Here is a 230686-nt window from a genome sequence, read left to right on the forward strand (position 1 = left end):
GCGGGGCGCAGCTCGGGTGGCCCGGTGCCGCGCCCGGGGTGGCCGAGGACCTGCTCCGCGACGACGGCTGGAAGGTCGTCCCGGTGCGCTCCGGCCTCGGGGTGGCCGACGCCTGGGCGGCGTTCGACTCGGCCGCGGCGGGTGCCCGGTGACCGGCGGACACGACCAGGACGGAGGGACCCGGTGAAGGACACCGACCGGAGCGCGCTGGCGGTGGCCATCGCGATGGTGCTGGCCTCGTTCGTCCTGCACCCGCTCACCCAGGACTCCAGCTACCTCGGACTCAGCTGGGTGCTGATCGTGCTGCTCGGGGTGGTCAGCGTGGTGCTCCGCCGGCTGCACGCGAACTCGGCGGTGGTCTTCGGCGCCCAGCTCGGGGTGTGGGCGGTGGCCACCCTGGTGATCGCCGCGCAGCTGCCCGCGGTCCGCAGCGAGACCGGGCTGTTCGACCACGTCGGCGCGCTGTTCGGCTCGGCGGTCGGGCACATGCAGACCCAGTCGGCACCGATGACGCCCAACGACGGCGTCAAGCTGCTCTTCGTCAGCTGCCTCGCGCTGATCGCGGTGCTGACCGACCTGCTGGTGCTCGGGCTGCGCCGGCCGGCCCTCGGGCTGGCCCCGACCGCCACCGTCTTCCTGATCCCGGCGCTCGGGCTCGGCCAGGACACCGGGATCGGGCCGTTCCTGCTGATCGGCTTCGGCTACCTGGCGGTCCTGATCGCCGAGGGCCTGAACGCCAATGCCCGGTGGACGCGCGGCCTGAGCCGCGACTCGGCCGACGAGCACGGCACCGCCGACCCGGTGGTCTGGCGGGCCGCGGCCTACATCGGGCTGCCCGCGCTGGTGCTGGTGACCGTCCTCGGGATGCTGCTGCCGACGATCTCGCTCGGCGGTTTCGGCTTCGGCAACGGGCCGGGCAACGGCGGCGGGCCGATCCAGCTCGCCGACCCGACCCTCGACCTGAAGCGCAACCTGACCGAGCCGCGGAACCGGCCGGTGCTGGAGTACCGGACCGACAACAACGACCCGCTCTATCTGCGACTGGCCTCGCTGCCGGCGTTCAGCCGGGCCGGCTGGACCAACGCGCAGACCCCGCTGCAGCAGGGGCCGGACTTCCCCGCGGTGCCCGGCATGGCCGACACCGACACGCGTCAGCGGAGCACCCGCATCACGGTCACCGACTTCGCCTCGGAGTACCTGCCGATGCCCTACGCACCGCGCAGCGTCGACGTCCAGGGCAGCTGGGGCATCGACCCGAACTCGCTGGTGATGGTCTCGTCGAACCGGAACCCGCGGGCCCGGGCCGACGCGAGCAACGGGCTGACGTACACGGTGCAGAGCGTGGACATCGACCCGACGGCGGCCGACCTGGCGGCGTCCGGGGTCGGCACCCCGGTGGACTCGGAGACCACGCTCGCGGTGCCGAGCGACCTGCCACCGCGGATCACCGAGCTCGCCAAGCGGATCACCGCCTCCGGTGACACCGCCTCGGCCAAGGCCGCGCTGCTCCAGGCGTACTTCCGCAGCACGAAGAACTTCACCTACAGCACCGCCCCGCAGCCGGGCAGCGGCTACCAGGCGCTGACCAACTTCCTGTTCGAGGACAAGAAGGGCTACTGCGAACAGTTCGCCGCCTCGATGGCGCTGATGGCCCGGATCGTCGGGATCCCGAGCCGGGTGGCGGTGGGCTTCCTGCCCGGCGAGCGCGACGGCGACCACTGGACGGTGTCGGTCAAGGACATGCACGCCTGGCCCGAGCTCTACTTCAGCGGGTACGGCTGGGTCCGCTACGAGCCGACCCCGAGCTCGGTGACCGGCACCGCGCCGGCCTGGTCCGTCCGCGGCACCACCCCCAGCCAGAGCGAGTCGGACAGCGAGCCGTCGACCCGGGCCACCACCCGCTCGCAGCCCAGCGCCCCGGCGTCCAACCGGGCCAACGAGCAGCAGACCGCGCCGGTCACCCAGGCGCCGACCCACCCGCTGCGGAACGTGCTGATCGGCCTGGCCGTGTTGGTCGGGCTGGCCGTCCTGGCCGCGCCGGCCTCGATCCGGATCCGCCGACGCGGCCACCGGTTCGACCGGGACCGGGAGCCGTCGGAGCAGGTCGAGGGTGCCTGGTCGGAGGTGCGTGACACGGTGATCGACTACGGCGGCAGCTGGCCGTCCGGGTCGCCGCGGACCATCGGCGCCCAGGTCGGTGACCGGCTCGAGCCGTCGGAGTCGGAGGCGATGGGGCGGCTCGCCGTCCTGGTCGAACGCTCCCGCTATGCCCAGACCTTCGACGACGACCTCGACCGGGAGCTCTCCGCGATGACCAGCGAGATCCGACGAGGACTGGCCGAACCCCAGCCCTGGCACCGGCGTATGGCCGCCCTGCTGGTCCCACGTTCGGTGTTCCGCGGGCTGCTCCGGTTCCGCCGGCGCACCTGAGCCCGGCCCCCGCGCCCTTCGACAGGCTCAGGGCACCGTGGTCGAGAGACGCGCCCTGAGCCTGTCGAAGCGCTCGCGCAGCCGAATCCCACTCCCTTCGACAGGCTCAGGGCACCGTGGTCGAGAGACGCGCGCTGAGCCTGTCGAAGCGCGCCCGCAGTCGACTCCCCCGCCCTTCGACAGGCTCAGGGCACGGGGATGGGGCTCAGGGCGCCGTGGTCGAGAGACGCGCGCTGAGCCTGTCGAAGCGCGCCCGCGCAGCCGAATCCCACGCCCTTCGACAGGCTCAGGGCACCGTGGTGGCGTTCGCAGCGAACGCGCGCTGAGCTTGTCGAAGCGCTCGCGCGCAGAAACGACGAAGCGCGCGGCCGGAAGCCGCGCGCTGGCGTCGAAGAGTGAGATCGGTCAGAAGCCGGATTCGTCCCGGCGGCGCTTCCAGCGCTCTTCCATCTTGTCCATGAAGCCCTGGCCGGAGGTGCCGGTCGAGGAGCCCTGGGGCTTCGGGCGGTCGTTGGACCGGCCCGGGACGGTCTGCGCGCCGGTCACGTGCTGCCAGGCGTAGATCGCGGTCACCGCGGCGGCGACCATGACCACGAAGCCGACGACGCTGACCAGGATGCCGACGACCGGGTGGTTGGACATCCCCACCGCCATCCCGCCGACCAGCATGCCGAGACCCAAGAAGAAGCCGACGCCGGCGATGGCTGCACGCCGTCGGTGCACCCGTCGGGTCCCCTTGCCGCTCAGCGTGTGAACGAGCTTCGGGTCCTCGGCCGCGAGCGCCGCCTCCATCTGCTGGAGCAGTCGCTCTTCGTCTTCTGAGAGGGCCACGGGCCACCTCCCACGCGTCTCGTCGGTCACCGCGGTCGACGGATCCTCCGGAGCCTGGACGGGACCGGCGGGTTCGACTGCAGACCACCGGTGCCGGTGGTCATTCGTCAGTCTAGGCGCGCCCTGGGTCCAGCGAAACCCATCGGCCCTTTATCTCGCCGCGGCCGTCGACCCGGGGTTCAGCCTGCTCACACGCTGGCCCCGTCCTCGACGCTGTCGCGCCTCGTCGGGGCTCTGTACTGGGCTCTGCTCGGGGCTCTGTCCGGGCTCACTCGGGGGCTGCGAACGGGCTCAGCCGACGTCCGGTGCCGGCCAACGCGGCCCGTTGCACCGCGCCGGGCCCGAACCGGGCGACCGCCGCGTCGACCGCCTGCTCGGCCTCCCGCCAGCCGTGTTCGGGGTCGGTGAGGAACGGCTGCCGGCTGGTCCGGTCGGCCTCGACCACGTTCTCGACCCGGACGCCCACCCGACGGATCCGGGCCTTCGGCACCTGGAGGGCGCGATAGAGCCGGACGGCCTCGGCGTGGATCTCGGTGGTGACGTCGGTGGGCGTGGTCAGCGTGGCCGACCGGGTGATCGCGCGGAAGTCGGCGAACCGGATCCCGAGCGTGACCGTCCGGCCGAGCAACCCGGCCTTGCGGAGCCGTCGCGCGGTCCGGGCGGCCATCCGCAGCAGCTCGCGCTCGACCACGGCGGGGTCGTCGGTGTCGGCGCCGAGCGTCTCCTGCGACCCGACGCTGCGTTCGCGTGGGCCGGTCACCACCCGGCGGCCGTCGCGCCCCCAGGCCAGGTGCTGGAGATAGATGCCCTGGTGCGGCCCGAAGGTGTTCCGCAGCGCGTCGCGCGGGGCGTGCGCGAGGTCACCGACCGTGAACAGCCCCAGCCGGTGCAGCTTCTCGGCGGTCGGCTCGCCCACCCCCCACATGTCCTCGACCGGGCGCGGGTGCAGGAAGGCCGTGACCTGGTCGGGCGGCACCTCGACCAGTCCGTCCGGCTTGGCGGCGCGCGAGGCCACCTTGGCCACGAACTTGGTCGGGCCGATCCCGACCGAGCAGGTGATCTGCTGCTCGTCGGCCACCGTCGCCCGCAGCCACTCGCCGATCTGGGCCGGCGGCCCGAGACGGCGGATCGCTCCGGTCAGGTCGAGGTAGGCCTCGTCGATCGAGGCCACCTCGACGGTCTCGGTCAACGTCTCGAAGATGGCGGCGATCGCCTTGGACACGGTGGTGTAGGCGTCGAAGTCGGGGTGCAGCACCACCGCGTTCGGCACCAGCCGCATGGCCCGCGCCATCGGCATGCCCGAGGTCACACCGAACCGCCGGGCCGGGTAGGTCGCCGACAGCACCACCCCGCGCCCCTGCCCGCCGACCAGCACGGGGGCGTCCCGCAGATCGGGCCGACGGCGCAGCTCGACCGAGGCGTAGAACGCGTCCATGTCGACGTGCATGATCACCGGGGCGCTCATGACCGGTCGTCCGCCGGCCGTGACGACGACCGCTCGGGTCGTTGGGGTCGTCCGGCCGGCCGGTGCGCGGACGGGCTCAGCCGGCCAGCTCGGCGAAGACGTGCACCGCCGGCGCCAGCGCCCGGAAGGCCGGGTCGGTGCTCAGCGCCCGTTCCAGCGTGGCCAGCTCCTCGTGCGCCGCTGCGTCGGACTCGACCAGCGCCTCGGGGACGTAACCCGCGACCGCCCCGACGCCCTCGGAGGACACGATCCGGAAGCCCGCCTCGACCACCAGCTCCTCGACCTGCTCGAGGTCGAAGCGTCGCCGGTCCTGCCAGGTCCGCAACGCCGAACCGAGGTGGCCGGCCAGCGCCTGCCCGAGCACCACCGAGCGTCGCAGCCCGACCACCAGGCTCAGCGCACCCCGGGGTCGGAGGGCGGCCGCCACCGCGGTCAGCGCCTGCTCCGGGTCGTCGACCACCTCGAGCACCCGGTGGCAGACCACCACGTCGGCCGCGCCGGCCCCGACCAGCTCGACCAGCTCGCTCGCGTCGCCCTGGACTCCCCGGATCGACCCGGTCGCCCCGGCTCCGGCACCCCGGGCCCACTCCGTCGCCCGGCGCTCCAGCGAGGCGAGCGCGTCGAGGTTCGGGTCGATCACGGTCAGCGCATGGCCCTGGTCGGCCAGCTGCGAGGCGAAGGTGCCGGTGCCGCCGCCGAGGTCGATCACCCGGCAGGGCAGTTCCGGACGGGTCCGGGCGGTCCAGGCCGCGAGCTCCTCGGTCAGCCGCTCCATCAGCACGGTGTCGGCCACCGGACGGCGCCGACCTGCTGACCCGCGCCGCGAGCCCGGCGCTCCGGCTGCTGGCTGGATCACTCGCGGTCTCCCGTCGGCTCCGGCCGCGCTCCCGGCGGCCGGCTCCGACGGCGTCCGGACCGGCGTGCGGCTCCGGGCGCCAGCCTAGCCACGGCGGGACCGGGTCCGGCCGTCGACGCGTCCGCGGCCCGCCGCGCCGGCCCACGGCGGGTTCGGCGGTGGCGTCAGCGGTGGCCACGACCCACGCCCGGAAGGACCACCGAGAGCGCCGAGGTCGGGGAGGACGTGGCGGACCAGGAGGTCGACGGCGGCGGCGAGACCGGACCGAGCCGTTCGACCATGGCCTCGGCCAGGGTGCAGAACGAGGAGGCGTCCCGGGCCAGGTCGTCCGCCTCGCGGGCGGTCACCCGGGAGCGGTCCCCCTGCTCGACGGCCAGCCGCCGCGGCTGGAGGGCCGCGAAGTAGGCGGCCCAGCCGGTCAGCTCCGGTGCGGCCGCCGCCAGCAACGACCAGACGTCCCGCGGCGCGGCGACCGACGGACCGGCGCTCCCGCGGCCGGCGACCTCCGGTCGGCGACGGAGCGGACGCACCGAGAGCACCACCGCCGCGACCCGCATCGCCGCGCGGTGCGCCAGCACGTACCGGGTGTCGGTCTCGGGGGTCAGCAGCGCGACATCGGCGGCCACCCGGGCGCGGCGCAGGTCCGCGTCGAGCCGTGCCTCGGGGGCCTCCGTGCGGCCGCCGGTCGGGGTCAGGCTGTCCAGCACGGTCACGGTGCCTCCTGGTCGCTCTCCGGTCTCGGTGTTCGCGACGGCGACCGCCGGTCCGCTGCCCTTGGCCACCCGGTGCGGCGCAGCGCACAGGGCGCCGCTGACCGGCGGAGGACGTGGGAAGGCCGACCGGCGACCCCGGGCGGACGGGGGTCGAGTCCGTCCCGCCCGGGGTACCGCCGTGTGCGCAGGCCGCGAACGCTGCGCCTCGTCGGGGTGCCGGCGCGACCGATCTTCCCCAAGTCAGCCGTTTCGAACACCCGTTCGAACACCGATCAATCTACACGCGGCCTCCGACAGTCCGTCAAGAGCCGCCGTCGGCGGGTCGCGAGCCGCTCGCCGGTCCGCGATCCGGGCCGGGCACCGGTCCGGCTCAGCCGTCGCTGAGGTCGATCACCTCGAACAGGGTCGCCCGGGGCGCGTCGAACCGGGTCGCGGCCTGTCGGGCCAGCCCCTCGAGGAACTCCTCGGGGTCGAAGGCGTAGCTCAGGCCGTCGATGTAGGCGCGGTGGGCCTGCAGCGAGGCCACCCCGCGGTCGTAGGTGGCGGTGATGTCCACCCCGTGCGTGGGCCGGGCCGACCCGGCTACCCAGACCTGCCGGACACCCGCCCACGGCTCGATCCCGGTGCCCGGGGCGACCTGGTCCCGGAAGACCCACCGGTTCGCGGCGTCGCGGACCGCGTCCAGGGTGGCTCGGCCGACGGCGATGTGGTCGGCCTGGTTGAGCGGTCCGTCGTCGCCCCAGCGGGGTCCGAAGTTCTGGGTGATCACGATCTCCGGGCGGTGCCGACGGATCGCGTCGCACAGCAGGGCGCGCAGCAGGACGCCGTACTCGACGACGCCGTCGGGCAGCCCGAGGAACTCGACCCGGTCGACGCCGACCACGGCCGCCGACTGTCGCTCCTCGGCCTCGCGGAGCGGTCCGCACTCCTCGGGGGCGATCGCGTCGATCCCGGCCTCACCGCTGGTGGCGAGCGCGTAGACCACCCGCTTGCCCTGACCGGTCCAGCGCGCGACCGCGGCGGCCGATCCCCACTCGAGGTCGTCGGGGTGGGCGACCAGGCAGAGCGCCCGCTCCCAGTCCTCGGCCACCGGCGGGAGCTTCGCGGGAGCGGGTGCGGCGGTCTCGGTCATGGCGGTCACGCTAGCGCCGCGGTCCTTCGGCTGTCGGCGCTCGCACCTAGCATCGTCGCCGTGCCGAGACCGACCACGCCCGCCGTGGTGCTCGGCGACGGCCTGGCCGGGATGGCCGCCGCCGCCCGGCTGGCCAAGAACGGCCACGCGGTCACGCTGATCGGCAACGGCCGCCTGGGTGACCGCTGGGCACCGGCCGACGGGCCGGCGCCCGACCTCTCGCCGACGGTGCTGTCGTTCCCGGCCCCGTGGCGCGACCTGTTCCGCAAGTCCGGGCGACCGCTCGAGGAGGAGCTCCGCCGGTCCGGGCTCGAGCTGGTGCCGGCACCGCCGACCCGGCACCTGCTCGCCGACGGCTCCGTGCTCGACCTGCCGGTCGGCCGGGCCGATCAGCTCGACGCGGTCCGCCGGTTCGCCGGCGACCGCGCCGCCACCGCCTGGCGGGACCTGGTCGACGGCCTCGGCGACGTCTGGCAGGCGCTGCGGTTCCGTGGGGTGGAGACCCCGCTGGCCGACGCCCGCACCCTCGACCCGCCGACGCTCGCCGCCCTGTGGGCCGACCGGGCGGTGGCCGACCTGGCCGCTGCGCTGCCGGACCGGCGACTGGGGGCGCTGGTCGCCGCGACGGCCACCGAGGCCGGTTCCGACCCCGCCCGCACCCCGGCGCTGGTCGCCGCCGGGCTCTTCGTCGAACGCACCTTCGGCCGATGGTGCCTGCGCCGACCCGAGCAGCCCGGCCGGCCGGTGCCGCTGTCGGTGCTGGTCGGTCTGCTCACCGACCGGCTCGCCCTGCGCCGGGTGGTGGTGCGGACCGGTGCGCTCGAGGCGGTGCAGACCGACCGCGACGGCATCGCGGGCGTGCTGCTCACCGACGGCACCCGGCTGCCGACCCGGCTGCTGGTGGCCAGCGGCGGTCTGGACGCGGTGACCTCGCTCTGGGCCCGGCTGCCGCTCCGGCTGACCGAGCGGAGCGCCCGGGCCGAACGCCGTCGGCTCGGCCGGTGCCGACCGGCCCCCGTCCCGGCGTCCCGTCCCGGCCCCTGGCCCGACGAGCGCGCCGAGGACCGCACCGGCGGGCTCCGGTCCGCGTCACCGCTCGAGTGCCGCGCGTACGGGCCGGACGGGGGCGCGCTGCTCCGGGTCCTGCACCGCCGCCCGGACGCCGAGGCGGTGGTGACCGACCACACGACCGCGGCCGGGGACGGGATCGGTCCGGTCGGGGTGGCCTGGGACGGACTGGACGGCTGGCTGGACCGGCCGCCGACGGTCAGCGCCGTGCCCGGGTTGCGGCTGGCGGGACCGGTCTCCCGATCCGGTTCCGGACCGGACCGCGAGCTGCTCAGCGCCGCGCTCGCGGCCACCGCCGACGCCGCCCGGTGACGTAGAGTGTTGTGTTCGGTTTTTCTGCGAAAGGGAATCGGTCGTTGACCTCTCACCGAGACGAGCCGGTCGGGCAGCCCGCCCGCGACGCCCAGCCTTCGGGTGATCGTTCCGGACACGACGGCACGCTGAGAACCCACCAGGGTGACCAGCCGGACCGCCCCACCGGCCCCGCCCCCGCGGTGGACACACCCCCCACGGACAGCCCCGCCGCTCCCGACGGCGTCTCCCCCGACGTCTTCGAGCGCGAGCTCGCGGCGGAACAGGCACACGTCGACCTGGTTTACGCGCGGTTGGCCGAGGCGACCCGGTCGGCCCGCCAGGTCGCCAACCAGGGCCGCGCGCTCTACCAGTCCGACCGGCAGACGGTGGTCCGCGAGGAGGACGGCACCGGCCTGTTCGAGCGCGACGTCTTCGCCTTCCAGGCCGCCCGGCGGCTGGCCACCCTCGACGCCGAGCACGAGGGCCTGGTCTTCGGCCGGCTCGACCGCACCGACGACGAGATCCGCTACGTCGGCCGGATCGGCGTCCGCGACGCCGACTACGAGCCGTTGGTGATCGACTGGCGCGCGCCCGCCGCCGAGCCGTTCTACCGCGCCACCCCGGCCAACCCGATGGAGGTCGTCCGGCGCCGGGTGCTGCGCTGCCGCGGCGTCCGGGTGGTGGGGATCGAGGACGACCTGATCGACTCCGAGGCCGCCGACGACGACCTGGTGGTGATCGGCGACGGCGCGCTGCTGGCCGCGCTGTCCCGGGCCCGCGGCCACACCATGCGCGACATCGTGGCCACCATCCAGGCCGAGCAGGACGAGGCCATCCGGGCGCCGTACCAGGGCGTCACCCTGATCACCGGCGGTCCCGGGACGGGCAAGACCGTGGTGGCCCTGCACCGGGCCGCCTACCTGCTCTACTCCAACCGCCGCCGGTTCGAGAGCGGCGGTGTGCTCGTGGTCGGCCCGAGCCGGCTGTTCATGAACTACATCGAGCGGGTGCTGCCCAGCCTCGGAGAGGAAGCGGTCACGCTGCGGTCGGTGGGTTCGGTGGCCTCCGACGTGGTCGACCTGACCGGCGAGCGGCACGACAGCGCCGAGGTCGAGCGGATCAAGGGCGGGCTGGCCATGGTCGACGTGCTGGCCCGGCTGGTCGCACGGCCGCCGACCGGCTCGCCCACCGAGCTCCGGCTGCTGGTCAAGGGCGAGCCGATCACCCTGCGGGCCGAGCAGCTGAGCCGGATCCGGCGCGAGGTGCTGGCCCACAACCGGGTCAACACCGGCCGGGCCGCCGCCGAGACCGCGCTGCTCACCGCGCTCTGGCGGGCCAAGCCGGCCGACGTCGACCTCGACCGCGAGGCCTTCGACGACCTGGTCACCGACCTGGCCGCGTACAAGATGTTCTGTCACGCCTGGTGGCCGCACCTCAGCCCGACCGACGCGCTGGCTCGGCTCGCCGACCCAGCCACCGCGGCCGAGCTCACCGCCGGTCTGCTCGACCCGGCTGACGCCGCTCTGCTCGCGCAGAGCCTCCGCGAGGCCGACCTGGCCCGCGGCGGCGAGCCGAGCGTGGCCGACGGCGCGCTGCTCGACGAGCTGGCCGACCGGCTCGGCCCGCTGCCGGAGGTCGAGGAGGAAGCGCCGCTGTTCCTCGAGGACGGTCGGCAGGTCGAGGAGGTCGTCACCACCCTGGACCGGATGGCCCCGATCCGCGAGGCCGACCCGTTCGCCGACCCGTACACCACCTACGCCCACGTGCTGGTCGACGAGGCCCAGGACATCTCACCGATGCAGTGGCGGATGCTCCGCCGGCGCGGCCAGCGGGCCTCCTGGACGATCGTCGGCGACCTGGCGCAGAGCTCCTGGCCGGATCCCGAGGAGGCCCGCCGGGCGATCGAGCAGACCATCGGCTCGGCCCCGCGGCGCGAGTTCCGGATGAGCACCAACTACCGCAGCCCGGCCGAGGTCTTCACCCTGGCCTCGCAGGTGGTGACCGCGGTGTACCCCACGGCCGATCTGCCGACGGCGGTCCGCTCGACCGGCATCGACCCGCTGCTGCGGGTGGCCCCGGCGCCGGACCGGCTGGCCGAGGAGGTGCTGGCCGCGACCCGCGAGGTGCTCGGTCAGGTCGAGGGCACGGTCGGGGTGATCGCCGCTCCGGACCGGGCCCGCGGGCTCTCCGAGCTGCTCGCCGACGAGCTCGACGGGGAGGACGCGACCCGGGCCACCGTGGTGCTGCCGCTGCAGGCCAAGGGCCTCGAGTACGACGCGGTGGTGGTGGTCGACCCGGACGAGATCGTCGCCACCTCACCCGGCGGCGTCCGGGTGCTCTACGTGGCGCTGACCCGGCCGACGCAGCGGCTGGTCACGGTCGACGCGAACCCGGGTGCAGCCTGGCGTAGATCTCTCGGGTCGCCCGCGACCGGTTGAGCGTGTAGAGGTGCAGGCCGGGGGCTCCCCCGGCCAGCAGCTCCTCCGACAGCTCGGCGGCGATCTCGACGCCGACCCGGCTGACCGCGCCCGGCTCGTCGCCGGCGCCCTGCAGCCGGGCCACCACCGCGGGCGGCAGATCGGCGCCGGACAGCTCGGCGAACCGCCGGATCTGCCGGAGCTGGGTGACCGGCTGGATCCCCGGGATGATCGGGATGTCGCAGCCGAGCGAGCGGACCCGGTCGACCAGCTCGAAGTAGCGCTGCGCGGTGAAGAACAGCTGGGTGATCGCGAACCCGGCGCCGGCTCGCGCCTTCTCCACCAGGATCCGGGCGTCGAGGTCGGCGTCGCGGGCCTGCGGGTGGACGTCGGGGAAGGCGGCCACCCCGACGCAGAAGTCGCCGAGCGAGGTGACCAGCTCGACCAGCTCGGTGGCGTTGGCCAGCCCCTCCGGGTGCCGGACCCAGGGCTCGGTCGGACCGCCCGGCATGTCGCCGCGGATGGCCAGCACGTGCCGGACGCCGACGTCGGCGTAGGCGCCGACCGCGCGGCGCAGCTCGTCGCGCGACTGCCCGGCGCAGGTCAGGTGGCCCATGGTGCGCAAGGTGGTGTTCTCGGCGACCTGCTGGGTGGCCCGGATCGTCCGGCCGCGGGTGGAGCCGTTGGCACCGTAGGTGATCGAGACGAAGTCAGGGGCCAGCGCCTCGAGCCGGCGGACGGTCAGCCACAGCTGCCGCTCCTGCTCCTCGTCGCGCGGCGGGAACAGCTCGAAGCTGAACAGCGGCCGGCCGGCGGTCGCCAGCAGGTCGGTGATCGTCGGGTCCGGCTTGCCCCGGGTGGCCCCGGCCGGCAGCGACGCCGGCATCGACGCCGACGCCGACGGCTGGCCGGGGCGGAGGTCGGTGGCGGCGGACATGCCGACGAGCCTAGGCGGCGCGGACGCGGCGCCCGGCCGGTGGGCCAGGATGTGGGAGTGCCACCCGAACACCCCGCCCCGAGCGCCGGCCACGGCCGGTTGGACCCCGCGGACCCGGTCGGAGGCGACCTCCGGGCCGAGGTGGCCGCGGTGCTCACCGACTTCCTCGACGGACAGCGGACGGCCACTGCCGCGCTCGGCCCCGAGCTCGACCCGCTGCACCGGCTGGCCACCGACCTGACCGCCGGCGGCAAGCGGCTGCGTCCGGCGCTCTGCGTGTGGGGCTGGGTGGCGGCGGCGGGACCTGACCCCGCGCCGGCGGACCGGTCGGCGCTGTTCCGGGCGGCGGCGTCCCTCGAGCTGCTGCACGTCAGCGCGCTGGTCCACGACGACGTGATGGACGGCTCCGACCTGCGCCGCGGCCGGCCGTCCGCGCACCGCCAGCTCGAGGCCTGGCACCGCGAACAGGCCCGGACCGGCGACCCGGTGGCCTTCGGCCGGGCCGGGGCGATCCTGCTCGGGGACCTGTTGCTGATGTGGTCGACCGAGATGCTGACCCGCTCCGGCGTCGCCGCCGACCGGCTCGAGGCCGCCGGGCGGATCGCCGAGACGATGCGCACCGAGGTGACCGGCGGCCAGTTCCTCGACGTGCTCGCCCAGACCGCGCCGCTGCTGGCCCCGGGCGGGAGCGACGCGGACGCGACCGACCCGGCGCTGGCCGCCGCCGAGCGGGTCACCGAGTTCAAGTCGGCCCGGTACACGGTGGTCCGGCCCGCCCAGCTCGGGGCGACGCTGGCCGGGGCCGGTCCGGCGCTGCTGGCCCGGCTGGAGGCGTACGGCCTGCCGTTGGGACGCGCTTTCCAGTACCGCGACGACCTGCTCGGCGTGTTCGGCGACCCCGAGCTGACCGGCAAGCCGGCCGGGGACGACCTCCGCGAGGGCAAGCGGACGGTGCTGGTCGCGCACGCGCGGATGCGCGCGGACGCCGCCGGCCGCGCCGAGCTCGACCGCCGGCTCGGCGACCCCGACCTCGACGCCGACGGGGTCGCCCGGCTGCAGGGCCTGATCGCCGACTCCGGCGCCGTCGAGGAGGTCGAGGCGATGATCCGGGCCGGCCACGACGCGGCGGTCGCCGCGCTCGACGCCGAGCCCGGGGGTGACCTGCACCCGGCCGGACGGCAGGCGCTCCGCCGGCTGGCCGAGCTCGCGGTCGACCGCACCGCCTGACCGGCGCCCACGCGGGTCCGGAGCGGTATCGTGATCCGTCATCGGGCCGTTCGCACCGGCCCGCGACCACCCCGGCGCCGACGGCGTCACGACCACGTACCTGACCGGCCCGGCGCCCCCCACGCCAGCCGGTCCCGGGCTCCGCGACCAGACGACAGCGCCCCGACCGGGTCCTCCGGCCGGGCCCGACAGCCAGGAACGGGCGGGTGATGGGGGAGACGCCGGCACCACCAGACGCCGCGAGCGTCCCGGACCGCGCGCGCCGGCTCCCGGATGAGCCCGACCTGGCCGACTTCGCCGCCGAGGCCGACCGGCTGGTCGACGACGGCTCGGCCGCGGACGTCGCCGCCGCCCGCACCCGGGTCGCCGGCCGGTACGGGTTCGCCGACTGGCAGACCCTCGAGGACCGGATCTGGCTGGTCGACCGGCTGACCCGGTGGCCGACGCCGGCCGAGCTCACCGACGACCCGGCCGCCGGCATCACCGACCCGGAGCGGCTGGCCAACCGGCTCTGCCGGCTCGGCTGCCTGACCTGGACCGCCGACGACGACGCCGGCCCCGTCCACGCCCGGCGGCTGCTGGCCCGCTCGCCCTGGCTGGCCGGGGTGAACGCGTACACGATGGCCCTGACCGGACAGGCCGAGGCGCTGGCCGCACTGCTCGGGCACGACCCGGAGGCGGCCCGCAGGCCCGGCGGGCCGCACGACTGGCCGCCGCTGCTCTACCTCTGCTACGGCCGGCTCACGCCCGAGCCGACCGGCGGGCAGGTCCCCGGTGAGGCCGCGGCCCTGCCGCTGGGGTCGGCGACCGCGACCCTCCAGGTGCTGCTCGAGGCCGGTGCCGACGCCGACAGCGGCTTCCTCTGGCACGGCCGGTTGTCGCCGTTCACCGCGCTGACCGGGGTTTTCGGTGGCGGGGCCGACCAGCCGCCGCACCCCGAGGCGGCCGCGCTCGCCGACCTGCTGCTCCGGTACGGCGCCGACCCCAACGACCACCAGACCCTCGTGCACCGGATGGCCGACCCCGACGACACCCACCTGCGGGTGCTGCTCCGCTACGGGCTCGGCCAGGAGCACGCCGGACGCTGGCGCGAGCAGCTCGGCGACCACTACCCCGAGCCGGCGCGGATGCTGATCGACCAGCTCCGCTACGCCGCCTCGCACGGGCTGACCGAGCGGGTCGCGCTGCTGCTCGACCACGACGTCCCCGCCGAGGACCCGGCCGGCGCGCGGCCCGCCGACCCGTCCGGCGCCCACCCGGCGGAGCGGCTGACCGCCTTCCGGCTCGCGGTCCTGGGCGGTCACCGTGAGACCGCGCGCCTGCTGGCCCGGGCCGGCGCCGACACCGGGGGCGCCGACCGGGTCGACGAGCTCACCGGGCGGCTCGGCGCCGGGGACGGCTGGCACTCGACGCTGCTGGTCGAGTCCGACCCCGCGCTGGTCCCGCAGGCCCGCGCCCGGTTCCCGCAGGCGGTCTCGCTCGCCGCCCAGTTCGACCGGCTCGGCGGGGTGCTGCTGCTGCTCGCGCACGGCTGGGACCCCGACGTCGCCCAGCCCGGCGGACGGGTCGGGCTTCACTTCGCCGCCCGGGCGGGCCGGCGGGCCATGGTGCAGGCCCTGCTCGACCACCACGCCCGCCCGGACCTCCGCGACGGCCTCGGCGCCACCCCCGCCGACTGGGCCCGGGGTGCCGGACACACCGGGCTGGCCGACCAGCTCGACGCCCTCGTCGGCGACGCCGCCCCGCCGACCCGCTGAACCCCGCGCGGGCCGCTCCTGAGAGAGGAGCCGGGCCGCCGATCGGCGGGCGCGCGCCCGGCGCGTTATCCGTCCGTGACCGGGCCCGCGCTCCTACACTCGGGACCTACGCACCGCCGGACCGCGCCGTCGGTGACCACACGGATCTTCTTCCCCGACCGTGTCTGGAGCACCTGTGACCCTGACCACCGCGACCGCCAGGGCGGACGGATGAGCATGACCAGCGTCGGCGACCCGTTGGTCGGTCACGTCCTCGACGGCCGCTACCGGATCGAGGACCGGCTCGCCCGCGGCGGGATGGCCACCGTCTACCGGGCCACCGACCTGCGGCTCACCCGCACCGTCGCGGTCAAGGTGATGCACGCCGGGCTCGGCGACGACGCGGAGTTCAGCCGCAAGTTCGACCGCGAGGCCCGCGCCGCGGCCCGGCTCTCGCACCCGCACGTGGTCAGCGTCTTCGACCAGGGCACCGACGATCTCGGCCGGGGCGAGCGGCGGCCGTACATCGTGATGGAGTACGTCGAGGGCCAGACGCTGCGCAACGTGATCAGCCGGCAGGCCCCGCTGACCGCGGTCCGCGCTCTCGAGCTGATGGAGCCGGTGCTCTCGGCGCTGGCCGCCGCGCACGACGCCGGGCTGGTGCACCGCGACGTCAAGCCGGAGAACGTGCTGATCTCCGACCGCGGCCAGATCAAGGTCGCCGACTTCGGGCTGGCCAAGGCGATCAGCGCCCAGACCTCGACCGCCACCCAGGGACTGCTGATCGGGACGGTCTCCTACCTGCCGCCCGAGCTGGTCACCTCCGGCAAGGCCGACGCCCGCAGTGACGTCTACAGCGCCGGGGTGGTGCTGTTCGAGCTGCTCACCGGACGCAAGCCGCACACCGGCGACACCCCGATCCAGGTCGCCTACGCCCACGTCCACACCGACGTCCCGCCGGTCAGCTCGTTCCCCACCGCCGGCCCGGTGCCCGACTACCTCGACGCGCTGATCAGCCGGGTCACCGCCCGCAACGCCGACGCGCGGCCCCCGGACGCCCGGGTGATGCTGACCCAGTTGCGCCGGGTCAAGAGCGCGCTGACCCAGGGGGTGACCGACGACCCCGAGCTGACCCAGGACCTGACCGTCCCGCTCAGCCGGCTCGGGCGCGAGCCGCGCGAGTCCGACAGCTGGCCCGGCGGCTGGCCCACCGAGGACGCCGACGGGCGCGACGACGGGGGCTGGTCGCGCGCCGACGCCGAGCCGACCGACCTGGTCGGTCGGGTCCCGGCCCCGCCGGTCCCGGCCCGCCCGGAGCGTTCCTGGCCGTCGGCCTCCCCCACCGAGAACTCGGTCCCGCACGACGTCCGCTCGCTGAGCACGCCGCCGCACCCGCTCCGCGACCGCGACGAGCGATCGGATCCCCGCTCCTGGCGGGCGGTGGCGCCGGCCGACGGTCGAACCGCGGAGCGCGGCCTGGTCGACGAGCGGGCCGAGGCCCGGCGACAGCGCGCCCGTCGGCGACGGCTCCGCGGGGCGATCGTGCTGCTGCTGGTGCTGCTGCTCACCGCGCTGGCCGCCTACACCGGCTGGTACCTGGCCGCCGGCCGGTTCACCACCGCGCCGGCGGTGACCACGATGACCCGCACCGAGGCGCAGACCGCGCTGGCCCGCGCCGGGCTCAGCGGACACTTCGAGGACGCCTGGTCCGAGGACGTCAGCACCGGGACCGTCATCTCCACCGTCCCCGGAGCGGGCGCCAAGGTGGTCAAGGGCGGCGAGATCGAGGTCACCGTCAGCAAGGGGCCCGAGCGGCACGCGGTCCCGGCGGTCGCCGGGATGAGCCAGGCCGCGGCCACCGCGGCGCTCCGGGCCGCCTCGCTCGGCGTCGGCACCACCAGCACCGTCTGGGACGACCGGGTCCCCAGCGGTCAGGTGATCAGGGCGACGCCGGCGGTCGGCGCACGGCTGCGCCGCGACACCCCGGTGAACCTGACCGTCTCCAAGGGCAAGCAGCCGATCACGGTCACCGACTGGACCGGCAAGGACGCGGGCGAGGCCGCCCGGGCCCTCGACAAGGCCGGCTTCGACGTCACCGTCACCAGCAAGAACTCCGACACCGTCCCGGCCGGCCGGGTGATCAGCCAGAGCCCGGACAGCGGCACGGGCGTCAAGGGCGACGACATCGCACTGGTGAAGTCGCTCGGCCCGGTGATGGTCAGCGTGCCGAACGTCCGCGCGATGGGCATCAAGGCGGCCCAGGCGGCGATGCAGGAGGCCGGCTTCAAGACCACCACCCAGCGGGCGGCGACCAACTACCTCGGGCTCGGCTACGTGGCCTACACCAGCCGCGCGGCCGGGTCGAAGGCCCCGAAGGGCTCGACGATCACCCTCTTCATCGTCTGACCGGGGCGTCCGCCAGAACGTCCGCCGGGACGTCCGCCGGGACGTCCGCCGGGACGTCCGCCCACCCGTCGTGAGTGGTCACGGTTTCGGACCCGGGCGACCGCTGGTGTTGGATCGCTGGGTGAGCAGTCCCGTCCCCTCCCCCACGGCGCCGGGCGGGCAGCGGCTGGCGCTGGCCGCGCTGCTGGTGATGACCGCGGCCTGGGGCTCGACGTTCTTCATGATCAAGGACGTCGTCACCCGGATCCCGGTGGTCGACATGCTCGCGGTCCGGTTCGCCCTGGCCGCGGTCGCCCTGCTCGCGCTGGCCGCGCCGTCCTTCACCCGGCTGGCCCGGTCGCCGGCCGACCTGCGCCGGGTGCTCCGCAACGGCGCCGTGCTCGGCGTGCTCTACGGTGCGGCGCAGCTGCTGCAGACGTTCGGGCTGGCCCGCACCGACGCCAGCGTCTCCGGCTTCATCACCGGGCTGTACGTCGTGCTCACCCCGGTGCTGGGCGCGTTGCTGTTCCGGGTCCGGCTCAACGCGCTGACCTGGCTCGCCGTCGTGCTGGCCGGGGTCGGTCTCGGGGTGCTGTCGCTGCGCGGCTTCGCGATCGGTCCCGGCGAGCTGCTGACGCTCGGCTCGGCGGTGCTCTACGCGCTGCACATCCTGACCCTCGACCGGCTCGGCCGGCACGGCGAGGAGACCGCGCTGGCTGCCGTGCAGATGGTGGTGATCGCGCTGATCTGCGGGGTGGCCGCCGTCCCCGGCGGGTTGCGGCTCCCGGCCAGCGGGACCGACTGGCTGATCGTGCTCTACCTGGCGGTGGTGGCCGGTGCGCTGGCCATGTTCCTGCAGACCTGGGCCCAGGCCCGGGTCGGGGCGACCCGGGCCGCGGTGGTGATGGCGATGGAACCCGTCTGGGCCGCCGCCTTCGCGATCACCCTGGGCAGCGACCGGTTGTCGGTGCGGATCGTGATCGGCGGGCTGGCCATCCTCGCGGCGATGTACCTGGTGGAGATCGGTCCGGCGCTGCGGACCCGGCGCCGCACCCGCGCGCTGGCGACCGCGACCGCGGCCCGCGAGGCGCTCGACGCCGCGCCGCCGGACCGCGAGCCCTGACCGACGGTCAGAACCGCTGCGGACCCTGGCCGCGCAGATCGGTGAGCTCGGTGCCGGTCATGTCGTTGACCCGGCCGGTCACCAGCCCGCGCCCGCGGTCGTTGAGCAGCTCGTCGTGGATCGGGAACCCGCGCGGCGCCCCGACCGCCCGGGCGAAGTCGATGGTCTCCTTGAGGGCCGCCCACGGACCGTAGGCCGGCAGCGCGAGCACGTCGACGCCCTCCGGCGCGGTGTCGTAGGCGTCGCCCGGGTGGAACAGGGTCGGCTCGCCCTCGGCGGCGAGCAGGTAGCCGACGTTGCCGATCCGCGGCAGGTCGGCGTGGATCACCGCGTGCCGGCCGCCGACCGCGGTCACCCGCAGCCCGCCGACGCTCACGGTGTCCCCGGGAGCCAACGCCTCGGCGGGGCCGGCGTCGGTGTGCAGCGCGGGCAGCTCGCCCTTCTCGATCAGGTCGAGGATCGACGGCTCGACCACCACGTGCGCGCCCGGGTTGGCGGCCAGCAGCGCCGGCACGGTCTGCGGGTCGAGGTGGTCGGGGTGCAGATGGGTGACCAGGACGGCGTCGAGATCGGTCTCGCGGGCCCAGGCCCCGTCGGACAGGTTGCCCGGGTCGATCAGGATCCGGGCGCCGTCGGTCTCGACCAGCACGGCCGCGTGGCCGAGGTGTGTGATCTGCATGGTTCCCACGCTAGCCGGGGCGGTTCCCGGGCTCTCCGGCAGTCAGCCGGCGATCAGGCCGCCGACGACCTCGCCGGCGCGGACGCAGTCGTCGTGGGCGACGTCGAGGTGGGTCACCGCGCGGACCAGCCGCGGGCCGAGCGCGGAGACCGCGACGCCCTGGGCCAGCGCCGCCTGGGCCACCTGCGCGGCGGGGACCGCGCCGGTGTCGAGCACCACGATGTTGGTCTGGACCGCGGCCGGGTCGACGGCGTGCGGCGCCCGCTCGGCCACCGCGGTCGCGAACGCGGCCGCGGCGGCGTGGTCGTCGGCCAGCCGCTCGACGTGGTGGTCGAGCGCGTGCAGTGCACCGGCGGCCAGGATCCCGCCCTGCCGCCAGCCCCCGCCGAGCCGCTTGCGCTGCACGCGGGCGCGGGCGATGTTCGCCGCACTGCTGACCAGCACCGAGCCGACCGGGGCGCCGAGGCCCTTGGAGAAGCAGACGCTGATGGTGTCGAACAACCGGCCGTAGTCGGCCAACGGCGTGCCGGTGGCCACGTGGGCGTTCCAGAGCCGGGCGCCGTCGAGGTGCCGGCCGACACCGGCGTCGAGACAGAGCTGCGAGACGGCCTCGAGCCGGTCGTAGGGCTGGATCGTGCCGCCGCCGAAGTTGTGGGTGTTCTCCAGCGCGACGGCCGCGGTGGAGACCAGGTGCGGGCCGGCGTCCGGGCTGAGCATGGCGGCCACCTGTTCGGGCTCGACCACGCCGTGCGGGCTGAGGAAGGTGCGCATGGTCACGCCGTGGACGGCGGCGTGCGCGCCCATCTCGGCGCGGGCGATGTGGGCCTGGACGTCGCAGAGCACCTCCTGGCCCGGCTCGACCAGCAGCCGGACCCCGAGCAGGTTGGCCAGCGACCCGGTGGCGCAGAACAGCGCCGCCTCGTGGCCGAACAGGCCGGCGACCCGCGCCTCGAGGGCGTGGATGGTCGGGTCGTCGTCGTAGACGTCGTCCCCCACCTCGGCGGTGGCCATCGCCTGCCGCATGGCGGCGGTCGGGCGGGTGATGGTGTCGCTGCGGAGGTCGATCACCCGACGAGGTTAGGCGGTGCCCGGCGGGCGCTCGTCAGAAGGTGATCGGCTGGAAGTCCTGCACCGGGTTGGCGCTGCGGTTGATCCGGCCGTCGGTCAGCCGCTCGGCCACCAGGAAGGCCAGCTCGAGGCTCTGGTTGCGGTTGAGCCGCGGGTCGCAGAGGGTCTCGTAGCGGTTGACCAGGTCGGCCTCGACCAGCTCGTCGGCCCCGCCGACGCACTCGGTGACGTCGTCGCCGGTCAGCTCGACGTGGACGCCGCCGGGCCAGGTGCCGAGCTCGTCGTGGACGTCGAAGAAGCCGTTGAGCTCGTCGATCACGTCGGAGAACGCCCGGGTCTTGTAGCCGTTGGCCGCCTCGAAGGTGTTGCCGTGCATCGGGTCGCAGATCCAGGCCACCTGGCGGCCGCTGGCGGTCACCTTCTCCACCACCTCGGGCAGCAGGTCGCGGATCCGGCCCGCGCCCATCCGGGTGATGAAGGTGATCCGGCCCGGCTCGTGGTCGGGGTCGAGCCGGTCGGCGAGCTCGAGCGCGGTGTCGGCGGTGGTGGTCGGGCCGAGCTTGACCCCGATCGGGTTGCGCAGGTGCCGGAACAGCTCGACGTGGGCGCCGTCGAGCTGGCGGGTCCGCTCGCCGATCCAGATGAAGTGGCCCGAGGTGTCGTACGGACGCTGGGTACGGGAGTCGATCCGGGTCAGCGCGTGCTCGTACTCGAGGATCAGCGCCTCGTGGCTGGAGTAGAAGTCGACCGTGCGCATCTTCTCCGGGTCGACGCCGGCGGCCACCATGAAGGCCAGTGCCCGCTCGATCTCGGCGGCCAGCTGCTCGTACCGCTGGCCCGCACCGGACGCCCTGACGCCATACTGATTGACGAACGTGGAGTTCCAGGTGTGCATGGTGCGGATGTCCGCGAACCCGCCGGTGACGAACCCGCGCGCCAGGTTGAGGGTGGCGGCCGAGGCGTTGTAGACGCCGAGCAGCCGGTCCGGGTCCGGGGTCCGGGACTCAGGGGTGAAGGCGAAGCCGTTGACCGCGTCGCCGCGGTAGGCGGGCAGGCTCACCCCGTCGCGGGTCTCGACGTCGGAGCTGCGCGGCTTGGCGTACTGACCGGCCAGCCGGCCGATCTTGACCACCGGCACCTGGGCGGCGTAGGTCAGCACCACCGCCATCGACAGCAGGGTGCGCAGCTTGCCCTGGATGTTGGTCGCGGTGACACCGTCGAAGGTCTCGGCGCAGTCGCCGCCCTGCAGGATGAAGGCCTCGCCCGCGGCGACCTTGGCCAGCTGGCCGCGCAGCTCGTCGCACTCCCCCGCGAAGACCAGCGGCGGGAGCCGACGCAGGCTGTCGACGACCTGGTCGACCTTCGCCGGGTCGGCGTACCCGGGCTGCTGCTTGGGGTCGAGGGCGTGCAGCTCGGCCAGCGTGGGCAGGCCGGCCGCCTTCAGCAGCTCCGGGGTGGTTCCCGTGGCGGGAACCCGACTCGCGATCGACACGGCGTAGAGCCTAATCCGGCCCACCGCGGCGGCCCGGGGATTACCAGAGCCTGGGAACGGACCGGAGCGGCTCGCGCAGCGGATGGCCCGGGTCAGGCCTGCGGCGAGGTCTCGTCCTCGGCGTCCTGCTTGGCCTGCCGCGCGGCGAGCTCCTTGGCCACCGGGGCGTACATGTCGACGTAGGTCTGACCGGAGAGCTCCATGATCGCGTACATGATCTCGTCGGTCACCGAGCGCAGGATGTAGCGGTCCTCGCTCATCCCCTCGTAGCGGGAGAAGTCGAGCGGCCGGCCGAACTTGACCGTCGGGCTGACGATCTTGGAGACGATCTTGCCCGGCGGGGCGATGGTGTCGGTGCCGATCACCGCCGAGGGGATCACCGGCACCCGGGCGGTCAGCGCCAGCCGGGCCACCCCGGTGCGGCCCTTGTAGAGCCGGCCGTCGTGGCTGCGGGTGCCCTCGGGGTAGATGCCGAACAGCTCGCCCCGCTGGAGCACCTTGAGCCCGGCCCGGAGCGCGCCCTCGCTGGCGCGGCCGCCGGTCCGGTCGATCGGCACCTGCCCGGTGCCGGCGAAGAACCGCTTCTGCGCCCAGCCGCGCACGCCGTCGCCGGTGAAGTAGTCCGACTTGGCCACGAAGGTCACCCGGCGGTCGAGGGCGAGCGGCATGAACAGCCAGTCGGAGAACGACAGGTGGTTGCTGGCGATGATCGCCGGGCCGCGGCGCGGGACGTGGTGCTCACCCTCGACGATCGGCCGGAACAGCCGGCGCAGCGGCGGTCCGAGGACGACGTTCTTGAGCACCCAGTAGATCCCGCGGCCACCGCTGCGGCCCTCCTGCTCGACCGGTTCGAGCGGTTGCAGGCCCTTGCGGCGACGGTCGCGGTCGTCCGGCTCACCGGGGTCGATGGTGACGAGCTCGTCGCTCACGCGGTCACCTGCGGAGCGGCGGGCACGGCCTCGGTCGGGGCGGCGGGCAGCACCGGGCGCGGGCGCCCCCAGCCCGGCCGGGGCGGCGTCGGATAGTCCACCACCCGGCCGGCGGCGAGGTCGGCCTTGGCCACCGAGCCGTAGACGTCGACGTAGACCTGCCCGGACAGCTCCATGATCGCGTTCATCATCTCGTCGGTGACCCACCGCAGCGCGTCGCGGTTGTTGCCGGCGGTGGCGAACTCGGTGAAGTCCATCGGCTTGCCGACCACGATCCCCGGTCGGCGCAGGGTGGGCACGCCGAACCGGTTCCGGACGAACTCGGTGTGGGCCACCGCGACCGGGAGCACCGGGACGCCGGCGGCGAGCACGAGCCGCGCGGCCCCGGTCTTGCCCTTGTAGAGCCGCCCGTCGGGTGACCGGGTGCCCTCGGGGAAGATGCAGAGCAGCCCGCCGTCGGCGAGGGCGGCGCTGACGTCGGCCATCCCGGTCGCGCTGGCCCGGCCGCCGGAGCGGTCGATCGGGTGGATCTTGATCGCCCGGAGGAACCAGCCGAGCAGCCGGCCGCGCGGACCGCGGCCCTGGAACAGCTCCTGCTTGGCCGCGAAGGTGAACCGCCGCTTGAGCAGCGCCGGGATCAGCACGGTGTCGCCGGCCGACAGGTGGTTGGAGACCAGGATGGCCGGGCCGTCGTCGGGGACGTTCTCCCCGCCCTCGACCCACGGCCGGTAGGCGAGCTTGATGAACGGCTCGACCAGGAACAGCTTGAGGAACCAGTAGAGCAACGCGTCCCCCTCCGCTCCGGACCGACCGGGTGGTCGTCCACCGACCCTAGTGTCTCGCGGCCCGTCCGGCGCCCCCGGGAACCCGCAGGGTCACGGCTGGACCACCGAATCGGGCTGTGCCCTTCTCGGTGTACCAGAGCGCGATTAGGCTCGACGCGTGACGTCCGGGACCGTTGGCGCCACGGTGCCCTCCCCACCGTGGCCGGTGAGCCTGTTGGCGCCTCGCGACGCCCCCCTGGCCACCGCTCCGCGGGCCGCCGCGGTCGATCCCGAGGCCGTCCCGTACGCCGCCGGTGACGGGCCCGTCGGGGTGCTGCTGTGTCACGGTTTCACCGGCTCGCCGCGGTCGATGCGGCCGTGGGCGGAGGCGCTGGTCGCGCAGGGCTACACCGCCGTGGTGCCCCGGCTGCCCGGGCACGGGACGTCCTGGCGCGAGATGAACCTGACCACCTGGCAGGACTGGTACGGCTGTGTCGCCGCCGCCTGCGAGGAGCTGCTGGCCCGCTGCGAGACGGTGGTGGTGGCCGGGTTGTCGATGGGTGGCGCGCTGGCCCTGCGGCTGGGGATCGAGTTCGGCGACCGGGTCTCCGGTCTGGTGCTGGTCAACCCGGCGGTGACGTCGGCCGACCGACGGCTGGCCGCGCTGCCGGTGCTGCGCTTCCTGACGGCCTCGATCGCCGGCATCGCCGACGACATCGCCAAGCCCGGCGTCGAGGAGGGCGGCTACGACCGCACCCCGCTCCACGCGCTGGCCTCGATGACCGAGCTGTGGCGCGACGTCGGCGGACGGCTCGGCGAGGTGCGGCAACCGGTGCTGCTGTTCACCTCCGACGTCGACCACGTGGTCGACCCGTCCTCGGCGGACCTGATCGTGCACCGGATCACCCGGGCCGCGGTCACCCACCGGCGGCTGACCCGCAGTCACCACGTCGCCACCCTCGACTTCGACGCCGAGCTGATCTTCGCCGAGAGCGCGAGCTTCGTCGGCCGGCTGGCCGCCGAGCGGCAGGCCACCGCGGGGAGCGTGACCCCGTGACCGGGTCCGAGCGGCGCGACGAGGGCGCGCGCGGGGACGGCGACTTCAGCGAGGAGGCCGTCGACCGCGCCTTCGCCGAACTGGTGGCCGGCTACCACCTGACCGCCGAACCGCTCCGGCCCGAGCTCGGGGACGACCCGGCCGAGGACCCGGCACGGCCCGGGCGGACCGCCGAGCCCGAGACGTTCTCGGGCGAGCAACGCGCCCCCGGCACCCGACGTCCCGCCCCGCAGCTCGACAGCCGCTGGGCCGACGAGCACCCGCTCTTCTCGTTCCCGGCCGAGCCCCCACCGGAGCCCGAGCCCGAGGAGAGCTACGACCCGGGTCCCCCGCCGCCGTGGCCGCGCCCGTCGGCCGCGGTGCTGGTCGGCTGGATCGCCGTGGTCTTCGCGCTGCTGGTGATGATCGGCGCCGCGCTCGGCGCCCCGGTCCCGCGCTGGATGGGCTGGACCGCCGTCGGCGCCTTCGTCGGCGGCTTCGCCCTGCTGCTCAGTCGGCTCCCCCGCACCCGTCCGCCCGGCTCCGGCGACGGCGCCGTCCTCTGACCTACCGCTCCACCTCCGTGCCCTGAGCCTGTCGAAGGGCTGGAGCGCCCGCGCTTCGACAAGCTCAGCGCACGTTCCACCGCACCCGACCGCGTGCCCTGAGCCGCCCACCCACGTGCCCTGAGCCTGTCGAAGGGCCCGAGCAATGGCGCTTCGACCAGCTCAGCGCGCGTTCCGCCGCCTGTCGGAGGGCTTGAGCGCCCGCGCTTCGACAGGCTCAGCGCGCGTTCCGCCGCCTGTCGAAGGGCAGGGTCAGGCGGTCTCGTCGGTCCGGCGGGTGAGCCCGTGCAGGTGCGGACCGCGGCGGCGCGACTCGGGCGGCAGGGCCCGGCGGCGGAACCGCCGGCGCCGCGGCCAGAGTCCGCCGACCACCCGGCCGGGCGGCTCGTCCAGCGAGTGCCGGGCCAGGTCGGCGGCCCCGATCAGGCCGGCGTCGTTGCGGAACCGCGCCTCGACGATCCGTGCGCTCGGGCGGAACCCGCGGCCGGTCAGGGTGCGGTCGAACGCCTGCCGGGCCGGACCGAGCAGCAGCTCGCCGGCCTCGCTCACCCCGCCGCCGACGACCACCAGCTCGGGGTCGAGCGCGGCGACCAGGTTGGCGATGCCCAGACCCAGCCAGTGGCCGACGTCGCCGAGCAGCTCGGCGGCCAGCGACTCGCCCCCCACCGCGGCCTGGGTGATCGCCGGACCGGTGATCGCCTCGGCGCCGCCGACCGCGTCGAGCAGGCTCTGCGCCACCGGCGACCGCGACCCGGCGAGCTCGCGGGCCTCGCGGACCAGCGCGTTGCCCGAGGCGTACTGCTCCCAGCACCCGCGGTTGCCGCACTCGCAGCGGTGCCCACCGGGCACCACGATCATGTGGCCCCACTCACCGGCCATCCCGTAGCTGCCGCGGAACAACCGGCCGTCGAGCACGAGCGCCCCGCCGATCCCGGTGCCCAGGGTGATGCACACCATCACCGACGCGTCCGCGCCGGCGCCGAAGCGGTACTCCGCCCAGGCGGCGGCGTTGGCGTCGTTGTCGACGATCAGCGGCAGCCGGATCCGGGTCTGCAGCCGCTCCTTGAGCGGCTCCTCGCGCCAGGCCAGGTGGGGGGAGAACCGCACCACCGCCTGGTCGGTGTCCACCCAGCCGGCCGCGCCGATCCCCACCGAGGCGACCGGGTGCCGCGAGGCCAGCTCCTCGACCAGCTCGACGATGGTGTTCTCCACCGCCACCGGGCTGTGCGACGGTGTGGCCACCTGCAGCCGCTCGGCGATCGCCCCGCTCCCGTCGACGACGCCGGCGGCCACCTTGGTGCCGCCGATGTCGATCCCGATGCTCAACGGGATCGCGTCCGGGTGCGTCTCGGCGCGCACGGGATCAGCCCTCGACGCGCTTCTTCAGGCCCTTGAGGGCGCCGTCGATGATCGTCTTCTCGGCCTTGCGCTTGATCATCCCGAGCATCGGCAGGCTGAGGTCGACGGCGAGGGTGTAGGTGACCCGGGTGCCCCGGCCCGCCGGGGTCAGCGCGTAGGAGCCGTCCATCGCCTTGAGCAGTTGGCCCTCGACGAGGTGCCAGCGCACCTCGCGGTCGCCGTCCCAGTCGTAGGCCAGGGTGTAGGTGTCCTTGACCACCGGGTGCTCGAGCACCATCCGCACCTGCTCCGCCCGGCCGCCGCGCTCGCTGAGCACGGTCGCGCTCTTCAGCGAGTCGACCCACTCGGGGTAGCGCTCGAGGTCGGCGATCACGGCCATCACCTCCGCCGGGGCGGCGTCGATGTCGATGCTCGAGCTGGTCTGGTCGGCCACGTCGTCCCTCTCCCGCCGGCGTCGGTGGACCCGGCTGGCGTTCACCCTACGAGGCCGGTCCGACAGCGCCGGGACGACCCGGCGCGTCGCCGGCGTCCGGACCCGTGCCGTCCGCGCCCGCCGGCAGGTCGAGCACCCCGCGCAGCACGGTCCGCACCGTCTCGGCCCCGAACCGGTCGACGGCGTACCGCCGACCGGCCGCCCCCATCGCCCGGGCCCGCTCCGGGTCGGCGAGCAGCTCGCCGATCCACGCCGCGATCCCCGCCGGGTCGGCGGCATCCACCAGCTCGCCGGTCACCCCGGGCCGCACCGTCTCCGGGGCGCCGCCGGAGTGCCCGACGAGCACCGGCAGCCCGCTGGCCGACGCCTCGGCGAAGACCAGCCCCAGCCCCTCCGCGGTGAGCCCGGCGCGGACCGTGCGCACCGGGAGGCAGAACAGGGTCGCCGACCGCATCAGCCCGGCCAGCGACTCCCGGTCGAGCAGCCCGGCGAAGCGGACCGGTCCGGCACCGCCCGTTCGGGCCGCCTGCCGGGTCAACCGCTCGCGGGCCGGGCCGTCGCCGACCAGCACCAGCTCGGCCGGGCGGCCGGCGGGCAGCAGCGCCCACGCCTCGAGCAGCGCGTCGAAGCCCTTCTGCCGGACCATCCGCCCCGCCGCCACCACCCGGGCCGGGCCGTCCCCGGGCCGGACGTCCGCCGGCCGGAACACCGTCGTGTCGACCGGCGGCGGGATCCGGACCAACCGGGCCCGGTCGGCGTCCGGGAGCGCGGCGGCGATCCGCGCGGCGCTCCAGTCGGAGATCGTGCCGAGGGCGTCCAGCCCGGCGACCATCCGCCGGAGCAGGGTGCGGGCCACGGGCACCCGCGCCCACCAGGTCTCGTGACCGTGGCTGAGCGCGACCACCCGGTCGGCGCCGGCGGCGCGGAGCCGGGGGCCCAGGAGGCTGAGCGGCGCGGCCGCCCCGAACAGGACCCGCCGGCAGCCGTACCGCTGCAGCAGCGCGACGGCCCGGTCACCGACCGCGCCGGTCGGCAGCAGCGGGCCCGGGAGCCGCACCACCGGGAACGGCAGCGTCCGGTCGTGCTCGGCGTCGGCTCCGGTCACCCGGTCGGTCCGGCCGGGCCGGTTCATGCTGGTGAGCACGACGACGTCGTCGTCGAGCAGCGTGCAGACGTCGCGGACGAACGACTCGATCCCCCCGACCCGTGGGGGGAAGTCGTTGGTCACCACCAGGGTCGTCACCGCCGACGGGGTCGTCTCTGCCGCCGGGGTCATCGCGCGTTCGTCGCCAACCAGGCGCGCCAGCCGTCGACGAAGCCGTCGTGGTCGAGGCCGTAGGTCCGGCGGAGGGTCGCGTCGAGCACGGTCGCCGGGTCGGCCCCGGGTCGGCTGGCTGCGTCGAGCCGGGCGTAGAACGCGTCGAGCCGCGCGGCCCCGGCTCCTCCCGAGCCGCCACGCTCGGCCAGGAAGGCGCACAGGCTCCAGGCCTGGGCATAGCTGAGGTCGAGATCGGCCGCCTGAGCGCCGAACCGGTCGTCACCGGGTGGGCCGTCGGGGGGTCCGGCACTGCGCTGCGCCTCGGCCAGCAACCCGAGGGCGGGTCCGCGCCCTTCCGGGACCGCGGTGTAGGCCTGGAAGTCGGCGAACCCCTCGACCAGCCAGAGCGGCAGCGTCGAGGCGGGTGACCGGGTGGCGACGTGGGTGGTCTCGTGGACGAGCAGCAGCCGCACCCCGGCGGCGCTCTGGCCGCGGGTGACCACCGGGTCGACGACCACCCGCACCGGGGCGTCCGCGGCGTCGGAGCCGTCGGCGAACGCGATCGCGGCGAGCTGCCCCTCGGTGCCGGCGGCCGCGCCGACCACCCGCTCGACGCCGTCCTGGTCGGCCGGGACCTCGAGCACCAGCCGCCGGTCCCAGCCGGCGTCGGCCGCCGGGGTGCCGGGCACGGTCCCGCGGAGCTGGCGGGTCACGGTGGCAGCGGCGTCGGCGGCCCGGGTGAGCCACGCGTCGGCATCGACCCCGGGCGCGGCGAGCACGGTGGCGTCGGCGTCCCGCGCGACCGTGACCGGCGCGAACCACCACAGCGGCGTCGGGTCGGCGGCTCCCGACGGCGCTGCTCCGGGCGCCGCCCACCGGTCGTCGCGGTCGAAGGTCATCCAGACCCGGTTGTCGGCGGTGCGGTCATCACCCGGGAGTCGCCAGCGCAGCCGGACCTCGACCGCGGTCCGGGTCCCGTCGGCGCGCGCCCGGCCGGTGGCGCTGAGCGTCAAGGTGGTGAGCCGGAGGCGGCCGAGGTTGGTCCAGAGCAGCTGCTGCGCGTCGGCTTCGGCGGCGGTGCGGCCACGGGCCAGCCGGGCGGCCCAGGCTCCGGCGTCGCGACGGCGACCCGCGTCGGCCAGCCCGCTGAGCGAGACCTGGATCGCGGCCAGCCGGTCGCCGGACAGTCGGAACGGTTGGGCGTCGACGCGCGGGGCGGTCGGGGCCCCGGTGACGGTCGGGGTGGCCGTCGCGGTGGGTGCCGGGCGCGCGGACGGCCCTCCGTCCGGTGGGCCGGAGGCGTCGCAGCCGGCGAGCGGGACCAGCAGCGCGACGGAGAGCAGCGCGGCGACCAGCGGGCGACGACCCGGCCCAAGGATCGGCCCTGCGGCAGCGAACAGCCCCGGGCGCGGTCGCGTCCGGGGCTGAGCGGTGGTGCGGGCCGGCGACGCCGACCGGTGGGTCCGGATCAGCCGGGCCGCCGGGCGCCGACCGGGTCCATGTAGTTCATGTTGATGATCTCGACGCTGGCGCCCGGGTGCGGGGCGTGGACGACCTTGCCGTCGCCGAGGTAGATCGCCACGTGGGTCGGTGCGGTGCTGTTGTAGAAGAACACCAGGTCGCCCGGCTGGAGCTGCGACAGCGGCACGGAGACGCCGTCGTGCCATTGGGCCTGCGAGGTCCGGTCGAGGCTGACCCCGGCCGACTTCCAGGCGGCCAGGGTGAGGCCCGAGCAGTCGTAGGCGTTCGGGCCGGTCGCGCCGAACACGTACGGCTTGCCGATCTGGGAGAGCGCGAACTTGAGCGCCTGCTCGCCCTTGCCCGACCCGGCCGGGATCTCGGTGGCGGCCTGCGTGCCGGACGCCCCGGCGCCGCCCACGGCGTTGCCCGCGATCGCATCGGCGGCGGCCTGCCGCGAGGCGGCCTCCTGCTTGGCGCGCTCGGCGGCGAGCTTGCGCTGCTGCTCGGCGGACAGCTTGTCGAGCACCGCCTGGGCCTGGGTGATCTTGGCCTGCGAGGCCTTGCGGACGCTGGCCAGCTGCTGCTTGTCGGCCTGGAGCCCGGCGAGGTCGGCCGCCTCACCCTGCTGCAGGTCGGTGAGCACCGCCTGCTCGGCTTGGAACTGTTGCAGCGAGGCGTTCTGGTTCTGGCTGACCTTCTCCACCGTGGACATCTGGCTGAGGAAGCCCTCGGGGTCCTGGGTGACGAAGAGCTGCGCCCGGGTGTCGAGGTTCCGGTTCTGGAACTCGGCGAGAGCGAGCTGACCGAGCTGCGTCCGCAGGGTCGCGACCTTGGCGGTCTGCGCGGCCAGGGCGGCCTTGCGCTGCTTGAGGTCCTGCTCGGTCTGGGTGATCTTGACCTGGATCCCGTCCCACTGCTGGTCGAGCGCAGCCGCGTCCATCTGGAGCTGCTCGATCTGCGCCTTGGCCTGGTCGACGGTCAGCGCCGGGTCGGCGAGCGCCGGACCGCTCGAGCTGAACGCCAGCGCGCCGGCCAGGGCGGCGGTGGGAAGCAGGAGAGCCGCACGGCGCAGGAACGCACGGGCGGGGCCGGTACCGCGAACGGTGTCGGGGCGTGAGGGCACGCGGAAGAACTCCTTCATTCGACGTCTACCAGGTGAGCTGACGGATTCGGACCTGAAGGTGGTCCTACGGCGCCCCGCTCGTTCGGTACCGGCAAAGGCCGAACGAGTCGCCGATTCACCCCACGTGACTGGTTCCCCGGTTCCCTCGCACGACCGCTGGCCGTGTCCGGGATTCGACGGGCGTCGGGACCGGTGACCAAATGTCACCGAACGATCACGACGCCGAGACAAACGGTATGTCACCGCAGGTGCGGCGGCAAACCGAGTCCGCTTCCCCCGGACGGACTCCAGCCCCCTCAGTGTGCGTCCCCCGCGGGTGACGCGGGGCAGCCTGCGGGAAAGCTGTGCCGGGCCTGGGAGGATCTTCAGGTTCGAGGTCTCCGGACCGGCCGCCGACGGCGTCGGAGCCCCGGTCAGCCGGTCTGCTCCCCCAGCGGCAGGCCTGGCGGGTTCGCGTACCGCGGCACCATCCGCAGCGGCGGCACCAGCCCGGACTCGGCCAGGGCCTCGAGCGCGTGCTGCTCGTCGGGATCGAACCGGACCCCGCTGACCGGCTCGCCGAGCAGCACCGTGACGACGCAGTCGCCACAGGCCGGGCCGCGTGCGGCGCAGGCGTCGCAGTCCACCAGCACCGGACCGGCCCCCGGCTCGCGCCGGCTCCGGAACCGCGGGTCCGGCCCACCGCCGTGGCCGCTCCTCAGATCACTCATGACCGCAGCGTGACGGGTGCCACTGACAGTCCGGCGGCGCGAGGACCGGTGCCCTCCCTGGTCCGGAACGGTCCGCAACGGGCCGGAGCGGCCCGGGTGACGGCGGTGGGATAGCGTCGGAACGCTTCCAGCCAGGGGATTCGGGGGGATTCGGATGGCGCGACCTCGTCACGCAGAGCCGGCGCGCGGCCGGGCCGTGGCCATCGCCGTCGGCGTGGCCGTCGTGGTCGCCGCCGTGGTCGTCACCATCGCAGTCTGGCCGAGGTCCAGCGGGTCGGACAGCGCCTCGCCGGCTGCCCGCTCCTCCGCGTCGGGCAACGGCTCACCCAGCACCCCGGGCGGCAACGACACTCGCGGCACGGGCAGCACCAGTCCTGCGCCGGCCAGCGCGTCCGCCTCGGCCGAGTCGGCCGAGGCCCGGGCGTCGCTGCAGGCCTGCATCACCCGGGTCCGCAGCACCGACGAGGTGCTCAACCAGGCCGCCATCGGCATCCACAACTGGTCGGTCCACGTCCAGGCCCAGTACGCCGCCGACCGCGGGCTGATCAGCGTGGCCACGATGGACCGTCGGTTCGCCAAGACCCGCGCGCAGGGCCCCGACGACATCCAGCGCTACCGCGAGGCCCTGCAGGCCCAGCAGCCGGTCGGCGACGCCTGCGACACCCGCCCGAACGCGAACCCGGTGGTGGCGCGCAAGATCGCCGCCTGCCAGCAGCGGATCGCCGCGCAGCAGCCGGTGCTGCGGACCGCCGCGGTGGCCATGGGCGACTGGAACATGCACCTCAAGGACATGGCCCGGCACGCCGACGGTAAGGTGCCCGGTGCGGTCGCGCAGCAGATCTGGGTGCGTACCTACCGCGCGGCCCCGAAGCACATCGACCCCTACGAGCGGGCCGCCGCGCAGCTCGACGCCGCCCCCACCTGCACCTGACCGGTCGTGCGCGCCGGGTCTGCCGGGTCGGGCTCGGCTGACCGCCCTTCGACAGGCTCAGGGCCCGTTCCGCCAACCGCGCGCTGAGCCCGTCGAAGCGCTGGCCGACCGCGCGCTGAGCCCGTCGAAGCGCTGGCCGACCGCGCGCTGAGCCCGTCGAAGCGCTGGCCGACCGCGTGCTGAGCCCGTCCGCCGACCGCGCGCTGAGCCCGTCGAAGCGCGGACCCGAGGGACTGTCAGTGGCGGTGCCTAGCGTCCGGGGCATGTCGGTCGCCGGGGCACAGCGCAGACCGGCCGAGGTGCAGGCGTCGTTCGACGACCTCGGTCGGCACTTGTCGGAGGTCACGTTCTGCGTGGTCGATCTCGAGACCACCGGCGGCGCCGAGGACGACCGGATCACCGAGATCGGGGCGGTCAAGGTGTCGGGCGGGGCGCTGCTCGGCGAGTTCCAGACCCTGGTGAACCCGCAGGCGCACATCCCGCCGCTGATCGCGGTGCTGACCGGGATCACCAACCAGATGGTGGCCACCGCGCCCGGCATCGACTCGGTGCTGCCGGCCTTCCTCGAGTTCGCCCGCGGCAGCGTGCTGGTCGCGCACAACGCACCGTTCGACACCGGGTTCCTGCGCCGGGCCTGCGGCGCGCTCGGGTACCCGTGGCCGCGGTTCCCGGTGGTCGACACCGCGGCCCTCGCCCGGCAGATCCTGCTCCGCGACGAGGTCCCCAACTGCAAGCTCTCGACGCTGGCCCGGCACTTCCACACCGAGGTCAGCCCCAACCACCGGGCGCTGACCGACGCCCAGGCGACCGTCGAGGTGCTGCACCGGCTGCTCGAACGGGTCGGCAACCTCGGCGTGCACAGCTACGAGGACCTGCTCGAGTTCACCCGCAAGGTGTCGCCGCAGCGCCGGGCGAAGCGCACCTGGGCGGCCGACCTGCCCGAGGAACCGGGCGTCTACTTCTTCGTGGCCGACGGCCTCCGCTCGCTCGGACGCCCGGCCGTCGAGGAGCGCGCCGCCGACGGGAACGACGCCGAGCCGGGAGGTGACGCGCCCGAGGAGCCGGACCGGCAGGTCCTCTACGTCGGCAAGAGCCTCAACATCCGCAAGCGGGTGCGCAGTTACTTCACCGCTGCCGAGAAGCGCCCGCGGATCGAGGAGATGGTCCGGGTGGCCACCGGCGTGGTCGCGCACCCGTGCGCGACCCCGCTGCACGCCGAGGTCGTCGAGCTGCGGATGATCGCCGCGCACGCCCCGCGGTACAACCGGCGTTCGAAGTTCCCCGAGCGGCAGCACTGGCTCAAGATCACCGTCGAGCCGTTCCCCCGGCTGTCGCTGGTCCGCGACGTCCGCGACGACGACGCCACCTACTTCGGCCCGTTCGGACGCCGTCAGTCCGCCGAGGAGGTGATGCTGGCGCTCTACGACGCGTTCCCGATCCGTCAGTGCACGCCACGGCTCAGCCTCGTCCCGCGCGGACCGGCGTGCGCGCTGGCCGAGCTCCAGCGGTGCGCCGCGCCCTGCGACGGATCCGTCGGCGCCGACGCCTACACCGTGCTCGTCGACCGGGTGCGGACCGCGATGACCGCCGACGCCCGGGACGCCTGCGCCGCGGTGGGCGACCGGCTCCGCCGGCTGTCCGACCAGCAGCGGTTCGAGGAGGCCGCCGCGCTCCGGAGCCGGCTGGAGGCCCTGACCCGCACCGCCGCGCGCTACCACCGGGTCAGCAGCCTGGCCCGGTGCGCCGAGATCGTCGCCGCCCGCTGGGAGGCGCCGCACTGGGAGATCCACGTGATCCGCTGGGGACGGCTGGCCGCCGCCGGTCTGGCGCGCCCCGGCGAGGTGCCGCAGCGGGTCGCCCGGGACCTGCAGCTGACCGCCGAGACCGTGCCGCGTCCGGTCGGGCCGGCCCCGGCCGCGACGATCGAGGAGACCACCCGGATCGCCGACTGGCTCGAACGCCCGGGCAGCCGGCTGATCAGCGTCACCGGCGACTGGTGGTGGCCGCTGCACGGCGTGGTGACCCACGACGAGCTGGTCCGCCAGACGCTCGGCGCGCCGCCGGATCCGGTCGTCCCTGAACCGGTCGGCGCCCCGGCCGCGGGTTAGGCTCCGGTCATGGTGACCGCGATCGTCTTCATCAAGGCCGAGGTCGCGCGGATCCCGGAGGTGGCCGAGGCGATCGCCGACCTGCGCGGCGTGACCGAGGTCTACTCCGTGACCGGTGCGATCGACCTGATCGCGCTGGTCCGGGTGACCAGCCACGAGCAGGTCGCCGAGGTGGTCGCCGACCAGCTCAACAAGGTGCCCGGCGTCCTCAGCACCGAGACCCACATCGCCTTCCGCGCCTACTCCAGCCACGACCTCGAGGCGGCGTTCGCGCTCGGCGCCGACTGACCGCCGACCTCTGCAGCACGCTCGCCACCACGATGACCGACCCGGACCAGCGACCGCTCCGCGACTGGGCGCCCCCGACCGGCGCACCGTTCGGTACCGACGCGCCCGACGACCCGCGGCAACCGGTCTATCCCGGCACGCGCCCGACGGCACCGTCGACCACGGCGCTGACCGACGCCCGCGAACCGGACCGGGCCGACGGGTCCGGGTCGGCCGGTCCCGACGTGGTGTGGCCCGGGGCGGTCGCCGACCTGGAGGACCCGCTCGACGTGGCCGCCAGCCCGGACGCCTGGCTGTCGCCGCGGGCGCTGCTCATCCTGGCCGTGGTGAGCGGCGCCGTGCTGGTGGTGACCGTGGTGGTGGCCTGGCTGCTCTGGAGCACCCCGGCCGCCGCACCGATCCCGGTGCCACGCGTTCCCCAGGTCTGATCGATTCCGGTTGGTCTGATCGGCTCCCAGAGCCCCGGTCACCCGACGGCCCGGACGTGCCGCCGGCGACCGGCTCAGAGCACGAAGGAGCGGGCGGCCACCACGCCGACGCAGATCACCGCGATCAGCACCAGTCCGGCCACCTGGAGCGCGGTGCGGTGTCGCCGCGGCGCGTACGCCAGCGTGACGCCGGTCAGGGCGCCGACGACCATGCCGCCGAGCTGGCTCGCGAAGTACTCGACTCCCGAGACCGCGAAGGCGTAGGCCAGCAGCAGGATCAGCAACGCGACGTCGCCGCGGACGTCCTCACGGCGTCGGAGCTTGATCACGCCGTTGGCGGCCAGCAGCCCGACCACCGCCGCCGAGCTGCCGGCGATCGACCCGCCGAACCCGGCCATCAGGAAGAACAGCGTGCCGCCGCCCGCGGCGGACAGCACGTAGAGGGCGAGGAACCGCCAGGCTCCCAGCTGCTGCTCGAGCACCTGCCCGGCGAGCCAGAGCACCAGCAGGTTCATCAGCAGGGCGAGCAGGCCGAAGCTGACGAAGGCCGAGGTGGCCAGCCGCCAGAACTGGCCGCTGGCCAGCCCGACCGGATCGAGCCCGAGCAGCCCGGTGGTGAGGCCCCGGGTGAGCAGGCCGCTCACCCAGACCACGGCCAGCGCGACCATGATCGCCTTGGTCATCGGCGACTGCCGGTTGCTGAGGTTGGCGCCGAACACCGTCTTCGGCTGCCGGGCCCGTGGGGCACCCCAGCCGCTGCCGGCGCGTGACCGGCCGAAGAAGCTCCGTCCGGAGCCGCCGCCCGCACCCGGGAACGGCGTCGCGCCGCCGCTGCGGACGCAGTCCGGGCACTGGAAACCGACCGCCGCCGGGTTCATGCACTCGCCGCAGATCGGCCGGCCGCAGCGCTGGCAGGTGATCAGCGTCGAGCGGTCCTGGTGGCGGTAGCAGGCGGCATAACTCGGCGCACTGAACTCGGGTCGGCCCTGCGGCGGCTCGCTCATGTCCCCTCTTCTCGCGGCCGGCGCCGGGTGCCCGGCCGGCCCGTCACACCCAAGCCGCCCTCCCGTCGGATCGCTCCGGCGGGAGGGTCGTGGGTGGTGTCAGCCGGTGACCTCCACCGACTCGATGACCACGTCCGAGACCGGCTTGTCGTTCCGGCCGGTCGGCGTCTTGGCGATCGCGTCGACGACGTCGCGGCTGGCCTGGTCGGCCACCTCGCCGAAGATCGTGTGCCGGCGGTTGAGGTGCGGGGTCGGACCGACGGTGATGAAGAACTGCGAGCCGTTGGTGCCGGGACCGGCGTTGGCCATCGCCAGCAGGTAGGGCTTGCTGAAGGCCAGCTCGGGGTGGAACTCGTCGGCGAAGGTGAACCCGGGGCCGCCGAAGCCGGTGCCCAGCGGGTCGCCGCCCTGGATCATGAAGCCGTCGATCACGCGGTGGAAGATCTGCCCGTCGTAGAAGCGGCTGGTCTTCTGCTCCCCGGTCTCCGGGTCGCGGTACGGCTTGGACCCGGTGGCCAGCCCGACGAAGTTCGCGACGGTCTTCGGAGCCTGGTTCGGGAACAGGTTGATCACGATGTCGCCGTGGTTGGTGTGCAGGGTGACCTGCTGGGCGGTCGTGGCGCCTGCGGTGGCTTCGGACACCTGGGATTCAGTCCTTCCGGTGGGACGACGGTGGACCCGCCCGGCGGACCGGCGCGGGAGTCCGACCATCCTGTCACGGGGGCTCAACTGCGGCCGAACGCCCACGGTACGGTTGCCCCACGCCCCCGCCGGGCGGTCCCGTTCGAGACCGGAGGAACAGCGTGAGCAGGAAGAAGCAGGCCCGTCGCATCGAGGCCGCCGTCGACGAGCTGGCCACGTCGACCGCGGACAAGGTGGCACCGCTGATCCACTCCGCCGCCGACGCCGTCGAGTCCGCGGCCGAGAAGGTCGGCCCGCTGGCCCAGGCCGCCGCCGACAAGGTCGCCCCGATCGCGCAGGCCGCCGCCGAGAAGGTCGAGCCGTACGCCCACGCCGCCCGCGAGAAGGTCGAGCCCTACGCCCACGCGGCCTACGAGACGGTGGCCGAGCGGGTCACCCCGGTGGCCCAGACCGCCTACGAGACGGTGAGCGAGCGCGTCGCCCCCTACGCCGCCGTCGCCGCGGAGAAGGTCGCCCCGGTGGCCAAGGAGGCCCGCAAGCGCGGCGCGCACGTGGCCCACGACGCCGTAGAGAAGCTCAGCCCGCGGCTCGACGACGCGCTCGACCGGGTCACCCCGGCGCTCGAGCACGCCCGCGACCGGGTGCAGGGCGACCTGCTGCCCAAGCTGGCCGACCGGCTCAGCGAGGTGGCCGACGGCGCGGTGAACAGCGCCGCCGGGCTCGAGGCGCAGAAGCGGAGCCGGGCCGCGGCCGCCGCGCTCCGCGGCGAGCTGGTGCTGCCCGAGGACGCGCCGCGCAAGCGCTCCTGGCTCAAGCGCCTGCTGGTGATCGCCGGCATCGGCGGGGTGGCGTTCGTGCTGCTGCGCAAGTTCCTCGGTGGCGGTGACTCGGACTGGCAGGCCGCCCGCCCGACCCCGTACACCTCGACCACCATCACCGAGCCGGCCCGACCGAACGAGAACGGCTCCGGCCCGGGGACCGCGGCCAGCGCGCCGACCGCCCCGGGGGCCGTCGACGACGACCCGTCGGCCGCCGTCGTCGCCTCGCACGCGGCGGTCTTCGAGGTCGCGCCCGACGCCGACGCGGTCACCCCGAAGCCGGCGCACGCCGCGGACGAGCCGACCGAGGAGTCGACGCAGCCCGAGGCCGGACCGGACGAGGTCGTCGACCCGGCCGCCGAGACCAAGGACGGCGCGGAGCAGGACCGGAGCTGACCCCGGCGAGGAAGGGCTCGGCCCCGACCGGGCCGGCGGCCCCGCGGATCGAGCCGGTCGGGTTGGGCGAGCTCGCCGACAGCTCGGCGATGGACGTCCTCGACGGCGAGACGCGCGAACGCGAGCGCTGGACCGGTGAGGACTTCGGCGGTCGGGATCTGCGCAGCACCACGTTCGCCGGGTGCTCCTTCGACGGCTGCCGGTTCGACGACGCCGACCTGCGCGGCGCGCACTTCGCCGACTGCCGCTGGGCCCGGGTCGAGGTGGCCGGACTGGCTGCCCCGCGATCGGGCTGGCGCCGGGTGGAGATCGCCTCGTCGCGGATCGGCTCGGCCGAGCTCTACGAGTCCGAGTGGCACTCGGTCGAGATCCGCGACAGCAAGCTCGGCTTCCTCAACCTGCGCGGCGCGCGGATCCGCGACCTGGTGGTCCGGGACTGCACCATCGACGAGCTCGATCTCGGCGGCGCCCAGGTCGAACGGCTCGCGCTCCCCGGCTGTCGGGTGGGCACCCTGGAGCTCGCCCGCGCCCGGCTGCGTGACGCCGACGTGCGGGGCGCGGACCTCGGCGCCGTCACCTCGCTCGACGGGGCCGCCGGGCTGGTGGTGAGCTCCACCCAGCTCGGCTACCTCGCGCCGCAGCTCGCCCGGCACCTGCGGATCGCCGTTACGGACGACTGACCCCGCCCACGCCCGCCCTTCGACAGGCTCAGGGAACGGGTCAGGGCACCGCCGCGACCTGTCGGCAGGCTCGGGAGACAGCTCAGGGCACCGTGGTGACCACGGTGCCCTGAGCCTGTCGAAGGGCGTTCAGCCCTTGAGCGCGCCCGCCGCGATGTTGGCGATGAAGTGCCGCGACCCGATCAGGAAGATCCCGATCAGCGGGATCACGCTGACCAGCGCGCCCGCCATCACCTGGCCGTAGTCGGTGCCGTAGACCGAGTTCAGCGTCGACAGCGCGACCTGCAGGGTCTGCTTCTGCGGGTTCACCAGCACGATCAGCGGCCAGACGTAGTCGTTCCAGGCGGTGATGAAGGTGAAGATGCCCAGGAAGGCCAGACCGCCACGGAGCATCGGGATGGCCACCGTCCACCAGGTGCGGAAGAAGCCGGCTCCGTCGATCCGCGCGGACTCGATCAGCTCGTTGGGGATCGCGCCGGCGGCGAACTGCCGGAGCAGGAAGATGCCGAAGGCGTTGGCCGCCCCGGGGATGATCAACGCCTGCAGTCCGCCCACCCAGCCGAGCTTGCTCATCAGCACGAAGCTGGGCACCAGCGAGAGGCTGCCGGGCAGCAGGAAGGTGACCAGCAGGATGCTGAACAGCACCCGGCTGCCCGGGAAGCTGTACTTGGCGAAGGCGAAGGCGGCCAGGCTGTCGAACAGCATCACCAGCACCGCCAGGCTGAGCGAGACGATCAGGGTGTTGCCCAGCGCCGACAGCAGGTCGACGTTGGCCAGCATGTTGCGCAGGTTCTCCAGCAGGTGCGTCCCCGGCACCAGCTTGGGCGGATAGCCGAAGATCTCGCCGGTGGTCGAGGTCGACATGACGATCAGCCAGTAGAACGGGAACAGCGACAGGATCACCCCGATGATCAGGCACAGGTGGGTGACCACCGTGCCCACCGGGGTCCGGCGGCGGACGCCGACGGCACGCTCGGGGCGCGCCGGTGCGGTGTCCGCACCGGTCGGGGGCAGCAGCGTTGCGGTCACGACCGCACCTCCTCTCGGGTCTGACGACTCGCGCTGACGGCGTCGCTCTCCGCGGCGCGGGACCTGGCCCGGGCGGCCGCCCGGCGGCGCTGGAACATCGGCACCTTGCGGTCCCCCATCGCGTCGTCGCGGTCACGCAGCAGCCGGAAGTTGATGAAGGCCACCACCGCGCTCAGCACGAACAGCGCCCAGGCGATCGCCGAGGCGTACCCGAAATCGAAGTTGAAGAACGCCTGGACGTACTGGTAGAGCACGATGGTCAGGCCGGCGTCGCCCGGCCCGCCGGCGCTCGAGGCGCTGGCCCCGGTGCCGAACAGCACCTGCGGCTCGGTGAAGAGGCTCAGCCCGCCGATGGTCGAGGTGATCAGGGTGAACAGGATCACCGGCCGCAGCAGCGGGATGGTGATCCGGAAGAAGATCTGGGTGCTGGACGCGCCGTCCACCCGGGCGGCCTCGTACAGGTCGGTCGGCACCGACTGCAGACCGGCCAGGTAGATGATCGCGTTGTACCCGGTGTAGCGCCAGATCACCATCACCGCGATGGTGACCTTGATGCCCCAGTCGCTGGACAGCCACGGGATGTTGGCCGCGCCGAGCGCGGTCAGCGCGTTGTTGATCAAGCCGAAGCTGTCGGAGAAGACCGAGCTGAACACCACCGCGACCGCGACCAGGCTGGTCACGTTGGGGATGAAGAAGGCCACCCGGTAGAAGCCCTTGCCGCGGATGTTCTGGTGCAGGATGAAGGCCATCAGCAGCGCCAGGAACAGCATCGGCAGCGTCGAGATCACCCAGATGATCAAGGTGTTGGCGACCGAGGTCCAGAACCGCGGGTCCTGCACCAGGAAGGCGTACTGCGCCAGCCCGACGAACTTGAGCTTGCTGATCCCGTCCCACTGGGTGAAGGACAGCACCACCGAGAAGACCACCGGGAACAGCCCGAAGACCAGGAACAGGATGTAGAACGGGGCGACCGCGACGTACTGCGGCCAGTAGCTGCGCAGCGGGCGGCGCCGGCGTTCGCCGTCGGGGGCCTCGGCGAAGCTCGCGGGCCTGGTCGCGGTGCCGGGCCGGGCGCTCTCGCTGATCGCCATCAGACGAGTCCTCTCTTGTGCAGCACCTGGTCGACCGCGGCGACCGCGTCGTCCCAGGCCTGGTTCGGGTCCTTGCCGGCGGTCTCCACGTTGGTCAGCTCGGAGCCGAACGGGGCGCAGAGGTTCTCGTAGGGACTGACGTAGGTGATCGGCACCTGCTCGGCGGCCTTGCGGAAGAAGGTCTGGTACTCCTGGCCGCCGTAGAAGCTGTTGTCGCTCTTGAGGGTGTCGCCGGTGAAGCTGGCCGGGGTCGAGGGGAACAGCTGAATGGTGTTGAACGTCTTGGCCTGGTTCTCGGCGTTCGTCAGCCACTTGATGAAGTCGAACGCGGCCTGCGGATCCTTGCTGGTGGTGGGCACCATCAGGAACGACCCGCCGCTGTTACCCGGCTTGACCGGCTGGTTGGCCAACCGCCACTTGCCCTTGGTGTCCGGGGCGGTGTCGGCCAGGATCGGCCCCCACCAGACCGCCTCGAGGTGCCCGGCCACCCGGCCCGAGCTCCACCCGGCGTTCTGGTCGTTCGAGGTCTGCAGGTTGCCGGTGACCCCGAGCTTGGCCGCCTGCACCGCGAGGTCCCAGGCCTTGCGGACCGCGCTGCCGGACTGGCTGAAGATCGGCCGGTCCTGCCGGTCGAAGTACCGCTCCTCGCTGCTGTTGAGATAGCAGCCGAAGACGGCGCCGGCGTTGATGTCGAGGGCGATGTCGAGCTTCTTGCGCAGCTGGGTGCCGACGTCGAGATAGCCGTCCCAGGTCTTGATCGCCTCGCCGAGCGCATCCGGGTCGGACGGCAGCCCGGCCTTGGCGAACAGGTCGTTGCGGTAGTAGAGCCCGGTCGGGCCGGTGTCCATCGGCCAGAAGCACATCCGGCCCTTGGGCGTCGTGCCCAGCTGCCACTTCCAGTCGTAGAACTGGCTCTTCAGCTCCGACCCGCCGAGCGGGTTGAGGTCGACGAACCGCTCCTCGTTGGGGAAGTAGAGCGAGCAGTTCGAGTTCACCCCGGCGATGTCGGGGATGTAGGCGCCGCCGGCCAGGCTGGTGCGCAGCTTCGAGTCGTAGTTGCCGCCGACGACGTCGGCGCGGAGCCGCTTGGTCGAGTCCGGGATCTGCCTGGCCGCCTGGTCGAGCAGGTTGGGGTTGATCGACCGCGTCCAGTACCAGAGCACCAGCAGGTCCGGGTCCGAGGAGATCGACACCTGTCCGCCGCAGCCGGCCAGTCCACCCGCCAGGCCGGCGAGGCCGAGTGCCGCCGACCCTCCCAGCAGGCTGCGTCGGGACAGCGTGGCCGCCGACCGAGCCGTCGGTCTCTCCCGCCACCTCATCCCCGCCACCCCATCGACCGGTTCCAGCTCGACGCCCTCGTCACAGTGCTCCCCTCGATTTCGTGAACGTTCACACGATCCGTTCATCCTGACCAGCCCCCACAGCGCTGTCAAGGTTCCGCCGCTGTGAGAACCTGTGCCTGCCCACCCTTTACTGAGCCGGGTCGGTGGGACAGAATCGTGAACGCTCACGGCGTTCTCACCGGTCGTCGTCGGCATCCCGCGGAGCCGCGACAGCGCGCGGCCCGCCCGCGAACCATCCCGAGATCCGCATTGGAGTCCTGGTGACCGACACCACCCCGCAGCACACCTCGAAGCCCTTCGGTTGGGCGATCCTCGGCGCCGGCAGCATCGCCCGGCGCTTCGCGAGCCAGCTCCCCGGCAGCGGCGGTCGGCTGGTCGCGGTGGGCAGCCGCGACGCCGACCGTGCCGCCGCCTGGGTGGCCGACCTGCCCGCCGAGCACCGCGAGGGCGAGATCAGCACCGGTGACTACGACACCGTGCTCGCCGACCCCGCGGTCGACGCCGTCTACGTCGCCGCCGTCCACACCGCGCACGCCGAGCTCACCCTGCGCGCGCTCGCCGCCGGCAAGCACGTGCTGTGCGAGAAACCGCTCGCCCCCAACCATGGCACCGCGATGGCCATGGTCGACGCCGCCCGGCAGAGCGGGCGGGTGCTGGTCGAGGCCTACATGTACCGGTTCCACCCGCAGACGGCGAAGCTCCGCGAGCTGGTGGCCGGCGGGGCGATCGGCGACGTGACCCACGTCGACGCGTCGTTCGCCTTCGACACCGGCGAGCACCGCACCGGGCGGCTCTTCGACCCGGCCACCGCCGGTGGCGGCATCCTCGACGTCGGTGGCTACCCGGTCTCGATCGCCCGCGCGGTCGCCGGAGCGGTCGCCGGCCGGGCGTTCGCCGAGCCGACCGACCTGACCGCGTCCGGCACGGTGAGCGGGGGCGTCGACCACTGGGCGATCGCCGAGCTCGCCTTCCCGGGCGGGCTGACCGCCTCGGTGCGCACCGGGGTGCAGCTGCAGGACGCCAACACCGTGACCGTCTACGGCTCGGCCGGGCTGATCCGGCTCACCGATCCGTGGACGCTGTCGGCCGACCCGCAGCTCGTGCTGCAGGTGGCCGGCCGGCCGGACGAGACGTTCTCCTTCGACGGGGCCAAGCCGTACGCGCTCGAGGCCGCCGGTCTGCAGGACGCCGCCGAGCAGCTGGGCCGGGGCGGCAGCGGCGACGCGGCCGCGATGAGCACTGCGGACTCGCTCGGCAACGCGCAGGTGCTGGACCGCTGGCGGGAGGCGATCGGGCTGCGCTATCCCTTCGAGACCGAGGACGCCGACATCCCTCCGGTGCTGCTCTCCACCCTCGGCGGCGGGTCGCTGTCGGTCGACGCGGACGCGCCGATGCCCTACGGCGAGATCGACGGCGTCGGCAAGAAGATCTCCCGGCTGGTGATGGGGGTCGACAACCAGCCCGACCTGGCGCACGCCTCGGCGATCTTCGACCACTTCTTCACCCGCGGCGGGAACACCTTCGACACCGGGTACATCTACGGCGGCGGGCTGCTCGAGGGCCGGCTCGGCCGCTGGATCGCGAACCGGGGGGTCCGCGAGGACGTCGTGGTGATCACCAAGGGCGCGCACACCCCGCACTGCGACCCGGAGTCGATCACCCGTCAGCTGCTCGAGAGCCTCGAGCGGCAGGGCACCGACTACGCCGACATCTACCTGATGCACCGCGACAACCCGGAGGTGCCGGTCGGTGAGTTCGTCGACGTGCTCGACGAGCACGCCCGGGCCGGCCGGATCAGGGTCTTCGGCGGGTCGAACTGGAGCCTCGAGCGGTTCGACGAGGCCAACGCCTACGCCGCGCAGAACGGCAAGCAGGGCTTCGCGGTGCTGAGCAACCACTTCGGCCTGGCCGAGGCGCTCGACGTGCCCTGGGCCGGGTGCCGGCACGTCACCGACCGCGCCTCGAAGCAGTGGCTGCGCGAGCGCCAGGTGCCGCTGTTCCCGTGGTCGAGCCAGGCCCGCGGGTTCTTCACCGGACGGGCGCGTCCGGACGACCGGTCCGACGCCGAGCTGGTGCGCTGCTACTACAGCGACGACAACTTCGAGCGGCTGGCCCGGGCCGAGAAGCTCGCCGCCGAGCGCGGGGTGGAGGCGACCGCGATCGCGTTGGCGTTCGTGCTCCAGCAGCCGTTCCCGACCTTCCCGCTGTTCGGTCCGCGGACGATCGCCGAGACCCGCTCGTCGATGGCCGGTCTGGGGGTCACCCTGACCCCGGCCGAGCTCGACTGGCTCGATCTCGTCGAGGACTGAGGAAGGGTGATCCGTGCCCGGTGACCGCGTCGCGGTGAGCGGCGTCGACGCGTGGCGGCCGGCCGACGGCCGGGCCACCATCGTCGACGTCGCGGCCGCGGCCGGGGTCTCCCGGCAGACGGTCACCCGGGCGATGAACGACATGCCCGGGATCAGCCCGCGCACCAAGGCCCGGGTGCTGGCTGCGGCGCAGGAGCTGCAGTACCGGCCGTCGCGGTTCGGGCGCGGGCTGGTCAAGCCGTCGCAGCGGACGCTCGGGCTGCTGGTCACCGACTTGACCAACCCCTACTACCCCGAGCTGGCCTCGGCGGTGATCGGCGCGGCCGCCGAACGCGGCTGGAGCGTGGTGCTGGCCGAGGAGAAGCACGCCACCGACCACCGGCGGCAGGTGCGCGAGCTGGCCGGGCAGGTCGACGCGCTGGTCGGCTACGTCGGCGCCGAGCACCCGGGCCGCGGCGAGGACACCGACGAGCGGCTGGGCGTGCCGCTGGTGCAGGTGGACGTCGAACCGCACCAGACCGACCACGGTGGGGTGGTGTTCAGCCCGCGGCTGGGGGTCGAGCAGGCCATCGAGCACCTCGCCGGGTTCGGGGTGCGCCGACCGGTGATGATCGACTCGGCCGGCCCCGACCTGCCGAGCCGACGGGGCCGGCTGTTCGTGGACGGCTGGGCGGCCCGTGGGGTCGACGCGCTGTGGATCCCGGCGGGCGACGCCACCGTGACCACCGGTGTCTCCGGGCTGGAGCGGGCGCTCGGCGAGCGCCCGGATCTCGACGCCGTGCTGGCCTTCAACGACGTGATGGCGCTCGGGGTGCTCAGCGCGCTGCGCGGTCACGGCATCGGCGTGCCCGACCAGGTGCGGGTGATCGGCGTCGACGGCCTGAGCCTCGGGGAGCTGGCCAACCCCCGGCTGACCACGATCGCCATCGACCTGGCCGTGGTGGCCCGACTGGCCGTCGAGCTCGCCGTCGGCATGGACGGGGGCACCGTCCCACGGTCCGGCCCCGGCGCCCGCCGCTCGGTCTCCTACCAGCTGCACGTCCGCGAGTCCGCCTGAGCCGAACCACGGGCACGCGCTTCGACGGGCTCAGCGCGCGGTGGAGCTCGGCGCGCTCGCGCGCTTCGACGGGCCCAGCGCGCGGTGGAGATCGGCGCGCTCGCGCTCCCCCGTGAAGGTGCGCTGGGCGCTCCCCCGTGAACGTGCGCTGAGCCTGTCGAAGTGCTCGGCAAGCTAGCCGCCGCCTCAGCGGCGGACCCGCGGGGCCGGCAGGTCCGGCGGGGTGGCGGCCGGGGTCCGGGCGAGCCGGTCGAAAGCCTCGGCGACCGCCCGGTCGAGCTGCGGGTCGATCCCGTCGAGGTAGTCGGCCGGGGTCATCTCGACCTCGATGTCGGGGTCGACCCCGTGGTTCTCGACGCCCCACTCGTAGCCGCTGATCCAGAACGGGTAGCGCGGCTGGGTGACGCCGGTGCCGTCGATCAGGTCGAAGCGACCGTCGATCCCCACCACGCCGCCCCAGGTGCGGGTGCCGATCACCGGACCGATCCCCATCGCCTGGACGACCGCGTTGACGATGTCGCCGTCCGAGCCCGACCACTCGTTGGCCACGAACACCACCGGACCCCGCGGCGCGAGCGACGGGTACTCCTCGGCGGTCTCGAAGTGCCGCGAGCGGCCCCAGGCCTGCACCCGCCGGGCCAGCCGCTCGACCACCAGCTGGCTGATGTGCCCGCCGCGGTTGTAACGGACGTCGACCACCAGGCCCTCGGCGCGGGTGGCGCGCTCGAGGTCGCGGTGCAGCTGCGCCCAGCCGGGCGCCATCATGTCGGGCACGTGGACGTAGCCGAGCCGGCCCTGACCACGCTCGGCGACGTACTGGCGCCGCCCGGCTACCCAGGCCTGGTAGCGCAGGTCCTCCTCGTCGGCCAGCGGGACGACCGCGACCCGCCGCTCGCCCCCACCGTCGGGATCGGCCAGCCGCAGCTCGACCGGGCGGTCGGCGGCACCGATCAGCCCACCCGCCGGCCCGGTGACCGGGTCGACCGGACGCCCGTCGACCGCGGTGATCCGCATCCCCGTCCGGGCGCCCACACCGGGGGCACGGAGCGGCGAGCGCGCCTTGGGCTCCGAGGACTCGCCCGGGAGGATCGAGGTGATCACCCAGCCGTCCTCGGACGGTTCGAGGTCGGCCCCGAGGAAGCCGAGCCGCCGGCTCTGGTCACCGGGCGGCTCCGGAGCGCTGGCGTAGGCGTGCGAGGTGTTGAACTCGCCACCGAACTCCCACAGCAGGGCGACCACGTCGTCGTGGCAGCAGGCGCGCTCGACCAGACCGAGGTAGCGACGGGCGAGCGCGTCGACGTCGATCCCGTCGAGGTCCTCGCGCCAGTAGTGGTCGCGCATCAGGCGGACGTTCTCGGCGATCATCTGCCGCCACTCGGCCACCGGGTCGAGCTCGAACCGCAGCCGGTCGAGGTCCACCGTGACCTTGGCGGGATCGTCGCCCTCGACCTTCCGGTCGGTGGGTCCGACGGTCACCGTCGCCTTGTCGCGGACGACCACCCGGCGGCCGTCGCCGCTGACCGCGTAGTCGTCGACCCGGTCGGCGACCACGGTGAGCTTGCGCGCGCCGAGGTCGAAGTGCTCGAGCGCGTCGCCCGGCGGCTCGTCGGCCAGTCCGGAGCGACCCGCACCCAGGACGCCCTGCTCGGCGTGCTCGTGGATCCAGGCCACGCCGGTCGCGGTGCTCGCGACCGCCCGGTAACCACCGGCCGGCACCGGGAACGGGACCAGCCGCTCCTCGAAGCCGTCGAGGTCGACGTCCGGGGACGCCGGCGGCTCGCCGTCCTTCGCCGCGCCTCTCGCAGCGCCGTCGGCAGCGCTCGTCGCGTCCGGTCCGGCTCCGTCGCCCTGTCCCCCGCCGGCTCCGTCCTTGACCTCGTCCTTCCCCTCGGCCAGCGCCCAGCCATCGACCGACGGCCCGAACGGCGCCGCCTCGGTGGCGCTCAGCGGAATCAGGTAGGGCCGGGTGCCCGAGGCGAACGACATCTGGAAGACGTGCGCGTCGTAGACCGGGTCGAAGGTGCGGGTGGACAGGAACACCAGGTGCCGACCGTCGGCGGTGAACGCCGGCGCGGAGTCGGTGAAGCGGCCCTCGGTGAGCGGCACCGGATCGGACCCGGCGCGCAGGTCGGCCAGCAGCAGCTGCCGGTGCGACCAGCCGACCGGCTGGCTCCACACCAGATAGCGCCCGTCGGGGCTGAACGCCAGCCCGTCGGGCTCGCCGTCGGCGCTCCGGGTCAGGGTGCGCACCGGGTCGGCTCCGCTCCCCTCGCCGAGGTCGACGACGCTGACCCGGCCGTCGTGGCTGACCACGGCCGCCCGGGTCCCGTCCGGGGACGAGGCCAGGCTCAGCACCCGGCCGAACCGGCCCGCGGCGAGCGTCCGCGGCGCGGTGGTGCCGTCGGTGGCGACCACGACCAGCGCGTCCTCGCCGTCGGCCCCGTCGGCCCCGTCGGCCCCGTCGGCCCCGTCGGTGACGGTGACGGCACGGTCGCGGCCGAGCGGGTGCAGCTCGCGGGCGCGGACGCCGGAGTCGGCCACCAGCGCCCGGGCCGGACCCTCGCGGTGGGTCAGGTAGAAGGCCTTGCCACGCCACTCGACCAGCGAGCCGGCGGCGTCGTGGTCGGGTCGGACCGCGACCAGGTTCTTGGTCGGGTCGAGCCGACGGGTGGCCCGGCCGGCCACCGCCGGCAGCCGGATCTCGACCGGCTCGGGCTCCGCGTCGAGACCCGGGAGCAGATAGACGGTCCCGTAGGCGTGATAGACGACCCGGGTGCCGTCGGTGACCGGGTCGCGGACGTAGCCCTGGTCGGCGTCGTGCCGGGTGTGCTGCCGCAGCTCGGCCGCGGTGGCGGTGGCCAGGTCGGCCGCGGCCACCGAGAACAGGTTGGCCGGCTGGTCGGCCGGTCCGGGCAGCTCGGCCAGGTGGTCGGAGGCGAACACCAGCCGGTCGCCGACCCACGACGGGTTGGCCAGCCCGGCGGTGACGTCGCGCAGCACCCGGGTCCAGTCCCGGCCCTCGCCGGTCCGGTCCCACCAGAGCTTGGCCGCGGTGCCGCCGCGGTAGCGCTTCCAGTCCCCCGGCGGACGACTGTGCGGCGTGGCGACCACGACCCCTCCCGGTCCGGTCGCCACCCCGGAGGCTGGGCCGTGGCGGAGCCGTTCGCTCCGGCCGTCGAGACCGACGGCGTAGGTGAACGTCTGCCGCAGGTTGGCCGCGCCACCCGCGGTGGCCACCAGCACCCGGCCGTCCTCGGTCCAGCCGAGGACACCGGTGGTCGGGTGCCCCCAGTACGTGAGCCGGCGGGCGTCGCCGCCCTCGACGGGCGCGACGTAGACGTCGAAGGCCCCGTCGCGGGTCGAGGCCCAGGCGATCCAGGTCCCGTCGGGGCTGAACCGGGGCTGCCGCACCGGGGTCGCGTCGCTGCTGAACCGCCAGGCCCGACCGCCCCCGACCGGGGCGAGCCAGACGTCGTCGGCGGCACAGACGGCGAGCAGGTCGTCGTGCAGGTCCGGGAACCGGAAGTAACCGTGCGCCATGTCCGGCACCCTACGGATCCCCACCGACACCCGCTGCCCTGGTCCCGGGTCCGCTCAGCCGGCGAACCGCCACCGGGTGCAGCTGGCCGGGAACGACTCCCACCCGAACGCCGTCCGCGGGGTCACCGCGTACAGCCCGCCCTCGTCCCAGCCGGTCGGCTCGGGGCTGTAGCCGCGCGTCCCGAACAACCGGGTGAACGCAGCCGCCAGCCGCCCACCGAGCTCGGCCCCCGGCGGCCCGGCCTCGGCCGCGACCCCCTCGACGATCAGGGCCCGGTCGCCGTCCTCGAGGTGCACGCTGATCGCGGGGTTGGCGGCGAGATTGCGCATCCGCCGGGTCTCCGGACTGCCGTCGAACCAGAGCCGACGGTCGAGCCAGACGCCCCAGGCGGGCATCGCGTGCGGACGGCCGTCGGGACGGGTGGTGTGGAACCAGAACGTGCCGGTGGCCTGCAGCCGCTGCTCCGCCCAGGACCAGGGCAGCAGGCCCTCGTCGGTGTCCGGGACGCCGTAGTCGTGCGGCACCCTGGGCCGCGAGGCGACCGGTTCGGGCGGCGGGGACCAGGCGGTGTTCGGTGGTGGGTCGTCCATGACCGGACGCTAGCGCCGGCCACCGACAGTCACCTCCCGTCGTGGACTCAGCCCGCAGCACCGGTGACCGGGTCGACCAGCCACCGGGTGAGCCACCCGCGGACCGCCGCGGTCAGCCGTTCCCGGTTCTCCTGCTTGGTGATCGCGTGCCCCTCGTCGTCGAAGACCAGCAGCTCGTGGACCGCGCCGCGTTCGGCCAGTGCGGCGGCGACCTGGTGCGACTCGCTGGTCGGCACGTTGGTGTCCTGCCCGCCGTGGACCACCAGCAGCGGGGCCCGAATCGCGTCCAGCCGGGTCATCGGCGAGAGCCGTCCGAGCAGCTCCCGGTCCCGGACCGGGTGGCCGTACTTCGGCTGCGCCGCCAACGCGATCCACGGATCGGTGTGGGCGTAGAAGGTGCGCAGGTCGCTCATCCCGCAGATGCTGATCCCGGCCGCGAACAGCGCGGGGTGGAAGGTCAGCGACGCCTGGGTGAGGTAGCCGCCGTAGGACCAGCCGGCGCAGCCGATCCGCCCTGGGTCGGCCCCGAGCTCCGCGACCAGGAACCGGACGCAGTCGGCGACGTCGTCGATCCCGGCGAACCGCCGCTCGACGTCGTCGGCGTGGCTGAACGCGCGACCGAAGCCGCCCGAGCCGCGGACGTTCGGGGCCAGCACCGAGATCCCCGCCGCCAGCACCGCCGGGAATAGCTCGCTGTAGTCCGGTCGGGCCTGGTCCTCCGGTCCGCCGTGCAGGTACAACAGCGTCGGCCCGGCGGGACCATCGGCGTCGGCCGGGTAGAACCAACCGGTCAGCTCGAGGCCGTCCCGGGCGGCGAACCGCACCAGCCGCGGCTGGACGGCGTCCGGCTGCCGGATGGCCGGCTCGATCGGCTCCCACCGCCCGGACCGCGGGTCGACCACCTGGACCGACCGCGGGCGGCCCGGCGCCTGGACGGTCAGCGCCAGCAGCGTGCCGTCGGCGGTGATGCTCAGCTCGGAGCCGACCACCGGGTGCGACCCGTCCGGTCCGGACCCGGGCAGCGGCAACGGTGGGCGCAGGGTGCCGTCGGAGAGCTCGAGCACCTGGAGCTCGGAGGCGCCGGCCAGGTTCCACAGCAGCACCACCGTGCTGAGGTCGTCGCTGACCGCGAACTCGTCGAGGTCGGCGTCGGCGCGCTCGGCCAGCACCCGGTGGGTGACCCCGTGCTCGGTCACCGTCACCTGGAGCAGCCGGGCGAAGTCCTGGCCGGGTGGCCGCGGCCGCGCGCCTTCGTGGTCGCTGCGCACGAGCACCCGGACGAACCCCCGGGTGCTGTCGAAGCCGTACTCCTTCGCCGGCCGGTAGAGCCGGGTGCGGGTCTCGCCGGCCACGTGCAGCAGCCGGAGCGGGCGCTGGTCGTCGAGGATCACCCCCGGGTCGGTGACCGAGCCCGGGTCCGGCGGCAGCAGCGGGGCGGCGATCCCGCCCCGCACCAGCGCCAGCGACCGGTCCCCGCGCGGGCCGGTGCGGATCAGCGTGGAGCCGGCCCAGGCGTCGACCAGCCGGGCGCCGCGCTGGCGGTGCACCACGGTGACCAGGCCGTTGCGCGGGTCCACCAGCTGCGCTTCCGCCTCGGTGCCGTCGGCGTCGAGCGCGTGGACCGCGACCAGCGGGCCGTCCCAGCCGATCAGCTCGGCGGTGCCGTCGGCCTGGTCGATCCGCCGCGCGGAACGGTCGTCGGGATCGGTGGTGACCACCCACACCTGGGTGCGCACGCCCCCGTCCGGGGCGGTCTGACAGGCCAGCCAGCCTCCGTCGGGCGAGTGGATGATCCGGGTGATCGGACCGTCGACCGGCAGCACCACCGGTCGCGACTCCCCCGCCGCCACCCGCGACCCGCGGGCGCGCAGGAACCGCTGCACGGCCCGCGGATAGCCACCGTCGTCGACGATGTGCGCGAACGCGGCGCCGTCGGGGCTGATCGAGGCGCCGTAGCTGGGTCGCAGCTCGGCGTTCACGCGGCGGGGCTGCTCGGCTCGGGTGCGGACACGATCGCCCAGTCTCCGCTGCGGGTCAGCTCTCGAAGCTCTGCAGCCACATCTCGAGCACGGCGACCTGCCAGAGGACGTTGGACCCGAGCGTGGTCCGCGGGCCGTTCGGGTCGGCGAGCAGCTGCTCCAGCGCGGCCGGGGCGTAGATCGCCCGGTCCCGCGCCGACGGGGCGGCCAGCGTGTCGCGGACCAGGTCGAGCACGCCGCCCTCGAGGTGCCGGATCCCCGGCACCGGGAAGTAGCCCTTGGTCCGGTCGATGACCTCGGCCGGGAGCAGCGACCGGCAGCCCTCCTTGAGGACGCCCTTGCCGCCACCGGCGAGCTTGAGCTCCGGTGGGCAGCGCGCGGCGAGCTCGACGAACTCGTGGTCGAGGAAGGGCACCCGGGCCTCCAGCCCCCAGGCCATGGTCATGGTGTCGACCCGCTTCACCGGGTCGTCGACCAGCATCACCGTGGTGTCGAGCCGGAGCGCCGCATCGACGGCGGTGTCCGCCCCGGGACGCCCCTGGTGCGAGGCGACGAACGCCGCGCTGACGTCCCGGTCGAGCGCGTGGTCGGGGTTGAGCAGCCCGACCAGCTCGTCGTGGGTCCGGTCGACGAACACCGACCGGTACGCCGGCGACACCGCGTCGCGGCCGACCTCGGCCAGCGGCGGGTACCAGTCGTAGCCGGCCAGCACCTCGTCGGCACCCTGGCCGGACTGGACGACCTTGATCGACTTCGTCACCTCCTCGCTGAGCAGGTAGAAGGCCACGCAGTCGTGACTGACCATCGGTTCGCTCATCGCCGCGATCGTCCGCGGCACCGCCGGGAGCAGCCGCGAGCTGTCGATGTGGATCCGGTGGTGGTCGGTGGCGAAGGTCCGGGCGACCAGGTCGGAGTAGGCGTACTCGTCGCCCGACTCGCCGCCCGCCGAGTCGAAGCCGATGCTGAAGGTGGCCAGGTCGGTCTGCCCCTGTTCGGCGAGCAGCGCGACCACGATCGAGGAGTCGATGCCGCCGCTGAGCAGCACCCCGACCGGGACGTCGGCGACCATCCGCCGCACCACCGCGGCCCGCAGCGCTTCCATGATCGCGTCCTGCCAGTCGCGCGCCGACCAGTCGGCCCGCGCGGGGTCGCGGGTGAAGTCGGGTTCCCAGTAGGTCTGGTCGCGGCTGCGGCCGTCCGGTTCGATCACCCGGACGGTGGCCGGCGGCAGCTTGCGGACCCCGCGGAACAGGGTGAGCGGGGCCGGCACCACCGAGTGGAAGCTCAGGTAGTGGTGCAGCGCCTCCCGGTCGAGCCCGGTGTCGACGTCGCCGGCGGCGACGATCGCTCGCAGCGACGAGGCGAACCGGATCCGCTGTCCCTGCTGCGAGACGTAGAGCGGCTTGATCCCCAACCGGTCCCGGCCGAGCACCACCCGTCCGGTGTCGGTCTCGACCACCGCGAAGGCGAACATGCCCTTGAAGTGGCGCACGCAGTCGGTGCCCCAGCGGTGGTAGCCCTTGATCACCACCTCGCTGTCGGCGGTGGAGAAGAACCGGTAACCGGCCGCGATCAGCTCCTCGCGGAGCTCGCGGTAGTTGTAGATGCAGCCGTTGAACACCAGGGCCAGCCCGAGCTCGCTGTCGATCATGGGCTGGCAGCCGCGGGCGGACAGGTCGATGATCGACAACCGGCGGTGACCCAGCGCGATCGCCCCCTGGGCGTGGATCCCGCCGGAGTCCGGCCCGCGCGGCGTCATGCAGTCGGTCATCGTCTGCACCGCGCCGACGTCGGCCGGCGCGCCGTCGAGCCGCACCTCCCCGCAGATCCCGCACATGGTGTCCGTCCTCTCCTCGGCCGACCGGTCCGCCCGTTCGGGTCAGTGGTCGCGCATGATCCAGGTGTCCTTGCTGCCGCCGCCGGCCGACGAGTTGACGATCTTGGTCCCCGGTGCGGCCACCCGGGTGAGGGCGGCCGGCACCACCACCGGTTCCGGACCGCCGGGCCCCGGGCGCAGGTGTACGAAGGCCCGGAGGTCGACGTGCCGCGGGTGGAAGCCGGCGCCGTCGAAGGACGGGTGCGTCGACAACGCGATCATGGTCTGGGCGACGAACCGCTCGGGTTGGGTGAGCAGCTCGCGGCGGCGCGCCTCGAGCGCGCGGTCGTCGGCCTCCGGCCCGATCAGCACCCCGCTGCCGCCCAGCCCGTCGATCGGCTTCACCACCAGCTCGTCCAGGTGGTCGAGCACGTGATCACGCTGGTCGCGCTCGGCGCAGACCCAGGTGGGCACCGAGTCGAGCACCGGGCGTTCACCCAGGTAGTACTCGGTCATCGCCGGGACGTAGGCGTAGACCGCCTTGTCGTCGGCCACGCCGTTGCCCAGCGCGTTGGCCAACCGAAGGGTGCCGCCGCAGATCGCCTCACGGAGCTGCGGCCGGAGCGGCTGGTGATCATGACCGGTCGAGCTCAGCAGCATGTCCTCGTCCATCCGGACGTAGAGCACGTCGATCCGGGTCCGCCGGCGACCGCGGAACCGGTGCAGCACGCCGTCGACCAGCCCGAGCTCGTGCGGCAGCACCAGCGGAACGTCCATGGTGTCGGCCAGGTAGTTGTGCTCGAACCACGCGGAGTCCTGCCACCCGCTGCTGAGCACCGCGACCTGCGGATCGTCGCCGGCCGCCGGCGGGGCGGCCGCCACCAGCGTGTCGCGGAGCATGGCCGGCACCCGGCGGACCCCGGTCACCTCCGGACGCGGCGCGATCTCCCCGACCAGGTCGGTGAGCAGCCGCCGGTTGACCAGCGCGTAGGCGAGTCCGGAGGGGATCCGCAGGTTGTCCTCGAGGACGTACCAGCGGCCCGGTCCGTCGCAGACCAGGTCGAGCCCGCAGACGTGGGCGCGGACCGTGCCCCGGAGCCAGCGTCCGGTCGACCGGTACCCGGGCGCGCGGTCGAGCAGCTCGGCCGGGAGGACCCCGTCGTGCACGACCTGTTGGTCGCCGTAGATGTCCTCGAGGAAGGCGTCCAGCACCCGCGCGCGCTGCGACAGCCCGGCGCTGAGCAGGCCCCAGTCGTCGGCGGAGACGATCCGCGGGACCAGGTCGACCGGGAACAGCTGGGCCCGGGTCTGACCGGCGACCCGGAAGGTGACACCGTCCATCCGCTGCTCGTGCTCGATCTGCACCTCGCGCTCGCGGAGCACGCCGGCCCCCAGGCCGGCCAGGGTCGCGAGCACGCCGGTGTAGGCCGGCCGGGGCACGCCGTCGTCGTCGACCGCCTCGTCCCAGGAGACCGAGGTCTCGAGCCGCCCGCCGGGTCCGGCGACCAGGTCGGCCCGGTAGCCGTGCAGCAGGGTGGGGTCGTCGTCGCTGACGATCGCGGGGGCGCTCCCCGCGGTCTCGGCGAGCAACTGATCGACGACGTCGGTCAGCCGGCCGCGTCGCCGCAGCGCCCGCCGCTGCCGGGCGGCGGAGGTGCCGACGGCGAGGATCTCGGTGGCCAGCGCGTCGACCAGCGCGAGGTCGCCGTTGCGTTCGAGCTGGGGCCCGAGGGCCTCGATCAGCTCGCGGAGGACGACCGCAGCCGGCTTGGCGCTCCGGCTCGCGATGTCGACCAGGTCGCCCTCGAGACCGGAACGGGCGGCCCGCCACACCGCCGCCCGTCCGAGCACCGCCGGGTAGGACACCGCCGGCACGCCGGCGCGGGCGTGCTCGAGCTCGCGGTCGACCAGGGCGCGGAACAGTCCGGCGATCAGCACGATGGTGTCGACCGAGGGGCAGCTGTCGCAGACCCGCAGCTCGAGAGTGGGGATCTTGGCCGACGGCCGGACGTCGAAGTAGAGCATCCCGGGGTCGGTGATGACGCCGGAGGCGATCAGGTCCTCGACCATCCGGTCGTACTCCTCCGCCGAGCCGGCGGCCGAGGCCAGCCCGGTGGTCGGCCACCGGGTCCAGATCAGCGTCCGGGCGCTGGCGTAGCCGGTGTCGGACCCGTCGGACCAGAACGGCGAGCTGGCGCTCAGTGCCAGCAGGGTCGGCAGGAAGGGCGAGACGCGGTTGCCGGCCAGCACGGCGTCCTCGCGCTCGGGGATGCCCACGTGCACCTGGGCGCCGCAGATCAGCTGCTCGCGCGCCAGCAGCTGGTAGTCGGCGAGCATCCGCCGGTAGCGCGGGGTCCCGGTGACCTGGAGCTCGGCCGGCACCGACAACGGGACCGCGCCGGAGGCGACCACCCCCAGGCCCAGGTCGGCCGCCGCGGCGACCAGCACCCGCCGTCGCTCGCGCAGCTCGTCGCTCAGGTCCTCGAGCCGGGTGACCACCCGGGTGTTGACCTCGACGACGCACCGCTGGAGCTCCGCGACGTAGGCGTCGTCGGGCAGCTGGGCGAGCAGCTCCGGGGCGCGTGGGACCAGCCTGCGGGTCCCCGCGTCGACCAGGTGGAACTCCTCTTCCGCCCCGATCGTCCGCGGACCCGCCGTCTGCTCGGCCCCCGCCATGCCTGGTCACGCTAGGACGGCCAGGTAACGCTGCGGTAACGGTCGGCCACCGGCTGCGTTCCGAGACCCTGGATCGGCCACGCCCGCCGGTGACCGGCTCGTGCTGCGTGAGCGGCTTCGGAAGAATTTCTGCTCGACGGCTCACAAAACGGCTCGCGAACCGGCCTTTCCTCGGTGAGAGCACTTCACGACCCGCAGGGTCCGTTCACCGAGGAGCACCGCCGTGGCCGAGTCCGGCACCGTCCACCGTCCGTCCGCCGCTGCCGTCCGGGTGGTCGCCGAACCCGAGGCGTTCGGCGGCTGGGTGCTCGCGGCCCCGTTCCGCGCCCACCTGCTGCACCTGCTGGCCGCCACCGGGCTGCCGATCCGGGTGCTGGCCGAGCTGGCCGGCGCCTCGCCGCGGTCGGTGACGCGGCTGCTGCGCGGTCGCGAGGGTCGTCCGCTGACCCGGATCGACCCGCTGCTGGCCCGGCGCCTCTACGCCCTCACCCCGCGGACGGTCCGGGAGACCCGGGAGCTCGCGGTCGACCCCGAACGCGGGGTCGCGGCGCTCGCCCGGCTCCTCGACCACGGCTGGACCACCGACGACGTCGCCGACCGGTTGCGGCTGTCGCGCGGTCTGGTCGGCGCCCTCCGCGACGGTCGCCGGGGGATGGTCTCCCGCTGGGTGGAGGCGCACCTGGTGGCCGCCGCCCGGATGGTGGAGTCGCGACCCCTCGGGGTCGGTGCCCCAGCGGCCGGGACCGCCGCGGGCGTCGAGCACGACCGCGCCACCCGCACGGCGGCGGTGGCCTGAGGTGACCGCGGTGCTGGCGCAGCCGTTCGCCGAGCGGTGCGGCGGACCCGGTGCTGGTTAGCATCCGGGCCATGTCGCCGACCGGCGCCGCGCCCGGAGTCCTGCTCGCCGCCGTGACCGTGGTGGCGCTGGTCGTCCTGCTGCTGCTCCTCGGCGCCCCGGCGGTGCTCCGGCGGCTGCCCGAGGTCGAGCCGGGGAGTCCGGGTCACGATCCGGCCAAGCCGCCCTACCGCGGTCTGGGAACCCGCCGCCGGCGGACCTGGTGGGCGGTCGCGGGTGGGGTGGCCGCGGTCCTGGTCACCCTCACGGCCGATCCCCCGCAGTGGCCCGCCTGGACGGTGCTCGCCACCGGCGGGGTGCTGCTCGCGGGGATCGATGCCGCCAGCACCTGGGTGCCGTGGCGGCTGACCTGGAGCACCGGGATCGCGGTGGCGGCCGGCGGTCTGCTCGGGCTCGCGCTCGGGAGCGGCGCGGACGCCTGGTGGCGGCTGTGCGCCGGGGCCGGGATCGGCTTCGGCTGGTACCTGCTGATCCACCTGCTCAGCCGGCGCCGGATCGGCGTCGGCGACGTCTGGCTGGCCGCCCTGGTGAGCGGACCGGCCGCGGCGACGGGCTGGCTCGCCCTCTATCTCTGCCTGCTGCTCGGCGCGGTCGTCGGTGGGCTGCACGGCGCGGTGCTGCTGGCGCGCGGACACCGGGGCCCGTTCGCCTACGGCCCGTCGATCGTCGCCGGGGCGTTCCTCGCGCTCCCGGTGTCCGCCCTGGTCGGTGGTTGAGCAGGACCGGCCTGCCTGCCGGGGCCGAGCTCGGGCCGGGCGAGCTCCCGCCAGGCGGAGCTCAGGCGCGCTGCAGGTCGGCCGACTCGCCGGCAGGCGCGGAGTCGTCGGCCCCGAGCGCGTGCAGCAGCGCCAGCGCGTAGGCGTCGGACCCGTCGCCGACCGGGGCGGTGTGGTGCGCTCCCTGCGGGCCGCGGACGGTGACCACGAAGCCCTCGCCCTCGCGGTCGAGCGACAGGAAGGCGTCGCCGAGCCGCTCGCGGAGCTGCTCCTCCCGGGGCAGCCAGACCGCGTCGTCGCTCTCGAGCGAGTCGAGCGCCCACTCGGTGGTCCCGTTGAAGTGGAAGCTGGTGCGGCCGGCGCGCTCGCGGATCTCGACGACCATGTCGCTGACCGTGAAGACCGACTCCTCGATCTCCGGCCGCGGGATGAAGAACTGGTCGGAGTTGACCGGGTGCCAGTCCAGCAGCCCCGTCAGCCGGCGGGCGAGCTCGCGGGAGATCATCGCCTCAGTCTGCCACCGGCCCGAACGCCCTCCCCGGGCGTCGCGGTCGGGCGCCCGACCCGAACCCGGTGGCCCGAGCCCTCGGAAGCGCTGGGGCGCTGAGCCTGTCGAAGGGCCAGTGGTGCCCTGAGCCCGTCGAAGGGCAGGTGGCGGCGGTCGGTCAGACGGCGCGGGTGGCCGCCACCCAGCGGTCGAGCAGGGCGGCCGCCGACCCGTCGTCCAGCGCCGCCGCCGCGCGTTCGAGCGCTCCGCCGAGCTGGCCGGTCAGGTCGTCGGCGCGCGGGCCGTCCCAGGCGGCCAGAGTGGCAGCGGTGTTGAGCAGCACGATGTCGCGGACCGGTCCCGGCTCGCCGCCGAACACCCGCCGGGCCACCTCGGCGTTGTGCGCGGCGTCCGCGCCGACCAGGTCGGTCACCCGACTGCGGGGCAGGCCGAGGTCGGCGGGATCGAGCGTGGTGGTGGTGACCTCGCCGTCGGCGAACACCCAGACCGTCGAGGTCGTCGTGGTGGTGAGCTCGTCGAGACCGTCCCCGCCGTGGAAGACCAGCCCGCGGTTGCCGCGGCCGGCGAACACGCCGGCCATCAGCTCGGCCATCCGCGGGTCGGCCACCCCCACCGCCTGCGCGGCGGGCCGGGCCGGGTTGGCCAGCGGGCCCAGGAAGTTGAAGGTGGTGGGCACCCCGAGCTCGCTCCGCGTCGCCCCGGCGTGCCGGAGCGCCGGGTGGTAGTGCGAGGCGAACAGGAAGCCGATCCCCACCTGGTCGATCACCCGCACCTGCTGGGCCGGGGTCAGGGTGAGCACCACCCCGAGCTCCTCGAGCAGGTCGGCGGCCCCGCAGGCCGAGGTGGCGGCCCGGTTGCCGTGCTTGACCACCCGGGCGCCGGCCGCCGCGGCGACCACCGCGGCCATCGTCGAGATGTTGACCGTGTTCGCCTTGTCCGCGCCCGAGCCGACGACGTCCACCGACCGTCCGGGGACGCTGATCGGGGTGGCGAACTCGAGCATCCCGTCCGCCATCCCGGTGAGCTCGTCGACGGTCTCGCCCTTGCACCGCAGCGCGACCACGAAGGCGGCGATCTGGGCCGAGGTCGCCTCCCCGGCCAGGATCCGGCCCATCGCCCACGCCGTCGAGTCGCGCGGCTGGTCCTCGCCGGCGATCAGCGAGCGGAGCACCGACCGCCAGCTGGGCGCGGCCGTCGCGGGCTCAGCCACCGCTGACGGCGGCGGTCCGGCCGGACCGCAGCAGCGCGGCCACGGCGGCCGGCAGCCGGATCGGGTCGATCGGGTGCGGCACGGCGGCGTCGGCCCGCGACCAGGTGGCCAGCCAGGCGTCGTCGGGTCGCCCGGTCAGCACCAGCACCGGCGGGCACTCCCAGATCTCGTCCTTGAGCTGACGGCAGATCCCCATCCCGCCGGGCGCCGCCTCGCCGTCGAGGATCACCAGGTCGATCCCCGGCTGGTCGAGGGTGCGGACGACCGCGGGCTGCGTCGCGACCTCGAGCACCTCGATCTCGGGCAGGTCGCGGGCGACCCGCCGTCCGAGGGCCAGCCGGACCTCGGTCCGCACGGTGCGGTCGTCGGAGTAGAGCAGCACCTTGAGGGTCTCGGTCGGCCCCGCCGGCTGCGCGGGCGCGCCGCCCGACTCCTCCGCGTGCTCGGCCTGCCCGGTCTGACCCGTCTGCTCGCTCATCGCAACCCCGGTCCTCGTCGGCTGGTCGGTCCGCCCGGTCACGCCGGCGGCGTCCCGATCCTGAGCGCGGATGAGACGATCGTCACAGCCGCGGACCACCTGGCGCGAGCGGGTTCCCGCTCGGCCGGAATCGTATCCCGCGCACCCCGCACGCCCGCGGCACGCCGCGTCCGCGGTGGCCCGGTCACAACTCGGCCCCGGCGGGCCCCCGATCTGGTTGGACCGGCGGCTGATGAGGCAATAATGACCCCGTGGCTCTACACGCGCACGGAACCGAAGCACCGGTGATCAAGCCCCACTCGGCGCTGCACCCGATCCCCCAGTCCCGTCTGGTCGGCCAGCCCGGCAAGCCGGACAAGGTGGCCGTGGGCACGATCGTCTGGCTGGCCTCGGAGCTGATGTTCTTCGCGGCGCTGTTCGCGGCCTACTTCACCATCCGCAACGTCACCAACGCCGACTTCACCTCGCGCGGGCTGGAGACGCTGTGGAAGAGCCAGAGCGGGATGCTCGACATCCCGTTCGCCATCACCAACACCACGGTGCTGGTGCTGAGCTCGTTCACCTGCCAGATGGGCGTCTTCGCCGCCGAGCGCGGACAGGTCAGCCGGGCCGGATCGCTGGTCCAGTTCACCAAGTGGGGCCTGCGCGAGTGGTACGTGCTGACCTTCCTGATGGGGTCGTTCTTCATCGGCGGTCAGGTCTTCGAGTACGCGGGCCTGATCAGCGAGGGTCTGACCATCTCGGCCAACCCCTACGGCTCGGTGTTCTTCCTGGCCACCGGCTTCCACGGCCTGCACGTCACCGGCGGTCTGTTCGCCTTCCTGCTGCTCCTCGGACGGACCTTCCTGGCGAAGACCTGGACGCACGAGCAGGCGGTCAGTGCCGTTGTAGTGTCCTATTACTGGCACTTCGTCGACGTGGTCTGGATCGCCCTCTTCGGCGTGATCTACATCCTGCGCTGACCCTGCATCCGGGTCCCGGAGCGCGACTGAAAAGTTCTGCGAAGGGGCCCACAACTCCATCCGCCGAACCGTTCAGACCCGACCGAGAGGCCCACCCGTGCGATTCCTGTCCTCGAGAAGACGACACCCGGTGGCCAAGCCGCTGCTGCTGGTGTTCGCCCTCTTCGTCATGGGCGGGCTGTACGCCATCCTGGCGCCGTCCGACGTCTCCTCGGCCGACACCACCAAGAGCCAGCAGGTCGAGGCCGGCCGCAAGCTCTTCGCGGTTGGCTGCTCGTCCTGCCACGGCCTGAACGGTCAGGGCAGCAGCCAGGGCCCGACGCTGGTCGGCGTCGGCGCCGCGGCGGTCGACTTCCAGGTCTCCACCGGGCGGATGCCGCTGGCCTACCCCCAGCAGCAGGCCCCGCAGACCAAGGTGAGCTACAACGACGACGAGATCGCCGCGCTGGCCGCCTATGTCCAGACGCTCGGCCCGGGCCCGGAGATCCCCAGTGCCTCGCAGTACCAGCCGAGCGGGCTGACCGACGAGGAGGTCGCCCGTGGTGGTGAGCTCTTCCGCACCAACTGCTCGGCCTGTCACAACGCCGAGGGCGCCGGCGGCGCGCTGCCGAACGGCAAGTACGCCCCCAGCCTGGTCGGCGTCAGCGACAAGCACATCTACGAGGCCATGCTGACCGGCCCGCAGCAGATGCCGGTCTTCTCCGACCAGGTGGTCACACCGAAGGACAAGCAGGAGATCATCGCCTACCTGCAGACGCTCCACGAGCGACCCAACAACGGCGGTCTCGCACTGGGCGGCATCGGCCCGGTGAGCGAGGGGCTGTGGACCTGGATCGTCGGTCTCGGCGTGCTGGTGGCGTTCGCGGTCTGGATCGCGGCGAAGGGAGCGAAGGCGAAGTGAGCGGAACCGACGACGGCCCCGACGGCAACAACCTGCCCGAGGGCCGCGACCCCCGCGGTGAGCTGACCCAGAGCCGGTCGGTCGGCGGTCTGGTGACCACCGACGACCCCCGCTTCCCGGTCGCCGACCCCGGCATGGAGGAGCACCTCCCCCGGCTGACCGACGTCGACGAGAAGGCGGCCAAGCGCGCCGAGCGCCAGGTGACGACGATGTTCGGCCTGGTGCCGGTCTTCGCGATCGCCTTCGTCGTCATCTACTTCGCGGTGCCGAAGACGATGACCATCGACTTCGGCTTCCTGCACACCAGCGCGCTGCACTTCGGCCTCGGCACCACCCTCGGTATGGCGATCCTGCTGATCGGCATCGGCGCGGTGCAGTGGGCGCGGCAGCTGATGGCTGACCAGGAGATGGTCGACGAGCGCCACCCGGCCGTCTCCAGCCAGGCCGACCGCGAGGAGATCCTCGCCGAGCTCGAGCAGGGCGTCGAGGAGTCACAGATCACCCGGCGCAAGACCATGGGCTACGCGCTGCTCGGCGCGATCGGCGTGGTCGCCGTGCCGTTCGTGATCTTCCTGGCCGACCTCGGCCCGATCGCCACCAAGAAGGTGCGCGCCCGGACCATCGAGACGACCATCTGGAAGGCCGGCGTCCGACTGGTCAACGACGTCACCTTCATGCCGCTCAAGCCCGAGGACATCCAGATCGGGCAGCTCGTCAACGGCGAGCCGGCCAACCTGCAGGACCTCGAGGGCGTCGAGCGCCAGCAGGCGATGGCCAAGAGCCCGATCATCGTCGTCCGGATGGACCCGAACGACATCAAGATCCCCGCGAGCCGCCGCGACTGGCAGGTCAACGGGATCCTCGCCTACTCCAAGATCTGCACCCACGTCGGGTGCCCGATCTCGCTGTGGGAGCAGCAGACGCACCACCTCCTCTGCCCGTGCCACCAGTCGACCTTCGACCTGGGCGACTCGGGTGTGGTGGTGTTCGGTCCGGCCGCACGGTCGCTCCCCCAGCTGCCGATCACGGTGGACTCCGAGGGATACCTGGTCGCCCGCGAGGGCTTCACGGTTCCGGTGGGGCCCAGCTACTTCGAGCGTGACTCGCGTCATGACTACAAGCAGGGTGAGAACTGATGGCAAAACCAGCTGCGACCGTTGCCCGTGAGGCCGACCTCGCCGACGGCAAGACGCCGCCGAAGCAGTTCGGCCCCGTCTTCAAGGCCGCCTCGGGCCCGGCCGGGTGGGCCGACGAACGACTCGGCCTGGCCTCGCTCGGCAAGCACAACCTGAGGAAGATCTTCCCCGACCACTGGTCGTTCCTGCTCGGGGAGATCGCTCTCTACTCCTTCATCGTGCTGCTGCTCACCGGGGTGTTCCTGACCCTCTGGTACCAGCCGTCGATGGACGAGACGACCTACGACGGCACGTACCAGCTGCTCCGCGGCGTGACGATGTCGCAGGCCTACTCGTCCACCGTGCACATCAGCTTCGACATCCGCGGCGGTCTGCTGCTCCGGCAGATGCACCACTGGGCGGCGATGCTGTTCGTGGCCGCGATGATCTGCCACAGCCTCCGGGTGTTCTTCACCGGAGCGTTCCGCAAGCCGCGCGAGCTCAACTGGCTGCTGGGCGTGGGCCTGATGGGCATCGGCCTGATCGAGGGCTTCGCCGGCTACTCGCTGCCGGACGACCTGCTGTCGGGCACCGGCCTCCGGTTCGTCGACGGTCTGATCCGCTCGATCCCGCTGGTGGGCACCTACATCGAGTTCTTCATCTTCGGTGGCGAGTACCCGGGCGACTTGATCATCCCGCGGCTCTACATGGCCCACATCCTGCTGATCCCGGCGGTGATCCTCGGCCTGATCGCGGCGCACCTGGCGCTGGTCGTCTACCACAAGCACACCCAGTACCCGGGTCCGGGCCGCAAGGAGTCGAACGTCGTCGGCTACCCGCTGTTCCCGGTCTACATGGCCAAGGCCGGTGGCTTCTTCTTCATCGTCTTCGGCGTCATCACCCTGATGGGCGCGCTGATGCAGCTCAACCCGGTGTGGACCTACGGCCCCTACACGCCGAACCAGGTGACCGCGGGCGCCCAGCCCGACTGGTACATGGGCTTCGTCGAGGGCGCCATCCGGATCATGCCGAACTGGGAGTGGCACATCGGTGGCACCACCTGGTCCTGGAACATCTTCCTGCCGGGTGTCGGTCTGCTGACGGCGCTGTTCGTCATCATGGGCGTCTACCCGTTCGTCGAGCGGTGGGTGACCGGTGACAAGTCCGAGCACCACATCCTCGACCGGCCGCGCAACAACCCGACCCGCACCGCCTTCGGTGTGGCCGCGATGACCTGCTACGGCTTCTTCTGGATGGGCGGTGGCAACGACATCATCGCCACCCACTTCCACGTCTCGCTGAACAACGTGACCTACTTCCTGCGGGTCGCCGTGTTCGTCGGACCGGTGCTGGCCTTCCTGATCACCAAGCGGATCTGCATCGGGCTGCAGCGGGCCTCCGAGGAGCGGCTGCTTCACGGTGCCGAGAGCGGCATCATCATCCGGCACCCGTCGGGCGGGTACGAGGAGAAGCACACCCCGATCACCGCGGAGGAGGCGTACACCCTCACCCAGCACAAGGAGTACGTGCCGATCACCGTGGGTGGCGACGGCACGGACCACAACGGGGTCAGCAAGCGGGACCTCGGGAAGCAGAAGCGGCGGGCGTTGGCCACCCGGTTCTACTTCGGTGACAACCTCCGCAAGCCGACCCGGGCCGAGATCGAGGAGGCCGCCGCGCACTTCGACCACGACGGTGCCAACGGCCACGGCCACGGAGAGCTCGAGGACGGGCACTCCAACGGCCACTCCAACGGTCACAGCAACGGCCACTCGAACGGCCACAGCAACGGGCACTCCAACGGTCAGGCCGCGATCGGCAGCGACCGCGACGACCTGGAGACCGCCGACCGCTGAGCTGCGCATCTCGCTCGACCACGACGCCCCGGACCTCCTGGTCCGGGGCGTCGTGCGTCTGGTGGCACGTGCCCGAGGCGATCCTGAGCAGCGGCCGAGCGGTGAGCGCGTCGGCTCGGAGCCGACCTCTGCCGTCGCCTAGTCTCGTCCGCTCGGGACGCCGACCCCCGCCCGGACGCCGCTGACGACCCTCTGGGTCATGGCTGTGCGGCCGGTGCGAGCGACGGGTCCGCGGCAACGATTCCCCACCCTTCTGCGTTGGGTCCTCCGGGGAACGGTGACCGCACCGGCGCCCCGTGGTCGACGTGGACCTCAGCACCGTGATGACCGACGTGAACGCGTGAACGAGACCAGCCGAGAGAGCATGCCGAGCCCGACCAGATCCGACGACACCGCCACCCAGCCCGCCGTGACCGCCGACGAGCGGCCCGGGCGCTACCCCACCGGAACCGTCCCGCACTTGACCGGCGACGCCCTGCAGACCCCGGTGCGGGTCACCGAGACCACCGACCGACCGACCGTTGACCGACCGAACGCCGACCCGCCGTCCGAACGCGCCCGCACGTTGCCGCTGGGGCTGTCGCTGAGCCAGATCATCGGCGGCAGCCTGGCCGCGGCGACGGCCGCCGCCCTCGGCTCCAAGCTCGGCGTCGCCGGGACGATAGGCGGAGCGGCTCTGGCCAGCGTGGTCAGTGCCGTGGCCGGCTCGCTGTACACCGCCTCGGTCCGTCGCACCCGCGAGGGCGTCCAGCAGGTCTTCTCCCGTCGCCCCCGGGTCTCGGCGGCGACCGTGCCGGCCGCCCGCACCACCCTCTCGGAGGACGTCCTGGGATCCGCCGGGCCGGCACCCGCGCTCTCCCGCCGTGACGACGTCCCCACGCCGTCCGACGCGGTCGGGCCTGCGCCGGCGGCCCGAACCCGGCGTCGGGTGGTCCGCAACGCCCTGATCGGGGCCGTCGCGGTGTTCGTGGTGGCCTTCGTCGGCATCTTCGCCTTCGAGACGCTCACCGGCCGGGCCCTCGACGGCGACCGGGGCACCACCATCGGCCAGCTGACCCAACCCGGGTCGGGGTCGCGCGAACCGACCACCCGTCCGGAGCCGTCGACCGGTGCGAGCAGCCCGGCGTCCACCCCGAGCGCCTCGGAGCAGCCGAGCAGCGAACCGAGCACCGGCAGCACCGCGGAACCGAGCAGCGGCACGTCGACGGAGCCGAGCACCGCGCCGAGCGAGGCACCGAGCAGTCAGCCGAGCACCTCGTCGGAGCCTTCGACCGCACCCTCGTCGGCGTCCTCGTCGCAGCCGAGCTCGGGATCATCCGCCGCCGCACCGGGCGACAGCCAGGTCGGCAGCAGCGGGCAGGGCTCCGGCACCGGCGGCTGACCCGGGCTGGCCGGCTGGGCACGGCTGCCCGGCTGGGCACGGCTGGCCGGACCGGCCGTCGTCAGTCGAAGGATCCGGAGCCCGCACAGCTCCCGTGCACGAGAGCGGGGCTGCTCGGTCATCCGCTGCGGATCGCCGTGTCGTAGTACGTCCCCGCCGCGACGGTCACCGCCGGCCCGCCCCACGGCAACAGCACCTTGAGCCCGCCCCCGTCGGAGGCGTCGGCGGCGAAGGCCATCGTGCCCCGCGCGTCGACATTCAGGTTGCCCGGCGGGGACGGGATCCCGCTGACCGCCACCGGGCGGCGGTAGGAGCCACCGCCGGGCGGCGAGACCAGCACGGTGTCGACGGAGGTGTCCCGGGGTGGCCGGCACTCCCCCGGCAGGTTCGGCGCGGCGCACCAGGACCGCTGCTGCATCAGGAACAACCGGCCGCCGGGATCGAGGTTCCAGCCGTAGGTCGAGGGCTTCGTGGTCGGCACGACGACGCCGCCGGCCAGGTGGTCCCAGCGGAGCAGGCTGTCCACCCCGGCTCGACTGCGCGGGTCGACGGTGAACAGCACGTCGCCCCAGGGGGTGGCGCGCATCCGCAGGACGTCGCTGTCGGTCAGGTGCCGCACGGTCGGCAGCCCACCGGCCACCGGGTAGCGGGCCAGGGCCGAGTCGAGCTGGTCGGTCACCGGGTCGTCGAAGGCGACCAGCGCGTGCCCGGCACCGTCGACCGTGATGGCCTGGATCCGGGTCAGCGTGCCCAGCAGGGTCCGCCGTCCGGTGACCGCGTCGATCCGGACGACCCGCTGCACCGCGCCCTGCTCGACGTCGTAGAGGACGACGTCGCCCTGCGCGTCGAGGGCGAAGCCGCTGCGGTAGGGCGTCATCGACCGGACCACGGTGCGGGTGCCGTCGGGACCGATCCGCAGCAGCCGGCCGGCGCCGAGGTCCAGGACCCAGACGGCGCCGTCGGGACCGACCTCGAACCGGACGGCGTGGTCGAGGTCGGCCAGCACCGTCCGGACCAGACCACCGTCGGCGCCCACCGTCCAGCGGACGATCTCGGCGGTGTCGGTGGTCAGCGCCCAGAGGGCCGGACCCGCCGCCGGTGACGCGGCGGCACGGCGCTGCCAGGCCGTGGCCAGCGCCCGCGCTCCGGGGGTGCGGACGGTGGCAGCGGACGTGGTGACGGTGGGACCGGTGGAGCCGGTGCCCGGCGAGGGGCGGTCGAGGGGGTGCGCAGCCACCGGGCCGGTCCCGGCGCCGAGCAACACCAGGGACAGGGCGGCGGCTCCGAGGGCCGACCTGAGCATGGTTGGAGACTAGGTCTGCAGCGCTGTAAGACGCCAGGCCCCGGCGCGTGGTGCTTTCCCACAGCCAGACCGGCGGGAGGCAGGTTTCCTGCCTCCCGCCAGCAGTCAGGCCTCGCGGGTCTTCGGCGAGCTGTCCAGCGTCCTGGCCGGGTCGGACTCGACCACGTCCCCGAGCACCTCGTCGATCCTGGCCATCGCGTCGGCCGGGATGGTGACCCCGGCCGCGGCGGCGTTGTCGTGCACCTGCTCCGGTCGCGAGGCGCCGATGATCGCGGTGGCGACGTTGTCGTTCTGCAGCGTCCAGGCCACGGCCAGCTGGGCCATCGAGAGGTTGAGGTCGGAGGCGATCGGCTTGAGCTGCTGCACCCGACCGAGCACGTCGTCGTTCATGAACCGCTTGATCATGTTGGCGCCGCCCTTGTCGTCGGTCGCCCGCGAACCGGCCGGCAGCTCCTGGCCCGGCACGTACTTGCCGGTGAGGACGCCCTGGGCGATCGGCGACCAGACCACCTGGCCGATGCCGAGCTCCTTGCTGGTCGGGACCACCTCGCCCTCGATCACCCGCCACAGCATCGAGTACTGCGGCTGGTTGCTGATCAGCTGGAAGCCGAGCTCGGTGGCCAGCCGGTGGCCCTCGCGGAGCTGGTCGGCGGTCCACTCGCTGACCCCGACGTAGAGCACCTTCCCGGCCCGGACGATGTCGGCGAACGCCTGCATCGTCTCTTCGAGCGGGGTCTCGTAGTCGTAGCGGTGCGCCTGGTAGAGGTCGACGTAGTCGGTCTGCAGCCGGCGCAGCGACCCGTCGATGGCCTCGCGGATGTGCTTGCGCGACAGCCCGAGGTCGTTGTGCCCCTTGGGTCCGATCGGGCCGAAGACCTTGGTGAAGATCTCCAGGCTCTCGCGGCGCTCGCCCTTGAGGGCCTCGCCCAGCACGGTCTCGGCCTTGGTGTTGGCGTAGACGTCGGCGGTGTCGAAGGTGCTGATCCCGGCGTCCAGCGAGGCGCGGACGCAGGCGGTGGCCTGCTCGTTCTCGATCTGGCTGCCGTGCGTCAGCCAGTTGCCGTAGGTGACCTCGGAGATCTTGAGGCCGGAGTTGCCCAGGTAGCGGAAGTCCATGACCGCCATCCCACCACGGGCCACCAGGGACCCCGACGGCGGCCGAGCCCTCAGACGCTCAGCCCAGCGACGCGGTGTGGTCGGCCGGGACCGCCTCGCCCTGCCGCGGCGGACCGGGCGGGGTGCCGTCACCGAACGGGCGTCCGCCGAGCTGCTCGCGGAAGTGTGGGCTCAGCCAGTTGGCCAGGTCCGGCCCCTGCGGGACCACGCCGGTCGGGTTGATGTCGGTCTGCACCAGGTAGTAGTGCTGCTTGATCTGGGTGAAGTCGATGGTGTCGCCGAACCCGGGGGTCTGGAACAGGTCGCGGGCGTAGGCCCACAGCACCGGCATCTCCGACAGCTTCTGCCGGTTGGTCTTGAAGTGGCCGTGGTAGACGGGGTCGAACCGGGCCAGCGTGGTGAACAGCCGGACGTCGGCCTCGGTGATGGTGTCCCCCACCAGGTAGCGCTGGTCGGCCAGCCGGTCGCTCAGCCAGTCGAGCCGGGCGAACAGCTTGGCGTAGGCCCGGTCGTAGCTGGCCTGCGAGCCGGCGAACCCGCACTTGTAGACGCCGTTGTTGACGTCGTGGAAGACCAGCTCGGCGACCTCGTCGATCTCGTCGCGCAACCGCTCCGGGTAGAGGTCCGGCGCGCCCTCGCGGTGGAAGGCGGTCCACTCGGTGGAGAAGTCGAGGGTCATCGTCGGGTAGTCGTTGGTGACGACCTTCTTGGTCGCCACCTCGACGATCGCGGGCACGGTGATCCCGCGCGGGTAGTCCGGGTAGCGGGCGAAGTAGGCCTGCTGCAGCCGCTCGTAGCCGAGCACCGGGTCGACCCCGCCGGGGTCGAGGTCGAAGGTCCAGCTCCGGGCGTCGTGGGTCGGGCCGCAGAGGCCCATCGACAGCGCGTCCTCGAGCCCGAGCAGCCGGCGGACGATGATCGCCCGGTTGGCCCACGGGCAGGCGCGCGCGGCGATCAGCCGGTAGCGCCCGGCCTCGACCGGCCATCCGTCGCGGCCGTCCGCGGTGATCCGGTCCGGGATGTAGTTGGTGTCCCGGTTGAAGTCCTCGCCCTGGTGGACGTACGCCCCGGCGGTCGAGTGCTCCTGGCTGCTGGCAGACATGCCCGGCAGCCTAGCCGTCGGCCCCGCGCGGTCCGGTTCAGCTCTCCACGGTGCGCAGCGCGCCCTCGGCCAGGCTCTCGGCGAAGGCCGGGACCCCGACGTCGAGGTCGTCGTCGGTCCGCGGCCGGACCAGCAGCGACAGCCCCTGGTGGCCGGCCAGCGCGACGCTGAACGTCTTGAGGTCGTCGACCTCGCTGAACACCTGGTCGCTGAACATGTCGACCACCATGTGGCGCGGGGTGAAGTACTCCGACCGCACGCTGCCGAACAGCACCTGGTCGGAGAAGTTGAGCACCGTGACCTGCAGGTGGTCGGGCTCCTCGAGCTGGTGGACCATCACCAGCATCGCCTTGTTGGACACCGGCGGCACGTCGAGCTGGACGCTGCTGGCGATCTTGTGGTCCCGCCGCACCCGGAGCACCCGGGAGAGCCGGCTGGCGAACGAGTGCTCGTCGGCCAGCTGCTGCGGCAGCGGCCCGTAGAGGCTGACCCCGCGCGGCATCCGGGACTGCGACTCGGTGGCGTCCGGCCGGTAGTCCATCAGGTCGTAGGCGGAGCGGTGGATCCAGCGGGTGTCGCCGGTGCCGAGCAGCCAGCCGATCCGGTCCCGCGGCAGCGTCAGCATCCCGCAGAGGTCCCAGCCGGAAAGCGCGAAGACCCCGGGCTGGAGGGCGTTGAACATGGCCAGCAGCAGGTGCGCCTGCTTGATCTTCTCGATCTGCTCGTCGTCGAGGGCGGCGATGTCGGTGTAGCCGAGCGAGGCGGCGATGATCGTCGCGGTGGTCGAGGCGATGCCGTTCTGGGTGAAGGTCGAGTTGTAGGGCCCGGCCTCACCGGTCAGCCGCTCGATCAGGTCGGCCCGGATCCGCACCGCGAGCGCCTCGCCGGTGTAGGTCTGCCCGCGGAAGGCGAACAGGTCCTCGCTGTGCCGGGTGGCGAAGTGGACGAGCTCGTAGGTCATCTCGTCGTGGTTCTGCAGCGCGTGCACCAGCGAGACCGGTTCGACGCCGATCTCACGGGCCGCGTTGAGGGTCAGCCGGAGGAACTCGGTGTCCGCGGTGGCCATCGCGTGGTGGTAGGCGGGCCGGTTGACGAAGTCGTAGGACAGGTCCGCGCCGCGCTCGGAGCTGTTCTTGATGTCGTCGATGGTGAGGTTGAGCTCCTGGAAGGTGAAGCCGCCGACCTTGCGCACCATCGAGGCGATCAGCTGGTTGGCCGCCTCGCTCAGCGGGTGGCCCTCCGACCAGGCCGGCGCGTCCTCCGAGGACGCCTTCTCGACGCCGAGGAACCCGTTGGCGTCGAGCCGCAGCGCGCCCGTGCCGAGGTCGCCGAGGCTGTGCAGCGCGTCGCCGATCACCAGCCGCATCCCGGCGAACGTCGGGTCGAGCCAGTTGATCGACGGCTGGCCCTCCTTGAAGTAGTGCAGGTAGACCCAGCGGCGCTCGACCCCGTCCGGCCCGGTGACCGGCGCGGTGGCGCTCCAGTTGGTCTCCTTGACCCCCGGCTCGAAGAAGATCACCCGCTGCAGCCGGCCGATGATGTAGCCGGCGCGCTCGAGCCGGTGCTCGGCCTCGGCGTCCAGGTTGACCGAGTCGGCCCCGCGCGGGACCTTCGGCAGCAGGCCCCAGTCCTCGGGCGGGATCTCCACCATGTGGTAGATCCCGGGGTAGTCGCCGACCTTCATCTCGGCCAGCCGGAAGTCCGCGCCCTTGCCGGTGTGGCCAGGGACGATGTCGTCGATCACGGTGCCGTCGTGGGCGGTCGCGACCTCGCAGACCGCGCGGAACTCGTCCTCGGTGCCGAACGCCTCGTCGATGTTCGTGCTGATCCGGTCGAAGTGGCCGTCGACGCTGGGGGTGAACTCCCAGCCGCTGATGCCGCCGGCGGCCTTGACCGGCCCGGTGTGGACGCCGTCGATGCCGATCTGCTGGAAGACCGACCACAGGTCCTCGTCACCCAGGGTGCCCAGGAAGGAGCACCCGGGCTTGGTGATCATCGAGATCGGGTAGGCGGTGAACCAGACGGAGGTCTTCTCGATCGCCGCCCGCGGGTCGGGGTTGGCAAACGGGTTCTGCCACATGCTGCCCTGGCCGGAGAACTGGCCGGCGATCTTCTTGGCGTCGGCCAGCATCGACTCGTCGGTCAGCCACTCGACGTAGTCGGGGTTGTCGCCGCTCGGCTTGCCGGTCCGCCCGGACTTGGGCCGGATCGGGAACAGCCCGCGGAGCCGGGCCCGTGGACGGAGCCGGCGCGGCCGGGCGGGATAGAACTGCTCGGCGTAGGTGATCTCGCTCGGCTCGTGGCCCTCGGGGTTGTCCGGCCCGTCGTCGACCGCCGTCTCGCGGTCGGTCACGACGTCGTCGTCCTTCGCCACTGGTTCTCCTCGTCGCGGTCGGGGCCGGTCCGGGTCGTCGCGTCAACGCGGCCGCCGGGCCACGCACGCACGAAAAACTAGTGCACGACCGCCGGAGGATGAGACGCCACCCGGCCAGCGAACGCCCGGGATCAGCGCAGTCGCGGCTCAGTGGGGCGGCGGCTCGCGCAGCATCAGCGCCTCCGGCAGGGCTCCGGCGCGCTCAGTGGCCGGCCTCCGCGGTCAGCCGGCGCTCGCCGCGGGCGCCGTAACGGGCCGACCAGACGACCAGCACGGTGATCAGCACCGGGGTCAGCAACGGCGAGACGGTGGCCATCACGGGCACCGGCAGGGTGAGCACCAGCGGGATCCGCAGCGCCGCCTCGGCGAGGAAGGCCACGCCCCAGACCACCGACATCACCCGGAACATCCGGCGGAACCCGGCGCTGGTCCGCCACAGCCCGTCCCACTCCTCGCGCTCGGCTCGGGTGGGCGCGGAGAAGCGCTGCGAGGCGTAGTACATCAGGGGCTTCCCGACCAGGCAGGTGACCAGGAAGATCAGCCCGCTGATCCCGGTGCCGAAGGACTCCTTGACCAGCAGGAAGCGGGCGCTGCCGGTGACGAAGGAGAGCCCCAGCCCGATGGCGAACGTGCTCAGCATGAACACCGAGAACGCGTCCACCTCGCGGCGCCGGACGATCACGTACGCCGCCCGCAGCCCGGCCACCACCGTCGCGGCGAGCAGGGCGACGTAGTCGCTGGTGCCGAGCCAGTGCAGCACCAGGTAGGTGCCGACCGACAGCCCGGCGTCGAGGAACAGGGTGCGGAAGGTGTCGCCGAGCTTGTGCTGCGGAGAGGTCTCGGTCGGGTCCTCCGGGCGGGCGGGCTCGGTCATGGCAGCGGCTCCGGAAGGGCTGAGGGTGACAGCGGGTGATGTCATGAGTAGAATCTGACATGTCAATATTTACATGTCAAGGCCAGAACCTAGAGTGGGCCGTCGTGGCCCACCGGGCCGGGGAGGGAGACACCGTGTCGTTGCGCTTCGCGCTGCTGGGGCTGCTCGACGTCCAACCGTCGAGCGGCTACGACCTCACCCAGCGATTCGCCCGCGGGATCGGCAGCTACGCCTGGAGCGCCAAGCACAGCCAGATCTACCCCGAGCTCAGGAAGCTGACCGACGAGGGCCTGATCGAGATCACCGAGACGGGCGCGCGCGGTCGCAAGACCTACGCCCCCACCCCGGCCGGGCGCGAGGAGCTGCGCGGCTGGCTGCTCGGCAAGCCCAACGCCGGGGGCGCCCGGAACGAGTTCGTCCTCCGGCTGTTCCTGCTGTCCTCGCTCGAACCCGAGGAGGCGGTCGCGGTGCTCGACGGCACGCTCCGGTTCGCCCGCGAGCAGGAGGCGCTGCTCGAGCAGGAGTTCGCCGCCGCCGTCGCGGAGGCGGGCGTCCCCAGCGGCAGCTCGCCGGGGCTGGCGGCGCGGTACGGCATCCACAGCTACCGGGCGCTGGCCGAGTGGGCCGACTGGGCGCGGGCCGCGATCGCCGGCGACCCGACCTTCGGTCACCGTCGCTGACCTGGCGCTGCCCCGTCCTTTGGCGGTCGGGGCCGTCGTTCGCGCCGACGCGGACGGGCGCCGGAGTTCGTAAACTGTCCCGGTGAAGTTCCTCCACGGCACGCCCGACCACGACCTGACCTACTCCGACGTGTTCATGGTCCCGCGGCGGTCCGGGGTCAGCTCGCGGCTCGACGTCGACCTCCGCAGCACCGACGGCGTCGGCACCACCCTGCCGATCGTGGTGGCCAACATGACCGCGATCTCCGGACGCCGGATGGCCGAGACCGTGGCCCGCCGCGGCGCGGTGGCGATCATCCCGCAGGACATCCCGACCGACGTGGTCGCGACCACCGTGACGCGGGTCAAGGACTCGCACCCGGTCTTCGACACCCCGGTGTCGGTGACCCCGAGCACCACGGTCGGCGAGGCCGTCTCGTTGCTCTCCAAGCGCGCGCACGGGCTGGTCGTGGTGATCGAGGACGGCCGTCCGCTGGGGACGGTCAGCGAGGCCGACGCCACCGGGGTCGACCGGTTCGCCCAGGTGCACGAGGTGATGAGCGACGACCTGGTGGTGGTCTCGCCCGACACCCCGCCGCAGCAGGTCTTCGACACCCTGTCGGCCCGGCACCTCGAGGTCGCTCTCGTGCAGGAGGGCGACCGGATCGTCGGCGTGATGACCCGCAAGCACGCGCTCCGGTCGACGCTCTACACGCCGGCGCTCGACCCGGCGGGGCGGCTCATGATCGGTGCCGCGGTCGGGATCAACGGCGACGTGGTCGGCCGGGCGGAGCGGCTGCTCGCGGCCGGCGTCGACGTGCTCGTGGTCGACACCGCGCACGGCCACCAGGAGAAGATGATCACCGCGCTCAAGGCGGTCCGGGAGGCCCGCGACGGTCACGCCGACGCGGTCGGCCGTCGGGTCCCGGTGGTGGCCGGGAACGTGGTCTCCGCCGACGGCGTCCGCGACCTGACCGCCGCGGGCGCCGACGTGATCAAGGTCGGGGTCGGCCCGGGGGCGATGTGCACCACCCGGATGATGACCGGGGTCGGCCGCCCGCAGTTCTCCGCGGTGCTCGAGTGCGCGGCCGCGGCACGCGAGACCGGGCACGCCGTCTGGGCCGACGGCGGGGTGCGCTACCCGCGCGACGTCGCCCTGGCGCTGGCCGCCGGCGCGGGCAGCGTGATGATCGGCAGCTGGTTCGCCGGGACGCTGGAGAGCACCGGCAACCTGCTCACCGACGCCCAGGGTCGGCACTACAAGGAGTCCTACGGGATGGCGTCGGCCCGCGCCGTCCGGTTGCGCACCAAGGACGCCAGCGGCTTCGACCGGGCCCGGGCCGGGCTGTTCGAGGAGGGCATCTCGACCTCGCGGATGTACCTCGACCCGGAGCGGCCGAGCGTGGAGGACCTGCTCGACCAGATCGTGGCCGGGGTGCGGAGCAGCTGCACCTACGCCGGGGCAACCAGCCTCGAGGAGTTCCACCAGCTGGCCACCGTCGGGGTCCAGTCCAGCTCCGGCTACGACGAGGGACGTCCGCTGCACGCCAGCTGGTGAGGCCGCGTCACCGGGTGGCGCCGACCGCCTGTGCGAGCCTGCGATCTCGCTGGTCGCCGGACCTCAGTGGTGGGTGGTCAGCACGACCGCCCGGCGCGACCAGGCGTGGCCCTGCAACTGGTCGACCAGGAACCGGGCGACGTCGGCGCGGCTGATCCGCCACGGCCCCTGGGCGGCCACCGTCTCGGCGGCGCGGAAGTCGCCGACCGGCGGGTCGTCGGTCAGCCGGACCGCCTGCGTCAGCGTCCAGTCCAGCGCGGCGCCCCGGACGGCCTCCTCGGCCTCCACCCGGTCGGCCCGGAGCTTGGCACTGCCGCGGACCCGTGACCACCGCAGCCCGAGCGGGAGCTCGCGCCGGTCCAGCCCGGGACCGTAGGGCGCGAGGACCATCAGCCGCTCCGCCCCCGCGTGGGTGGCCGCCCCGACCACCGCGCGCGCGATCGGCGCTGCCACCGGCTGCCGGAGCGACCCGGCCAGGCTGATCACCGCCTGCTGGTCGTCGACCGCCCGGGCGAGCGCGTGCTTGTCGGTGACGTCGCCGCCGAGCACCCGAACCTGCTCGGGAGCCCCGAACCCGACCGGGTCACGGACCAGCACGGTGATCCGGTGACCGGCCCAGCGGGCGCGCTCGAGCACGTGGGCGCCGGTCCGTCCGGACGCGCCCAGGATCAGCAGCCGCACTCCCCCGACTCCCCGATCCGGTCCGTGCCGACCCGGCCTCAGCCGGCCTGCGCGTAGCGCTTGGCCGCGCGGGCGCGGGCCTTGAGCGCCTCCTCCTCGCGGTTCTTCGGCGGTGCGCTGGTGGTCAGGTGCTCGAGCAGGTGCTGGGTGATGTGGGCGATCTCGTGGACGGCCTCGTCGAAGGCGGCGGCGTTGGCCTGGGAGGGCTTGGTGGTCCCGGCGACCTTGCGAACGTACTGGAGCGCGGCGGCGTGGACCTCGGCCGAGGTGGCCGGCGGCTCGAAGTTGTGCAGCGGGCGGATGTTTCGGCACATGCCGGGGACCCTACTGCCGACCGACCCTCCGGCCCAGGGGTCACGGACCGCACAGGTCCCACAGCTACCTTGGAGCCATCTGAGAAGCCGCATCCAGCCACGCGTGCGGTCCGGCGCGTCCGCTCCACGTCTCGGAGGACCTGCTCATCGACACCCCGACCACTCCGGCGTCCCGTCCGGCACCCCTGCCCGCCCGCGCCCGGCTGCTGCACATCGGCCTGGCCAAGACCGGCACCACCGCGCTGCAACGAACCGCGCAGCGACGGCGCGACGCACTGCTCGACGCGGGCGTCCGCTACCCGGGCACGGCGACGAACCACCGCGAGGCGGTCTCGGCCCTGATGAGGCGCCGGTGGGGCTGGCCGGGTGCCGGCGCCTCGGTGCCCGATCGCCGGCACTGGGACGAGCTGCTGGCCGAGGTCGAGGCCGAACGCGACCGCCGGATCTGGATCAGCCACGAGTTCGCCTCCGAGTCCGACGACGCGACGGCAGCCCGGTTCGCCGCCGAGCTCGGCCCGCGACTCGAGGTGGTGGTCACCCTCCGACCGTTCGCCGCCCTGCTCGGCTCGTCCTGGCAGCAGTACCTCAAGGCCGGCAGCGTGCACCGGTTCGAGGACTGGTTGGAACGCGTCCTCGCCGACCCGCCGGACACCACGGTCACGCCCACCTTCCACCGGCGCAACGACCAGGGCGGGGTGGTCCGGCGTTGGGCGGCGGCCGTCGGCGCCGACCACGTCACCGTGGTGGTCGCCGATCCTGGCCGGCCGCGGTTGCTGACCGACGCGTTCGAGGGGCTGCTCGACCTGCCGGCCGGGTTCCTGGCCGACGACGGGCTGGGCGGCCGGGACGCCAACCGCCGGCTGTCGGCCACGGAGTGCGAGCTGGTCCGCCAGCTCAACCTGGCCATCCGGGACCGCGGCGTGCACTGGGCCGACTACGAACGGCTGGTCCGCGACGGCGCGGTCGCCCGGCTGCTCGACCAGCCGCCGCCTCCCGACGACGAGCTGGTGCTCCCCGGGTGGGCGGTCCGCGCGGCCGCCGAGCGCAGCGACCGGTACGCCGCCGAGGTCGCGGCCAGCGGCGTCCGGGTGGTCGGCGACCTCGACCTGCTCCGCACCGCTCCGCGGACCGGCCCGGGCACCGCCGCGGTGCCGGAGCTGGTGTCCGCCGAGCTCACCGGGGCCGCGCTGGCCGGGGTGGTGTCCGCGGCCCTCGGTCGCGGCGCGGAGTTCGACGGGCCGGACCGGCCGGACCGCCGGCGCCGGGCCGAGGCGATCCTGTCGACGGTGGCCCTACCAGACATCGGACGTGTGCTCCTCGCGCGGTCCACGGGCGGGATCCGTCGTCGTGTCCGCCGCGCGACCGCCGGTATCGTCGCCCGCGGGCCGAGGACACGCCGGCCGTGAGATCGACCGCCGGCACCCCTGCGACAGCGACGGCCGAGGCAGCACCAGGACGGGAGACGATGAGCGGACCCAGCCGGATCCTCAGTGAGCTGGCCGTCCTCGAGGCGGAGAGCATCCACATCATCCGCGAGGTCGCGGCCGAGATGAGCCGTCCCTGTCTGCTGTTCTCCGGGGGCAAGGACTCGATCGTGATGCTGCGGCTGGCCGAGAAGGCCTTCGCCCCGGCGCGGATCCCGTTCCCGGTCATGCACGTCGACACCGGGCTCAATTTCGACGAGGTGATCACGTTCCGCGACGACCGGGTGGCCGAGCTCGGGGTCGAGCTGGTGGTCGCCAGCGTCCCGGACGCGATCGCACGCGGCCTGGTGGCCGAGGAGCCGAACGGCTCGCGCAACCGGATCCAGACCCCGGTGCTGCTCGAGGCGGCGGAGGAGCACGGCTTCGACGCGCTGTTCGGCGGTGCCCGGCGCGACGAGGAGAAGGCCCGGGCCAAGGAGCGGATCTTCAGCTTCCGCGACGAGTTCGGCCAGTGGGACCCCAAGAACCAGCGACCCGAGCTGTGGAACCTCTACAACGGGCGGATCTTCCCCGGCCAGAGCATCCGGGTGTTCCCGCTGTCGAACTGGACCGAGCTCGACGTCTGGCGCTACATCGAGTCCGAGCAGCTGGCCGTGCCCGACCTCTACTTCGCCGCCGAGCGCGAGGTGGTCGAGCGCGGCGGGATGCTCTACGCGGTGAATCGGTTCGTCGAGCCCCGCGACGGCGAGACCACCGAGAAGCGCTCGGTGCGCTACCGCACGATGGGGGACGCGAACCTGACCGCGGCGGTGCCGTCCGAGGCGGTCACGGTGGCCGACGTGATCACCGAGATCGAGACCACCCGGCTGACCGAGCGCGGGGCGACCCGCGGCGACGACAAGGTCAGCGACACCGCGATGGAAGACCGCAAGCGGGAAGGCTACTTCTGATCATGACCGACCTCACCCGGATCGCCACCGCGGGATCGGTCGACGACGGCAAGTCCACCCTGATCGGGCGGCTGCTCTTCGACTCGAAGTCGCTGTTCACCGACCAGCTGGACGCGGTCGAGACCGCCAGCCGTCGCCGCGGCGACGACTACACCGACCTGGCGCTGCTCACCGACGGGCTGCGGGCCGAGCGCGAGCAGGGCATCACCATCGACGTCGCCTACCGCTACTTCGCCACCCCGCGGCGCCGGTTCGTGATCGCCGACACGCCAGGCCACATCCAGTACACCCGCAACATGGTGACCGGCGCCTCGACCGCCGACATCGCGGTGATCCTGGTCGACGTCCGCAAGGGCGTCTCCGAGCAGAGCCGCCGGCACGCGTTCCTCACCACGCTGCTCGGGGTGCCGCACCTGGTGGTGTGCGTCAACAAGATGGACCTGGTCGACTACTCCGAGGAGGCCTTCGAGGCGGTCTGCCGGGACTTCACCGCCTTCGCCTCGCGGCTCCGGGTCCGCGACCTGACCTTCGTCCCGGTGTCGGCCCTGCACGGCGACAACGTGGTCGACCGGTCCGAGCGGATGCCCTGGTACGAGGGCGCCCCGCTGCTCAGCCAGCTCGAGCACATGTACGTGGCCAGCGACCGCAACCTGGTCGACGTCCGGTTCCCAGTCCAGTACGTGATCCGGCCGCAGTCCAACACCCACCGTGACTACCGCGGGTACGCCGGCACGGTGGCCAGCGGGGTGCTCAAGGTCGGCGACCCGGTGGTCGCCCTCCCCAGCGGGTTCACCTCGACGGTGGCCGCGATCGAGACCGCCGACGGTCCGCTGACCGAGGCCTACCCGCCGATGGCGGTGACCGTCCGGCTCGCCGACGACATCGACGTCAGCCGCGGCGACCTGCTCTGCCGGCCCAACAACGTCCCGCGCACCGACCAGAACCTCGACGCCCGGATCTGCTGGATGGACGAGGCCGCACCGCTGGTCCCGCGGAAGAAGTACGCGATCAAGCAGACCACCCGCTGGGGCCGCGCGATGGTCACCGAGGTCGCCTACCGGATCGACGTCAACACCCTGCACCGCGACGAGACCGCCGACCGCCTCGACCTCAACGACATCGGCCGGGTCAAGCTCCGCACCACGGTGCCATTCTTCGTCGACAACTACACCGACAACCGCGCCACCGGCTCGTTCATCCTGGTCGACGAGTCGACCAACCGCACCGTCGCCGCCGGCATGATCGAGGCCCACAAGAACTAGCCGCCACTCCGAGGCGGCAGCCCGCACACCGTGCGGTCCTCGGCCCACCCCCACCCGACGCAGGACGCCCAACGAGGAGACCGGGGCGCGCACCGGGTGTCGGGGGCGTGGTCGGGCGTCTGAGCGGAGCGCACGACGAGCCGGAGCAGGGCACCCGGGCCGAGCGCGCTCCGCGAGGCGGGCGGGACATCCGGTGCGGGGCCCGGTCTCCGGGAGCACCCCACGCGCACCGAGGCACTTCGACAGGCTCAGTGCACGTCCGCTTGGCTCAGTGCACGTCGGCCTGGCTCAGTGCGCGTCCCCGCTCTTCACCAGGTGCCGCGGCAGCGCGAAGAACAGCACCGCGACGAACCCGACCAGCACGACCAGCGCCGGCAGCAGCATCGCCTGCGCCATCGCCGTGCTGAACCCGGCGTGCAGCGCCTCGGGGAGCTTGCCCACCCCGGCCTCGGTGGCCCCGGCTCCGCCGCCGGCCGACGGCAGCTCCGCGGCCAGCCGGGCGTCGATCAGTGCGGCGATGCTGGCGCTGCCGAGCACCGCGCCGATCTGCCGGGTCGTGTTGTAGACCCCGGCCCCGGCGCCCGCCCGGCTCGGCGGCAGGTTCCGGGTGGCCGAGGTGCCGAGCGGGGACCACATGAACCCGTTGGCCACCCCGAGCAGGGCGATCGGCAGCAGCAGCCGCCACATCGGGCTGTCCGGCGTCATCTCGTGGCTCAGCCAGATCAGCGAGACCGAGAGGCAGAGCAGCCCGAAACCGGCGAGATAGCGCGGGTGCATGCGGTCGGTCAGCCGGCCGACGAACGGGGCGAGCCCGCCGGAGATCACCGCCATCGGGACGAACAGCAGCGCCGAACCGGTCGGGGTCAGCCCGCGAACCGCCTGCGCGTAGAGCATCAGCGGGAAGCCCTGCGAGGTGACGGTGAACCCGACCGAGGTGATGGCCAGGTTGGCCAGGCTGAAGTTTCGGTCGCGGAACAGCCCGAGCGGCACCAGCGGCTCACCACGGTTGACCCGCTGCCACACGACGAAGGCGACCAGCGCGAGCAGCCCGAAGGCGATCAGCATCCACACGTGCAGCGGGCCGGCGATGGTCCCCCAGTCGTACTGGCGGCCCTCCTGGATCCCGAACACCACGCAGAACAGGCCGATCGCGCTGAGGGCGACGCCGACCAGGTCGAACCGGTGCACGGCGGTCGGGAGCGCCGGCACCAGCCGGGCGGCGAGCACGAACGCCACCACGCCGACCGGGACGTTGATGAAGAAGATCCACTCCCAGCCCGGACCGTCGACCAGCAGGCCGCCGGCCACCGGGCCGACCAGGGTGGCCACTCCGGCCACCGCACCCCACAGGCTCATCGCCCGGCCGCGCTGGTCGGCCGGGAAGATCCGGGTGATCACCGCCATGGTCTGCGGGGTCATCAGCGCGGCGCCGAGGCCCTGGGCGACCCGGGCGGTGATCAGCATCCCGATCGTCCCGGTGAGCCCGCACCACAGCGAGGCGAGGGTGAAGACGACCAGGCCGATCAGGTACATGTTCTTCGGCCCGAACCGGTCACCCAGCCGGCCAGTGATCAGCAGCGGCACCGCGTAGGCCAGCAGGTAGGCGCTGGTCACCCAGATCACCGCGTTCACGTCGGCGTCGAGCCCGGTCATGATCGCCGGGGTCGCCACCGAGACGATGGTGGTGTCGACCAGGATCATGAAGAAGCCCAGGACCAGCGCCCAGAGCGCGGGCCAGGGGCGGAAGTCGGGGTGCTCGGTCGGCGCCATCGCGTGGCGCGGGGCGGTCGAGCGACGCGCGGGTCCGCGGGACGGGTCGGTGCGGGTCAGGAGGTCGGCCATGGCAGGTCCTTGGTGGTGATGCGGGTGATCAGGGTGGCGAGCCAGTCGCGCTGGGCGCGGACGGTCTCGCGGAGGAAGTCGACGTTGATGAGGTAGGCCTCCTCGACGCCGCGGGAGGCGGCGTCGAGCAGCCCCTGCTCGAGCTCGTGGAGCCGGGCCTCGAGGCTGATCCGGTGCCGGGTGAGCTGCTCGACCACGAGGTCGGCGGGCAGGTTGTGCGCCTCCCCCAGCGCGAACGGGAGCACCGGGTACTCCCGGACCGGCGCGCGGAGCAGCTCGACCAGCCGGGTCCGCAGCGCCTCCTCACCCTCGGGGGTGATCGCGTAGGTGGTCCGCTCGGGCCGGTTCCCTTCGCGCTCGGTGCCGGCGACGACGGCCAGACCGTCGGCGACCAGCCGCTCGACGGTGCGGTAGAGGGTGCCCGGGCTCAGCTTGAGCCACTCGTCCTCCTGCCGCTTGAGCAGCAGCGAGTACATCTCGTACGGGTGCATCGGACGCTCGGTGAGCAGCGCGAGCGCGGAGACCGCCAACGGGGCCAGCGCCATCCCCGCCTCCTTCACTCCGGTTGAACTATTCCTTACGGAATATTACGCACGGAGTTTGCGGCATGCAAGCAGGCATCGCAGCAAAAGACAGGGGCCCGGCCGATCGGCCGGGCCCCTGTCGGGAATGTCCTGGTGTCGCGTCGTCGACCTCAGTGCGCGTGGTCGCCGCGGTAGAACTCGTAGAGCAGACCGGTCAAGGTGACGAACCCGATGGCCACCGCGATGATGCTCAGCCACCAGCCGAAGACCGGACCGAGGACGAAGAGCACCAGCGCGAGCCCGCAGAAGAGCGGCCAGATGCTCTGCGGCGGGAAGAAGCCGAGCTCACCGGCGCCTTCGGCGATCTCGCCGTCGCGCCGGTCCTCCGGGCGAGGGTCCATCCGGCGGGCCACCAGCGCGAGGTAGCCGCCGATCATCAGCACCAGGAAGAAGGTGAGGATGAGGGCCGCGAACCCGGTCGGGTCGTGGCTCATGAACCAGTAGATCGGGGTGACCGGGATCAGGAAGATCGCGACCGCGCCGAAGACCCAGGCCTCGATCCTCATCGACGTCCTCCCCGCTGCGGATCGGCGTGGAAGCCGGGATCGTCGGACTGCCCGGAGACCCGGGCGGTCAGCTCGTCGACGCGACCGTGGTCGTCACCGGCGTCGAGCAGGGTGTCGGAGGCCTCGTTGGCCGGGTACTCGAGCAGCGCCACCTCGGGGTGGTGCAGGTCGAAGGCCGGGGACTCCGAACGGATCCGGGGCAGCGACAGGAAGTTGTGCCGCGGCGGCGGGCAGGAGGTCGCCCACTCGAGCGAGCGGCCCCAGCCCCACGGGTCGTCGGTGTTGACCAGCGGGGCCTTGCGCGACTTCCAGACGTTGTAGATGAACGGCAGGATCGAGGCGCCGAGCAGGAAGGCACCGGCCGAGCTGACCTGGTTGAGGACGGTGAAGCCCTCGTTGGGCAGGTAGTCGGCGTATCGGCGTGGCATGCCCTCCACCCCGAGCCAGTGCTGGACGAGGAAGGTGGTGTGGAAGCCGACGAACAGCAGCCAGAAGTGGATCTTGCCCCAGGTCTCGTCGAGCATCCGGCCGGTCAGCTTGGGCCACCAGAAGTAGAAGCCGGCGAACATCGCGAACACCACCGTGCCGAACACCACGTAGTGGAAGTGCGCCACCACGAAGTAGGAGTCCGACAGCGCGAAGTCCAGCGGCGGGCTGGCCAGGATGACGCCGGTCAGGCCGCCGAACAGGAAGGTGGTGAGGAAGCCGATCGCCCACAGCATCGGGGTGTCGAAGGTGAGACTGCCGCCCCACATCGTCCCGATCCAGTTGAAGAACTTCACCCCGGTCGGCACGGCGATGAGGAAGGTCATGAAGCTGAAGAACGGCAGGCTGACCGCCCCGGTGACGTACATGTGGTGCGCCCACACGGCGACCGAGAGGGCCGCGATCGACAGGGTCGCGGCGACCAGACCGATGTAGCCGAAGACCGGCTTGCGGCTGAACACCGGCAGGATCTCGGTGATGATGCCGAAGAACGGCAACGCGATGATGTAGACCTCGGGGTGCCCGAAGAACCAGAACAGGTGCTGCCACAGGATCGGGCCGCCGTTGGCGGCGTCGAAGACGTGCGCGCCGAGCTTCCGGTCCGCCTCGAGCACCAGCAGTGCCGCCGCCAGGATCGGGAACGCGATCAGCACCAGCAGCGACGTGATCAGGATGTTCCAGGTGAAGATCGGCATCCGGAACATGGTCATGCCCGGGGCCCGCATGGTCAGGATCGTGGTGACGAAGTTGACCGCACCGAGGATCGTGCCCAGACCGGCGAGGTAGAGGCCCATGATCCACAGGTCACCACCGACACCCGGCGAGTTCACCGAGTTCGAGAGCGGCGAGTAGGCGAACCAGCCGAAGCTGGCCGCCCCCTGCGGCGACAGGAAGCCCGAGACCACGATCAGGCCGCCGAACAGGTAGAGCCAGTACGACAGCATGTTGAGCCGCGGGAACGCCACGTCGGGCGAACCGATCTGCAGCGGCATGATCGCGTTCGCGAAGCCCGCGAAGAGCGGGGTCGCGAACAGCAGCAGCATGATCGTGCCGTGCATGGTGAAGAACTGGTTGTAGGTCTCGTAGCTGAGGTACTGCAGCCCGGGGAACGCCAGCTCCGCCCGGATGCCGAGGGCGAGGATGCCGCCGAACAGGAAGAACAGGAACGAGGTGACGAAGTACAGGTTGCCGATCACCTTGTGGTCGGTGGTGACCATGTACTTCCAGGCGATCTGCCCGAGTGGCCGGGCCGGCCGGAGGACCTCGGTGGTCCCGGCGGTGCGCTCGAGAGTGACCATCAGCCTTCCCCTCCGGTGTCCGTCGGCGGTTGCAGCACGGTGGTGCTGGTGTTGCCGAGGTTCACTCCGGTCTGACCGGCCTGCGCCAGTTCCTTCAGCTTCTCGTTGTACTCGGCGACCGGGACGATGTGGACCTTGAACAGCATCGCGGAGTGGTAGGTCCCGCAGAGCTCGGCGCACTTGCCGTCGTAGTCACCGAGGCGGGTCGGCGTCACGTCGAAGTAGTTGTGGCGACCCGGGATGACGTCCATCTTCTCGTAGAACGACGGGATCCAGAACGAGTGGATGACGTCGGGCGAGGTGAGACGGAAACGCACCGTCTGGCCGACCGGGAGGTAGAGGTCCGGGGTCTTCTCGATGGTCCCGGACTCCCACACGTCGTTGCCGACCTGAGGGTTGTTCGCCTCGCGGTAGTTGAACGTCCACGACCACTTCTGGCCGACGACGTCGATGGTGTGCTGGGGTTCGGCGACCTTGGCCTGGACGTGCTCCTGGACCAGCACCGTGTAGTAGAACAGCACGCCGATCACCACGAACGGGGCGATCGTGTAGAGCACCTCGAGCGGCAGGTTGTAGCGGTTCTGCTTGACGTAGCCGCCGTGCCGGCGCTTGAACCGGACGACGCAGTAGATGATCAGGCCCCACACGAACAGACCGATCGCCCCGGCCGCGATCCAACTGCCGATCCACAGGTCGTGGATGCTCGGGGCCCGGTCGCTCGCGGCGACCGGCAACCCCAGCCGCTTGAGCTGACCGACGGTCTCCTGGCTGCACCCGGACAGCGCCGCGGCGGCACCGATCACGCCGACCCCGAGCAGCACCCGGAGTCCGCGGCGTCCGCGACTGCGCGCCGTCCTGGTCCCCGCGGACCAGTCGTCACCTGACACGTCGTGCCTTCCTCGATACGAACCTGCCGTCCTGCGACCGGTGGACCTGACCGCGGGACTCGTCCTTGATTGCCACCCCAGGTCACGGGCGGATGCGCCGGGCGGACCCTGCGTCACGATCGTGACCTCGTCTCGGGGGTGGAGCCGCCTCCCCGTGCGACAAACAGCACCCTAACGCAGCCGACGTGGGGGACCAGCCTCGCCGGTGCGTATGTTTCCGGGGTGCGCGAGGGACCGCAGCAGGAGGGTCGTCGGGTCTTCCTCGACGGGTCGGCGGGCGAGCCGCTCCGGCCCGAGGCGGTGGACGCCTGGGTGGCTGCGGCCGGCGCCGGCTGGGGCGACCCGCTGGCGCTGCACCACCCCGGTCGGCAGGCGGCGATGGCGCTCGACGGGTGCCGGGCCGCGGTCGCCGACGTCGTCGGTGCGCGGCCCGAGGACGTGGTGTTCACCGGCTCGGCGGCCCAGGCCCGCCGGGCCGCGGTGGCCGGGCTGGCGCTCGGCCGACGCCGGGCCGGGACGACGGTGGTGACGACCACGGTCGAGCACTCGGCCGTGCTGGCCGCCGCCGACGAGGTGGGCGGGTTCACCGACCCCGCCGACGGCGACCTCCCCGCGGGGCGGGTGGGCGTCGACGCGCTCGGACGGCTCGACCTCGACCAATGGCGGGCCGCGGTGGCCGGCCCGGGGGTCGCGCTGGCCTGCCTCCAGGTCGGCAACCACGAGGTCGGCACCCGGCAGCCGGTGGAGCCGGCCGTCGAGGCGGCTGTAGCGGCCGGCGTCCCGGTGGTGCTCGACGCGACGGCCGCGTTCGGCCGGGTCGACCTGCGTGCGCTCACCGGCTGGTCGGCGCTGGTCGGCGGCGCGGACGCCGTCGGCGGCCCGGCGTCGGTGGGGTTCCTGGTGCTGGCCCGCGGGTCGCGGTGGCGCCCGCCGCACCCGGTCGACGACTACCAGGACGGACGCTGGCCGGGCACGCCGGACCTGCCCGGCATCGTCGCGGCGACGACAGCGCTCGACGCCACCGAGCGCGAGCGGCCGACGACCGGGCCCCGAATCGCCGCGCTGGTCGACCGGCTCCGTGCCGGGGTCGCCGATCGCGTCCCGTTGGTCGAACTGGTCGGCGACCCGGTCGACCGGCTCCCCCACCTGCTCACCTTCTCGGTGCTGTACGTGACCGGCGAGGCGCTGGCCACCGAGCTCGACCGGGCCGGCTTCGCGGTGGGCAGCGGGTCGGCCTGCAGCTCGCGGTCGGAGGTGCCCAGCCACGTGCTCGCGGCGATGGGGGCGCTGACGTCGGGCAACGTCCGGCTGGGACTGACCCGGGACACCACCGCAGACGACGTCGAGGCCTTCCTCGACGTGCTGCCGGGAACGGTGGCCGAGCTGCGGGACCGGCTGGGCGCGCCTTAACGGGTGATGGTGTCCACTCCCCCGCCGGCTCCCCGGTCGTCCACCGGCAGACTGGAGCCGTGAGCTCCGCCCCCACACCCGCCGACGTCGCGATCCGGCCGGTCGTGCCCGGCGACCTCGACGTCTTCTTCCGGATCTTCAGCGATCCCGAGTCCGTCACCATGGCCGGCTTCACCGCCGAGGACCCGAACGATCGCGAGGCCTTCGACGACCACTGGGCGGCGGTGCTGGCCAGCGAGGCGGTGACCGCGCGGACGGTGCTCTGGCAGGGTGCGGTGGTCGGGCACGTGGCGAGCTTCGAGGTCGACGGGGTGACCGAGGTGACCTACTGGGTCGACCAGGCGGTCTGGGGTCAGGGCATCGCCACCGCGGCCCTCGCCCAGCTGCTGGCCCACGTCACCACACGGCCGGTGTTCGCCCGCGCGGCCGCCGACAACGCCGCCTCGCTACGGGTGCTCGGCAAGTGCGGGTTCCGCCCGGTCCGGACCGAGCGCGCCTACGCCAACGCCCGCGGCGAGGAGACCGACGAGACCATCCTCCGGCTCGACTGAGTCCGGACGCACGAGACCGCGGGGCGGTGAGCCGCCCCGCGGTCGAGATGCACGTGCACAGGTGATCTGCGAGCGTCCTCCGAGCCGCGCCGGAACGTTCTGCACGACGAGTTTCGCGAACACGCTTTTCCGTTCGCGAAACGAGGAGGAAGAACGGTCCGCTCAGCGCGGCGTGCGCGAGCAGACCCAATCAATCAGTGGAAGCTGTCGCCGCAGGCGCAGGAGCCGGTGGCGTTCGGGTTGTCGATCGTGAAGCCCTGCTTCTCGATGGTGTCGACGAAGTCGATGGTGGCGCCCATCAGGTACGGCGCGCTCATCCGGTCGGTGACCACGTGGACGCCGCTGTACTCCTTGACGATGTCGCCGTCGAGGTTCCGCTCGTCGAAGAAGAGCTGGTAGCGCAGGCCGGAGCAACCACCGGGCTGCACGGCGATCCGCAGCGACAGGTCGTCGCGACCCTCGCCGTCGAGCAGCGCCTTGACCTTGGTCGCGGCCTCGTCGGTCAGGATGACCCCGTCGGTCTGAACGGTGGGAACCGTCTGGTCCTGCACGGTCATATCGCGTCTCCGCATCCGGTGCGCGCGGCACCACTGGTGGTCTGTGCTTCGTTTCGAGTCTAGGACGAGCACCGACACCCGCCAAGCAGGCCGACGCCGGCGAGACAGGGCTCACAGCGCAGGTCCGGGTGCCGGCGCCGCCGCCGACGGCAAAGCGTTGACAGGTTCACCACCGAGCGCGTAGGACGTTGACACGACGTCGGCGGGCCGACGTCGCCCCACGTCAGCGTCGTCGAAGGGCCTGCCATGCCACTGCGCCTGCCCCGCCGTCTCGCCGGATCGCGGCTGATCCCGTCGCTGGTCGGGCTCTGCGCGATCGGCTCGCTCGCGACCGGGGTGCTCCCCGCCGCCGGGTCGGTCCCGGCGGCCGCCGACCACCGCCACCCGCCCGCCCGCTCCGAGCGGCTGTTCGCCGACCCGGAGAGCACGACCGCCCAGCACGCGGCCGAGCTCAGCGGGCAGCAGCGTCGCGACGCCCTCCGGCTCGCCGCCGTCCCGACCGCCTCCTGGTTCACCGGCGGGACGCCCGCCGAGGCCCGCGAGCGCGCCCGCGCCCTGGTCCGGCGCGCGCAGCGGGCCCACGCGACCCCGGTGATCGTCGTCTACAACGTGCCCGGCCGCGACTGCTCGCTCTACTCGGCCGGCGGGGCGTCCACCACCGCCGAGTACGTCGCCTGGGTGCAGGCCCTGGCCCGCGGGATCGGCGGACACCGGGCGATCGTGGTGGTCGAGCCCGACGGGCTCGGCACCATCCCCTGGTACACCGACGTCAACGGTCAGCTGGGCAGCTGCCAACCCGCCGACGCCGACCGGGCCACCGCCGCGGCCGACCGGTTCGCCCAGATCGGCGCCGCGGTCGACGCGCTGACCGCCCTCCCCCGCACCCGGGTCTACCTGGACGCCACCAACCCCGGCTGGCTCAGCCCGGGCGACATCGCCCAGCGGCTCCGCCGCGCCGGCGTCGACCGGGCCGACGGCTTCGCCCTCAACGTGTCCAACTACTACGACGACGCCCGGAACGCCTACTACGCCTCATGGGTCTCGGACTGCCTCCAGCTGACCGGGCACTCGAACTACCCGTACGCCTCGTGCCCCGGGCAGTACTACCCGGCGAACCCGGACGACCTGAGCACCTGGCCACTCACCACCGCGGCCTACGACCAGGCGTTCGCGGACACCGGGGTGACCCGCGACCCGGCCCACCAGGCGCACGCGGTGGTCGACACCAGCCGCAACGGCCAGGGTGCCTGGCAGGCGCCGGCCGGGCTCTACCCCGACCCCCAGAACTGGTGCAACCCGCCGGGGCGAGGGCTCGGCGCCCGCCCGACCACCGCGGTCGACGACCCGTACATCGACGCCGACCTGTGGATCAAGGTGCCCGGCGACTCGGACGGCCAGTGCTACCGCGGGACGGCAGGACCGGACGATCCGGCCCGCGGCTACGCCGACCCGGCCGCCGGCGACTGGTTCCCGCAGATGGCCCGCGAGCTGATCGCGAACGCGAACCCGCCGCTGCGCTGACCGCCGGCTGCCCGGCCTGCGCCGAGCGATCACCGACGACCGCCTCGCTGCGGGCCGGTGAGGGCCGGGCAGGATGAGTCGGTGCGTGTCGTCGTCGCCCCGGACTCCGTCGGCCCGCTCTCCGCGGCGGACGCGGGGCGGGCGATCGCGGACGGCTGGCCGCTGCCCCGCGAGGTGGTCGTCCCGCTTGGGGAGTCGGGCGCGGGCTTCGCCCAGGCGGCCGGCGACCTGCTCGGCGGCGAGCGCCGGACGGTCGACGACCACCTGGTGGTGCGGACCGCCGACCGGTTGGTCCTCGGTTCCCGGGCCGTCCCGGTGGCACCTGCCGCCCCGATCCCCGAGCACGGCTCGAGCGCCGCGCTGGGTCGGGCGCTGCGGGAGTGCCTCGACCGCGCCGACCACTCGGAGCCGCCGAGCGAGGTCGTGATCGACCTCGCCGGTCCCGACGTCCACGACGGCGGCGCCGGTCTGCTCGCGGAGCTCGGGGCGACGGCCGACGTCGACCTGCGCGCCGGGGTGGCCGGGCTGGCCGGGCTGACCCGGGTGAACCTGTCCGCGGCCCGCGCCCGGCTCGCGGGTCGGACGCTGGTCGCGGTCACCGACGCGGCCGGGTGCGGGCGATCCCTGCTCGGGCTCCGGGGCATCACCGCCGCGCGGGGCCGCGAAGCCGGTCAGGACGCGGCGCTGCTGCTCGACCTCGACGCCCGGCTGCAGCGCTGGGCCGGGCTGCTCGGACTGGACGACCGGCCCGGCGCGGGCGCAGCGGGCGGGGTCGGCGCCGCGGTGCTCGCGCTCGGGGGCCGACTGACCACCGGTCCGGGCTGGGGCGCCGGGGCCTCTGACCTGGCGTCGCGGATGCGCGGGGCCGACCTGGTGGTGACCGGGTGCTCGCGCTACGACTTCGCCACCCGCGGCGGCGGCGTGGTCGCCGAGGTGGCCCGGCTGGCCGCCGACGCGCTCGCCCCGTGCGTCGTCCTCGCCGGCGAGGTCATGGTCGGTCGGCGGGAGATGCGGACGATGGGCGTCGAGGCGGCCTACCCGGTGTTCGAGGCCGACCCGGTCGCCGACTTCCGCGCGCCGGGGGCCGCCGACCTGGCGGCCCTGGCCGCGCGGGTGGCGCGCAGCTGGCGCTGGTGAGCCGGCGCGACGACCGCGACCCGTAGATCCGGCAGAACTGTCGGACCCGGTCGGCACACTGCCGCCATGGCCGCTGACCGACTCCTCACCTCCCGTGACCCGGCGAGCTTCGACTGGTCCGGGCAGCTGGCCGAGCAGCTGTCCTGGCACTGGGAGACGCAGCTGCGGCCACGGCTGGACGGGCTGACCGACCTCGAGTACTTCTGGGAGCCCGTGCCCGGTGCCTGGAACGTGCGACCGGAGGGCGACCGGTTCACCATCGACTGGGCCGTCCCTCCGCCGGACCCGGCGCCGGTGACCACGATCGCCTGGCGGTTGGGGCACCTGATCGTCGGCGTGTTCGGCGAGCGCAACGCCCGCTACTTCGGCGGCCCGCCGATCGACTACGGCCATTACGCCTGGGACGGCACGGCGGCCGCGGCGCTCGAGGCCCTCGACGCCGGGTACGCCACCTGGATCGCCGGGGTCCGCGCGCTGTCGACCGAGGAGCTGCTCGCCAACTGCCGCGAGGACGGCTTCGACACCGAGTCGATGGCCGCGCTGGTGCTGCACATCCACCGCGAGGTGCTCCACCACGGGGCGGAGGTGGCGCTGCTCCGTGATCTTCATCTCCATGGCGGCGGGAAGCCGCTCCGGCGCTGATTCCGGGGCGCGATCAACCGCTCCGGCGCCGTACGCTCTCCGGACATGACCACCGCGACGCCGTCGTTGCCCCTCTTCGTGCTCGGCCGCGGCTCCGACCCGGAGTCCGAGCGGGGGGTCGACTGCCCCGGCTCGCTGCCCCCGGCCTCCGACCCGGACCTGGTCCGCCGGGCCGCGGCAGCCAAGGCGACCCTCGGCGACCGGCTCTTCGTGCTCGGTCACCACTACCAGCGCGACGAGGTGATCGCCTTCGCCGACGTCACCGGCGACAGCTTCAAGCTGGCCCGCGAGGCCGCGGCCCGGCCCGACGCGGAGTACATCGTGTTCTGCGGCGTGCACTTCATGGCCGAGTCGGCCGACATCCTCACCACCGACGCGCAGCAGGTGGTGCTGCCCGACCTCGCCGCGGGCTGCTCGATGGCCGACATGGCCCGGCTGGCCCAGGTCGAGGACGCCTGGGACGCCCTGGTCGACGCCGGGCTCGACCAGGACACCATCCCGGTCACCTACATGAACTCCTCGGCCGACATCAAGGCGTTCTGCGGCCGGCACGGCGGGGTGGTCTGCACGTCGTCGAACGCCCGGCGGGTGCTCGAGTGGGCCTACGCCCGCGGCCGCCGGGTGCTGTTCCTGCCCGACCAGCACCTCGGCCGGAACACCGCCGTCCTCCAGCTCGGTCTCGACCTCGACGACTGCGTGGTCTGGGACCCCCGGCGGACCGACGGCGGGCTGACCACCGAGCAGCTCACCGCGGCGACGATGGTGCTCTGGCGCGGTCACTGCTCCGTGCACGGCCGGTTCACCGCCGAGGCGGTGGCCGACGTCCGCGCCCGGATCCCCGGGGTCCAGGTGCTCGTGCACCCGGAGTGTCAGCACGAGGTGGTCACCGCCGCCGACCAGGTCGGGTCGACCGAGTTCATCATCTCCGCCATCGAGAACGCACCGGCCGGCAGCGCCTGGGCGGTCGGCACCGAGCTCAACCTGGTGCAGCGCTTGGCGAAGGAGCACCCCGAGCAGCAGATCGTGTTCCTCGAGAAGACGGTCTGCTACTGCGCCACCATGAACCGGATCGACCTGCCGCACCTGGTCTGGGCGCTCGAGGAGCTGGTGGCCGGGCGGGTGCCGAACCGGATCGTGGTCGACCCCCAGACCGCCGCCGAGGCGCGGGCCGCGCTGCAGCGGATGCTCGACCTGCCGGGCTGACACCGACGAGAACGACGGAGCTCCCGGACGCCCGCAGGCGTCCGGGAGCTCTCGTGTGTCCTGTCCGGGGCCCGACCCCGGGTCAACGACCGCTCAGAGCGACCGGCTCAGCCGGGGATGAGCCCGTCCTGCGACTCCCCGAGCAGCTCGGCCACCTCGGCCAGCGTCGCGTCGGCCGCCGGGAGGATGAGGTCGGAGTCGACCAGCTGGTCGTCGGGCACCGGCACACCGGCGGCGCGGACCTGCTCGTGCAGCGAGTGCAGCGCCTTGGTCAGCTCCTCCTGGTTGCCGGCGTTGACCGCCCACTCGATGGCGTCGTCGACGGTGTTCAGCTGGTTGACCGCCGAGTCGCCGAGCTCGAACTGACCTTCGTTGAGGATGCGGACGATCATCAGAACTGCTCCTGCCGGCTCTGATTCGGCTGCGCGACCGGGGTCGCCTGCGGGGCGGCCGCCGGCTGGCCCTGCGAGGCGGAACCCTGCTCGAGCGCCGGAGCCTGCGCCGGGGACGAGCCGCTCTCGATGCTGAGGTTGGCCTTCATGCTGGCCAGCTCGTTCTCGACGTCGGAGGTCGAGGCGAGCGACTCGAGCTCGCGGGTGATGTCGTCCTTGGTCTGACCGGTCGGGTCGTCGAGCGCACCGCTGGCCATCAGCTCGTCGAGCGCGCCGGCGCGGGCCTGCATCTGGGCCGTCTTGTCCTCGGCCCGCTGGATGGCCAGGCCGACGTCGCCCATCTCCTCGCCGATGCCGGAGAAGGCCTCGTTGATCCGGGTCTGCGCCTCGGCCGCCGAGTAGGTGGCCTTGATGGTCTCCTTGCGGGTCCGGAAGGCGTCCACCTTGGCCTGCAGCCGCTGGCTGGCCCGGGTGAGCTTCTCCTCCTCGCCCTGGAGCTGCGCGTGCTGGGTCTGCAGGTCCGACAGCTGCTGCTGGAGGCCGGACTTGCGGGTCAGCGCCTCGCGGGCCAGGTCCTCACGGCCGACCTCGAGGGCCTTCTTGGCCTGCGCGTTGAGCTTGTCGATCTGGGTGTTGAGCCCGGTCGCCTGGAGCTCCACCCGCTTCCGGCTGGTGGCCACGTCGGCCACGCCCCGGCGGACCTTCTGCAGCAGCTCCAGCTGGCGCTGGTAGGAGTAGTCGAGGGTCTGTCGCGGATCCTCCAGCTTGTCCAGGGCCTTGTCCGTCTTGGCCCTGAAGATCATGGACATCCGTTGAAAGATTCCACTCATCGGTTGCGCGCGGTCCTTCCGTGAGACCCATGGCGCCGGGCACGTGGCCCCGCTTCGTCCGGTCGAGCCTCAACTGTATGCCGTGGCAGGGACCGGCCGGGAGCGGGCGGAACGAGTAGGTTCGCAATTGGGTTGAACCCCTGAGACAATCCGGGGTCGGTCGGCTCCGCCCCTGCCCACGGGTCGGGAGCGACCGCGGATCCCGCAGCACAGGTACAGGAGAGACAGTCGTGGCACTCTTTCGCCGCAAGGACGAGGCGCCGGTCGAGACCGAGCCGCCGCCCCTGGTGGAGGAGGTCGGCGCCGCCCGAGGCGGCCGGCAGCGCAAGGACGCCCCCACCCCGACCCGCAAGCAGGCCGAGGCGGCCCGCCGGGAACGGGTGACGAAGACCTACACCAAGAAGGAAGCCCGCGCCGAGGCGAGCCGCCAGGCCCGCTCCCAGCGGATGAAGGCGATGCAGGAGCGCGACAACACGCCGGAGAAGGCGTTGATGCGCGACTACATCGACTCCCGGCGCAACTTCGGCGAGTTCCTGCTGCCGGGGATGGTGGTGATCCTGGCCTGCACCTTCCTGTACTCGGTGATCCCGCAGGTCTCGACCATCGCCACGGCGGTGCTCTACCTGTTCATCCTGGCGGTGATCGTCGACCTGTTCTTCATGTGGCGACGCTTCCGCAAGCTGCTGGCCGAGCGGCTGCCGAACTCCCCGACCCGCGGACTGCTGTTCTACGGCGCGAACCGCGCCATCCAGATCCGGCGGTTCCGGATCCCGCCACCGCGGATCAAGCGCGGCGAGAGCTTCTGAGCCAGGTTTTCGGGGCTCGCCCCGGAAGCCGGGCCGTCGGACCTGCGTGACAGGCTGACGGCATGGAATTTCGCTATCTCGGCAACAGCGGTCTCAAGGTCTCGGAGATCTCCTACGGCAACTGGGTGACCCACGGCTCCCAGGTCGAGGCGGACGCGGCCCAGGCCTGCGTCCGGGCGGCGCTGGACGCCGGCATCACCACCTTCGACACCGCCGACGTCTACGCCAACACCAAGGCCGAGACGATCCTCGGCGACGCTCTGCAGGGCGAGCGCCGGGAGAGCCTGGAGATCTTCACCAAGGTCTACTTCCCGACCGGCCCGAAGGGTCACAACGACACCGGGCTGTCGCGCAAGCACATCCTCGAGTCGATCAACGGCTCGCTGCGCCGCTTGCAGACCGACTACGTCGACCTCTACCAGGCCCACCGCTACGACTACGAGACCCCGCTCGAGGAGACCATGCAGGCGTTCGCCGACGTGGTGCGCCAGGGCAAGGCGCTCTACATCGGGGTGAGCGAGTGGACGACCGACCAGCTGCGCGCCGCGCACGAGCTGGCGGTGGAGCTCAAGGTGCCGCTGGTCTCCAACCAGCCGCAGTACTCGATGCTCTACCGGGTGATCGAGGCCGAGGTGGTGCCGACCAGCCGCGAGCTCGGGATCAGCCAGGTGGTGTTCTCCCCGATCGCCCAGGGTGTGCTGACCGGCAAGTACAAGCCGGGTGCCGAGCTGCCGGCGGGGTCACGGGCCACCGACCCGAGCGGCGGCGCCGACTTCATCAAGCGGCTGCTGACCGACGACGTGCTCACCCGGGTGCAGGCGCTGGCGCCGATCGCCGACGGCGAGGGCCTGTCGATGGCCCAGCTCGCCGTCGCCTGGACGCTGCAGAACGACAACGTCGCGACGGCGATCACCGGTGGCTCGCGTCCGGAGCAGGTGACCGACAACGCGGCCGCTGCCGGTAAGAAGCTGTCGGCCGAGTCCCTGGCCGCCATCGACGAGGCGCTCGGCGACGCGGTGGTGAGCGACGCCGGTCTCACCGCCGACACCTCGCCGAAGACCCGGCTGGTCTGAGATGTCCTGGACCTGGTCGGCCGAGCCCGACGACGGCTCGGTCGACCTCGCCGGGTTGGGCCTCGACCAGCAGTTCCCCAGCCAGGGCGAGGCCGAGAGCTGGCTCGGCGAGTTCTACCCCGGTCTGATGGACGCCGGCGTCCGCGCGGTCAGCCTCTTCGAGGCGGACCGCAAGGTGTACGGCCCGATGCCCCTCGAACCCGAGATCACCTGACCTCGCCCCGTGCCCTGAGCCCCGCCCACCCCGTGCCCTGAGCCTGTCGATGGGCGTGGAGCTCGGCGGTTGCCCGGACCTCACTCGCGGCCGGTGGGCTGCGCGGGCTCGAACAGGGTGCGGCGGCAGACCTCGTCCCAGGGCGTGGGCGCGAGACCGAGCTCGGTCTCGGCGGCGGTGCTGTCCACCACGTAGGGCCGGGTGAAGACGTAGCGCATCGCGCGGAGCTGGCGCATGTCGGCGTTGGCCAGGGCGAGCGCGGCGAGCACCGGCTTCGGGTAGCCGCTCATCGGCACCATCGGGTGACCGCCGGCGGCCAGCACATCGGCCAGCGCCTGCCGGTGGGTGCGCGGGGCGTTGGTCGGGGCGAGCCAGACCCGCCCCCAGGTCTCCGGACGCTCGGCCACCGCCACCAGCGTCCGGGCGACGTCGAGCACGTCGGTCCAGCTGTGCGGCAGGTCGGGATCGCCCACCACCATCGCCCGCCGGCCCGCGAGCGCAGCCGGGACGTTGCGGTAGAGGTGGCTGTTGTCGGCGAGCCCGGCGCCGGCGTAGTCGGAGGCCCGCACCTCGACCACCCGAGCGCGTCCGGCCTCGTGGGCCGCCTTCGCCGTCGCCCACATCTCCGCCCGGATCCGGCCGTTCTTCTCCGTGGCCACGTCGGGCAGCGCCTCGGTCATCGGCACGTCGACCGGGCCGTAGCCGTACAGGCTGGAGGTGGTCACCAGGGTGGCCCCGGTCTGCTCGGCGGCCCCGAGCAGACCGGCCGACAGCGCCGGCCAGACCTGCTCCCAGTTGCCGTAGTGCGGCGGGTTGGCGCAGTTGTACAGCGCCGCCGCCCCCGCCGTCACCGAGCCGAGCGCCGCCCGGTCGGCGGCGTCCACCGCCACCCGCCTGGCCCCGGCGATCTCCGGCCCCCGACCGCTCCGGCTGACCAGGACCACCTCGTGGCCCGCCTGCACCAGCAGCCGGGCCGTGTGCCGGCCGACCGGACCCGATCCGACGATCACGTGCTTGCTCATCTGTGTCTCCTGTTCTGTTTCGAGAGCACCGCTCTCGAAAACGAGCATGGCAGACCTGGACGGCCAATGCAAGAGCACTGATCTCGTTTGTTGTCTCTGATCTCAATCGCTGGCAGACTGCGGCCGTGACCGACGGCTCGATCCACCGCACCGCACGCGACATCGCCCGCGAGGAGATCACCCGCGCGATCGTCGCCGCCGGCCGCCGACAGCTCTCGGAGGTCGGCCCGTCCGAGCTCTCGCTCCGGGCGGTGGCCCGCGAGCTGGGGATGGTGTCCTCGGCCGTCTACCGCTACTTCCCGAGCCGCGACGAGCTGCTCACCGCGCTGGTGGTCGTGATCTACACCGAGATCGCCGACGAGCTCGAGCGGACCGACGCGGCGGCGCGGCGGCGGCCCGACCTGCACGCCCGCTGGATCGCGCTCGCGCACCGACTGCGCGACTGGGCCCGCGAGCACCCCTTCGACTACGCCCTGGTCTACGGCTCCCCGATCCCGGGCTACACCGCCCCGCGCGACACCGTGGCCCCGGCGACCCGGGTGGTCCAGGTGCTGCTCGACCTGCTGGCCGAGGCCGAGGCGGCCGACCGCGTGCCCGAGCCCCGACCGGTGCCCCGTGCGGTGCGGGCGTCGATGCGCGGGCTGCGCGAGGCGACCGCGGGCCGGATCAGCGACGACCTGCTCGTCCGCGGGGTGCAGGCCTGGGGTTCACTGCTCGGGGCGCTCGACCTCGAGCTGTTCGGCCACCTGCACGGCGCGGTCGAGGACCACGACGTCTGGTTCGCCCACCTGGCCGAGCGGATCGCCCCGCTCTGAGCCGGCCGGCGACCGGTCCGGCCCCGGTGCTGCGTAGCCTGCGGACGTGCCGACTCCCCCGTTCGTGCTGGCGCTCCGCGAGGTCTGGGGCCACCGGCCGCTGATGCTGACCGGGGTCGTCGGGGTGGTCCACGACGCCGGGCAGCGGGTGCTGCTGGTCCGGCGGGCCGACGACGGCCGCTGGTCGCTCCCGGCCGGGATCCTCGAACCCGGCGAACAACCCGGCGCAGCCCTCGCCCGCGAACTGGCCGAGGAGGCGTGTGTCGAGGTGCGCGTCGACCGGCTCGCGGCGGTGCACGCCGACCCGGTGACCACCTACCCGAACGGCGACCAGGTGCAGTACCTCACGCTGGTGTTCCACGCGACCCACCTGTCCGGCGACCCGCGACCCGGCGACGGCGAGGCCCTCGAGGCCGGCTGGTTCGCCCGGGACGCGCTGCCACCGATGCTCGACCGCGAGCTGGCCGGCCTGGACGAGGGCTGGGAGCGCGACGGTCCGACCCGGTTCGCCTGAGCGCTCCGGGTCCGGCCCTCAGGCCGTGCTCGAGGGACGACGGCGGCGCGCGTCCCCGACCATCAGCGCCGCCCCGAACCCGGTGACCAGCACGCCGACCACCACGATCACCGGACGTGCCGCGCGGGCGTTGCCGACCCGTTCCTCGTAGGTCTGGCCCGGCGTCCCGTCCGCCTTGGCGCAGTTCTGCCCGGGTTGCAGCTGGCGCCCGTAGCAGTCGACGTCGACCCCCGCGCCCAGGGTGAACGGGTAGAGCACGATGAACAGGCCGGCCAGCACCAGCACGGTGTGCGCGACCAGCCGCCCGGTGCGGCCGAGCCGGCGCGGGGCCGCCGTCGGACGCGGCTCGCTCACGGTTCGCGCACCCCGGCCGCGACGAACGGCGGCTTGACCACCTCGAACTGCTCGGCCCGGCTCCGGACGTCCACCGCGACGACCTCGCCGATCCTGACGCCGGGGTCGACCAGGGCCAGCGCGATGCCGGTCTTGAGGGTCGGCGAGAACGTCCCCGAGGTGACCCGGCCGAGCTCGGCCGGGACGTCGGGCGCGGACGTGTCCTCGGTCGCCGTCGCCTCGGCGACCCGACGGACGGTCATCCCCGGCCGCGGGATGCCGCGGCGGACGGCCCGGAGCGCGCGGAGCGTCCGCTGCGGGCCCTGCTCCTTCTCCCGGCGGAGCGCCTCGTGCCCGCGGAAGGCGGGCTTGGCCCAGCCGACCGCCCAGCCGAGCCGCGCCTGCACCGGGGTGATGTCGGGCCCGATGTCCTGACCGCAGAGCGGATAGCCCATCTCGGTCCGCAGGGTGTCGCGGGCGGCGAGCCCGGCCGGCTGGAGCCCGTACGGCTCGCCGGCAGCGACCAGTGCGTCCCAGACCTCGTGGCTGCGGTCGCTCGGCGCCACCAGCTCGTAGCCGCGCTCGCCGGTGTACCCGGTGCGGCAGACGATCACCGGGACGCCGGCCAGCTCGGTCTCGACGAAGCTCAGGTAGGGGTGTCCGACCGGCAGCCCGGCGGTGCGGAGCACCTCGTCGGAGAGCGTGCCCTGCACCGCGAGCACCGCGAAGTCGTGGTGCCGGTCGGTGACCCGGACCCCGTCCCCGACGGCCTCGGCGAGGACGGCGGCGACGGTCGCGCCGTTGGCGGCGTTCGGCACCAGGAAGACGTCGTCGGGCGAGCGGAGGTAGGCGATCATGTCGTCGACCACCCCGCCGTCGGGGGTGCAGAGCAGCGTGTACTGCGCCTGACCGGGCGCGATCCTGCCGAGGTCGGCGGTGAGCACGGCGTTGACCGCCTCGGCGGCCCCGGGGCCGCGGACGTCGATCTTGCCCAGGTGGCTGACGTCGAAGATCCCGACCGCGGTGCGGACGGCGGTGTGCTCGGCGAGCACCCCGGCGCCCGCGTACTCCAGCGGCATCGACCAGCCGCCGAAGGCGGCGAACTTGGCGCCGAGGGCGACGTGCCGGTCGTGCAGCGGGGACCGTTGCAGGGTGGCCGTCCCGGCCGGACCGGTCGACTGCTCGTCGCTCATCGGGGTGCGCTCCTCGCGGTGGTGGTCTCCGGCGGGCCGGGCCCGGCGGACTGCGGGCGGGGCCATTCTGCCCGCGTCCCCGCCGTGCTCCCGGCCACCCGCGGTTCCGGCCACAGGTCGGGGCCATCCGACCGGGAACTAACCTGACCCAATGCCTCATCCTGACGCCGTCGGCACCGCGGTGCCGACCACGGTCGACCTGCCCCCGGTCGATCTCTCCCGCTCCCCCGCCCGCCACACCGACGTCCTCGTGGTCGGCGTGCGCGGTCAGGCGCTGGTCGGCGGTTCCGACGCCCTGAACCGCACCTACCGCAAGACCCACGGGCTCGGCGTCGCGGCGCTGGCCGCCAAGCTCGGGCTGGACGACACGCCGCTGACCACCCGCACGCTCCCGCCGGCCGACGGCGCGGCCGGGGACGGACCGCTGCTGCTCGCCGTCGCCCTCGGCCCAGCCGGTGATCCCGAGGCGCTCCGGCAGGCGGCCGGCGTGGCCGTCCGCGCCGCGGTCGCCGACCACCACGGATCGCCGTCGGTGGCGCTCGCGCTCGGGGCGAGCACCCCGGCGGAGGTCGCCGCGGTGACCGAGGGTGCGCTGCTCGGGCAGTACCGCTATCCCGGCGTCACCGCCCGCGACCCGAAGCCGGGTCCCGCCCGGCTCACCGTGGTCGCTCCGCGGGACCCGGAGCTCGCCACGGCTGTCCAGGACGCACAGCTGGTCGCCGCGGCGGTGCTGCAGGCGCGGGCTTGGGTGAACACCCCGGCGAACCTGCTCTACCCGGACTCGTTCGCCGAGGCCGCCCGGAGCTACCTGACCGGCGCGAAGATCGACGTCGAGGTGCTCGACGAGGACGAGCTGGCGCGCGGCGGGTACGGCGGGCTGCTGGCCGTCGGTGGGGGGTCGGCCCGTCCGCCGCGACTGGTCCGGCTGAGCTACCGGCCGCGTGTCGCCAAGCGGCACCTGGTGCTGGTCGGCAAGGGCATCACCTTCGACGCCGGCGGGCTCAACCTCAAGCCGGCCGACAACATGTACACGATGAAGACCGACATGTCGGGTGCGGCCGCGACGGTGGCCGCGACCAGGGCGGTCGCCGACCTCGGGCTCAAGGTCAACGTCACCTGCTACGCCACGATGGCCGAGAACCTCCCGTCCGCGACCGCGTTCCGGCCGTCGGACGTGCTGACCATCTACGGCGGGACGACCGTCGAGAACGGCAACTCCGACGCCGAGGGGCGGCTGGTGATGGCCGACGCGCTGGCCCGCTCGGCCGAGGACGCCCCCGACCTGGTCGTCGACGTCGCCACCCTGACCGGTGCCGCGATCACCGCGCTCGGTGAACGGACCAGCGGGCTGTTCGCCGACGACGACGCCAGCGCGTCCCGGCTGCTGGCCGCAGCCGAGGCCGCGGGCGAGAGCTTCTGGCGGCTGCCGATCCTCGAGGAGACCCGCCGACGGCTCGACTCGAAGGTCGCCGACCTGCGCTCGACGGCACCCGACCGTCCGGCCGGTGCCTCGGTCGCCGCGGCGTTCCTGCGCGAGTTCGTCCCGGCCGGGGCCGGCTGGGCCCACCTGGACATCGCGGGAACCGCGTTCCGGGGCGGCGAGCCGTACGGCTACGTGGCCTCGGGCGGGACCGGGGTCGGAGTCCGGACGCTGGTGGCGCTGGCCCGCGACCTGGCCGGCTGAGCCGGCGTCGCACCTGCGTCGGGGGACTGATTCAAGGAGCCGGCCGACGAGGTCGCGGGGAGAACGCAAAGGCCGTGCCGGACGCCCTGCGTCGGCTTCCGGAGATGCTCCGGAGCCTGCCGCGGGGGCCGGCACGGCCACACACGAGACGACGTTTCCCACGGTCCCGTGTCATCACCCACCCAGAGGTGAAGCTCTTTGCACCCTGGATTCGCGGCCGGTCGGCGACCGGATGGGTGCGCGTCACAACCATTCCGCAGATCAAGACGTTCGGCGGGATCGGGGCAGGGGCTGACGGGACCGGCGCGCTTCGGGCCCGTGGGGCTCAGTTCCCGCCGCGGAGCCGACGCGAGTTGTAGTCGCGCATCCGCTGCGGATAGCCGACCACCGCGGCGTCGTAGTGCGGCAGGTGCATGTGCTCGGCGAAGGCATGGGCCCAGGCCGGCGACGGCACCTTGCGCCGGGTCCACTCGCCGTCCCAGGCGACCAGCAGCATCGTGGTCTGGGTGACGGCGGTCTGCGGTTCGACGAAGGCTTCGACCCCGCGGTGGGTGGCGATGAAGTCGGTCAGGTGCCGGACGATCGTGTCGTCGACCGCCAGGTTCTCGCGCGCGACCCGGGTGCGCCGGCCGAGTCGGGCCGCACCGCGTCGCAACCACCCCATGGGTTCAGTATGGCCGGGCCGGGCAACCTGAGCCGGGACTGAGCGGCTCGTCCGGAGTGGCACGGACCGATGAGGAGGAGCAGCCCCCGGTCGCCTGACCGGGGAGCGGCTGCGGCCCGCCTGGAAGGATGTCGGGTCATGAGCAGCTCGCCCGCCGAGACCCCGGACCACCCCGACCTGATCGTCCTCGGCGGCGGCAGCGGTGGGTACGCCTGCGCCCTTCGCGCGGCCGAGCTCGGGCTGGCGGTGACCCTGGTCGAGAAGGACAAGGTCGGGGGGACCTGCCTGCACCGCGGCTGCATCCCCACCAAGGCCTGGCTGCACGCCGCCGAGGTGGCCGACACCGTCCGCGAGTCCGAACGGTTCGGCATCGGCGCCGCGCTGACCGGCGTCGACGTGCCGGCGTTGCGTCGCTATGCGGACGGGGTGGTCAGCCGGCTCCACAAGGGCCTGACCGGACTGGTTCGGTCGCGCCGGGTCACCGTCGTCGAGGGCTCCGGCGAGCTACTCGCCCCCGAGGCCGACGGCCGCCCCGGGGTCCGCGTCGACGGCCGGGAGCTGCGGGCGTCCGCCGTGGTGCTGGCCACGGGGTCGCAGCCGCGGCTGGTCCCGGGCCTCGAGCTCGACGACCGGGTGCTGACCAGCGACCAGGCGCTCCGGCTCGAGCGGCTGCCCGGCTCGGCGCTGGTGCTCGGCGGCGGGGTGATCGGGGTCGAGTTCGCCTCGGCCTGGCGCTCGCTCGGGGTCGAGGTGACCGTGGTCGAGGCGCTGCCCCGGCTGCTCCCCGCCGAGGACCCGGCCAGCTCCGCGGCCATCGAGCGCGCCTACCGCAAGCGCGGGATCGACGTCCGCACCGGGTCGGCGATGGCCGGGCTCGAACGCACCGCCGACGGCGTCCGGCTGACCCTCGAGTCGGGTCAGAGCGTCGAGGCCGAGCTGCTGCTGGTCGCGGTCGGACGCGGCCCGGTGAGCGACGGGCTCGGCTACGCCGAGGCCGGGGTGGCGCTCAACCGCGGCTACGTGGAGACCGACGAGCGGCTGGCCACCGGGGTGGCCGGCGTGTGGGCCGTCGGCGACCTCGTGTTCGGCCCCCAGCTGGCCCACCGCGGTTTCGCGCACGGGATCTTCGTGGCCGAGGAGGTCGCCCGTGCCGCCGGCCGCGACCTGCCCGCGCCCAACCCGGTCCGCGACGAGAGCGTCCCGCGGGTCACCTACAGCAGCCCGGAGGTCGCCTCGGTCGGGCTCTCCGAGGCCGAGGCGCGCGAGCGGCACGGCGACGTCCGCACCCTCACCTACGACCTGGCCGGCAACGGGAAGTCCCAGATCCTGCGGACCCAGGGCTTCGTCAAGCTGGTCGCGCTGCCCGACGGACCGGTGGTCGGCGTGCACCTGGTCGGCGACCGGGTCGGCGAGCTGATCTCGGAGGGCCAGCTGATCGTCGACTGGGCCGCGCTGCCCGGCGAGGTGGCCGACCTGCTGCACCCGCACCCGACCCAGTCCGAGGCGCTCGGCGAGGCCCACCTGGCGCTGGCCGGCAAGCCGCTGCACGCCCACGGCTGACCCGTCCGGGACGGGTGCGGCGCAGCCCCCGCGGCCGACCACTAGGCTGAGCGGGACTTCGCGGACCACTGCCGATTCGCCCCAGGGCCGATCCGGCGCCCCAACCGGTCTGCGAGCGTCGCGCTGGCAGCACTGACACCGAGGAGTCGGAACGAACCATGTCCACTGAGGTCACCCTTCCCGCTCTGGGCGAAAGCGTCACCGAAGGCACGATCAGCCGCTGGCTGAAGGCGGTCGGCGACACCGTGGCGGCCGACGAGGCCCTGCTCGAGGTCTCGACCGACAAGGTCGACACCGAGATCCCGTCCCCGGTCGCGGGCACCGTGCTGGAGCTCCGGGCCGACGAGGACGAGACGGTCGAGGTGGGCGCGGTGCTCGCAGTGATCGGCGACGCCGACGAGCAGAGCAGCGACTCCGGATCCGATGGCGCCTCCGCGGACGAGGGCGACGGCGGGACCGCCTCGGCCGACGACTCCGCGACCGGCTCCGACCAGACCCAGCAGGCCGACAGCGCCGAGGAGACCGCCGAGCAGCAGACGTCCGCCGCCGACGAGGGCCGTCAGGCCTCCGGCGGCAGCGGCTCCGGCGGCGGCGCGGGCACCGAGGTCAAGCTCCCCGAGCTCGGCGAGAGCGTCACCGAGGGCACAGTCAGCCGGTGGCTCAAGTCGGTCGGCGACACGGTCGAGGTGGACGAGGCGCTGCTCGAGGTCTCGACCGACAAGGTGGACACCGAGATCCCGTCGCCGGTCGCCGGCACGGTGCTGGAGATCCGGGTGAAGGAGGACGAGACCGTCGACGTCGGCGCCGTGCTGGCCGTGGTCGGCGACGGTGCCGCAGGCAGCGGTGGCTCGGACGAGCCGGCCCCCCAGAGCGAGCCCGAGCCCGAGCCGGAGCCCGAACCGCAGGCCGCGACCCCCGAGCCGGAAGCGAAGGCCGAGCCCGAGCCGAAGCCCGAGCCGAAGCCCGAGCCGAAGCCGGAACCGCAGAGCCAGCCGCAGAGCCAGAGCGAGAACGCCCAGCCGGCGCCCGCGGTCGCCCCGCGGAGCAGCGGCTCGGGCGGCAGCGACGCGTACGTCACCCCGCTGGTCCGCAAGCTGGCCGCCGAGAACGACGTCGACCTGTCCACGGTCGAGGGCACCGGCGTCGGGGGCCGGATCCGCAAGCAGGACGTCCTCGCCGCGGCCGAGGCGAAGAAGCAGGCCGCCAGCGCGCCGGCCCCGCAGCCGGCGGCCCAGCCCGCCGCGTCCGCACCGTCGGCGCCGTCGCGTCCCGCGCTCGAGCCGAGCTCGCTGCGCGGCACCACCGAGAAGATGTCGCGGCTGCGCAAGACGATCGCCCGGCGGATGGTCGAGTCGCTCCAGGTGTCGGCCCAGCTGACCGCGACCGTCGAGGTCGACCTGACCGCGATCTCGCAGATCCGGTCCCGGGTCAAGGACGACTTCAAGGCCCGCGAGGGCGCCAGCCTGTCCTACCTGCCGTTCATCACCAAGGCCGTGGTCGAGGCGCTCAAGGTCTACCCCAAGGTCAACGCCACGGTCGACGACGAGACGATCACCTACCCCGATGCCGAGCACGTGGGCATCGCGGTGGACACCGAGCGCGGCCTGCTGGTGCCGGTGATCAAGGACGCCGGCGACCTCAACATCGCCGGACTGGCCAAGAAGATCGGCGACCTGGCCGCCCGGACCCGGTCCAACAAGGTCGGGCCGGACGAGCTGAGCGGCGGCACGTTCACGATCACCAACTACGGCTCCGCCGGCACCCTGATGGACACGCCGATCATCAACCAGCCGCAGGTGGCGATCCTCGGCACCGGTGCGCTGGTCAAGCGGCCGATGGTGATCAAGGACGCACGCCTCGGTGAGGTGATCGCGGTCCGCGACATGATGTACCTGTCGATGTCCTACGACCACCGGATCGTCGACGGCGCCGACGCGGCACGCTTCCTGTCGGCGGTCAAGGCCCGGCTCGAGGAGGGCGACTTCGGCTCGGAGTTCGGTCTGTGATCCGCGCGGCGGGCACCGGCCGGGCGACGCGTCGATGAGGTTCCTGCTGGCCGGGGCGTCGGGCTTCCTGGGCACCGCGCTCCGGCTGCGGCTGGCCGAGGACGGGCACGAGGTCAGCCGGCTGGTCCGGCGGAACCCGTCGACGCCGCGTGAGTTCTTCTGGGACCCCGACGGCGGGGAGATCAACCAGCGAGCCCTCGACGGCATCGACGTGCTCATCGACCTGGCCGGGGTCGGCGTGGCCGACCGGCCGTGGACCGCCGCGCGCAAGCAGCTGATCAAGAGCTCGCGGATCGGCCCGACCAGCGTGCTGGCCCGCGAGGTCGCCCGGCAGCAGCGCGAGGCGGGTCGTTCGCCGCTGTGGATCCAGGCCAGCGCGACCGGCTTCTACGGCGAGCAGTCCACCGACGTCCCCAAGGACGAGTCGGCCCCGCCCGCCGACGACTTCCTGGCCAAGGTGGTGGTCGCCTGGGAGGCGGCCGCGCAGCCGGCGATCGACGCCGGGGCGCAAGTGATCTTCCTGCGCACCGCCCCGGTGCTCGACCGGTCCGGCGGTCTGCTCAAGGTGCTCCGGCTGCCGTTCTCGATGGGCCTCGGCGCCAAGCTCGGCGACGGGCAGCAGCGGATGGCGCTGATCAGCCTGCACGACTGGCTGCGGATGGTGATCTGGATGGTCAAGACCCGTCCGGCTCCGGGTCCGTACAACCTCACCATCCCCGAGCCCTGCACCAACGCCGAGTTCACCAAGGCCCTCGGCCACGCGCTGCACCGGCCGGCCCTGCTCGGCGCACCCGGACCGGTGCTGCGCCGTGCGCTCGGCGAGCTGTCCCAGCAGCTGCTCGGCGACGTCAACGTGGTGCCGCAGGCCGCGCTCGACGCCGGCTTCCGGTTCCACGGACCCAACGTGCGCAGCGCGATCGCGCACGCCCTGAGGTCCGGGTCGCCCGGTCACTGACCGCGCCTAGGCTGGGGTCATGACCCTGGAGTTCCGTGACCTCGGCCTCGGCCGCACCCTGGTGGACTACACCGAGGCGTGGGAGCTGCAGCGGCAGGTGCACGCCCGGGTGGTCGCCGGGGAGCTCCCGGACACCGTGCTCGAGCTCGAGCACGCCGCCGTCTACACCGCGGGCAAGCGCACCGAGCCGCACGAGCGTCCGGTCGGCGGCAGCACGCCGGTGATCGACGTCGACCGCGGCGGCAAGATCACCTGGCACGGGCCGGGACAGCTGGTCTGCTACCCGATCGTCCGGCTGACCGAGGCGGTCAAGGTCGTCGACTACGTCCGCCGGCTCGAGGAGGCGATGATCCGCGCCTTCGCCGACCTGGGTCTGCGCACCGGCCGGATCCCCGGCCGGTCCGGGGTGTGGCTGGGCGCCGACGGCCGGGGCCCCGAGCGCAAGATCGCCGCCATCGGCATCCGGGTGGCCTCGGACGTGACCATGCACGGGCTGTCGGTCAATGTCGACCCCGACATGGCGGCCTACGGCGCGATCGTCCCGTGCGGGATCGCCGACGCCGGCGTGACCTCGCTGGCCGCCGAGCTCGACCGGGACGACCTGACCGTGGCCGGGGTGGCCGCGGTCCTGCGGCCGCGGCTGACCGAGCTGCTCGCCTTCGCGCCGTACGAGCAGTCCCCCGACGTCGGGGCGCCGCGACCCGAGCCCGGCCGGGAGCGCCGGGTCAGCTACGGGCTCTCCCCCATCGGCTGACCTCGGCCGGGCCCGGCCCGCCCTGCCGGCCGGCCCGACCGGTCACGGTCCGGTCACCTTCGCGGCACGCCCCTCAGGAACCACCCAGCTCCGGGCGCCACCCCCTACGCTGCGGCGATGACGACGGCCCACCCGCCGGCTCCGGCCCCGCCCGGCACCCGGCGATGAGCAGCACCGCCGCGGTCGAGATCCGTGGCCTGCACAAGACCTACCGACGACGCGGACGCCTCCGGACCGCCGTGGACCGCCTCGACCTCGCCGTCCCGCAGGGCGGGGTGCACGGGTTCCTGGGACCGAACGGCGCGGGCAAGACCACCACGATCCGGATGCTGCTCGGGCTGGTGCGCGCCGACAGCGGCCGGATGCGGATCTTCGACGCCGAGGTGCCCCGCGAGCTGCCGCGGGTGATCGACCGGGTCGGTGCCATCGTCGAGCAGCCGCGGTTCTTCCCGACCTTCACCGGGCGGAAGAACCTCCAGCTGCTCGCCTCCGCGATCGGCGTCCCGCGGGCCCGGGTGGACGCCGTGCTGGACGAGGTCGGGCTCGGCGACCGCGGCCGTGACCGGTTCCGCGGCTACTCGCTGGGCATGAAGCAGCGGCTGGCCGTGGCCGGCACGCTGCTCAAGGACCCCGACCTGCTGATCTTCGACGAGCCGACCAACGGGCTCGATCCGGCGGGTATCCACGAGATCAGGGAGACCATGCGCGGGTTGGCCGACCGCGGCAAGACTGTGCTGGTCAGCTCGCACATCCTGGCCGAGGTGCAGCAGGTGGCCGACACGGTCTCGATCATCGGCAACGGCGCGCTGCTCGCCGAGGGCACCGTCGCCTCGCTGCTCGCCGGGGCCGGAGCCACCGGCCCGACCGCCCGGGTCTGGGTGCAGCAGGGCGAACGCGCCGCCGGGCTGCTCCGCGACGCCGGCTTCGTGGTCCGTCCGCAGCCGGACCGGGCGTTGCTGGTCAGCCGGCCCGACCGTCCGCTCGACCCGTCCGAGATCACCCGGACGCTGGCCGGGCACGGCCTCTACCTCAGCGAGCTCAGCCCGCAGCGCGCCGACCTCGAGTCGGTCTTCCTCGGGCTGACCGCCCACACCGGTCCCAGTGCCCAGCACCACGCCGGGCGTGGGACCGGCGGGACCGGGCACCCTCCGCCGCCGGGGGACCAGCCGCGGCACGGCGTCGACCCGCACGCCGGGGGTCCGCGGTGATCCGGCTGGTCGGGGCCGAGCTGGACCGGCTCCGCGCCCGACGCTCGTTCTGGGTGTTCGCGCTGGCCGCGCTGCTGATCGTCGTCGCCTTCCAGACTGCGACCAACTCGACCCTGCGTCCGCCGACCGCCGAACAGGTGGCCAGCCAGCGCGAGGCCTACGAGCAGACCCACCGCGAGTGGGAGCAGCAGTGCGGTCCGGGCTCCCCCGGGGCGGCCGAGACCACCCCGGCCGGCGACGCCTCCGCGGAACCGAGCAGCGGCCCGGACGACCCCGACGACTACTGCGCCAACGTCCCCGAACCGCAGCTGTCCGACTTCGCCTACGGGCAGCAGTCGTTCGCCGACGCGGCCCGGTCGAGCGTCCAGATCTCCACCCTGCTCGGTGCCCTGCTGGCCTTCCTGATCGGGGCGTCCTCGATCGGCGCGGAGTACGCCTCCGGGGCGATCGGCAACTGGCTGACCTACGTCCCGCGCCGCGGCCGGGTGTTCGCGGCCAAGGCCCTGGCGGTGGCGCTGGCCACCGCGGTGGTCAGCGCGGTGCTGTCGGCCGCGGCGGTCGCCGGTCCGGCGCTGCTGGCCCGGGGCTACGACCTGCCGCTGACCGGGCTCGGGGACGTGAGCGCGCTGGCGGGCCGCAGCGTCGGGCTGATCGCGATGGCCGGTCTGCTCGGGTTCTGCGCCGCGCTGCTCACCAAGCACACCGTCGCGGCGGTGGGCATCGCCCTCGGTTACGCGATCGCCACCTCGGTGAGCTCCGGTGTCCTGGCCTTCAGCAAGCACGCCGAGAAGGTGGTGCCGTGGACGCCGCAGGCCAACTTCCAGGCCGTGCTCGAGCACGACTACAGCTATCAGGTGATCGACGGCACGGGTTTCGGTGAGGGCAGCGAGTCCCGGACGGCGGTGCTCACCTTCGAGCACGGGCTGGTCTACAGCCTGGTCCTGCTCGCGGCGGTGCTGGCGGTCAGCCTGCTGGTGTTCCGGCGCCGCGACGTCGGGTGAGCGGCCGGGGGAACCTGTGCGCTGCCCGAGTAGTGTGGACCGGTGACCGTTGCCCCTGAAGGACGCAAGATGCTCCGGCTCGAGGTGCGCAACTCCCAGGTCCCGATCGAGAAGAAGCCGTCCTGGATCAAGACGACCGCCAAGATGGGACCGGAGTACCGCGACCTGCAGAAGCTGGTCAAGGCCGAGGACCTGCACACCGTCTGCCAGGAGGCAGGGTGTCCCAACATCTTCGAGTGCTGGGAGGACCGCGAGGCCACCTTCCTGATCGGTGGCGACCAGTGCACCCGACGCTGCGACTTCTGCCAGATCGACACCGGCAAGCCGGCCGACTTCGACGCGGGTGAGCCGCTGCGGGTGGCCGAGTCGGTGCAGAAGATGGGTCTGCGCTACGCGACCGTGACCGGGGTCTGCCGGGACGACCTGCCCGACGAGGGCGCCTGGCTGTACGCGGAGACGATCCGCGAGATCCACCGGCTCAACCCGGGCGTCGGCGTCGAGATGCTCGCCCCCGACTTCACCGGGCACCGCGAGCTGCTCGACCAGCTGTTCGGGGCGGCGCCCGAGGTGTTCGCGCACAACGTCGAGACCGTGCCGCGGATCTTCAAGCGGATCCGGCCCGGCTTCCGGTTCGAGCGGAGCCTCGAGGTGCTGCGCTGGTCCCGCGAGGCGGGGCTGGTCACCAAGTCGAACCTGATCCTCGGCATGGGCGAGACCCGCGAGGAGGTGTCGGACGCGCTCCGCCAGCTGCACGACGCGGGCTGCGAGATCATCACGATCACCCAGTACCTGCGGCCCAGCCCGCGGCACCACCCGGTCGACCGCTGGGTCAAGCCGGAGGAGTTCGTCGAGCTCAGCCAGGAGGCGACCGAGATCGGCTACGCGGGCGTGATGAGCGGTCCGCTCGTGCGTTCGTCCTACCGGGCGGGCAGGCTCTATCGTCAGGCTGTCGAGAACCGGATGACCACCAGCCCGGCCTGAACGGACGAGAAGAAGCGATGGCGAAGAACGACGAGCTGAAGGCGGCCAAGGCCCGGGCCAAGGAGGCCCGGGCGGCGGAGAAGCTGCGCCGCAAGAACAGCACCGACCCTGCCGACATGGGGCGGTTGCGGCAGATCCAGCAGGCCTACAAGCTCACCCACGAGTACGACAAGCCGCTGCCGTTCCTGCTGGCCGGCGCGTTCCTGGTGCCGGTCGTGCTGGGGGTGGTGATCGGCCTGCTGATCGGGCACCCGATCTACGCCACCTTCCTCGGGATCATGCTCGGCCTGCTGGCCGCGATGCTGCTGCTGGTCCAGCGGACCAAGAAGGCGACCTTCACCCGGTACGCCGGGCAGGCCGGCTCGGCCGAGGTCGCGCTCTCGATGCTGCCCAAGCAGTGGACCTACAGCGCGGCGATCGCGGCCAACCGCCAGCTCGACTGCGTGCACCGGGCCGTCGGGCCGGGCGGGCTGATCCTGATCGGTGAGGGCGACCCGAACCGCGTCAAGGCGCTGCTGGCCAGCGAGGCCAAGAAGCACGAGCGGGTCTCCTACGGGATCAAGGCGACGACGCTGGTGATGGGCGACAAGCCCGGTCAGGTGCCGCTGAACAAGCTGGCCGACCACGTGCGCAAGATGCCCAAGACACTGCTGCCCAACCAGATCACCGACCTGAAGAGCCGGCTGCGGGCGCTCGACGCGGTGCGGCCGACCCTCCCGGTGCCCAAGGGCCCGATGCCGACCAGCGCGCGGCAGGCGCGTGGGTCGCAGCGCGCGATGCGGGGTCGCTGACCCGGTGCCGACCCGCTGGGCGGACGCCGACTGCGTCTGGGTGGCGGTCAACCGGGCCGACGGTCCGCCGCACGTGACGCCGGTCTGGTTCGTCGAGCACGACGAAAGTGTCTGGTTCACCACGCCGGCGGCGACGACCAAGGCGAAGCTGCTGCGCGCCGATGCGCGGGTGTCGCTGGCCGTCGAGGGCTCGGCCGGCTCCGACGGTGCGGTCGCCGAGGGCACCGCCTCGCTGCTCTCCCCCGCCGACCGACCCGCGGTGATCGCCGCGTTCGCCGCCAAGTACCACGGCTGGGACGCCTCCGACCCGCACCCCTGGGGCGAACGCCTGCTGGTCCGCGTCGACGTCACCCGCTGGCTCCTCGGCCCCTGACCCACCCGCCCGCTGGGCCTCACCCGCGCGCTTGTCGGCCAGGTGCGCCGAGCTTCTCGGTGACGTGCGCTGAGCCTGTCGAAGCGCCGCCTCGCGCACCGAGCCCCGGAATCACGCGCGCTGAGCCTGTCGAAGCGCTCCACCCGCAGGCACAACACCCTTCGACAAGCTCAGGGCACGGTGCTCACCTCGCACGCCGAGCCCCCAAATCACGCGCGCTGAGCCTGTCGAAGCGCTCCACCCGCAGGCACAACGCCCTTCGACAAGCTCAGGGCACGGTGGTCACCTCACGCGCTGAGCTCTGATCACGCGTGCTGAGCCCGTCGAAGCGCCCCAACCGCACGCCCAACGCCCTTCGACAAGCTCAGGGCACGGTGGTCACCTCACGCGCTGAGCTCTGATCACGCGTGCTGAGCCCGTCGAAGCGCTCCACCCGCACCCAGAACGCCCTTCGACAAGCTCAGGGCGCGGTGGCGAAGCCCGCACGCAGAACGCTCTTCGACAAGCTCAGGGCGCGGTGGTGGAGCGCCGCGACCGCTCAGAACGCCCTTCGGCACGCTCGGGCACCGTGCCGGGCGTTGCTCAGACCGAGGCCTCGATCCGTTCGGCGAGCTCGAGCCAACGGAGCTCGGCGTCCTCGATCTCGGCCTGGACCCCGGAGAGCTCGCTGCCGAGCTCGGTCAGCCGGCCGTAGTCGGACGGGTCGGTCTCGGCGAGGGTGGCGTGGAGGGTGGCCGCGCGCTCCTGCAGCCGGTTGAGCTGGCGTTCGGCGGCGGCGAGCTCCTTGCCCATCGTGCGGCGCTCGGCGGCGGACGGCCCGGCAGTCGGAGCTGCCGCTGGAGCCGTCCCGGCGTCGCTCGGGTTGCTCCCCCGGCTCCGCCGCTCGGCCGAGAGCTGCAGGTACTGGTCGACCCCGCCGGGCAGGTGCCGCAGGTGGCCGTCGATCACCGCGTACTGCTGGTCGGTGACCCGCTCGAGCAGATAGCGGTCGTGAGTGGCCACCAGTAGGGTGCCCGGCCAGCTGTCGAGCAGGTCCTCGAGGGCGGCGAGCATGTCGGTGTCGAGGTCGTTGGTCGGCTCGTCGAGCACCAGCACATTCGGTTCGTCGAGCAGGATCAGCAGCAGCTGGAGCCGGCGCCGCTGACCGCCCGACAGGTCCCGGATCGGGGTGGACAGCTGGGCGGTCGGGAAGCCGAGCCGCTCGAGCAGCTGGCCCGGGGTGAACTCCTTGCCGTCGACCACGTAGCCGGTGCGCAGCTCGGCGATGACCTCACGGACCCGCCGGTGACCGATCGCGTCGAGCTCGGTGAGCTGCTGGCTGAGGGTCGCGACCTTGACCGTCTTGCCGCGCTTGACCCGTCCGCCGGTCGGTTCGAGCACTCCGGTGACCAGGTTGAGCAGCGTCGACTTGCCCGCCCCGTTGGCGCCGAGGATCCCGGACCGCTCGCCGGGTCCGATCCGCCACTCGACGTCGCCGAGCACCGGGCGCGGCCCGGCGGGGGTGGGGAAGGCGACCGAGACGTCGAGCAGGTCGATGACGTCCTTGCCGAGCCGGGCCGTGGCCAGCTGCGTCAGCTTGACGCTGTCGCGGACCGGCGGCTCGGCGGCGATCAGCTGGTTGGCCGCCTCGATCCGGAACTTCGGCTTCGAGGTGCGGGCCGGGGCGCCGCGACGGAGCCAGGCCAGCTCCTTGCGCATCAGGTTCTGCCGCCGCAGCTCGTTGGCCGCTGCCTGCCGGTCGCGTTCGACCCGCTGCAGCACATAGGCGGCGTACCCGCCGTCGAACGCGTCGACGGTCCGGTCGTGCACCTCCCAGGTGAGCGTCGACACCTCGTCGAGGAACCACCGGTCGTGGGTCACCACCAGCAGCCCACCCGCCCCGGCCGGCCAGCGGGACTTCAGGTGGCGGGCCAGCCAGGCGACGCCCTCGATGTCCAGGTGGTTGGTCGGCTCGTCGAGGAACAGGCAGTCCCAGTCGCCGATCAGCAGCGTGGCGAGCGCCACCCGGCGCCGCTGCCCACCCGACAGCGAGGAGAGCGGGGCGAGCCAGTCGAGGTCGCGGAGCAGCCCGCCGATGACGTCGCGGATCCGGGCGTCGGAGGCCCATTCGTGCTCGGCCGCATCCCCTACCACCGCGGTGCCCACGGTCAGCGTCGGGTCGAGGGTGTCGCCCTGGTCGAGGAACCCGACGGTGACGCCGCCCCGGCGGGTGACCCGACCGGTGTCCGGTTCGAGCCGGCCGGCCAGGATCCGCATCAGGCTCGACTTGCCGTCGCCGTTGCGGCCCACCACCCCGATCCGGTCGCCCTCGTTGAGCCCGAGGGTGAGACCGGAGAGGACGTCGCGGGTCGGGAAGCTCAGTCCGACACCTTCGGCGCCCAGGAGATATGCCACCGACCCAGGCTATGCGGCGCAGGCCCGCTCCCCGGCCCGGTGTCCGGAGCCGGGCGGCGCCGGGCTTCAGGCGTTCTGGCGGCGGAACACCCGGGCGCCGAGCACCACCCCGGCGACCGCGAGCAGCACCGCCCAGAAGAGGCCCCAGACCGTCTGGCTGCTGTCGAAGTTGCCGACGAACACCGCACGCACGCCGTCCACCACGTGCTTGGTCGGCAGCACGTCGCTGATCACCCGCAGCCAGGTGGGCCCGAGGGTCATCGGCAGCAGGATGCCGCTGAGCAACAGGACCGGCATGCTGACGATGTTGAGGATCGGCGCCATCGCGTCCTCGCTCTTGGTGGTCAGCGCCAGCGCGTAGGAGAAGGCCGCGCAGGAGGTGCCGACCAGCATCACCATCAACAGCCCGAGCAGCATCCCGCCCGGTGAGCCGTCGAGCCCGAACGCCAGCGCGAGCACGATCAGCAGCACGCCCTGGACGAACAGCTGCAGCACGTCGCGGAGCACCCGGCCGAGCAGCAGCGCGACCCGGCTGGCCGGGGTCACCCGCTCCGCCTCGATCACCCCGTCGCGCCACTCGCCCAGCAGACCGAAGCCGGCGAAGAAGGCGCCGAACAGCCCGAGCTGGAGCAGCAGACCGGGCACGAACAGGGTGTAGGCGTTCGTGGTCCCGAGCGCCGGGGCCAGCGGCTTGAGCAGCGGCCCGAACAGCGCCAGGTAGAGGATCGGCTGCGCCAACCCGATCAGCACCCAGGCGGGGTTGCGCAGGGCGAGCCGGAGCTGGCGGCGGAACACGATCAGCGTCTCGCCGAGGAAACCGACGCGGGCGGTGCCGCCGTCGGTGTCGCGGACGCGCCGGCCGCCCCCGCCGGCGGTCGTCACGGAGGCCATCGGCGCGGTGCCCGTTCCGGCCGTCGTCGCCGCTGCGGGTGCCGTCGCGTCGTCGCCGGCGCGGAACTCGGTCTCGGGTGTGCTCATCAGGCTGCCTCGTCGTCTCGGAGCGACCGTCCGGTCATGGTCAGGAAGACGTCGTCCAGGGTCGGGCGACGGACCTCGACACCGGCCAGCGCGATGCCGTCGGCGTCGAGGGAGCGGAGCAGGCCCGGCAGCGCCGACCCTGCCTGCGGGACGCGGATGCTGGTGGTCACGCCGCTGGTCGAGCCCTCGCTGGCCCCGTCGAGGCCGGCGAGCCGGCGCGCCGCCGCCTCGGCCTGCTGCTCGTCCTGGACGGTCAGCTCGATCAGGTCACCGCGCACGCTGCGCTTGAGGTTGTCCGGGGTGTCGCTGGCCACGATCACCCCGTGGTCGATGACGAAGATCCGGTCGCAGAGCGCGTCGGCCTCGTCGAGGTAGTGGGTGGTGAGGAAGACGGTGCTGCCGTGGGTGTCGCGGAGCGAACCGATGTGGGTCCAGAGATTGGCCCGGGCCTGCGGGTCGAGCCCGGTGGTCGGCTCGTCGAGGAACACCAGCTGCGGGTCGTGCACCAGCCCCATCGCGATGTCGAGACGGCGGCGCTGGCCGCCGGACATCTTCTTGGCCTGTCGCTCCCACATCCCGTCGAGATCGAGCTGCTCGAAGAGCTCGCGGCCGCGTCGGACCGCCCGCTCCCGGCTGATCCCGTAGAGCAGGGCGTGGTCGACGACCTCCTCGCCCGCCCGGGCCTCCGAGCTCACCAGACCGCTCTGCGACACGTAGCCGATCGAGCGCCGGACGCCGACCGGGTCGCCGGCCAGGTCGTGACCGGCGACCGTCGCCGTCCCCGCGGTCGGCTTCAGCAGGGTGGTGAGGATCCGCAGCGTCGTGGTCTTCCCGGCGCCGTTGGGACCGAGGAACCCGACGATCTCGCCGGCGTCCACGTCGAGGTCGACGCCGTCGACCGCCCGGACGCTCACCTTCTCGCGGCCGCGCCGCGTCTCGAAGGTGCGCACCAGGCCGCGCGCTCGGATCATGAGCCCCTCCTCGGTCCCCGGCGGGTCGACGCCCGCCGTGTTCAAGTTTGAGTGTTCAAGTTTGAGCAGTCAGCTGTCAAGAGGATTCCGGCCCCGTCAGGGTGGGACCAGGGTGCAGTCGATTGTTGATCGGGGGTCCGACACTTTTCTCGCCCCGCGGCGGCCTACGCCGCCGCCGGTGGTCAGCGACCGGTGGCGGACGACGCGTCGAGCAGCTCGCGGTAGCGCCGACGCTGCTCGACCATCTCCCAGCCGGCGTCGTCCGGGCCGGGCATCCAGGTCTGCGGCTCGCCGAGGAACGCCAGGTAGCCGTCATCCAGCCGGTCCCGGAAGTCGGCCAGCCAGGTGCGCTCCGCGGTCCGCAGGCTCTGGTCGAGCCCCATCATGTGCGCGACGTGGGGCGGGACGGTCTGACCGGCGCCGGCGATGGCCTCCGCCACCTCGGCGCCCACGGCGTCGAGCCGGTCGAGTCGGGCGTCCAGCGCGGTGATCACCTCCCGGCGGGTCAGGTAGGGCGCGAAGGCGAGTCCGGTGTCGAGCACCGGTCGCTCGAAGCCCTGGCTGCCGTCGAGCGCCTCGCGGATCATCCGGGCGAACTCGTCCCGACCGCTCGCGGTCGTCTCGTAGACGGCGACCGGGCGGGTCCCGTCGGTGAGGTCGTGGCGCAGGATCGCGTCCTGCTTGGTGAGCGTCGCGAGCATCGAGTAGACCGACCCCGGCTTGAGCTTGGCCCAGTCCTCGACCTGCCAGGACATCAGCTCGCGGGTCACCTGGTAGCCGTTGACCGGCTCGAACAGCCGGACGACCCCCAGCACCAGAGCGCGGGTGACGAAGGCTCCGGCCATGGCCGCACAGTAACCGGACTAGCTTTGGGGCCATGGACGCGCCGCTGGAGTCGCTGATCGCACAGCTGCCGGAGAAGACGGTGATCACCGACCCGGTCAGCATGGAGCCCTACCGGTACGACTGGGCGCACGACGAGACCGCGGGGATGCCGCTGGCCGTCGTCCGGCCCACCGACGCCGACCAGGTGCAGACGACGATGCGCTGGGCCTCCGAGCACCGGGTCCCGGTGGTCCCGCGCGGCGCGGGCAGCGGGCTGTCCGGCGGGTCGACGGCGGTCGAGCAGGGTCTGGTGCTCAGCCTGGATCGGATGCGGTCGGTCGAGGTCGACCCGAACCTGCGGATCGCGGTGGTCGAGCCCGGCGCGCTCAACGTCGAGGTGAAGCGGGCCGCGGCCGAGCACGGGCTCTGGTACCCGCCGGACCCGTCGTCGTACGAGATGTGCTCGATCGGCGGCAACCTCGCCACCAACGCCGGCGGGCTGTGCTGCGTCAAGTACGGAGTGACCACCGACTACGTGCTCGCCCTCGACGTGGTGCTGGCCGACGGCACCAAGCTGCAGCTCGGCGGGCCGCGGCTCAAGGACGTCGCCGGGCTGAGTCTGATCAAGCTCTTCGTCGGCAGCGAGGGGCTGCTGGGAGTGATCACCCGCGGGATCCTGCGGCTGATCCCGGCCCAGCCCAGCCGCTCGACCCTGGTGGCGATCTACGACGACGTCGAGACCGCGGCACGGTCGGTGGTGGAGATGTGCCGCAACATCCGGCCGTCGATGGTCGAGCTGATGGACAACGCCTCGATCAACGCCGTCGAGGACTATCGGGCGATGGGGCTGGACCGCAGCGCCGGTGCGATGTTGATCATCCAGTCGGACGCGCCGGGCGAGAGCTGCAGCCGCGAGATCTCCGTGCTGCAACAGATCTGCGACACCGTCGGCGCGCGCGAGACCTTCGTCACCGACGATCCCGAGGAGGGCGAGATGTTCGCCGAGGGCCGCCGGGTGGCCTTCCACGCGATCGAGAAGCGCGGCTCGATCATGCTCGAGGACGTCGGCGCGCCGCTGCCGGTGCTGCCCGAGCTGATCACCGGGATCGCGGCGATCGCCGCGAGGCACCGGGTCGAGATCCCCACCGTCGCGCACGCCGGCGACGGCAACACCCATCCGATCGTGGTCTACGACGCGAGCGATCCCGACTCGACCGAGCGGGCCGCGAGAGCCTTCGCCGAGGTGATGAGCCTGGCCATCTCGCTCGGCGGCACGATCACCGGCGAGCACGGGGTCGGACGGCTCAAGAAGGCCGCGCTCCCCGACCAGCTCGGCCCCGAGGTGATGGAGGTCAGCCGGCGGATCAAGGCAGCGCTCGACCCGCAGGGCATCCTCAACCCCGGGGCCGTCCTCTGAGGGGCTGCCCTGGCGAACCAACCCTTACCGTGCCCTGAGCCTGTTGAAGGGCTCAGCGCCGGTTGACGACCACGGTGCCGCAGATCATGTCCTGCAGACCGCGACGGTTGCCGTCGACGATCAGCGGCGGCAGCGCCAGGCTGACCAGGGCGGCCCGGGCGATCGCTCGCGGGACGCCGAGCGGCCGGCCGTCGAGCCGCATCACGGCGATCCGCAGCAGCAGCTGGCCGAAGCTGCCACCGGCGGTGGCCGACAGCAGGGCGGACTCGACGAAGAAGACGGCCAGGGTCATGAACCGGCGCCAGTCCGTCTCGGTCAGCACGGCCGGGCTGAAGATCGCGATGGCGATCAGCATGCTGAGCGCCCAGTCGAGGACGAGAGCACCGATCCGGCTCTTCCACGAGGCGAGCGACGTGCGTCCGGTCTCGGGGAGGCCGAGCCGCTCGCCGGGGTACCGCGGTTCGGGGTGCTCGACCCAGCGGTCGTCCGCGCGGTCCTGACGGTCGGCTCGACTCACGCCGTCGAGGCTACCCGGCGACCGGTATGTGGACAGTCGTCACGAACCCGGCTGAGGAGCCCGCACGTGTAACCCGGGCGAAACAATCGCGCAACGGCCGGGAAATGGCGTGTTCCTAGGCTCAGCGCCGACCCAGCGCGGCGGCCGAGTGCTGAATCGGGCAGGATCCTTCATGGGCGGGGGCCCCACATCCAGCAGCCCTGCTCGCGCGAGATCCGGTCCGTTCGTCCAGATCGTCTCGTTGTTCAGCACCGAGCAGCACCGACTTCACCGGAGGACCCATGTTCCAAGGCGCCGACGACCTGTTGGCCTACGTCCGGGATGAGGGTGTCGAGACCGTCGACATCCGCTTCTGCGATCTCCCGGGCATCATGCAGCACTTCGCCGTCCCGGCCGGCTCGTTCGACGAGTCGGTGTTCGAGGACGGGCTCGCCTTCGACGGCAGCTCGATCCGCGGCTTCCAGAAGATCCACGAGTCCGACATGGCGCTCATGCCGGACCCGACGACCGCCTACGTCGACCCGTTCCGCAAGGCCAAGACGCTGGTCCTGAACTTCTTCGTGCACGACCCGCTGACCAAGGAGGCCTACAGCCGCGACCCGCGCAACATCGCCCGCAAGGCCGAGGCCTACCTGGCCTCGACCGGCGTCGGCGACACCGCGTTCTTCGCGCCCGAGGCCGAGTTCTACGTCTTCGACGACGTCCGCTTCGAGACCAAGCAGAACACCGGCTACTACGCGATCGACTCGATCGCGGGTGCCTGGAACACCGGCCGCGAGGAAGAGGGCGGCAACCGCGGCTACAAGGTCAAGTACAAGGGCGGCTACTTCCCGGTGCCGCCGGTCGACCACTTCGCCGACCTGCGCGACGACATGGTGCGCAACATGGAGGCGACCGGGCTGACCGTCGAGCGGGCCCACCACGAGGTCGGCACCGCCGGCCAGGCCGAGATCAACTACCGCTTCAACACGTTGCTCAAGGCGGGCGACGACGTGATGAAGTTCAAGTACCTGGTGAAGAACACCGCTTGGGCGGCCGGCAAGACCGCGACCTTCATGCCGAAGCCGATCTTCGGCGACAACGGCTCGGGCATGCACGTGCACAGCTCGATCTGGAACGGCGGCGAGCCGCTGTTCTACGACGAGGCCGGCTACGGCGGGCTGTCCGACCTGGCCCGCTGGTACATCGGCGGCATCCTGGCCCACGCTCCGTCGCTGCTGGCCTTCACCAACCCGACGGTGAACAGCTACCACCGGCTGGTGCCGGGCTTCGAGGCCCCGGTCAACCTGGTCTACAGCCAGCGCAACCGCTCGGCCTGCATCCGGATCCCGATCACCGGCTCGAACCCGAAGGCCAAGCGCATCGAGTTCCGCTGCCCGGACCCGTCGAGCAACCCCTACCTCGCGTTCTCGGCGATCCTGCTGGCCGGCGTCGACGGCATCCTCAACAAGACCGAGCCCGGTGCCCCGGTCGACAAGGACCTCTACGAGCTGCCGCCCGAGGAGCACGCGTCGGTGCCCACCGTCCCGGCCAGCCTGGACGGCGTGCTCGACTCGCTCGAGGCCGACCACGAGTTCCTGCTGCAGGGCGACGTGTTCACCCCGGACCTGATCGAGACCTGGGTCGAGCTGAAGCGCGCCGACATCGACGCGATCCGGCTGCGTCCGCACCCGCACGAGTTCGAGATGTACTACGACATCTGATCCTCCCCCTCGAACGCCCACGGCCCCGGCCCGACAGGACCGGGGCCGTGGTGCGTTCACGGCTGTCGGGTCTGCCCACAGGAAGATCCGGTGGCCCCGACGCCGCTACTTACCACCCGGGATAGCGAGTGGTCCACCGGGTGAAGGGGCCGTAGTCGCCGTGCAGCTCCCTTCCGACCGTGAACTCGGTGCAGAGGTCGTCGGCCAGCGTCAGGATGGTGCCGCGGCCCTCGACCTCGAAGACCAGCTCGGGAGGCAGTGCGGTCTCACCGTGCAGCGCTCCGAGCAGATTGCCGCAGATCGACCCGGTGGAGTCGCTGTCGCCGGAGTGCGTAACCGCGAGAGCGAGCGCGTCGAGCACCTCCCCCGGCTCCGGGTGCGCGAGAGCGGCGTAGAGCCCGACCGCGAGCGCCTCCTCGGCGATCCAGCCGGCACCGAGCGACTCGACCACTGCCGCGTCAGCTGGGTGGCGCGCGGCCTCGACGGCCCTGACGATGGCGCGGCTCGTCTCCTGGTGGCCGTCGCGTCGCTCGAGCAGTCCGAGGGTGTCCTCGACCGCCTCGGCCAGCGAACGGCCCCGCACGAGCGCGCCGACCAGGGAAGCCAGTGCTCCCGATGCCAACCGACCGGTGACGTGACCGTGGGTGAAGCCCGCCGCCTCCGCCGCCGCGTCGAACGTCCAGTCGAGCGGATAGCCCGCTCCCGGCCACACCAAGCCGAACGGCGCGCTGCGCATCACCCCGCCGCAGCCCTTGGATCCGTTGACCGCCGGGCGTCCGAAGGGGCTGATGCTCCGGTGGCCGTCCCGGGCGGTCTCGAGCGCTTGCAGGCAGGTCGTCCCGGGCGCCCGGCGCGAGTACAGCCAGCGTTGCCCGATCAGCCACCCGTCCCGGGTTCCGTCCGGACCGTCGAGCTGCTGGGTGTCGAGCCACCGGTCGTAGGCGTGTTGGAGGACCGCGACCGTGAATCCGAGCCCGCGGTCGGTCCGCACCGAGGCCCGGATGATCCCCTCGACGGTGAAGAGCGTCATCTGCGTGTCGTCGGTGATCCAGCCGTGGCCCGGCACCCCGTCGACCGTCGCGGGTTGGTAGCTCCGCACCCCGTCGGGACCGCAGACGGCCCGGATCCGGGGCAGGTCCCAAAACTCGACCGGACCGCCGAGGGCATCACCGATCGCTCCTCCCAGCAGCGATCCCCGCACTCTTGATCGATAGGACTCCAGTGCCTGTCGCTCCGCCGTCTCCGTCATCAGACTCTCCCGCCGTCCGCACACCCGCGGTCGATGCTCGCATGCACCATAGGGACATGCTTGCCGCGTCCGCCGTGTCCCAGAGCGCCGACGACCCGCTGAGCGGGCTGGTGGTCGGTGACGTCGCCGACCCGGAGCCGCCGCCGGGCTGGGTCCGGATCCGGGTGGCGGCGAGCTCGCTCAACCTGCACGACGTGTGGACGCTGCGCGGGGTCGGGCACCCGGCCGACCAGCTGCCACGGATCCTCGGCTGCGACGCCGCCGGGTACACCGACGACGGCAGCGCGGTCCTCGTCTACCCGGTGATCGCCTCGGCCGACCGCGGCGGCGGGGACGAGACCCTCGACCCGCAGCGGTCGCTGCTCTCCGAGCGCTACGACGGCGGGTTCGCCGAGCACCTGGTGGTGCCCGAACGCAACCTGATCCCGCTGCCCGACTTCCTCACCCTGGACGAGGCGGTCTGCCTGCCGATCGCCTGGGGCACCGCCTACCGGATGCTGTTCGTCCAGGCCGCGATCCGTCCAGGCGACCGGGTGCTGGTCCAGGGCGCGGGGGGCGGGGTCGCCTCGGCGGCGATCAAGCTCGCGGGCGCGGCCGGCGCCAAGGTCTACGCGACGTCGCGCTCGGCGGACAAGCTCGCCATCGCCGAGGGCTGGGGTGCGACCGGTGTCGAGAGCGGCGCCCGGCTGCCCGAACGCGTCGACGTGGTGATCGAGACGGTCGGTGAGGCCACCTGGTCGCACTCGCTCAAAGCGCTCCGGCCGGGCGGCACGGTGGTCGTCGCCGGCGCCACCAGCGGGATGAACCCGCCCGCCGACCTCGGCCGCGTCTTCTATCTCCAGCAGCGGATCCTCGGCTCGACCGGCTGCACCCGGGCCGAGCTGCTCCAGCTGCTCCGGATGCTCGAGACCACCGGCGTCCGCCCGGTGATCGACCGCACAGCCGCGCTCGCCGACCTGCACGCCGGGATGCGCGCCATGATCGACGGCGAGCTGGTCGGCAAGATCGTCGTCCACCCGCCGACGGGCTGACGATGACCGACTGGCGCGTTCGCGACGCCACCGCCGACGACGCGGACGCCTGCGCGGCGATCTACGCCCCGTACGTCCGCGACACCGCGATCAGCTTCGAGCTGGTGCCACCCGACGCCGACGAGCTCGCGCGCCGGATCGCCGCCGCGCAGGTCGGGCACGCCTGGCTGGTGGCGACCGCGCCAGACGACGACCGGGTGGTCGGCTACGCCTACGGCTCCACCTTCCGCACCCGCGAGGCCTACCGGCACTCCTGCGAGGTCAGCGTCTACCTCGAGCCCGGCCTGCGTCGCGGCGGCGCCGGTCGCGCCCTCTACCAGGCATTGCTCCCCCGGCTCGCCGCCCGCGGGCTGCGCCTCGCGCTCGCCGGGATGGCGCTGCCCAACGAGGCCAGCGTCGGGCTGCACACCGCGCTCGGGTTCGAACCCGTCGGCACCTTCCGCCGGGTCGGCTGGAAGCACGGGCGCTGGCACGACGTCGCCTGGATGCAACGCGCGCTCACCGACACCCCGGACGCGCCGCCGGCGGACTGAATCGCCCGGGGACTGAGCCGCCCGCCTCAGCGCACGTGCAGCCGGCGGGTCAGCAGCAACGCCCGGCTGACCAGGTCGACGTAGCGCCGCTCCCCCAGCGCGGGCGGCGCGTCGAACCCGACCAGGTGCTGGCTGGCCACGGTCTGCGGCTCAGTGAACCGCAGCAGCCCGGACGGTCCGTGCCGGCGTCCCAGCCCGGACGCCTTCCGACCGCCCATCGGAGCGCCCTGCGAGCCGTACGCGGCTGCGTAGCCCTCGTTGATGCTCACCGTCCCGGCCTCGATCCGCGCCGCCACGGCGCGGGCCCGGGACACGTCGCGGCCGAACACCGCGGCGTTGAGGCCGTAGACCGTGTCGTTGGCCGCCGCGATCCCGGCCTCGACGTCGGGTACCGGCCGGACCGTCACCACCGGACCGAAGGTCTCCTCGCGCTCGACCGTCGAGTCGGCCGGGACGTCGGCCAGCACCGTCGGTGCGTAGAACCACGGCCCGGCGTCCGGGCGGGGCTCACCGCCGGCCAGAACCGTGGCGCCCTCGGCCCGGGCCCGGTCGACCAGCGCGGTGATCCGGTCGAGCTGGCGGGCCGAGGCCAGCGAGCCGACGTCGGCACCGAATCCGAGCGGCGCCCCGAGCCGGAGCCCGCGCACCCGCTCGACGAACCGGCTGACGAACGCGGTGTAGACCGGCTCCTCGACCAGGATCCGCTCGATCCCCACGCAGAGCTGGCCGGCGCTGCCGAAGCAGGCGCGGACCGCCGCGGTCGCGGCCAGCTCGAGATCGGCGTCGGACAGCACCAGCATCGGGTTCTTCCCGCCGAGCTCGAGCGAGCAGCCGATCAACCGCTCGCCGCACCGGGCTGCGATCCGTCGACCGGCCTCGGTCGACCCGGTGAAGGCGACGTAGTCGGCATGGTCGATCAGCGGGTCGCCGATCTCGTCGGGGTCGCCGACCACCACCTGCCACACCTCGGCCGGCAGCCCGGCCTCGATCATCAACGACCGGATCCACAACGCGGAGAACGGTGTGGTGCTGTCGGCCTTGTGCACCACCGCGTTCCCGGCCATCAGGGCCGGCAGCACGTCCATGCTCAGGGCCAGCGGGTAGTTCCACGGCGAGATCAGTCCGATCACGCCCCGGGGGTGGTGCAGCTCGACGGCCTGGGTGAGCAGCGGGAAGGTGCCCTGTCGCCGTTCCGGCCGGAGCAGCCGTGCGGTGTGCCGGGCGTAGTACTGGCTCGACAGCACCGCCTCGACCAGCTCCTCGAACGCGTGCGCGCGGGTCTTCCCGGTCTCGCGCTGGAGCAGGTCGAGTCCCACGTCCCGGCGGTGCAGCATCAGGTCCGCGAGCCGTCCGGCCACCGCCGCCCGTTGCCGCGGCGAGCGGGCGGCCCAGCCACGTTGCCCGGCCCGTGCGCGCGCGTAGGCGCGTTCGACGTCGTCGGCCGACGACCGCGGGACGACGCCGAGCACGTCACCGGTCGCGGGTTCGACCACCTCGATCCGGCCGGCGCTGCCGAGCACGCCGGCGGCGAGCCGGTCGGGCGCCACCGACTCCTCCGCCCGCATCGGACCACGGGTCTGCTGAGCGGCCATCGGCACGCCTCCTCGTCCGGGCGGGTCGACCGCGACCCGCGTGATCAAGCTTCCTCCGTCTCGGCCCGGAAGCCCAACAGGAGTTCGTCACCGCGCGCGGTCTAGGTTGGCCGGGTGCAGGAGACGGACCAGGTGCCGGACCGGGTCGCCATGATCAGCATGCACACCTCGCCGCTGGACACCCCCGGCGTCGGTGATGCGGGCGGTCTCAACGTCTACGTCGCCGAGCTGGCCCGCCGGCTGGGCGCACGCGGCATCGCCGTGGACATCCTCACCCGACGGCGCGACCCCGACACCCCGGAGGTCACCGAGCCGACCGAGGGTGTCCGGGTGCTCCAGGTGCCGGCCGGACCGGTCGGCCCGGTCACCAAGGAGGAGCTGCCGGAGCTGGTGGACGAGTTCACCGCGCACGCCGCCCCGCTGGTCGCCGGGACCGATCTGGTACACAGCCACTACTGGCTCTCCGGGCTGGCCGGGCTGACGCTCGCGCGTGGCGCCGACGTCCCGCTGGTGCACACGATGCACACGATGGCGCGGGTCAAGAACGCCCACCGCGGGGCCGACCACCTGGTCGAGCCCGACCTGCGCGAACGCGGCGAGGCGGAGATCGTCCGGGCCGCCGACGTCCTCACCGCGAACACCCGGTGGGAGGCCGACGAGCTCCGCACCCACTACGCCGCCGCCGACCAGCAGATCGCCGTGCTGCCACCCGGCGTCGACCTGGTCACCTTCCACCCCTGCCAGCAGGAGGCGTCCCGGCTGCGACACAGCGTCGACCCGAGCGCGCAGATCGTGCTCTTCGTCGGACGACTCCAGCCGCTCAAGGCGCCGGACGTGCTGATCGAGGCCGCAGCCGAGTTGATCAAGCGCCGACCGGAGCGTCGTGATCACCTGCGGTTGATCATCATCGGTTCGCCCAGCGGTCCCGACTCCGACTTCTCCGAGACGCTGTCGGAGGCGATCCGCGGCCACGACCTCGCCGACGTGATCATCATGCGGCCGCACTCGCCGCGCGAGGAGCTGTTCCGCTGGTACTGCGTGGCCGACGTGGTCGGGGTGCCGTCCTACAACGAGTCCTTCGGCCTGGTCGCGCTCGAGGCCCAGGCCTGCGGACGTCCGGTGGTCGCCACCGACGTCGGTGGGCTCCGCAGCGCAGTCGAGGACGGTCGTACCGGGCTGCTGGTCGACGGGCACGACCCGGCGCGCTGGGCCGACGCCCTGGCGGCGGTGCTCGACGACACGGGACGCGCGGTCGAGTTCGGCCGCCGCGCCGCCCGGCACGCCGCCCGGTTCAGCTGGGACAACTCGGCCGCCGCCGCGCTCGACGCCTACGCGCAGGCCGTCACCCGGCACGCCGGGCGGTGATCGTCGCGGCCAATCGGATGCCGCCCGATCGGACGCGGCCCGATCGGACGCGGCCCGTCCGGCGACTCCGGCCGATCGGACCTCGCACCGCTCCTGACGACGTCGCACCGGGTATAGGCGGTGCGACGTGGGTGGGAGCGGTGCGACGTGCGCGACGGCGGGTCGCCGGGCTAGGGCGTTCGGTGGAGTAGGTCGGTGGGGTCGGCCGGGCGGGTCGGTCGGGTCGGTCGGTGGGATGTGTCGGTCGGTCCCGGATCGTCAGCGGTAGGACTCGGCGATCAGCTCGTAGCTGCGGATCCGCTCGGCCGGGTCGTGGATCTGGGTGGTGATGATCAGCTCGTCGGCGTCGGCCTCCTTGCGCCGACGTTCGAGGTCGTCGACCACCTCGTCGGCGGTGCCGACGCTGGTGAACACCCGCCGCGACTCCACCTGAGCGAGCTCGGCCAGACTCCAGTCGTAGGCGGCGGCCTCCTCGGGCGTGGGCAGCGGACCGGGACGTCCCTGCCGCAGCCGGAGCATCGACAGGTCGGCGGCACGGGCCAGCTGCTCGGCGCGCTCGGTCGTCTCGGCGGCGATCGCCGCGACGCCGAGGATCACTCGCGGCTCGCTCAGCCGCGCGGACGGGGTGAAGCGTTCGCGGTAGCCGCGGACCGCTTCGGCCGGGTCTGCGGTGCCGAAGTGCCCGGCGAAGGCGAAGCCGGTGCCGAACGCGCCGGCCGCCTGCCCGCCGTAGAGGCTCGAGCCGAGGATCCAGACCGGCGGGAGGTCGACGTCGGTGGGGATGGCGGTGATCCGCGCGAAGGGGTGGTCGGCGGGGAAGCCGTCGACGTAGGCCATCAGCTCGGCGAACTGCTGCGGGAAGTCGTCGGCGGTGAGCGCCTCGCGGCTCCGACGCAGCGCCGGCGCGGTCAGCTGGTCGGTGCCCGGGGCGCGGCCGAGCCCGAGGTCGATCCGACCGGGGTGCAGCGCCTCGAGCACCCGGAAGGTCTCGGCCACCTGGAGCGGCGCGTGGTTGGGCAGCATGATGCCGCCCGAACCGACCCGGATGGTCGAGGTGTGCGCGGCCACCGTGGCGATCATCACCGCGGGCGCCGAGCTGGCCACGCTCGGGATGTTGTGGTGCTCGGCCAACCAGTAGCGCTGATAGCCGAACCGCTCGGCCGCCCGGGCCAGCTCGACGGTCTCCCGGAGCGCGGCCGAGGCCGGTTGGCCGGCCCCGATCGGCGAGAGGTCGAGCACGGACAGCGGGACGCGGGTCTGGGGTGTCACCTCCGGGTCAACCCGATCCCGGGCGCGGGCATTCCGCGCCCTTCGACAGGCTCAGGGGACGTGGTGCGGCTCAGGGCACGTCTCCGCTCGCTGAGCCTGTCGAAGCGCCGCTCGCTGCTCCCGCCCTTCGACGAGCTCAGGGCACGTGGTGGGAAAGCTCACTCGCCCCAGAAGAGCCGGTCGACGACCTGGCTGGCCCGACGGGTGACCCGGCGGTAGTCGTTGACCAGGTGCGAGGAGCCGGACGGTCCGTAGTCGAGCAGTCGGGCCAGGCCCTCGAGGTCGCGGGCGTCGGCGGGCAGCGAGTCCGACCCCCGACCGCGGAGAAGCATGATCAGGTTGCGGATCCGGCTGGCCAGCAGCCAGGCCTCGCGCAGGCAGACCGCGTCCTCACCGGTGATCAACGAGGCCGACCGGAGCGCGTCGATCGCGTCGAGCGTCCCGGTGGTCCGCAGCTCCGGGTGCGCGTGGGCGTGCTGCAGCTGGAGCAGCTGGACGGTCCACTCGACGTCCACCAACCCGCCCGGGCCGAGCTTGACGTGCTTGCTCGGGTCGGCGCCGCGCGGCATCCGCTCGGCGTCCATCCGGGCCTTGAGCCGACGGATCTCCACCAGCTGGCCGGTGCTCAGACCGCCCTCGGGCCAGCGCTTGGCCTCGATCGTCTCCATCAGCGAGGCGCCCAGCCCGAGGTCGCCGGCCTGGGCGTCGGCGCGGATCAGCGCCTGCAGCTCCCAGGTGGACGACCAGCGCGCGTAGTAGTTGCGGTAGGCGCCGAGCGAGCGGACCAGCGCACCGCCCTTGCCCTCGGGCCGCAGATTGGCGTCGACCGCCAGCGCCGGGTCCGCGCCCGGGCGCGACAGCAGCTCGCGCATCCGGTTGATGACGCCGGTGCCGATCCGGGTGGCGTCCCAGCCGTGGGGCAGCGGGCCGTCGTGCGCGGGCGGCTGGTCGGCCATCACGAACATCGCGTCGGCGTCGGAGGCGTAGCTCAGCTCCCGACCGCCCCACCGGCCCATGGCGATCACCGCCAGCTCGGGCGCCGGCTGCGTCTTCGCGCCGGCGCGGGCGATGACCAGCGCGGCATCGATGGTCACCGAGGCCAGCCGCGACAGCGCCCGACCGACCGTGGGGACGTCGCTCAGCCCGACCAGGTCGCTGGCCGCGATCCGGAACAGCTCGCGGCGCCGGATCGCCCGGACCGCCTCGATCGCGCCCTCCGGCGTGCTCTGCCGCCGCGCCGCGGCCGCCATCTCGGCGCGCAGGTCGCCGACCCGGTCGAGGTCGAGCTCGCCGTCGTCCACCAGCATCTGGACGCTCTGTGGCGCCCGGGTCAGCAGCGCGACCGCGTACCGGCTGGAGGCCAGGATCCGGGCCAGCCGCTCGGCCATGGCTCCCTCGTCGCGGAGCGCGCGCAGGTACCAGGGCGTCGTCCCCAGCGCCTCGGAGACGCGGCGGAAGCTCAGCAGCCCGTGGTCGGGGTTGGCGCCCTCGGCGAACCAGCCGAGCATCACCGGCAGCAGCTGGCGCTGGATCTCCGCCTGCCGCGACACCCCGGTCGACAACGCCTCGATGTGCCGGAGCGCGCCGTCGGGGTCGTCGTAGCCGAGCGCGCGGAGCCGGTCCTTGGCGCTCTCGGCGGTCAGCCGCAGCTCCTCGGTGGGGATCCGCGCGACGGCGTCGAGCAGCGGGGAGTAGAACAGCCGCTGGTGCAGCCGGCGGACCCGTTGCGAGCACGAGCGCCAGGTGTTGGTCAGCCCGACCACCGGGTCGGGATACCCGAGCGACCGGCCGAGCCGGCGCAGCTCGTCCTCGGCGGTGGGCAGCACGTGGGTCCGCCGCAGCCGGAACAGCTGGATCCGGTGCTCGAGGCTGCGCAGGAACCGGTAGGCCAGCCCGAAGCCCTTGCCGTCCTCGCGGCCGACGTAGCCGGAGTCGACCAGGGCCCGCAGTCCGCCGAGGGTGCTGGCCACCCGCAGCCGTTCGTCGGCGCGGCCGTGGACCAGCTGGAGCAGCTGGACGGAGAACTCGACGTCGCGGAGGCCACCGTCGCCGAGCTTGATCTCGCGACCGGCGTCCCGGGCGGGGATGTGCGCGACCACCCGTCGGCGCATGGCCTGGGCGTCGGCGATGAAGTGCGGGGTCTCGGCGACCTGCCAGACCAGCGGGTCGACGACGTCGACGAACGCCCGGCCGAGCGCCAGGTCGCCGGCCGCCGGTCGGGCCTTGAGCATGGCCTGGAACTCCCAGGTCTTGGCCCACTGCTGGTAGTACGTCTGGTGGCTGGCCAGGGTGCGGACCAATGGTCCCGCCTTGCCCTCGGGCCGCAACCCGGCGTCGACCTCCCAGATCGTCCCGGCCGCGGTGTGCGCGGAGCAGATCCGGCTCAGCTCGGCCGCCAGCCGGGTGGCCACCGTCATCGCCCGGTCGGTGCCGACCAGCGGCTCGCCGTCCGGCCCGAGCGCGGGCTCCGCCACGAAGAGCACGTCGACGTCGCTGACGTAGTTCAGCTCCTGCGCACCGCACTTGCCGAGTCCGATCACCGCCAGCCGGCACTCCGCAGCCTGCTCGAGCCCGACCTTGCGGCGGGCCAGCGCGAGCGCGGTCTCCAGGGTGGCGTCGGCCAGGTCGGACAGCTCCGCGGCGACGCTCTCGAGCACCTCGATCGGCTCGGGGTCGCAGACGTCGCGGGCGGCCACCCGGAGCAGCGCGGCCCGGTAGGCCAGCCGGAGCGCGTCGGCCCCCTGCGGGTCGTCGGCGGCGACCGGGTCGGGCCGGTCCGGGTCGGCACCCACGGCGGTGAGCAGCTCGGCGCGCAGGGCCGCCGCCGGACGTCGCTCGGCCCGGACGGCCAGCTGGTCGAGGTGGTCGGGGTGTGCGACCAGGTGGTGCTGCAGCGCGGCACTCGCGCCGGCGACCATGATCAGCTGCTCGGCCAGCACCGGGTTGCTCCGCAGCACGTCGAGCAGGTCGGGACGGACGTCGCGCAACCGGTCGAGCCCGGCCAGCGCCAGGTCGGGGTCGGCCGACCGGGCCAGCGCGTCGAGCAGCGGTTCGACGTCGGTGTCCCAGCCGCGCAGAACGCGTTCGGCCGCGCTCGCGTCGGTGAACCCGCGCCGGGCCAGGGCACCGGTCGAGAGCTGATCACCGCGGGTCACCGGCCCGATGTTAGTGTCGTCGGCGGTGGGACGCCCGCCCGACGTCGACCGGTGAGCCGGCCGCCGTCCGGTCCGTGGGCCGTGCTCGTGATCATGCAGACCTGGTGATCATCCGGGCCCGTGGTCGCCGGTGCTCGTGGCCGCCCCGCAGACCGTCGTCCCGACCGTGAGGTGTCCACCGCCCCCGATGTCCGTTCTCCTGGACCTCAGCCCGCTGCGCGCGAGCGCCCCGTTCCGCCGGCTCTGGCTCGGCCTCGGCATCTCCAACCTCGGCACCCAGCTGACCGTGGTGGCCGTCGGCCTCGAGGTGTACGCGATCAGCGGCTCGACCCTGGCAGTCGGCCTGCTCGGGATCTGCGCGCTGGTCCCGCTGGTCGCCCTCGGCCTCTACGGCGGCGCGCTGGTCGACCTGTACGACCGGCGTCGGGTGGCGCTGATCTCGTCGACCGGGCTGTGGTTCGTCTCGATCGCGCTCGCCGTCCAGGCGCTGCTGCACGCGAACTCGGTGCCGTTGCTCTACGCGCTGGTGGCCGTCCAGTCCGCCGGCTTCGCGATCAACAACCCGGCCCGGTCCGCGATCATCCCGCGGCTGATCGACGCCCGGCTGCTGCCCGCGGCCAACGTGCTGCAGACGATCATGTGGAACGTCGCGCTGACCGTCGGGCCGCTGCTCGGCGCCTTCCTGGTCGCACTCGCCGACTTCTCGCTCGCGTACGGGATCGACGCGGTGCTGTTCACCTTCGCGCTCTGGGCGCTGTGGCGGTTGCCCGAGCTGCCGCCGGTCACCGCCGGGGACGAGGACGCCGACCGGCCGCGCCGGACCCGCGGGCTCACCTCGGTGCTCGAGGGCCTGCGTTACCTGGCCACCCGACCGAACGTCCGGATGACCTTCGTGGTCGACCTGATCGCGATGATCTTCGCCATGCCGCGGGTGCTGTACCCGGCCGTCGGGGTGCTCTTCCTCGGCGGCGGGGCCACCACCACCGGCGTCCTCAACGCCGCCTTCGCGGTCGGTGCGGTGCTGGCCGGGCTGTTCTCCGGACGACTGGTGCGGATCCGCCGTCAGGCCCGGGTGATCGGCTGGGCGATCACCGCGTTCGGGCTTTCGGTGGCCGGCTTCGGCGTGGTGCTGACCGTGGTCGGCCGCGACCGCCCGCCGGGCCCGGTGCTCCCGGCGATCGTGTTCGCCTGTCTCTTCCTGGCTGCGGCCGGCGGCTCGGACGCGGTCAGCTCGGTGTTCCGGCAGACGATCCTGCAGTCGGCCACCCCCGACGACATGCGCGGCCGGCTCCAGGGCGTGTTCATCGTGGTCGTCGCGGGCGGACCCCGGCTCGGCGACCTGGTGCTCGGTTCGGAGGCCACCTGGTGGGGGGAGAACTGGGCGGCCCTGGTCGGCGGGCTCACCTGCGTCCTGCTGCTCGGGATCGTGCTGGCCACCCAGCGTCGGTTCCTCGCCTACGACGCCCGCCACCCCGAACCCTGACCCGCCACCTCGCACCCCCTGCGGCCACGTCGCACCGTCAATACCGCGTGCGAGGTGGACGTAGCCGGTGCGTGGTGGACGTAGCCGGTGCGAGGTAGAAAGATCCGGCCCGACCTCCCACCGCCGGCCCGAACTCCCACCGCCGCCCCGACCTCACCTCCCCGACCACACGTCCCTGACCCCACCGCCCCGACCTCCCCCCTTCCCCACCTCCCCGCCACGTCGCACCCCCTACGGCCACGTCGCACCATCAATACCGCGTGCGAGGTGGGCGCAGCCGGTGCGACGTCGGGCCTGGTGGAGAGGGTGGCGGGCCGGGCCCACGGCGCCGCCCGACCCCGGCGCCCGACTAGGGTCGGACGACGTGGCTGCCGCACCCGACCGTGACGTCCCGGTCGCCCTCGAGCAGGCCCGCGTCCTGCACGACTGGCTGAGCGAGCACGGTGACCGGTTCGACGCCGCCACGGCGCTGCCCGGGTGGGACGTCGCCACTTTGACCGGTCACCTGCTGGTCTGTCTCGACGGCCTGGCCGACGCCCCGGACCGGCCGACCACCGAGCGTCCGTTGGCCATGGGTCTCCTGGTCCAGCGCTACCGGCCGGCCGCCGACGAGATGACCGCGGCCGCGACGGCGCGGGCCGTCGACCGCAGCCCGGACGCGCTGGTCGCCGACCTCGCCACGGCGATCGACCGGGTCACCGCCCGGTACGCCGCCGGTCGGCTGCCGCAGACCGTCGGCACCCCCCGCGGACCGGCGCGGCTGGCCGAGTTCGTCCGCACCCGGGTCGTCGACCTGGTCGTGCACGCCGACGACCTCCGCCCGGTCGACCCGGACGGTCCCCCGGCGCTGCCGCGCAAGCCGCTGGCCGCCGCCTGCCGGACGCTGACGGTGATCCTCGGCGAGCAGCACCCGGGCCGGTCGGTCGAGGTCCGCGTGCCGCCGTACGCCGCCGTGCAGTGCGGGGTCGGCGACCCCGGCCCCACCCACACCCGCGGGACCCCGCCGAACGTGGTGGAGACCGACCCGGTCAGCTGGCTGCGGCTGGCCACCGGCCGGGTCGGCTGGGCCGAGCTCCGCGCCGCGGGCAAGGTCAGCGCCAGCGGCAACCGGGCCGACCTGTCGAGCGTCCTGCCGTTGCTCTCGTGACCCCGCGGGCCTGCGCTCAGAGCACCGGCAGCAGCTGCTTGAGCTCCATCGGGGTGACCTGGCGCCGGTAGTCCTCGAACTCGGCGCGCTTGTTGCGCATGAAGAAGTCGAAGACGTGGTCGCCGAGGGTCTCGGCCACCAGCTCGGACTGCTCCATGATCGCCACGGCCTCGTAGAGGTTCCGCGGCAGCGGCTTGATCCCCAGCGCGCGGCGCTCGCGCTCGGTCAGCGACCAGACGTCGTCCTCGGCGCCCTCAGGCAGCTCGTACTCGCCGTTGATCCCGGCCAGCCCGGCGCTGAGCATCAGTGCGAAGGCCAGGTAGGGGTTGGCCGCGCTGTCGATCGAGCGCAGCTCGATCCGCGCCGAGGCGCCCTTGTGCGGCTTGTACATCGGCACCCGGACCAGCGCGGAGCGGTTGTTGCGGCCCCAGCAGATGTAGCTCGGCGCCTCGCCCCCGCCGGCCAGCCGCTTGTAGCTGTTGACCCACTGGTTGGTCACCGCGGTGATCTCACCGGCGTGCCGGAGCAGGCCGGCGATGAAGTGCCGGGCCACCTTCGACAGGTGGTTCTCGGCGCTGCCGTCGTAGAAGGCGTTGTTGTCGCCCTCGAACAGCGACATGTGGGTGTGCATGCCCGACCCGGGCCACTCGGTGAACGGCTTGGGCATGAACGAGGCGTGGATGCCCTGGCTGAGCGCGACCTCCTTCACCACCACCCGGAAGGTCATGATGTTGTCGGCCATGCTCAGCGCGTCGGCGTAGCGCAGGTCGATCTCCTGCTGGCCGGGCGCGCCCTCGTGGTGGGAGAACTCGACCGAGATCCCCATCTGCTCGAGCATGGTGATCGCCTTGCGGCGGAAGTCGCTGCCCACGCTCTGCGCGGTGTGGTCGAAGTAGCCGGACTGGTCCACCGGCACCGGGCCCTTGTCCGGGTCGAGCGGGTCCTTGAACAGGAAGAACTCGACCTCGGGATGGGTGTAGAAGGTGAAGCCGAGGTCGGCGGCCTTCTTCAGCGACCGCTTGAGCACGTAGCGCGGGTCGGCGTAGGACGGCGAGTTGTCCGGCATGGTGATGTCGCAGAACATCCGCGCGGTGGCCGGCTTGCTGTCCCGCCACGGCAGCACCTGGAAGGTCGACGGGTCCGGACGCAGCACCATGTCGGACTCGTAGACCCGGGCGAACCCCTCGATCGCCGAGCCGTCGAAGCCGATCCCCTCGCTGAACGCGCCCTCGAGCTCGGCGGGCGCGATCGCCACCGACTTGAGGAAGCCGAGGACGTCGGTGAACCACATCCGGACGAACCGGACGTCCCGCTCCTCGATCGCGCGCAGCACGAATTCGGTCTGCTTGTCCACGAAGGAGAGTCTGCCCGCCCGGACGTAACGACCGCGTTACACCGCGACCGGGTCGCCGGGCCTATTTCTTCTCGCGCCAGACCCGCTCGAACGGCAGCCGCCAGGCGTGCGGGGCGACCAGCTGGTGGATGGCGTTCGGGCCCCACGAGCCGGGCGGGTAGTTGCGCACCGGCGGCGGGTTGAGCAGCAGCGGTGCGGACCGCTCCCAGAGGCTCTCGATGCCCTCGGCGGTGGTGAACAGGGTGTGGTCGTGCCGCATCGCGTCGAGGATCAGCCGCTCGTACGCCTCGAGCACCGCGGCCGCGCTGTCGGTCTCCTGGGTGGAGAACTGCATCGAGAGCTTGTCGAGCTTCATCCCCGGCCCCGGCCGCTTACCGTAGAACGACAACGAGACCTTGGACTCGTCGGCCAGGTCGAAGGTCAGGTGGTCCGGGCCGTGCTGGCCGACGCCGGAGCCGAGCGGGAACATCGACTTCGGCGCCTCCTTGAAGGCGATCGAGATGATCCGCTGGCCCTCGGCCATCCGCTTGCCGGTGCGCAGGTAGAACGGCGTCCCGGCCCAGCGCCAGTTGTCGATGCCGCACTTGAGGGCGATGAAGGTCTCGGTGTCGGAGTCGCGGGCGACCCCGTCCTCGTTGCGGTAGCCGGTGTACTGGCCGCGGACGACCTCGTTCGGGTCAATCGGCAGCATCGACCGGAAGACCTTGTTCTTCTCCTCGCTGATCGCCCGCGGCTCCAGGGCGGTCGGCGGCTCCATCGCCACGAACGCCAGCACCTGGAACAGGTGCGTGACCACCATGTCCTTGTAGGCGCCGGTGACCTCGTAGAAGTTGGCCCGCCGGTCCAGTCCGAGCGTCTCGGGGATGTCGATCTGGATGTGGTCGATGAAGTTGCGGTTCCAGATCGGCTCGAACAGGCCGTTGGCGAACCGGAAGGCCAGGATGTTGAGCGCCGCCTCCTTCCCCAGGAAGTGGTCGATCCGGTAGATCTGGCTCTCGTCGAAGGTCTGGTGCACCTCGTTGTTGAGGCTGATCGCGCTGGCCAGGTCGGTGCCGAACGGCTTCTCCATCACCACGCCGGCCCGCTCGACCAGGTCGGCGTCCTTGAGGGTCTTGATCACCTGGCGGGCCGCGGCCGGCGGGACGCTGAGATAGTGCAGCCGCTCGGCCCGGCCACCGAGCCGCTGCTCGGCCTCACCCACCGCCTTGGCCAGCGCGTCCGGTCCGGCGCCGGTGGGGACGTAGCTGACCTTGTCGCCGAACTCGGCCCAGGTGGCCTTCTCGACGTCGCGGTGGCTGAACTCCTCGATCGCCTTGTGCGCGAACTCGCGGAACTGCTCGGTGGTGTAGTCCTCGAGCGAGGTGCCGACCACCTGGATGTCCGGCGCGAGGTCGGAGAGCAGCAGGTGCGCGAGACCCGGGATCAGCTTGCGACGGGCCAGGTCGCCGGTGGCACCGAACAGCACGATGACGTGCGGCGGGATCGGCTTGTCCTCCTGCCGCCACGGGCGAGCGCCCGGGGCCGGGTAGGCGATCGTCTGGGCGAGGGCCTCGGCCTGGGACATCACGTCGGTCACCGCTCGATAGTGTCACCGGCTCCGCGGCGGCGGCAACAGCGGGTGGGGGCTCCGTCACACGACGTTCACACGCCCGTTCCACCCGCCGTTCCACCCGCTGCCCACCCGCTGCCCCACGCGCTGCGGAACGCCCTCGGCCCTGCTCCCGGCCGACGGCCACGGGTCGGGGTGTCGCCGCCCGCCGTTAGGCTCGGAGCGTGCCGTCTCTGCGTCTGGCCATGGCCCAGATCAACACCCACGTCGGGGACATCTCGGCGAACTCGGCCCGGATCGTCGACTGGGCGGGGCGCGCTGCCGCCGCCGGGGCCGATCTGGTGCTGTTCCCCGAGATGGCGCTCACCGGCTACCCGGTCGAGGACCTCGCGCTGCGTAAGAGCTTCGTCGACGCCTCGCGGCTGTCGCTCGAGCACCTGGCCAGCCGGCTGGTCGAGCACGGGCTCGGCGACCTGACGGTGGTCGTCGGCTACCTCGACCGGGCCGAGCAGGACGTCGAAGCGGTCGCCGACACCCGCGGCCTCGGCCCCGACGGCCGGCCCAAGCCGCAGAACGCCGCCGCCGTGCTGCACGGCGGCCGGATCGTCAGCACCGCGGCCAAGCACCACCTGCCCAACTACGGCGTGTTCGACGAGTACCGCTACTTCGCGCCCGGGGACGTGCTCCAGGTGGTCCGGGTGCGCGGCGTCGACGTGGCCGTGGTGATCTGCGAGGACATCTGGCAGGACGGCGGCCCGGTGGCCGCGGCCCGCGAGGCCGGGGTCGGGCTGCTCGCGGTGATCAACGCCTCGCCGTACGAGAAGGACAAGGACGACGCCCGCGACGCGCTGGTCGGCCGGCGGGCCCGCGAGGCCGGCTGCCCGCTGGCCTACGTCAACCTGATCGGCGCCCAGGACGAGCTGGTGTTCGACGGCTACTCGGTGATCACCGACGCCGAGGGCACCATCGTGCACAGCGCGGTCCGCTTCACCGAGTCGCTCGAGGTGGTCGACCTCGAGCTGGCCGCCGGGACCGCACCCGCCGGCGTCGACCCCGAGGTCGGCGCGTCGGGGATGACCATCCGCCGGACGCTGGTCACCGAGCCGGGCCCGGCCCCCGAGCAGCCGATCGCCCCGGTGCTGCAGGACACGCTCGGCACCGACGAGCAGGTCTACCGCGCGCTGGTGCTGGGACTCCGCGACTACGTCACCAAGAACGGGTTGCAGCGGGTCTACCTCGGGCTGTCCGGGGGTATCGACTCGACGCTGGTGGCGGCGATCGCCTGCGACGCGATCGGCGCCGACAACGTCTACGGCATCTCCAACCCGAGCGCCTACTCCTCCGAGCACTCGAAGACCGACGCCGCCGACCTGGCCGAGCGGACCGGACTGCACCTGACCACGGTGCCGATCGCGCCGATCGTCGACGCCTACCACGCGTCGATGGAGATCGACGGGGTCGCGGCGGAGAACCTGCAGGCCCGGATCCGGGCCAACCTCTGGCTGGCCTGCTCGAACGCCGACGGACCCTCGATCGTGCTGGCCTGCGGCAACAAGAGCGAGCTCGCGGTCGGTTACTCGACCATCTACGGCGACGCGGTCGGCGGGTTCGCGCCGATCAAGGACGTGTTCAAGACCCAGGTCTGGGACCTGGCCCGGTGGCGGAACGCCCAGGCCGAGAAGGCCGGCGAGACCCCGCCGATCCCGGAGAACACGATCACCAAGGAGCCGAGCGCCGAGCTGCGCCCGGGCCAGAAGGACACCGACTCGCTGCCGCCGTACGAGGTGTTGGACGCGATCCTCGACGACTACGTCGAGGGCGACCAGGGCCGCGACCACCTGCTCGCCCAGGGGTTTGAGCCGGCGCTGGTCGACCGGGTCACCCGACTGGTCGACCGGGCCGAGTACAAGCGGCGCCAGTACCCGCCGGGCACCAAGATCAGCTTCAAGGCCTTCGGCCGCGACCGTCGGCTGCCGATCACCAACGGGTGGCGTGAGGGCGGCAAGGACGCCCGTTGACGCGCGCTGAGCCTGTCGAAGCGCGGAACGCGCGCTGAGCCTGTCGAAGCGCGCAACGCGCGCTGAGCCTGTCGAAGCGCGGTGGTCGGGACGTCGGCCGGGTTCGGGGGTCGGTGCGCTCGCAACCAGTCTCCCTCGCAGGCTCGGTCGACGGCCAGACCCATCCACGCTCCCGCACCGACCCCCGAACCCGACCTCCTCGATCCGCACCCGCCGGGGAGGTGGTGGCCGAGCACCGCACGGCGTGCGGGCTGCCGCTCCGGGGTGACGGGTGCATGGCCCTGGTTCGCCTTAACCTGCGCGGGTGGCGCAGCCAGGGTGGTACCCGGACCCGGACCGGACGCCGGGTCGGTACCGGTGGTTCGACGGGAACCGCTGGACCGCGCAGACCACCCGGGATCCTCGGTCGGCTGGTTCGCCGGGTGCGGCCCCGATCCGACGGCGTCCGCCGTGGCTGCCGATCGGGATCGCGGCGCTGGTGCTGGCGGTGGTGGTCGCGGCGGTCGCCCTGTGGCCGCGCGGCGAGGACGACCAGGCCGGCGATCCGGAGCCGACGTCGACGGTGAGCTCGTACGACGACGGCCGGACGACCCCGCCGACGGCGAGCCCGACGCCCAGCCCGAGCGTGAGCGCTACGGCCCGACCGGTCGCCTGCGACGAAGCCAGCCCGGACCAGGAGCCGGCCCCGCCCGCGGACGGCCGGGTGCACGGCGGCCCGCTGTCGTTCGGCCGACTGCCTGCGCCGTGGGAGGCGCCGGTCGCGACCTCGCGGGTGCCGTACAGCCGCGACTCCGAGGTGCAGGTGCTGGTGCTGCCGGAGAAGTACCCGTGGCAGGCGTCGGTCCAGGTCGGGGTCGCCACCTTCGATCCCTATCCCGGGGGCGACCAGGCCACCGCGGCGATGCTCCAGTGCGTGCTGACCAGCGACTTCTACACCGGGGTGATTGTGCGGGTCGCCGAGGACACCGCCCGCGCGACCAGCGTCGACGGTCGGGCCGCCACCCAGCGCGACGTGCTGCTGACCTTCCGGCACCCGCTGCTCAGGACCCGCGGGTCGCGACTGCGGTTCGTGGTGGTCGACAGCAGCCCTCGCACCTACTTCTTCTCCGCGGTCCCGATGGAGCGCAGCGACCTGCTCGGCCAGGTCGACCAGGCCACCCGGTCGCTCACCGTCGGGTGACCGGCTGAGAGGCTGCGGACATGCTCGTCGCCTTCAGCATCGCCCCCGGCACCACCGACGACCCCGACGGCTCGGTGTCGCGCGCCGTCGCCGACGCCGTCCGGATCGTCCGCGAGTCCGGCCTGCCGCACGAGACCAACGCGATGTTCACCAACGTCGAGGGCGAGTGGGACGAGGTGATGGACGTGGTCAAGCGCGCCACCGAGGCTGTCGCCGCCCAGACCAACCGGGTCAGCCTGGTGCTCAAGGCTGACATCCGTCCCGGGTTCACCGGCCAGCTCACCGCCAAGGTCGAGCGGATCGACCGGCTGCTCGGTTCCTCCGACACCGGGAGCTGAGCCCGCCGGGTCCTAGGCTGCGCGGGTGTCATCCGCCGGCTGGTACCCCGACCCGGGCGGCCGACCGGGCCGTTACCGCTGGTGGGACGGCGCCGCCTGGTCGGCCCAGACCACCACCGACCCGCGCACGCCGCCGCCGACCGGACCGATCGGCCCGACCGTCCCGCCCGCCGCGGCGGCGACGCGGAACGACGGCAAGCGACGCACCGGCTTCATCGCGTTGCTGGCCCTCGGTCTGGTCGTGCTGCTGATCGGCGGTGTGTTGCTGGTCCGCGGACTCACCCAGGGCACCGGCGTCGCCGACCCCGAACCGACCTCGACGGTCAGCGGCTGGGACGACTCGTCACCGCTGCCCACCGCGACCCCGTCGGCCAGTCCGTCGCCGACGCCGCGACCGAGCGCGAGGACGCCGACGCCGAGCCCGACCGCGGTCGACCCGGCACCGCTCGAGTCCTGCCCGGTCGGCGACCCGAACGCGCGGGCCGACCACCCGAACGACGGGCGGGTGCACGGCGGTGGGCTGAGTTTCAGCTCGCCCGGGAGCGACTGGCTCGACGCGGACAGCTACACCGACGGCCTCAGCTGGGCCTACGACGTCGCCGGGATCTACCAGACCACCGAACCCGGATGGGCGTCGGTGTTCGCGGTCGGCGCCCTGCATACCGACGACGGGTTCCGGTCGCCCCGGCAGGCCGCGGCCGGGGTGATGCAGTGCGTCTCCACCTCCGGCTACTACCACGACGTGACCAGCCGCAAGGACGTCGTCAGCCGGGCGGTCACCGTCGACGGACGACCGGGCTGGGAGCTCCGGACCGAGGTCCGCGTCGACAACCCCGGCCTCAGCGTCCCGGGTGACCTGGTCGACGTGATCGTGGTCGACACCGGCCAGTCGGGTTCACTGGGCATGTTCGTCGGGGCGGTGCCCATCGGCGACCAGGCCCGGACCGGCGTGCTGACCACGCTGGTCGACAGCCTGCGACTGGGCTGACGACAGGCGGAGGAGACGACGGTGGCAGACGGCGGCTGGTACCCCGACCCGGGCGGTCGCCCGGATCTCTACCGCTACTGGGACGGCCGCAACTGGTCGGCCGAGGTGACCACCGACCCGCGGACGCCGCCGCCCGCCGGCGGCGGCGCGCCCGGGGTGCCGACAAGCTCACGGCCCGGACGGAGCCGCGGCCCGCTGCTGCTCGGGCTCGCCGTGCTGGTGGTGATCGCGGTGGTGGTCGCGGCGATCGGGCTCCGCGGGAGCGGGACGGGCACCGTCTCCGACCCGGCGCCGAACCCGACCGCGAGCGGCTGGGACGACTCGAGTCCGCTGCCCACGGCGACGCCGCCACCGTCGGACGGCACCCCGTCGCCCACCACCCAGGGGCGACCACCGGCCGGGAGCGTGCTCTGCCCGTTCGAGAGCAACGTCCGGCAGACCCACCCGGCCGACGGTCGGGTGCACGGCGGCAAGCTGTCGTTCCCGCAGGTGGCCGACTACCCCGGTCCGCGGATGGACCGGTCGCTCTCCTGGTGGGGCGACGCGAACAGCCAGACGCAGTACACCGAGCCCGGATGGATCTCGATCTTCGCCGTCGGGCAGACCCGGACCGCCGACAGCGGTTTCGCCACCCCGCAGCAGGTGGCCGAGTCGTCGATGCAGTGCGCGATCACCCAGGGCTGGTACGCCTACTTCCGCAACCGGCGCGACCTGGTGAACCGGGCCGTCACCGTCGACGGGTTCCGCGGCTGGATCATCAGCTCCGAGATCCGGGTCGACAACCCCGACATCAGCGTCGACGGCGACCGGCTGACCTTCATCGCGGTCGACGACGGCCGCGACGACTGGATCTCGGTCTACTGCGGGATGGTCCCGCTCGGCGACACCGCCCGGATCGCCCTCGACGACCGGGTCCGCTCGCAGCTGCGGGTGGGCTGACCGCCCTTCGACAGGCTCAGGGCACTGTGGGGTAGGTGCTCAGGGCACTGTGGGGTAGGTGCTCAGGCCACCGTGGGTCGGGTGCGCCCTACGCCTGTCGAAGCGCAACGCCCGCTGAGCCCGCGAAGCACGACGCCCGCTGAGCCCGTCGAAGCGCAACGCACTTCGACAGGCTCAGCGCGCGTTGGGGTCGGTGCTCAGGCCTGGGCGACCACCGTCTCGGGCTCGTCGCTCGCCGGCGCCGGGCCGACGTCGGCGGGCTCACGACCACCCTCGACCATGTCGGCGACCGCGTCGCCGGTGGCCTTGTCGATGCTGCGCCAGTAGTCGTAGACCTTGCTGCGCAGCTCCGGCTGGACGGTGCCGAGCGTCGAGGCGACGGTGGCGACCAGCCGTTCGCGGGCGGCGTCGTCGAAGACCTGCCGGACCATCTCGCCGGCCTGGCTGAAGTCGTCGTCGTCCGGCCGCAGCGTGTACGCCTGCCGCACCATGTCGCCGTCGGACTCCCAGCTGTGCCCCGAGAACAGGTCGGCCTTGACCTCGGGGCCACCCACCGTGTTCGGGAAGTAGGTCGGCTGACCGGGGTTGAAGTCGTAGCGCATCGGCCCGTCGAACTCGTAGGTGTTGACCTCGACGTGTGGACGGTTGACCGGCAGCTGGTGGTAGTTCGCGCCGATCCGGTGCCGGTGGGTGTCGGCGTAGCTGAACACCCGGCCGAGCAGCATCTTGTCCGGGCTGAAGCCGATCCCCGGCACGATCGCGCTCGGCTCGAAGGCGGCCTGCTCGATCTGGGCGAAGTGGTTCTCCGGGTTGCGGTCGAGGACCATCCGACCGACCTCGATCAGCGGGTAGTCCGCGTGCGGCCACACCTTGGTCAGGTCGAAGGGGTTGATCCGGTAGCTCTTGGCGTCCTCGTAAGGCATCACCTGCACCTTGAGGGTCCAGGTCGCCTCGCCGCCCCGCTTGAGGTGGTTGAACAGGTCGCGCCGGTGGGCGTCCGGGTCGGCGGCCGCGGCCAGCGCGGCGTCGTCGTTGGACAGGTTCTCCACCCCGGCGTCGGCGTGGAAGTGGAACTTGACCCAGGACCGCTCGCCGCCGGCGTTGACCCACATGTAGGTGTGCGAGCCGTAGCCGTTCATGTGCCGCCAGGTCTTCGGGATGCCCCGGTCCCCCATCAGGTAGGTCACCTGGTGGGCCGACTCGGGCGAGAGCGTCCAGAAGTCCCAGCGCATGTCCCAGTCCTGCAACCCGGAGTCGGGCAGCCGCTTCTGGGTGCGGATGAAGTGCGGGAACTTCATCGCGTCGCGGACGAAGAAGATCGGGGTGTTGTTGCCGACGAGGTCCCAGTTGCCCTCGGAGGTGTAGAACTTCAGCGCGAAGCCGCGCGGGTCGCGCACGGTGTCGGCCGAGCCGAGCTCGCCGGCCACGGTGGAGAAGCGGGCCAGCATCTCGGTGCGGACGCCGGGCTGGAACATCGCCGCCTTGGTCCACTGGCTGACGTCCGCGGTGGTCTCGAAGAAGCCGAACGCCCCGCCGCCCTTGGCGTGCACGACGCGCTCCGGCACCCGCTCGCGGTCGAAGTGGGCCATCTGGTTGACGAAGTGGAAGTCGTGGAGCAGCAGCGGGCCGTCGGGCCCGACGCTGAGCGAGAACTGGTCGCTGGGGGCCGGGGCTCCGGTCTCGGTGGTCGACACCTTGGCATCGGGTCCGGTGGGCGGGGCCTGGAAATCGGTGGTCATGATCCTCGTTCCTCTGCGGGATGGGCAGGGTGGGACGACCACTCCGAGTGGGTCACGGGAATCGCGACGGGCGCACGGGGAGCAGGTCGGACAGGTCGCGTGCTGACGCGACGGACGACCGACGGCTGTGGCTCAACCGTAGGTGCGGCAGCTGGAGCAGACGCCCCAGTAGGTGACCTCGGCCTCGTCGACGACGAAGCCGTGCGGGTCGTCGGGGAGAGCACAGGGCATCGCCCCGACCGAGCAGGCGACATCGATGATGTCACCGCAGCGGCGGCAGATCAGGTGGTGGTGGTTGTCACCGGTGTGCACCTCGAACCGCATCGAGGAACCGGCCGGTTCGAACTTCCGCAGGATGTCGTGCTTGGTCAGCGTGTTGAGCGCGTCGTAGACCGCCTGCACCGAGACGGTGCCGAGCCGGTCGCGGACCCGGTCGGTGACCGCGTCCGCACTGATGTGCGGGGTGGACGAGACCACGTCGAGCACGGCCAGCCGGGGCTGCGTCACCCGCAGCCCGGCGGTGCGCAGCCGGGTGGTCCAGTCCGTCCCGGCCGGCGTTCTGGTCTGCGCGGCCACGATCCGAGTGTCCCACGCTTTCTGGAACGGCTCAAGAAAGCGCGCGGCGGGCGGGCCGGAGGCGGGTCAGTCGTCCTCGTCGGGCCACCGGTCCTCCCGGTCGGCCTCCTCGTTGCGCGCGGCCACCTTCTCCATCGCGTGCTCGGCCTCCTCGCGGGTGGCGTAGGGGCCGAGCCGGTCGGCCGCCTTGCCGCGGTCCTCGTCGCTCTCCACGCTGTGGGTCTTGAGGTTGAACCACCACTGACCGTCGCTCACGTGCGCCTCCCTCGGCTGCCGATGCTGCTGGTCACGCTACTCGGAACGCTCGGTCCCGGCGCTCCTAGGATCGGTGCCGTGACTGCCATCCAACCGGCCGCGATCTCGCCGTGGCGCGTGGTGCCGAAGGAGATCCCGCGTCCGGAATACGTCGGCAAAGAGGGTCCGGCCCCCTACCGCGGCCCGCACGTCCAGACCGCCGAGACGATCGAGAAGATGCGGGTGGCGGGACGGATCGCTGCTCAGGCCATGCAGGCCGCGGCGTCCGCGATCGCGCCCGGGGTGACCACCGACGAGCTCGACCGGGTCGGGCACGAGTTCCTGCTGGACCACCGCGCCTACCCCTCGACGCTGGGCTACCGCGGCTTCCCCAAGTCGCTGTGCACCTCGGTCAACGAGGTGATCTGCCACGGCATCCCGGACGCCCGGCCGCTCGAGGACGGCGACCTGGTCAAGATCGACCTGACCGCGTTCGTCGACGGCGTGCACGGCGACAACTGCGCGACCTTCTTCTGCGGCGACGTCGACGAGGAGGGCCGGCTGCTCACCGAGCGGACCCACGAGGCGATGATGCGCGGGATCAAGGCGGTCCGGCCCGGGCGGCAGGTCAACGTGATCGGCCGGGTGATCGAGGCCTACGCGAAGCGCTTCGGCTACAGCTCGGTACGCGACTACACCGGTCACGGCGTGCACATCGCCTTCCACTCCGGGCTGGTGATCCCGCACTACGACGAGCCGCGCTACGACACGGTGATCGAGCCGGGGATGACCTTCACCGTCGAGCCGATGATCACCACCGGCGGCTACGACTGGTACATGTGGGACGACGACTGGACCGTGCTCACGGCCGACGGCTCGCGGTGTGCGCAGTTCGAGCACACGATCGTCGTCACCGACACCGGCGCGGAGATCCTCACCCTCCCCTGACCCTGCCTGACCCTGGCCCGACCCGCGCGCACCCGGCCAGACCGGTGACTTCGCCGCGACATCGCGGCCGAAGTCGCCGACGTCCGCGGGGCTGCGGGAGCAGACTCAGGGCACCGGGTTCCCCAGAACGCGCGCTGAGCTGGTCGAAGCGCCCTTCGACGGGCTCAGGACACCGGAGGCCCGGGAACGCGCGCTGAGCTTGTCGAAGCGCCCTTCAACAGGCTCAGGGCACAAGGGGTGGGTGGGTGCTCAGGGCGCCCTTCGACAGGCTCAGGGCACCGTGGGTGGGCTCAGTCGAGGTCGATCTGGCCGCCGGTGCGCCAGTAGCCCATCCACATCACCTGGTCGGGTGACAGACCGCGGTCGCGGACCAGATGGCGGCGGATCCGGGCGACGGCCGCTTGTTCGGCGCAGACCCAGACGTAGTCGCCGACCCGGTCGGCCGGCAGCGCGGTCAGCGCGTCGTGCAGTGCCGCCCCGGGGTCGCCGGGCCGGGTGAATACCCAGGTGACCTCGACACCGGCGGGGACCTGCAGCGCGAGGACGTCCTCAGGTCCGGGCACCTCGACGACGATCGTGGCCCGATCGTTCTCGCCGAGCCGCTCGCCGATCCCGGCGACCGCGGGCAACGCGGTGTGGTCGCCGGCGATCAGCTGGCGGACGCCCGGCTCGACCTCGTACTCGGCCCAGCCGGCGAAGACGCCGACCCGGTCCCCCGGCTGCGCGGACGCCGCCCAGCGGCAGGCCGGACCGGCCGGCTCGTGCAGCACCACGTCGATGTCGAGCTCGGCGACCTCGGGGCGGACGGCGCGGACGGTGTAGGTCCGCATCACCGGCCGGACCGCCGGGTCCATCGCCCTCCAGTGGTCGTACCAGTCCTGCTCGGGCGGGAGCATCGGCGCAGTCTGGCCGGGCCGCGGCAGCAGCAGCTTGAACCGGGCGTCCGGCCCGTCGTCGCGGTAGTCGCGCAGCCGCTCGTCGCCGAGGGTGATCCGCACCAGGTGCGGGGTCAGCCTGGTCGTCCGCACCACCGTCGCGTCGTACATCGCCATCCCGACGTGCTCGCGCTTGGCGGCCCGGCTGGGCGTCCGGGTCTCGGCCGCGGTCTGGGCCATCGTCCATCTCCTCGGATCAGGTAAGGACAACCTAACCCAGGAGGCCGGCACGAAGCGAAGGCGTGGGGATGAGCCGGCCGGTAAGCCGGATTCTGTACCCGCCGCGAACGGCGGGTGGCGACCATCCATCTGCGACCGCTGTCACCAACGGCCTGGTGCGATCTACCCGGAGACTCGGGCGAGCAGCCCTCGGACGTCTCCGCAGGTGCGCTCGCGCGCACCCTCTTGATCTTGCTCCGGGTGGGGTTTACCGAGCCACCCCAGTCACCTGGGGTGCTGGTGGTCTCTTACACCACCGTTTCACCCTCACCGCCGGACCTCGCGGCCCGACGGCGGTCTGTTCTCTGTGGCACTGTCCCGCGGGTCACCCCGGGTGGGCGTTACCCACCACCCTGCTCTGCGGAGTCCGGACTTTCCTCGGCCCCCGCACGCGGGGACCGCGGCCGCCTGGCCGGCTCATCCGCGGACGATGGTAGTGCCCGGCACCGGTCCGGCGCTCCTCCGCTCGCGGCGCGACCCAGACGCCGCAGCCCGACGGGGCGGCGCGTCAGCGCTCGACCCCGTCGAACGCGGTCGGCAACCGGTCCAGCACGTCGTTCCAGCCCTGCGCGATCTCGGTGAGGTCGACGACCGTCACGGCTTCGTCACGACCCGGGGCGATCTCGAGGCGGGATCGAGCCCGGACGGTTAGGTTCGCCGATACGCGGCGGCTCGGTTAGGATCGCGCTGTCGCGTCGGACCGATGGGGGTCGCCCGGTGCGTCACGGGGGATTCCTGTCCGCACCTTTCCCAGGGACCCGACCATGACCCCGACCACCGCTCTCCGCCTCGCTCCGGAGACACTCGTCGACGCCTGTGACCTGCTCCAGGCCCAGCGATTCGAGCTGATCGGTGACGACGTCACCTTCGAAGCCCTCGGCGGCGCCGCCGGCCGACGCTGGTCCGGCCGGCTCGGTGACGACCTCGTCCCCGACGGCAACGGCTTCTGGCGGATCGTCTCCGCCGAGGCCTGGAACCCGCTCGCGCTCTGGGCGGCCACCCCGGCACCCCGCACGGTCGCATGAGCCGCCGGCCGGCGCGGACGCTGACCGTCGGCGGAGTGCTCTCCGTCGTCCTGGCCCTCGGCGCCGCGCCGGCCCTGGCCGGTCCACCGGCCGACCCGACACCGATCCCGACCGCCACCGCGGCGACGTCGTCGACCGGCAGCCCGTCCCCGGTCGGCCAGTCGCCGTCGGCGACCACGACCAGCCCGTCACCCGGTCCGGCCACGAGTGCCTCGGGTACACCGTCCGCCCCGACCGACCCGTCGGCCCCGAGCAACCCGTCGACACCCTCGGCCACCTCGGCCGCACCGCGGACGTCCGTGCCCCGACCGATCCCGCACCAGCGCGCGGCCGACGACCCGCCGCTGACCCTGGCGGTGGCCGCCACCGGGACGCCGCAGGCCGGGGTGTTCTTCGAGGACCTCGGCCGGTTCGCCTTCTCCGGCACCGCCGCCGGCGACTCGGCGAGCGCCGCCGTCGCCGTCTGCCGGGCCGACGGGACCCGGTGGACCCGGGTCGCCACCGCGACGGTGACCGCGGACGGCCGCTGGTCGGCGTCCGCGCCGGTGACCGTCGCGTCCGCCGCGATCGGCTTCCGCGCCACCCTGGGCACCGCCTGCCCCGGCAGCACCGGCACCCAGAGCAACCAGGTCACCGTGGCCGTCCGGAACAGCACCGTGACCGTCGACAAGCCACCGGCCACGATCAACTCGCTCAAGAACCCGGTGATCACCGGCCGGGTCTACCCGGCCCGGGCCGGGGTCAAGATCAACATCGACATCCTGCGGAGCGACAAGACCTTCCGGGTCACCCAGCAGACCACCACCGACGCCCAGGGCCGGTTCGCCAAGGCCGTGAGCTTCGGCGTCGGTCGGCTCAACACCTACACCACCCGGGCCGCCTACCGGGCCGCCAACCGGCCGCGCTGGGAGGTCAGCCGGGCCTACCAGTTCACCCGGATCGCGGTGCTCGACCCGGTCAGCCGCCCCACCAACGCCGCGGACGTGGCCAAGACCTACCGGGCCGGCTGCCCGGTCGGGCCGTCGAAGCTGCGGACGGTCTGGCTCAACTACTACGGCCTGCGCGACCGCAAGATGCACCGCGGCGTGATCATCATCCGCGCCGACCTGTCCGACGACCTGACCCGCGCCTTCGGCAGCGCGCTGACGCACCGCTACCCGATCGCCCAGATGGTCAACCCCAACGTCTACGGCGGCGACGACCCCCGCCAGATGGAGGCGGACAACACCAGCGGGTTCAACTGCCGCAAGGTCACCGGCAACCCCTACGCCCAGTCGCCGCACTCCTACGGCACCGCGCTCGACGTCAACACGGTCGAGAACCCCTACCGCGACGTCCGCGGCAAGTGGTGGCCCAGCAAGGGCAAGGCTTACATCAAGCGGACCCCGCGCCGCCCCGGGATGCTCACCAAGGACAGCTACCTGACCAAGTCGCTGCGCAAGGACGACTTCTTCTGGGGCGGCTTCTGGAGCCCCGGCCGGGACTCCCAGCACTTCCAGCGGTGACCGGTACGCGGCGGTCCCGGACGCCGGTCCCGGGCGTCGCGGCGGCGCTGGTCGCGCTCATCCTCGCCGGGTGCACGTCCGCACCGAGCCCGGCGGGCCCGACGACCGCCCCGGCACCGTCCGCGAGCCCTCCCACGACCGCCGCGACCCCCGCCGCGTCGACCGCGAACGCCACGCCCACCGTCACCGAGCCCACGACCACCAACACCCTGCCGCCCCCGCCGGCGCCGAGCCGGCCGGCGGCCTCGACCGCCGGTGATCTCGACGCCGCCGTGCTGCCCGTCCCGCGGGGCTGGCACCGGGTCGTCCGGGCCGGGGGTGACGAGCAGGGCTACCAGGGCAACGGCACCTGGGTCCACGCCCGCGACGCCCGCTATGCCGCCACCGACACCGTGACCATCGGCTGCGCCGCGGTGACCCGCGACGACTTCACCGACCCGGTGCACGCGCTCGAGGGGACCTATGCCGACGCGGCCGGGCGGCCGGGGATCGGATTGGTGCTCGAGTTCCGCACCAGCGACGACGCCGCCGGCTACCTGGCGCTCTACCGCCGTCAGGTGGCGGCCTGCACCGATCCGGACGGACCGGTGCTGGCGGAGCCGATCACCGGCGTCGGGTCGGCGAACGCCCTCGCCGATCACCGCAGCTATCCCGGCGACGACCGCTGGAGCGAGATCGTCGAACGGAACGGCCGCCGGCTGACCCTGATCATCCTGGCCGACCCGGACCGCCGGGTCGACGCGGAAGCGGCCCGGCGGATCCTCGGTCAGATCACCTGAGGGTGATCAGCCGTCGTGATCACGAGCTGGCGTGATCAAGGAGCTGCCGTGATCAGGAGACGGTGATCGCGCCCAAGCCGCTGTGCTGCTGCCAGTCGTGCCAGGAGACGTTGTAGACCGCGTAGCCGTTGGTCGGGTCGGCCTCGCCGCGCGGGCTGCCGGTGATGGTCACCGGGTCACCGACGCTCACGTGGTCGAAGTACCACTCGGCGTTCGACCACGACAGGTGGACGCACCCGTGCGACCCGTAGCTGTGACCGGGGTACGGATCGGCGGACGAGTAGTGCACGAAGGTGCCCGAGTAGGTCAGCCGGACCGCCCACGGGTAGTAGCCGTCGTAGTAGTTCGGGCTGTTCTTGTCGCAGGTGATCCCGGCGCTGCACGAGGTCATGTGCTCGTTGCGGGTGAGGCTGACGACGCTCATCGTGCCGGTCCAGGAGGGGAACTGCGGGCTGCCCGCGTCGCTCGACATTGACCGGATCAGCTTGCCGTCGGAGTAGACCTTGGTGGTGTGGTGGCTGGCCGAGATCTTGGTCTCGAAGTCGTTGCCGATGGTGAAGTGCCGGGTGTAGCTGTGCGTGCCGTAGCGGCCGTAGCCGTCACCGACGTGGTCGAACCGTGCGTCCAGGGTCACCTTGCTGCCGCTGGGCCAGTAACCCTCGGGGCGGAAGTCGACCTGCTGGCTGCTCAGCCAGTGCCAGGCCCCGGTCACGGTCTTGGTCGACGTGAGGTGCATGGCCTGCTCGATGGCCTTGCGCGCCGCGCTCTTCACCGGGTCGGAGAAGACGACCACGATCGGCATCGCCACGCCGACGGTCGAGCCGTCGGTGGGGACGATCGAGTCGAGCAGCATCGGCGGCCCCGAGGGGTAGCTCGGCTTCGCGGCCGGCGTGCTCGAGGCCTTCGCCGAGCTGCTCGGCTTGGCGCTCGACGACGAGGCGGAGCTGCTCGCCGAGGACGAGCCGCTCGAGGACTGGGTGCCGGTGCCGGTGGGGGCACCGCCGGCCACCGAGCCGGAGGCGCTCGGGCCGCATCCTGTGAGGCTGGCGAGCGCGGTCGCGGTCAGCGCGGCCACCGCCAGGGTCGCGGCTCTGGCGCGGGCCCCGGCCCGCCGTCGTCCGATGGTCATCGTTCCCACTTCCCCAGCTACCGGCAGGCTTCGCTTCATGCTAAGTCGGCCCCCGGTCCGTCACCTGAGCCGAAGTTGAGCGCCGGCGACGCGCCCGAGCCCGTAGGCTCACGGCCCGTGACCACCGCCGAACGCGCCCAGCGCCTGCTCGAGCTGCACCGGGCCCCGCAGATCCTCACCCTGGTCAACGTCTGGGACGTGATCAGCGCCCGGGTGGTCGCCGACCTGCCGGGGACCACCGCGATCGCCACCGCGAGCCACAGCATCGCGGCCTCCCTGGGCTACGAGGACGGCGAGCGGATCCCGGTCGAGCTGATGATCGAGGCGGTCGGCCGGATCGCCGCGGCCACCGACCTGCCCACCACCGCCGATCTCGAGGCCGGGTACGGCGACGCCGGCGAGACGGTGCGCCGCGCCATCGACGTCGGCGTGGTCGGGGCCAACCTCGAGGACCAGCTCAATCCGCTGCCCGAGGCGGTGGCCGCCGTCCGCAAGGCGGTCGCGGTCGGCACCGCGACCGGCGTCCCGTTCGTGGTCAACGCCCGCACCGACGCCTGGGTCCGTGGCGGCGACCGGCCCGCCGACGTCGTGCTGGCCGACGCGATCGAGCGCGGGCGCGCCTACCTCGACGCCGGCGCCACCACCGTCTTCGCCCCCGGTCTGCTCGACCGGGACACGGTGGCCGCCCTGGTCGAGGCCCTCGGCCCGCAGCGGCTCAGCCTGATCCTGCTGCCCGGCGGCCTCACCGTCGCCGAGATGGCCGAGCTGGGCGTCTCCCGGGTCACCGTCGGCCCGTGGGGTCAGCGGATCGCCCTGACCGCCTTCGCCGACGCTGCCGTCGCGATCATGAACGGGGGCGCGATCCCCGAGGGCACCCGACCGCTGAACTGAACCCCGGAGCGGCAGCCCGCACACCGTGCGGTGCCGCCACCCGCCCAACCGCCGAGAGCGAACCGACCAGCCCGGGAGGGCGGCACCGCGTCGGGGTGTGGTCGGGCGTTCCGAGCGGAGCGGAGCCCCAGCGGAGCGCAGCGAGGTGGGCGGGACGCGGTGCCCGCCCTCCCGGGCGCACCCGAGGTACCGCGCTTCGACAGGCTCAGCGCACGTCCCCACCGCGCTTCGACAGGCTCAGCGCACGTCCCCGACCACGCTTCGACAGGCTCAGCGCACGTTTCACCCCAGCGCTTCGGCGACCGGCTCCTGCTCCTCGAGCCGGGCGAACAGCCGGTCGAAGACCTGGGCGCGGTCGAACTGGAGCGCGTGGGTGCGGGCGCGCAGCTCCCAGGCCTGCAGCTGGTCGGGCGGAGTGTCGAGCACCGCACGGTCGAGGCTGTCGCGGATGCCGACCGGGTCGTGGACGCCGATGGTGAGGGCGCAGTCCCCCACCGCCTCGCCGATGCCGCCGGTCCGGGTGGTGATCACCGGCCCGCCGCCGGCCAGCATCTTCTCGGCCAGCGCGATCCCGAAGGTCTCGGTGAAGTCCGGGCAGGGCTTGCTCGGCAGCACGTAGGCGGCGCTCCCGGCCATCAAGAACGGCTTCTCGGCGTCGTCGACGTCGTGGGCGAACACGATCGAGTCGCCCGCGCCGGACTCGGCGGCCACCGCGTGCAGGTAGTGCGCCTCCGGGCCGTTGCCGGCGATCACCAGGGGCATCCGCTCCCGGGTCCGGCTGGCCGCGTACCCCTCGATCAGGTCGTCGACGCCCTTGGCGGTGGTGAGCCGGGAGAGGAAGAGCACGTACTCGCCGCGGCGCAGTCCGCGGGCGGCCAGCCGCGCGTCCACCTCGGCCGGATCGAGGTCGAGGTAGGCGCGGGTGTCCATCGCGGGATAGCTGATCGCCACCCGCTCAGCGCACTCGGCGGCGAACCGGGTGCCGAGCCGGGTGTCCACCTCGGCGGCCGCGGCGACCACGACCTCCTTGGTGTAGTCGGAGACCGCGACGCAGACGTCGAAGGACAGGAACGTGGAGAGCACCGCCGCAGCCGGCCCGAGGCGTCCCTCGGCCACGCAGGAGCGGACGATGTTGGTGACGTCGGAGCCGACCGCCTCGGCGATGGTGGTGACCCGGCACGGCAGTCCGGTCGACTCGGCGATCCGGCGGGCCTCGGCGATCGCGAAGGCGTGCGGGCTGAGATAGAGGGCCATCGCCACCGTCGGGACGCCGTCGGTGAACAGCTCGACCAGCCGACCGACGATCCCGGCGTGGTAGCGCCCGTCGGGCACCTTGTAGTCGCCGACCGGTGCCGGCCGCTCGACGGTGATCCCCGGGCTGTACGGGCTGATGCTGTCGAGCGGCTTGAGCGGCAGCCCGGTCTCGCGCAGCCGGTCGACTGGCCAGCTGACGATCCGGACGTCGTCGTAGCCGCGGAGCAGCGCGGTCTCGGCGAGGTTGCGGGCCTCGACCGAGTGCCCGCAGATCACCGGGTCGGCGCGGACGACGATCACCAGCCGGCGGGTCGGGCGGCGCGGCACCAGACCGCGGGGGCCCGAGGCCGGGCGCAGGTGCTTGGCGTTGATCAACGACGTCATCACGGCGGTCACCTCCGGGTGGAACGGGCTGGTCGGGCTGGTTGGTCGGGCTGGCCGGTCGGGCTGGATCGGACGCGGAGGCGGGCGGGTCAGGGCGGCGGGGTGACCGACGGGGGCCGGGTGTCGGTGCCCCAGCCCGTCGGCTCGTCGCCGAGGGTGATCCTGAGCCGACCGCCCCGGTGCAGCTGCCGGCCGCTGAGCCAGCTGCGGTGGAGCGGCGTCCCGTTCCAGTGGACGTCCGTGACGTACTGCTCCGGGCCACCGGGCTCGGGTTCGCGGAAGTTCTCGGTCTCGACGGTCACCGTGCCGCCGCCGACGGCGAGCTCGGCGTGCCGGAACGCCGGGGCGTTGACCAGGAACAGGCCCTGGCCGGCGACCGGGAACAGCCCGAGCGAGGCCCAGACGTACCAGGCGCTGAGCCCGCCGGAGTCGTCGTTGCCGGGCAGACCGCCGCGTCCGGTGCCGAACTGCTGGTGGACGGCGGCGTGCACCACCTCGGCGGTGCGGTCCGGACGACCGGCCCAGTGGTAGCCCCAGGGCGCCTCGTAGTCGGGTTCGTTGTTGAGCCCCTCGAACCGGTTGAGCGCGTAGCCGCGGGCCATCTCCTCGGCGCTCGGCTGCGCGCCGACCTGGCTGACCCGTTCGGCGCCGTAGCCGAAGAACCGGTCGAGCAGCTCGACGTAGGCCTGCTCGCCGCCGGCCAGCGCGATCCGGCCGCGCATGTCGTGCAGCAGCCGGAAGCTGTAGTTCCACTTGCCGCCCTCGTAGAACTCCGAGTCGAGCAGCAGCCCGGTGGAGCGGTCGAAGGCGTTGACCCAGCGGGTCGACAGCGCGTCGAACTGCTCGGCCAGCCGCTGGTCGCGGAGCTTGCGAGCCACCACGGCCGAGCAGTGGTAGGCCGCGGCGAGGTCGAGGGTGTGGCTGATCGGGTGGGCCAGCCCGCGCTGCAGGAAGTCCTCGCCGTACTGGCGGCGCAGGTCGGCGTCGAGGTGGACCAGCGCCCACTCCCAGTCGATCCCGGCCACGCCGAGCTGGCAGAGGTCAGCGAAGAAGGTGTGGGCCAGCGCGCTGCCCTGCCGGGCAAAGCGGTCGGCACCCTTAGCCATCCGGTAGCCGATCGGGAGGTTCCCCTCCTCCTCGCAGACGTGCAGCAGGGCGTTGGCCAGCTCGACCGCGCGCTCGGGGAACAGGGTGTGCAGCAGCGGCAACTGGGTGCGGTAGATGTCCCACATGGTGCAGATGTCGAACGCGTACGGCGTGTCCATCGACCACTGCGGGCTCTCGTCCGGCGCGAAGCAGGGCTTGATCATCGAGTGGTAGAGCGCCGTCGCGAAGACCGTCCGCCGGTCGGTGTCGTCGACGTCGACGCTGATCGTGCCGAGGTGGTCCGACCAGGCGTCCTGGGTCTGCGCCCGCCGCCGGTCGAAGGTGTCCGGGCCCAGACCGCAGTCGGCGTAGAGGTTGCGGCGGGCCTGGTCGACCCCGCGCAGGCTGAACCCGAACCGGAGCTCGACGGTCTGCCCGGCCTCGGCGTTGCCCCGCCAGAGCAGGCCGAACGGCCGCAGCGTGGTGGGCCGGATGTAGTCGAAGTCGAGCCGGGTGCCGCCGGGCATCAGCCGCCGGTCGTACCAGAGCAGCTGGCGCCAGTCGGTGTCGGTCTCGCAGTGCACGGCCAGCGGCGCACCCTCGACGACGACCTCGCCCTGGGCGACGCCGGGGGCCAGCGTCTGCAGGTGCGCCCGGAGCGGGACCGTCCGGCCGTAGGGGATCTGCAGCCCGCCGAGCGAGAAGTCGACCACCAGCCGGGCGTCGCGGTGCGCCGGGAAGGTGTACCGGTGCACCGCGCTCTTGGGCCCGACGGTGATCTCGCAGCGGATCCCCGAGGCCAGGGTGGCGGCGTACCAGCCCGGCTCGGCCTGCTCCTCGACCAGCTCCCACTCGGTGCCCAGGTCGTCGAGCGAGGTCAGCATCGGCGTGACCCGGAAGTAGTTGTAGTACTTCCGGATCGCGCCGGTGCCGGACTGCTGGAAGTGGGTGAAGCCCGAGGCGACGTAGCGGTCGTGCAGGGTGAGCGGGACGCCCTCGGTGTTGAGCTGGTAGAGCCCGTAGCCGGTCGGGTAGGCGCCGGAGTAGGCGCAGGCCGAGACCATGCCGAAGGGCGCGGTGGCCCCCGGGTGGGTGTTGCCGACCTGCGGCTTCGGCCACCACCAGGTGGCGGCCAGCCCCTGCTGCCGGGGCAGGTCGGTGACGCCGGTGCCGATGAACGGGTCGACCGCGGCCAGCACCGGATCGGTCGCGCTGCTCGCGGTGATCACGACGGCCCCGTCCGCGGGGCGTGCGCCAGCCGGGTGCGCGCGTCCGGCCGAGCGACCTCGATCACCTCCCCGACGGTACGAGCGGGGTGTTTCGCCGGTGTTTCGCCGTTGTTCCGACTTCCCGGCCGGCCGGTGAACGCCGGTGGTCAGGCCTGTACGAAGACCACGCTGCCCTGCTCGAGGTCGGCCGCGGCCAGCCGAGCCTGCACCGCGGCACCGAGCTCGAGCGACGGGCCGGTGATCCGTGCCTCGACCGCCGGGTCGGTGATCATGATCCGACCGCGTCCGGGCTTGTCGTCGAGCTCGACCACGGTGCCGGTGAACACCTCGCCGACCCGGTCGGCCAGCACCACCACCTCGGCCAGGTCGATCACCGCCCGCTCGTAGCCGTGCGCCGTCCGCTCGGACGCCGTCATCGCGGCGGGCAGCGCGGGCAGCGCCGCCCGGGCCCAGGCCGGGACCGGACGGCCGGCGGTCAGGGCCAGGCAGACCTCGCCGACGTAGCGGTCGACCAGCCGCCGCAGCGGCGCGGTGGCGTGGGCGTAGTCGGCGGCCAGCGCGGCGTGGCCCGGGTGCTCCGGCGCCTCGCCGTCGAAGGCGGTGTAGCCGGCGCCGCGGAACAGCGTGGTGCAGGCGGTCAGCATCGCCGCCTCGGCCGGGCGCGACGGGTCGAGAGCGCGGACGAAGTCCGGATAGGGCTGCCCGGTCGGCCAGTCCAGCCCGAGCGCCCGGGCGATGCGCCGCAGGCGCCGGACCGCGCCGTCGTCGGCGGCGGGCAGCGTCCGCAGCACGCCGACCCGGCCACCCAGCATGAGGTCGGCGGCGGCCATCCCGGTGAGCAGGGAGATCTGCGCGTTCCAGCCCTCGACCGGGAGCAGTGCCCGGTAGACCAGCCGCCACCCGGTGCCGGTCCGCTCGACCTCCTGGTCGGGCAGGTCGAGGCTGACGCCGCCGCGGGCGATCTCGAGCGCCTCGCGGAGCCGGCCGACGTCGCGCAGACGGTGCAGGGTCTCGCGGCTCTCGTCGCCGCCGGCCAGGTCGACCGCGGGGTCGTCGAGGGCGCGCTGCGCCTCCGGGTAGCTCAACCGGGCCCGGCTCCGGACGGTGGCCCGGGTCACGCCGGCCTCGACCGCGCGGCCGTCGGCGTCGAGCCGCACCGACCAGAGCAGCGCCGGCCGGTCGGCGTCGGCGAGCAGGCTGGCGGCGTCCTCGGACAGCTCGGGCGGGTGCAACGGGGTCCGCCGGTCGGGTGCGTAGAGGGTCTGGCCGCGCCGGTGCGCCTCGCGGTCCAGCGCGCCGCCCGGCCGGACGAACGCGGCCACGTCGGCGATGGCGTACCAGACCCGGAACCCGTCGCCCTCGGCCCGGACGCAGACCGCCTGGTCGAGGTCCCGGGAACCTTCGGGGTCGATGGTCAGGAACGGCAGGTCGGTCCGGTCGATCCGCTCGGTCGCGGCTCCCTCCGGGACCTCCGGACCGCGCGCCGCGGCCGCGCGCGCCTCGGCGAGCACCTCGGGCGGGAAGTCGCCGGGGATCCCCAGCCGGTCACGGAGCCGCTGCCAGGCGGCGGCCAGCTCGTCGGGGACCGCGGACGGCCCGACGGCCCGCGGCTCGACGTCGGCACGGCGCAGACGGAGACGACGGGCCGGCACGGTGCCTCCCGCTCAGCCGTGCCGCGTGACGGGGGTGCCGTCGAGCGCCTTGTTGACCAGCGCGTCGGCGGCCTTGTTGCGCTCGCGCGGCACCCAGGTCCACTGCACCCGGGCCGGCACCAGGTCGCGGGCCTGGAGCGCGAGCGGGCGCATCGACGGGTGCTTGATCTTCCACCGGCCGGCCATCTGCTCGATCACCAGCCGGGAGTCCATCCGGACCTCGAGCGCGGCGCCGGGGTCGATCGCCCGGGCCATCTCCAGCCCGGCGATCAGCCCGGAGTACTCGGCGACGTTGTTGGTGGTGGTCCCGATCACGCGGCCCTCCTCGTCGAGGACGTCGCCGCTCTCGGCGTCGCGGACCAGCGCCCCGTACGCGGCCGGACCAGGATTGCCGCGCGACCCGCCGTCGGCCTCGATCACCAGCGACCGGGCCGAGGCCGGTGCCAGCGGGGCCAGCTCGGTCTCGTCCTCGCCGAGCAGTGACGGACCGCTCTGGCCCTGCGGACGCGCCATCGCCGGGCTCACAGCCCCGAGTTCGGGGTGCGGACCAGGATCCGGCCGCACTCCTCGCAACGGAGCACCTCGTCGTCGGCTGCCGCGGCGTACCCGCGCAGGTCGGCGGCGTTGAGCTCGAGCTGGCACCCGGTGCAGCGACGGGCCCGGAGCTCGGCCGCGCCGACGCCGCCGTGCCCGGGCCGCAGCTTGTCGTAGAGCGCGAGCAGGTCGGCGGGCAGCCCGCCCGCGCGCTGGGCGCGTTCCTGCTGAGCCTCGCGGGCCTGCTCGTCGAGCGCGACGAGCTGCTCGTCCCGACGGGCGACCAGCGCCTCGCGCTCGGTCCGCAGCTCACTGACCGCGGTCTCGAGCCGGTCGCGGAGCGCGACGGCGTCCTCGAGCCGCTGCATCACCTCGAGCTCGTTGTCCTCGAGGTCGGAGATCCGCTTCTTGAGGTGCTCGACCTCGTCGACCAGACCGGCCAGCGCCTTGGGGTCGGCGACCGTCCCGTCACCGATCCGCTTCTGGTTGCGGACCAGCCGTTCGCGCACCGGGGTCAGGTCGGCCTCGGCCTTGCTCTGCTCGAGCTCGAGGTCGGAGACCGCCACCTGTGCGGCCACCAGGTCGGAGGAGACCGCGGCCTGGCGCTGGTCGAGCGCGGCCAGCTGCGCGTGCTCGGGCAGGCTCTTGCGGCGGTGCGCCAGCTGGGCCAGCGTCGTGTCGACGGCCTGCAGGTCGAGCAGCTCGAGCTGCGCGTGCGGATCTGCTCTGATGGCGCGCTCCTTCCGGCGGGATGCTTCGGGCGGGGTGTCGTCGACGGGCTCCGGTCGGGGCCTGCGGTGGCGCCCACCCTAGTCGTCGGCCGCCCCGGACGCGCCACCCGCGGCGGCGAGGTCGGGCAAGCGCCTTCCCGAATCCGGGCGACGGAGATGAACAGCCGGCGAATGATTTCTCCCGAGCCGCGTGAAGCTGGAATGATCGGGGCTGCGCCGTGGTTCGGCCTCCCTGACGGGGAACGGCTGATCGGACTGAGACACCGGTCCCGGCCGCTCTTCTCCGGCTTCATGGGCACGACGCGGTGACCCGATGGTGCTGACCGGCAACACTCTCGAGGAAGCACGCGCATGACCACGACCGTCCAACCCACCGACGCGTCCACCGACCTCATCGCCACCGGCCCCGCGCCCGACCCGCGGGAGCTCACCCGCCCGAGCGAGCGGCGCACCGCGTCCACGCTCGGCGAGGGCTACGTCGGCGCCCGTTACCTGCAGCTCGTGCTGGTGCTCGGCGCGCTCGTCGCCATCGGCGCGCTGACCATCGACACCTACCTGCCGGCGCTGCCCTCGCTGACCGAGGACTTCCGCACCACCGCCCCGACCGCGCAGCTGACCATCACCGGCCTGATGGCCGGCCTCGGCGTCGGCCAGCTGGTCGTCGGCCCGCTCTCCGACGCGGTCGGCCGCCGCCGCCCGCTGATCACCGGTCTGGTCGCGCACGGCCTGATGTCGGTGCTCTGCGCGCTGGCGCCGACCATCGAGCTGCTGATCGTGGCCCGGGTGCTGCAGGGACTGGCCGGTGCCGCCGTCTCGGTGGTGGCGATGGCCATGGTCCGCGACCTGTTCAGCGGCGTCCGCGCCGCCCGGCTGCTCTCCCGGCTGACCCTGGTGATGGGCATCTCGCCGATCCTGGCGCCGACGCTGGGCAGCGCGCTGCTCCGGCTGACCGCGTGGCGCGGGATCTTCGTGTTCCTCGCCGTGGTCGCCGCGCTGCTCACCGTGCTGGCCGTGCTCGCGCTGCCCGAGACGCTGCCCCCGGCCCGCCGGGTCCCGGCCCGGCTGCGGAGCTCGCTGACCAGCTACGCCCGGCTGTTCCGCGACCCGACCTACCTGATCATGGTCGTGGTGGCCGGGCTGATGTTCGCGACCGTCTTCGGCTACATCGGCGGCTCGTCGTTCGTGCTGCAGGAGTACTTCAAGCTGACCCCGCAGCAGTACGGCATCGCCTTCGGCGTCACCGCGCTCGGGCTGATCGTGGCCACCCAGATCAACCCGGCCCTGGTGCAGCGGTTCACCCCGGTCGCGGTGCTGCGGGCCGGCGTGCTGCTCGGCTTCGTCGGCGCGGCGCTGATGGTGGTCGCCGCGGCCACCGGGTTCGGCGGGCTGATCGGCTTCATGGCTCCGCTGTGGATCACCATCGCGGGCGCCGGGCTGACCTTCCCGAACGCTCCGGCGATCGCGCTCACCCGGCACGGCGAGTCCGCCGGGACCGCGGCGGCGCTGCTCGGTGCCGCCCAGTTCATGATCAGCGGTATCAGCGCGCCGCTGGTCGGCGCGCTGGCCGACGGGACCCCGGTGCCGATGGCCGCGGTGATGGCCGGCGCCAGCGGGCTGGCCGTCGTGCTGATCCTGGCCGGTCGGCGGCTGTTCGCCGACGTCGAGGCCTGACCCCGCGGCCCCTCCCCCGCCGGCCCGCTCGGGTGCGCAGGTGGTCGCGAGGGCCGGCGTGAACGGGGGTCGGGCCGGGGCTTCCACCCATCGGGGACGACCGGATCCCGCGGCACCCTGGGACGATGACCGCGCGCGAGCCCAGCCCGGCCACCGTCCGCCCGCCGTCCACCGCGGCAGGACCGCCTGAGCCGGCCCGGCCCGATCTGATCATGGTCGGCGGGATCCCCGGCGCCGGGAAGAGCACGGCGATCGAGGCGGCCCTGCGGGCCGACCGCGGGCCGGTCCCGGTGCGCGCCCTCGACTCCGACCAGGTCCGCCGCCGGCTGGCCGCCCGGCTCGGTCCCCGGGTTGCCTACCGCCGCTACCGCCCGTGGGTGCACACCCTGCACCTGCTCCGGGTGGTCGGCTGGATTCTGCTCGGCCCGGAGCTGCCCGGGACCCGGCTCGTCGTGCACGACCCGTGCACCCGGCCGTTCCGGCTGCGCGCCCTCGGCCGGCTCGCCGAGAGCCGGGGCTGGCGGACCCGGCTCGTCCTGGTCGACGTCGACCGCACGGACGCCCTGGCCGGACAGCGCGACCGCGGCCGGGTGGTGCGACCGGACAGCTTCGCCCGGCACTGGGAGCGCTGGCAGAGGCTGCGCTCGGAGCTGACCGTCCCGTTCGCGCCGGAGCCCGACTGGGTCGAGCCGTGGGACGCGGTGGCGCTGGTCCACCGCGACGACGCCGCCGCGACGCTGACCGGGCTGCTGGGCTGCCCGACGGGCTTCCCGACGACGGTCCGCGCGGCCGCGGTCACCGAGCCGCTGGCGCTCGCCTCCTGATCAGCGGCCTGCGCCGCGCTCGCGCTTCGACAGGCTCAGCGCACGTCCGCTTCGCGCGTCAGCGGGCCGACGTGGCCTCGCCCGTGTCCTCCGGGGTCGCCTCGTGGGCCGAGGCGTCCGGAGTCCGCTCGTCCTGCTTGAGCCGGGCCTCGAAGAGGTGCCGCCGGCCGCCGGCCAGCCGCTCGCGGGCATCGGCCTCGAGCGCGCGGAACAGCGACCAGTAGCCGTCGTCGTACTCCTCGACGATCTGGAAGGTCCAGCGTCCCGCGAGCACGTTGCGTCCGACCAGCTCGCGGTCGAGCCGGTCGGCGACCTCGGTGTGCCCGGCCTGCCGGAGTGCCTCCACCGCCTCGCCGAGACCGATGTCCGCCGAGCCGGTGAGCTGGTGGAACGAGTAGAGGTGACCGCGGGCGCGCTCGCAGGTCTCGAGCGCCTCGGACAGCTTGCCCAGCGCGGCCACGGTGGCGTCGTCGACGCCCTCCGGGGTGCGGTGCCGGGGGTCCGGCAGGTCGGTCTCGGGTACCTCGGCCGCGGGGTCCTGGTCGTCGCTCATGGTCTGCTGTTCCACCTCTCGAGGGCCGGGACGCCGTCCTTGACGTCGCCCAGCACGGAAACGGTCGCCGTCGCGAGCGGGAAGTGCTCACCCAGCTCGAGGTCGAGCCCGAGCCAGACGAGCGTCATCGCCCGCAGGATGTGACCGTGCGCGAAGCAGAGCACCTGCTCGACCCCGGATCCGCGCAGCCGGGCGATCAGCCGGTCGAGCCGGGCCCGGACGTCGTCGGGCGTCTCGCCGCCCGGTGCCCCGTGCGGCCAGATGGTCCAGCCGGGGTCGTGCTCGTGGATGGTCGCGCTCGACCGACCCTCGTAGTCGCCGTAGTTCCACTCGGCCAGGTCCTCGTCGATCCGCGGCGCGTGGTCGCCGACGAACCCGGCCAGCTCGGCGGTCCGGCGGGCGCGCTGCCGGGGCGAGCTGAGCACCAGACCGAACGCGTTCGGGTCCAGGTGGCCGGCCAGCCGCCGCGCCTCGGCCTCCCCCGCCGGGGTGAGCGGCAGGTCGGTGACCGAGGTGTGCCGGCCGTCGCGGCTCCACTCGGTCTCGCCGTGCCGGACCAGCCAGACGTCGGTCACGACGCGGCGCCGTCCCCGGCGGGTGCCGGCGGGACCTCGTCGAAGCCGAGCGAGCCCTGGTAGCAGTACCAGTGACCACCGCTCCTGAGCTTGCCGACGATGGCCCGCTGCAGCGTGGTGTCCTGCGGCAGCGCGTCGAGGTCGACGTCGCCGCGGCGGCGGAAGGTGAAGAACAGCGCGTCGCCGTCCCCGGGCCGCGGCGGCTGGTTCAGGTGCCAGCGGCGCTGGAAGCGGCCCATGTTGGTGTCCGGGCCGAGCGCCTCGGTCAGCTGCGGGTCGAGCAGCCAGGAGTCGCAGAGGAACCCGGCGAACTCGTAGTCGCTGAAGTGCCGGCCGAAGAACGCCTGCGCGCGGCGGAAGGAGTCGTCGACCAGCTCCGGGGTCAGCGGGCCGGTCTCCGGGATGTGGGTCGACAGCCACCAGTCGGCGTGCTCGGTGCGGCTGTGCAGGTTGAACTGGAGCCGGCCGAGGGCGTACAGCGCGCCCGACCAGGCCACCGTCATCCAGCCCTGGGTGTGCAGCCCAAAGCTGCCGTACGTCCGCCGGTGCACCCACACCTGCTGGCCGAGGTCGGCGAGCGTCGCCCACGACACGTCGTCGGGGATCTCCCGGCTGCGGTGGAAGTCGACCACGTCGTCGGCGGTGATCAGCAGCGCGAGCATCGGGAAGGTGCCGGCGCCGTAGTGCTCGTCGCGGGCGAGGTCGTGGTCGAAGAGCTCGTAGGCCGGCTCGGCGAACCAACCGATCTGGGCGATCAGCCGGTCGGCCAGCACCGAGACGCGGTGCAGGTCGGCCTCGTTGGTCAGCACCCGCTCGACCAGCCGGCCCACGTCGGCGGCGTCGTCGGGCCGGAAGCCCATCGCCGCGAGGCGCTCCGGCGTGGTCGCTGCGGTGAGCCGGGCCGCGGTGGCGATCATGACCCTCACCCTAGTGAAGGGGTGCAGCGTCCGGGTCAGCCACCCAGCCCCCTCTCCGGTGGCGCCGTACGGCCGGTCGCGGCCGCACGGCCCGCCGTCCCCCGCCGCCGGCGCGGTGTAGAACAGAGCCATGGAGAGCAGCGAGAAGCAGCCCGCCCTGCCCAACCGCCAGACCCCGTTCTCCGAGGCGTTCCGCGCCTTCATCGGGCAGGACTGGGCTCCGCACAGCACCGAGCTGCCCGCGCGGCTGCCGGCGGCCGAGCACGCGCCGGCCCGGCGCGAGGCGATCGGGGCCCAGTTCCCCGGCGAGCGGCTGGTGATCCCGGCCGGCGGCTTCAAGGTGCGCTCGAACGACACCGACTACCGCTATCGCCCGCACTCGGCGTTCGCGCACCTGACCGGGCTGGGCGAGGACCGCGAGCCCGACGCGGTGCTGGTGCTCGAGCCCTCGGACAACGGGCACGAGCCGACCCTCTACTTCAAGCCCCGGGCCCCTCGCGACGCGCACGAGTTCTACGCCGACCCCCGCTACGGCGAGATGTGGGTGGGCAAGCGCGAGTCGCTGGAGGAGATGAGCGCGCTGACCGGGATCGCGTGCGCCTCGATCGACGACCTGCGCGACGCCCTGGCCAAGAACGCCGACAGCACCACGCTCCGGCTGGTCGCCGGCGTCGACCCGGAGATCGAGCGGCTGGTGGCCGAGATCCGGGCCGAGCACGCGCAGCAGACCGCGGACCGGACAGCCGAGTCCGCACAGGACGAGCAGGACGAGCAGGGGGCCGAGCAGGACGAGCAGGCCGCGACGACGCCCGCCGAGGCCGACCAGCAACTGGTGGTCGCGCTCAGCGAGCTCCGGCTGCGCAAGGACGCCTTCGAGGCCGACCAGCTGCGCGAGGCCTGCCGGCAGACCGCCGAGGCGTTCGCCGCGGTGGTCGCCGAGCTGCCCGAGGCGGTCCGGCGGGGACGCGGGGAGCGCTGGGTCGAGGGCGTCTTCGGCCTGCACGCCCGGCACAGCGGCAACGCCATCGGCTACGACACCATCGCCGCGGCCGGCGAGCACGCCTGCACCCTGCACTGGATCCGCAACGACGGCGAGCTGCGCGAGGACCAGCTGATCCTCATCGACGCCGGGGTCGAGGTCGACACCCTCTACACCGCCGACGTGACCCGGACGCTCCCGGTGGGTGGCCGGTTCAGCGAGGCCCAGCGCGAGGTCTACGGGGCGGTGCTCGAGGCGCAGGAGGCCGGCATCGCCGCGGCGCGGGCCGGGGCGGAATTCGCCGACGTGCACAAGGCCGCGATCGCGGTGATCGCCCGTCGGCTCGAGGAGTGGGGCATCCTGCCGGTCAGCGCCGAGGAGTCGCTCGGCGAGGAGGGCGGCCAGCACCGTCGGTGGATGGTGCACGGGACCTCGCACCACCTCGGGCTCGACGTCCACGACTGCGCGCAGGCCCGGACCGAGAACTACCGGCAGGGCACGCTGGCGCCGGGCATGGTGATCACGGTGGAGCCCGGGCTCTACTTCAAGGCCGACGACCTGCTGGTGCCCGAGCGGTTCCGCGGGATCGGCGTCCGGATCGAGGACGACATCCTGATCACCGAGGACGGCAACGAGAACCTCTCGGCGGCGCTGCCGCGGACCGCGGACGACGTCGAGGCCTGGATGGCCCCGCTGCTGCGACACTGATCGCGGACGACCGGGCCGGTCCGTCCCGGCGGTACCCGGTCGGCGGACCGGAGGAGGAGGTGCTGGAGATGGCGGACACCACGCGACCCCGGTCCAAGGCACCCGGCCGACCGGCCGGCGCCCGCGGCGCGGTCCGGACCGCGCAGGAGCGCTACCTCTCCTCGCTGAGCGTGCTCGGTCGGCGTCCTGCCGCCCGCCCCGCCGACACCCCCGCGGCCCCGGCCCCGGACTCGGTGGTCGCCTGGGGGCTCTACGTCGACGGCGTCCGGCAGCCCGCCACCGACCTCTCGAGTGCGGCCCGGCGGGCCTGCGCCGGCGAGGGCTTCGTCTGGCTGGGGTTGAAGGACCCGACCGACGACGACCTGCAGCGGTTGTCCCCGCAGTTCGACCTGCACCCGTTGGCCGTCGAGGACGCCGTCGAGGGACACACCCGCTCGAAGCTGGAGATGTTCGGCGACGACCTGTTCATGGTCATCTCGACCGTCGCCTACGTCGACCACGAGGAGCTGACCGAGACCTCCGAGGTGGTCCGCACCGGGCAGGTGATGGTCTTCCTCAGCGAGCACTTCGTGATCACCGTCCGCAAGGGCGAGCACGCCCAGCTCGGCGAGCTGCGGCACACGATGGAGGCCGACCCGGAACGGCTGGCCCAGGGTCCGTCGGCGGTGCTCTACGCGATCCTCGACAAGATCATCGACGACTACATGCAGGTCACCCACGAGATCGAGGTCGACGTCGACGAGATCGAGTCGCTGGTGTTCAGCCGCGGCGGCGAGCACGAGGTCGACCGCGTCTACCAGCTCAAGCGCGAGCTGATCGAGTTCAAGCGGTGCGTGGTGCCGCTGGGCCAACCGCTCGTCCGGCTGGCCACCCGGGACTACTCGATGATCCCGCACGAGGCGCGGGCCTACTTCCGCGAACTGTCCGACCACCACACGGAGGCCGCCGAGGCGGTGGCCAGCTTCGACGAGGTGCTCAGCTCGATCCTGGCCGCCGGGTTGGCCCGGGCCTCGGTCGCCGACAACGTCGACATGCGCAAGATCTCCGCCTGGGTGGCGATCGTGGCGGTGCCGACCTTCCTGGCCGGCGTCTGGGGCATGAACTTCGACAACATGCCCGAGCTGCACAGCCGCTACGGCTACTTCGTCGCGCTCGCCGTGATGGCCGCCGTCATGGTCAGCCTCTACGTCGGCTTCAAACGCAACCGCTGGTTGTGATCAGAAGAGGTTCGCGCGGGCGCCGGGCATCTGCTGCAGCATGTCCCGGGCCTGCTGGGCCACCTTGTGCTCGCAGAGCACCTCGTACTTGGTGGCCACGGTCTGGGTGACCGAGGTGAAGTCGCGGCGACCGCGGCTCAGCGAGTAGGCGAAGGCGTTGCTGGCGATGCCGAGCACCAGGCCGATGCCGAGCGCGACCGCGACCAGCACCAGCGCCCGACCGCCGGCGAAGATCAGGAAGACCAGGCCGACCAGCAGACCCATGGTGATGCCGCTCTGCACGCCCTGCCCGATCACCGTGCCCCAGCTCTTGCGGCCGAGCACCCGCTCGAACGACTTGAGGTCGGTCCCGACGATGGCCAGGTTCTGCACCGCGAACTTGTTGTCCGACAGGTAGTCGACGGCCTTCTGGGCGTCCTCGTAGGTCTGGTAGATCCCCACCGACTGCGGGAAGTTGAGCTCGAAGATCGAGCTCGGCTGCTGCTGCGGCAGGGACATGGTCTCCTCCTGGCGGGCCGGACGCGGGACGTGCACCTCCCACGCTACCGTCTCGCGGCCGTCGGCCCGCTCCGGCGGAACGCGTCTCAGCGCCGCCAGCGGGCCAGCGTGACGACCAGCCGGTCCTCCACCGGCCGGGGCGTGCGGGTGCTGTACGCGCTGATCATGGAGAACGCGTAGCGGCGGCCGTCGGCCCCGCGGACGTACCCGCTGAGCCCGGTCACCCCGGTCAGGCTGCCGGTCTTGGCCCGGGCGTTGCCGGCCGCGGCGGTGCCGGTCATCCGGCTGCGGAGGGTGCCGCCGACCATCCGGCGGGAGTCGCCGGCCACCGGCAGCGCGGCGGAGTAGGCGGCGAACCACGGCTCGCGCGTCACCCGGGCGAGCAGCGCGACGGTGGCGCGGGTGGTCAGCCGGTCGGACCGGGACAGCCCCGAGCCGTCGACCAGCCGGACCCCGGCCAGCGGGACGCCGCTGCGGGCGAGGTAGCGAGGGGTGACCGTGGTCCCGGCGGACCAGCTGCCCGCCCCGCCGGCCACCCGGCCGAGGGTCTTGGTCAACGCCTCGGCATGGCTGTTGTTGCTCAGCTTGAGGAACGGCACCAGCAGCTGGGCCAGGGTCATCGACCGGTCCAGGGCGACCCGTTGCGGCGCTCCCGAGCCGTCGGCACGCCGCGCCGGGACGCTGCGCACCCGGGTCGAGCCGCTCACCGCGACGCCCGCCTTGCGGAGCTCGTCGCGGAACACCGCGGCGGCGACCAGGTGCGGCGACCCGACGGCGATCTGCACCGACCCGCCGCTGCTCCCGGCGCGGACGTGGCCGGTGACGGTGATCGTCCGGCTGTCGGAGCGGCGGCTGATCGCGATCCGGGTGGCCGATCCGCTGGTGGTGGCGCGGTTGCTGAGGGTCAGACCCTTGATCGCGGCGGCCGGGACGGTGCTGACGGTCGGCCGCTGACCGCGACGCCCGGGTCGGTAGCTGACCAGCACGGTGCCGGCGTCGTAGTCGGTGGTCGGGGCGATGGTCAGCGGCCGCACCTGCGCGGCGTAGTAGTCGTCGGCTTAGCCGCGCGACCAGGCCGGGTGGTAGCTCTGGCCGTCGAACCAGCTGACGTCGACGTCGAGGTGCCCGCTGACCCGACGGATCCCGGCCGCCCGGACCTGCCGGGCCAGCGAGGCGTAGTCCTGCTGCCGGGTGGTCGGGTCGCCGTAGCCCTTGATCCACAGGTCGCCGCCGAGCACGCCGTTCCGCACCGCGGCCACCCGCAGCACCTCGGTGCGGAAGCGGTAGCCGGGACCGAGGGTGTCCATCGCCGCGGCGGCGGTGACCAGCTTGAGGTTGGAGGCGGGGGTGCGGGCGGTCGAGCCGTAGCGGCTGTAGAGCACCGCACCGCCCGCCGTGTCGGCGACCGTCGCACTCGACCCGTGCCGGACGCGGCTGTCGCGCATCACCGCGGCCAGCGACCGGGCCAGGGCCGGATCGCTCACCCGGGCGGCCGCCGTGGTGCTCCCGGCGCGGTCCGCTCGTTCCGCGGCCGGCACGGCGTCGGCGGGCGGCCCGGGCACGACCAGCAGGGTGAGGGCGACGAGGGCGGCGGTCGCCGCGCGGGACGGTGGTCGGCGGACGTGGCGAGCGGCGGTGGGGGTGGTCGGGGGCACGGCGTCTCCTGCCGTTCGTGAGCCGGGCGGACCCGGCTCGGCGGCTCCCCGAGGCGCGCCACGCTAACCCGAGCCCGGCGACCCGGGGAAGGCCGTGGCGCAGGTCTCAGCCCCGGGTCGAGGTGGTCCGCAGCGGCAGCCCGGCAATCACCGCGTCGACCGTGCGCGCGGCCAGCAGGTCGCACTCGACCGCGGGCCGGCCCGCGAGCGGCCCGTGGACGGCGAGGACGGCGAACCCGTGGACGGCCGACCAGCACGGCCACTCGGCTCCCGGGCGGTGCTCCGGTTCGAGCGCCCCGGCGGTCACCAGGGCGTCCAGCGCGGCGACCAGGGCCGCGTAGGGCGGCGCCACCTCCTCGGGCCGGGCGGTCCGGGCGGCCTCCAGCACCGGGCCGGCGAAGGCGAGGTCGAACCACCCCGGGTGGTCGAGGGCGAACCCGATGTAGCCGAGCCCGACGGCCCGCAGCCGGGCCACCGCGCGAACGGCCGGGTCGCGTCTCCGAGCGCCGGCGTCGGCGTGGTCGGTGGCGGTCATCCGGTCGGCCATCGCCTGCTGGACCCGACCGGCCACGGCGGCGAGCAGGGCACCGCGGTCGGCGAAGTGCCGGTAGGCGGCGTTCGGCGAGACCCCCACCCGCCGGGTGACCTCGCGGAGCCCCAGCGCCGCGGGCCCGCCGGTCCGGGTCAGCTCGAGACCGGCCTCGATCAACGCCTCGCGGAGTCGTCCGTGGTGATAGGGCCGTGACGGTTCGGCGGGGCCGGCGACTGCTTGACCGGTCGGGTGCACGCTGACACGATAAGCAATGTGGACATCGTGCACATTACGGCGTCCCGACACCATGACGGATCACCGACGACCGCACCAGGAGGCCCACCCGATGAGCGCGACGACCGAGCACCGGCCCACCGACCCGGACAGCCCGGCCCAGGCCCTGCCCCCGGTCACCGATCCCGAGACCTGGCGCCGCGAGCTCGACGCGCTCCGGGTGCGGGAGAAGGCCGCCACCCGCGAGCTCGACGCGATCGCCGCCCAGCGGCGCCGGCTACCGATGGTCAAGATGCCCGACTACACGCTGCAGGGCGAGGACGGCCCGGTGCGGCTGGTCGACGTGTTCGCCGGGCGGCACCAGCTGATCACCTATCACCACATGTGGTTCGACGACGCCGAGTGGCAGTGCGGCGGGTGCACCGGTTTCACTGCGCAGTTCACCCGACTCGAGTTCCTCGACAACTACGACGCCCGGTTCGTGATCGTCACCCAGGGCCCGATCGACCAGGCGCTGGCCTACCGCGACCGGGTCGGCAACCGGATGACCTGGTACTCGACCGCCGACAGCCCGTTCGGGGCCGACGTCGACGCCCCACCGGGCGGCGGGTTCGGGGTCAACGTGTTCCTCCGCGACGGCGACGACGTCTATCGCACCTGGCACACCAACGGTCGCGGCACCGAGCAGCTCAGCCACACCTTCGCGCTGATCGACCTGCTCCCCTGGGGTCGGCAGGAGGACTGGCAGGACTCCCCCGCCGGATGGCCGCAGGTCGGTGCCTACAGCGGCTGGCAGGGATCGGAGGACATCGCCCGGCTCTACGGCCCGCACCCGGTGGCGTGACCGACCGGTACGCGTTGATCGTGCTCGCGCTGGCCGCACCGGAGGACCGGGCGCCCGCGACGTCCGAGGAGGCCGACCCCAGCCGGGTCTCGACGCTGGTCCGCTGGCGTGCGGCCGACCATGATCATCCCGAGCCCTCCGCGCCGGTCCCGACCGCAACGCCCTGAGCCCGTCGAAGGGCATGAGAGCTAGGCGCTTCGACCAGCTCAGCGCGCGTCCACCGTGCCCTGAGCCTGTCGAAGGGCATCGGAGCTAGGCGCTTCAACAACCCGCCACCGCGCCCTGAGCCTGTCGAAGGGCGTCGCGGCCGAGCGCTTCGACAACCCGCCACCGTGCCCTGAGCCTGTCGAAGGGCGTGAGAGCTAGGCGCTTCGACCAGCTCAGCGGGCGACCTCACCCGTCGGTGAAGACGCAGAACTCGTTGCCCTCGGGGTCGGCGAGCACCGACCAGCGCAGGTCGTCGCCCTCGGGCCGCAGCACCGTCGCCCCGGCGGCGACCAGCGCGTCCACGTCACCGATCACGTCCCAGTGCACCCGGTTCTTGATCGTCTTCGGCTCGGGCACCGGGTTGAACACCAGCGGCCAGGGCACCGCGTCGCCGTCGAGCCACCACCAGCCGCCGGCGTCGGTCTCGGCCGTCACGCCGAACCGGTCGCCCCACCACCGGGCCTGCGCAGCCGGGTCGGCACAGTCGACCACCAGCTCGTACATCCGCAGCTGGGGCAGCTCGTCGTGGTCGCGGACGAACGCGCAGAACTCCTGTCCGTCGGGGTCGGTCATGATCGTCCAGCGGTGCCGGTCGTCGGAGACCCGGGCCCCGAGCGCGGTCAGCTCGCGGATCGAGCCGACGTGGACGTCAAGGTGCACCCGGTTCTTCACCGTGTGCGGCTCGGGCACCGCGTTGATCCACACGGTGTCGGTCGGCTGCTCGCCGATTAGCACGAACCCGTTCGGCCGCTCCTCGGCCGTCAGCCCCAGCACCCTCGACCAGAAGGTCGCCGCCGCACCGGCGTCGACCGCGTCGATCACCAGGTCCTTGAACCGTGTCGTCCCGCTCACCGCGTCTCCCCTCCCGCTCCGGCTCCACCCTGCGGGCGCCGTCCGTCCGGTACCCCTGATCGCACCGCCGTACCCGGGTCCGCTCAGGACCCGGGCAACGGACCCGGTTCGAGATCGAGGGTGTGCTCGGCCCGGAAGCCCAGCAACGACCGGCACCGGCCGAGATCGACCGGCACCTCGGTCCCGACGAAGCGACGCCGGCGCGGCACCCCGGGTGCGTAGGCGTCGAGCAGGTCCTCGGTGGCGTGCGGCACCCGGACGTCGTCGGCCGCCACCAGCACCGCGTGCGCCCCCGACACCGGCCGGGTGACCGCCAGCTCGACCGCGCGGGCGGCGTCGCGGACGTCGAGGTAGGACCACCCCTCGCGGACCGCGCTCGGCTTGCCCGGGTCGAGGGCGCCGAACTCGAGCAGCCGCGCACGGGTGGTGGTGAGCGGGAAGCGGAAGGCCACGGTCGGCATCGGGAACCGCCGGCTGATCATCCGCGCGGTGCCCTCGTCGGTCTGCTTGCTCAGCGAGTACGGGTCCTCGATGTCGACCGGCAGGTCCTCGTCGACCGGGTAGTGGTCCACCGCCACGTCGTGGCTGTTCATCGGCAGCCCGCTCGCGTTGATGCTGCTGGCCAGCACCGCGCGCGGCACCTCGTGCTCGCCGGCCTGGAACAGCACGGTGAAGGTGGAGGCGACGTTGTTGACGAAGACGTCGTAGGGCGGGGCCGCGGTCGGGCTGATGTACGCGGCCAGGTGGACGACCGCGGCCGCCCCGTCGACGGCCTCGCCCACCAGCTCCCGGTCGGTGGTGTCGCCGCGGACCACCCGTTCGTAGGCCGGGTCACCGGTCGGAAAGGTGGGCGGCTCCTGGTGCTCCATGATCAACGCGGTGACCCTGGCCCCGCCCTCGGTGAACCGTCGGCAGACCTCACCGCCGATGGTTCCGGCCGCGCCGGTGACCAGCACCGCGCGTCCGGTGAGCGGCACCGAGCCTCCGGTGAGCGGCACCGAGCCTCCGGTGAGCGGCTCGGGGGCGCCGTCAGCAGCCAGCATGCGGGCAAGCCTGCCACCCGGTGTCCGGTGCCCACACCACCTGGGGGAGGCTTGTGCCGAACGTCACCAGTGTCGGTGACCGACCAGACAGGACCGGCGAGCCCCGCCGGACGGAGCGGTTCGCCGGACGGCGGGCCGGGAAGGACGTGACCCGTGCCCAGTGAGGACCCGACGATCTTCGTCCTGTTCGGTGCCACCGGCGACCTCGCCAAGCGGATGGTGCTGCCGGCGTTCTTCGAGCTGCACACCCGCGGCCTGATGCCCGAGACCTGGCGGATGGTCGGCAACGGCCGCGGCGACGTCTCGCACCTCGACTTCCGCGGTCACGTCAAGGAGGTCCTCGACGAGTTCGGCCCCAAGTACACGGCCGAGCAGTGGGACGCCTTCGTCGAGCACCTGTTCTTCGCCGGCGGCGGCTTCGAGAAGAGCAACCCGGGCAGCCTGCTCGACGTGCTCCAGGAGGCCCACGACGACCTCGGCCCGGACGCCCGCTACATCCACTACCTGGCCATCCCGCCGTCGGCCTTCATCAAGATCACCGAGGGCCTCGACGAGCACGACCTGATCCGCGACGACAGCCGGGTGGTCTACGAGAAGCCCTACGGCAACTCGCTGGCCTCCTTCCACGAGCTCGACGACCTGGTCCAGTCGGTGATGAAGGAGGAGCAGGTCTACCGGATCGACCACTTCCTCGGCAAGGAAGCGACCCAGAACATCCACGTGCTGCGGTTCGCCAACGCGCTCTTCGCCAACATCTGGTGCAAGGAGTACGTCACCCAGGTGCAGATCGACGTCCCCGAGACGCTCGACGTGGCCGACCGGGCCGGCTTCTACGACGAGACCGGCGCCTTCAAGGACATGATCGCCACCCACCTGTTCCAGGTCGCCGCCGAGGTGGCGATGGAGCCGCCGGCCAGCATGCGCGCCGAGGACCTGCAGGACGCCCGCGAGTCGGTGTTGGCCGCGTTCCGCCCGCTCGAGGCCGACGACGTCGTGTTCGGCCAGTACGAGGGCTATCGCGAGCTCCCCGACGTGCCCGACGACTCGCAGACCGACACCATGGCCGCGGTCCGGCTGTGGGTGGACACCGACCGCTGGCGCGGGGTGCCGTTCGTGCTCCGCAGCGGCAAGCAGATGGCGGTCAGCCAGCAGAAGGTCATCCTGGTCGTCCGCACCCCGCAGGGCCCGCTCACCCACGTGCCGGCCAGCACCATCGAGCTGTCGCTCAAGGGCACCGGCGAGATGCAGGTGCAGCTGGTGCTCAAGAAGCCGGGCCCCGACCTCGACCTGGTCGAGCAGCGGATCGACCTCAAGCTCGACAACGGCACCGACTCCTCCGGGCTGCCGCCGTACGTGGCGCTGCTGCACGACGTCACCCTCGGCGACCGGTCGCTGTTCACCAGCAGTGCCGGGCTCGAGCGGGCCTGGACCGCGGCCGCACCGGTGGTCGACCACCCGCCGGCGCCGGTCCCCTACCGCCCGGGCAGCTGGGGGCCGAGCGAGTCGGTCCGGCTCACCGGCGACGTCGGCTGGGTGCTGCAGGACGCGGCCGACGGCTCGTGATCTTGCTCGAACGGTGACCGCGGTCAAGGCTCCGCTCACCCGCTCGCGCTAGTCTCCCGACGTGAGTGCGTCGGCCCAAGCCATCTTCATCGCGAGGATCCGCGGGCTGCCGGTGATGGACGACGCCGGTGACCAGGTCGGACGCCTCCGCGACGTCGTCGTCCAGCGCCGCACCCTCGGCCGGGCGCCGAGGGTCAAAGGGCTGGTCGTCGAGCTGTTCGCCCGGCACCGGATCTTCATGCCGATGGAGCGGATCCGCAGCGTGGACGCGGTCCAGGTGATCAGCACCGGCATCGTCAACACCCGGCGGTTCGAACGCCGCGACTCCGAGACGCTGGTGATCGACGACCTGTTCGACGCCCAGGTCAGCCGGCGGTCACAGCCGGGCACCTGGATGATCTTCGACGTGGCCATGCTGCGGGCCCGCAACCGGGACTGGGAGCTGGCCGAGGTCGCCGTCCGCGAGGGTGGCAGCGCGCGCCGGCTGGCCCGTCGCGGCCAGGTGGTGATCGTCGACTGGACCGACATCACCCTGCTGGCCGGCGAGTTCGGCCAGGCCACCGACCAGCTGGTCGCGCAGATGGAGGACATGAAGCCGGCCGACGTGGCGCGCGAGCTGCACGACCTGTCGCCGCGCCGCCGGGCCGAGGTCGCCTCCGCGCTCGACGACCACAAGCTGGCCAGCGCGCTCGAGGAGCTGCCCGAGGACGAGCAGGTCGAGCTGATCCAGGCGATGGACAACGAGCGCGCCGCGGACATCCTCGAGGAGATGGACCCCGACGACGCCGCCGACCTGATCGGCGAGCTGTCGCCGGAGGTCGCCGAGGAGCTGCTCGGCCGGATGGAGCCGGACGAGGCCAAGGACGTCCGGCGACTGCTGACCTACGCCGAGTTCACCGCCGGCGGCATGATGACGCCGGAGCCGGTGATCGTCCCGCCCGACGCCACCGTGGCCGACGCGCTGGCCATCGTCCGGCAGGAGGAGCTGACCCCGGCGCTGGCCGCGATGGTCTACGTCTGCCGGCCGCCGCTGGAGACGCCGACCGGCCGCCTGGTCGGCGGGGTGCACATCCAGCGCCTGCTCCGCGAACCGCCGTCGCTGCTGGTCTCCGGGCTGATCGACTCCGAGCTCGAACCGATCAGCGACCAGGCCAACCTGCACACGGTCAGCCGCTACTTCGCCACCTACAACCTGGTCAACGCCCCGGTGGTGGACCGCGAGGGCCGGCTGATCGGCGCGATCACCGTCGACGACGTGCTCGACCACGTGCTGCCCGAGGACTGGCGGGGCACGCAGATGGACTCCGGCGACGACCGGGACCACGACCAGGCGCACACCGGCGGTGAGATCGCCGTCAGCGCCGCGACGAACGACCCGTACGAGAGGGGTGACTGATGGCACGCGCCGCCGAGAACGATCGGGACAGGAACCGCGAACGAGACACGACCCGGGACCGACGGCGCGATCAACGCCGCGAGCCCGAACGACTGAACACGCCGGGCCGGCGGCGCCGTCCGCTGCTCCCCTGGCGCCGGATGGACTCCGACACGTTCGGGAAGTTCGCCGAGGCGTTCGCCCGCTTCATGGGCACCGCGACCTTCCTGGCCTGGATGTCGGCGTTCATCATCGTCTGGATCGTGCTGAACGTGGCGCTGCCCAAGAGCAGCGAGGTCGACCCGTACCCGTTCATCTTCCTCACCCTGCTGCTGTCGCTGCAGGCCAGCTACGCCGCCCCGCTGATCCTGCTGGCGCAGAACCGCCAGGAGGCCCGCGACCGGGTGGCGCTCGACGCCGACCGGCAGCAGACGGCACAGAGCCGGGCCGACATGGACTTCCTGGCCCGCGAGATCGCCAGCCTGCGGATGTCGGTGGGTGACCTGGCCACCCGGGACTACCTGCGCTCCGAGCTGCGCAACGAGCTGCGGTCGCTGCTGGCCGAGCTGGCCGCCGAGGACGACGAGCAGGCGCCGACCGGAGCCCCGGTCCGGGCCTGATCCGCGCTCGCTCGGGTCCGCCCGGGGCCGGCCCCGTCCGGATCTCGGGCCGTTCCGCGTGACCCGGGTCACGCGGAACGGCTGACTAGGCTGGAACCCGTGCCCGAACAGACCGTCGTCGCCGATCACCCGCTGGCCGAACCGATCAAGGCCGCGCTGGCCCGGGTGAACGACCCCGAGATCAAGCGCCCGATCACCGAGCTCGGCATGGTGCAGGCGGTGGACGTCGACCCCACCGGCCGGGTGCTGGTCACCGTGCTGCTGACCGTCGCCGGGTGCCCGCTCAAGGACACCCTGCGCCGCGACGTCACCGCCCAGGTCGGCGCGGTGCCGGGGGTGAGCGCGGTCGAGGTCGAGCTCGGGGTGATGACCGACGAGCAGCGGGCCGCGCTCCGTGACCAGCTCAAGGGTGGCCAGCCCGAGCGGGAGATCCCGTTCGCCCAGCCGGGTTCGCTGACCACGGTGATCGCGGTCGCCTCCGGCAAGGGCGGCGTCGGCAAGTCGTCGGTGACGGTCAACCTGGCGCTGGCCCTGGCCGCCCGGGGGAAGAGCGTCGGCGTGCTCGACGCCGACATCTACGGCCACTCGGTCCCGGCCATGCTCGGCGTCGGGGACGCCCGGCCGACGGCGGTGGAGGACATGATCCTCCCGGTGCCCACCCAGGACCTCAAGGTGATCTCGATCGGCATGCTCAAGCCGCGCCGCGACCAGGTGGTGGCCTGGCGGGGTCCGATCCTCGACCGGGCGCTCACCCAGATGCTCGCCGACGTCTACTGGGGCGACCTGGATTACCTGCTGCTCGACCTGCCGCCCGGCACCGGCGACGTCGCGATCTCGCTCGGCCAGAAGCTGCCGAACGCCGAGGTCATCGTCGTGACCACCCCGCAGCAGGCGGCCGCCGAGGTGGCCGAGCGGGCCGGGACGATGGCCTCGATGCTCAACCAGCGGGTGATCGGGGTGGTGGAGAACATGTCCTACCTCGAGACCACCTGCCCGCACTGCCACGAGACCCACCGGGTCGACGTGTTCGGCAGCGGCGGTGGCGCCGAGGTGGCCGGGACGCTGGGCCGCCGGCTCGGCTACGAGGTCCCGGTGCTGGCCGAGATCCCGCTCGACCCGCGGCTGCGGGTGGGCGGCGACGACGGGAACCCGATCGTCACCGCCGAACCGGAGACCGCCGCGGCGCGGGCGCTGAGCGGTCTGGCCGACCGGCTCGCCGCGCGCGGGAAGAACCTGGCCGGCCGCCAGCTCGGGCTGCAGCCGGTCGGTCGCTGAGCGTCCGCCGCCCGCGGCCGGTCAGGACCCGCTGAGCGCGACCACGGCGACGACGACCATCACCCCGACCACGAGCAGGGCCAGCGCGGCGGTGACCAGCCGGGCCACCGGGGTGTTCACGCCGCCGACGACCGCGGTGCCGGTGCTGAGGTTCTGCAGCCGGGACACCCGGATCAGGCCCTGACCGGTCCGGACCACCGGGCGCGGTTCCCTGCGGGACGGTGCCGCGCGGTGCGGAGCGGGACCGCTCAGGTGGCGTCGGGGTCGAACGGGGTCAGCACCAGCCGCGAGCCGGCCGACCCGTTGAGCGCCGAGCCGTTCGCGGACGACCCGTTGAGCGAGCCGGACACGTCGCCGGGGCCGCCGGGGGTGATCGCCTTGACGCTGTTGATCTTGTCGGTGAGGTCGTCGGCGGACTCGCGGCCGAGGGTCCGCAGCGAGCCGAGCTCGTCCCGGACGTCGGCGACGATCGGCTCGACGTCCTCGAGCAGGTGCTTGCGGACGAAGGCCTTGGGGCTGAGGTCGGTGAAGTCGAAGTCCTCGAAGCCCGGGCCGAGCTCGTCGCGCAGCTGGGTCTGGGCCGAACCCGCCATCTGCCGGACGTAGGCCAGCACCTGGGCGGCCTTGCGGGCCAGCTGCGGCAGCCGTTCCGGCCCGAACAGGATGACCGCGATGACGGCCAGCACGAGGAACTCGGGAGCCCCGATGTCGAGCACCGTCATCCCTCCCTGGATCCGAGGGTCACCGTCGTCCGTGCGGTGACGCCGCCCCGATCGTAGGTCACGCTGACCCGGTCGCCCGGCCGGTGGGACCGGACGGCCACGATCAGCTCCTGGGCCCGGCTGACCCGGCGTCCGTCGAGGGCGGTGACCACGTCACCGACCTGCAGCCCGGCCTGGGCGGCGGGCTGACCGGGCTCGACGCTCTGCAGCACCGCACCGGCGTCCGTCTGCCCGTCCGTCACGCCGGCCCCGAGCACCGGGTAGGTCGCGACGCCGCGGCTGATCAGCTCCGCCGCCACGGTCCGGGCCTGGTCGATCGGGATCGCGAACCCGAGACCGATGTTGCCGCTCTGCTGGCTCCCGGTACCGCTGCCCAGGGTGAGGATGGCCGAGTTGACCCCGATCACCCGTCCGCTGTCGTCGACCAGCGGCCCGCCGGAGTTGCCCGGGTTGATCGCCGCGTCGGTCTGCAGGGCGTCGATGTAGGCCGAGGGCGCGTCGGCGTCGCTGTTCTCGTCGACCGCGACCGGGCGGTGGGTGGCCGAGATGATCCCCTCGGTGACCGTGCCGCCGAGACCGAGCGGCGACCCGACGGCCAGCGCGGTCTCGCCGACCTGGACGGCGTCGGAGTCGCCGAAGCGGACCGGGGTGAGCCGGCTCGCGTCGTCGACCCGGACCACGGCGAGGTCGTAGCTCGGGCTCCTGCCGACCACCGAGCCGATCACCGAGGTGCCGTCGGAGAGCTCGATGAGCAGTCGGCCGTCGCCGCCGCCGGCGCTGACCACGTGGTTGTTGGTGAGGATGTGGCCGCGGTCGTCGTAGACGAAGCCGGACCCGGTGCCGGTGCCGGCGGCGCCGGTCACCTGGATGGTCACGGTGCTGGGCAGCACGGCCCGGGCCACCGCCACCGCGGACGACCGCGGGGCGGCGCTGCCGGTGCCGGCCGGGGACGCGAGGCTCGGCCCGGCGACCGGGAGGTCCCGGGCGCCCAGCCGGTAGCCGCCGTAGCCCGCCGCCCCACCGACCACCAGCGCGACCAGGGCGGCGACGGCCACCGTGCGGGCCACGGTGCCGCGGCGGCGGGGCCGGCGTGGGGCGGGTGCGAAGGCGGCCGGCGCGGTCACGCGCGGGTCGACGGCCGTCGGGTAGGACCAGCCGACCGGCCCGGACGACGGCGCGCCCCAGCCCGGGTGACCGCCGGTGGCGACCGGGCCGGGGGGACCGCCGAAACCGTCCGGGTGGCTCGAGACGCCGCCGGACACCCAGGACGGGCGGGTCTCGGAGGTCGGGCCCCCGAGGTCGCCGAAGGCCGGGAGCTCCTGGGTGGGCGGTCCGCCGAACGGGTCCCAGCCTTCGGCCGGGTCGGAACCGCGCGGGTCGGCGGCGGTGGGACTGCTGGCCGGGTCGCCGTCGCCGCTGCGGTCACGTCGTCCGAAGACGTCGTCGAACCAGGAGTCGCGGTCGGGTCGGTCGGGCTGCGAGGAGGGACGGGAGCCGCTGTCGCTGCTCACCATGGGCTCCCCATCGACGTTCGAACGGTGCGACCGGCGGCCGCGCGGGACCGCAGGGCGGTCACCGGAACAGCAGCGAGGCGAGGTAGGCCCAGCCGGACCGGACCCGGCCCATCGTAGTCGCGTGCGGCACCGCGGCATGGGGCAAGCTGTGCACGGCCTGAGCCAGCCGGTCGCGGGATCCGTCGGTCACCACGGTGAGCACGCTGTCGCCCGACTGCCAGCTCGCCGAGAACGGGGCTCCGGCGCTGACGAAGGCGCCGAGCGCGGGATCGAGCGACGATCCCGACGGGGTGTCGTCGAGCCTCCCCCGGCGCTCCATCACGCTCAGCGTGGTGACCCCGTCGGTGTAGACGAGGTGCACCACGCTCGGGTCGGTCAGGTCGTCGGTGCGCACCTGGGTCAGCGGCAGCCCGGCCAGTCGCTGCTCGCAGGTCCAGCCGGAGGCCTCGAGACCGTGCCCGGCCGACGGCGCCAGCACCGCAGCGGCGGTGGTGGCGGTCAGCTGCGAGGACGGGGTGCTGGCGGTCGGCCCGGTCCGCACGGCCACGGCGGTGAACATGCTCGACTGGATGAGCGTCCCGGACGGGGTGAAGGTCTGCCGGCCGAGCAACAGCCCGGTCTGCTGGTCGACCCACCAGCGCGCGGTCGGCGCCTGCGTGTCCGTGGTCCCGGACGTGCGGGCCTCGACCACCGTCGCCCGGCGGCCGAGCACGGACACGTCGGCCACGCCGCTGAGCCGGTAGGACCCGCTGAGCAGGCTGACCAGCGACACGGAGTCGGCTTCGGCCGGCATCGAGCCCTGGACCAGTGCGGTGCCGTCGTCGGCGCGGACGGTGAGCAGGCTGCCGCCGGCCCCGGTCGAGGAGACGGTCACCTCGGCGGTCATCCGCCGGTCGCCGTCCTGGACGACCACCTGCTCGGTGCCCTGGTAGCCGACCCGTCCGGCGGCGGCCTCGGCGGCGGCCAGCGCGGACGCGGCGGCGCCGGCCCCGATCGCCCGGCCGGCGGGTGCGTTCGGGGCGAGCACCGACGCCGACCCTCCGCCCGGGTCGCTCAGCGAGACCTGCCGCGGGGTGCCGATCGCGGCGGACGGGCTGGCGGCGTTCGGGTCGGCCGAGCTCCACAGCCGGTGCGCGGCGGCCGACCCGGCCGGCAGGCGGCCGGCGGCGACGAGGGCGGCGGTCGCCGGGTCACTGCTCAGCGGGACGTCCGCGCGGACCGCGGCGAACCCGCTGCGGGCGGCGCCGGTCGGGTCGTCGACGGCGACCAGGCTGGCCGGGGCGACCGCGTAGCCGAGGCCGGCGCCGACGACCAGCACGGTGCCGAACGCGGTGGCGACCACCGCGACCCGGCGCCGGCGGCGCCGGCGGGTCGGCAGCCGGCCGGAGCCCCACCGCGCCTGCTTGAACGGACGCGTGCGCAACGGCTCGTCGGCCGCCTCGGCGGCGATCGAGACCAGCCGCCCCTGCAGGGTGGACGGCGCGGGGGCCTCGGTGACCCGGGCGTGCAGCAGGTCGCGGACCCGGCGCAACTCGACGACGTCGGCCCGGCAGGCGTCGCAGCCGGCGAGGTGACGGCGCAGCGTCTCGCGGGTCTCGTCGTCGATCGAGCCGTCGACCAGCTCGGATCGGGCGCGCTCGAACCGGCTGCAGGGCCGGGCCGAGGTCACGCCGGCGCCACGCGCAACTTCGAGCGTCGACCCCCGGCCGCAAGGTCGGTCTGGTCGCTCGACCGGTCGGTCTCGGCACCGGTCTCGGCCTCGACCCCGAAGTAGCGGGCGTGCTCGTCGGTCGGTCGGCGGTGCGCCAACGCGGTCCGCAGCTGGCTCCGGCCGCGGTGGATCCGACTGCGGACAGTGCCGATCTTGACGTCGAGGACGTCGGCGATCTCCTCGTAGCTCAGACCCTCGATGTCGCACAGCACCACCGCGGCCCGGAACTCGGGCGAGAGCGCGGAGAGCGCGGCGGCGACGTCGTGGTCGAGGTCGGCGTCGGCCAGCTGGTCGCCGGGGGTCGGGCCGTGGCTCGGCAGCCGGTCGTCGGCGCCGTCGGCGAGGGCGTCGAAGCGGATCTTCTGCCTGCGGCGGGCGCCGTCGAGGAACAGGTTGGTGGTGATCCGGTGCAGCCAGCCCTCGAAGGTGCCCGGCTGGAACTTGTGCAGCGAACGGAACACCCGGACGAAGACGTCCTGGGTGAGGTCCTCGGCGTCGTGGCTGTTGCCGGTCAGCCGGTAGGCGAGCCGGTAGACCCGCGCGCTGTGGTCGCGGACCACGTCCTCCCAGCTCGGCGGCGTCCACTCCGCGACCGCGGGGTCGGCGGGCACCGTCAGGACGCTGCGGAGGGCCGGGTCGGCGGGCGCGGAGGTGCGGAACGGTGACATCGGCTGGAGCCTCTCGTCTGGTGCGCCCGCGCCTCGTCGGAGGCGGCGGGCACGCTGACCTGGCTCATCATTCTCGGGGGCCGGCCTGTCAGCGGGCTGTGCACGGACTGGCAACAAGCCCAACATCGCACCCCTCCGCTCTCACCCGATCTTCAGGTTCACGCCGTGGTCGGCTCGTCCGGACCTCGCACCCAGGAAGCCACGGCACAGGGTCAACGACCGGGCCGGACGGGGTGTTCCGGCCCGCCGATCGCGGCCGTCGGCTCGGCTCAGAGACCGGCCGCGGCCAGGGCGGCGGCCAGCGCCTCGCGCTGCGCGTCGGTGGCCGGCACCATCGGCGACCGGACGCCGCCGACGCCGCGGCCGCGGAGCTCGAGCCCGGCCTTGACCAGGATGCAGCCCTGGGTGGCGAAGATCCCGGTGAAGATCGGAAGCAGCCGCTGGTGCAGGGCGAGCGCGTCGTCCCGCCGGCCCTCGAGCGCGGCGGCGATCAGCTCCTGCACCTGGGGCCCGCAGAAGTGGGTCGAGGTGCCGATCACGCCGCAGCCACCGACCGCCAGCATCGGGAGCGTGGTGGCGTCGTCGCCGCTGTAGTAGAGGAGGTCGGTCGCGGCCAGCACCGCCGAGGTGCTGGTCAGGTCGCCCTTGGCGTCCTTGACCCCGAGCACCCGCGGGTGTCCGGCCAGCTCGATCAGGGTCTCCGGAGCGATCGGGACGCCCGCCCGGTGCGGGATGTCGTAGAGCAGCAGCCCGATCCCGGCCCGGTCGGCGACCGCGGTGAAGTGCGCCAGCAGACCCGACTGCGGCGGTCGCGAGTAGTACGGGGTGACGACCAGCGCGCCGTCGGCACCGGCCTCCTCGGCGGCGGCCAGCAGCTCGAGGGTGTGCGCGGTGTCGAAGGTGCCGACCCCGGCCACCACCGCGGCCCGGTCCCCCACCGCCTCGACGACGGCCCGGACCAGCGCGGCCTTCTCCGTGTCGCTGGTGGTCGGGGCCTCACCGCCGGTGCCGTTGACCACCAGGCCGTCGTGGGCCTGCTCGTCGACCAGGTGCCGGGCCAGGGCGGCGGCCGCCTCGAGGTCGAGTGCGCCGGACGCGTCGAAGGGGGTGACCATCGCGCTGAGGAGCCGGCCGAACACCGGCGCGGCCCCGCCCGCAGGGTGCAACACGACGGCTACTCCTCGGGCGCGGCGGTCGGGTTCATGGCCGTCATGCTAGCGGGGCGCAGGCACTATCCTCGTCGCCGTGAACGCAGCCGCCCCGTCGTCGTCCGGTCGCTCCGCGGGCGGTGCCCCGTCCCCCGAGACCTGGGACTACACCGAGACCTTCCTGCCCGAGAGCGACACCGCTGCCCGGGCCCGTCAGCAGGGGGAGGGCTTCGGCGCCTGGCCGGTCGGACGTGGCACCGCGAGCCTGCTCACCGTGCTGGCCCGGCTGGCCAACGCCCGCGCCGTGGTCGAGATCGGCACCGGTGCCGGGGTCTCCGGGCTGGCGCTGTTCGCCGGCATGCAGCCCGACGGGATCCTCACCAGCATCGACGTCGAGGCCGAGCACCAGAACGCGGCCCGGCAGGCCTTCCGCGAGGTCGGCATCGCCCCGCAGCGGTTCCGGCTGATCGCCGGCGCGGCCCTCACCGTGCTGCCCAAGCTCAGCGACGGGGCCTACGACCTGGTGCTGGTCGACGGCGACAAGCTGGAGTACGCCGAGTACGTCGAGCAGGCCCTGCGGCTGCTCCGGCACGGCGGGGTGCTGGCCGTGGACAACGCGCTGCGCCGGGGCCGGGTCGCCGACCCGGGCAACAGCGACGACGACGCGATCGCCGTCCGCGAGGCCATCGAGGCGGTCCGCGACAACACCGACCTGACCTGCAGCCTGCTGCCGGTCGGCGACGGACTGCTGGTCGCCGTCAAGTCCTGACCGACCCGTTCTGACCGACCCGGACCGATCGGCCCGGGGAGCTGCCCGGGCCTCAGGCCCGGCGGACGATCTCGCCCTTGCCGACCACGGTGATGCCGCCGTCGGAGACGGTGAACCCGCGCGCCCGGTCGGCCTCGGGGTCCACGCCGACCTCGGCGCCGTCCTCGACCACCACGTTCTTGTCGAGGATGGCGTTCTTGACCGTGGCCTTGCTGCCGATCCGGACGTTGTTGAGCAGCACCGAGCGGTCGACGACCGAGCCGCGGTCGATCCGGACGGCCGGCGAGAGCACCGAATTGTCAACCTCGCCGCCGGAGATGATGCAGCCCGGGCTGACCACCGAGTCCTCCGCGTTGCCGTCGAGCACGAACTTCGCACCGGGCAGCTGCGGGGCGTAGGTCCAGATCGGCCACTCGGAGTTGTAGAGGTTGAACACCGGGTCGACCGAGACGAGGTCCATGTGCGCCTCGTGGTAGGCGTCGATGGTCCCGACGTCGCGCCAGTAGTTCTTGTCCTTGTCGGTCGACCCGGGCACCGAGTTGGCGGTGAAGTCGTAGACCTGCGCGTCGGAGGCGCGGACGAAGGACGGGATGATGTCGCCGCCCATGTCGTGCCGCGAGTCCTCGCTCTGCGCGTCGCTGTGCAGCGCCTGCACCAGGGCCTCGCGGGTGAAGCAGTAGTTGCCCATCGAGGCGAACGAGCTCTCCGGGTCGTCGGGCAGCCCGGGCGGGTCGGCCGGCTTCTCCAGGAAGGCGTTGATCTTGTTGTCGGCGCCGGAGTCGATCACCCCGAACGCGGTGGCCTGCACCCGCGGCACCCGGATCCCGGCCACCGTGCAGCCCAGCCCGGAGTCGATGTGGGCGTCCACCATCTGCGAGACGTCCATCCGGTAGATGTTGTCGGCGCCGAAGACCACGATGTAGTCAGGGTCCTCGTCGCTGATCAGGTTCATCGACTGGAAGATCGCGTCGGCGCTGCCCAGGTACCAGCGCGGGCCGAGCCGCTGCTGCGCCGGCACCGGGGTGACGTAGTTGCCGAGCATGGTCGACATCCGCCAGGTCAGTGAGATGTGCTTGTCCAGCGAGTGCGACTTGTACTGGGTGAGCACCGCGATCTGCCGCAGCCCGGCGTTGGCCAGGTTGGAGAGCACGTAGTCGATCAAGCGGTAGGTCCCGCCGAACGGCACCGCGGGCTTGGCGCGGTCGAACGTCAACGGCATCAGCCGCTTGCCCTCGCCACCAGCCAGGACGATCGACAGCACCCTCGGTCGCGCAGCCACGCCTGAAACCTAGGGGGTCCCGAGACCCCGCACAAGGGTGGGGTCCGGCCGGGTCGCCGCCGAAGTCGATCATGACCAGCGGGGCCCGGCGACGCCCTACCGGGGGCCGGAGGGCTGTGCGACGATGCGCGGATGAGTCTCAGCGTCTCCCTGCTCACCCGCGAGTACCCGCCGACGATCTACGGCGGGGCCGGGGTGCACGTGGCCCAGCTGGTGCCGCAGCTGCGCAAGCTGTGCGAGGTCGAGGTGCAGTGCATGGGCGAGCCGCGGGAGGGGGCGACCGCGCACGCCGAGGACTTCCCGCCCGGCGCCAACGCAGCGCTGCGGGTGTTCGGGGCCGACCTGTCGATGGTGGCCGCGATCGGTGACGTCGACCTGGTGCACTCCCACACCTGGTACGCCAACCTGGCCGGTCACCTGGCCGGGTTGTTCAAGGACGTCCCGCACGTGGTGAGCGCGCACTCGCTCGAGCCGCACCGGCCGTGGAAGGCCGAGCAGCTCGGCGGCGGCTACCAGCTGTCGAGCTGGGCCGAGCGGACCGCCTTCGAGGCCGCCGACGCGGTGATCGCGGTCAGCGCCGGGATGGGCCGGGACGTGCTGGCCTCCTATCCGGCCATCGACCCGGCACGGCTGCACGTGGTCCGCAACGGGATCGACCCCGACGAGTTCCGTCCCGACCCGGGCACCGACGTGGTCACCGCCCACGGCGTCGACCCGGACCGGCCGTCGGTGGTGTTCGTCGGGCGGATCACCCGGCAGAAGGGCCTCATCCACCTCGTCCGGGCGGCCGAGCGGCTCGACCCGGAGACCCAGCTGGTGCTGCTGGCCGGCGCCCCGGACACCCCGGAGATCGCCCGGCAGATCGGCGACGCCTTCGCGCACCTCCAGCAGACCCGCGGCAACGTGGTCTGGATCGAGAAGATGCTGCCGCGCGCCGAGGTGCGGCAGTTCCTCACCCACGCCACCGTGTTCGCCTGCCCGTCGGTCTACGAGCCGCTCGGCATCGTCAACCTCGAGGCGATGGCGTGCGAGACCGCGGTGGTGGCCAGCGCGGTCGGCGGCATCCCCGAGGTGGTGGTCGACGGCGAGACCGGGCTGCTGGTCCCCTACGACCCGGCCCGCGCCGACGACCCGGCGTTCGTGGCCGGCTTCGAGTCCGACTTCGCCGACCGGATCAACACGCTGACCCGTGACCCGGACCGCGCCGCCGCCTTCGGGCGGGCCGGCCGGCAGCGCTGCATCGACGAGTTCTCCTGGTCGAAGATCGCCGCCGAGACCGTCGAGGTGTACCGGCGCGCGCTCGAGGTGCACGGCTCCTGACGTGCGACGGCCCCGGGTCCAGCGGACCCGGGGCCGTCCTCGTGCGATCAGCGGGTCAGCCGACGACTTCCTGCAGCGCGCCGGCCAGCTCGGCGGCCTCGTCGGCGTTCAGTTCGACGACGAGCCGACCACCACCTTCGAGCGGCACACGCATGACGATCCCGCGACCCTCCTTGGTGACCTCCATGGGTCCGTCACCGGTACGCGGTTTCATTGCAGCCATCGTCGATCCTCATCTCTCCAGTCCGAATAGGGCTTGCCGCCCCATTATCCCGTACCCGGGTGGCAGTCGCCTCGCGGGTCGCGCCCCGTAGTCTCGGTCGGCATGAGCGAGCCGGTGTCAGGCGTGGACCACGACGCGGCCCGGAGCACCCCGGAGGACCCGGTGGTGGTCGAGGTGGCCGACGGTGTGGGGACGGTCCGGTTCGCCCGGCCGCAGGCGCTGAACGCGCTCGACCGGGCCTCCCGGGCCCTGCTGCTCGACGCGCTGGCCGAGCTGGGCGCCGACCCCGAGGTCCGGTGCGTGGTGCTCCGCGGGACGGGTCGGGCCTTCTGCGTGGGCCAGGACCTCCGCGAGCACGCCGAGGACCTCGGCAGCGGGGACGCCTCCCGGCTGGGCGCCAACGTGACCGACAGCTACAACCCGATCGCCCTCACGCTGGCCCAGCTGGAGAAGCCGGTGCTGGCCGGGGTCAACGGGATCGCCGCCGGGGCGGGGGCGTCGATCGCCTTCCTGGCCGACTACCGCCTGGTGGCGGCCTCGGCCGGGTTCACCACCTCGTTCACCGCGATCGGGCTGTCGGCCGACACCGGCAGCTCGTGGACGCTGCCCCGGCTGGTCGGGCGCGGCCGGGCCCTCGACCTGCTGCTCAACCCGCGGACGGTGCCGGCCGAGGAGGCGCTGGCCATCGGTCTGGCCTCCGAGGTGGTCCCCGACGCGGACTTCGACACCCGGCTGGCCGAGCTCGCCACCCGCTGGGCGCACGGCCCGACGCTGGCCTACGCGGCTGTCCGCAAGGCCGTCGCCTACGGCGAGACCCATCCGCTGAGCGACGCGCTGCCGTTCGAGGCCCGGCTGATGGAGCTCACCGGCGCCAGCGACGACCACCGCCGGGCGGTGGAGGCGTTCCTGGCCAAGCAGCCGCCCACCTTCACCGGCCGCTGACCCGCGCCGAGCCGAGGAACGCGCTGAGCCGAGGAACGCGCGCTGAGCCGAGGAACGCGCGCTGAGCCTGTCGAAGCGCTCCGAGCACCACCGAGGGTCAGCGGGTGCGGTGCGGCACGTGGCAGTCGACCAGGTGGTCGTCGACCAGACCGGCGGCCTGCATCAGGGCGTAGGCGGTGGTTGCCCCGACGAAGCGGATGCCGTGGCGTTTGAGCTCCTTGGCCAGGGCCACCGAGGCCGGGGTGGTCGCCGGGACCTCGGCGAACGACGCCGGCCGGGGCCGGTCAGGCGCCGCGAAGCTCCAGATCGTCTCGGCGAACCCCTCGCCCCAGTCGGCGACCACCGCGGCGTTGGCCAGCGCCGCCTCGATCTTCAGCCGGTTCCGGACGATGCCGGGATCACCCAGCAGCCGGTCGACGTCGTCCGGGCCGAACCCCGCGACCACGACCGGGTCGAACCCGGCGAACGCCGCCCGGAAGGCCGGGCGCTTGCGCAGGATGGTCAGCCAGGACAGACCCGACTGGAACGCCTCGAGGGTCAGCCGCTCGTAGAGCCCGGTGACCGTCCGGATCGGGACGCCCCACTCCTCGTCGTGGTAGCGCAGGTAGTCCCCGGCCGTCCCCCAGGGGCAGCGGAGCAGGCCGTCCTCGCCGCGGACCGCGCCCGACGGGCTGACCTCAACCGCCTCGGGCACCGGTCAGGCGCCCTGCTCGACGGTGCGGGCGAACGTGCGCAGGCTGGCCTGCAGGCCGACGTGCAGCACCGGGTTGGCCAGCCGGGCGCCGACCTCGGTGACCTTGGCCAGCGGCAGGTCGAACACCTCGACCACGCTCACCCAGGTCTTCTCGTCGCCGCGGAAGGCCAGCTCGAACAGCCCGACGCCGGTGAAGTACGGCCCGAGGTGGAGCACCTCGACGGTGGTCGGCTGCTGCCAGTCGGTGACCACGAAGTTGTCGATCAATCCGAGCGGCAGCGGACCGAGCCGGAGCCCGTGGAAGGCCTTGATCCGGGTGCCGATGCCGGTGCTGCGCTCGCCGATCACCCGCATCGTGGTCATCGGGATCCAGTCCTCCTGGCCGTGCCAGTCGATCAACGCCGACCAGGTGCGCTCGATCGAGGCGCCGACCATCACCGACCCGCGGAGCGTGACGCTCATCCGCGCCCGTCCCGGGCCTCGTCGGCGCGGGCGTCGGTCCGGGCGTCGGTGCGGACCTGAGTCCGCGTGCCCGCCCCGACCCGGCGCTCGCCGCGCAGGTCGGCGATCAGCTCGTCGCGCTCGGCGATCTCGGCGCCGAGCCGCGCCAGCACGTCGTCGACCTGGTCCATGGCGTAGCCGCGGATCGCGGTGGCGAACCGCAGCGCGTCGACGTCCTCGGCGGTCAGCGGCCGGTCCGGCAGGTCCTGGCGGTAGACGTCACGCACCGGTTCCCTCCGCATCTCGCCGAGCCCGCCCGAGGCGACCACCGCGGCGACGCCGAGCACGGCGACCACCAGCACCACGATCACCCACTGCATGAGGGCATGGTTTCACGCCGCTCCACTCCCCCGGTCAGGCCCGCTCGCGGTGGGCGAGCATGATCGCCACCGCCTCGTCCTCGTCGTCGGTCAGCTGCAGCCGCTCGAGGTCGGCGGCCGACACGTTCCCCGCCCCCGCCACCGTCCCGGACAGCCAGTCGACCAGCCCGCCCCAGTAGTCGGACCCGAAGAGCACCACCGGGAAGGCGGTGACCTTGCGGGTCTGGGCCAGGGTCAGCGCCTCGAACAGCTCGTCGAGGGTGCCGAACCCGCCGGGCATCACCACGAAGCCCTGCGCGTACTTGACGAACATCGTCTTGCGGGCGAAGAAGTAGCGGAAGTTGATCCCGAGGGTGACGTGCCGGTTGAGGCCCTGCTCGAACGGCAGCTCGATGCCCAACCCGACCGAGGTCCCGCCCGCCTCGGCGGCACCCTTGTTGGCGGCCTCCATCACGCCGGGCCCGCCGCCGGTGATCACCGTCAGCCCGGACGCGGCCAGCTTGCCGGCGATCCGCTCGGTGGCCGCCCAGACCGGGTCGTCGGTCCCGGTGCGGGCGGAGCCGAACACGCAGACCGACGGGCCGAGCTCGCTGAGGGTGTTGAACCCCTCGACGAACTCCGCCTGGATCCGCAGCACCCGCCACGGGTCGGTGTGCTCCCACCCCTCCGGGCCGCGGCTGTCGAGCAGCGCCTGGTCGGAGGTCTGCGTCGGCTGCGGTCCGGTGCGGACCACCGGACCCTGGACGTACTGACGTTGACTCACCCGTCCATCATCCCCGCGGGCCGGACGACATCCGGGCGACGACGCCCGCGACCTCAGCCCTGCAACCAGCGGAGCAGCGCCTCCCGGCAGGATCGGATCTCGGCGGCCGGGCAGAACTCGTCGTCGGCGTGGGCCTTGGACGGGTCGCCGGGGCCGTAGTTGACCGCCGGGATCCCCATCGCGGAGAACCGGGCCACGTCGGTCCAGCCGAACTTGGCCCGCGGCTCGCCGCCCACCGCGGCCAGGAAAGCGGCCGCCGCCGGCTGGTCGAGGCCGGGCCGGGCCCCCTCGGCGACGTCGACCACGGTGAGGTCGTAGCCCGCGAACACCGCGCGCAGGTGGGCCTCGGCGGCCGCGGCGTCGCGGTCGGGCGCGAAACGGTAGTTGACGGCCACCACGCACCGGTCGGGGATGACGTTCCCCGCGATCCCGCCCCGGATGTCCACCGCGTTCAGCCCCTCGCGGTAGGTGAGGCCCTCGACCTCGACCTGGCGCGGGGCGTAGTCGACCAGCCGACCGAGCACCCCGGCGGCGGCGTGCACCGCGTTCTCCCCCATCCACGACCGGGCGGAGTGGGCGGCCCGGCCGCGGAGCTCGACCTCGACCCGCATGGTGCCCTGGCAGCCACCCTCGATCCCGGCGCCGGACGGCTCGCAGAGCACCGCGAAGTCACCGGCCAGCAGCTCGGGCCGGGTGCGGGCGATCCGGTTCAGCCCGTTCCGCTCGGCCTCGACCTCCTCGTTGTCGTAGAACACCCAGGTGACGTCGCGGACCGGACGCTCGCAGGCGGCCGCCACCGAGAGCTGGACGGCCACGCCGGACTTCATGTCGCAGCTGCCGCGGCCGTAGACCAGCTGGTCCTCCCCCTCGCCCTCGATCCAGGACGGCAGGTTGCCGGCCAGCGGGACGGTGTCGATGTGGCCGGCGATCACCACCCGCTCCGGGGCGCCGGTCTCGGTCCGGGCCAGCACCACGTTGCCGTCGCGGAGCACCGTGAGGTGGTCGTGGCGCCGGAGCGCCTGCTCGACCAGGTCGGCCAGCGGCTGCTCGTTCCCGCTGACCGACTCGACGTCGACGAGCGCGCGGGTCAGCGCGACCACGTCGCCGGTCAGGTCGAGAGCGGTCGGGACGGTGGGGCTCGCGTCGTTCGGCACGCCGGGAGCCTAGGCCGCGTCCCCGGCGTCCGACCCGGCGGTCTCGACCGCGAAGAGGTCGCCGGGCTGGCAGCCGAGCACGTCGCAGAGCGCGGTCAGGGTGGAGAAGCGGATGGCCTTGGCCCGCTGGTTCTTGAGCACGCTGAGGTTGACCAGCGAGACCCCGACCTGCTCGGCAACGGCGGTGAGGGTGAGCCCGCGGGCGGCGAGCACCTCGTCGAGCCGGCAGACCACCCGGTGCGGTTCCTCGACCGGCATCAGACCAGCCCCTCGACGTCGGCGCGCAGCCGGACGCCCTGCCGGAAGCACTCGGCCAGCGCGAGCAGCAGCAGCCCGACCGCGAACCCGAGCAGGTCGCCCGCGCCCAGACCGACCGTGGTCTGCGGGTCGGGCCGGGCCGGCGCGGTGACCGCGAAGTCGGCGACCAGCGCGGTGGCGCGGACGACGATCACCTGGGCCAGCACCAGCAGGGCGAGCACCCGCAACCGCCGCACCACCGCGGCCTGGAACGGCTCACCGGCCCGGATCCCGGTCACCAGCCGCCACAGACAGACCGCGCCGAGCACCAGCAGCACGACCGTCTCGGCCGACGGGAGCAGGGCCAGCACGCGCTGGACGGTCCCGGCGTCGGGGATGGTCCAGCGGACCTCGCCGGCGAAGGCCACCCGGGCGGCGCCGGACGTCGCGACCGGGGCGGCCGCCTCGGCCTCGGTGCGACTGGTCCAGTGCAGCGGCGCGCCGGTCACCCAGTCGACGACCGCGGGCACCAACCCACGGACGGCGTAGGCCAGCGGGATCAGCACCAGCAGGATCCGCAGCACCACGTAGTCGGCCCGGCTCAGCGACCAGGTCCAGAACTTCTCTCGGTTCGTCATGGTCCGACCTTATCGATTCTCGTTGTTATCGTCAATCGTTGTTATCGAATGTCGTCAACCCGGCTTTCAGTACCCTGACGCCATGACGCGCACCGCCTGGGGCTGGGGGCTGGCCACCGTCCACCTCTCCGGTCAGATCCTCGACACCTACTACCCGGAGCCCGCCCTCGGCGAGCCGGCCGACGACGCCGCGGCCCCCAAGGCGCTCCAGCTCGCGGCCGGCGAGGACGCGGTCCGGCGGGTGCGGACCCAGCTGGTGCGGACGGTGGTCGACCTCGACCAGCCGCCGGTCGACGCAGCCGACGTCTACCTCCGGCTGCACCTGCTCAGCCACCGGCTGGTCCGACCGCGGACGGTCAACCTCGACGGCATCTTCGGCTGCCTGGCCAACGTGGTGTGGACCTCGGTCGGTCCGTGCGCGGTCGACGGTTTCGAGCAGGTCCGGACCGCCCTGCGCACCCGGTACCCGCACGTGACCGTCTTCGGCGTCGACAAGTTCCCGCGGATGGTCGACTACGTCGTCCCCGCGGGCGTCCGGATCGCCGACGCCGACCGGGTCCGGCTCGGCGCGCACCTGGCCCCCGGCACCACGGTGATGCACGAGGGCTTCGTGAACTACAACGCCGGGACGATCGGCACCTCGATGGTCGAGGGCCGGATCAGCCAGGGCGTGATCGTCGGCGACCACTCCGACATCGGCGGCGGGGCCTCGATCACCGGCACCCTGTCCGGCGGCGGCACCGAGGTGGTCTCGATCGGCGAGCGGTGCCTGCTCGGGGCCAACGCGGGGATCGGGATCGCGCTCGGCGACGACTGCGTGGTCGAGGCCGGCCTCTACGTCACCCCCGGCACCAAGGTCACGCTGCCCGACGGCTCGGTGGTCAAGGCCCGGACGCTGTCCGGCCAGGACGGCCTGCTCTTCCTCCGCAACTCGGTGACCGGGGCGGTGGAGGTCCGCGGCCGGCAGGGCAAGGTCGTCGAGCTCAACGCCGCCCTGCACGCGAACTGAGCACAGCACCGGGAAGCGGGCGCCGCGAGCGGGTCCCGCGGCTGAGAGCCCGGCGGTTCGCCGCCCCGGGTTTGCCCGGCCGGGAGAGCATGGACTGATGGCGCGAACGGGACGACGGGTCGCCCCGGTGGTCGGGGTGCTGGCCGTGGTGCTGCTGCTCGCGGTCGGCCTGGTGATCGGACTGCGGGTCACCGGGGCGAGCGGGCCGCTGCCCGGTGAGGAGCGCTGTGTCGCGCGCGCCTCCGGCAACAGCGTCGCCGTCGACCTCGACCAGGCCCACTACGCCTCGATCGTCGTCGGGCTGTCGGTGAAGCGCGACCTGCAGCCACGGGCTGCCTCGATCGCGATGGCCACCGTCTACCAGGAGACCGGGATCCGGAACCTCGACTACGGCGACCGCGACTCGGTCGGGCTGTTCCAGCAGCGTCCCTCGCAGGGCTGGGGCACCGAGAAGCAGCTGATGGACCCCTGGTACGCGACCGGCAAGTTCTACAGCGCACTGGTCAAGATCGACGGCTGGGAGGACGCGGACATCACCACCATCGCCCAGCGGGTGCAGATCAGTGCGCACCCTGACGCGTACCGGGCGCACGAGCGGGACGGCCGGATCCTCGCCTCGACGCTGACCGGGCAGTCGCCGGCCGGGTTCACCTGCCTGGTCCGCGGCCACGCTCCCGGCCAGCCCGGACAGCTCAGAACCGCGATGACCAAGACCTTCGGGGTCCGCGACTTCGGCGCCGGGCCGGGGGCGGCGCCGGCCACCGGGTCGAGGGTCAGCGTCACCGCGCCGGACACCGGCGACGCCTGGGCCTACGCGCAGTTCGCGGTGGCCAACGCCAAGCTCTACGGGATCAGCAAGGTGGCCGTCGACGGCCGGTCGTGGACCTCCGACGAGACCACGCTGCCCTCCTGGGCCACCGACGCCGAAGCCACCCGCGGGGTGTCGGGCACCACGGTGGTGATCACCCTCCGCTGAGCACGCGTCGACCAGACGAGTTGGTCACGCTGAGGTGACCATGATCGTCGCCGGCGGGCCGTGATCATGCGGGCCATGATCACCGGCGGGCCATGATCACCGGCGGGCCAGGGCGTCGGCCAGCGCGTCCGCGGCGGCGACCCGCGCGGGGTTGATCGTCCCCCACGACCGGGACGGGTGCACCCGGTTGGTCAGCAGCACCACGAAGGCGCCGGCGCCGAGGTCGATGACCAGCGAGGTCCCGGTGAACCCGGTGTGCCCGACCGTCCGCGGGCCGGACAGCCGTCCCATGTACCAGGGCTGGTCGATCTCGAAGCCGAGTCCGTGATCATGACCGGGGAAGCCGGTGTTCTCGTTGGTGGTCATCCGCCGGACCGCGTCGGCGGACAGGATCCGGACTCCGTCGAGGGCACCGTCCTCGATGATCACCTGCGCCAGCACGGCCAGATCGGCGGCGGTGGAGAACACGCCGGCGTGACCGGCCACGCCGGCGAAGGACCAGGCGTTCTCGTCGTGCACCTCACCCCAGACGACGCCGCGGGGCGGGTCGGTCTCCTCCTCGGTCGGGGCGATCCGCGAGCGGAGCGCCGGGTCCGGCGCGTAGCCGGTGTCGCGCATCCCGAGCGGGCCGGTGATCCCGTCGGCCACCAGCGCGTCGAGCGGACGTCCGGTCAGCCGGTGCAGCAGCAGCCCGAGGGTGATCAGGTTGAGGTCGCTGTAGCAGTAGGCGGTGCCCGGAGCGCTGACCAACCGCGCGGTGAGCACGGCGTGCGCGCGCGAGTCCGGGTCGGGGTGGTCGCGCCAGAAGGGCAGGAACGCCGGGAACCCCGACGTGTGGGTGAGCAGCATCCGGACGGTGATCCCGGCCTTGCCGGGCACGCCGTCGTCCCCCCGGGCGAACTCGGGCAGGTAGCCGACGACCGGGCGGTCGAGGTCGAGCAGACCGGCGTCGACCTGCTGGACGGTGGCGATCGAGGTGAACAGCTTCGAGATCGAGGCGAGGTCGAAGATCGTGTCCGGCCGAGTGGCCACCCGCTCGGCGGCCGGCAGCAGGGTGCCGTCCGCGTGCGCGTAGCGCCGGACCTCACCGGTCGCCCGGTGCAGCACCACGGCGCCGCGGACGCCGTCGAGCAGCACCGCCCCGGGGTACAGCGGCGGACCGTCCGGGCGCGGGCGGGTGTGGTCGACCACGGCCGCCCAGCCGGCCTCGAGCGCGGCCGGGTCGAGCCCGGCGTCCTCCGGGCTGCGGGTGGGGAGCTGCATGGCGGTCGTCCTCTCGGGGTCTGGCGTGGGGTCGCTGCGGATCTGGTCGCGCTCAGCCGGCGCCGCGGGGATAGCGCAGGTACGGCGCCCGGGTGCGGACGAAGTCGGCGGTCTCGTCGGCCCAGCCGCCGATGATCGTCTCCGCGGACGCGCCGGCGTCGAGCGCGCGGCGGAGCCGGTCCGAGCCGGTGAGCAGGTCGATCCACGGCCGCCCGCCGTCCGGCTCGGGACGCCAGCCGAACTCCGGGTAGAGGTCACGGAGGCTGGCGAGCAGGTGGACGCCGAGCGCGACCGCGTCGACGGCGTGCGGGTCGGTCGGGTGGATCTGCACGCCGCGACAGAGCTCGCCGGCGTGCTTGGAGGCGGCAGGGAGGAACGCGGTCTCGCGGAACCGGAGCCCGGGCAGCCGGAGGCCCTCGAGCGCGGCGGCCCAGCGGTGGTCGACCCAGGGTGCGCCGAGCAGCGCGAACGGCCGGGTGGTGCCGCGTCCCTCGGACAGCGTGGTCCCCTCGAACAGACCGGTGCCGGGATAGAGCAGAGCGCTGTCGGGGGTCGGCAGGTTGGGGCTCGGCGGCACCCAGACCAGCCCGGTGTCGACCCACAGCAGGTCGCCCGTCCAGCCCTCGAGCTCGACCACCTCGAGCGCCCGGAGCCGGCGGCCGGCCCGGGCCGGGAGCACGACGGCGTCGAACAGACCGGCCAACTCCCCCGCCGTCAGACCGTGCGCCTGGACGATCCGTTCGCCGCCCACTGGCGAGACGTACCCGGGGTGCAGCAGCGGTCCGCGTGCCCGGCCGCCGACCGGGTTCGGCCGGTCGAGCACGACGAACCCGACCCCGGCGCGAGCGGCGGCCGTCATCGCCTCCAGCAGCGTCCACACGTAGGTGTAGAAGCGGGCGCCGACGTCCTGCAGGTCGTAGACCACCGTGTCGATCCCGCGCTCGGCGAACCAGCCAGCGAACCGGTCGGCGTCGGCCCCGTAGGCGTCGCGGACGGTGATCCCGGTCCGCGGGTCGACGGTCGTCGGCTCCGACCCACCGGCGGGCGCGGTGCCCCCGAACCCGTGCTCGGGGCCGTAGACGGCGGCGACCTCGAGTCCGGCCCCGGCCATCGCGTCGACGATGCTGCCCAGGGTGTCGGTGAGCAGCCCGGTCGGGTTGGTGACGATCCCGAGCCGCCGGCCCGCCAGCAGCCGCCAGCCGTCGGCGGCCGCCCGGTCGGCACCGGTGCGGATCCGGGCCGGCTCAGTCCTCGGGTGCGGCATTCATCCGCTCGCTCTGCCCGCCGGCGTCGTCCGTCCGGTCGGGATCGTCCGCCCCCGGCTTCCGTCCGGTCGTGAGGTCCAGCCGCAGCGGGACCCGGCCGGTCGGGGTCCGGACGCCGGTGAGGACCCGGACCAGTGCGGCCAGCGCGACGTCGGTGGCGCTGTAGCCCAGCAGCATCGCGTCGGCGTCGGCCAGCCGGACCGCCTGCTGCGGGTTGCCGGTGACCACCGCGACGACCGGGGTGCGCCGGGCCGGGTCGAGCACCCGGTCCAGCAGCACCGGCTCGACCGGGTCGGAGCCGGCGACCAGCACCACCGCGTCTCCCGTGGCCGGGCCGGTGCCACCGGGCTCGGCGGCCCGGGCCGGGCGTCCGGCCTCGCGGAGCAGCGCAGCCAGCGCCCCGGCGTCCGGGCCGAGGACCCAGGCGGTGCCGGTGGTCGGCAGCACCGGGTCGCCGTGCAGCACGGTGACCGCGGCGTCGGCCACCTCGTCGGCGAGCGCGCGGTGGTCGGCGGCCCCGATCACCGCGGGGTGCGGCAGCCGGCGGGCCCCGGCCAGGCCGCGGTCGTACTTCATGGCCAGCAGCCGGCGGACGCTGGCGGCGATCCGGTCCTCGGTCAGCCGACCGGTGCGGACGGCCTCGAGCACCGCCGCCGAGGCCGCGGCCTGGTCGGCGGACATCAGCAGCTGGTCCACGCCGGCCTCGAGCGCGCGGACGGCGATCTCGCCGTCCGGATAGCGGGTCCGGACGCCGGCCATCCCGAGTGAGTCGGTGCTGACCACCCCGTCGAAGCCGAGCTCGTCGCGGAGCAGCCCGGTGAGGATCGGCCGGCTGAGGGTCGCCGGGTCGCCCGACGGGTCGAGCGCCGGGAAGGCCAGGTGGGCGGTCATCACGACGTCGACGCCGGCGGCGACCGCGGCCGCGAACGGCGGGGCGTCGATCCGGCGCCACTCCTCGAGGCGGTGGGTGACCACCGGCAGGGCGGTGTGGCTGTCGGTGTCGGTGTCGCCGTGACCCGGGAAGTGCTTCGCGGCCGCGCCGACCCCGCCGGCGTGCAGGCCCTCGATCGCGGCCCGGACGTGCTCGGCGACGCGGGCCGGGTCGGCCCCGAACGAGCGGGTGCCGATCACCGGGTTGCTCGGGTCGACGTTGACGTCGGCCACCGGCGCGTCGTCGGTGGTGATCCCCATCGCGGCGAGCTCGCGGCCGACCGCGGTGTAGGTGCGGGCGGTCAGCTCCGGCGACCCGGCGGCGCCGAGCGCCATCGCCCCCGGGAAGACGGTCGCCGGGGCTCCGATCCGGGTCACCCGCCCGGTCTCCTGGTCGATGCTCAGGTCGAGCGGGAGCCGTGACGGAGCGGCCGCGGCCGCCTCCTGCAGCCCGGCGCTGAGCGCGCTCACCTGCGTCGGGTCGCCGCAGTTGTCGGACCAGGCGAAGTAGATCACCCCGCCGAGCGCGTACCGGGCGACCACCTCGGCCGGGGTGGCCACCCCGTGCCGGGCCAGGTTGCGGTCGTCGGGGGTGGTGGCCTCGGCCCCGTAGACCACCTGGGTCATCAGCTGGCCGATCTGCAGCTCGAGGTCGAGCCGGCCGAGCACCTGGTCGACCCAGCGGTCGCGGCCGGTCGCGGCGGAGGTGCCGGGCGACGGCTCCGCGGACGGGTCGGCGGGCGGCATGCAACCTCCAGGGCGCGTCGTCGGGCGGTCTCGGCAGGCGTCGGGCGCCCAGGGCGTCCAGCATTCAACCAGGCGGCCGACCAGGCGGTCGGCGCGGGCCGAGGCCGCGCCGACCGACCCACGGGTCACCCCGGGCTCAGCGGGCCGCGGCCCCGCTCTCGTTCAGCCGCGCGAACGCGGCGGCGATCCGCTCGTCGGTCGCGGTCAGCGCGATCCGCACGAACCTCGAGGCCGCGGCCCCGTAGAAGTCGCCCGGAGCGGCCAGGATCCCCAGCCGGGCCAGGAAGTCCACCGTCGCGCGGCCGTCCTCGTCCCGGGTCGCCCAGAGGTAGAGCGAGCCCTCGGAGTGCTCGATCCGGAAGCCGCAGCGCTCGAGCGCCGGCCGGAGCAGGGCCCGGCGCCGGGCGTAGCGCTCGCGCTGCTGCTCGACGTGGGCGCGGTCCCCGAGCAACGCGGCCATGGCGGCCTGCACCGGCCCGGGGACGATCATCCCGAGGTGCTTGCGGACGGCGAGCAGGTCGGCCACCAGCGCCGGTTCACCGGCCACGAAGCCCGCGCGGTAGCCGGCCAGGTTCGACCGTTTGGACAGCGAGTGCAGGGCGAGCAGCCCGGTGTGGTCACCGCCGCAGACGGCGTCGGCGAGCATCGAGGTCGGCTCGACCTCCCAGCCGAACTCGCCGTAGCACTCGTCTGAGGCCACCACCGCGCCGTGCTCACGGGCCCAGGCCAGCCGCTCGGCGAGCACCGGGGGCGCCAGCACCTCGCCGGTGGGGTTGGAGGGCGAGTTGATCCAGACCAGCCGGACCGAGCCGTCGGTCGGCAGGTCGGCCAGGTCGTCGGCCTCGACCACCGAGCAGCCCGCGGTGACGGCGCCGACCTTGTAGGTCGGATAAGCCATGGTCGGCAGCACCACGACGTCGCCCGGCCCGAGGCCGAGCAGCGTCGGGAGCCAGGCCACCAGCTCCTTGGTGCCGATCACCGGCAGGGTGGCCGCCGGTTCGACGGCCGCGCCCCACCGCGACTGCAGGTAGTCGGCGATCGCCCGACGGAGCACCGCGGTGCCCGCGGTGGTCGGGTACCCGGGGCTGTCCGCCGCCGCGGCGAGCGCGGCGGTGCCGAGCTCCGGGGTCGGGTCGACCGGGGTGCCGACCGACAGGTCGACCAGTCCCCCGGCGTGCGCCGAGGCGGTCGCCTTGGCCGCCGCCAGCGTGTCCCAGGGGAAGTCCGGCAGCTCGGCGGCGAGCCGCCGGCTCACTCGTCGTGTTCTTGCGGCGGCAGCGCGGCGACGAGCGGGTGGTCCTTATCGATCTCACCGGTCTTGGCGGCGCCACCCGGCGAGCCCAGGTCGTCGAAGAAGTCGACGTTGGCCTGGTAGTAGCCCTTCCACTCCTCGGGGACGTCGTCCTCGTAGAAGATCGCCTCGACCGGGCAGACCGGCTCGCAGGCCCCGCAGTCCACGCACTCGTCCGGGTGGATGTAGAGCATCCGCTTGCCCTCGTAGATGCAGTCCACCGGACACTCTTCGACGCAGGCCCGGTCCTTCAGGTCCACACACGGCTGCGCGATGACGTAGGTCACGGCGTCCTCCTCATTCCTCGTTCTCGACCGGCACTCGACCGGCCACTAGTATCGCGCCTCGCTCGGGTCGCTTCGCGCCGCCCCGCCATCTGGGAGGACGTCCGACGATGATCACCGATCCGGTCTCGCGCATCGCGCCGCCGGTGGTGCCCGGCGACCGGCTGACCCTACGCCACCGGTTCGGCACCGGCGCCACCGACGTGATCGGCTGGGTCGAGCAGCTCGACGCGACGACGATCACCGTGGGCACGGCCGACGGCCGCACGGTGGCGATCGACCGGTCCGCGGTGCTGCTGGCCCGCCGGGTCCCGGCGGCGGCCGGTGGTCCCGATCCGGCCCGGGTGCCGGCCGACCGGCTGCAGCGGATCGCCGCGGAGGGCTGGGCCGACCGGGTGGTGCCGCTGGGCGACTGGCTGCTCCGCGCAGCCGGGGGCTTCACCCGGCGCGCCAACAGCGCGCTGGCCGTCGGCGACCCGGGCACCGCGCTGCCCGAGGCGGCCGCCCGGGTGATCGACTTCGCTGCCGATCACCGGGTGCCACCGCTGGCCCAGGTGATCACCGGCGACCCGGTCGACCAGGGGCTGCGCGCGCTGGGCTGGACCGACGGCGGCCCGGCCACGGCGCTGATGATCACCAGGCTGGCCCCGCTGCTCGAGCACTCCCGCGCCCGCGATCACTCCGCCCCGCGCGAGGGCCCGGACGACGCGATCAGCACCACCGTGGACGACCGGCCGTCGGCGGACTGGCTGGCCGCGCTCGCGCACCAGCGCGGGCTCGGGCCGACCGAGCTGGGACCGGCGGCGCTGCGGGTGATCACCGGCGACGGCCGGGCGACCTTCGCGACCCGGACCGGTCCCGGCGGCCGGCTGGTGGCGATCGGACGCGGGCACCTGACCGGCGACTGGCTGGCGGTGGCCGGGGTGTGGACCGACCCGGAGCACCGGCGCCGGGGGCACGCCACTGCCGTGCTGCTCGCGCTGGCCCGGGTGGCGGCGCGGCGCGGTGCCCGGTACGCGCTGCTCCAGGTCGAGCGCGACAACGACGCCGCCCGCGCGGGCTACACCCGGCTGGGCTTCCGTGATCACCACGACTACGGCTACCTGGCTCCGGCCGGCGGGACCGGCGGAGCGGGCGGCCCGGCTCAGGTCCGGTAGCGGGACCGGTAGTAGGTGAGCGGCCGGCCGCTGCCGTCGAGGTCGTCGCTGCCGGTGGCCAGCACGCGGCCGACCACGACGGTGTGGTCGCCGGCCTCGTGGACGGCCTCGGTCCGGCAGTCCAGCCACACCAGGGCTCCGGTGATCACGGGAGCCCCCGACACCGGGGCGGGCGCGTGCGGGACGGCGTCGAACTGGGTGGCCAGGTCACGCCCGGGCCGGGAGAAGTGCCGGGCCACCTCGACCTGGTCGTCGCGGAGCACCGAGACGGCCCAGCGGCCGGCGGCCAGCACGGTGGCGTGGAACCGGCTGGTGCGGCTGACCGAGACCAGCACCAGCGGCGGGTCGAGCGAGACCGAACAGAAGGCGGTCGCGGTCATCGCGTGCGGTGCGCCGTCGCGACGGGCGGTGACCACCACCACCCCGGCGGCCAGCGAGGCCAGGGCGTGCCGGAACGCGCCGGGCTCGATCCCGGACGGCTCCGGGTCCCAGCTCTGCGCGGCCACGCTCGGTCTCCTCCGGTGGGTGGGTCGTCGGTCGCTCAGGCGATCCCGGCGAAGACGTCGTCGGCCCAGCCCTCGCCCGGGAACGGCCGACCACCGGCGAGCCGGTAGTACTCGTGGCTCCAGGCCTCGTCGCCGAGCGTGTCGCTCATCGCGAAGAACGGCCCGTCCATGGTGATCTGGGTCGGGTAGGCGCGCAGCGCGGCCATCTTCTTCGCGGTGTGCTCACCGCCGTCGATCTCGGCGACGATGTCCTCGTCCGGGCGGGCCATCGGCGGCATCTCGCCGTCCGGATCGGCACCCTTCCAGGTCTCGAAGTCACCGGTCTCGCGGAGCACCCGGATCCCGGCGCGCATCCGCGACTCGCTCATCGCCGTCCAGAGCAACCGGTCGACGGTCCAGGCCGGGCCGAGGTCGCGGCGGTAGGAGTCGACGCCGGCCAGCGCGACCGCGTAGGTGGCCACCCGGTGCGCCTGGACGTGGTCGGGGTGCCCGTAGCCGCCGTTCTCGTCGTAGGTGATCAGCACCTGCGGACGCCGGTCGCGGATCAGCGCGACCAGGTCGTTCGTGGGGACCAACAGGTCGGTGGTCCAGAAGCAGCCCTCGCGGAGCTGGTCGCGCGCGACCGCGCGGCCCTGGTCGTCGTAGGCCATCCCGGAGTCGCGGTAGCGGAAGTCGCCGCCCAGCCGGACGTGGTCGGTGACCCCGAGCGCGGCCATCGCGTCGTGCAGCTCGCCGATCCGGTGCTCGGCCAGCCGGTCCTCGTGCTCGGCGCTCAGGTGCACCAGCTCGGGCACCAGCACCTCGCCCTCCTCGCCGAGCGTGCAGGTGACCAGCGTCACCTGCGCCCCTTCGGCGACGTAGCGGGCCATGGTCACCCCGGTGCCGATCGACTCGTCGTCCGGGTGGGCGTGCACCAGCATCAGCCGGCGGGCAGGAAGCTCGTCACTCACACGTTTCACCTTACGGCGTCGGCCGGGGTCGTCCCGACGGCGCCGGGTCGCGCGAGCAGGCTAGGAGCTCAAGCCTGGTTGAGGTCAATCCCGGGCGGCGGGTGACCCCGGGTCAGACGACCTCGCGCGGCTCGGCGTAGTGGCAGCGCGACGCGTGCTCCGAGACCCCGTCCGGACGCAGGTCGAGCCCGGGCATCTCGGTCACGCAGTTGTCCTGCGCCTTCCAGCACCGGGTGTGGAACCGGCAGCCCTTCGGCGGGTTGGCCGGGCTGGGCACGTCACCGGTGAGCACGATGTGGTCGCGGGCGTTGCGCAGCGTCGGGTCCGGGACCGGCACCGCCGACAGCAGCGCCTGGGTGTACGGGTGGGTCGGCCGGTTGTAGATCTGGTCCTCGTCGCCGATCTCCACCAGCTGACCGAGGTACATCACGCCGACCCGGTCGGAGATGTGCCGGACCACCGACAGGTCGTGGGCGATGAAGATGTAGGCCAGCCCGAGCTCGCGCTGCAGCTCCTCGAGCAGGTTGACCACCTGGGCCTGGACCGAGACGTCGAGGGCCGAGACCGGCTCGTCGCAGATGATCACCCGCGGGTTGAGCGCCAGCCCGCGGGCGATCCCGATCCGCTGCCGCTGGCCGCCGGAGAACTGGTGCGGGTAGCGGCTGATGTGCTCGGGGTTGAGCCCGACCAGCTCGAGCAGCTCCTGCACCCGGCGGCGGCGCCCACTGCGCGGGACCACATCGGGGTGGATCTCCAGCGGCTCGCCGACGATGTCGCCGACGGTCTTGCGCGGGTTGAGCGAGGTGTACGGGTCCTGGAAGACGATCTGGATGTCGCGGCGCAGCCGGCGCATCTGGGCCCCCCGCTGGCTGAACACGTCGACGTCACCGAAGGTGAGCTTGCCGGAGGTCGGCTCCTCGAGCCGCATCAGCGTGCGCCCGAGGGTCGACTTGCCGCAGCCAGACTCCCCCACGATCCCGAGGGTCTCGCCCTTGTGCAGCTCGAACGAGACGCCGTCGAGCGCCTTGACCCAGCCGACGGTCCGACGGAACACCCCGGCCCGGATCGGGTAGTGCTTGACCAGGTCCTCGGCCCGCAGCACCACCTCGCTGCTCACCGTGCTCGCCGTCATCGCCCGCTCCCTCCCTCGACGTCCCCGTCCCCGCCCATGTCCCCGTCCATGTCCCCGTCCCCGCCTCGCTCGTCGCCGTGATCACCGTGGTGAGCACCGGCGTCACCCCCGCCACCATCGCCAGCGCCGGTCGCCGGCGCCGGGCCGGCCTGCGCCGGCGTACCCTCCTTGGCCAGCAGCCGCTCGCTGACGTGGCACGCCGCGAGTCGGTGGACTCCCACCTCCCGCAGCGGCGGCGGCGGGTCGGCGCGGCAGACGTCCTCGGCGTAGCGGCAGCGCGGGTGGAACGGGCAGCCGGACGGGATGTGCATCAGGTTCGGCGGCAGCCCGCCGATGGCGGCCAGCCGCTGGCCCTTCTGGTCGAGCCGCGGGATCGACTCGAGCAGCCCCTCGGTGTACGGGTGCCCGGGCTGGGCGTAGAGGTCGAAGACGTCGGCCTGCTCGACGATCCGGCCGGCGTACATCACCGCGATCCGGTCGGCGACGTCGGCGACCACCCCGAGGTCGTGGGTGATCAGGATCAGGCCCATCCGGCGCTCGGTCTGCAGCTCCTTGAGCAGCGACATGATCTGGGCCTGCACAGTCACGTCCAGGGCGGTGGTCGGCTCGTCGGCGATCAGCACCGCCGGGTCGAGCGCGATCGCCATCGCGATCATGATCCGCTGCCGCATCCCGCCGGAGAACTGGTGCGGATAGGCCCTGACCCGCTGCTTGGCGCCGGGGATCTGCACCCGCTCCATCAGCCGGACCGCCTGGGCCATCGCGTCGGTGCGGTTGGTGCCGCGGTGCTTGCGGAACATCTCGGCGATCTGCCAGCCGACCGGGAAGACCGGGTTCAGTGCGCTGAGGGCGTCCTGGAAGACCATCGAGATCTCCGGGCCGCGGATCCGCCGGCGCTGCTCCTCGGGCAGGGTGAGGATGTCGGTGCCGCAGTAGCGCACCTGGCCGCCGGTGATGAACCCGGGCGGGCTGTCGAGGATGCCCATGATCGCCTGCGCCGAGACCGACTTGCCCGACCCGGACTCACCGAGGATCGACAGCGTCTCGCCCTCGCGGAGCTCGAACGACACCCCGTTGATCGCCTTGGCGACGCCGTCGCGGGTGCGGAACTCGACCTGGAGGTCGTCGACCTCGAGCAGCAGTCCGTCGGTGGGCTGCCAGGACGAGGTCTTGTCGACCAGCTTGGTGGTGGACGCCATCGCGCGGCCTCCTCTCAGTGTGCGGTGTGCGGGTCCCGGCGGGTGCCGGTCAGCGGAGCTTCGGGTCGAGCGCGTCGCGGACCGCGTCGCCGAGCATGATGAAGGCCAGCACGGTGATCGACAGGAAGATCGACGGGAACAGCAGCATGTACGGCGCGGCCCGGACCAGCCCGATGCCCGAGGCGTTGGAGATGTCGATGCCCCACGAGATCGTCGGCGGCTGCAGGCCGATGCCGAGGAACGACAGCGTCGCCTCGACCCCGATGAAGACACCGAGGTTGATGGTGGCGATCACGATCACCGGGCCGAGGGCGTTGGGCAGGATGTGCCGGAAGATGATCCGTGGCCCGCTGGCGCCGAGGGCGCGCGCGGCCTGGATGTAGTCGCTCGGCTTGACCTGCAGCACGCTGGCCCGCATCACCCGCGCCGTCTGCGGCCAGGCGATGATGGTCAGCACCAGGATGATCTTGGCCACCATCTCGATGAACGGGTCACCCGGGTTGCTCGGGAAGGTGTAGAGGAACACCAGCCCGCCGAGCAGCAGCGGGAAGGCGAAGAAGATGTCGCCGATCCGCTGCAGCACCGCGTCGAGCCAGCCCCCGGCGTACCCGGCGACCAGGCCGAAGAACCCGCCGATGATCAACGTGAACACCGCGGTGCCCAGACCGACCAGCACCGAGGCGCGGGCGCCGTGGATGGTGCGGGCGTAGATGTCGTAGCCCTGGTTGTCGATGCCGAAGATGTGCGCGCGGTTCGGCGGCGTCCGGGCGGTCGACAGGTTGGCGTAGGTCGGGTCGGTCGAGGTGAACAGCTGCGGCACCACGGCCATCAGCACGATCAGCAGGATCAGCACGGCGGAGATCCAGAACAGCGGGTTGTGCCGCAGCTCGCGCCAGGCGTCGGCCCACAGCGAGCGGCCACCGGCCACCGGGGTGTTGACCGCGCTGCCCCCGGCCCGGGCCGCCTCGTCGCGGGTCTCGGCGGTCAGCTGCTCGGTGTCAGTCATTGCTGATCCTCGGGTCCAGGACCCCGTAGAGGAGGTCGACGATGAGGTTCATGACCAGGTAGACGACGACCAGGATCAGCACCGCGCCGACCACGGACTGGCCGTCCTTCTGGTTGATGCTGCGGAAGATGAAGTTGCCGATCCCGTTGACGTTGAAGATGCGCTCGGTGACGATCGCGCCGCCCATCAGCGAGCCGATGTCGGTGCCGATGAAGGTGACCACCGGGATCAGCGAGTTCCGCAGCGTGTGCACCGAGATCACCCGGGCGTTGGAGAGCCCCTTGGCCCGTGCCGTGCGGACGTAGTCGGTGCGGAGGTTCTCCACCACGCTGTTGCGGGTCAGCCGGGAGATGTAGGCGACCGAGAGCGCGCCGAGCACGAACCCGGGCAACAAGAGCTCGTAGAGACTGCCCTGCCCGGCGGTCGGCGGGAACCACTCCAGCTTCACGCCGAACACCAGCTGGGCCAGGTTGCCGATCACGAAGACCGGGATGGAGATCACCAGCAGGGTGCTGATCAGCACCAGGTTGTCGAGGAACCGGCCCTTCCGGATGCCGGCCAGCACGCCGGCGGCGACGCCGATGATCACCTCGCAGAGGATCGCGATGACCGTCAGCTTGATCGTGGTCGGGTAGCGGATGGCCAGCTCGTGGGCCACCGGGTTCCCGTAGAAGCTGGTGCCCAGGTCACCCCGGAAGAGCTTGCCCAGGTAGTAGCCGTACTGGACCAGCAGCGGCTGGTCGAGGTGGTACTCGGCCCGGAACTTGGCGATGTAGCCCGGGGGGCACGGACGCTGTCCGCACCGGCCGGCGGAGGGGTCGCCGAGCGCGAAGACCGCGGCGAACAGGATGAAGGTGGCGCCGAGCAGCACCGGGATCATCTGCAGAATGCGGCGGATCGTGTAACTGACCACGCGGTGATCCTCCCGTCGATCTCGAGTGGTCGGCCGGCCCGCGAGAGCGGACCCACCCGCCGCCGAGGGTACGGCGGCGGGTGGGTCCGGTGTTCAGCGGTGTCCGGCCGGGGTGACCGGGGTCAGGACGACTTGACCGTGATGCTCGCGTAGTCGATCACGCCGAAGGCGTTGGTCTTGACGTTCTCGACCCGGTTCGACCAGCCGTAGGCGGCCTCGTCGTACCACTCGGGGACGGCGGGCATGTCCTGGACCAGGTACTGCTCGGCCTCCTGGTACAGCGTGTTGGCCTCCTCCTCGGTCGGCGCCGCCGCGGCCTGCGCGAGCTTGGCGTCGAACTTCGGGTTGTCGTAGGCGGTGTCGTTCGAGGCCGCGCCCTTAGCGTAGATCGGGGCCAGGAAGTTCTCGATCGACGGGTAGTCCATCTGCCAGCCGCTGCGGAAGATGCCCTTGAGCTCACGCTTGTTCAGCTGGTCGCGCAGCGTCTTGAAGTCCGGCTCGCTCTTCGGCTGGCAGTCGATGCCCAGGGTGTTCTTGATCGAGTTGCAGACCGCGGTGGCCATCGGGCCGTGGCCGCCGTCCTGGTTGTAGGCGAAGGTCAGGGTGCCCTTGTAGCCCGGGGACTTGGCGTAGAGCGCCTTGGCCTCGGTCGGGTTGTACTCGCAGTACTGGCCGCAGGCGCCGGCCTTGTAGCCCTGCACCACCGGGGAGACGAAGCTGTCGGCCGGGGTCCGGGTGTTGTTGTAGATCTGCTTGACGATGGTGGCCCGGTCGACGGCCATCGAGATGGCGTGCCGCAGGTTGACGTTCTTCAGCTGGCTGTCGATCGGCGAGAAGCCGAAGGCCTGGATGACGCCCTGCGGCTTGGTGCCGTTGCGGCCGTCGAGGTCGCTCTTCCACTGGTCACCGACCAGCTGGTCGGGCGGGATGATGTCGGTGACGTCGAGGTTGTTGGCCACCACGTCGGTGTAGGCCGCCGACGGGTCGTTGTAGATCCGGAAGTCGATCTTGTCGGTCTTGCCGGCCCACTTGCCCTGGTAGTTCGGGTTCTTGGTGAACACGTAGTCGGTGTCGTTGATCGAGCTGGCCTGGTAGGGGCCCGAGCTGATCGGCTTGGTCTTGTACGAGTCCGGGTTGGAGAAGAACGCCTCCGGCTGCGGCGAGAAGGCCGCGTAGCCGAGCCGCACCGGGAGGTTCGAGACCTTCTCGGAGGTGGTGATGGTGAACTCGGTGTCGCTCTTGACCTTGAGGCCCGAGAGCGTCTCCGCCTTCGGCTTCGCCTTGCACTCGTCGTCGGTGCACTGGGTGGCGGCGTAGCCCTCGATGGGCTCGAAGAAGTAGGAGCCCTGCTGGCCGTTCGGGCCGTAGGCGGTGTAGTTCCAGGCGTCGACGAAGCTCTTCGCGGTGATCGGCGTGCCGTCGGAGAACTTCTGCCCCGACTGGATCTTCACGTCGAAGTGCTGGTTGTCCTTGGTGTCGATCGCGGTGGCGAGGTCGAGCTCGGGCGCCGCGGTGTCGACGTTGTAGTGCACCAGCTTGCGGGTGATCAGGTCGAGCATGTTGCCACCGCAGACCTCGGCGGTGTTGCCACCGACCAGCGGGTTCTGCGGGGTGCAGCCCCGCACGGTGATCTCGTTGGCGGTGTTGCCGCTGTTGCCCGAACTGCTCGAACCGCCACCGCCACAGGCCGCCGCCGTCAGGGTGACGGCGATGATCCCGGCTGCGGCGGCCATCGCGCGAGAGCGTCCTCGCATGCGTGTCCTCCTCCAGGGTTGCGCCCCTTCTGCGGGCGCACGGGTGCACGGCCGAGCTCGTTGGTGTGGCCGACGTCGTGCCTGAACCGCTCATTTCTAACGGCAAGCACCGCCGCGGAGCAAGGCGGCCGGGTGGGGCCCGGCCCGACGAAACGCGATTGTGACCTGCCGGCAACCCCGACGATTTCGCCCGCCGGGGCACCCTCACCGCAGATCTTCGCGCGTTCAGCCGGCGGGGAACCGCTCGGTCGAGGCCACCGCCCGACGCAGCCGGTCGGTCTGGTCGATCAGCGCCCGGGCCACCCCGGGGGCCGGGTCGGCGGCGATGGCCGCCTCGGCCAGCGCCAGGGTCTCGCGGCGGGTGGCGTAGCGCGGGTAGGCCGAGCTGGCCGCCTCGGCCACCGACCAGCCGCTGCGGAACGCGGCCGTGCCGCCGATCTCGGCGAAGTAGCGCGGCACGTAGGCCTCGGTCAGCTCGGTCTGGTGGGGCTGGAAGAACGCCCCGGCGGTCGCGTACAGCTCGTAGGCCCCGATCGCCGACGGAGCCGTGATCAGCTCCCAGGCCCGCTGCTTGGCGGCCGCGCTGGGCAGCCCGGCTCGGGCCGCCGCAGCGTGCACCCGCCCGGGCGTGGACGGGTCCTCGGCCATTGCCCGCTCGATCAGGTCGGGGCGGTCCACCAGCGCGCAGACCCGCACCACCAGCCGCCAGCGCAGCTCGGGGTCGAGCGCGAGACCGTCGGGCAGACCCTCGCCGGCGTGCCAGCCGATCAGCTCGTCGGCGTCCACCCCGGCCGCGACCGCGGCCCGGAAGGCGAGCAGCTGGCGGTCCGAACCGGGTTCGGCCCGGCCCAGCAGGAGGCGGCTGAGGTCGTGCACCCGGCGGGCCACCGGCTCGCGGTGCTCGGGTGCGGTGTACGGGCCGGCCAGCTCGGTGCTGGCGAAGCCGAGCAGCTGGGCCATCGCGTAGTCGCCGGTCTCGTCGGGGAGCTGGGTCTCGAGCACCCGGAGCGCCGCCGACGGGGCCAGCTCGGCCGAACGCACCTGGTCGCGCAGGCTGTTGTAGAGCGCCACCCGGCTGCGCGGGTCGGCGATCCGGGCCAGCACCCGCGTCAGCCCGTCCCAGTCCTGGACGGCAGGGCGGATCCGGGCCCAGGTCTCGTCGGCCGCGTCGGGGAGCAGCAGCTCGACGGGCTCGGCGGTCAGCACCACCGGCTCGGGGCCGGCCTCGACCCGCTCGCGGCCACGCTCGGTCCCGTCGGCGTCGAGCCGGGCCACCGTCACCGCGTGCCGACGCTCGCCGCCCTGCTCCGCGGGCACCCGCACCAGCCGCGCGACGGCCGGGTCCGCGGTCCCGGGCCGCTCGATCCGCAAGGTGTCGACGCCGGCGGTGAGCAGCCACGGCTCGCTCCAGGCGGCCAGGTCACCCGCCCCGGCCCGGCTCCAGCTGCCGATCAGCTCGGCGAACTCGGCGTTGCCGAAGGCGTAGCTGTCGAAGTAGTCGCGCAGCCCGGCGAAGAACACCTCGTCCCCGAGGTGGGCGGCGAGCTGCTCGAGCACGGCCGCGCCCTTGGCGTAGGAGATGCCGTCGAAGTTGCGCAGCGCGGCCTGCGCGTCCTCGGCGCCGTTCCCCGCGATCGGGTGGGTCGACGGTGCCTGGTCGGCGACCATCCCCCAGTCCTTGCGGGCCAGACCGAACTCGGTGGTCTGGTCGTAGTCGGTGGCCCGGCTGGTGCAGCGGCGGGCCATGTACTCGGCGAACGACTCGTTGAGCCACAGGTCGTCCCACCAGCGCATGGTGACCAGGTCGCCGAACCACTGGTGGGCCATCTCGTGGGCGACGATCCCGGCCCGGGTGGCGCGTTCGATCCGGGTGGCCCGGCCGCGGAACACGTACTGGTCGCGGAAGGTGACGCAGCCCGGGTTCTCCATCGCGCCGGCGTTGAAGTCCGGGACGAAGGCCTGGTGGTACTCCCCGAACGGGTACCGGCGGCCGAAGACCTGGTGGTAGTGGTCGAAGCACTGCCCGGTCACCCCCAGCAGGTCCTCCGCCTCGGCCTCGAGCTCGCGGCGGAGCGACGCGCGGGCGTGGACACCGAGCGGGATGTTGTCGTGCTCGGCGGTGACCGAGGCGTACGGCCCGGCGACCAGGGTGACGAAGTAGGTCGACAGCGGCTGCGGCGGCGACACCTCCCACCGGCGCCAGCTGCCGGGGTGCTCGTCGACGACCCGGGCCGGGCCGTTGCCCAGCACGGTCCAGTCGGCCGGGGCGGTGACGGCGAACAGGTAGCGGCTCTTGAGGTCGGGCTGGTCGAAGCAGGCGAACCAGCGGGGCCCGGCGTCGAGGAACGACATCGCGTAGAGATAAGGGCGGCCGTCGGCGGGGTCGACGTGACGGTGCAGCCCCTCGCCGTCGCTCGAGTAGCTCATCCGGGCCCGGACCACCAGCTCGTTGCGGTCGGCGAGGTCGGTCAGCGGCAGCCGGCCGTCCTGCCAGTCGGCCACCGCGAGCGGCCGTCCGTTGAGCCGGGCCTCCTCGAGCGCGGTGGCCTTGAGGTCGACGAAGGTCGTGGCCCCGGTCTGCGCGCTGGCGAAGGTGAGGGTGGTGGTCGAGGCGAAGGTGTCGCCCGGGTCGGTCAGGTCGAGCTCGACCCGGGTGTGCTCGACGGTCAGCAGGGCGGCCCGGGTGACCGCCTCCGTACGGAGCAGGCTGGGCATGTCCGCCAACCTAGTGGAACCGCTCGCGCCGACGCGGCGGCCGGCCCCGGACACGGGTGAGCGCGCCCGGCGGCGGATGACACGATGACGCCCGTGCCGAACCCGACCGCAGCTGTCGACGTCCACCGGTTGTCGAGCGAGGACTCCGCCGTCCGCGACCGGCTGGCCGGGGAGGCGTTCGGGATGCCGACGACGCCGCCCACGCCCCCGCCCGCCGCCGGCGGCGCGGACGCCCCACCTCCCGAGCCCGAGCGGCCCCGACCCGGACGGCGGGACTGGGGTGCCTTCGTCGACGGGCGCCTGGCCGGGATCGCCACCGACCGGGCCTACGACGTCTGGTTCGGCGGGCGCCTGGTGCCGACCAGCGGGATCGCCGGGGTGGCCATCGGCGCCGAGGACCGCGGCCGCGGACTGCTCCGGCCGCTGCTGGGGACGCTGCTGGCCGACGCCCGCGTGCGCGGCGCGGTGCTCTCGACCCTGCACCCGTCGGCGACCCGGATCTATCGCGGGCTGGGCTACGAGGTGGTCGGCGAGTTCCGGGTGGCCCGGGTGCCGGCCTGGGCGGTCGGACAGGTCCGACCGGACCCGGAGGTGTCGGTGCGTCGGGCCACCGCCGAGGATGTCCCGGCGATCCGCGAGCAGTACGACCGCTGGGCCCGTGGCTACAGCGGGCCGCTGAGCCGGCGCGGCGAGTCCTACGACCCGACGGTCGAGTCCGACCCGGGGTCGGTGCTGGCCGACACCACCGCGGTCAGTGTCGCGGTCGACGCCGACGGACGGGTCTGTGGATACACCAACTGGGACCGCGGGGGCGGCGACCAGGGCGCGCTGGCCGTGGTCGACCTGATCGCCGAGCGGCCCGAGGCCTACCGGTCGCTGCTGGCCTCCGTCGGGTCGTTCTCCAGCGTGGTCTCGCACGTCAGCTTCGAGACCTCCGGGCTCGACCCGCTCCGCGCGCTGCTGCCCACCTCGCACTGGGAGGTGGTGCGCAACGACCCGCACATGCTGCGGATCCTCGACGTGGTCGGGGCGGTGCAGGCGCGCGGCTACCTGGCCGGGCTGCGGACCGAGATCGCCTTCGCGGTGGCCGGGGACGCGCTCGGGGTGCTCGACGGCGGCTACCGGGTCACGGTGGCCGACGGCGAGGCGCACGCCGAAGCGGTGCCGGTCACGGACGGGTTGCCGGTCTTCGCGCCGCGCGGGCTGTCGCTCGCCTACGCCGGCACGCAGCCGGCCAGCCAGCTGCGCAGCCTCGGTCTGCTGACCGGTCCGGACGACACCGACGCGCTGATCGACGCGACCTTCGCCGGGCCGCCGTTCCACATCAAGGACTTCTTCTAGACCGGGACTTCCTCCAGCACCGGGACTTAGTCCGGACCGGGACTGTGCGGAGCGACGTGGGCGTTACACCGGCGTGGCGATGACCGCCACCCACGAGAGGAGCACGCGATGAGCAGCACCCACCGGGAACCGGGTCCCGACCACCCGATCACCGTCGAGCCGAGCCCGGCGCACGTCACCGTCCGGGTCGGCGACACCGTGATCGCCGACAGCACCCGAACCCTGGCGCTGCAGGAGGCCAGCTATCCGGTGGTGCACTACGTCCCGCTCGACGACGTCGACCAGGAGCTGCTGACCCCGACCGACACCGTCACGCACTGCCCCTACAAGGGCGACGCGAGCTACTGGACGGTCCGCGCCGACGACACCACGGTCGACGACGCGCTCTGGGGTTACCAGCACCCCTACCCCGCCGTCGCCGCCATCGCCGGCCACGTCGCCTTCTACCCCGACCGGGTCCAGATCACCGTCGCCTGACCGCGCGCCGAGCCTGTCGAGGGGCGTCGAGCCACGGTGCCCTGAGCCCGTCGCAGGGCACGCCACTCGCGCTTCGACAAGCTCAGCGCACGGACTGGAGAACGGTGCCCTGAGCCTGTTCGAAGGGCGATGAACCACGTGCCCTGAGCCTGTCGAAGGGCAGAGCTCAGGCGGTGGTGGTCGCCGGACCCGCCTGGTCGCGGATCTCGCCGACCAGCCGCTCGAGGACGTCCTCCAGCATCACCACCCCGGTCACCTCCCCGCGGACGTCGGCCACCCGGGCCACGTGCGCGCCGCGGCGTTGCATGATCTGCAGCGCCTCGGCCAGCGAGGCGCGGCCGGGGACCGTGGCCAGCGGGCGGATCCGCTTCTCGGGGACCGGCGTCGTCCGGGCGGTCTCGTCGACCTCGAGCACGTCCTTGAGGTGCAGATAGCCGCTGAGCTCGCCGTCCTCGGCGCGGACCGGGAACCGCGACCAGCCGGTCCGGGCCGACAGCTGCTCGACCTCGGCCGGGGTCACCCCCCGGGCCACGGTGACCAGCGACTCCGGGTCGAGCTGCACCGAGGTGGCGGTGCTGCTCTCGAACTGCAGCGCACCGGTGAGCAGCCCGTACTCGTGCTCGTCGAGGACGCCCTCGCGCCGGGACTCCTCGACCATCCCGGCGACCTCCTCCTGGGTGAAGGTCGAGCCGACCTCGTCCTTGGGCTCCACCCGGAACAGCCGCATCGCCGTGTTGGCCACCGCGTTGAGCGCGACCACCACCGGCTTGACCACGATCACCACCACCCGCATGAACGGGCCGAGCACCAGCGCGGCGCGCTCGGGACCGACCAGCGCGAGGTTCTTCGGCACCATCTCGCCGAGCACGACGTGCGCCCACACCACCAGCGCGGTGGCCAGCACCAGCGCGATCGGGTGGACGAACGACTCCGGCACCCCGGCCGCGGCGAACAGCGGCTCGATGGCGTGCGCGATCACCGGTTCGGAGACCGCGCCGAGCGCCAGCGTGCAGACGGTGATGCCGAGCTGGGCGGCCGCCATCACCTGGCTGACCTCCTCCATCGCCTTGAGCGTCGACCGCGCCCGGCGCGATCCCCGCTCGGCGAGTGGTTCGATCCGCGCCCGGCGGGCCGAGACCAGCGCGAACTCCGAGCCGACGAACAGCGCGTTGAGCGCGAGCAGCACGACGGTCAGCAGCAGGCCGAGGACCCCGTTCACGACCGGCTCCCCTCGCCGGCGCGGCCGGTTCGGTCCGACGCGCCGAGCCGTCCCGCGGCCGCGGGCTCCCGCTCCGCGGTCCGGCCGGCACGGTGGCCGGCGGTGTGGTCGACGGTGTGGTCGACGGTGTGGTCGGCACGGTCGTGGTGGCGGTCACCGCGACGCCCGGAGGCCTCGGGGGCCTCCTCGACCAGCACGCCCACCCGGTCGAGCCGGCGACGGTCCAGGCGCTCGGCCCGCAACCGCACGGCGACCTCGATCCGGGCCGGTTCGTCGGGGTCCGGGTCCGGGATGGTGCCGGTGAGCCGGACCTCGTCTCCCACGGCCGGCAACCGCCCGAGCCGCTCGGTGAACAACCCGGCGATGGTGTCGGAGTGCTCGCCGTCGGGCAGCCGGACCCCGGTGTGGGCGCCGATCTCGTCCGGGCGGAGCAGTCCGGAGACGCTCCAGCCGCCCTCGGGAAGCAGGCGGATCGAGGCGATCACCCGGTCGTGCTCGTCGGCGATCTCGCCGACGATCTCCTCGACCAGGTCCTCCAGCGTGACGATGCCGTGGGTGCCGCCGTACTCGTCGACCACCAGTGCCATCTGCAGCCCCTGCTGGCGGAGGACCGCAAGCAGCGGGTCCAGCTCCATCGTGTCGGGCACCAGCGTCGGCGGGACCGCGAGCTCGGCCACGGTGACCTCGGCCCGACGTTCGGCAGGGACGGCGACCGCTGCCTTGACGTGGGCGATGCCGATCACGTCGTCGTGCCCGGTGCCGGCCACCGGGAACCGGGAGTAGCCGGTGGACCGGGTCAGCGCGATCAGGTCGGCGGCGGTGTCGGTGCCCTCGGCGAACCGGACCTTCACCCGCGGCACGCAGACGTCGGCTGCGGTCCGGTCGCCGAAGGCGATGCTGCGGTCGAGGAGGGTGGCCGTGGTCTCCTGCAGTGCGCCCTCGACCGCCGAGCGGCGGACCAGCGACTGCAGCTCGTCGGGCGTCCGGGTCGAGCGCAGCTCCTCCTGCGGCTCGACGCCCAGGCCGCGGAGGATCGCGTTGGCGGCACCGTTGAGGAACCGGATCGGCCAGGCCATCACCGCGGTGAACGCCCGCATCGCCCGCTGGGTGGCGCGGGCGGTCTGCAACGGCAGGGCGATGGCGAAGTTCTTGGGGATCAGCTCGCCGAGCAGCATCGTGACCAGGGTGCTCACCACCAGCGCGACCGCGATGGCGATCCCCGAGACCGCCGTCGGGTCGAGCACCCCGATCGACGAGAGGGCGGGTTCGAGCAGCGAGGCGAGCGCCGGTTCCGACAGGTAGCCGATCACCAGGTTGGTCAGGGTGATCCCGAGCTGGGCCCCGCTGAGCTGGGTGGAGAGCGACCGGAGCCCGGCGAGCAGTCCCTCGGACGCACGGTCACCGTCGCGGGCGGCCCGCTCGACCACCCCGCGATCGACGGTCACGAACGAGAACTCCGCGGCCACGAACACACCGCAGGCCAGCATGAGCAGGACGGAGACGCCGAGCAGCACGAACTCGGTGAGCAAGGCCACTCCTGGACGTGGTCTCGACGACGGGTGAGCGAAGGAGTCTAGCCGGGCCGGGCGGCCGCCCCGACTGTCCGAGGCGGGGTCAGCGGTCGAGGCTGGTGCACACGCAGACCTTGTTGCCGTCCGGGTCGGCCAGCACGGTGTACGACGGCGCCCCGGAGTCGTCGACCACCGTCCCGCCGGCAGCCAGCGCCGCAGCGATCCGGCTCTGCGCCGTCTCCGGAGCGACCCAGAGGTCCGGGTGCCAGCGCTGTCGTGGCGTTTCGTGCGGCTCGGTGCCCTGGAACCACACGTTGGCCACCCGGTTCGTCGGGTCGAGCACGTTGTTGCCGATCGTCGCGGAGGCGTCGCCGGTCATCAGCGCGGCCCAGAACGGTCCGATCCGCTCCCAGTCGTCGGTGTCGAGGCCGTACTCGACCTGCGCGACCTCGCCGGGCGCCGGCACCAAACCGAGCCCCGCCGCGATCTCGCTGATCCGCCGGGCCAGGTCGAGATCGGCGGCGGTGACCCAGATCCCGCCCTCGCGGGTGGCCACCGCGAGGTCCGCGAAGCCGGCGCCGAGCCGGATCTCCGGCGGGTGGTGATCGCCGACCGCCTCGGCCACCACCACCGCGAAGCGGGCCCCGGTGTCGAGGTCGGGGATCCGGAACCGGGCGTGCAGCGCCTGGCCGAGTTTGCGCCAGTCGGCGAGTCCGGCGGCGGCGACCTCGGTGTTGCTCAGCGTGTCCATGACGACACCCTGCCGCGGCCGTCCGACAGTTTCCGTCCGGCCGACGGGTTCGGATCCGGACAGCGGATCAGGAACGAAGCCGGCCGGGCAGCCGCGGCAGCGCCGACCCGACGGCGACCGCGGTCAGCCCGGGCGGCAGCGTCCGCGCCATCCGGGCCATCGCCGCGAGCGTCCCCGCCGGATCGGTCCGCTCGGAGAGATAGGCGCGCTGACGGTCGAGCGGGAGGGCGAAGAAGGCGGCGAAGAACTGCTCGACCCCGGCGTGCGGCAGGCGGAGCAGCGTCGTCAGCCCGATCTCGCGGAGCCGCTGCACCTGGCGGGCCCGCGCCGGCCAGAGCACCGACCAGACGTCCCGCCCGGCCGCGACCGCGCCGGCGAGCTCGTCCGCCAGCCGCAGCCCGAGCGCGACGCTGTAGCCGGTCGCCGGGTGCATCAGCCCCGCGCGGGCCCCGAGCGGGACCGGCCGGTCGGTCGGCGCCTCGCGCGCGGGGCGGGCCGCCTCCGGGTCCGGCTCGACGCTGAACCGCACCCGCTCGACCCGCTCGGTGCCGTCGAGGCTCACCCCGCGGGCGGCCAGCCGCCGTTCGAGCCGACGCTGCAGCTCGCCCAGTCCGAGGGCCGGGCGCCCCACCAGGCAGGTCTCCTCGAGCAGCGTCCGACCCTCGCCGAGCGGGACGGCGTAGAGGAACGAGGGCGGGGCACCGTCCCCCGCGCCGTGGTCGGCCCGCCAGTCCATGAACCAGGGGCCACTGGCCGCCGCGGCGCGCTCGTCGGGCAGCACCAGCCCGTACGCGGTCTGCGCGGCCCGCTCGGTGCTCGGCCGGGACCCGCGGGCGTCGAGGACGAGATCGGCGGTCAGGGTCTCGCCGGTGTTGAGCTCGACGGTGTGCGCGTCGGCCCGCAGCGCGGTGGCGGTGACGACGTCGACGGCACGGACGTCGAGCGTCTTCTGCAGGCCGACGGTGTCGAGCACCACGTAGGCCCGGTCGAGGACGTGCTCCCGGCCGGCCCAGGCGTGCGGACGCGGGGTGCGGGTGGCCACCACCTGCGGCGGGAGCCAGTCCGGGAGCTCGTCCTCCCAGGCTGCGTAGGTGGGCGTCCAGCGTCGGTCCGGGTTCGGATCGACCGCCACCACCGGGACTCCGACCGTTGCCAGCCGGTGCGCGACCGAACGGCCCGCCGGTCCGAGACCGAGGACGACGACCTGCGCGTGCCGGGTCACGTCGGCAGGGTACGGGTACACCGAAGCCGCCGGCCCGGACTGCCGGACCGGACTGTCGGACCCGGCTGCCAGGCTGGCGCACGGGCCGACGGACCAGCCGCGGCACCAGGACGAGGCCGAGCCGGCACGACGAGCGGAGGACGACGATGACGACGGACCCGACGAGCGAGGGCGGTGGCCGCTACCCGCAGCTGCTGCACACCGTCCTCGACACCACGGACGCGCGAGGGCTGGCCGAGTTCTACCGACGGTTCCTCGGGCTGCGCTACCGGTCCGGCGACGAGCCGCCGACCGACCGCGAGGACGACGCCGACTGGCTGGTGCTGACCGACGGCGCCGGCGGCAACCTGCTCGCCTTTCAGCAGACCGAGGAGGTGACGCCGAGCACCTGGCCGTCGGCGCAGGTCCCGATGCAGCTGCACCTCGACCTGACCGTGCCGGACGTCGCCGAGCTGGAGCGTCAGCACGCGCGGGCGCTGGAGCTCGGGGCCACCGAGCTGCTGGACCGGACCGACGACGCCGACGAGCCGCTGTGGGTGTTCGCCGACCCGGCCGGGCACCCCTTCTGCGTCTTCGTCGGCTGACCGCCGCGGGCTCGGGTCAGGGGGTGGCGACCGGGGCGGCGTCGAGGGTGAACCGTGGCGCGTAGCCGAGCCGGGTCCGCGCCCGGTCGATCGACAGCAGCGGCGCGCGCCCGGGCAGTGGTGCGGTGAGGTGCGGGGCGAGGTCGGGCCGGTAGCGCCGGACCAGGTCGAGCGTCGGCTCGGGCGCGCAGGTGTCGGCGGCGGCCAGCACGATCGGCTCCGGGGTCACCACCGCCGCCTCGGCGGCGGCCACGATCCCGGCGCTGACGTCGCGGACGTGCACCCACTGCCAGAGGTCGTCGGCCCAGCCGGTGCTCGCGGGCAGCCCGTCGGTGAGCAGCCGGTCGTAGCGCTGCTCGGGCCACACTCCGGCGAAGCGGAGCGGCAGCGTCTCGAGACCGAACGCGCGGTGGAAGGTCGCCGCCACCAGCTCGCCGGTCAGCTTGCTCAGCGAGTACGGGTCTTCGGGGACGGCCGGCTCGTCCTCGGTGAGCGGGAGCGCCCGCCGGACCGGGCTGAGCCCGGAGACCCGCCAGAAGAAGGTGCCGAACGCGTTGATGCTGGAGGCGCTGACCACCCGGCGGACGCCGGCCCGGACCGCGGCGCGGTGGATGTTGAAGGTGCCGACGACGTTGGTGGCGATGGTCTCCTCGGCGGTTTCCCAGTCCCCGGTGGGCTTGCCGGCCAGGTGGACGACGACGTCGACCCCGGCGAGCGCGGCGCGGAGTCCGTCCTCGTCGGCCAGCGCGGTCCGGTGGTAGGGCCACGGGGTCCGGAGCGGCGAGACGCTCCGTCCGCCGGGCGCCTCAGGGTCGAAGACGGTGGCCTGCTCGGGGTCGGCCTGGTCGAGCAGCACCAGCTCGTGCCGGTCGCCGAGCAGCTCGGCGACGTAACGGCCGAGCCAGCCGGCCGCCCCGGTGATCATGATCTTCACGGCTGCTCCCCTGCCTGGTCCGTGCTCGCAGTCGTGTGGTCGGCCATCGCGGCCCAGTCGATCACCGCGGCGAGCGCGCGGTGCCGGCCGTCGGCGACGTCGGTCATCAACGCGGCCGCGTCTTCGGGCGTGGTCGCCGTGACCCCGACCAGCCGGTCGACGGGCATCCCACCCGCGCGCATCCGGCTCAGCACCGCCCGCACCCGGTCGGGTGTCCACCCGGAGACGAAGTGCGCGGTGAGCCCCAGCTGCTGGAGCCGGGCGGCGTCGGCCCAGGTGGTGGCGCCGTCCGGACTGTGGCCGCTGTAGACGATCTGCCCGATCACCCCGGCGGCGAACGCGGTGGCGTAGGCGTCGAAGGCGGCCGGGTTCTGCACGGTGTCGATCACCGCGTGCGGGGCTAGGGCGGTCAAGCTCTGCCGCAGATCGGCGGCGGCATCCGGCCCGGTTCCGTCGGCGGGAGCCAAGAGGGTCGCGAAACCCAGCGAGGCGACCGCGTCGAGCCGTTCACGGTGCCGCCCGACGACGGTGACGTCGAACCCGCGTTCGGCGGCGGCCAGCGCGCCCGAGGCGCCGATGATGCCGTCCCCGAACACCACCATCGGGGCCCTGTCGGGCAGCGTCAGCCGGGACGCGGCGTTCCAGCCCACCTGCGCGGTGATCGTGAGTGCGGCTCGGGCGGGCGGGACGCCGTCGGCGTCGTAGACCTCGTCGGCCGGGCTGACGGCCAGCGTGGCGTGGCCGCCCCAGGAGGCGGCCACCTCCGCCCACGGCTCGCTGCGGGTGACGAAGACCGGCTGGCCGGGTTCGAGGCCGGTGACGCCCGGGCCGACCGCCTCGACCAGACCGGCCGCCTGGTAGCCGGGAACGAACGGCGGCGGCAGCTCGGCCCAGCCGAACCGGCCGCTCATCACCCAGCGGTCGGTGCCGGTGCTCACGCCGGACACCGACCGGCGGACCAGCACCTCGCCGGGACCGGGCTCGCGTGCGGTGATCGGCTCGACGCCGATGCTCCGCCCGCCCGCACCGTCACGGACCACCACTGCCGGACCCCGCCGTCCCGTCACCGGATGATCATGGAAGCCGCATCCTGCGCGCGCAAGGGTTCGGGCGCGCTTCTGAGAGCGATCGTGGGGTCGTGGCCGGGTTCCCGATGAGTCCCGGCCGCCGGTGAGGTCGGATGGTTTCGTGACCGACACCGCCACCGACCCCGCCACCGCGCGCCGGATGTTCGACCTGCTCGAGCCGATCTGCCTGGTGACCTACATGGCCCACGAGTCCGACGACGCGCTGCGTGCGCTCGGGCACCGGACCTACTGGGACGGCTACTTCGCCGGGCGCGCCTTCCCGTTGGGCCGGGTGCCGGCCGAGGTCGTGCACGCCACCTTCTACAGCTTCGCGCCGGGCGAGGCCGCCCGGCACATCCCCAGCGCCTGGGAGACGGTGCCGCCCGAGACCTCGTTCGCGGCCTGGGAGAACGGCAGCGCGGCGTCGGTGCGGCGGATCCTGGGTTCCGAGCTCGTCGCCTCGGCCGGGCTGGCGCGGGCCAACGCGTTGATCATGAAGGCGGCCCTCGCCGCCCCGACCAACGGACGGCCGCTGTTCGCCGGCTGGCGGTCGCTGCCGGTGCCGGAGGACCCGGCGACCCGGCTGTGGCACGGGGCGACGATGCTCCGCGAGCACCGCGGCGACGGCCACGTGGCCGCGCTGCTCACCCACGGCGTCGGTGGCGCGGAGGCCCACGCGCTGGCGGCCCTGGCCTCCGGGATCCACCCGGCCACCTCGTTCGGACGACTTCACCACCTGCCGAAGATGTATCTCGACTCGGTGATGGACGGTCTGCGCGACCGCGGCCTGGTGGACGCCGACGGCTACCTGACCGACGCGGGCACCGAGATCAAACGCCGGGTCGAGCAGGTCACCGACGAACTGGCCTGGCCGCCCTACGCCGCACTCACACCCGCCGAACGGGGCGAGCTGATCAGCTGCCTCGAGCCGCTGACCGCGCGGATGGTCGCCTCCGGCTCGCGCTGACCGGTCGGATGGACGAGCCGGTCGCCGTGCTGTCTCAGACGTTGAAGCGGAACTCCACCACGTCGCCGTCGGCCATCACGTAGTCCTTGCCCTCGAGCCGGAGCTTGCCCTGAGCGCGGGCGTTCTGCAGCGACCCCGCGGTGACGAGATCGTCGAAGCCGACGACCTCGGCCTTGATGAAGCCCTTCTCGAAGTCGGTGTGGATCACCCCGGCGGCCTGCGGGGCGGTGGCGCCCTTGGGGATGGTCCAGGCGCGCGACTCCTTCGGGCCGGCGGTCAGATACGTCTGCAGCCCGAGGGTGTCGAAACCCACCCGGGCCAGCACGTCGAGGCCGGGTTCGTCGATCCCCATCTCGGCCAGGAACTCCTTGGCCTCGTCGGGCTCCATCTCGACCAGCTCGGACTCGATCTTGGCGTCGAGGAAGATCGCCTCGGCCGGCGCCACCAGCTCGCGCATGCGGGCCTTCATCGCCTCGTCGGCCAGCTCGTCGGAGTCGCAGTTGACCACGTAGATGAACGGCTTGGCGGTGAGCAGGAACAGCTCGCGCAGCGGCTCGCGGTCGAGCCCGGCGGCGTAGATGCCCTTGCCGGTGTCGAGCACCTCGCCGGCCTGCTTGACCGCCGCGACCACGGCCTGCTTGTCCTTGTTCATCCGGGCTTCCTTCTCCAGCCGCGGGAGCGCGCGCTCGACGGTCTGGAGGTCGGCCAGGATCAGCTCAGTAGTGATCGTCTCGACGTCGGAGGCCGGGTTGACCGTCCCGTCGACGTGGGTGACGTCGGGGTCGTTGAACGCCCGCGTCACCTGGCAGATCGCGTCGGCCTCGCGGATGTGGGACAGGAAGGCGTTGCCCATCCCCTCGCCCTGGCTGGCGCCGCGGACGATGCCGGCGATGTCGACGAAGCTCACCGTGGCCGGCACCGTGCGGGCCGAGTCGAACATCCGCGACAGCACGTCGAGCCGCGGATCGGGCACGCCGACCACGCCGACGTTGGGGTCGATGGTGGCGAACGGGTAGTTCGCCGCGAGCACGTCGTTACGGGTCAGGGCGTTGAACAGGGTCGACTTGCCCGCGTTGGGCAGCCCGACGATGCCGATGGTGAGAGCCACGTCGTCCTACGTTACGGGCGCGCCCGAACCGACGGCGAATCGCTCAGCCGCCGACGAGGAAGGCCGCCATCCCCCGCGCCAGCGCGTCCGGGTCGGCCACCCCGGCCAGCTCGCGGGCCGAGTGCATCGACAGCAGCGGGCAGCCGACGTCGACGGTCCGGATCCCCAGCCGGGTCGCGGTGATCGGGCCGATCGTCGACCCGCACGGGATGGCGTTGTTGGAGACGAACTCCTGCACCCCCACCCCGACGCTCGCGCACGCGCGGTGCCAGGACGCCGCACCGACCGCGTCGGTGGCGTAGCGCTGGTTGGCGTTGATCTTGAGCAGCGGACCGCCGTTGAGCAGCGGCCGGTTCTGCGGGTCGTGTCGCTGCGGATAGTTCGGGTGCACGGCGTGCCCCGCGTCGGCGGAGACGCACACCGAACGGGCCAACGCCTGCTGGTGCCGGTCGACGTCGGCACCGAGCGCGACACCGATCCGGGTCAGCACGCTCTCGAGCAACGGCCCGGCAGCCCCGGAGGTGGTGGAGCTCCCGACCTCCTCGTGGTCGAAGGCGGCCAGCACCGGCACGACGTCGCCCTGCCCGTCGCCCACCTCGAGCAGTGCCCGCAGGCCGGCGTGGACGCTGCTGAGGTTGTCCAGCCGGCCGCAGGCCAGGAACTCCTGCTGCGACCCGAACACGGCACCGCGCGCGGTGTCGAAGGCGGTGACGTCGTGCCCGACCACGTCCCCGGCGGCGACGCCGGCCAGCTCGGCGAGGTGGGCCAGCACCCCCCGGCCGGGCAGCCCGACCCCCCAGACCGGGGCGGTGTGCTGCTGCCGGTCGAGCTTGAGCCCCTCCTCGTTGACCGCGCGGTCGAGGTGCACCGCGAGCTGCGGGATCCGCATCACCGGTCCGGTGCGGACCAGGTGCACGGTGCCGTCCCGGGTGACCAGCCGACCGGCCAGCCCGAGCTCGCGGTCGAGCCACGAGTTGAGAAGCGGTCCGCCGTAGACCTCGACGCCGACCTGCTGCCAGCCGCCGCTGAGCAGGTCGGGACGCGGCTTCAGCTTGAACGTCGGAGAGTCGGTGTGCGCGCCGACGATTCGGTAGGCGGTGTCGGCGCCTGCACCGTCGGGCACCCGCCAGGCGACCAGCGAGCCGTCGCGCACCACGAAGCGGCCGCCCGGGCCCGGTGCCCAGGGCGCGGACTCCTGCTGCTCGGTGAAGCCGGCGGCGGTCAGCCGCCGCGCCGCTTCGGCGACCGCGTGATACGGCGTCGGCGAGGCGGCCACGTAGTCGATCAGGTCCTCGGCGTGCGCCCGCGCGGCGGTGAGTTCCGGTCCGGAAGCCATGCCGACAGTGAAGCGCAGCGCACCGACAGCCGCTGTCGCGGGGTTCGCGGGGTGTCCTCGGCGGAATTGTCGGTGCCACCGGTCACGATGACGGGCATGGACGCATCCGTGGTCGTCGCCCTGCTCGCCGGGCTCGTCATCGGCCTGGCCGCCGGTGGCGTGGTCGGCGTGCTGCTCCACCGCGCCCGGCTCCAGGTGGGGGCGGCCCAGGAGCAGGGCGAGCTGGCCCGGGTGCGTTCCGAGCTGGCCCAGGCCCAGACGCTGACCGCGCAGGTGCGGGCCGAGGCCGAACGGGCCCGGGCCGACGTCGCCGAGGCGCGTGCGGAGACTGCGGACGCTCGGGCCCAGGCCGCCGACGGCGATGCGGCGGTGGCCGCCGTCCGCGCTCAGCTGGCCAAGGCTGGCGCCGAGCGCGACGCCGCGATCCGCCGGGCCGAGGAGATCGCCGCCGACCGGGAGGCGATGCTCAACCAGTTCAAGGTGCTCTCGGCCGAGACCATCGAGCGGCAGAACCGCCAGTTCGACGCCGCGGCCGAGGTCCGGTTCAAGGCGACCGAGCAGCTGATGGCGCCGGTCCGCCAGAGCCTGGACGCCTTCAACGAGCGACTGACCGGGGTGGAGAAGGAGCGGGTGGCGATGACCACCGATCTCCGGGCCCACGTCCGCGCGGTCCGCGACACCGGCGAGACGCTGCGTCGGGAGACCGCCGCGCTGGTCACCGCGCTGCGCAAGCCGCAGATCCGCGGGTCGTGGGGCGAGACCCAGCTCAAGCGAGTGGCCGAGATGGCCGGGATGCTCGAACGCTGCGACTTCGACCTGCAGGCCACCACCCGGACCGACGAGCGGACGCTGCGGCCCGACATGCGGGTCAATCTGGCCGAGGGCAAGCACATCTTCGTCGACTCGAAGGTGCCGCTGAGCGCCTTCCTCGACGCCGCCGAGACCGAGGACGAGCAGGCCCGCGCCGCCCACCTCGAGCGGTTCGGCCGGAACGTCCGCACCCACGTCGACCAGCTCTCGGCCAAGCAGTACTGGAAGGCGGCCGAGACGCCCGAGTTCGTGGTGCTCTTCCTGCCCAACGAGACCTTCTTCGCCGCCGCGCTCGACCAGGTGCCCGACCTCTACGACTACGCCGCGGCCCGCGACGTGGTGCTGGCCACCCCGACCACGCTGATCGGGATGCTGCGGGCCATCGCCTACGGCTGGAAGCAGGCCGCGCTGGCCGAGAGCGCCGCGGAGGTGTTCAAGCTCGGACGCGAGCTGCACGAGCGGCTCGGCCGGATGGGCAACCGGTTCGACAAGCTCGGCCGGATGCTCCGCGGGACGGTCAACGCCTACAACGAGACCGTCGCGACCGTCGAGGGGACGGTGCTGGTCCAGGCGCGACGGTTCCGCGACCTCAAGGTGAGCGAGAAGGAGCTGGCCGAGCTGTCCACCGTCGACGACCCGGTCCGGCAGATCCAGGCCGCCGAGCTGGTCGAGGACGCCACCCGGGTCGAGCCGTTGGTCGGGCGCCGGCCGCGCCGGCGGCGTGAGACCAGCGACATCCCGGAGGCCGACGAACTGGTCCGCGGCGAACCCGATCTGCTCGAGCTGATCGACGAGACCGCGCCCGCCGTCGACACCGACGGACGCCGCAGCGCGCGCTGAACGGCTTCACTGCGCGCCGAGTCAGGACAGCGCCGAACTGTGACGCGCGCTGTGCCCGAGACGTGCGCTGAGCCTGTTGTCGAAGCGCCCCAAGACGCTCTTCGACAGGCTCAGAGCGCCTCAAGGGGGCAAGCTCAGGGCACCGTGATCGGCGAGCGGCCCGAGAGGTGCGCTGAGCTTGTCGAAGCGCTTGCTTACCACCCTTCGACAGACTCAGGGCACCGCGATCAGCGAGCGGCCCGAGACGTGCGCTGAGCCTGTCGAAGCGCCGCTCAACGCCCCGTGCCCGAGGTTCAGAGCGCCGTGGCTCGAGACGTCCTCAGTCGTTGATGGCGCCCTTGCGGAGGTCGCGGCGCAGCTCGGGCGGCAGCGCGAAGGTCAGCGACTCCTCCGTCAGCCGCTCCTCGGTGGCCTGCGGGAACCCGTGGCTCCGCAGGTGGTCGAGGACGCCCTGCACCAGGTCGTCGGGGACCGACGCGCCGCTGGTCACGCCGACGGTGCTGACGCCGTCGAGCCAGGCGTCGTCGATCTCGCCGGCATTGTCCACGCGGTAGGCGGCCTTGGCCCCGGCCTCGAGCGCGACCTCGACCAGCCGGACCGAGTTCGACGAGTTCGCCGAGCCGACCACGATCACCAGGTCGGAGTGGCCGGCGATCTGCTTGATCGCCAACTGCCGGTTCTGGGTCGCGTAACAGATGTCGTCGCTCGGCGGGTCGATCAGCTGAGGGAACTTCTGTCGGAGCTTGCCGACCGTCTCCATGGTCTCGTCGACGCTCAGCGTGGTCTGGCTCAGCCAGGCCACCCGGCTCGGGTCCTTCACCTCGAGGCCGTCGACCTCGCCCGGGTTCTGCACCAGGGTGATGTGCTCGGGCGCCTCCCCGGTGGTCCCCTCGACCTCCTCGTGACCACCGTGGCCGATCAGCACGATCTCGAGGCCCTCTCGGGCGAACCGGCGCGCCTCGTGGTGCACCTTGGTGACCAGCGGGCAGGTCGCGTCGATGGTCTTGAGCGTCCGCTCCTTGGCCTCGGCGTGCACGCTCGGTGCGACGCCGTGGGCCGAGAACACCACCGTGGCACCCGCGGGCACCTGATCGAGCTCGTCGACGAAGATCGCGCCGCGCTGCTCGAGGGTCTCCACCACGTGCCGGTTGTGGACGATCTGCTTGCGGACGTAGATCGGCGCCCCGTAGGTCTCCAGCGCCCGCTCGACCGTGACCACGGCGCGGTCCACGCCGGCGCAGTAGCCGCGCGGCGCAGCCACCAGCACCCGCTTCGCGGCGGTGGGGTCGGGAGCGGGCGCGGCACCCGGGTCCGGCGTCGTGGCGTCGGTCGTCATGGTCCCGAGTCTAGGAGGCCCGGCGAGCCAGACCCGCCGCGCGGACGACCCGCGCGAACGACCGGCGGTGGACGCACGCCCAGGGCTGTCGGCGCCCACCCCTACCCTCGTCGTCATGCCGTTGGAGTCGTCGCCGGAGAGCCCGCAGCCGCTGCGGGTGGTGGCGCACAACGTCAAGCTCTGGATCGAGCGGCTCGGCTGGGTCTGGGTCGAGGGCCAGCTGATCGAGATCAACCGCCGCTCCGGCGCCCGGACGGTCTTCCTCACCCTGCGCGACAAGCTCGCCGAGGTCTCGGCCAGCGTCGCGGTCTCCCCCGCCACCCTCGACCTGGCCGGTCCGCTGACCGAGGGTGCCACCGTGGCGGTCCGGCTCAAGCCGTCCTACTACGCCCCGAGCGGACGGTTCTCCTTCTTCTGCGACGAGATCCGCCCGGTCGGCGAGGGCCGGCTGCTGGCCCGGCTCGAGCAGACCAAGCGGCTGCTCCAGGCCGAGGGCCTGTTCGACCGGGTGCGGAAGAAGCCGCTGCCGTTCCTGCCCCGGGCCGTCGGTCTGATCACCGGGGCGGCCAGCGCGGCTGAGCGGGACGTGATCGAGAACGCCCGACGCCGCTGGCCCGCGGTGACCATCGTCGCCCAGAACACCCTGGTGCAGGGCCCGCAGGCGGCCGAGGAGATCATCACCGCGCTCGGCCGACTGGACGCCGCCGCCGAGATCGACGTCATCGTCATCGCCCGGGGCGGCGGGTCGCTCGAGGATCTGCTGCCGTTCTCCGACGAGGGACTGATCCGCGCCGTCGCCGCCTGCCGGACGCCGGTGGTCAGCGCGATCGGGCACGAGTCCGACACCCCGATCCTCGACCTGGTGGCCGACGTCCGCGCCTCGACGCCCACCGACGCGGCGCGACGGATCGTCCCCGACCTGACCGAGGAGCGGCGCCGGGTGGACGAGGCGTCCGGACGGCTCCGCCAGGCGATCGAACGCCGGCTGTCGCGCGCCGAGGACGACCTGCGCACCCTGCGCTCGCGGCCGGTGCTGTCGGCGCCGCTGGCCGGCATCGACCTGTGGCACGAGCAGGTCGACGCGCTCCGGCACCGCGCCAGCCGGGCGATCGACCACCGGATCCGGCAGGAGTCCTCGACCGTCGAGCACACCATCGCCCGGGTCCGCGCGCTGTCGCCCAAGGCCACCCTCGAGCGCGGCTACGTGATCCTGACCGACGCGGCCGGCACCGGGATCTCCAGTGCCGAGCAGGTCGAGCTCGATGACCGGCTGACCGCCCACCTGGCCCGAGGACGGCTCGAGCTGACCGTCCGTTCCCGAGAGACGTGAGGACCGATGGCGACCAAGAAGACCGCGGACACCACCGCCGAGAACGACGACGCCGCTGGGGCCGACGACGAGCTCGCCGGACTGAGCTACGAGCAGGCGCGCGAGGAGCTGCTCCGGGTGGTCCAGCAGCTCGAGTCGGGCGGTGCGCCGCTGGCCGAGTCGCTCGCCCTCTGGGAGCGCGGCGAAAGACTGGCCACCCTGTGCCAGCAGTGGCTCGACGGTGCGCGGGCCAAGGTCGAGGCCGCGGGCGAGAAGCGCGGGAGCTGAGCCTGGTCCACCCGGCGCTTCGGCAGGCTCAGCGCACGCCCCCCAGCGCTTCGACAGGCTCAGCGCACGTTCTGCAGTGCCACTCAGCGCTTCGACAGGCTCAGCGGACGGTTCCACTTCGACACGCTCAGCGCACGTCCTGCGGCGCTTCGACGGGCTCAGCGCACGTCCCGCCCCACACTTCGACGGGCTCGGCGCACGTCACCGAACACTGCGACAGGGCCGAGCACCCGTCAGGCGGACCGGACGGCGAAACGGCGGCGGTAGTCGACCGGGGCGACCCCGACCTGACGACGGAAGTGGTCGCGGAGGACGACCGCGGAGTTGAACCCGACGGTGTCGGCCACCTGCTCGATCCCGAGGTCGGTCTCCTCGAGCAGCCGGCGGGCCTGGAGCACCCGCTGCTGGGTCAGCCACTTGTGCGGAGTCGTCCCGGTCTCGGCGGCGAACCGGCGGGCGAAGGTCCGCTCGCTCATCATCGCCCGGCGGGCGAGGCTGGCCGCGGTGTGCTCCTCGGCCAGGTGGTCGACCAGCCAGGTCAACAGGTCGGCCAGACTGTCCGCCCGGCACTCGGGCAGCGGCGTCGGGACGAACTGCGCCTGACCGCCGTCCCGCTGCGGCGGCACCACCATCCGCCGGGCGATCCGCACCGCGATCTCCGAGCCGAGCTCGCGCCGGACCAGGTGCAGCGCGGCGTCGATCCCGGCCGCGGTCCCCGCGCTGGTGACGATGTCGCCGTCGTCGACGAAGAGCACGTCGCCGTCCACCTCGACCTCGGGGAAACGCCGGCGCATCGCGTCGACGTACATCCAGTGCGTGGTGCACCGCCGGCCGTCGAGCAGGCCGGCCGCGCCGAGCACGAACGAGCCCGAGCACAGCGAGAGGATGGTCGCGCCCGCGGCATGGGCCGACCGCAGCGCGTCGAGCACCTCGCCCGGGTAGTCGTCGTCCGAGCGGATCGGCGTGGCGGCCACGATCACCAGGTCCGACCCCGCCACGCCGTCGAGACCGTGGCTGGCCTGGATGGCGAACGGCGCCAGCGACTTGGCCTGGAGCGGACGGCTCGGGTCGAGTGCGCAGACCCGGAAGTCGAGATCGGGGATGCCGTCCTCGGGGCGGGTGATCCCGAAGACCTCGACGGCGACGCTGAACTCGAAGACGGCGACCGGCTCGACCAGCACCACGCTCACGACTCGGAGACTCACCCGTCCAGCCTAGTGGCAGGAAAGCTTCGCAACCAGTCATCCTTGCCACTGGTGGCAGGATCTCATTGGCCGAAGACTATCTGCCATGACCGTTCTGATCGTGCTCGCGCTGGCCGGGATGCTCTGGCTGGCGCTGGAGCTGAGCGACCGCCGCTACCGCCACCACCCGCACGCCGACCTGGGAGCCGACGTCGACCGCCGCCGGATCGCCGACGAGCTGCGCGCCGCCGAGCAGCGCGGGGAGCGGCTCAGGACGCTGTGAGCGTCCGGACGAACGCCTCGAGCTGGTCGTAGGGCACGTCACCGCTGACCACCGTGGTGGCCTGCTTGGTGGTCAGCACCAACGAGCGGGTCTGCTGCCGGTCGTTGGTCACCAGCCGCTGCCAGGTGTTCGCGCCGATGACGCTCTGCCCGTCGGCCACCCCGTTGCGGCTGGCCGTGGCCACGAAGTCCGCGCCTCCCCCGGCCTGCTCGTCGATCCCGAGGTAGACGTCCTGCGCGTTGAGCGTGCCGAACTGCCAGCGGTCGGCGGGCACCGGGTTGCCGGTCAGGTCCGGATTGCCCCGCTGCACCCAGGAGACCTGCGTGGGCCGCCAACCGTTCGGCAGCTCGGTCGGGGCCCAGATCGGGAAGTTCGCCTGCTCGCGGGCCTGGGCCAGCACCGGCTTCCAGTCGACCACCTGCACCGGCGGTCCCGGCACCCGTTGGGTGAAGAAGAGGGTGATGGCGACGATCGGGATCAGCAGCACGGCGAGCGAGATCACCATGTCCCGAGGGGTCGCCTGCCGGCCTGCGCGCGCCACCCGGCCATCCTGACACGGCGCTCCGAACCGGCCCGCCGCTCGACCCGTCCGCGAACGTGACGCCGGTGCGACCGCGCTGACCTACCGTGTGCGGGTGCAGACGCTGAGGACGGCGCGGGGCCTGCTCGCCGACGTCGTCCGCCTGCTCCGGGCCCGGTGGGGGTTGCTGATCGGCTGGTACTGCCTGGGCTGGGCCGTCCACCAGGGCTGCCTGTTCCTGTCCGCGCTGCTCGGCGTCGACCACGCCGTACTGGCCAACCTCGTCTTCGTGGTGGGCGTGGTGGCCCGACTGCTCTCGCTGGTGCTGATGATCCAGGCCCTCGAGCCGGCCCTCGGCTTCGCCGCGCTCCGCCCGGCACGCGAGCCGGTCGACGGCGCCGACCCCCCGACCGGGCTCCGGATCCCCGCCTCGGTGTTCGAACGTCACGGACCGTGGCAGACCGCGGCCCTGGCGATCGGCCCGTTCCTGGCCGTCTACGCGGTCTGGGGTTTCGTCGAGGACGAGGTGCGTGACCTGTTCGTGGCCAACTACACCGTGCTCGGGCTCGGTGACGTCACCCGCTGGTCGATAAGCCTGGATCCGGCCCGGTGGCGGTTCTACCTCGCGACGGCGGTCGCCGGCTGGCTGGTCCGGACCCTGGCCGAGCAGCTGCGGCGGCGGCGGCCGGGCCGACCGCTCGACGCCGTCGCGGTGCTCGCCGAGGGTGTCTGGACCTTCGGCGTGTTCGTGCTGGTGGTCATCGCGGCCAAGGCCGTCCGCGGCTGGCTGCAGACGAGGGTGGTGACCCTCGAACTGCTCACCGCCTGGCAGACGCTGCTCGACCTCGTGCCCGACTGGCGGCTGCCGTTCGGCCCCACGCTCAGCCAGCTCCTCGACACCCTGGTCCGGGTCGCCCCGGGCGCGGTGGGCACGGTGCTGCTGCTCCCGCTGATGTGGCTCGCGCTCACCGCGACCGTCTTCGGCTGGCGCGACATCCGCGCCGACGAGGTCGTGGCCGGCACCCGGCTCGAGGCCCGGGTCCGCCGGTTGACGGCGGCCGGGTCGGCGCCGCGGGACCCGTTGGCCTGGGTCGCCCGCACCGCGACCTCCGACCTGCGGACCAAGTACCTGCCGGTCGCCCAGGCGTTCCGGCTGGTGCTGGCCGCCGGACCCCGGCTGGTCGGCGTCTACCTGGTGCTCGCCACCCTGCTCGCCTCGGTCGCGAACCTGTTGGCCATCGGGCTCACGGTCCTGGTGGGCCCGACCGACCAGGCGGTCGGGCTGCTGCTCGACCCGCTCG

At 73.2% G+C, this 230686-nt stretch carries 209 protein-coding genes, 1 other RNA gene, 2 pseudogenes and 1 riboswitch (2 of these 213 cut by a window edge); of the genes and pseudogenes, 93 read left to right on the forward strand and 119 right to left on the reverse strand.

What is annotated here, in order from left to right:
* Both FHX74_RS09610 and FHX74_RS09615 read left to right on the forward strand, forming a co-directional pair.
* On the forward strand, positions 1-152 hold the final stretch of the coding sequence (locus FHX74_RS09610; RefSeq protein WP_182559923.1) for a DUF58 domain-containing protein. Its footprint begins 1138 nt before the window's first position; 152 of the gene's 1290 nt are visible here — the last part of the coding sequence; the start codon falls outside the window, past its left edge; the stop codon is at positions 150-152.
* A gap of 31 nt (positions 153-183) precedes the next feature.
* On the forward strand, positions 184-2430 hold the full coding sequence (locus FHX74_RS09615) for a transglutaminase family protein (protein ID WP_182559924.1): 2247 nt from the start codon (positions 184-186) through the stop codon (positions 2428-2430).
* A 405-nt stretch (positions 2431-2835) separates the two neighbouring features.
* On the opposite strand, the gene FHX74_RS09620 is transcribed toward FHX74_RS09615, so the two are convergent.
* The 5 genes from FHX74_RS09620 to FHX74_RS09640 form a co-directional block, all read right to left on the reverse strand.
* Positions 2836-3261, reverse strand: a complete 426-nt coding sequence (locus FHX74_RS09620; RefSeq protein ID WP_182559925.1) for a DUF3040 domain-containing protein — start codon at positions 3259-3261, stop codon at positions 2836-2838.
* A gap of 268 nt (positions 3262-3529) precedes the next feature.
* The gene (dinB, locus tag FHX74_RS09625; RefSeq protein ID WP_182559926.1) at positions 3530-4726 is read right to left on the reverse strand and encodes a DNA polymerase IV; all 1197 of its coding nucleotides are present in this window, start codon (positions 4724-4726) and stop codon (positions 3530-3532) included.
* A 76-nt stretch (positions 4727-4802) separates the two neighbouring features.
* Positions 4803-5519: a class I SAM-dependent methyltransferase gene (locus FHX74_RS09630; protein WP_220483749.1), complete on the reverse strand. Its 717-nt coding sequence runs from the start codon at positions 5517-5519 to the stop codon at positions 4803-4805.
* Between the two features lie 227 nt (positions 5520-5746).
* Positions 5747-6295 (reverse strand): SAV_6107 family HEPN domain-containing protein, encoded by a 549-nt coding sequence (locus FHX74_RS09635; RefSeq protein ID WP_182559927.1) that lies wholly within the window; start codon positions 6293-6295, stop codon positions 5747-5749.
* A 370-nt stretch (positions 6296-6665) separates the two neighbouring features.
* Positions 6666-7427 (reverse strand): PIG-L deacetylase family protein, encoded by a 762-nt coding sequence (locus tag FHX74_RS09640; RefSeq protein ID WP_182559928.1) that lies wholly within the window; start codon positions 7425-7427, stop codon positions 6666-6668.
* 60 nt (positions 7428-7487) lie between these two features.
* Here FHX74_RS09640 and FHX74_RS09645 point away from each other — a divergent pair, with 60 nt between their 5' ends.
* Positions 7488-8807 (forward strand): hypothetical protein, encoded by a 1320-nt coding sequence (locus tag FHX74_RS09645; RefSeq protein ID WP_182559929.1) that lies wholly within the window; start codon positions 7488-7490, stop codon positions 8805-8807.
* Positions 8808-8989: 182 nt separating this feature from the next.
* On the forward strand, positions 8990-11227 hold the full coding sequence (locus tag FHX74_RS09650) for a HelD family protein (protein ID WP_182559930.1): 2238 nt from the start codon (positions 8990-8992) through the stop codon (positions 11225-11227).
* Here FHX74_RS09650 and metF read toward each other — a convergent pair.
* Positions 11163-12092, reverse strand: coding sequence for a methylenetetrahydrofolate reductase [NAD(P)H] (gene metF, locus FHX74_RS09655; protein WP_182560405.1), 930 nt, complete (start codon positions 12090-12092; stop codon positions 11163-11165). The two genes, FHX74_RS09650 and metF, sit on opposite strands and share 65 nt — an antisense overlap.
* Positions 12093-12200: 108 nt before the next feature.
* On the opposite strand from metF, the gene FHX74_RS09660 reads away from it, so the two are divergent.
* The 4 genes from FHX74_RS09660 to FHX74_RS09675 all read left to right on the forward strand — a co-directional run bounded on the left by FHX74_RS09660 (position 12201) and on the right by FHX74_RS09675 (position 18614).
* Positions 12201-13370 (forward strand): polyprenyl synthetase family protein, encoded by a 1170-nt coding sequence (locus FHX74_RS09660; RefSeq protein WP_407941475.1) that lies wholly within the window; start codon positions 12201-12203, stop codon positions 13368-13370.
* A gap of 209 nt (positions 13371-13579) precedes the next feature.
* Positions 13580-15127 (forward strand): ankyrin repeat domain-containing protein, encoded by a 1548-nt coding sequence (locus FHX74_RS09665; RefSeq protein WP_182559931.1) that lies wholly within the window; start codon positions 13580-13582, stop codon positions 15125-15127.
* 210 nt (positions 15128-15337) lie between these two features.
* Positions 15338-17512, forward strand: a complete 2175-nt coding sequence (locus tag FHX74_RS09670; protein WP_182559932.1) for a Stk1 family PASTA domain-containing Ser/Thr kinase — start codon at positions 15338-15340, stop codon at positions 17510-17512.
* A gap of 121 nt (positions 17513-17633) precedes the next feature.
* Complete coding sequence (locus tag FHX74_RS09675) at positions 17634-18614, forward strand: DMT family transporter (protein WP_328823737.1); 981 nt, start codon at positions 17634-17636, stop codon at positions 18612-18614.
* 7 nt (positions 18615-18621) lie between these two features.
* Here the strand turns inward: FHX74_RS09675 and FHX74_RS09680 are convergent, their stop codons facing one another.
* From FHX74_RS09680 to FHX74_RS09700, 5 genes are all read right to left on the reverse strand, one after another.
* Positions 18622-19293 carry an MBL fold metallo-hydrolase gene (locus FHX74_RS09680; RefSeq protein WP_182559933.1) on the reverse strand — a complete coding sequence of 224 codons (672 nt, stop codon included), beginning with the start codon at positions 19291-19293 and terminating at the stop codon, positions 18622-18624.
* 42 nt (positions 19294-19335) lie between these two features.
* The gene (locus FHX74_RS09685; protein WP_182559934.1) at positions 19336-20361 is read right to left on the reverse strand and encodes a threonine aldolase family protein; all 1026 of its coding nucleotides are present in this window, start codon (positions 20359-20361) and stop codon (positions 19336-19338) included.
* A gap of 34 nt (positions 20362-20395) precedes the next feature.
* A complete protein-coding gene (locus FHX74_RS09690) occupies positions 20396-21847 on the reverse strand; it encodes a class II 3-deoxy-7-phosphoheptulonate synthase (protein WP_407941478.1) in 1452 nt (483 codons plus the stop codon).
* A gap of 98 nt (positions 21848-21945) precedes the next feature.
* Complete coding sequence (locus FHX74_RS09695; protein WP_220483809.1) at positions 21946-22716, reverse strand: lysophospholipid acyltransferase family protein; 771 nt, start codon at positions 22714-22716, stop codon at positions 21946-21948.
* 62 nt (positions 22717-22778) lie between these two features.
* Positions 22779-23567, reverse strand: coding sequence for a lysophospholipid acyltransferase family protein (locus FHX74_RS09700; protein WP_182559935.1), 789 nt, complete (start codon positions 23565-23567; stop codon positions 22779-22781).
* 157 nt (positions 23568-23724) lie between these two features.
* On the opposite strand from FHX74_RS09700, the gene FHX74_RS09705 reads away from it, so the two are divergent.
* Positions 23725-24603: an alpha/beta hydrolase gene (locus tag FHX74_RS09705; protein WP_328823738.1), complete on the forward strand. Its 879-nt coding sequence runs from the start codon at positions 23725-23727 to the stop codon at positions 24601-24603.
* Positions 24600-25148, forward strand: coding sequence for a hypothetical protein (locus tag FHX74_RS09710; RefSeq protein WP_182559936.1), 549 nt, complete (start codon positions 24600-24602; stop codon positions 25146-25148). The genes FHX74_RS09705 and FHX74_RS09710 overlap by 4 nt, the downstream gene beginning before the upstream one ends.
* Before the next feature lie 252 nt (positions 25149-25400).
* Here FHX74_RS09710 and FHX74_RS09715 read toward each other — a convergent pair whose 3' ends face one another.
* The 7 genes from FHX74_RS09715 to FHX74_RS09745 form a co-directional block, all read right to left on the reverse strand.
* Positions 25401-26474, reverse strand: a complete 1074-nt coding sequence (locus tag FHX74_RS09715) for an ROK family glucokinase (RefSeq protein ID WP_220483810.1) — start codon at positions 26472-26474, stop codon at positions 25401-25403.
* Positions 26475-26511: 37 nt separating this feature from the next.
* Complete coding sequence (locus tag FHX74_RS20240) at positions 26512-26940, reverse strand: SRPBCC family protein (RefSeq protein WP_182559937.1); 429 nt, start codon at positions 26938-26940, stop codon at positions 26512-26514.
* A 46-nt stretch (positions 26941-26986) separates the two neighbouring features.
* Positions 26987-28216 (reverse strand): glycosyltransferase family 4 protein, encoded by a 1230-nt coding sequence (locus tag FHX74_RS20245; RefSeq protein ID WP_182559938.1) that lies wholly within the window; start codon positions 28214-28216, stop codon positions 26987-26989.
* Entirely contained in the window at positions 28213-29211 is a 999-nt protein-coding gene (locus FHX74_RS09730; protein WP_182559939.1) for a hypothetical protein, read from the reverse strand. The genes FHX74_RS20245 and FHX74_RS09730 overlap by 4 nt, the downstream gene beginning before the upstream one ends.
* A gap of 455 nt (positions 29212-29666) precedes the next feature.
* Positions 29667-30782: a C40 family peptidase gene (locus tag FHX74_RS21080; protein WP_182559940.1), complete on the reverse strand. Its 1116-nt coding sequence runs from the start codon at positions 30780-30782 to the stop codon at positions 29667-29669.
* Positions 30783-30789: 7 nt separating this feature from the next.
* Positions 30790-30971: riboswitch (cyclic di-AMP (ydaO/yuaA leader) on the reverse strand.
* Between the two features lie 224 nt (positions 30972-31195).
* A complete protein-coding gene (locus tag FHX74_RS09740) occupies positions 31196-31492 on the reverse strand; it encodes a hypothetical protein (RefSeq protein WP_328823740.1) in 297 nt (98 codons plus the stop codon).
* Positions 31493-31660: 168 nt separating this feature from the next.
* Entirely contained in the window at positions 31661-31978 is a 318-nt protein-coding gene (locus FHX74_RS09745; RefSeq protein ID WP_182559941.1) for a hypothetical protein, read from the reverse strand.
* On the opposite strand from FHX74_RS09745, the gene FHX74_RS09750 reads away from it, so the two are divergent.
* The 4 genes from FHX74_RS09750 (at position 31959) to FHX74_RS09765 (ending at position 35247) form a co-directional block, all read left to right on the forward strand.
* Entirely contained in the window at positions 31959-32423 is a 465-nt protein-coding gene (locus tag FHX74_RS09750) for a hypothetical protein (protein WP_182559942.1), read from the forward strand. The two genes, FHX74_RS09745 and FHX74_RS09750, sit on opposite strands and share 20 nt — an antisense overlap.
* Positions 32424-32686: 263 nt before the next feature.
* Positions 32687-34531: a DEDD exonuclease domain-containing protein gene (locus FHX74_RS09755; protein WP_182559943.1), complete on the forward strand. Its 1845-nt coding sequence runs from the start codon at positions 32687-32689 to the stop codon at positions 34529-34531.
* Between the two features lie 9 nt (positions 34532-34540).
* Positions 34541-34819 carry an Lrp/AsnC family transcriptional regulator gene (locus FHX74_RS09760; RefSeq protein ID WP_182559944.1) on the forward strand — a complete coding sequence of 93 codons (279 nt, stop codon included), beginning with the start codon at positions 34541-34543 and terminating at the stop codon, positions 34817-34819.
* Positions 34820-34851: 32 nt separating this feature from the next.
* Positions 34852-35247 carry a hypothetical protein gene (locus FHX74_RS09765; RefSeq protein ID WP_182559945.1) on the forward strand — a complete coding sequence of 132 codons (396 nt, stop codon included), beginning with the start codon at positions 34852-34854 and terminating at the stop codon, positions 35245-35247.
* Between the two features lie 74 nt (positions 35248-35321).
* Here FHX74_RS09765 and FHX74_RS09770 read toward each other — a convergent pair whose 3' ends face one another.
* Both FHX74_RS09770 and FHX74_RS09775 read right to left on the reverse strand, forming a co-directional pair.
* Complete coding sequence (locus FHX74_RS09770) at positions 35322-36251, reverse strand: rhomboid family intramembrane serine protease (RefSeq protein WP_182559946.1); 930 nt, start codon at positions 36249-36251, stop codon at positions 35322-35324.
* Positions 36252-36350: 99 nt separating this feature from the next.
* Positions 36351-36893, reverse strand: coding sequence for a peptidylprolyl isomerase (locus FHX74_RS09775; RefSeq protein WP_328823741.1), 543 nt, complete (start codon positions 36891-36893; stop codon positions 36351-36353).
* A 161-nt stretch (positions 36894-37054) separates the two neighbouring features.
* Here FHX74_RS09775 and FHX74_RS09780 point away from each other — a divergent pair, with 161 nt between their 5' ends.
* Positions 37055-38107 (forward strand): apolipoprotein A1/A4/E family protein, encoded by a 1053-nt coding sequence (locus tag FHX74_RS09780; RefSeq protein WP_182559948.1) that lies wholly within the window; start codon positions 37055-37057, stop codon positions 38105-38107.
* Positions 38108-38169: 62 nt separating this feature from the next.
* On the forward strand, positions 38170-38787 hold the full coding sequence (locus FHX74_RS09785; protein ID WP_182559949.1) for a pentapeptide repeat-containing protein: 618 nt from the start codon (positions 38170-38172) through the stop codon (positions 38785-38787).
* 129 nt (positions 38788-38916) lie between these two features.
* Here FHX74_RS09785 and FHX74_RS09790 read toward each other — a convergent pair whose 3' ends face one another.
* From FHX74_RS09790 to FHX74_RS09800, 3 genes are all read right to left on the reverse strand, one after another.
* Positions 38917-39729 (reverse strand): carbohydrate ABC transporter permease, encoded by an 813-nt coding sequence (locus tag FHX74_RS09790; RefSeq protein ID WP_328823792.1) that lies wholly within the window; start codon positions 39727-39729, stop codon positions 38917-38919.
* Positions 39730-39812: 83 nt separating this feature from the next.
* Complete coding sequence (locus FHX74_RS09795) at positions 39813-40907, reverse strand: carbohydrate ABC transporter permease (protein WP_182559950.1); 1095 nt, start codon at positions 40905-40907, stop codon at positions 39813-39815.
* Positions 40907-42100: an ABC transporter substrate-binding protein gene (locus tag FHX74_RS09800; RefSeq protein ID WP_220483751.1), complete on the reverse strand. Its 1194-nt coding sequence runs from the start codon at positions 42098-42100 to the stop codon at positions 40907-40909. Before FHX74_RS09800 ends, FHX74_RS09795 begins: the two co-directional genes overlap by 1 nt.
* 410 nt (positions 42101-42510) lie before the next feature.
* On the opposite strand from FHX74_RS09800, the gene FHX74_RS09805 reads away from it, so the two are divergent.
* The gene (locus FHX74_RS09805; RefSeq protein ID WP_182559952.1) at positions 42511-44559 is read left to right on the forward strand and encodes an aldo/keto reductase; all 2049 of its coding nucleotides are present in this window, start codon (positions 42511-42513) and stop codon (positions 44557-44559) included.
* A gap of 13 nt (positions 44560-44572) precedes the next feature.
* Positions 44573-45616: a LacI family DNA-binding transcriptional regulator gene (locus tag FHX74_RS09810; RefSeq protein WP_220483752.1), complete on the forward strand. Its 1044-nt coding sequence runs from the start codon at positions 44573-44575 to the stop codon at positions 45614-45616.
* 186 nt (positions 45617-45802) lie between these two features.
* Here FHX74_RS09810 and FHX74_RS09815 read toward each other — a convergent pair whose 3' ends face one another.
* Genes FHX74_RS09815 through FHX74_RS09835 form a run of 5 tightly spaced genes read right to left on the reverse strand, consistent with a single transcriptional unit; the run spans position 45803 to position 56218 of the window.
* The gene (locus FHX74_RS09815) at positions 45803-49156 is read right to left on the reverse strand and encodes a S41 family peptidase (RefSeq protein ID WP_182559953.1); all 3354 of its coding nucleotides are present in this window, start codon (positions 49154-49156) and stop codon (positions 45803-45805) included.
* Positions 49157-49210: 54 nt separating this feature from the next.
* Positions 49211-49747, reverse strand: a complete 537-nt coding sequence (locus FHX74_RS09820; RefSeq protein WP_182559954.1) for a pyridoxamine 5'-phosphate oxidase family protein — start codon at positions 49745-49747, stop codon at positions 49211-49213.
* A gap of 47 nt (positions 49748-49794) precedes the next feature.
* Complete coding sequence (locus FHX74_RS21085; protein WP_182559955.1) at positions 49795-51726, reverse strand: alpha/beta hydrolase family protein; 1932 nt, start codon at positions 51724-51726, stop codon at positions 49795-49797.
* Positions 51727-51781: 55 nt separating this feature from the next.
* A complete protein-coding gene (locus tag FHX74_RS09830) occupies positions 51782-53563 on the reverse strand; it encodes an N-acetylglutaminylglutamine amidotransferase (RefSeq protein ID WP_182559956.1) in 1782 nt (593 codons plus the stop codon).
* A 42-nt stretch (positions 53564-53605) separates the two neighbouring features.
* The gene (locus FHX74_RS09835; protein ID WP_182559957.1) at positions 53606-56218 is read right to left on the reverse strand and encodes a carboxylate--amine ligase/circularly permuted type 2 ATP-grasp protein; all 2613 of its coding nucleotides are present in this window, start codon (positions 56216-56218) and stop codon (positions 53606-53608) included.
* 223 nt (positions 56219-56441) lie between these two features.
* Between FHX74_RS09835 and FHX74_RS09840 the strand changes: the two genes are divergently transcribed.
* Together FHX74_RS09840 and FHX74_RS09845 are read left to right on the forward strand one after the other, a co-directional pair.
* Entirely contained in the window at positions 56442-57014 is a 573-nt protein-coding gene (locus tag FHX74_RS09840) for a hypothetical protein (RefSeq protein ID WP_182559958.1), read from the forward strand.
* A 71-nt stretch (positions 57015-57085) separates the two neighbouring features.
* Positions 57086-57790 carry a prepilin peptidase gene (locus FHX74_RS09845; protein ID WP_182559959.1) on the forward strand — a complete coding sequence of 235 codons (705 nt, stop codon included), beginning with the start codon at positions 57086-57088 and terminating at the stop codon, positions 57788-57790.
* Between the two features lie 61 nt (positions 57791-57851).
* Here FHX74_RS09845 and FHX74_RS09850 read toward each other — a convergent pair whose 3' ends face one another.
* From FHX74_RS09850 to FHX74_RS09860, 3 genes are all read right to left on the reverse strand, one after another.
* The gene (locus tag FHX74_RS09850) at positions 57852-58295 is read right to left on the reverse strand and encodes a pilus assembly protein CpaE (protein ID WP_182559960.1); all 444 of its coding nucleotides are present in this window, start codon (positions 58293-58295) and stop codon (positions 57852-57854) included.
* A 160-nt stretch (positions 58296-58455) separates the two neighbouring features.
* Entirely contained in the window at positions 58456-59508 is a 1053-nt protein-coding gene (trpD, locus tag FHX74_RS09855) for an anthranilate phosphoribosyltransferase (protein WP_182559961.1), read from the reverse strand.
* A complete protein-coding gene (locus FHX74_RS09860; RefSeq protein WP_235970543.1) occupies positions 59501-59986 on the reverse strand; it encodes a response regulator transcription factor in 486 nt (161 codons plus the stop codon). Before FHX74_RS09860 ends, trpD begins: the two co-directional genes overlap by 8 nt.
* Positions 59987-60270: 284 nt before the next feature.
* Between FHX74_RS09860 and ctaE the strand changes: the two genes are divergently transcribed.
* The 5 genes from ctaE to FHX74_RS09885 all read left to right on the forward strand — a co-directional run bounded on the left by ctaE (position 60271) and on the right by FHX74_RS09885 (position 66201).
* Positions 60271-60948 (forward strand): aa3-type cytochrome oxidase subunit III, encoded by a 678-nt coding sequence (gene ctaE, locus FHX74_RS09865; RefSeq protein WP_456238302.1) that lies wholly within the window; start codon positions 60271-60273, stop codon positions 60946-60948.
* 97 nt (positions 60949-61045) lie between these two features.
* Positions 61046-61849, forward strand: a complete 804-nt coding sequence (gene qcrC / locus FHX74_RS09870) for a cytochrome bc1 complex diheme cytochrome c subunit (protein ID WP_182559963.1) — start codon at positions 61046-61048, stop codon at positions 61847-61849.
* A 134-nt stretch (positions 61850-61983) separates the two neighbouring features.
* Positions 61984-62985 (forward strand): cytochrome bc1 complex Rieske iron-sulfur subunit, encoded by a 1002-nt coding sequence (gene qcrA, locus FHX74_RS09875; RefSeq protein ID WP_182560415.1) that lies wholly within the window; start codon positions 61984-61986, stop codon positions 62983-62985.
* On the forward strand, positions 62985-64820 hold the full coding sequence (gene qcrB, locus FHX74_RS09880; protein WP_182559964.1) for a cytochrome bc1 complex cytochrome b subunit: 1836 nt from the start codon (positions 62985-62987) through the stop codon (positions 64818-64820). The genes qcrA and qcrB overlap by 1 nt, the downstream gene beginning before the upstream one ends.
* 364 nt (positions 64821-65184) lie before the next feature.
* The gene (locus FHX74_RS09885) at positions 65185-66201 is read left to right on the forward strand and encodes a hypothetical protein (RefSeq protein WP_182559965.1); all 1017 of its coding nucleotides are present in this window, start codon (positions 65185-65187) and stop codon (positions 66199-66201) included.
* Positions 66202-66319: 118 nt separating this feature from the next.
* Here the strand turns inward: FHX74_RS09885 and FHX74_RS09890 are convergent, their stop codons facing one another.
* From FHX74_RS09890 to FHX74_RS09910, 5 genes are all read right to left on the reverse strand, one after another.
* The gene (locus tag FHX74_RS09890) at positions 66320-67504 is read right to left on the reverse strand and encodes an SMP-30/gluconolactonase/LRE family protein (protein ID WP_182559966.1); all 1185 of its coding nucleotides are present in this window, start codon (positions 67502-67504) and stop codon (positions 66320-66322) included.
* Between the two features lie 105 nt (positions 67505-67609).
* Complete coding sequence (locus FHX74_RS09895) at positions 67610-68620, reverse strand: aldo/keto reductase family protein (protein WP_182559967.1); 1011 nt, start codon at positions 68618-68620, stop codon at positions 67610-67612.
* Positions 68621-68678: 58 nt separating this feature from the next.
* Positions 68679-69722: a glutathione S-transferase family protein gene (locus FHX74_RS09900; RefSeq protein WP_182559968.1), complete on the reverse strand. Its 1044-nt coding sequence runs from the start codon at positions 69720-69722 to the stop codon at positions 68679-68681.
* Between the two features lie 37 nt (positions 69723-69759).
* Positions 69760-72096 carry a maltose alpha-D-glucosyltransferase gene (gene treS, locus FHX74_RS09905; RefSeq protein ID WP_328823742.1) on the reverse strand — a complete coding sequence of 779 codons (2337 nt, stop codon included), beginning with the start codon at positions 72094-72096 and terminating at the stop codon, positions 69760-69762.
* A gap of 202 nt (positions 72097-72298) precedes the next feature.
* The gene (locus tag FHX74_RS09910; protein ID WP_182559969.1) at positions 72299-72970 is read right to left on the reverse strand and encodes a VC0807 family protein; all 672 of its coding nucleotides are present in this window, start codon (positions 72968-72970) and stop codon (positions 72299-72301) included.
* A 134-nt stretch (positions 72971-73104) separates the two neighbouring features.
* Between FHX74_RS09910 and FHX74_RS09915 the strand changes: the two genes are divergently transcribed.
* Together FHX74_RS09915 and FHX74_RS09920 are read left to right on the forward strand one after the other, a co-directional pair.
* The gene (locus FHX74_RS09915) at positions 73105-73650 is read left to right on the forward strand and encodes a PadR family transcriptional regulator (protein WP_182559970.1); all 546 of its coding nucleotides are present in this window, start codon (positions 73105-73107) and stop codon (positions 73648-73650) included.
* Positions 73651-73732: 82 nt separating this feature from the next.
* On the forward strand, positions 73733-75187 hold the full coding sequence (locus FHX74_RS09920; protein ID WP_182559971.1) for a GuaB1 family IMP dehydrogenase-related protein: 1455 nt from the start codon (positions 73733-73735) through the stop codon (positions 75185-75187).
* Between the two features lie 63 nt (positions 75188-75250).
* Here FHX74_RS09920 and FHX74_RS09925 read toward each other — a convergent pair whose 3' ends face one another.
* Positions 75251-75868 (reverse strand): NAD(P)-dependent oxidoreductase, encoded by a 618-nt coding sequence (locus FHX74_RS09925; RefSeq protein WP_182559972.1) that lies wholly within the window; start codon positions 75866-75868, stop codon positions 75251-75253.
* Positions 75869-75906: 38 nt separating this feature from the next.
* Positions 75907-76182 (reverse strand): DUF2277 domain-containing protein, encoded by a 276-nt coding sequence (locus FHX74_RS09930; protein WP_182559973.1) that lies wholly within the window; start codon positions 76180-76182, stop codon positions 75907-75909.
* Positions 76183-76523: 341 nt separating this feature from the next.
* Here FHX74_RS09930 and FHX74_RS09935 point away from each other — a divergent pair, with 341 nt between their 5' ends.
* The 3 genes from FHX74_RS09935 to FHX74_RS09945 are packed head-to-tail and all read left to right on the forward strand — an operon-like array spanning position 76524 to position 79818.
* Positions 76524-77588: a hypothetical protein gene (locus FHX74_RS09935; protein ID WP_182559974.1), complete on the forward strand. Its 1065-nt coding sequence runs from the start codon at positions 76524-76526 to the stop codon at positions 77586-77588.
* A 59-nt stretch (positions 77589-77647) separates the two neighbouring features.
* Complete coding sequence (cysD, locus tag FHX74_RS09940; protein ID WP_182559975.1) at positions 77648-78556, forward strand: sulfate adenylyltransferase subunit CysD; 909 nt, start codon at positions 77648-77650, stop codon at positions 78554-78556.
* 2 nt (positions 78557-78558) lie between these two features.
* Positions 78559-79818 (forward strand): sulfate adenylyltransferase subunit 1, encoded by a 1260-nt coding sequence (locus FHX74_RS09945; protein WP_182559976.1) that lies wholly within the window; start codon positions 78559-78561, stop codon positions 79816-79818.
* A 288-nt stretch (positions 79819-80106) separates the two neighbouring features.
* On the opposite strand, the gene FHX74_RS09950 is transcribed toward FHX74_RS09945, so the two are convergent.
* The 5 genes from FHX74_RS09950 to ctaC all read right to left on the reverse strand — a co-directional run bounded on the left by FHX74_RS09950 (position 80107) and on the right by ctaC (position 85421).
* The gene (locus FHX74_RS09950; RefSeq protein ID WP_182560417.1) at positions 80107-81588 is read right to left on the reverse strand and encodes a DHA2 family efflux MFS transporter permease subunit; all 1482 of its coding nucleotides are present in this window, start codon (positions 81586-81588) and stop codon (positions 80107-80109) included.
* A gap of 56 nt (positions 81589-81644) precedes the next feature.
* Positions 81645-82220, reverse strand: coding sequence for a PadR family transcriptional regulator (locus FHX74_RS09955; protein ID WP_220483753.1), 576 nt, complete (start codon positions 82218-82220; stop codon positions 81645-81647).
* Positions 82221-82354: 134 nt separating this feature from the next.
* Positions 82355-82750: a cytochrome c oxidase subunit 4 gene (locus tag FHX74_RS09960; protein WP_182559977.1), complete on the reverse strand. Its 396-nt coding sequence runs from the start codon at positions 82748-82750 to the stop codon at positions 82355-82357.
* A complete protein-coding gene (gene ctaD, locus FHX74_RS09965; protein ID WP_182559978.1) occupies positions 82747-84534 on the reverse strand; it encodes an aa3-type cytochrome oxidase subunit I in 1788 nt (595 codons plus the stop codon). The genes FHX74_RS09960 and ctaD overlap by 4 nt, the downstream gene beginning before the upstream one ends.
* On the reverse strand, positions 84534-85421 hold the full coding sequence (gene ctaC, locus FHX74_RS09970; protein WP_456238303.1) for an aa3-type cytochrome oxidase subunit II: 888 nt from the start codon (positions 85419-85421) through the stop codon (positions 84534-84536). The genes ctaD and ctaC overlap by 1 nt, the downstream gene beginning before the upstream one ends.
* A gap of 222 nt (positions 85422-85643) precedes the next feature.
* Between ctaC and FHX74_RS09975 the strand changes: the two genes are divergently transcribed.
* A complete protein-coding gene (locus FHX74_RS09975; RefSeq protein ID WP_182559979.1) occupies positions 85644-86831 on the forward strand; it encodes a cysteine desulfurase family protein in 1188 nt (395 codons plus the stop codon).
* Positions 86832-86890: 59 nt separating this feature from the next.
* Complete coding sequence (locus FHX74_RS20260; RefSeq protein ID WP_182559980.1) at positions 86891-87382, forward strand: GNAT family N-acetyltransferase; 492 nt, start codon at positions 86891-86893, stop codon at positions 87380-87382.
* A gap of 194 nt (positions 87383-87576) precedes the next feature.
* On the opposite strand, the gene FHX74_RS09985 is transcribed toward FHX74_RS20260, so the two are convergent.
* Positions 87577-87939, reverse strand: coding sequence for a HesB/IscA family protein (locus FHX74_RS09985; protein WP_182559981.1), 363 nt, complete (start codon positions 87937-87939; stop codon positions 87577-87579).
* 246 nt (positions 87940-88185) lie between these two features.
* On the opposite strand from FHX74_RS09985, the gene FHX74_RS09990 reads away from it, so the two are divergent.
* The 4 genes from FHX74_RS09990 to nadA all read left to right on the forward strand — a co-directional run bounded on the left by FHX74_RS09990 (position 88186) and on the right by nadA (position 92442).
* Positions 88186-89460, forward strand: a complete 1275-nt coding sequence (locus tag FHX74_RS09990) for a glycoside hydrolase family 6 protein (protein WP_182559982.1) — start codon at positions 88186-88188, stop codon at positions 89458-89460.
* Between the two features lie 81 nt (positions 89461-89541).
* Positions 89542-90597 (forward strand): glycerate kinase, encoded by a 1056-nt coding sequence (locus FHX74_RS09995; RefSeq protein WP_182559983.1) that lies wholly within the window; start codon positions 89542-89544, stop codon positions 90595-90597.
* A gap of 66 nt (positions 90598-90663) precedes the next feature.
* Positions 90664-91239, forward strand: coding sequence for a DinB family protein (locus FHX74_RS10000; RefSeq protein ID WP_182559984.1), 576 nt, complete (start codon positions 90664-90666; stop codon positions 91237-91239).
* Between the two features lie 45 nt (positions 91240-91284).
* On the forward strand, positions 91285-92442 hold the full coding sequence (gene nadA / locus FHX74_RS10005) for a quinolinate synthase NadA (protein WP_182559985.1): 1158 nt from the start codon (positions 91285-91287) through the stop codon (positions 92440-92442).
* A 107-nt stretch (positions 92443-92549) separates the two neighbouring features.
* Here the strand turns inward: nadA and pspAA are convergent, their stop codons facing one another.
* Entirely contained in the window at positions 92550-92834 is a 285-nt protein-coding gene (pspAA, locus tag FHX74_RS10010; protein ID WP_182559986.1) for a PspA-associated protein PspAA, read from the reverse strand.
* Positions 92834-93664 carry a PspA/IM30 family protein gene (locus FHX74_RS10015; RefSeq protein WP_182559987.1) on the reverse strand — a complete coding sequence of 277 codons (831 nt, stop codon included), beginning with the start codon at positions 93662-93664 and terminating at the stop codon, positions 92834-92836. The genes pspAA and FHX74_RS10015 overlap by 1 nt, the downstream gene beginning before the upstream one ends.
* A gap of 230 nt (positions 93665-93894) precedes the next feature.
* Here FHX74_RS10015 and FHX74_RS10020 point away from each other — a divergent pair, with 230 nt between their 5' ends.
* The 3 genes from FHX74_RS10020 to FHX74_RS10030 all read left to right on the forward strand — a co-directional run bounded on the left by FHX74_RS10020 (position 93895) and on the right by FHX74_RS10030 (position 95757).
* Positions 93895-94470, forward strand: coding sequence for a DUF3043 domain-containing protein (locus tag FHX74_RS10020; RefSeq protein ID WP_182559988.1), 576 nt, complete (start codon positions 93895-93897; stop codon positions 94468-94470).
* 62 nt (positions 94471-94532) lie between these two features.
* The gene (locus tag FHX74_RS10025; protein ID WP_182559989.1) at positions 94533-95543 is read left to right on the forward strand and encodes an aldo/keto reductase family protein; all 1011 of its coding nucleotides are present in this window, start codon (positions 94533-94535) and stop codon (positions 95541-95543) included.
* 1 nt (position 95544) lies between these two features.
* A complete protein-coding gene (locus tag FHX74_RS10030; protein ID WP_182559990.1) occupies positions 95545-95757 on the forward strand; it encodes a hypothetical protein in 213 nt (70 codons plus the stop codon).
* Between the two features lie 80 nt (positions 95758-95837).
* Here FHX74_RS10030 and FHX74_RS10035 read toward each other — a convergent pair whose 3' ends face one another.
* A complete protein-coding gene (locus FHX74_RS10035) occupies positions 95838-96779 on the reverse strand; it encodes an NAD-dependent epimerase/dehydratase family protein (protein WP_182559991.1) in 942 nt (313 codons plus the stop codon).
* A 125-nt stretch (positions 96780-96904) separates the two neighbouring features.
* Here FHX74_RS10035 and FHX74_RS10040 point away from each other — a divergent pair, with 125 nt between their 5' ends.
* Together FHX74_RS10040 and FHX74_RS10045 are read left to right on the forward strand one after the other, a co-directional pair.
* Positions 96905-97594, forward strand: coding sequence for a TetR/AcrR family transcriptional regulator (locus FHX74_RS10040; RefSeq protein WP_328823744.1), 690 nt, complete (start codon positions 96905-96907; stop codon positions 97592-97594).
* Between the two features lie 46 nt (positions 97595-97640).
* Positions 97641-98108 (forward strand): NUDIX hydrolase, encoded by a 468-nt coding sequence (locus FHX74_RS10045; RefSeq protein ID WP_328823745.1) that lies wholly within the window; start codon positions 97641-97643, stop codon positions 98106-98108.
* 18 nt (positions 98109-98126) lie between these two features.
* On the opposite strand, the gene FHX74_RS10050 is transcribed toward FHX74_RS10045, so the two are convergent.
* Positions 98127-98462, reverse strand: coding sequence for a hypothetical protein (locus FHX74_RS10050; protein WP_182559992.1), 336 nt, complete (start codon positions 98460-98462; stop codon positions 98127-98129).
* Positions 98459-99634, reverse strand: a complete 1176-nt coding sequence (gcvT, locus tag FHX74_RS10055; protein WP_182560422.1) for a glycine cleavage system aminomethyltransferase GcvT — start codon at positions 99632-99634, stop codon at positions 98459-98461. Before gcvT ends, FHX74_RS10050 begins: the two co-directional genes overlap by 4 nt.
* Positions 99635-99785: 151 nt before the next feature.
* Between gcvT and FHX74_RS10060 the strand changes: the two genes are divergently transcribed.
* On the forward strand, positions 99786-101318 hold the full coding sequence (locus tag FHX74_RS10060) for a leucyl aminopeptidase (protein ID WP_182559993.1): 1533 nt from the start codon (positions 99786-99788) through the stop codon (positions 101316-101318).
* A 325-nt stretch (positions 101319-101643) separates the two neighbouring features.
* Here the strand turns inward: FHX74_RS10060 and FHX74_RS10065 are convergent, their stop codons facing one another.
* Positions 101644-101982 carry a hypothetical protein gene (locus FHX74_RS10065; RefSeq protein WP_220483754.1) on the reverse strand — a complete coding sequence of 113 codons (339 nt, stop codon included), beginning with the start codon at positions 101980-101982 and terminating at the stop codon, positions 101644-101646.
* A 138-nt stretch (positions 101983-102120) separates the two neighbouring features.
* Between FHX74_RS10065 and lpdA the strand changes: the two genes are divergently transcribed.
* The 9 genes from lpdA to FHX74_RS10110 all read left to right on the forward strand — a co-directional run bounded on the left by lpdA (position 102121) and on the right by FHX74_RS10110 (position 111611).
* Positions 102121-103542 carry a dihydrolipoyl dehydrogenase gene (gene lpdA / locus FHX74_RS10070; protein WP_182559994.1) on the forward strand — a complete coding sequence of 474 codons (1422 nt, stop codon included), beginning with the start codon at positions 102121-102123 and terminating at the stop codon, positions 103540-103542.
* A 158-nt stretch (positions 103543-103700) separates the two neighbouring features.
* On the forward strand, positions 103701-105548 hold the full coding sequence (sucB, locus tag FHX74_RS10075) for a 2-oxoglutarate dehydrogenase, E2 component, dihydrolipoamide succinyltransferase (protein WP_182559995.1): 1848 nt from the start codon (positions 103701-103703) through the stop codon (positions 105546-105548).
* 34 nt (positions 105549-105582) lie between these two features.
* The gene (locus tag FHX74_RS10080) at positions 105583-106503 is read left to right on the forward strand and encodes a TIGR01777 family oxidoreductase (protein WP_182559996.1); all 921 of its coding nucleotides are present in this window, start codon (positions 105583-105585) and stop codon (positions 106501-106503) included.
* Positions 106504-106522: 19 nt separating this feature from the next.
* The gene (lipB, locus tag FHX74_RS10085) at positions 106523-107257 is read left to right on the forward strand and encodes a lipoyl(octanoyl) transferase LipB (RefSeq protein WP_182559997.1); all 735 of its coding nucleotides are present in this window, start codon (positions 106523-106525) and stop codon (positions 107255-107257) included.
* A 164-nt stretch (positions 107258-107421) separates the two neighbouring features.
* Entirely contained in the window at positions 107422-108465 is a 1044-nt protein-coding gene (locus tag FHX74_RS10090) for an ABC transporter ATP-binding protein (RefSeq protein ID WP_182559998.1), read from the forward strand.
* Positions 108462-109466 (forward strand): ABC transporter permease subunit, encoded by a 1005-nt coding sequence (locus FHX74_RS10095; protein ID WP_182559999.1) that lies wholly within the window; start codon positions 108462-108464, stop codon positions 109464-109466. Before FHX74_RS10090 ends, FHX74_RS10095 begins: the two co-directional genes overlap by 4 nt.
* Positions 109467-109535: 69 nt before the next feature.
* Positions 109536-110447 (forward strand): lipoyl synthase, encoded by a 912-nt coding sequence (lipA, locus tag FHX74_RS10100; RefSeq protein ID WP_182560424.1) that lies wholly within the window; start codon positions 109536-109538, stop codon positions 110445-110447.
* A 17-nt stretch (positions 110448-110464) separates the two neighbouring features.
* Positions 110465-111238, forward strand: a complete 774-nt coding sequence (locus tag FHX74_RS10105; protein WP_182560000.1) for a DUF4191 domain-containing protein — start codon at positions 110465-110467, stop codon at positions 111236-111238.
* 4 nt (positions 111239-111242) lie between these two features.
* A complete protein-coding gene (locus FHX74_RS10110; protein WP_182560001.1) occupies positions 111243-111611 on the forward strand; it encodes a pyridoxamine 5'-phosphate oxidase family protein in 369 nt (122 codons plus the stop codon).
* Positions 111612-112193: 582 nt separating this feature from the next.
* On the opposite strand, the gene FHX74_RS10115 is transcribed toward FHX74_RS10110, so the two are convergent.
* The 4 genes from FHX74_RS10115 to FHX74_RS10130 all read right to left on the reverse strand — a co-directional run bounded on the left by FHX74_RS10115 (position 112194) and on the right by FHX74_RS10130 (position 116799).
* The gene (locus FHX74_RS10115; RefSeq protein ID WP_182560002.1) at positions 112194-114005 is read right to left on the reverse strand and encodes an ABC-F family ATP-binding cassette domain-containing protein; all 1812 of its coding nucleotides are present in this window, start codon (positions 114003-114005) and stop codon (positions 112194-112196) included.
* Positions 114006-114071: 66 nt separating this feature from the next.
* Positions 114072-114983: an ABC transporter permease gene (locus FHX74_RS10120; RefSeq protein WP_235970544.1), complete on the reverse strand. Its 912-nt coding sequence runs from the start codon at positions 114981-114983 to the stop codon at positions 114072-114074.
* Positions 114983-115954, reverse strand: a complete 972-nt coding sequence (locus FHX74_RS10125; protein WP_182560003.1) for an ATP-binding cassette domain-containing protein — start codon at positions 115952-115954, stop codon at positions 114983-114985. Before FHX74_RS10125 ends, FHX74_RS10120 begins: the two co-directional genes overlap by 1 nt.
* A gap of 182 nt (positions 115955-116136) precedes the next feature.
* Positions 116137-116799: a PadR family transcriptional regulator gene (locus FHX74_RS10130; RefSeq protein ID WP_182560004.1), complete on the reverse strand. Its 663-nt coding sequence runs from the start codon at positions 116797-116799 to the stop codon at positions 116137-116139.
* A gap of 32 nt (positions 116800-116831) precedes the next feature.
* Here FHX74_RS10130 and FHX74_RS10135 point away from each other — a divergent pair, with 32 nt between their 5' ends.
* Positions 116832-118196, forward strand: coding sequence for an FAD-binding oxidoreductase (locus FHX74_RS10135; RefSeq protein ID WP_182560005.1), 1365 nt, complete (start codon positions 116832-116834; stop codon positions 118194-118196).
* 52 nt (positions 118197-118248) lie between these two features.
* On the opposite strand, the gene FHX74_RS20730 is transcribed toward FHX74_RS10135, so the two are convergent.
* Positions 118249-118713: an RDD family protein gene (locus FHX74_RS20730; RefSeq protein ID WP_182560006.1), complete on the reverse strand. Its 465-nt coding sequence runs from the start codon at positions 118711-118713 to the stop codon at positions 118249-118251.
* Between the two features lie 281 nt (positions 118714-118994).
* Between FHX74_RS20730 and glnA the strand changes: the two genes are divergently transcribed.
* Complete coding sequence (gene glnA, locus FHX74_RS10145; RefSeq protein WP_182560007.1) at positions 118995-120416, forward strand: type I glutamate--ammonia ligase; 1422 nt, start codon at positions 118995-118997, stop codon at positions 120414-120416.
* A gap of 109 nt (positions 120417-120525) precedes the next feature.
* Here the strand turns inward: glnA and FHX74_RS10150 are convergent, their stop codons facing one another.
* On the reverse strand, positions 120526-121665 hold the full coding sequence (locus FHX74_RS10150; protein WP_182560008.1) for an ADP-ribosylglycohydrolase family protein: 1140 nt from the start codon (positions 121663-121665) through the stop codon (positions 120526-120528).
* 56 nt (positions 121666-121721) lie between these two features.
* On the opposite strand from FHX74_RS10150, the gene FHX74_RS10155 reads away from it, so the two are divergent.
* Together FHX74_RS10155 and FHX74_RS10160 are read left to right on the forward strand one after the other, a co-directional pair.
* Entirely contained in the window at positions 121722-122696 is a 975-nt protein-coding gene (locus FHX74_RS10155) for a zinc-binding dehydrogenase (RefSeq protein ID WP_182560009.1), read from the forward strand.
* A 2-nt stretch (positions 122697-122698) separates the two neighbouring features.
* Entirely contained in the window at positions 122699-123229 is a 531-nt protein-coding gene (locus tag FHX74_RS10160; protein ID WP_182560010.1) for a GNAT family N-acetyltransferase, read from the forward strand.
* Positions 123230-123255: 26 nt separating this feature from the next.
* On the opposite strand, the gene FHX74_RS10165 is transcribed toward FHX74_RS10160, so the two are convergent.
* Complete coding sequence (locus FHX74_RS10165) at positions 123256-124821, reverse strand: succinic semialdehyde dehydrogenase (RefSeq protein ID WP_182560011.1); 1566 nt, start codon at positions 124819-124821, stop codon at positions 123256-123258.
* Positions 124822-124935: 114 nt separating this feature from the next.
* Here FHX74_RS10165 and mshA point away from each other — a divergent pair, with 114 nt between their 5' ends.
* On the forward strand, positions 124936-126186 hold the full coding sequence (mshA, locus tag FHX74_RS10170) for a D-inositol-3-phosphate glycosyltransferase (RefSeq protein ID WP_328823746.1): 1251 nt from the start codon (positions 124936-124938) through the stop codon (positions 126184-126186).
* 258 nt (positions 126187-126444) lie between these two features.
* Here the strand turns inward: mshA and FHX74_RS10175 are convergent, their stop codons facing one another.
* Together FHX74_RS10175 and FHX74_RS10180 are read right to left on the reverse strand one after the other, a co-directional pair.
* Positions 126445-127455: an LLM class flavin-dependent oxidoreductase gene (locus FHX74_RS10175; RefSeq protein ID WP_182560012.1), complete on the reverse strand. Its 1011-nt coding sequence runs from the start codon at positions 127453-127455 to the stop codon at positions 126445-126447.
* Between the two features lie 158 nt (positions 127456-127613).
* On the reverse strand, positions 127614-130610 hold the full coding sequence (locus FHX74_RS10180) for a bifunctional [glutamine synthetase] adenylyltransferase/[glutamine synthetase]-adenylyl-L-tyrosine phosphorylase (RefSeq protein ID WP_182560013.1): 2997 nt from the start codon (positions 130608-130610) through the stop codon (positions 127614-127616).
* A 187-nt stretch (positions 130611-130797) separates the two neighbouring features.
* On the opposite strand from FHX74_RS10180, the gene FHX74_RS10185 reads away from it, so the two are divergent.
* Both FHX74_RS10185 and FHX74_RS10190 read left to right on the forward strand, forming a co-directional pair.
* Positions 130798-132093, forward strand: a complete 1296-nt coding sequence (locus FHX74_RS10185; RefSeq protein ID WP_182560014.1) for an MFS transporter — start codon at positions 130798-130800, stop codon at positions 132091-132093.
* A gap of 364 nt (positions 132094-132457) precedes the next feature.
* Entirely contained in the window at positions 132458-133240 is a 783-nt protein-coding gene (locus FHX74_RS10190; protein ID WP_182560015.1) for a sterol carrier family protein, read from the forward strand.
* Between the two features lie 16 nt (positions 133241-133256).
* On the opposite strand, the gene FHX74_RS10195 is transcribed toward FHX74_RS10190, so the two are convergent.
* Positions 133257-134594: a glutamine synthetase family protein gene (locus FHX74_RS10195; protein ID WP_182560016.1), complete on the reverse strand. Its 1338-nt coding sequence runs from the start codon at positions 134592-134594 to the stop codon at positions 133257-133259.
* A 61-nt stretch (positions 134595-134655) separates the two neighbouring features.
* Entirely contained in the window at positions 134656-136158 is a 1503-nt protein-coding gene (gene zwf / locus FHX74_RS10200) for a glucose-6-phosphate dehydrogenase (RefSeq protein WP_182560427.1), read from the reverse strand.
* Between the two features lie 209 nt (positions 136159-136367).
* On the opposite strand from zwf, the gene FHX74_RS10205 reads away from it, so the two are divergent.
* The 5 genes from FHX74_RS10205 to FHX74_RS10225 all read left to right on the forward strand — a co-directional run bounded on the left by FHX74_RS10205 (position 136368) and on the right by FHX74_RS10225 (position 141606).
* Positions 136368-138161, forward strand: coding sequence for an NAD+ synthase (locus FHX74_RS10205; protein WP_182560017.1), 1794 nt, complete (start codon positions 136368-136370; stop codon positions 138159-138161).
* A 304-nt stretch (positions 138162-138465) separates the two neighbouring features.
* Positions 138466-139341: a DUF2510 domain-containing protein gene (locus FHX74_RS10210; RefSeq protein ID WP_182560018.1), complete on the forward strand. Its 876-nt coding sequence runs from the start codon at positions 138466-138468 to the stop codon at positions 139339-139341.
* Between the two features lie 20 nt (positions 139342-139361).
* Complete coding sequence (locus FHX74_RS10215; RefSeq protein ID WP_182560019.1) at positions 139362-139679, forward strand: thiamine-binding protein; 318 nt, start codon at positions 139362-139364, stop codon at positions 139677-139679.
* 25 nt (positions 139680-139704) lie between these two features.
* Positions 139705-140667 (forward strand): DUF2510 domain-containing protein, encoded by a 963-nt coding sequence (locus FHX74_RS10220; RefSeq protein WP_182560020.1) that lies wholly within the window; start codon positions 139705-139707, stop codon positions 140665-140667.
* 21 nt (positions 140668-140688) lie between these two features.
* Complete coding sequence (locus FHX74_RS10225) at positions 140689-141606, forward strand: DUF2510 domain-containing protein (protein WP_182560021.1); 918 nt, start codon at positions 140689-140691, stop codon at positions 141604-141606.
* A 197-nt stretch (positions 141607-141803) separates the two neighbouring features.
* Here FHX74_RS10225 and FHX74_RS10230 read toward each other — a convergent pair whose 3' ends face one another.
* The 3 genes from FHX74_RS10230 to FHX74_RS10240 form a co-directional block, all read right to left on the reverse strand.
* Entirely contained in the window at positions 141804-143345 is a 1542-nt protein-coding gene (locus tag FHX74_RS10230; RefSeq protein ID WP_182560022.1) for a catalase, read from the reverse strand.
* Positions 143346-143477: 132 nt separating this feature from the next.
* Positions 143478-143921 (reverse strand): Fur family transcriptional regulator, encoded by a 444-nt coding sequence (locus FHX74_RS10235; protein ID WP_182560023.1) that lies wholly within the window; start codon positions 143919-143921, stop codon positions 143478-143480.
* A gap of 66 nt (positions 143922-143987) precedes the next feature.
* Complete coding sequence (locus FHX74_RS10240; protein WP_182560024.1) at positions 143988-144176, reverse strand: SPOR domain-containing protein; 189 nt, start codon at positions 144174-144176, stop codon at positions 143988-143990.
* A gap of 78 nt (positions 144177-144254) precedes the next feature.
* On the opposite strand from FHX74_RS10240, the gene map reads away from it, so the two are divergent.
* On the forward strand, positions 144255-145103 hold the full coding sequence (gene map, locus FHX74_RS10245) for a type I methionyl aminopeptidase (protein ID WP_328823748.1): 849 nt from the start codon (positions 144255-144257) through the stop codon (positions 145101-145103).
* A 290-nt stretch (positions 145104-145393) separates the two neighbouring features.
* On the opposite strand, the gene FHX74_RS10250 is transcribed toward map, so the two are convergent.
* The gene (locus FHX74_RS10250; RefSeq protein ID WP_182560025.1) at positions 145394-146218 is read right to left on the reverse strand and encodes a siderophore-interacting protein; all 825 of its coding nucleotides are present in this window, start codon (positions 146216-146218) and stop codon (positions 145394-145396) included.
* A gap of 65 nt (positions 146219-146283) precedes the next feature.
* Positions 146284-146677, reverse strand: an RNA gene (rnpB, locus tag FHX74_RS10255) — RNase P RNA component class A.
* A 344-nt stretch (positions 146678-147021) separates the two neighbouring features.
* On the opposite strand from rnpB, the gene FHX74_RS10260 reads away from it, so the two are divergent.
* From FHX74_RS10260 to FHX74_RS10270, 3 genes are read left to right on the forward strand one after another with little or no spacing between them, the layout of a single operon-like run.
* Positions 147022-147282 (forward strand): hypothetical protein, encoded by a 261-nt coding sequence (locus tag FHX74_RS10260; protein WP_182560026.1) that lies wholly within the window; start codon positions 147022-147024, stop codon positions 147280-147282.
* The gene (locus FHX74_RS10265) at positions 147279-148787 is read left to right on the forward strand and encodes a M15 family metallopeptidase (protein WP_182560027.1); all 1509 of its coding nucleotides are present in this window, start codon (positions 147279-147281) and stop codon (positions 148785-148787) included. Before FHX74_RS10260 ends, FHX74_RS10265 begins: the two co-directional genes overlap by 4 nt.
* Entirely contained in the window at positions 148784-149566 is a 783-nt protein-coding gene (locus tag FHX74_RS10270; RefSeq protein ID WP_182560028.1) for a hypothetical protein, read from the forward strand. The genes FHX74_RS10265 and FHX74_RS10270 overlap by 4 nt, the downstream gene beginning before the upstream one ends.
* Before the next feature lie 52 nt (positions 149567-149618).
* On the opposite strand, the gene FHX74_RS10275 is transcribed toward FHX74_RS10270, so the two are convergent.
* Complete coding sequence (locus tag FHX74_RS10275) at positions 149619-150695, reverse strand: L,D-transpeptidase (protein ID WP_182560029.1); 1077 nt, start codon at positions 150693-150695, stop codon at positions 149619-149621.
* Positions 150696-150812: 117 nt separating this feature from the next.
* Between FHX74_RS10275 and FHX74_RS10280 the strand changes: the two genes are divergently transcribed.
* Positions 150813-151586: an isocitrate lyase/PEP mutase family protein gene (locus FHX74_RS10280; RefSeq protein WP_182560030.1), complete on the forward strand. Its 774-nt coding sequence runs from the start codon at positions 150813-150815 to the stop codon at positions 151584-151586.
* Between the two features lie 282 nt (positions 151587-151868).
* Here FHX74_RS10280 and FHX74_RS10285 read toward each other — a convergent pair whose 3' ends face one another.
* The 5 genes from FHX74_RS10285 to FHX74_RS10305 form a co-directional block, all read right to left on the reverse strand.
* The gene (locus FHX74_RS10285; protein WP_182560429.1) at positions 151869-153224 is read right to left on the reverse strand and encodes a glycosyltransferase; all 1356 of its coding nucleotides are present in this window, start codon (positions 153222-153224) and stop codon (positions 151869-151871) included.
* A gap of 89 nt (positions 153225-153313) precedes the next feature.
* Entirely contained in the window at positions 153314-155539 is a 2226-nt protein-coding gene (locus FHX74_RS10290) for a glycoside hydrolase domain-containing protein (RefSeq protein ID WP_328823749.1), read from the reverse strand.
* Between the two features lie 146 nt (positions 155540-155685).
* Entirely contained in the window at positions 155686-157191 is a 1506-nt protein-coding gene (locus FHX74_RS10295) for an RNB domain-containing ribonuclease (protein ID WP_328823750.1), read from the reverse strand.
* Positions 157192-157203: 12 nt separating this feature from the next.
* Entirely contained in the window at positions 157204-157716 is a 513-nt protein-coding gene (locus FHX74_RS10300; protein ID WP_328823751.1) for a reverse transcriptase-like protein, read from the reverse strand.
* Positions 157713-158456 (reverse strand): zinc ribbon domain-containing protein, encoded by a 744-nt coding sequence (locus tag FHX74_RS10305; RefSeq protein WP_456238306.1) that lies wholly within the window; start codon positions 158454-158456, stop codon positions 157713-157715. The genes FHX74_RS10300 and FHX74_RS10305 overlap by 4 nt, the downstream gene beginning before the upstream one ends.
* Positions 158457-158807: 351 nt before the next feature.
* Between FHX74_RS10305 and FHX74_RS10310 the strand changes: the two genes are divergently transcribed.
* Positions 158808-160127 (forward strand): multidrug effflux MFS transporter, encoded by a 1320-nt coding sequence (locus FHX74_RS10310; RefSeq protein ID WP_182560031.1) that lies wholly within the window; start codon positions 158808-158810, stop codon positions 160125-160127.
* A 125-nt stretch (positions 160128-160252) separates the two neighbouring features.
* On the forward strand, positions 160253-160951 hold the full coding sequence (locus tag FHX74_RS10315) for an AAA family ATPase (RefSeq protein WP_182560032.1): 699 nt from the start codon (positions 160253-160255) through the stop codon (positions 160949-160951).
* Between the two features lie 58 nt (positions 160952-161009).
* On the opposite strand, the gene FHX74_RS10320 is transcribed toward FHX74_RS10315, so the two are convergent.
* Genes FHX74_RS10320 through FHX74_RS10330 form a run of 3 tightly spaced genes read right to left on the reverse strand, consistent with a single transcriptional unit; the run spans position 161010 to position 162996 of the window.
* Positions 161010-161504: a hypothetical protein gene (locus FHX74_RS10320; protein ID WP_182560033.1), complete on the reverse strand. Its 495-nt coding sequence runs from the start codon at positions 161502-161504 to the stop codon at positions 161010-161012.
* A complete protein-coding gene (locus tag FHX74_RS10325) occupies positions 161501-162079 on the reverse strand; it encodes a histidine phosphatase family protein (RefSeq protein ID WP_182560034.1) in 579 nt (192 codons plus the stop codon). Before FHX74_RS10325 ends, FHX74_RS10320 begins: the two co-directional genes overlap by 4 nt.
* Positions 162076-162996 carry an acyltransferase domain-containing protein gene (locus FHX74_RS10330; RefSeq protein ID WP_182560035.1) on the reverse strand — a complete coding sequence of 307 codons (921 nt, stop codon included), beginning with the start codon at positions 162994-162996 and terminating at the stop codon, positions 162076-162078. Before FHX74_RS10330 ends, FHX74_RS10325 begins: the two co-directional genes overlap by 4 nt.
* Before the next feature lie 130 nt (positions 162997-163126).
* Here FHX74_RS10330 and FHX74_RS10335 point away from each other — a divergent pair, with 130 nt between their 5' ends.
* Both FHX74_RS10335 and FHX74_RS10340 read left to right on the forward strand, forming a co-directional pair.
* Positions 163127-164683, forward strand: coding sequence for an aminopeptidase P family protein (locus FHX74_RS10335; protein ID WP_182560036.1), 1557 nt, complete (start codon positions 163127-163129; stop codon positions 164681-164683).
* A gap of 68 nt (positions 164684-164751) precedes the next feature.
* Positions 164752-165900 carry a magnesium and cobalt transport protein CorA gene (locus tag FHX74_RS10340; RefSeq protein ID WP_182560037.1) on the forward strand — a complete coding sequence of 383 codons (1149 nt, stop codon included), beginning with the start codon at positions 164752-164754 and terminating at the stop codon, positions 165898-165900.
* Here the strand turns inward: FHX74_RS10340 and FHX74_RS10345 are convergent, their stop codons facing one another.
* The 3 genes and pseudogenes from FHX74_RS10345 to FHX74_RS10360 form a co-directional block, all read right to left on the reverse strand.
* Entirely contained in the window at positions 165901-166398 is a 498-nt protein-coding gene (locus FHX74_RS10345; RefSeq protein ID WP_182560038.1) for a general stress protein, read from the reverse strand.
* Positions 166399-166484: 86 nt separating this feature from the next.
* Positions 166485-168053: pseudogene (gene dacB, locus FHX74_RS10350) on the reverse strand (D-alanyl-D-alanine carboxypeptidase/D-alanyl-D-alanine endopeptidase).
* 106 nt (positions 168054-168159) lie between these two features.
* Positions 168160-168840 carry a TetR/AcrR family transcriptional regulator gene (locus FHX74_RS10360; RefSeq protein ID WP_220483755.1) on the reverse strand — a complete coding sequence of 227 codons (681 nt, stop codon included), beginning with the start codon at positions 168838-168840 and terminating at the stop codon, positions 168160-168162.
* A gap of 91 nt (positions 168841-168931) precedes the next feature.
* On the opposite strand from FHX74_RS10360, the gene FHX74_RS10365 reads away from it, so the two are divergent.
* Complete coding sequence (locus tag FHX74_RS10365; RefSeq protein WP_182560042.1) at positions 168932-169663, forward strand: DUF899 domain-containing protein; 732 nt, start codon at positions 168932-168934, stop codon at positions 169661-169663.
* The gene (locus tag FHX74_RS10370) at positions 169660-169830 is read left to right on the forward strand and encodes a hypothetical protein (RefSeq protein WP_182560043.1); all 171 of its coding nucleotides are present in this window, start codon (positions 169660-169662) and stop codon (positions 169828-169830) included. Before FHX74_RS10365 ends, FHX74_RS10370 begins: the two co-directional genes overlap by 4 nt.
* 226 nt (positions 169831-170056) lie before the next feature.
* Here FHX74_RS10370 and FHX74_RS10375 read toward each other — a convergent pair whose 3' ends face one another.
* Complete coding sequence (locus FHX74_RS10375; protein ID WP_182560044.1) at positions 170057-170722, reverse strand: VOC family protein; 666 nt, start codon at positions 170720-170722, stop codon at positions 170057-170059.
* A gap of 83 nt (positions 170723-170805) precedes the next feature.
* Positions 170806-171765 carry an NAD-dependent epimerase/dehydratase family protein gene (locus FHX74_RS10380; RefSeq protein WP_220483756.1) on the reverse strand — a complete coding sequence of 320 codons (960 nt, stop codon included), beginning with the start codon at positions 171763-171765 and terminating at the stop codon, positions 170806-170808.
* Positions 171766-171918: 153 nt separating this feature from the next.
* Between FHX74_RS10380 and FHX74_RS10385 the strand changes: the two genes are divergently transcribed.
* From FHX74_RS10385 to FHX74_RS10400, 4 genes are all read left to right on the forward strand, one after another.
* Positions 171919-173328 carry a glucose-6-phosphate dehydrogenase gene (locus FHX74_RS10385; RefSeq protein ID WP_182560045.1) on the forward strand — a complete coding sequence of 470 codons (1410 nt, stop codon included), beginning with the start codon at positions 171919-171921 and terminating at the stop codon, positions 173326-173328.
* Between the two features lie 115 nt (positions 173329-173443).
* Entirely contained in the window at positions 173444-174724 is a 1281-nt protein-coding gene (locus FHX74_RS10390; RefSeq protein WP_182560435.1) for a magnesium transporter MgtE N-terminal domain-containing protein, read from the forward strand.
* Positions 174725-174864: 140 nt separating this feature from the next.
* Positions 174865-175323 carry a DUF1003 domain-containing protein gene (locus tag FHX74_RS10395; protein WP_235970546.1) on the forward strand — a complete coding sequence of 153 codons (459 nt, stop codon included), beginning with the start codon at positions 174865-174867 and terminating at the stop codon, positions 175321-175323.
* Between the two features lie 99 nt (positions 175324-175422).
* Complete coding sequence (locus tag FHX74_RS10400) at positions 175423-176598, forward strand: Mrp/NBP35 family ATP-binding protein (RefSeq protein ID WP_182560047.1); 1176 nt, start codon at positions 175423-175425, stop codon at positions 176596-176598.
* A gap of 21 nt (positions 176599-176619) precedes the next feature.
* Here FHX74_RS10400 and FHX74_RS10405 read toward each other — a convergent pair whose 3' ends face one another.
* The 6 genes from FHX74_RS10405 to dapA all read right to left on the reverse strand — a co-directional run bounded on the left by FHX74_RS10405 (position 176620) and on the right by dapA (position 182379).
* Positions 176620-176796 carry a hypothetical protein gene (locus FHX74_RS10405; protein WP_182560048.1) on the reverse strand — a complete coding sequence of 59 codons (177 nt, stop codon included), beginning with the start codon at positions 176794-176796 and terminating at the stop codon, positions 176620-176622.
* A 50-nt stretch (positions 176797-176846) separates the two neighbouring features.
* On the reverse strand, positions 176847-177314 hold the full coding sequence (locus FHX74_RS10410; RefSeq protein ID WP_182560049.1) for a sec-independent translocase: 468 nt from the start codon (positions 177312-177314) through the stop codon (positions 176847-176849).
* A gap of 2 nt (positions 177315-177316) precedes the next feature.
* Positions 177317-178834, reverse strand: a complete 1518-nt coding sequence (locus tag FHX74_RS10415; protein ID WP_182560050.1) for a S1C family serine protease — start codon at positions 178832-178834, stop codon at positions 177317-177319.
* Positions 178835-178892: 58 nt separating this feature from the next.
* Positions 178893-180503 (reverse strand): zf-HC2 domain-containing protein, encoded by a 1611-nt coding sequence (locus FHX74_RS10420; RefSeq protein WP_182560051.1) that lies wholly within the window; start codon positions 180501-180503, stop codon positions 178893-178895.
* Positions 180500-181213, reverse strand: coding sequence for an RNA polymerase sigma factor SigE (gene sigE, locus FHX74_RS10425; RefSeq protein WP_182560052.1), 714 nt, complete (start codon positions 181211-181213; stop codon positions 180500-180502). Before sigE ends, FHX74_RS10420 begins: the two co-directional genes overlap by 4 nt.
* A 269-nt stretch (positions 181214-181482) precedes the next feature.
* On the reverse strand, positions 181483-182379 hold the full coding sequence (dapA, locus tag FHX74_RS10430) for a 4-hydroxy-tetrahydrodipicolinate synthase (RefSeq protein ID WP_235970606.1): 897 nt from the start codon (positions 182377-182379) through the stop codon (positions 181483-181485).
* A gap of 79 nt (positions 182380-182458) precedes the next feature.
* On the opposite strand from dapA, the gene FHX74_RS10435 reads away from it, so the two are divergent.
* On the forward strand, positions 182459-183130 hold the full coding sequence (locus FHX74_RS10435) for an O-methyltransferase (RefSeq protein WP_182560053.1): 672 nt from the start codon (positions 182459-182461) through the stop codon (positions 183128-183130).
* Positions 183131-183182: 52 nt separating this feature from the next.
* Here FHX74_RS10435 and glgC read toward each other — a convergent pair whose 3' ends face one another.
* Positions 183183-184409: a glucose-1-phosphate adenylyltransferase gene (glgC, locus tag FHX74_RS10440; RefSeq protein ID WP_182560054.1), complete on the reverse strand. Its 1227-nt coding sequence runs from the start codon at positions 184407-184409 to the stop codon at positions 183183-183185.
* A gap of 132 nt (positions 184410-184541) precedes the next feature.
* Here glgC and glgA point away from each other — a divergent pair, with 132 nt between their 5' ends.
* Entirely contained in the window at positions 184542-185729 is a 1188-nt protein-coding gene (gene glgA / locus FHX74_RS10445) for a glycogen synthase (RefSeq protein ID WP_182560055.1), read from the forward strand.
* A 55-nt stretch (positions 185730-185784) separates the two neighbouring features.
* Here glgA and FHX74_RS10450 read toward each other — a convergent pair whose 3' ends face one another.
* Positions 185785-185952 carry a DUF3117 domain-containing protein gene (locus FHX74_RS10450; protein WP_013865153.1) on the reverse strand — a complete coding sequence of 56 codons (168 nt, stop codon included), beginning with the start codon at positions 185950-185952 and terminating at the stop codon, positions 185785-185787.
* Between the two features lie 102 nt (positions 185953-186054).
* On the opposite strand from FHX74_RS10450, the gene FHX74_RS10455 reads away from it, so the two are divergent.
* Positions 186055-186894, forward strand: coding sequence for an enoyl-CoA hydratase/isomerase family protein (locus FHX74_RS10455; RefSeq protein ID WP_182560056.1), 840 nt, complete (start codon positions 186055-186057; stop codon positions 186892-186894).
* A 97-nt stretch (positions 186895-186991) separates the two neighbouring features.
* On the opposite strand, the gene FHX74_RS10460 is transcribed toward FHX74_RS10455, so the two are convergent.
* Genes FHX74_RS10460 through FHX74_RS10490 form a run of 7 tightly spaced genes read right to left on the reverse strand, consistent with a single transcriptional unit; the run spans position 186992 to position 191201 of the window.
* On the reverse strand, positions 186992-187588 hold the full coding sequence (locus FHX74_RS10460) for a DNA-3-methyladenine glycosylase I (protein WP_328823754.1): 597 nt from the start codon (positions 187586-187588) through the stop codon (positions 186992-186994).
* A 3-nt stretch (positions 187589-187591) separates the two neighbouring features.
* Positions 187592-188050, reverse strand: coding sequence for an SRPBCC family protein (locus tag FHX74_RS10465; protein ID WP_182560057.1), 459 nt, complete (start codon positions 188048-188050; stop codon positions 187592-187594).
* Positions 188047-188409, reverse strand: a complete 363-nt coding sequence (locus FHX74_RS10470; RefSeq protein WP_182560058.1) for a DivIVA domain-containing protein — start codon at positions 188407-188409, stop codon at positions 188047-188049. The genes FHX74_RS10465 and FHX74_RS10470 overlap by 4 nt, the downstream gene beginning before the upstream one ends.
* Positions 188410-188443: 34 nt before the next feature.
* Complete coding sequence (locus FHX74_RS10475; protein WP_328823755.1) at positions 188444-189172, reverse strand: LOG family protein; 729 nt, start codon at positions 189170-189172, stop codon at positions 188444-188446.
* 53 nt (positions 189173-189225) lie between these two features.
* On the reverse strand, positions 189226-190326 hold the full coding sequence (gene dapE, locus FHX74_RS10480; protein WP_182560059.1) for a succinyl-diaminopimelate desuccinylase: 1101 nt from the start codon (positions 190324-190326) through the stop codon (positions 189226-189228).
* Between the two features lie 9 nt (positions 190327-190335).
* Positions 190336-190584: a helix-turn-helix domain-containing protein gene (locus FHX74_RS10485; RefSeq protein WP_182560060.1), complete on the reverse strand. Its 249-nt coding sequence runs from the start codon at positions 190582-190584 to the stop codon at positions 190336-190338.
* Entirely contained in the window at positions 190584-191201 is a 618-nt protein-coding gene (locus tag FHX74_RS10490; protein ID WP_182560061.1) for a DUF2975 domain-containing protein, read from the reverse strand. Before FHX74_RS10490 ends, FHX74_RS10485 begins: the two co-directional genes overlap by 1 nt.
* Before the next feature lie 82 nt (positions 191202-191283).
* Between FHX74_RS10490 and dapD the strand changes: the two genes are divergently transcribed.
* Both dapD and FHX74_RS10500 read left to right on the forward strand, forming a co-directional pair.
* Complete coding sequence (gene dapD / locus FHX74_RS10495; protein ID WP_182560062.1) at positions 191284-192210, forward strand: 2,3,4,5-tetrahydropyridine-2,6-dicarboxylate N-succinyltransferase; 927 nt, start codon at positions 191284-191286, stop codon at positions 192208-192210.
* 97 nt (positions 192211-192307) lie between these two features.
* Positions 192308-193186 carry a hypothetical protein gene (locus tag FHX74_RS10500; protein ID WP_182560063.1) on the forward strand — a complete coding sequence of 293 codons (879 nt, stop codon included), beginning with the start codon at positions 192308-192310 and terminating at the stop codon, positions 193184-193186.
* A gap of 96 nt (positions 193187-193282) precedes the next feature.
* On the opposite strand, the gene FHX74_RS10505 is transcribed toward FHX74_RS10500, so the two are convergent.
* The 5 genes from FHX74_RS10505 to fdxA form a co-directional block, all read right to left on the reverse strand.
* On the reverse strand, positions 193283-194449 hold the full coding sequence (locus tag FHX74_RS10505; RefSeq protein ID WP_182560064.1) for a serine hydrolase domain-containing protein: 1167 nt from the start codon (positions 194447-194449) through the stop codon (positions 193283-193285).
* Between the two features lie 52 nt (positions 194450-194501).
* Positions 194502-195713, reverse strand: coding sequence for an exo-beta-N-acetylmuramidase NamZ family protein (locus tag FHX74_RS10510; RefSeq protein WP_182560065.1), 1212 nt, complete (start codon positions 195711-195713; stop codon positions 194502-194504).
* Positions 195694-197391, reverse strand: a complete 1698-nt coding sequence (locus FHX74_RS10515; RefSeq protein WP_182560066.1) for a glycoside hydrolase family 3 protein — start codon at positions 197389-197391, stop codon at positions 195694-195696. Before FHX74_RS10515 ends, FHX74_RS10510 begins: the two co-directional genes overlap by 20 nt.
* 136 nt (positions 197392-197527) lie before the next feature.
* A complete protein-coding gene (dapC, locus tag FHX74_RS10520) occupies positions 197528-198646 on the reverse strand; it encodes a succinyldiaminopimelate transaminase (RefSeq protein WP_182560067.1) in 1119 nt (372 codons plus the stop codon).
* Positions 198643-198969 (reverse strand): ferredoxin, encoded by a 327-nt coding sequence (gene fdxA, locus FHX74_RS10525; protein ID WP_182560068.1) that lies wholly within the window; start codon positions 198967-198969, stop codon positions 198643-198645. Before fdxA ends, dapC begins: the two co-directional genes overlap by 4 nt.
* A 107-nt stretch (positions 198970-199076) precedes the next feature.
* Here fdxA and FHX74_RS10530 point away from each other — a divergent pair, with 107 nt between their 5' ends.
* Positions 199077-200123: a GNAT family N-acetyltransferase gene (locus FHX74_RS10530; protein ID WP_182560069.1), complete on the forward strand. Its 1047-nt coding sequence runs from the start codon at positions 199077-199079 to the stop codon at positions 200121-200123.
* Here the strand turns inward: FHX74_RS10530 and FHX74_RS10535 are convergent.
* From FHX74_RS10535 to pepN, 8 genes and pseudogenes are all read right to left on the reverse strand, one after another.
* Positions 200111-200629, reverse strand: a complete 519-nt coding sequence (locus FHX74_RS10535; RefSeq protein ID WP_182560070.1) for a flavin reductase family protein — start codon at positions 200627-200629, stop codon at positions 200111-200113. The two genes, FHX74_RS10530 and FHX74_RS10535, sit on opposite strands and share 13 nt — an antisense overlap.
* Before the next feature lie 35 nt (positions 200630-200664).
* Positions 200665-201579, reverse strand: a complete 915-nt coding sequence (mshB, locus tag FHX74_RS10540) for an N-acetyl-1-D-myo-inositol-2-amino-2-deoxy-alpha-D-glucopyranoside deacetylase (RefSeq protein WP_328823756.1) — start codon at positions 201577-201579, stop codon at positions 200665-200667.
* Between the two features lie 112 nt (positions 201580-201691).
* Positions 201692-202711: an ABC transporter ATP-binding protein gene (locus FHX74_RS10545; protein ID WP_182560071.1), complete on the reverse strand. Its 1020-nt coding sequence runs from the start codon at positions 202709-202711 to the stop codon at positions 201692-201694.
* Between the two features lie 164 nt (positions 202712-202875).
* Positions 202876-203910 (reverse strand): annotated as a pseudogene (locus tag FHX74_RS10550) (ABC transporter ATP-binding protein); the annotation flags it as partial.
* A 49-nt stretch (positions 203911-203959) separates the two neighbouring features.
* Positions 203960-204916 (reverse strand): ABC transporter permease, encoded by a 957-nt coding sequence (locus tag FHX74_RS10555; protein WP_182560073.1) that lies wholly within the window; start codon positions 204914-204916, stop codon positions 203960-203962.
* Positions 204909-205829, reverse strand: a complete 921-nt coding sequence (locus FHX74_RS10560) for an ABC transporter permease (RefSeq protein WP_182560074.1) — start codon at positions 205827-205829, stop codon at positions 204909-204911. The genes FHX74_RS10555 and FHX74_RS10560 overlap by 8 nt, the downstream gene beginning before the upstream one ends.
* A gap of 122 nt (positions 205830-205951) precedes the next feature.
* On the reverse strand, positions 205952-207583 hold the full coding sequence (locus FHX74_RS10565) for a peptide ABC transporter substrate-binding protein (RefSeq protein WP_182560075.1): 1632 nt from the start codon (positions 207581-207583) through the stop codon (positions 205952-205954).
* Positions 207584-207808: 225 nt separating this feature from the next.
* Complete coding sequence (gene pepN, locus FHX74_RS10570) at positions 207809-210298, reverse strand: aminopeptidase N (protein ID WP_182560076.1); 2490 nt, start codon at positions 210296-210298, stop codon at positions 207809-207811.
* Between the two features lie 84 nt (positions 210299-210382).
* Between pepN and FHX74_RS10575 the strand changes: the two genes are divergently transcribed.
* Both FHX74_RS10575 and FHX74_RS10580 read left to right on the forward strand, forming a co-directional pair.
* Complete coding sequence (locus FHX74_RS10575; RefSeq protein WP_182560077.1) at positions 210383-211639, forward strand: GNAT family N-acetyltransferase; 1257 nt, start codon at positions 210383-210385, stop codon at positions 211637-211639.
* Between the two features lie 108 nt (positions 211640-211747).
* Entirely contained in the window at positions 211748-212116 is a 369-nt protein-coding gene (locus tag FHX74_RS10580; protein WP_182560078.1) for a DUF427 domain-containing protein, read from the forward strand.
* A gap of 166 nt (positions 212117-212282) precedes the next feature.
* On the opposite strand, the gene FHX74_RS10585 is transcribed toward FHX74_RS10580, so the two are convergent.
* The 4 genes from FHX74_RS10585 to FHX74_RS10600 form a co-directional block, all read right to left on the reverse strand.
* A complete protein-coding gene (locus FHX74_RS10585; protein WP_182560079.1) occupies positions 212283-213335 on the reverse strand; it encodes a hemolysin family protein in 1053 nt (350 codons plus the stop codon).
* Positions 213332-214870, reverse strand: coding sequence for a hemolysin family protein (locus FHX74_RS10590; protein WP_328823757.1), 1539 nt, complete (start codon positions 214868-214870; stop codon positions 213332-213334). Before FHX74_RS10590 ends, FHX74_RS10585 begins: the two co-directional genes overlap by 4 nt.
* A gap of 79 nt (positions 214871-214949) precedes the next feature.
* The gene (locus tag FHX74_RS10595; RefSeq protein WP_182560080.1) at positions 214950-215597 is read right to left on the reverse strand and encodes a VOC family protein; all 648 of its coding nucleotides are present in this window, start codon (positions 215595-215597) and stop codon (positions 214950-214952) included.
* A 67-nt stretch (positions 215598-215664) separates the two neighbouring features.
* Complete coding sequence (locus FHX74_RS10600) at positions 215665-216819, reverse strand: lycopene cyclase family protein (protein WP_182560081.1); 1155 nt, start codon at positions 216817-216819, stop codon at positions 215665-215667.
* Positions 216820-216965: 146 nt separating this feature from the next.
* Between FHX74_RS10600 and FHX74_RS10605 the strand changes: the two genes are divergently transcribed.
* Positions 216966-217403 carry a VOC family protein gene (locus tag FHX74_RS10605; RefSeq protein WP_182560082.1) on the forward strand — a complete coding sequence of 146 codons (438 nt, stop codon included), beginning with the start codon at positions 216966-216968 and terminating at the stop codon, positions 217401-217403.
* A 16-nt stretch (positions 217404-217419) separates the two neighbouring features.
* Here FHX74_RS10605 and FHX74_RS10610 read toward each other — a convergent pair whose 3' ends face one another.
* A complete protein-coding gene (locus FHX74_RS10610) occupies positions 217420-218328 on the reverse strand; it encodes an NAD-dependent epimerase/dehydratase family protein (protein ID WP_235970611.1) in 909 nt (302 codons plus the stop codon).
* A gap of 5 nt (positions 218329-218333) precedes the next feature.
* Positions 218334-219404 carry an MDR/zinc-dependent alcohol dehydrogenase-like family protein gene (locus FHX74_RS10615; protein ID WP_182560084.1) on the reverse strand — a complete coding sequence of 357 codons (1071 nt, stop codon included), beginning with the start codon at positions 219402-219404 and terminating at the stop codon, positions 218334-218336.
* Positions 219405-219525: 121 nt separating this feature from the next.
* Here FHX74_RS10615 and FHX74_RS10620 point away from each other — a divergent pair, with 121 nt between their 5' ends.
* Positions 219526-220371 carry an SCO6745 family protein gene (locus FHX74_RS10620; RefSeq protein ID WP_328823758.1) on the forward strand — a complete coding sequence of 282 codons (846 nt, stop codon included), beginning with the start codon at positions 219526-219528 and terminating at the stop codon, positions 220369-220371.
* A gap of 34 nt (positions 220372-220405) precedes the next feature.
* On the opposite strand, the gene ychF is transcribed toward FHX74_RS10620, so the two are convergent.
* Together ychF and FHX74_RS10630 are read right to left on the reverse strand one after the other, a co-directional pair.
* Positions 220406-221479 carry a redox-regulated ATPase YchF gene (gene ychF / locus FHX74_RS10625; RefSeq protein ID WP_182560085.1) on the reverse strand — a complete coding sequence of 358 codons (1074 nt, stop codon included), beginning with the start codon at positions 221477-221479 and terminating at the stop codon, positions 220406-220408.
* A gap of 43 nt (positions 221480-221522) precedes the next feature.
* A complete protein-coding gene (locus tag FHX74_RS10630; protein WP_182560086.1) occupies positions 221523-222815 on the reverse strand; it encodes a M18 family aminopeptidase in 1293 nt (430 codons plus the stop codon).
* 96 nt (positions 222816-222911) lie between these two features.
* Between FHX74_RS10630 and rmuC the strand changes: the two genes are divergently transcribed.
* Complete coding sequence (rmuC, locus tag FHX74_RS10635) at positions 222912-224465, forward strand: DNA recombination protein RmuC (protein ID WP_235970548.1); 1554 nt, start codon at positions 222912-222914, stop codon at positions 224463-224465.
* Between the two features lie 319 nt (positions 224466-224784).
* Here rmuC and FHX74_RS10640 read toward each other — a convergent pair whose 3' ends face one another.
* Entirely contained in the window at positions 224785-225801 is a 1017-nt protein-coding gene (locus FHX74_RS10640; RefSeq protein ID WP_182560088.1) for a 4-hydroxy-3-methylbut-2-enyl diphosphate reductase, read from the reverse strand.
* A 115-nt stretch (positions 225802-225916) separates the two neighbouring features.
* Between FHX74_RS10640 and xseA the strand changes: the two genes are divergently transcribed.
* Both xseA and FHX74_RS10650 read left to right on the forward strand, forming a co-directional pair.
* Positions 225917-227131 (forward strand): exodeoxyribonuclease VII large subunit, encoded by a 1215-nt coding sequence (xseA, locus tag FHX74_RS10645; RefSeq protein WP_182560089.1) that lies wholly within the window; start codon positions 225917-225919, stop codon positions 227129-227131.
* A 6-nt stretch (positions 227132-227137) separates the two neighbouring features.
* A complete protein-coding gene (locus tag FHX74_RS10650) occupies positions 227138-227398 on the forward strand; it encodes an exodeoxyribonuclease VII small subunit (RefSeq protein ID WP_182560090.1) in 261 nt (86 codons plus the stop codon).
* 233 nt (positions 227399-227631) lie between these two features.
* On the opposite strand, the gene FHX74_RS10655 is transcribed toward FHX74_RS10650, so the two are convergent.
* Positions 227632-228603 carry a helix-turn-helix domain-containing protein gene (locus FHX74_RS10655; RefSeq protein WP_182560091.1) on the reverse strand — a complete coding sequence of 324 codons (972 nt, stop codon included), beginning with the start codon at positions 228601-228603 and terminating at the stop codon, positions 227632-227634.
* Positions 228604-228688: 85 nt separating this feature from the next.
* Here FHX74_RS10655 and FHX74_RS10660 point away from each other — a divergent pair, with 85 nt between their 5' ends.
* Positions 228689-228865: a hypothetical protein gene (locus FHX74_RS10660; protein WP_182560092.1), complete on the forward strand. Its 177-nt coding sequence runs from the start codon at positions 228689-228691 to the stop codon at positions 228863-228865.
* Here the strand turns inward: FHX74_RS10660 and FHX74_RS10665 are convergent.
* Positions 228852-229406 carry a DUF4245 domain-containing protein gene (locus FHX74_RS10665; RefSeq protein ID WP_182560093.1) on the reverse strand — a complete coding sequence of 185 codons (555 nt, stop codon included), beginning with the start codon at positions 229404-229406 and terminating at the stop codon, positions 228852-228854. The two genes, FHX74_RS10660 and FHX74_RS10665, sit on opposite strands and share 14 nt — an antisense overlap.
* Positions 229407-229500: 94 nt before the next feature.
* On the opposite strand from FHX74_RS10665, the gene FHX74_RS10670 reads away from it, so the two are divergent.
* A protein-coding gene (locus FHX74_RS10670; protein ID WP_182560094.1) for a hypothetical protein crosses the window boundary here: on the forward strand, positions 229501-230686 show its 5' portion. Its footprint extends 176 nt past the window's final position; the window shows 1186 of its 1362 coding nt (coding positions 1-1186); it begins with the start codon at positions 229501-229503; its stop codon lies off the right edge, out of view.

The organism is Microlunatus kandeliicorticis, from assembly GCF_014137855.1.
Taxonomy (GTDB): Bacteria; Actinomycetota; Actinomycetes; order Propionibacteriales; family Propionibacteriaceae; genus Microlunatus; species Microlunatus kandeliicorticis.

Coding starts and splice junctions, on each gene's coding strand:
- dinB (WP_182559926.1), bottom strand. CDS start 4,726: ATGAGCGCCCCGGTGATCATGCACGTCGACATGGACGCGTTCTACGCC.
- FHX74_RS09640 (WP_182559928.1), bottom strand. CDS start 7,427: ATGACCGAGACCGCCGCACCCGCTCCCGCGAAGCTCCCGCCGGTGGCC.
- metF (WP_182560405.1), bottom strand. CDS start 12,092: ATGCCGGCGTCGCTGCCGGCCGGGGCCACCCGGGGCAAGCCGGACCCG.
- FHX74_RS09665 (WP_182559931.1), top strand. CDS start 13,580: ATGGGGGAGACGCCGGCACCACCAGACGCCGCGAGCGTCCCGGACCGC.
- FHX74_RS09670 (WP_182559932.1), top strand. CDS start 15,338: ATGAGCATGACCAGCGTCGGCGACCCGTTGGTCGGTCACGTCCTCGAC.
- FHX74_RS09680 (WP_182559933.1), bottom strand. CDS start 19,293: ATGCAGATCACACACCTCGGCCACGCGGCCGTGCTGGTCGAGACCGAC.
- FHX74_RS20245 (WP_182559938.1), bottom strand. CDS start 28,216: ATGACCCCGGCGGCAGAGACGACCCCGTCGGCGGTGACGACCCTGGTG.
- FHX74_RS09740 (WP_328823740.1), bottom strand. CDS start 31,492: ATGAGTGATCTGAGGAGCGGCCACGGCGGTGGGCCGGACCCGCGGTTC.
- FHX74_RS09745 (WP_182559941.1), bottom strand. CDS start 31,978: ATGGCGGCCTGGTTGAGCACCTCGTCGGTGCTGCGGACCCGGGTGATG.
- FHX74_RS09755 (WP_182559943.1), top strand. CDS start 32,687: ATGTCGGTCGCCGGGGCACAGCGCAGACCGGCCGAGGTGCAGGCGTCG.
- FHX74_RS09760 (WP_182559944.1), top strand. CDS start 34,541: ATGGTGACCGCGATCGTCTTCATCAAGGCCGAGGTCGCGCGGATCCCG.
- FHX74_RS09765 (WP_182559945.1), top strand. CDS start 34,852: ATGACCGACCCGGACCAGCGACCGCTCCGCGACTGGGCGCCCCCGACC.
- FHX74_RS09770 (WP_182559946.1), bottom strand. CDS start 36,251: ATGAGCGAGCCGCCGCAGGGCCGACCCGAGTTCAGTGCGCCGAGTTAT.
- FHX74_RS09795 (WP_182559950.1), bottom strand. CDS start 40,907: ATGGCGATCAGCGAGAGCGCCCGGCCCGGCACCGCGACCAGGCCCGCG.
- FHX74_RS09815 (WP_182559953.1), bottom strand. CDS start 49,156: ATGGCGCACGGTTACTTCCGGTTCCCGGACCTGCACGACGACCTGCTC.
- FHX74_RS09820 (WP_182559954.1), bottom strand. CDS start 49,747: ATGGACGACCCACCACCGAACACCGCCTGGTCCCCGCCGCCCGAACCG.
- FHX74_RS09830 (WP_182559956.1), bottom strand. CDS start 53,563: ATGTGCGGGATCTGCGGGGAGGTGCGGCTCGACGGCGCGCCGGCCGAC.
- FHX74_RS09835 (WP_182559957.1), bottom strand. CDS start 56,218: ATGGCGGGGGCCGAGCAGACGGCGGGTCCGCGGACGATCGGGGCGGAA.
- FHX74_RS09845 (WP_182559959.1), top strand. CDS start 57,086: ATGTCGCCGACCGGCGCCGCGCCCGGAGTCCTGCTCGCCGCCGTGACC.
- FHX74_RS09850 (WP_182559960.1), bottom strand. CDS start 58,295: ATGATCTCCCGCGAGCTCGCCCGCCGGCTGACGGGGCTGCTGGACTGG.
- FHX74_RS09860 (WP_235970543.1), bottom strand. CDS start 59,986: ATGAGCGAGCAGACGGGTCAGACCGGGCAGGCCGAGCACGCGGAGGAG.
- qcrA (WP_182560415.1), top strand. CDS start 61,984: ATGGAGGAGCACCTCCCCCGGCTGACCGACGTCGACGAGAAGGCGGCC.
- qcrB (WP_182559964.1), top strand. CDS start 62,985: ATGGCAAAACCAGCTGCGACCGTTGCCCGTGAGGCCGACCTCGCCGAC.
- FHX74_RS09885 (WP_182559965.1), top strand. CDS start 65,185: ATGCCGAGCCCGACCAGATCCGACGACACCGCCACCCAGCCCGCCGTG.
- FHX74_RS09890 (WP_182559966.1), bottom strand. CDS start 67,504: ATGCTCAGGTCGGCCCTCGGAGCCGCCGCCCTGTCCCTGGTGTTGCTC.
- FHX74_RS09895 (WP_182559967.1), bottom strand. CDS start 68,620: ATGGACTTCCGCTACCTGGGCAACTCCGGCCTCAAGATCTCCGAGGTC.
- FHX74_RS09900 (WP_182559968.1), bottom strand. CDS start 69,722: ATGTCTGCCAGCAGCCAGGAGCACTCGACCGCCGGGGCGTACGTCCAC.
- FHX74_RS09910 (WP_182559969.1), bottom strand. CDS start 72,970: ATGACCGAGCCCGCCCGCCCGGAGGACCCGACCGAGACCTCTCCGCAG.
- FHX74_RS09930 (WP_182559973.1), bottom strand. CDS start 76,182: ATGTGCCGAAACATCCGCCCGCTGCACAACTTCGAGCCGCCGGCCACC.
- FHX74_RS09935 (WP_182559974.1), top strand. CDS start 76,524: ATGAGGCGCCGGTGGGGCTGGCCGGGTGCCGGCGCCTCGGTGCCCGAT.
- cysD (WP_182559975.1), top strand. CDS start 77,648: ATGAGCGGACCCAGCCGGATCCTCAGTGAGCTGGCCGTCCTCGAGGCG.
- FHX74_RS09945 (WP_182559976.1), top strand. CDS start 78,559: ATGACCGACCTCACCCGGATCGCCACCGCGGGATCGGTCGACGACGGC.
- FHX74_RS09950 (WP_182560417.1), bottom strand. CDS start 81,588: ATGGCGCCGACCGAGCACCCCGACTTCCGCCCCTGGCCCGCGCTCTGG.
- FHX74_RS09960 (WP_182559977.1), bottom strand. CDS start 82,750: ATGAGGATCGAGGCCTGGGTCTTCGGCGCGGTCGCGATCTTCCTGATC.
- ctaD (WP_182559978.1), bottom strand. CDS start 84,534: ATGGTCACTCTCGAGCGCACCGCCGGGACCACCGAGGTCCTCCGGCCG.
- FHX74_RS09985 (WP_182559981.1), bottom strand. CDS start 87,939: ATGACCGTGCAGGACCAGACGGTTCCCACCGTTCAGACCGACGGGGTC.
- FHX74_RS09990 (WP_182559982.1), top strand. CDS start 88,186: ATGCCACTGCGCCTGCCCCGCCGTCTCGCCGGATCGCGGCTGATCCCG.
- FHX74_RS10000 (WP_182559984.1), top strand. CDS start 90,664: ATGGCCGCTGACCGACTCCTCACCTCCCGTGACCCGGCGAGCTTCGAC.
- nadA (WP_182559985.1), top strand. CDS start 91,285: ATGACCACCGCGACGCCGTCGTTGCCCCTCTTCGTGCTCGGCCGCGGC.
- pspAA (WP_182559986.1), bottom strand. CDS start 92,834: ATGATCGTCCGCATCCTCAACGAAGGTCAGTTCGAGCTCGGCGACTCG.
- FHX74_RS10015 (WP_182559987.1), bottom strand. CDS start 93,664: ATGAGTGGAATCTTTCAACGGATGTCCATGATCTTCAGGGCCAAGACG.
- FHX74_RS10025 (WP_182559989.1), top strand. CDS start 94,533: ATGGAATTTCGCTATCTCGGCAACAGCGGTCTCAAGGTCTCGGAGATC.
- FHX74_RS10030 (WP_182559990.1), top strand. CDS start 95,545: ATGTCCTGGACCTGGTCGGCCGAGCCCGACGACGGCTCGGTCGACCTC.
- FHX74_RS10035 (WP_182559991.1), bottom strand. CDS start 96,779: ATGAGCAAGCACGTGATCGTCGGATCGGGTCCGGTCGGCCGGCACACG.
- gcvT (WP_182560422.1), bottom strand. CDS start 99,634: ATGAGCGACGAGCAGTCGACCGGTCCGGCCGGGACGGCCACCCTGCAA.
- FHX74_RS10060 (WP_182559993.1), top strand. CDS start 99,786: ATGCCTCATCCTGACGCCGTCGGCACCGCGGTGCCGACCACGGTCGAC.
- FHX74_RS10065 (WP_220483754.1), bottom strand. CDS start 101,982: ATGGGGTGGTTGCGACGCGGTGCGGCCCGACTCGGCCGGCGCACCCGG.
- lpdA (WP_182559994.1), top strand. CDS start 102,121: ATGAGCAGCTCGCCCGCCGAGACCCCGGACCACCCCGACCTGATCGTC.
- sucB (WP_182559995.1), top strand. CDS start 103,701: ATGTCCACTGAGGTCACCCTTCCCGCTCTGGGCGAAAGCGTCACCGAA.
- FHX74_RS10080 (WP_182559996.1), top strand. CDS start 105,583: ATGAGGTTCCTGCTGGCCGGGGCGTCGGGCTTCCTGGGCACCGCGCTC.
- lipB (WP_182559997.1), top strand. CDS start 106,523: ATGACCCTGGAGTTCCGTGACCTCGGCCTCGGCCGCACCCTGGTGGAC.
- FHX74_RS10090 (WP_182559998.1), top strand. CDS start 107,422: ATGAGCAGCACCGCCGCGGTCGAGATCCGTGGCCTGCACAAGACCTAC.
- lipA (WP_182560424.1), top strand. CDS start 109,536: ATGCTCCGGCTCGAGGTGCGCAACTCCCAGGTCCCGATCGAGAAGAAG.
- FHX74_RS10105 (WP_182560000.1), top strand. CDS start 110,465: ATGGCGAAGAACGACGAGCTGAAGGCGGCCAAGGCCCGGGCCAAGGAG.
- FHX74_RS10120 (WP_235970544.1), bottom strand. CDS start 114,983: ATGAGCACACCCGAGACCGAGTTCCGCGCCGGCGACGACGCGACGGCA.
- FHX74_RS10125 (WP_182560003.1), bottom strand. CDS start 115,954: ATGATCCGAGCGCGCGGCCTGGTGCGCACCTTCGAGACGCGGCGCGGC.
- FHX74_RS10130 (WP_182560004.1), bottom strand. CDS start 116,799: ATGGCCGGAGCCTTCGTCACCCGCGCTCTGGTGCTGGGGGTCGTCCGG.
- FHX74_RS10135 (WP_182560005.1), top strand. CDS start 116,832: ATGGACGCGCCGCTGGAGTCGCTGATCGCACAGCTGCCGGAGAAGACG.
- glnA (WP_182560007.1), top strand. CDS start 118,995: ATGTTCCAAGGCGCCGACGACCTGTTGGCCTACGTCCGGGATGAGGGT.
- FHX74_RS10150 (WP_182560008.1), bottom strand. CDS start 121,665: ATGACGGAGACGGCGGAGCGACAGGCACTGGAGTCCTATCGATCAAGA.
- FHX74_RS10155 (WP_182560009.1), top strand. CDS start 121,722: ATGCTTGCCGCGTCCGCCGTGTCCCAGAGCGCCGACGACCCGCTGAGC.
- FHX74_RS10160 (WP_182560010.1), top strand. CDS start 122,699: ATGACCGACTGGCGCGTTCGCGACGCCACCGCCGACGACGCGGACGCC.
- FHX74_RS10165 (WP_182560011.1), bottom strand. CDS start 124,821: ATGGCCGCTCAGCAGACCCGTGGTCCGATGCGGGCGGAGGAGTCGGTG.
- FHX74_RS10185 (WP_182560014.1), top strand. CDS start 130,798: ATGTCCGTTCTCCTGGACCTCAGCCCGCTGCGCGCGAGCGCCCCGTTC.
- zwf (WP_182560427.1), bottom strand. CDS start 136,158: ATGTCCCAGGCCGAGGCCCTCGCCCAGACGATCGCCTACCCGGCCCCG.
- FHX74_RS10215 (WP_182560019.1), top strand. CDS start 139,362: ATGCTCGTCGCCTTCAGCATCGCCCCCGGCACCACCGACGACCCCGAC.
- FHX74_RS10230 (WP_182560022.1), bottom strand. CDS start 143,345: ATGACCACCGATTTCCAGGCCCCGCCCACCGGACCCGATGCCAAGGTG.
- FHX74_RS10250 (WP_182560025.1), bottom strand. CDS start 146,218: ATGGCCCAGACCGCGGCCGAGACCCGGACGCCCAGCCGGGCCGCCAAG.
- FHX74_RS10260 (WP_182560026.1), top strand. CDS start 147,022: ATGACCCCGACCACCGCTCTCCGCCTCGCTCCGGAGACACTCGTCGAC.
- FHX74_RS10265 (WP_182560027.1), top strand. CDS start 147,279: ATGAGCCGCCGGCCGGCGCGGACGCTGACCGTCGGCGGAGTGCTCTCC.
- FHX74_RS10275 (WP_182560029.1), bottom strand. CDS start 150,695: ATGACCATCGGACGACGGCGGGCCGGGGCCCGCGCCAGAGCCGCGACC.
- FHX74_RS10285 (WP_182560429.1), bottom strand. CDS start 153,224: ATGACGTCGTTGATCAACGCCAAGCACCTGCGCCCGGCCTCGGGCCCC.
- FHX74_RS10310 (WP_182560031.1), top strand. CDS start 158,808: ATGACCACGACCGTCCAACCCACCGACGCGTCCACCGACCTCATCGCC.
- FHX74_RS10315 (WP_182560032.1), top strand. CDS start 160,253: ATGACCGCGCGCGAGCCCAGCCCGGCCACCGTCCGCCCGCCGTCCACC.
- FHX74_RS10320 (WP_182560033.1), bottom strand. CDS start 161,504: ATGAGCGACGACCAGGACCCCGCGGCCGAGGTACCCGAGACCGACCTG.
- FHX74_RS10330 (WP_182560035.1), bottom strand. CDS start 162,996: ATGATCGCCACCGCGGCCCGGCTCACCGCAGCGACCACGCCGGAGCGC.
- FHX74_RS10335 (WP_182560036.1), top strand. CDS start 163,127: ATGGAGAGCAGCGAGAAGCAGCCCGCCCTGCCCAACCGCCAGACCCCG.
- FHX74_RS10340 (WP_182560037.1), top strand. CDS start 164,752: ATGGCGGACACCACGCGACCCCGGTCCAAGGCACCCGGCCGACCGGCC.
- FHX74_RS10345 (WP_182560038.1), bottom strand. CDS start 166,398: ATGTCCCTGCCGCAGCAGCAGCCGAGCTCGATCTTCGAGCTCAACTTC.
- FHX74_RS10365 (WP_182560042.1), top strand. CDS start 168,932: ATGAGCGCGACGACCGAGCACCGGCCCACCGACCCGGACAGCCCGGCC.
- FHX74_RS10380 (WP_220483756.1), bottom strand. CDS start 171,765: ATGCTGGCTGCTGACGGCGCCCCCGAGCCGCTCACCGGAGGCTCGGTG.
- FHX74_RS10390 (WP_182560435.1), top strand. CDS start 173,444: ATGGACGACGCCGGTGACCAGGTCGGACGCCTCCGCGACGTCGTCGTC.
- FHX74_RS10395 (WP_235970546.1), top strand. CDS start 174,865: ATGGACTCCGACACGTTCGGGAAGTTCGCCGAGGCGTTCGCCCGCTTC.
- FHX74_RS10415 (WP_182560050.1), bottom strand. CDS start 178,834: ATGGTGAGCAGCGACAGCGGCTCCCGTCCCTCCTCGCAGCCCGACCGA.
- sigE (WP_182560052.1), bottom strand. CDS start 181,213: ATGTCACCGTTCCGCACCTCCGCGCCCGCCGACCCGGCCCTCCGCAGC.
- glgA (WP_182560055.1), top strand. CDS start 184,542: ATGAGTCTCAGCGTCTCCCTGCTCACCCGCGAGTACCCGCCGACGATC.
- FHX74_RS10450 (WP_013865153.1), bottom strand. CDS start 185,952: ATGGCTGCAATGAAACCGCGTACCGGTGACGGACCCATGGAGGTCACC.
- FHX74_RS10455 (WP_182560056.1), top strand. CDS start 186,055: ATGAGCGAGCCGGTGTCAGGCGTGGACCACGACGCGGCCCGGAGCACC.
- FHX74_RS10465 (WP_182560057.1), bottom strand. CDS start 188,050: ATGAGCGTCACGCTCCGCGGGTCGGTGATGGTCGGCGCCTCGATCGAG.
- FHX74_RS10470 (WP_182560058.1), bottom strand. CDS start 188,409: ATGCAGTGGGTGATCGTGGTGCTGGTGGTCGCCGTGCTCGGCGTCGCC.
- FHX74_RS10485 (WP_182560060.1), bottom strand. CDS start 190,584: ATGCCGGTCGAGGAACCGCACCGGGTGGTCTGCCGGCTCGACGAGGTG.
- FHX74_RS10490 (WP_182560061.1), bottom strand. CDS start 191,201: ATGACGAACCGAGAGAAGTTCTGGACCTGGTCGCTGAGCCGGGCCGAC.
- dapD (WP_182560062.1), top strand. CDS start 191,284: ATGACGCGCACCGCCTGGGGCTGGGGGCTGGCCACCGTCCACCTCTCC.
- FHX74_RS10500 (WP_182560063.1), top strand. CDS start 192,308: ATGGCGCGAACGGGACGACGGGTCGCCCCGGTGGTCGGGGTGCTGGCC.
- FHX74_RS10505 (WP_182560064.1), bottom strand. CDS start 194,449: ATGCAGCTCCCCACCCGCAGCCCGGAGGACGCCGGGCTCGACCCGGCC.
- FHX74_RS10510 (WP_182560065.1), bottom strand. CDS start 195,713: ATGCCGCACCCGAGGACTGAGCCGGCCCGGATCCGCACCGGTGCCGAC.
- FHX74_RS10515 (WP_182560066.1), bottom strand. CDS start 197,391: ATGCCGCCCGCCGACCCGTCCGCGGAGCCGTCGCCCGGCACCTCCGCC.
- FHX74_RS10530 (WP_182560069.1), top strand. CDS start 199,077: ATGATCACCGATCCGGTCTCGCGCATCGCGCCGCCGGTGGTGCCCGGC.
- FHX74_RS10545 (WP_182560071.1), bottom strand. CDS start 202,711: ATGACGGCGAGCACGGTGAGCAGCGAGGTGGTGCTGCGGGCCGAGGAC.
- FHX74_RS10555 (WP_182560073.1), bottom strand. CDS start 204,916: ATGACTGACACCGAGCAGCTGACCGCCGAGACCCGCGACGAGGCGGCC.
- FHX74_RS10565 (WP_182560075.1), bottom strand. CDS start 207,583: ATGCGAGGACGCTCTCGCGCGATGGCCGCCGCAGCCGGGATCATCGCC.
- pepN (WP_182560076.1), bottom strand. CDS start 210,298: ATGCCCAGCCTGCTCCGTACGGAGGCGGTCACCCGGGCCGCCCTGCTG.
- FHX74_RS10575 (WP_182560077.1), top strand. CDS start 210,383: ATGACGCCCGTGCCGAACCCGACCGCAGCTGTCGACGTCCACCGGTTG.
- FHX74_RS10580 (WP_182560078.1), top strand. CDS start 211,748: ATGAGCAGCACCCACCGGGAACCGGGTCCCGACCACCCGATCACCGTC.
- FHX74_RS10595 (WP_182560080.1), bottom strand. CDS start 215,597: ATGGACACGCTGAGCAACACCGAGGTCGCCGCCGCCGGACTCGCCGAC.
- FHX74_RS10605 (WP_182560082.1), top strand. CDS start 216,966: ATGACGACGGACCCGACGAGCGAGGGCGGTGGCCGCTACCCGCAGCTG.
- FHX74_RS10610 (WP_235970611.1), bottom strand. CDS start 218,328: ATGATCACCGGGGCGGCCGGCTGGCTCGGCCGTTACGTCGCCGAGCTG.
- FHX74_RS10630 (WP_182560086.1), bottom strand. CDS start 222,815: ATGGCTTCCGGACCGGAACTCACCGCCGCGCGGGCGCACGCCGAGGAC.
- rmuC (WP_235970548.1), top strand. CDS start 222,912: ATGGACGCATCCGTGGTCGTCGCCCTGCTCGCCGGGCTCGTCATCGGC.
- FHX74_RS10640 (WP_182560088.1), bottom strand. CDS start 225,801: ATGACGACCGACGCCACGACGCCGGACCCGGGTGCCGCGCCCGCTCCC.
- xseA (WP_182560089.1), top strand. CDS start 225,917: ATGCCGTTGGAGTCGTCGCCGGAGAGCCCGCAGCCGCTGCGGGTGGTG.
- FHX74_RS10650 (WP_182560090.1), top strand. CDS start 227,138: ATGGCGACCAAGAAGACCGCGGACACCACCGCCGAGAACGACGACGCC.
- FHX74_RS10660 (WP_182560092.1), top strand. CDS start 228,689: ATGACCGTTCTGATCGTGCTCGCGCTGGCCGGGATGCTCTGGCTGGCG.